The sequence below is a fragment of the Streptomyces sp. NPDC051136 genome (assembly GCF_044455745.1).
Classification (GTDB): Bacteria; Actinomycetota; Actinomycetes; order Streptomycetales; family Streptomycetaceae; genus Streptomyces.
Map to the genome: position 1 here is coordinate 1 of NZ_JBITFE010000014.1, position 190,602 is coordinate 190,602.

176 protein-coding genes, 1 tRNA gene and 4 pseudogenes are annotated in these 190,602 nt (G+C 73.2%); 98 read left to right on the forward strand and 83 right to left on the reverse strand.

Features of this window, described 5'->3' with window-relative positions; all coding sequences use genetic code 11:
* The 4 genes from ACIBCJ_RS32385 to ACIBCJ_RS32400 all read left to right on the forward strand — a co-directional run.
* The coding region (locus ACIBCJ_RS32385; protein WP_365981396.1) for a glycerophosphodiester phosphodiesterase family protein at positions 1–98 on the forward strand (98 nt) is incomplete at its 5' end.
* Positions 99–242: 144 nt separating this feature from the next.
* Positions 243–587, forward strand: a complete 345-nt coding sequence (locus tag ACIBCJ_RS32390) for a hypothetical protein (protein WP_362104826.1) — start codon at positions 243–245, stop codon at positions 585–587.
* A gap of 184 nt (positions 588–771) precedes the next feature.
* Positions 772–2,931 carry a SpoIIE family protein phosphatase gene (locus ACIBCJ_RS32395; protein ID WP_365981318.1) on the forward strand — a complete coding sequence of 720 codons (2,160 nt, stop codon included), beginning with the start codon at positions 772–774 and terminating at the stop codon, positions 2,929–2,931.
* Positions 2,928–3,599, forward strand: coding sequence for a CBS domain-containing protein (locus ACIBCJ_RS32400; RefSeq protein ID WP_362104832.1), 672 nt, complete (start codon positions 2,928–2,930; stop codon positions 3,597–3,599). The genes ACIBCJ_RS32395 and ACIBCJ_RS32400 overlap by 4 nt, the downstream gene beginning before the upstream one ends.
* 229 nt (positions 3,600–3,828) lie before the next feature.
* Here the strand turns inward: ACIBCJ_RS32400 and ACIBCJ_RS32405 are convergent, their stop codons facing one another.
* The 5 genes from ACIBCJ_RS32405 to ACIBCJ_RS32425 form a co-directional block, all read right to left on the reverse strand.
* Positions 3,829–6,048, reverse strand: a complete 2,220-nt coding sequence (locus ACIBCJ_RS32405; protein WP_365981319.1) for an MMPL family transporter — start codon at positions 6,046–6,048, stop codon at positions 3,829–3,831.
* A 335-nt stretch (positions 6,049–6,383) separates the two neighbouring features.
* Positions 6,384–7,484 carry a winged helix DNA-binding domain-containing protein gene (locus ACIBCJ_RS32410; protein ID WP_365981320.1) on the reverse strand — a complete coding sequence of 367 codons (1,101 nt, stop codon included), beginning with the start codon at positions 7,482–7,484 and terminating at the stop codon, positions 6,384–6,386.
* On the reverse strand, positions 7,481–7,633 hold the full coding sequence (locus ACIBCJ_RS32415; protein WP_365981321.1) for a hypothetical protein: 153 nt from the start codon (positions 7,631–7,633) through the stop codon (positions 7,481–7,483). The genes ACIBCJ_RS32410 and ACIBCJ_RS32415 overlap by 4 nt, the downstream gene beginning before the upstream one ends.
* A gap of 379 nt (positions 7,634–8,012) precedes the next feature.
* Positions 8,013–8,087: transfer RNA gene (locus ACIBCJ_RS32420), tRNA-Gly, on the reverse strand.
* A 65-nt stretch (positions 8,088–8,152) separates the two neighbouring features.
* Positions 8,153–9,361, reverse strand: a complete 1,209-nt coding sequence (locus ACIBCJ_RS32425; RefSeq protein WP_365981397.1) for a Cmx/CmrA family chloramphenicol efflux MFS transporter — start codon at positions 9,359–9,361, stop codon at positions 8,153–8,155.
* A 390-nt stretch (positions 9,362–9,751) separates the two neighbouring features.
* On the opposite strand from ACIBCJ_RS32425, the gene ACIBCJ_RS32430 reads away from it, so the two are divergent.
* Positions 9,752–10,333: a sugar O-acetyltransferase gene (locus tag ACIBCJ_RS32430; protein ID WP_365981322.1), complete on the forward strand. Its 582-nt coding sequence runs from the start codon at positions 9,752–9,754 to the stop codon at positions 10,331–10,333.
* Between the two features lie 10 nt (positions 10,334–10,343).
* Entirely contained in the window at positions 10,344–10,925 is a 582-nt protein-coding gene (locus ACIBCJ_RS32435; protein WP_362104847.1) for a TetR family transcriptional regulator, read from the forward strand.
* 49 nt (positions 10,926–10,974) lie between these two features.
* On the opposite strand, the gene ACIBCJ_RS32440 is transcribed toward ACIBCJ_RS32435, so the two are convergent.
* Both ACIBCJ_RS32440 and htpG read right to left on the reverse strand, forming a co-directional pair.
* On the reverse strand, positions 10,975–12,273 hold the full coding sequence (locus tag ACIBCJ_RS32440; RefSeq protein WP_365981323.1) for a YeeE/YedE family protein: 1,299 nt from the start codon (positions 12,271–12,273) through the stop codon (positions 10,975–10,977).
* 351 nt (positions 12,274–12,624) lie between these two features.
* Entirely contained in the window at positions 12,625–14,529 is a 1,905-nt protein-coding gene (htpG, locus tag ACIBCJ_RS32445) for a molecular chaperone HtpG (protein WP_362104853.1), read from the reverse strand.
* A 243-nt stretch (positions 14,530–14,772) separates the two neighbouring features.
* Here htpG and ACIBCJ_RS32450 point away from each other — a divergent pair, with 243 nt between their 5' ends.
* The 7 genes from ACIBCJ_RS32450 to ACIBCJ_RS32480 all read left to right on the forward strand — a co-directional run bounded on the left by ACIBCJ_RS32450 (position 14,773) and on the right by ACIBCJ_RS32480 (position 22,043).
* Positions 14,773–15,648 (forward strand): SGNH/GDSL hydrolase family protein, encoded by an 876-nt coding sequence (locus tag ACIBCJ_RS32450; RefSeq protein ID WP_365981324.1) that lies wholly within the window; start codon positions 14,773–14,775, stop codon positions 15,646–15,648.
* 30 nt (positions 15,649–15,678) lie between these two features.
* Positions 15,679–16,635: a DJ-1/PfpI family protein gene (locus ACIBCJ_RS32455; protein WP_365981325.1), complete on the forward strand. Its 957-nt coding sequence runs from the start codon at positions 15,679–15,681 to the stop codon at positions 16,633–16,635.
* Between the two features lie 123 nt (positions 16,636–16,758).
* Positions 16,759–17,757, forward strand: coding sequence for a type I glyceraldehyde-3-phosphate dehydrogenase (gap, locus tag ACIBCJ_RS32460; RefSeq protein WP_362509101.1), 999 nt, complete (start codon positions 16,759–16,761; stop codon positions 17,755–17,757).
* A 49-nt stretch (positions 17,758–17,806) separates the two neighbouring features.
* A complete protein-coding gene (locus ACIBCJ_RS32465; RefSeq protein ID WP_362104865.1) occupies positions 17,807–18,304 on the forward strand; it encodes a peptidylprolyl isomerase in 498 nt (165 codons plus the stop codon).
* Between the two features lie 150 nt (positions 18,305–18,454).
* Positions 18,455–19,933: a glutamate-cysteine ligase family protein gene (locus ACIBCJ_RS32470; RefSeq protein ID WP_362104868.1), complete on the forward strand. Its 1,479-nt coding sequence runs from the start codon at positions 18,455–18,457 to the stop codon at positions 19,931–19,933.
* A gap of 30 nt (positions 19,934–19,963) precedes the next feature.
* Entirely contained in the window at positions 19,964–20,797 is an 834-nt protein-coding gene (locus ACIBCJ_RS32475) for a class II glutamine amidotransferase (protein WP_365981326.1), read from the forward strand.
* Positions 20,798–21,104: 307 nt separating this feature from the next.
* Positions 21,105–22,043, forward strand: a complete 939-nt coding sequence (locus ACIBCJ_RS32480) for a TauD/TfdA family dioxygenase (RefSeq protein ID WP_365981327.1) — start codon at positions 21,105–21,107, stop codon at positions 22,041–22,043.
* Between the two features lie 191 nt (positions 22,044–22,234).
* On the opposite strand, the gene ACIBCJ_RS32485 is transcribed toward ACIBCJ_RS32480, so the two are convergent.
* The 6 genes and pseudogenes from ACIBCJ_RS32485 to ACIBCJ_RS32510 form a co-directional block, all read right to left on the reverse strand.
* Complete coding sequence (locus ACIBCJ_RS32485; RefSeq protein ID WP_365981328.1) at positions 22,235–22,918, reverse strand: LysE family translocator; 684 nt, start codon at positions 22,916–22,918, stop codon at positions 22,235–22,237.
* 84 nt (positions 22,919–23,002) lie between these two features.
* A pseudogene (locus ACIBCJ_RS32490) lies at positions 23,003–23,540 on the reverse strand (aminotransferase class III-fold pyridoxal phosphate-dependent enzyme); the annotation flags it as partial.
* A complete protein-coding gene (locus ACIBCJ_RS32495; protein WP_365981329.1) occupies positions 23,539–25,359 on the reverse strand; it encodes a sugar-binding domain-containing protein in 1,821 nt (606 codons plus the stop codon). The pseudogene ACIBCJ_RS32490 and the gene ACIBCJ_RS32495, both read right to left, overlap by 2 nt.
* 82 nt (positions 25,360–25,441) lie before the next feature.
* Entirely contained in the window at positions 25,442–26,341 is a 900-nt protein-coding gene (locus ACIBCJ_RS32500; protein WP_362104883.1) for a carbohydrate ABC transporter permease, read from the reverse strand.
* Between the two features lie 2 nt (positions 26,342–26,343).
* Entirely contained in the window at positions 26,344–27,285 is a 942-nt protein-coding gene (locus tag ACIBCJ_RS32505; RefSeq protein WP_365981330.1) for a sugar ABC transporter permease, read from the reverse strand.
* 21 nt (positions 27,286–27,306) lie between these two features.
* On the reverse strand, positions 27,307–28,680 hold the full coding sequence (locus ACIBCJ_RS32510) for an extracellular solute-binding protein (protein WP_365981331.1): 1,374 nt from the start codon (positions 28,678–28,680) through the stop codon (positions 27,307–27,309).
* Positions 28,681–28,846: 166 nt separating this feature from the next.
* Between ACIBCJ_RS32510 and ACIBCJ_RS32515 the strand changes: the two genes are divergently transcribed.
* The 5 genes from ACIBCJ_RS32515 to ACIBCJ_RS32535 all read left to right on the forward strand — a co-directional run bounded on the left by ACIBCJ_RS32515 (position 28,847) and on the right by ACIBCJ_RS32535 (position 33,779).
* Complete coding sequence (locus ACIBCJ_RS32515) at positions 28,847–29,890, forward strand: LacI family DNA-binding transcriptional regulator (protein ID WP_365981332.1); 1,044 nt, start codon at positions 28,847–28,849, stop codon at positions 29,888–29,890.
* Between the two features lie 244 nt (positions 29,891–30,134).
* On the forward strand, positions 30,135–31,622 hold the full coding sequence (locus ACIBCJ_RS32520) for an NCS1 family nucleobase:cation symporter-1 (protein ID WP_362104895.1): 1,488 nt from the start codon (positions 30,135–30,137) through the stop codon (positions 31,620–31,622).
* Between the two features lie 66 nt (positions 31,623–31,688).
* Positions 31,689–32,414 (forward strand): aspartate/glutamate racemase family protein, encoded by a 726-nt coding sequence (locus ACIBCJ_RS32525; protein WP_133890236.1) that lies wholly within the window; start codon positions 31,689–31,691, stop codon positions 32,412–32,414.
* 126 nt (positions 32,415–32,540) lie between these two features.
* The gene (locus tag ACIBCJ_RS32530) at positions 32,541–33,191 is read left to right on the forward strand and encodes a GntR family transcriptional regulator (RefSeq protein ID WP_362104899.1); all 651 of its coding nucleotides are present in this window, start codon (positions 32,541–32,543) and stop codon (positions 33,189–33,191) included.
* 150 nt (positions 33,192–33,341) lie between these two features.
* Complete coding sequence (locus ACIBCJ_RS32535; protein WP_365981333.1) at positions 33,342–33,779, forward strand: hypothetical protein; 438 nt, start codon at positions 33,342–33,344, stop codon at positions 33,777–33,779.
* An 83-nt stretch (positions 33,780–33,862) separates the two neighbouring features.
* On the opposite strand, the gene ACIBCJ_RS32540 is transcribed toward ACIBCJ_RS32535, so the two are convergent.
* Together ACIBCJ_RS32540 and ACIBCJ_RS32545 are read right to left on the reverse strand one after the other, a co-directional pair.
* On the reverse strand, positions 33,863–35,695 hold the full coding sequence (locus tag ACIBCJ_RS32540) for an RICIN domain-containing protein (protein ID WP_365981334.1): 1,833 nt from the start codon (positions 35,693–35,695) through the stop codon (positions 33,863–33,865).
* A 62-nt stretch (positions 35,696–35,757) separates the two neighbouring features.
* Positions 35,758–37,590 (reverse strand): beta-galactosidase family protein, encoded by a 1,833-nt coding sequence (locus ACIBCJ_RS32545; protein ID WP_365981335.1) that lies wholly within the window; start codon positions 37,588–37,590, stop codon positions 35,758–35,760.
* Positions 37,591–37,792: 202 nt separating this feature from the next.
* Here ACIBCJ_RS32545 and ACIBCJ_RS32550 point away from each other — a divergent pair, with 202 nt between their 5' ends.
* Positions 37,793–38,836 (forward strand): LacI family DNA-binding transcriptional regulator, encoded by a 1,044-nt coding sequence (locus ACIBCJ_RS32550; RefSeq protein ID WP_365981336.1) that lies wholly within the window; start codon positions 37,793–37,795, stop codon positions 38,834–38,836.
* On the opposite strand, the gene ACIBCJ_RS32555 is transcribed toward ACIBCJ_RS32550, so the two are convergent.
* From ACIBCJ_RS32555 to ACIBCJ_RS32570, 4 genes and pseudogenes are all read right to left on the reverse strand, one after another.
* A complete protein-coding gene (locus tag ACIBCJ_RS32555) occupies positions 38,826–40,787 on the reverse strand; it encodes a glycogen debranching N-terminal domain-containing protein (RefSeq protein ID WP_365981337.1) in 1,962 nt (653 codons plus the stop codon). The two genes, ACIBCJ_RS32550 and ACIBCJ_RS32555, sit on opposite strands and share 11 nt — an antisense overlap.
* A gap of 311 nt (positions 40,788–41,098) precedes the next feature.
* Positions 41,099–42,445 (reverse strand): annotated as a pseudogene (locus ACIBCJ_RS32560) (MGH1-like glycoside hydrolase domain-containing protein); the annotation flags it as partial.
* Positions 42,442–43,242, reverse strand: a complete 801-nt coding sequence (locus ACIBCJ_RS32565) for a sugar phosphate isomerase/epimerase family protein (protein WP_362104915.1) — start codon at positions 43,240–43,242, stop codon at positions 42,442–42,444. The gene ACIBCJ_RS32565 and the pseudogene ACIBCJ_RS32560, both read right to left, overlap by 4 nt.
* A 22-nt stretch (positions 43,243–43,264) precedes the next feature.
* Positions 43,265–44,311 (reverse strand): zinc-binding alcohol dehydrogenase, encoded by a 1,047-nt coding sequence (locus tag ACIBCJ_RS32570; RefSeq protein ID WP_362509140.1) that lies wholly within the window; start codon positions 44,309–44,311, stop codon positions 43,265–43,267.
* A gap of 187 nt (positions 44,312–44,498) precedes the next feature.
* Between ACIBCJ_RS32570 and ACIBCJ_RS32575 the strand changes: the two genes are divergently transcribed.
* The 7 genes from ACIBCJ_RS32575 to ACIBCJ_RS32605 all read left to right on the forward strand — a co-directional run bounded on the left by ACIBCJ_RS32575 (position 44,499) and on the right by ACIBCJ_RS32605 (position 51,779).
* Positions 44,499–45,902, forward strand: a complete 1,404-nt coding sequence (locus ACIBCJ_RS32575; protein WP_362104922.1) for an extracellular solute-binding protein — start codon at positions 44,499–44,501, stop codon at positions 45,900–45,902.
* Positions 45,903–45,935: 33 nt separating this feature from the next.
* Entirely contained in the window at positions 45,936–46,967 is a 1,032-nt protein-coding gene (locus ACIBCJ_RS32580) for a sugar ABC transporter permease (protein ID WP_362104925.1), read from the forward strand.
* Positions 46,964–47,848 carry a carbohydrate ABC transporter permease gene (locus ACIBCJ_RS32585; protein ID WP_362104928.1) on the forward strand — a complete coding sequence of 295 codons (885 nt, stop codon included), beginning with the start codon at positions 46,964–46,966 and terminating at the stop codon, positions 47,846–47,848. The genes ACIBCJ_RS32580 and ACIBCJ_RS32585 overlap by 4 nt, the downstream gene beginning before the upstream one ends.
* Positions 47,849–47,866: 18 nt before the next feature.
* Positions 47,867–49,069 (forward strand): ROK family protein, encoded by a 1,203-nt coding sequence (locus ACIBCJ_RS32590; protein WP_362105044.1) that lies wholly within the window; start codon positions 47,867–47,869, stop codon positions 49,067–49,069.
* Positions 49,070–49,124: 55 nt separating this feature from the next.
* On the forward strand, positions 49,125–50,018 hold the full coding sequence (locus ACIBCJ_RS32595; RefSeq protein ID WP_365981338.1) for a Gfo/Idh/MocA family oxidoreductase: 894 nt from the start codon (positions 49,125–49,127) through the stop codon (positions 50,016–50,018).
* A 204-nt stretch (positions 50,019–50,222) separates the two neighbouring features.
* Positions 50,223–50,798 (forward strand): TerB family tellurite resistance protein, encoded by a 576-nt coding sequence (locus ACIBCJ_RS32600; RefSeq protein WP_365981339.1) that lies wholly within the window; start codon positions 50,223–50,225, stop codon positions 50,796–50,798.
* Between the two features lie 72 nt (positions 50,799–50,870).
* On the forward strand, positions 50,871–51,779 hold the full coding sequence (locus ACIBCJ_RS32605; RefSeq protein WP_365981340.1) for an aminoglycoside phosphotransferase family protein: 909 nt from the start codon (positions 50,871–50,873) through the stop codon (positions 51,777–51,779).
* Positions 51,780–51,807: 28 nt separating this feature from the next.
* On the opposite strand, the gene ACIBCJ_RS32610 is transcribed toward ACIBCJ_RS32605, so the two are convergent.
* Complete coding sequence (locus ACIBCJ_RS32610; protein ID WP_362509155.1) at positions 51,808–53,286, reverse strand: DUF6351 family protein; 1,479 nt, start codon at positions 53,284–53,286, stop codon at positions 51,808–51,810.
* 266 nt (positions 53,287–53,552) lie between these two features.
* Here ACIBCJ_RS32610 and ACIBCJ_RS32615 point away from each other — a divergent pair, with 266 nt between their 5' ends.
* Complete coding sequence (locus tag ACIBCJ_RS32615; RefSeq protein WP_365981341.1) at positions 53,553–54,770, forward strand: alginate lyase family protein; 1,218 nt, start codon at positions 53,553–53,555, stop codon at positions 54,768–54,770.
* A 21-nt stretch (positions 54,771–54,791) separates the two neighbouring features.
* On the opposite strand, the gene paaE is transcribed toward ACIBCJ_RS32615, so the two are convergent.
* From paaE to paaA, 5 genes are read right to left on the reverse strand one after another with little or no spacing between them, the layout of a single operon-like run.
* Entirely contained in the window at positions 54,792–55,898 is a 1,107-nt protein-coding gene (gene paaE, locus ACIBCJ_RS32620; RefSeq protein WP_362509161.1) for a 1,2-phenylacetyl-CoA epoxidase subunit PaaE, read from the reverse strand.
* Entirely contained in the window at positions 55,898–56,413 is a 516-nt protein-coding gene (gene paaD, locus ACIBCJ_RS32625; RefSeq protein WP_166662087.1) for a 1,2-phenylacetyl-CoA epoxidase subunit PaaD, read from the reverse strand. The genes paaE and paaD overlap by 1 nt, the downstream gene beginning before the upstream one ends.
* A complete protein-coding gene (gene paaC, locus ACIBCJ_RS32630; protein ID WP_362509164.1) occupies positions 56,407–57,234 on the reverse strand; it encodes a 1,2-phenylacetyl-CoA epoxidase subunit PaaC in 828 nt (275 codons plus the stop codon). Before paaC ends, paaD begins: the two co-directional genes overlap by 7 nt.
* A gap of 9 nt (positions 57,235–57,243) precedes the next feature.
* Complete coding sequence (gene paaB / locus ACIBCJ_RS32635; protein WP_362104954.1) at positions 57,244–57,546, reverse strand: 1,2-phenylacetyl-CoA epoxidase subunit PaaB; 303 nt, start codon at positions 57,544–57,546, stop codon at positions 57,244–57,246.
* Entirely contained in the window at positions 57,543–58,526 is a 984-nt protein-coding gene (paaA, locus tag ACIBCJ_RS32640; RefSeq protein ID WP_362509170.1) for a 1,2-phenylacetyl-CoA epoxidase subunit PaaA, read from the reverse strand. The genes paaB and paaA overlap by 4 nt, the downstream gene beginning before the upstream one ends.
* A gap of 176 nt (positions 58,527–58,702) precedes the next feature.
* Between paaA and paaI the strand changes: the two genes are divergently transcribed.
* The 3 genes from paaI (at position 58,703) to ACIBCJ_RS32655 (ending at position 61,986) form a co-directional block, all read left to right on the forward strand.
* Positions 58,703–59,230, forward strand: coding sequence for a hydroxyphenylacetyl-CoA thioesterase PaaI (gene paaI / locus ACIBCJ_RS32645; RefSeq protein ID WP_365981342.1), 528 nt, complete (start codon positions 58,703–58,705; stop codon positions 59,228–59,230).
* Entirely contained in the window at positions 59,227–60,576 is a 1,350-nt protein-coding gene (paaK, locus tag ACIBCJ_RS32650; RefSeq protein ID WP_362509176.1) for a phenylacetate--CoA ligase PaaK, read from the forward strand. The genes paaI and paaK overlap by 4 nt, the downstream gene beginning before the upstream one ends.
* Before the next feature lie 111 nt (positions 60,577–60,687).
* Positions 60,688–61,986, forward strand: coding sequence for an NAD(P)-binding domain-containing protein (locus tag ACIBCJ_RS32655; RefSeq protein ID WP_365981343.1), 1,299 nt, complete (start codon positions 60,688–60,690; stop codon positions 61,984–61,986).
* Positions 61,987–62,094: 108 nt separating this feature from the next.
* On the opposite strand, the gene ACIBCJ_RS32660 is transcribed toward ACIBCJ_RS32655, so the two are convergent.
* From ACIBCJ_RS32660 to ACIBCJ_RS32685, 6 genes are all read right to left on the reverse strand, one after another.
* Positions 62,095–63,249 carry a tryptophan dimethylallyltransferase family protein gene (locus ACIBCJ_RS32660; RefSeq protein ID WP_365981344.1) on the reverse strand — a complete coding sequence of 385 codons (1,155 nt, stop codon included), beginning with the start codon at positions 63,247–63,249 and terminating at the stop codon, positions 62,095–62,097.
* Between the two features lie 207 nt (positions 63,250–63,456).
* Positions 63,457–64,806, reverse strand: a complete 1,350-nt coding sequence (locus ACIBCJ_RS32665) for a cytochrome P450 (RefSeq protein ID WP_362509185.1) — start codon at positions 64,804–64,806, stop codon at positions 63,457–63,459.
* On the reverse strand, positions 64,803–65,414 hold the full coding sequence (locus ACIBCJ_RS32670) for an ATP/GTP-binding protein (RefSeq protein WP_362104978.1): 612 nt from the start codon (positions 65,412–65,414) through the stop codon (positions 64,803–64,805). Before ACIBCJ_RS32670 ends, ACIBCJ_RS32665 begins: the two co-directional genes overlap by 4 nt.
* Positions 65,389–65,766 carry a DUF742 domain-containing protein gene (locus ACIBCJ_RS32675; RefSeq protein ID WP_362104981.1) on the reverse strand — a complete coding sequence of 126 codons (378 nt, stop codon included), beginning with the start codon at positions 65,764–65,766 and terminating at the stop codon, positions 65,389–65,391. Before ACIBCJ_RS32675 ends, ACIBCJ_RS32670 begins: the two co-directional genes overlap by 26 nt.
* A complete protein-coding gene (locus tag ACIBCJ_RS32680) occupies positions 65,763–66,164 on the reverse strand; it encodes a roadblock/LC7 domain-containing protein (RefSeq protein WP_362104984.1) in 402 nt (133 codons plus the stop codon). Before ACIBCJ_RS32680 ends, ACIBCJ_RS32675 begins: the two co-directional genes overlap by 4 nt.
* Positions 66,161–67,354 (reverse strand): ATP-binding protein, encoded by a 1,194-nt coding sequence (locus tag ACIBCJ_RS32685; protein WP_365981345.1) that lies wholly within the window; start codon positions 67,352–67,354, stop codon positions 66,161–66,163. The genes ACIBCJ_RS32680 and ACIBCJ_RS32685 overlap by 4 nt, the downstream gene beginning before the upstream one ends.
* 330 nt (positions 67,355–67,684) lie before the next feature.
* Between ACIBCJ_RS32685 and ACIBCJ_RS32690 the strand changes: the two genes are divergently transcribed.
* The 3 genes from ACIBCJ_RS32690 to ACIBCJ_RS32700 all read left to right on the forward strand — a co-directional run bounded on the left by ACIBCJ_RS32690 (position 67,685) and on the right by ACIBCJ_RS32700 (position 70,352).
* Positions 67,685–68,437: a sulfite exporter TauE/SafE family protein gene (locus ACIBCJ_RS32690; protein ID WP_362104990.1), complete on the forward strand. Its 753-nt coding sequence runs from the start codon at positions 67,685–67,687 to the stop codon at positions 68,435–68,437.
* Positions 68,438–68,597: 160 nt separating this feature from the next.
* A complete protein-coding gene (locus ACIBCJ_RS32695; RefSeq protein WP_362104993.1) occupies positions 68,598–69,326 on the forward strand; it encodes a trypsin-like serine protease in 729 nt (242 codons plus the stop codon).
* Between the two features lie 186 nt (positions 69,327–69,512).
* Positions 69,513–70,352: an ATP-binding cassette domain-containing protein gene (locus tag ACIBCJ_RS32700; RefSeq protein WP_362104996.1), complete on the forward strand. Its 840-nt coding sequence runs from the start codon at positions 69,513–69,515 to the stop codon at positions 70,350–70,352.
* A gap of 195 nt (positions 70,353–70,547) precedes the next feature.
* On the opposite strand, the gene ACIBCJ_RS32705 is transcribed toward ACIBCJ_RS32700, so the two are convergent.
* The 3 genes from ACIBCJ_RS32705 to ACIBCJ_RS32715 all read right to left on the reverse strand — a co-directional run bounded on the left by ACIBCJ_RS32705 (position 70,548) and on the right by ACIBCJ_RS32715 (position 73,508).
* Complete coding sequence (locus ACIBCJ_RS32705; protein ID WP_362509197.1) at positions 70,548–70,910, reverse strand: transglycosylase family protein; 363 nt, start codon at positions 70,908–70,910, stop codon at positions 70,548–70,550.
* A gap of 96 nt (positions 70,911–71,006) precedes the next feature.
* Positions 71,007–72,479, reverse strand: coding sequence for a sialate:H+ symport family MFS transporter (locus ACIBCJ_RS32710; RefSeq protein WP_365981346.1), 1,473 nt, complete (start codon positions 72,477–72,479; stop codon positions 71,007–71,009).
* 99 nt (positions 72,480–72,578) lie between these two features.
* Complete coding sequence (locus ACIBCJ_RS32715) at positions 72,579–73,508, reverse strand: dihydrodipicolinate synthase family protein (RefSeq protein WP_365981347.1); 930 nt, start codon at positions 73,506–73,508, stop codon at positions 72,579–72,581.
* 154 nt (positions 73,509–73,662) lie between these two features.
* Between ACIBCJ_RS32715 and ACIBCJ_RS32720 the strand changes: the two genes are divergently transcribed.
* Positions 73,663–74,352 (forward strand): FadR/GntR family transcriptional regulator, encoded by a 690-nt coding sequence (locus ACIBCJ_RS32720; protein WP_365981348.1) that lies wholly within the window; start codon positions 73,663–73,665, stop codon positions 74,350–74,352.
* A gap of 103 nt (positions 74,353–74,455) precedes the next feature.
* Positions 74,456–74,947, forward strand: a complete 492-nt coding sequence (locus ACIBCJ_RS32725) for a DUF5949 family protein (protein ID WP_362105011.1) — start codon at positions 74,456–74,458, stop codon at positions 74,945–74,947.
* A gap of 34 nt (positions 74,948–74,981) precedes the next feature.
* Here the strand turns inward: ACIBCJ_RS32725 and ACIBCJ_RS32730 are convergent, their stop codons facing one another.
* Both ACIBCJ_RS32730 and ACIBCJ_RS32735 read right to left on the reverse strand, forming a co-directional pair.
* Positions 74,982–75,518, reverse strand: coding sequence for an isochorismatase family cysteine hydrolase (locus tag ACIBCJ_RS32730; RefSeq protein WP_362105014.1), 537 nt, complete (start codon positions 75,516–75,518; stop codon positions 74,982–74,984).
* Between the two features lie 74 nt (positions 75,519–75,592).
* A complete protein-coding gene (locus ACIBCJ_RS32735; protein WP_365981349.1) occupies positions 75,593–76,402 on the reverse strand; it encodes a restriction endonuclease in 810 nt (269 codons plus the stop codon).
* Positions 76,403–76,545: 143 nt separating this feature from the next.
* Here ACIBCJ_RS32735 and ACIBCJ_RS32740 point away from each other — a divergent pair, with 143 nt between their 5' ends.
* Positions 76,546–77,616, forward strand: coding sequence for a right-handed parallel beta-helix repeat-containing protein (locus ACIBCJ_RS32740; protein WP_362105020.1), 1,071 nt, complete (start codon positions 76,546–76,548; stop codon positions 77,614–77,616).
* Between the two features lie 46 nt (positions 77,617–77,662).
* On the forward strand, positions 77,663–78,694 hold the full coding sequence (locus ACIBCJ_RS32745; RefSeq protein WP_362105023.1) for a methyltransferase: 1,032 nt from the start codon (positions 77,663–77,665) through the stop codon (positions 78,692–78,694).
* A 75-nt stretch (positions 78,695–78,769) separates the two neighbouring features.
* Here the strand turns inward: ACIBCJ_RS32745 and ACIBCJ_RS32750 are convergent, their stop codons facing one another.
* The 4 genes from ACIBCJ_RS32750 to ACIBCJ_RS32765 form a co-directional block, all read right to left on the reverse strand.
* Positions 78,770–79,921 carry a SchA/CurD-like domain-containing protein gene (locus ACIBCJ_RS32750; protein ID WP_362105026.1) on the reverse strand — a complete coding sequence of 384 codons (1,152 nt, stop codon included), beginning with the start codon at positions 79,919–79,921 and terminating at the stop codon, positions 78,770–78,772.
* A gap of 166 nt (positions 79,922–80,087) precedes the next feature.
* Complete coding sequence (locus ACIBCJ_RS32755; RefSeq protein WP_362105029.1) at positions 80,088–80,789, reverse strand: class F sortase; 702 nt, start codon at positions 80,787–80,789, stop codon at positions 80,088–80,090.
* A gap of 112 nt (positions 80,790–80,901) precedes the next feature.
* A complete protein-coding gene (locus tag ACIBCJ_RS32760; RefSeq protein ID WP_362105032.1) occupies positions 80,902–81,477 on the reverse strand; it encodes a hypothetical protein in 576 nt (191 codons plus the stop codon).
* Positions 81,478–81,810: 333 nt separating this feature from the next.
* Entirely contained in the window at positions 81,811–83,715 is a 1,905-nt protein-coding gene (locus ACIBCJ_RS32765) for a SpoIIE family protein phosphatase (protein WP_365981350.1), read from the reverse strand.
* 143 nt (positions 83,716–83,858) lie between these two features.
* On the opposite strand from ACIBCJ_RS32765, the gene ACIBCJ_RS32770 reads away from it, so the two are divergent.
* Positions 83,859–84,416 (forward strand): GNAT family N-acetyltransferase, encoded by a 558-nt coding sequence (locus tag ACIBCJ_RS32770; protein WP_365981351.1) that lies wholly within the window; start codon positions 83,859–83,861, stop codon positions 84,414–84,416.
* A 503-nt stretch (positions 84,417–84,919) separates the two neighbouring features.
* Here the strand turns inward: ACIBCJ_RS32770 and ACIBCJ_RS32775 are convergent.
* Together ACIBCJ_RS32775 and ACIBCJ_RS32780 are read right to left on the reverse strand one after the other, a co-directional pair.
* Entirely contained in the window at positions 84,920–85,393 is a 474-nt protein-coding gene (locus ACIBCJ_RS32775; RefSeq protein ID WP_362104027.1) for an ATP-binding protein, read from the reverse strand.
* A gap of 99 nt (positions 85,394–85,492) precedes the next feature.
* Positions 85,493–86,230 carry a class I SAM-dependent methyltransferase gene (locus ACIBCJ_RS32780; protein ID WP_362513386.1) on the reverse strand — a complete coding sequence of 246 codons (738 nt, stop codon included), beginning with the start codon at positions 86,228–86,230 and terminating at the stop codon, positions 85,493–85,495.
* 217 nt (positions 86,231–86,447) lie between these two features.
* Between ACIBCJ_RS32780 and ACIBCJ_RS32785 the strand changes: the two genes are divergently transcribed.
* A complete protein-coding gene (locus ACIBCJ_RS32785) occupies positions 86,448–87,644 on the forward strand; it encodes a cytochrome P450 (RefSeq protein ID WP_365981352.1) in 1,197 nt (398 codons plus the stop codon).
* A 38-nt stretch (positions 87,645–87,682) separates the two neighbouring features.
* Here ACIBCJ_RS32785 and pgm read toward each other — a convergent pair whose 3' ends face one another.
* The 3 genes from pgm to ACIBCJ_RS32800 all read right to left on the reverse strand — a co-directional run bounded on the left by pgm (position 87,683) and on the right by ACIBCJ_RS32800 (position 90,928).
* On the reverse strand, positions 87,683–89,323 hold the full coding sequence (gene pgm, locus ACIBCJ_RS32790) for a phosphoglucomutase (alpha-D-glucose-1,6-bisphosphate-dependent) (protein ID WP_365981353.1): 1,641 nt from the start codon (positions 89,321–89,323) through the stop codon (positions 87,683–87,685).
* Positions 89,324–89,421: 98 nt separating this feature from the next.
* Positions 89,422–89,850 (reverse strand): hypothetical protein, encoded by a 429-nt coding sequence (locus tag ACIBCJ_RS32795; protein WP_362104035.1) that lies wholly within the window; start codon positions 89,848–89,850, stop codon positions 89,422–89,424.
* A 139-nt stretch (positions 89,851–89,989) separates the two neighbouring features.
* Positions 89,990–90,928: a LysR family transcriptional regulator gene (locus ACIBCJ_RS32800; RefSeq protein ID WP_362104037.1), complete on the reverse strand. Its 939-nt coding sequence runs from the start codon at positions 90,926–90,928 to the stop codon at positions 89,990–89,992.
* 94 nt (positions 90,929–91,022) lie between these two features.
* Here ACIBCJ_RS32800 and mdlC point away from each other — a divergent pair, with 94 nt between their 5' ends.
* The 3 genes from mdlC to ACIBCJ_RS32815 all read left to right on the forward strand — a co-directional run bounded on the left by mdlC (position 91,023) and on the right by ACIBCJ_RS32815 (position 95,481).
* Positions 91,023–92,603, forward strand: coding sequence for a benzoylformate decarboxylase (gene mdlC, locus ACIBCJ_RS32805; RefSeq protein ID WP_365981354.1), 1,581 nt, complete (start codon positions 91,023–91,025; stop codon positions 92,601–92,603).
* A gap of 42 nt (positions 92,604–92,645) precedes the next feature.
* Positions 92,646–94,100 carry a benzaldehyde dehydrogenase gene (locus ACIBCJ_RS32810; protein WP_362104041.1) on the forward strand — a complete coding sequence of 485 codons (1,455 nt, stop codon included), beginning with the start codon at positions 92,646–92,648 and terminating at the stop codon, positions 94,098–94,100.
* Positions 94,101–94,200: 100 nt separating this feature from the next.
* Positions 94,201–95,481 (forward strand): aromatic acid/H+ symport family MFS transporter, encoded by a 1,281-nt coding sequence (locus ACIBCJ_RS32815; protein ID WP_362104219.1) that lies wholly within the window; start codon positions 94,201–94,203, stop codon positions 95,479–95,481.
* Between the two features lie 75 nt (positions 95,482–95,556).
* On the opposite strand, the gene ACIBCJ_RS32820 is transcribed toward ACIBCJ_RS32815, so the two are convergent.
* Positions 95,557–96,318 carry a PepSY domain-containing protein gene (locus ACIBCJ_RS32820; RefSeq protein WP_365981355.1) on the reverse strand — a complete coding sequence of 254 codons (762 nt, stop codon included), beginning with the start codon at positions 96,316–96,318 and terminating at the stop codon, positions 95,557–95,559.
* Positions 96,319–96,438: 120 nt separating this feature from the next.
* Positions 96,439–97,425, reverse strand: coding sequence for a LysR family transcriptional regulator (locus ACIBCJ_RS32825; protein ID WP_362104045.1), 987 nt, complete (start codon positions 97,423–97,425; stop codon positions 96,439–96,441).
* Positions 97,426–97,644: 219 nt separating this feature from the next.
* Here ACIBCJ_RS32825 and snpA point away from each other — a divergent pair, with 219 nt between their 5' ends.
* Entirely contained in the window at positions 97,645–98,334 is a 690-nt protein-coding gene (snpA, locus tag ACIBCJ_RS32830; protein WP_133890291.1) for a snapalysin, read from the forward strand.
* 135 nt (positions 98,335–98,469) lie between these two features.
* Positions 98,470–98,730 (forward strand): hypothetical protein, encoded by a 261-nt coding sequence (locus ACIBCJ_RS32835; protein WP_362104048.1) that lies wholly within the window; start codon positions 98,470–98,472, stop codon positions 98,728–98,730.
* A 13-nt stretch (positions 98,731–98,743) separates the two neighbouring features.
* Here ACIBCJ_RS32835 and ACIBCJ_RS32840 read toward each other — a convergent pair whose 3' ends face one another.
* On the reverse strand, positions 98,744–99,430 hold the full coding sequence (locus ACIBCJ_RS32840) for an adenosylcobinamide amidohydrolase (RefSeq protein WP_365981356.1): 687 nt from the start codon (positions 99,428–99,430) through the stop codon (positions 98,744–98,746).
* A 178-nt stretch (positions 99,431–99,608) separates the two neighbouring features.
* Here ACIBCJ_RS32840 and ACIBCJ_RS32845 point away from each other — a divergent pair, with 178 nt between their 5' ends.
* Positions 99,609–99,959: a hypothetical protein gene (locus ACIBCJ_RS32845; RefSeq protein WP_362514788.1), complete on the forward strand. Its 351-nt coding sequence runs from the start codon at positions 99,609–99,611 to the stop codon at positions 99,957–99,959.
* 55 nt (positions 99,960–100,014) lie between these two features.
* On the opposite strand, the gene ACIBCJ_RS32850 is transcribed toward ACIBCJ_RS32845, so the two are convergent.
* Positions 100,015–101,211: a globin domain-containing protein gene (locus ACIBCJ_RS32850; RefSeq protein WP_365981357.1), complete on the reverse strand. Its 1,197-nt coding sequence runs from the start codon at positions 101,209–101,211 to the stop codon at positions 100,015–100,017.
* Positions 101,212–101,291: 80 nt separating this feature from the next.
* Positions 101,292–101,738 carry a nitric oxide-sensing transcriptional repressor NsrR gene (gene nsrR / locus ACIBCJ_RS32855; RefSeq protein ID WP_365981358.1) on the reverse strand — a complete coding sequence of 149 codons (447 nt, stop codon included), beginning with the start codon at positions 101,736–101,738 and terminating at the stop codon, positions 101,292–101,294.
* Positions 101,739–101,888: 150 nt separating this feature from the next.
* On the opposite strand from nsrR, the gene ACIBCJ_RS32860 reads away from it, so the two are divergent.
* Positions 101,889–102,329: a hypothetical protein gene (locus tag ACIBCJ_RS32860; RefSeq protein ID WP_362514113.1), complete on the forward strand. Its 441-nt coding sequence runs from the start codon at positions 101,889–101,891 to the stop codon at positions 102,327–102,329.
* A gap of 17 nt (positions 102,330–102,346) precedes the next feature.
* Here ACIBCJ_RS32860 and ACIBCJ_RS32865 read toward each other — a convergent pair whose 3' ends face one another.
* On the reverse strand, positions 102,347–104,068 hold the full coding sequence (locus ACIBCJ_RS32865) for an MFS transporter (RefSeq protein ID WP_365981359.1): 1,722 nt from the start codon (positions 104,066–104,068) through the stop codon (positions 102,347–102,349).
* The gene (locus ACIBCJ_RS32870) at positions 104,065–104,544 is read right to left on the reverse strand and encodes a MarR family winged helix-turn-helix transcriptional regulator (protein WP_393528177.1); all 480 of its coding nucleotides are present in this window, start codon (positions 104,542–104,544) and stop codon (positions 104,065–104,067) included. Before ACIBCJ_RS32870 ends, ACIBCJ_RS32865 begins: the two co-directional genes overlap by 4 nt.
* A gap of 97 nt (positions 104,545–104,641) precedes the next feature.
* Here ACIBCJ_RS32870 and ACIBCJ_RS32875 point away from each other — a divergent pair, with 97 nt between their 5' ends.
* The 9 genes from ACIBCJ_RS32875 to ACIBCJ_RS32915 all read left to right on the forward strand — a co-directional run bounded on the left by ACIBCJ_RS32875 (position 104,642) and on the right by ACIBCJ_RS32915 (position 112,416).
* Positions 104,642–105,334 carry a GAF and ANTAR domain-containing protein gene (locus ACIBCJ_RS32875; protein ID WP_362104064.1) on the forward strand — a complete coding sequence of 231 codons (693 nt, stop codon included), beginning with the start codon at positions 104,642–104,644 and terminating at the stop codon, positions 105,332–105,334.
* Positions 105,335–105,489: 155 nt separating this feature from the next.
* Positions 105,490–107,145, forward strand: a complete 1,656-nt coding sequence (locus tag ACIBCJ_RS32880) for an ATP-binding protein (protein ID WP_365981360.1) — start codon at positions 105,490–105,492, stop codon at positions 107,143–107,145.
* The gene (locus ACIBCJ_RS32885) at positions 107,142–107,549 is read left to right on the forward strand and encodes a roadblock/LC7 domain-containing protein (protein WP_365981361.1); all 408 of its coding nucleotides are present in this window, start codon (positions 107,142–107,144) and stop codon (positions 107,547–107,549) included. Before ACIBCJ_RS32880 ends, ACIBCJ_RS32885 begins: the two co-directional genes overlap by 4 nt.
* Positions 107,546–107,893, forward strand: a complete 348-nt coding sequence (locus tag ACIBCJ_RS32890; protein WP_362104070.1) for a DUF742 domain-containing protein — start codon at positions 107,546–107,548, stop codon at positions 107,891–107,893. Before ACIBCJ_RS32885 ends, ACIBCJ_RS32890 begins: the two co-directional genes overlap by 4 nt.
* Positions 107,874–108,506 carry an ATP/GTP-binding protein gene (locus ACIBCJ_RS32895; RefSeq protein WP_365981362.1) on the forward strand — a complete coding sequence of 211 codons (633 nt, stop codon included), beginning with the start codon at positions 107,874–107,876 and terminating at the stop codon, positions 108,504–108,506. The genes ACIBCJ_RS32890 and ACIBCJ_RS32895 overlap by 20 nt, the downstream gene beginning before the upstream one ends.
* Positions 108,503–109,744, forward strand: a complete 1,242-nt coding sequence (locus ACIBCJ_RS32900) for a cytochrome P450 (RefSeq protein WP_362104074.1) — start codon at positions 108,503–108,505, stop codon at positions 109,742–109,744. Before ACIBCJ_RS32895 ends, ACIBCJ_RS32900 begins: the two co-directional genes overlap by 4 nt.
* Positions 109,741–110,961 carry a cytochrome P450 gene (locus tag ACIBCJ_RS32905; RefSeq protein ID WP_362514094.1) on the forward strand — a complete coding sequence of 407 codons (1,221 nt, stop codon included), beginning with the start codon at positions 109,741–109,743 and terminating at the stop codon, positions 110,959–110,961. The genes ACIBCJ_RS32900 and ACIBCJ_RS32905 overlap by 4 nt, the downstream gene beginning before the upstream one ends.
* 98 nt (positions 110,962–111,059) lie before the next feature.
* Positions 111,060–111,464, forward strand: coding sequence for a hypothetical protein (locus ACIBCJ_RS32910; protein ID WP_362514091.1), 405 nt, complete (start codon positions 111,060–111,062; stop codon positions 111,462–111,464).
* 148 nt (positions 111,465–111,612) lie between these two features.
* Complete coding sequence (locus ACIBCJ_RS32915) at positions 111,613–112,416, forward strand: ribonuclease BN (RefSeq protein WP_362104081.1); 804 nt, start codon at positions 111,613–111,615, stop codon at positions 112,414–112,416.
* A gap of 79 nt (positions 112,417–112,495) precedes the next feature.
* On the opposite strand, the gene ACIBCJ_RS32920 is transcribed toward ACIBCJ_RS32915, so the two are convergent.
* From ACIBCJ_RS32920 to ACIBCJ_RS32930, 3 genes are all read right to left on the reverse strand, one after another.
* Positions 112,496–113,539: an SDR family oxidoreductase gene (locus ACIBCJ_RS32920; protein ID WP_365981363.1), complete on the reverse strand. Its 1,044-nt coding sequence runs from the start codon at positions 113,537–113,539 to the stop codon at positions 112,496–112,498.
* Complete coding sequence (locus tag ACIBCJ_RS32925; RefSeq protein ID WP_365981364.1) at positions 113,536–115,338, reverse strand: thiamine pyrophosphate-requiring protein; 1,803 nt, start codon at positions 115,336–115,338, stop codon at positions 113,536–113,538. Before ACIBCJ_RS32925 ends, ACIBCJ_RS32920 begins: the two co-directional genes overlap by 4 nt.
* 101 nt (positions 115,339–115,439) lie before the next feature.
* Positions 115,440–116,426 carry a LacI family DNA-binding transcriptional regulator gene (locus tag ACIBCJ_RS32930; RefSeq protein ID WP_362513488.1) on the reverse strand — a complete coding sequence of 329 codons (987 nt, stop codon included), beginning with the start codon at positions 116,424–116,426 and terminating at the stop codon, positions 115,440–115,442.
* 289 nt (positions 116,427–116,715) lie between these two features.
* Here ACIBCJ_RS32930 and ACIBCJ_RS32935 point away from each other — a divergent pair, with 289 nt between their 5' ends.
* The 5 genes from ACIBCJ_RS32935 (at position 116,716) to ACIBCJ_RS32955 (ending at position 123,076) form a co-directional block, all read left to right on the forward strand.
* A complete protein-coding gene (locus ACIBCJ_RS32935; protein ID WP_362513479.1) occupies positions 116,716–117,642 on the forward strand; it encodes a sugar ABC transporter permease in 927 nt (308 codons plus the stop codon).
* 7 nt (positions 117,643–117,649) lie between these two features.
* Complete coding sequence (locus tag ACIBCJ_RS32940; protein ID WP_362104089.1) at positions 117,650–118,603, forward strand: carbohydrate ABC transporter permease; 954 nt, start codon at positions 117,650–117,652, stop codon at positions 118,601–118,603.
* An 83-nt stretch (positions 118,604–118,686) separates the two neighbouring features.
* Positions 118,687–120,042, forward strand: a complete 1,356-nt coding sequence (locus tag ACIBCJ_RS32945) for an extracellular solute-binding protein (RefSeq protein WP_365981366.1) — start codon at positions 118,687–118,689, stop codon at positions 120,040–120,042.
* A 26-nt stretch (positions 120,043–120,068) separates the two neighbouring features.
* Positions 120,069–122,114, forward strand: a complete 2,046-nt coding sequence (locus ACIBCJ_RS32950; protein WP_365981367.1) for a beta-galactosidase — start codon at positions 120,069–120,071, stop codon at positions 122,112–122,114.
* A 170-nt stretch (positions 122,115–122,284) separates the two neighbouring features.
* Positions 122,285–123,076 carry an SAM-dependent methyltransferase gene (locus ACIBCJ_RS32955; RefSeq protein WP_365981368.1) on the forward strand — a complete coding sequence of 264 codons (792 nt, stop codon included), beginning with the start codon at positions 122,285–122,287 and terminating at the stop codon, positions 123,074–123,076.
* A gap of 22 nt (positions 123,077–123,098) precedes the next feature.
* On the opposite strand, the gene ACIBCJ_RS32960 is transcribed toward ACIBCJ_RS32955, so the two are convergent.
* Positions 123,099–123,275 carry a hypothetical protein gene (locus ACIBCJ_RS32960; RefSeq protein WP_362104097.1) on the reverse strand — a complete coding sequence of 59 codons (177 nt, stop codon included), beginning with the start codon at positions 123,273–123,275 and terminating at the stop codon, positions 123,099–123,101.
* 166 nt (positions 123,276–123,441) lie between these two features.
* Between ACIBCJ_RS32960 and ACIBCJ_RS32965 the strand changes: the two genes are divergently transcribed.
* The 7 genes from ACIBCJ_RS32965 (at position 123,442) to ACIBCJ_RS32995 (ending at position 132,597) form a co-directional block, all read left to right on the forward strand.
* Positions 123,442–124,626, forward strand: a complete 1,185-nt coding sequence (locus ACIBCJ_RS32965; protein WP_362513464.1) for a spore photoproduct lyase family protein — start codon at positions 123,442–123,444, stop codon at positions 124,624–124,626.
* A gap of 115 nt (positions 124,627–124,741) precedes the next feature.
* Positions 124,742–125,302: an MSMEG_1061 family FMN-dependent PPOX-type flavoprotein gene (locus ACIBCJ_RS32970; RefSeq protein WP_362104101.1), complete on the forward strand. Its 561-nt coding sequence runs from the start codon at positions 124,742–124,744 to the stop codon at positions 125,300–125,302.
* Between the two features lie 102 nt (positions 125,303–125,404).
* A complete protein-coding gene (gene cdtA, locus ACIBCJ_RS32975; RefSeq protein WP_362104103.1) occupies positions 125,405–126,268 on the forward strand; it encodes a siderophore ABC transporter ATP-binding protein CdtA in 864 nt (287 codons plus the stop codon).
* Positions 126,265–127,248 (forward strand): siderophore ABC transporter substrate-binding protein CdtB, encoded by a 984-nt coding sequence (cdtB, locus tag ACIBCJ_RS32980; RefSeq protein ID WP_362513461.1) that lies wholly within the window; start codon positions 126,265–126,267, stop codon positions 127,246–127,248. Before cdtA ends, cdtB begins: the two co-directional genes overlap by 4 nt.
* A 7-nt stretch (positions 127,249–127,255) precedes the next feature.
* Entirely contained in the window at positions 127,256–129,328 is a 2,073-nt protein-coding gene (gene cdtC / locus ACIBCJ_RS32985) for a siderophore ABC transporter permease CdtC (protein ID WP_362104107.1), read from the forward strand.
* A gap of 273 nt (positions 129,329–129,601) precedes the next feature.
* Positions 129,602–130,927 (forward strand): lipase family protein, encoded by a 1,326-nt coding sequence (locus ACIBCJ_RS32990; RefSeq protein WP_365981369.1) that lies wholly within the window; start codon positions 129,602–129,604, stop codon positions 130,925–130,927.
* Positions 130,928–131,109: 182 nt separating this feature from the next.
* On the forward strand, positions 131,110–132,597 hold the full coding sequence (locus ACIBCJ_RS32995) for an MFS transporter (RefSeq protein WP_365981399.1): 1,488 nt from the start codon (positions 131,110–131,112) through the stop codon (positions 132,595–132,597).
* Here the strand turns inward: ACIBCJ_RS32995 and ACIBCJ_RS33000 are convergent.
* Positions 132,561–133,499 (reverse strand): DMT family transporter, encoded by a 939-nt coding sequence (locus ACIBCJ_RS33000; protein WP_365981370.1) that lies wholly within the window; start codon positions 133,497–133,499, stop codon positions 132,561–132,563. The two genes, ACIBCJ_RS32995 and ACIBCJ_RS33000, sit on opposite strands and share 37 nt — an antisense overlap.
* Positions 133,500–133,714: 215 nt before the next feature.
* Here ACIBCJ_RS33000 and ACIBCJ_RS33005 point away from each other — a divergent pair, with 215 nt between their 5' ends.
* A complete protein-coding gene (locus ACIBCJ_RS33005) occupies positions 133,715–134,464 on the forward strand; it encodes a hypothetical protein (RefSeq protein WP_365981371.1) in 750 nt (249 codons plus the stop codon).
* Between the two features lie 26 nt (positions 134,465–134,490).
* Here the strand turns inward: ACIBCJ_RS33005 and ACIBCJ_RS33010 are convergent, their stop codons facing one another.
* From ACIBCJ_RS33010 to ACIBCJ_RS33025, 4 genes and pseudogenes are all read right to left on the reverse strand, one after another.
* Positions 134,491–134,982: an MSMEG_6728 family protein gene (locus ACIBCJ_RS33010; RefSeq protein ID WP_362513837.1), complete on the reverse strand. Its 492-nt coding sequence runs from the start codon at positions 134,980–134,982 to the stop codon at positions 134,491–134,493.
* 16 nt (positions 134,983–134,998) lie between these two features.
* Positions 134,999–135,220 (reverse strand): hypothetical protein, encoded by a 222-nt coding sequence (locus tag ACIBCJ_RS33015; RefSeq protein ID WP_362104117.1) that lies wholly within the window; start codon positions 135,218–135,220, stop codon positions 134,999–135,001.
* Positions 135,217–136,212: a phytoene/squalene synthase family protein gene (locus ACIBCJ_RS33020; protein WP_365981372.1), complete on the reverse strand. Its 996-nt coding sequence runs from the start codon at positions 136,210–136,212 to the stop codon at positions 135,217–135,219. Before ACIBCJ_RS33020 ends, ACIBCJ_RS33015 begins: the two co-directional genes overlap by 4 nt.
* Positions 136,209–136,469 (reverse strand): annotated as a pseudogene (locus ACIBCJ_RS33025) (phytoene synthase); the annotation flags it as partial. The pseudogene ACIBCJ_RS33025 and the gene ACIBCJ_RS33020, both read right to left, overlap by 4 nt.
* 351 nt (positions 136,470–136,820) lie before the next feature.
* On the opposite strand from ACIBCJ_RS33025, the gene ACIBCJ_RS33030 reads away from it, so the two are divergent.
* Positions 136,821–138,023, forward strand: a complete 1,203-nt coding sequence (locus ACIBCJ_RS33030) for a lycopene cyclase family protein (protein WP_362513840.1) — start codon at positions 136,821–136,823, stop codon at positions 138,021–138,023.
* Positions 138,024–138,061: 38 nt separating this feature from the next.
* Positions 138,062–138,775: pseudogene (locus tag ACIBCJ_RS33035) on the forward strand (methyltransferase domain-containing protein); the annotation flags it as partial.
* Between the two features lie 336 nt (positions 138,776–139,111).
* Here the strand turns inward: ACIBCJ_RS33035 and ACIBCJ_RS33040 are convergent.
* From ACIBCJ_RS33040 to ACIBCJ_RS33050, 3 genes are all read right to left on the reverse strand, one after another.
* Positions 139,112–139,990 carry an SDR family oxidoreductase gene (locus ACIBCJ_RS33040; protein ID WP_365981373.1) on the reverse strand — a complete coding sequence of 293 codons (879 nt, stop codon included), beginning with the start codon at positions 139,988–139,990 and terminating at the stop codon, positions 139,112–139,114.
* 105 nt (positions 139,991–140,095) lie between these two features.
* Positions 140,096–141,715, reverse strand: coding sequence for an NAD(P)/FAD-dependent oxidoreductase (locus ACIBCJ_RS33045; RefSeq protein ID WP_365981375.1), 1,620 nt, complete (start codon positions 141,713–141,715; stop codon positions 140,096–140,098).
* Positions 141,708–142,226, reverse strand: coding sequence for an SRPBCC family protein (locus ACIBCJ_RS33050; RefSeq protein WP_365981376.1), 519 nt, complete (start codon positions 142,224–142,226; stop codon positions 141,708–141,710). The genes ACIBCJ_RS33045 and ACIBCJ_RS33050 overlap by 8 nt, the downstream gene beginning before the upstream one ends.
* A 386-nt stretch (positions 142,227–142,612) precedes the next feature.
* Here ACIBCJ_RS33050 and ACIBCJ_RS33055 point away from each other — a divergent pair, with 386 nt between their 5' ends.
* Positions 142,613–143,782, forward strand: a complete 1,170-nt coding sequence (locus ACIBCJ_RS33055) for a S1 family peptidase (RefSeq protein ID WP_365981377.1) — start codon at positions 142,613–142,615, stop codon at positions 143,780–143,782.
* A gap of 121 nt (positions 143,783–143,903) precedes the next feature.
* Here ACIBCJ_RS33055 and ACIBCJ_RS33060 read toward each other — a convergent pair whose 3' ends face one another.
* The 4 genes from ACIBCJ_RS33060 to ACIBCJ_RS33075 all read right to left on the reverse strand — a co-directional run bounded on the left by ACIBCJ_RS33060 (position 143,904) and on the right by ACIBCJ_RS33075 (position 149,130).
* Complete coding sequence (locus ACIBCJ_RS33060; protein WP_362104131.1) at positions 143,904–144,347, reverse strand: hypothetical protein; 444 nt, start codon at positions 144,345–144,347, stop codon at positions 143,904–143,906.
* A 152-nt stretch (positions 144,348–144,499) separates the two neighbouring features.
* On the reverse strand, positions 144,500–145,822 hold the full coding sequence (locus tag ACIBCJ_RS33065) for a cation:proton antiporter (protein ID WP_362513845.1): 1,323 nt from the start codon (positions 145,820–145,822) through the stop codon (positions 144,500–144,502).
* A 1,026-nt stretch (positions 145,823–146,848) separates the two neighbouring features.
* Complete coding sequence (locus ACIBCJ_RS33070; RefSeq protein ID WP_365981378.1) at positions 146,849–147,892, reverse strand: polyprenyl synthetase family protein; 1,044 nt, start codon at positions 147,890–147,892, stop codon at positions 146,849–146,851.
* 836 nt (positions 147,893–148,728) lie between these two features.
* Positions 148,729–149,130 carry an SRPBCC family protein gene (locus ACIBCJ_RS33075; RefSeq protein ID WP_365981379.1) on the reverse strand — a complete coding sequence of 134 codons (402 nt, stop codon included), beginning with the start codon at positions 149,128–149,130 and terminating at the stop codon, positions 148,729–148,731.
* 35 nt (positions 149,131–149,165) lie between these two features.
* Between ACIBCJ_RS33075 and ACIBCJ_RS33080 the strand changes: the two genes are divergently transcribed.
* Complete coding sequence (locus ACIBCJ_RS33080) at positions 149,166–150,506, forward strand: PP2C family protein-serine/threonine phosphatase (protein ID WP_365981380.1); 1,341 nt, start codon at positions 149,166–149,168, stop codon at positions 150,504–150,506.
* Positions 150,507–150,601: 95 nt separating this feature from the next.
* Here the strand turns inward: ACIBCJ_RS33080 and ACIBCJ_RS33085 are convergent, their stop codons facing one another.
* Positions 150,602–150,913: a hypothetical protein gene (locus ACIBCJ_RS33085; RefSeq protein ID WP_362510885.1), complete on the reverse strand. Its 312-nt coding sequence runs from the start codon at positions 150,911–150,913 to the stop codon at positions 150,602–150,604.
* 140 nt (positions 150,914–151,053) lie between these two features.
* Here ACIBCJ_RS33085 and ACIBCJ_RS33090 point away from each other — a divergent pair, with 140 nt between their 5' ends.
* The 3 genes from ACIBCJ_RS33090 to ACIBCJ_RS33100 are packed head-to-tail and all read left to right on the forward strand — an operon-like array spanning position 151,054 to position 152,845.
* Positions 151,054–151,764, forward strand: coding sequence for a nucleotidyltransferase family protein (locus tag ACIBCJ_RS33090; protein WP_362104144.1), 711 nt, complete (start codon positions 151,054–151,056; stop codon positions 151,762–151,764).
* A complete protein-coding gene (locus ACIBCJ_RS33095; protein WP_393528147.1) occupies positions 151,761–152,120 on the forward strand; it encodes a BON domain-containing protein in 360 nt (119 codons plus the stop codon). Before ACIBCJ_RS33090 ends, ACIBCJ_RS33095 begins: the two co-directional genes overlap by 4 nt.
* Positions 152,120–152,845, forward strand: a complete 726-nt coding sequence (locus ACIBCJ_RS33100; protein WP_365981381.1) for a metallophosphoesterase — start codon at positions 152,120–152,122, stop codon at positions 152,843–152,845. Before ACIBCJ_RS33095 ends, ACIBCJ_RS33100 begins: the two co-directional genes overlap by 1 nt.
* Here ACIBCJ_RS33100 and ACIBCJ_RS33105 read toward each other — a convergent pair.
* Positions 152,827–153,495, reverse strand: a complete 669-nt coding sequence (locus ACIBCJ_RS33105; protein ID WP_362104148.1) for an N-acetyltransferase — start codon at positions 153,493–153,495, stop codon at positions 152,827–152,829. The genes ACIBCJ_RS33100 and ACIBCJ_RS33105 overlap by 19 nt on opposite strands.
* A gap of 109 nt (positions 153,496–153,604) precedes the next feature.
* Between ACIBCJ_RS33105 and ACIBCJ_RS33110 the strand changes: the two genes are divergently transcribed.
* From ACIBCJ_RS33110 to ACIBCJ_RS33125, 4 genes are all read left to right on the forward strand, one after another.
* On the forward strand, positions 153,605–156,097 hold the full coding sequence (locus tag ACIBCJ_RS33110) for a molybdopterin-dependent oxidoreductase (RefSeq protein WP_365981382.1): 2,493 nt from the start codon (positions 153,605–153,607) through the stop codon (positions 156,095–156,097).
* A complete protein-coding gene (locus ACIBCJ_RS33115; RefSeq protein ID WP_365981383.1) occupies positions 156,094–156,585 on the forward strand; it encodes a hypothetical protein in 492 nt (163 codons plus the stop codon). Before ACIBCJ_RS33110 ends, ACIBCJ_RS33115 begins: the two co-directional genes overlap by 4 nt.
* A 153-nt stretch (positions 156,586–156,738) precedes the next feature.
* Positions 156,739–157,272, forward strand: coding sequence for a DoxX family protein (locus tag ACIBCJ_RS33120; protein ID WP_362104154.1), 534 nt, complete (start codon positions 156,739–156,741; stop codon positions 157,270–157,272).
* Positions 157,273–157,369: 97 nt separating this feature from the next.
* Entirely contained in the window at positions 157,370–157,933 is a 564-nt protein-coding gene (locus tag ACIBCJ_RS33125; RefSeq protein WP_362104156.1) for a hemerythrin domain-containing protein, read from the forward strand.
* A gap of 87 nt (positions 157,934–158,020) precedes the next feature.
* On the opposite strand, the gene ACIBCJ_RS33130 is transcribed toward ACIBCJ_RS33125, so the two are convergent.
* The gene (locus ACIBCJ_RS33130) at positions 158,021–159,055 is read right to left on the reverse strand and encodes an NAD-dependent epimerase/dehydratase family protein (protein ID WP_365981384.1); all 1,035 of its coding nucleotides are present in this window, start codon (positions 159,053–159,055) and stop codon (positions 158,021–158,023) included.
* Between the two features lie 531 nt (positions 159,056–159,586).
* Between ACIBCJ_RS33130 and ACIBCJ_RS33135 the strand changes: the two genes are divergently transcribed.
* Entirely contained in the window at positions 159,587–160,807 is a 1,221-nt protein-coding gene (locus tag ACIBCJ_RS33135) for an MFS transporter (RefSeq protein ID WP_399284115.1), read from the forward strand.
* A gap of 256 nt (positions 160,808–161,063) precedes the next feature.
* Here the strand turns inward: ACIBCJ_RS33135 and ACIBCJ_RS33140 are convergent, their stop codons facing one another.
* Complete coding sequence (locus ACIBCJ_RS33140; protein ID WP_362104162.1) at positions 161,064–161,591, reverse strand: hypothetical protein; 528 nt, start codon at positions 161,589–161,591, stop codon at positions 161,064–161,066.
* Between the two features lie 77 nt (positions 161,592–161,668).
* Here ACIBCJ_RS33140 and ACIBCJ_RS33145 point away from each other — a divergent pair, with 77 nt between their 5' ends.
* A complete protein-coding gene (locus ACIBCJ_RS33145; protein WP_362510902.1) occupies positions 161,669–163,147 on the forward strand; it encodes an SLC13 family permease in 1,479 nt (492 codons plus the stop codon).
* A gap of 56 nt (positions 163,148–163,203) precedes the next feature.
* On the opposite strand, the gene ACIBCJ_RS33150 is transcribed toward ACIBCJ_RS33145, so the two are convergent.
* Positions 163,204–163,527 (reverse strand): hypothetical protein, encoded by a 324-nt coding sequence (locus tag ACIBCJ_RS33150; RefSeq protein ID WP_133890345.1) that lies wholly within the window; start codon positions 163,525–163,527, stop codon positions 163,204–163,206.
* 187 nt (positions 163,528–163,714) lie between these two features.
* Between ACIBCJ_RS33150 and ACIBCJ_RS33155 the strand changes: the two genes are divergently transcribed.
* The 4 genes from ACIBCJ_RS33155 to ACIBCJ_RS33170 all read left to right on the forward strand — a co-directional run bounded on the left by ACIBCJ_RS33155 (position 163,715) and on the right by ACIBCJ_RS33170 (position 167,215).
* Positions 163,715–164,584, forward strand: coding sequence for a fructosamine kinase family protein (locus ACIBCJ_RS33155; protein WP_365981385.1), 870 nt, complete (start codon positions 163,715–163,717; stop codon positions 164,582–164,584).
* A 78-nt stretch (positions 164,585–164,662) separates the two neighbouring features.
* Complete coding sequence (locus ACIBCJ_RS33160) at positions 164,663–165,328, forward strand: TetR family transcriptional regulator (protein ID WP_362104169.1); 666 nt, start codon at positions 164,663–164,665, stop codon at positions 165,326–165,328.
* 10 nt (positions 165,329–165,338) lie between these two features.
* Positions 165,339–166,133 (forward strand): SDR family NAD(P)-dependent oxidoreductase, encoded by a 795-nt coding sequence (locus tag ACIBCJ_RS33165; protein WP_362104171.1) that lies wholly within the window; start codon positions 165,339–165,341, stop codon positions 166,131–166,133.
* Between the two features lie 41 nt (positions 166,134–166,174).
* A complete protein-coding gene (locus ACIBCJ_RS33170) occupies positions 166,175–167,215 on the forward strand; it encodes an NAD(P)-dependent alcohol dehydrogenase (RefSeq protein ID WP_362104173.1) in 1,041 nt (346 codons plus the stop codon).
* 117 nt (positions 167,216–167,332) lie between these two features.
* Here the strand turns inward: ACIBCJ_RS33170 and ACIBCJ_RS33175 are convergent, their stop codons facing one another.
* Entirely contained in the window at positions 167,333–168,868 is a 1,536-nt protein-coding gene (locus tag ACIBCJ_RS33175) for a helix-turn-helix domain-containing protein (RefSeq protein WP_365981386.1), read from the reverse strand.
* Between the two features lie 171 nt (positions 168,869–169,039).
* Between ACIBCJ_RS33175 and ACIBCJ_RS33180 the strand changes: the two genes are divergently transcribed.
* From ACIBCJ_RS33180 to ACIBCJ_RS33190, 3 genes are all read left to right on the forward strand, one after another.
* A complete protein-coding gene (locus ACIBCJ_RS33180) occupies positions 169,040–169,660 on the forward strand; it encodes an L-threonylcarbamoyladenylate synthase (protein ID WP_166662096.1) in 621 nt (206 codons plus the stop codon).
* A gap of 49 nt (positions 169,661–169,709) precedes the next feature.
* Positions 169,710–170,465, forward strand: a complete 756-nt coding sequence (locus ACIBCJ_RS33185) for a dienelactone hydrolase family protein (protein WP_365981387.1) — start codon at positions 169,710–169,712, stop codon at positions 170,463–170,465.
* A 90-nt stretch (positions 170,466–170,555) separates the two neighbouring features.
* Positions 170,556–172,058, forward strand: coding sequence for a metallophosphoesterase (locus ACIBCJ_RS33190; RefSeq protein ID WP_365981388.1), 1,503 nt, complete (start codon positions 170,556–170,558; stop codon positions 172,056–172,058).
* A 24-nt stretch (positions 172,059–172,082) separates the two neighbouring features.
* Here ACIBCJ_RS33190 and ACIBCJ_RS33195 read toward each other — a convergent pair whose 3' ends face one another.
* A complete protein-coding gene (locus tag ACIBCJ_RS33195; protein ID WP_365981389.1) occupies positions 172,083–173,117 on the reverse strand; it encodes a TauD/TfdA family dioxygenase in 1,035 nt (344 codons plus the stop codon).
* Positions 173,118–173,230: 113 nt separating this feature from the next.
* Here ACIBCJ_RS33195 and ACIBCJ_RS33200 point away from each other — a divergent pair, with 113 nt between their 5' ends.
* Complete coding sequence (locus ACIBCJ_RS33200) at positions 173,231–174,061, forward strand: aldo/keto reductase (protein WP_362510928.1); 831 nt, start codon at positions 173,231–173,233, stop codon at positions 174,059–174,061.
* Between the two features lie 56 nt (positions 174,062–174,117).
* Positions 174,118–174,741, forward strand: a complete 624-nt coding sequence (locus tag ACIBCJ_RS33205) for a DNA polymerase ligase N-terminal domain-containing protein (RefSeq protein ID WP_365981390.1) — start codon at positions 174,118–174,120, stop codon at positions 174,739–174,741.
* Between the two features lie 38 nt (positions 174,742–174,779).
* Here ACIBCJ_RS33205 and ACIBCJ_RS33210 read toward each other — a convergent pair whose 3' ends face one another.
* The 4 genes from ACIBCJ_RS33210 to ACIBCJ_RS33225 form a co-directional block, all read right to left on the reverse strand.
* Positions 174,780–177,134 (reverse strand): SpoIIE family protein phosphatase, encoded by a 2,355-nt coding sequence (locus ACIBCJ_RS33210; protein ID WP_365981391.1) that lies wholly within the window; start codon positions 177,132–177,134, stop codon positions 174,780–174,782.
* A gap of 61 nt (positions 177,135–177,195) precedes the next feature.
* Positions 177,196–177,663: a peroxiredoxin gene (locus tag ACIBCJ_RS33215; RefSeq protein ID WP_365981392.1), complete on the reverse strand. Its 468-nt coding sequence runs from the start codon at positions 177,661–177,663 to the stop codon at positions 177,196–177,198.
* Entirely contained in the window at positions 177,660–178,040 is a 381-nt protein-coding gene (locus ACIBCJ_RS33220) for a DoxX family protein (RefSeq protein ID WP_362510937.1), read from the reverse strand. Before ACIBCJ_RS33220 ends, ACIBCJ_RS33215 begins: the two co-directional genes overlap by 4 nt.
* A 213-nt stretch (positions 178,041–178,253) precedes the next feature.
* The gene (locus ACIBCJ_RS33225; protein WP_362510940.1) at positions 178,254–178,910 is read right to left on the reverse strand and encodes a TetR family transcriptional regulator; all 657 of its coding nucleotides are present in this window, start codon (positions 178,908–178,910) and stop codon (positions 178,254–178,256) included.
* Positions 178,911–179,186: 276 nt separating this feature from the next.
* Between ACIBCJ_RS33225 and ACIBCJ_RS33230 the strand changes: the two genes are divergently transcribed.
* The 4 genes from ACIBCJ_RS33230 (at position 179,187) to hemC (ending at position 183,640) form a co-directional block, all read left to right on the forward strand.
* Complete coding sequence (locus tag ACIBCJ_RS33230) at positions 179,187–180,641, forward strand: MFS transporter (RefSeq protein ID WP_365981393.1); 1,455 nt, start codon at positions 179,187–179,189, stop codon at positions 180,639–180,641.
* 97 nt (positions 180,642–180,738) lie between these two features.
* Positions 180,739–181,719, forward strand: coding sequence for an ATP-dependent DNA ligase (locus ACIBCJ_RS33235; RefSeq protein ID WP_365981394.1), 981 nt, complete (start codon positions 180,739–180,741; stop codon positions 181,717–181,719).
* Between the two features lie 141 nt (positions 181,720–181,860).
* The gene (locus ACIBCJ_RS33240) at positions 181,861–182,637 is read left to right on the forward strand and encodes an NPP1 family protein (protein WP_362104201.1); all 777 of its coding nucleotides are present in this window, start codon (positions 181,861–181,863) and stop codon (positions 182,635–182,637) included.
* 67 nt (positions 182,638–182,704) lie between these two features.
* Complete coding sequence (gene hemC / locus ACIBCJ_RS33245; RefSeq protein ID WP_362510952.1) at positions 182,705–183,640, forward strand: hydroxymethylbilane synthase; 936 nt, start codon at positions 182,705–182,707, stop codon at positions 183,638–183,640.
* A gap of 37 nt (positions 183,641–183,677) precedes the next feature.
* Here the strand turns inward: hemC and ACIBCJ_RS33250 are convergent, their stop codons facing one another.
* The gene (locus ACIBCJ_RS33250; protein WP_362104205.1) at positions 183,678–184,202 is read right to left on the reverse strand and encodes a hypothetical protein; all 525 of its coding nucleotides are present in this window, start codon (positions 184,200–184,202) and stop codon (positions 183,678–183,680) included.
* Positions 184,203–184,505: 303 nt separating this feature from the next.
* Here ACIBCJ_RS33250 and ACIBCJ_RS33255 point away from each other — a divergent pair, with 303 nt between their 5' ends.
* Entirely contained in the window at positions 184,506–185,297 is a 792-nt protein-coding gene (locus tag ACIBCJ_RS33255; RefSeq protein ID WP_362104227.1) for a SigB/SigF/SigG family RNA polymerase sigma factor, read from the forward strand.
* Here ACIBCJ_RS33255 and ACIBCJ_RS33260 read toward each other — a convergent pair.
* A complete protein-coding gene (locus tag ACIBCJ_RS33260; RefSeq protein WP_365981395.1) occupies positions 185,245–185,616 on the reverse strand; it encodes an ANTAR domain-containing protein in 372 nt (123 codons plus the stop codon). The two genes, ACIBCJ_RS33255 and ACIBCJ_RS33260, sit on opposite strands and share 53 nt — an antisense overlap.
* Positions 185,617–185,798: 182 nt before the next feature.
* Between ACIBCJ_RS33260 and ACIBCJ_RS33265 the strand changes: the two genes are divergently transcribed.
* Entirely contained in the window at positions 185,799–186,602 is an 804-nt protein-coding gene (locus tag ACIBCJ_RS33265) for a VOC family protein (RefSeq protein WP_362104207.1), read from the forward strand.
* 10 nt (positions 186,603–186,612) lie between these two features.
* Here the strand turns inward: ACIBCJ_RS33265 and glgX are convergent, their stop codons facing one another.
* Positions 186,613–188,760, reverse strand: coding sequence for a glycogen debranching protein GlgX (gene glgX / locus ACIBCJ_RS33270; protein ID WP_362510958.1), 2,148 nt, complete (start codon positions 188,758–188,760; stop codon positions 186,613–186,615).
* Positions 188,757–189,272, reverse strand: coding sequence for a pep a2 (locus ACIBCJ_RS33275; RefSeq protein WP_362104211.1), 516 nt, complete (start codon positions 189,270–189,272; stop codon positions 188,757–188,759). The genes glgX and ACIBCJ_RS33275 overlap by 4 nt, the downstream gene beginning before the upstream one ends.
* 335 nt (positions 189,273–189,607) lie before the next feature.
* Here ACIBCJ_RS33275 and ACIBCJ_RS33280 point away from each other — a divergent pair, with 335 nt between their 5' ends.
* Entirely contained in the window at positions 189,608–189,880 is a 273-nt protein-coding gene (locus tag ACIBCJ_RS33280; RefSeq protein ID WP_362104215.1) for a DUF5133 domain-containing protein, read from the forward strand.
* 60 nt (positions 189,881–189,940) lie between these two features.
* On the forward strand, positions 189,941–190,602 hold a 662-nt coding region (locus ACIBCJ_RS33285; protein ID WP_362510961.1), incomplete at its 3' end, for a maltotransferase domain-containing protein.

The following is a 190,602-nucleotide window of genomic DNA, read 5'->3' on the forward strand; positions in this document are numbered from 1 at the left end:
TCTGGACCGTCGACGAACCCGGCGCCATCCGCACCATGACCGCCCTCGGCGTCGACGGCATCATCACCGACTACCCCCAAACCCTCACCCAGCGGTGACGGGGAACGGACGAACCGGCGCTTGCGCGCGCCGCCCGATCGGACGTTGACGGTCGGTTCGGCGCAGGGTCGTGCCGCTCCGGGTACCCGGTGGTCCCGGTGACCCGGGAAAGCGGCCCCGACCCAGGAGAGCGGCACACCACGATGTATGACCAGACGCGCGCACAGCAGCCCCCGGACCAGGACCAGCGCCGCATCGAGCGCCGTCCCGCGGCAGCGGAGTCTCTTCTGCCGTCTGCGGACCGGGACGCCGTCATGGACCGCCTGCGCAAGGCCCTCAACACCTTCGCCGACGCTCCGCACGACGCTCTGGAGGAGGCCGAGGCCGCCTTCGACGACGCCGCGGGCCACCTGGCGAAGGCCCTCGCGGAACGGCGCCGCTCCCTGCACGAGAGCTGGCAGGACCAGGACCCCGAGACGCACGCCGAGGAACTGCGGCTCGCGCTGCGGCAGTACCGGGAGATCACGCAACGGCTGATGCGCACCTGACAGGCGCGTCCAGGGGCCGGGGCGGGGGCGGGACGGCCTGCGGGGCCGACTCCGGCAGACGTGGCGCTTCCCCCGTACGCTCGCGTGCCGTGACAGCCGTACGGGCGTAGTGTCCAGGTATGGGTGATGTTCGGTGTGGCCGGCGTCGGGCAGCCCTGTCGGCGCCGAAGCGGGCGGACGGCTGATGGACTCCGCGCTGGCCGCGGTGGTGCGGGCGAGCGGTGCGTACGGCGGACTCCTGTACGTACTGCCACCCGGCGATGACGCGATGTGGCAGGTCCTGGTCACCGGGGTGCCGCAGGAGATGGCCGCGCCCTGGCGGCGGGTGGGGCTCCGGGACCCGATGCCCGTCGCGGACGCGGTCCGTGAACGCCGCCTGACGTGGGCCGGTGGCCGGGAGGAGATGGCGCGCGAGTATCCGCGGGTGGCGCTCGTCCTGCCGTACGACTTCGGCCTGGCGGCCGCGCCGCTCGTCTCGGGCACCGCCGTCCGGGGCGGTCTGGTGCTGATGTGGCCGGGGAATCATCCGGCGCGGCTGAGCGACGCCGAAGAGGACGTCATCCTGGCGGGCTGCCGGCGGCTCGGTGACTGCCTGCAGCGGGCCCTGGACCGCGGCGACCCGCTGCTGCCCCCCGACCGGCCCAGGACGCTGCCGCCGCCGGCCCCGCGCGCGCCCTCGCGTACCGAGGCGGCCGGGCTGTCCGCCTTCGTGGACCGTCTGCCCGGCGGCTCCTGTGCGCTGGACCTGGACGGGCACCTCACCTTCGTCACCCCCGGGGCGGCCGAGCTGCTCGGCGTCGACCGGGCTGTGCTGTTGGGCGCGCTGCCGTGGGAGGCGCTGCCCTGGATGGACGTGCCGCACGTCGAGGACCGCTACCGGGCCGCGCTGGTCAGCCGCAGACCGCAGGCGTTCACGGTGCTGCGCCCGCCCGCGACGTGGCTGACCTTCGAGCTGTACCCGGACGCCACCGGGCTGAGCGTCCGCATCACCCCCGGCAGTCCGGACGGGCAGGCACCCCCTTCCCGGGCCGTACAGTCCTCGGGGCCCAGCCGCGCCACCGTGCTCTACCACCTGATGCACCTGGCCTCCACCCTGACCGAGGCGGTCGGCGTGCAGGACGTGGTGGAGCAGACCGCCGACCAGCTGATGCCGGCCCTGGGGGCCCAGGGCATGGTGGTGATGGTCGCGGAGGACGGACACCTCAAGATCGTCGGACAGCGCGGTTACCGCCCCACGCTCCTGCAACCCTTCGACCAGGCCCCCCTGACCTCGGCCGACCCCGGCGCCGACGTCATGACCACCGGCGTCCCCGGGTTCTGGTCGACGTTCGACGAACTCCACGAGGCCTATCCCGCCGTGGCCCACGAGGACGGGATGGCCGCGTGGGCCGTGCTGCCGCTGATCGCCTCCGGCCGGCCCATCGGCTCGCTCCTGCTCGCCTATCGGCGGCCCCACGTCTTCCCGCCCGCCGAGCGGGCCGCCCTCACCTCGCTGGCCGGCCTGGTCGGGCAGGCCCTGGACCGCGCCCGGCTCTACGACGCCAAGCACGACCTGGCGCACCGTCTGCAGTCCGCCCTGCTCCCCCACACCCTCCCCCACGTGTCCGGCCTCGGCGTGGCCGCCCGCTATCTGCCGGCGGCCCGCGGCCTGGGCATCGGCGGCGACTTCTACGACGTCATCCGCCTCGACGAGCACACGGCGGCTGTCACGATCGGCGACGTGCAGGGCCACAACGTGGACGCCGCGGCGCTCATGGGGCAGGTCCGCACCGCCGTGCACGCCCACGCCACCGTGGGCGCGCCCCCCGGTGACGTGCTGACCCGCACCAACCGCCTGCTCACCGACCTGGACCCCGGTCTGTTCACCAGCTGCGCCTACGTCCACCTCGACCTCGCCACGCACCACGCCTGCGTGGCACTCGCCGGCCACCCCCCTCCCCTGCTGCGTCACGCCGACGGGCGTGTCGAACCCCTCCGCGTGCCGCCCGGCCTGCTGCTGGGCATCGAGCCGGACACCGTGTACCCCGCGCTGGAGTTCCCCCTGCCGCCCGGCTGCGTGCTCGCGCTCTACACCGACGGGCTCGTCGAGGCGCCCGGAGTCGACCTCGACGACGCGATCGCGGCTCTGGGCGGGCTGCTGGAAAGCGGTGATCCCGGCGATCTCGACGCCATGGCCGACACCCTCATCCGGCACGCGCCCACCCCGGGCGACGACATCGCCCTGGTCCTCGTCAGTCCCCGGGCGTCGGCGGGGCACTCCGGGGGCGGGCCGATCGTTTTCCCGGGCAAGAAGGACGGACGCCGGTCGAAGCGGACCGGCAGCGGAGGAGAAGACCCTTCATGAGACACCAGAGGGTGCGCGATCTGATGAGCGGCGCCGTGGTCCGCGTGCAGCGGGGCACACCGTTCAAGGAGATCGCCCACCTGCTGCTGGAGTACGACATCACGGCGGTGCCGGTCGTGGACGCGGACAACCGCCCCGTGGGGGTGGTGTCGGAGGCCGACCTGTTGCAGAAGATGTGGGGTCAGGAGCCCGACGGTTCCCCGGAGCACGCCGAGCGGTCCCGGGTCCCGGCCGGGAAGGCGGACGCCACCGACGCGGCCGGGCTCATGACCTCGCCGGCGCGCTGCGCCCGGGAGGACTGGAGCGTCGTGGACGCCGCCCGGGTGATGGCGCGGCACCGCATCAAGCGGCTGCTGGTCGTCGACGAGGACGGGCGGCTTGCCGGGGTCGTCAGCCGCAGCGACCTGCTGCGGGTCTTCCTGCGCACGGACCGCGCGATCCGCACCGAGATCATCGAGGAGGCCCTGGTCAAGGCGCTCGGTCTGGCTCCCTCGTCGGTGCAGGTGGACGTGGCGCACGGCCATGTGGTGCTCAGCGGCCGGCTTCCGGAGCATGTGTCCGCCCCGCTCCTCGAGGAGCACTGCCGGAGTGTGGACGGCGTCGTCGCCGTGGAGTTCCGGCCGGCCGGCGAGGCAGGCGCCGAGGACCCCGCGGCCGTCGGCTCCTGACCCGTGGCCGTCGGCTCCGCACCCGTGGGGATCGGCTCCCGGCCCCTCGCCGGGTGGTGGGGTCATGGGCGGCATCTTCCGTGTCGCGCCGCCGCTCACGGCGAGCGACGACGAGATCGTCCGGGGCGTCGCCGTTCCCGGCCAGGGAATGGGGGACGCCGCCGGGGACCTGTGACGGCGGCCCCGGCGACCTGGGCTTCCAGGTCACCGGGGCCGCCCGGGGCGGGTGTCAGACTCCGGCCGTCTCCGGCTCCCGGGTGGGCTCCGGGGGCGTGGCGGTGTCGCCGAGTTCCCGGTGGAGCTTCTCGCCCTCGACGTCGACGTTCGGCAGGAGGCGGTCCAGCCACCTGGGCAGCCACCACGCCTTGGTGCCGAGCAGGGCGAGCACCGCGGGCACGATGGCCATACGGACCACGAAGGCGTCGAAGAGGACAGCGATCGCGAGGCCGAAGCCCATCATCTTGATCATGGCGTCGTTCTCCAGGATGAAGCCGGAGAAGACGCTGATCATGATGATCGCGGCGGCCGCGACGACCCGGCCGCCGTGGGTGAAGCCCGTGGTGACGGAGTCGGCGGCGGACTCGCCGTGGACGTAGGCCTCCCGCATGCGGGTGACGAGGAAGACCTCGTAGTCCATGGCCAGGCCGAAGACCACGCCGATCATGAAGATGGGCATCATCGACATGATCGGGCCCGGCTGGTCCACTCCGAACACGTCCGCGAGCCAGCCCCACTGGAAGACCGCGACCACCGCGCCGAGCGCCGCGGCCACCGACAGCAGGAAGCCGAGGGCCGCCTTCAGCGGGACGAGGACGGAGCGGAAGACCAACATCAGGAGCAGGAAGGCGAGACCGACGACCAGGGCCAGGTAGGGGACGAGCGCGTCGTCCAGGGTCTGCGAGAAGTCGATCGTCATCGCGGTCGCACCGGTGACCAGCATGGTCGCGCCCGTGTCGGTCCTGATGTCGCCGGACAGCGAACGGATGTCGTGCACCAGCGACTCGGTGGCCGTGTCGCTCGGGCCGGTCTTCGGCACCACGGTGAGGACGGCGGTGTCGCCCTCCTCGTTGAAGTCGGCCGGAGTGACGGCCGCCGCCTCGCCCAGTGCGGTGATCTTCTTGCCGACGGTTTCGGCGGCGGCCTCGGGGTCGTCCGCGCCGCGCGCGTCGACGGTGACCATCAGCGGGCCGTTGAATCCGGCCCCGAAGGACTCGGACAACATGTCGTAGGCCTTGCGCTGGGTGGTGTCGGGGGCCGAACTGCCCTCGTCGGGCAGACCCAGTTCCATGCCGGCGGCCGGCACCGCGATCACCCCGAGGCCGAGGACCGCGGTCAGCAGGACGGTGACCGGGCGGCGCAGGACGAAGCGGGCCCAGCGGGTGCCGAGCCGCGGCTTCGCGGAGGATGCCCGGGTCCGGGCGGGAGCCTTCCGGTCCCGGCGGCTGAGCGCCTTCCTGCCGGCGAAACCGAGCAGCGCCGGGGTGAGGGTGAGGGCGATCAGTACGGCGATGCCGACCGTGCCCGCCGCGGCCAGACCCATCTTGGTGAGGATCGGGATGTTGACGATCGTGAGCCCGGCCAGGGCCACCACGACGGTCAGCCCGGCGAAGACGACCGCGGAGCCCGCGGTGCCGACCGCGCGCCCGGCCGCTTCCTCCGGGGCGCGCCCCTCGGCTATCTCGGCCCGGTAGCGCGAGACGATGAACAGGGCGTAGTCGATGGCGACCGCGAGGCCGATCATCATGGCGAGCGTGGAGGTGGTGGCGGACAGCTCCAGCGTGCTGCCGAGCGCCCCGATGGCGGAGATGCCGATGCCCACCCCGATGATCGCCGAGAGCAGCGGCATGCCGGCCGCGACCAGTGAGCCGAAGGTCAGCAGGAGCACGACCGCGGCGACTCCGATGCCGATCAGCTCGGCGGTGCCGCCCATCTCCTGCTCGGCCACGACCGCGTCGCCGCCGGTCTCGACGGTGTAACCGCCCTCGCGTGCGTGGTCGGTGGCGGCGGTGAGCGAGTCGCGTGCCTCGTCGGTCAGTTCCATCGCGTTGACCTTGTAGGTCACGGACGCGTACGCGGTGGTGCCGTCCTTGCTGACGGCATTGCCCTTGAACGGGTCGGCCACCGAGGCGACCTGCGGGCCTGCCTTCAGGTCGGCGACCAGGCCCTCGACCTGGTCCTTGCCGGCCGGGTCGGAGATCTTGCCACCCTCGGGCGCGCGGATCACGACGCGAGCGGTGGCACCCTCCGCGCTGGCGGCCGGGAACTGCTCGTCGAGCAGGTCGAATGCCTTCTGGGACTCGGTGCCCGGCATGGAGAAGGAGTCTTCGGGCGGGGCGGGCGCGGCGGACGACGCGACGCCGGCGCCCACGAGTATGGCCACCCAGAGCAGGGCGACCAGGCCGCGGCGCCGGAACGCCCTCCGGCCGAGACGATAGAGAAACGTAGCCACCTTGGACCAATCCGTCGGGTTGCGGGCAGGACGAAGACCCGGCACATGGGGGGAAGGCGGAGGCGCTGACCGGGGTACACATCCATGCTCGCCCGGGGTTCCCGGCGTTTGATCCGACCCTGGGTCTGGACCGGCGTACTGCGCCGGGTGTAGTGGGGACTCGGGCCCCTCTCCCTCTGGTGTAGCTCCCGAAGATGGATGTACGCCGCATTTCGTTGCCGCGGGCAGCGGTCACCGGGGCGCGGGAGGCTGACCTCCTCTTCGGGGCCGGCCACCGCATCGGTGCCACGGGAAGCAGGCGGAACGGGCCCGGCGCCCGGCCGGGCCGTTCGTGCTCAGGAAGGCGCCGCCGCGACCCGGACCCGGCCGCCCTCGCCGTCGGAGAGGAAGGCCGCCAGGGCCGCCCCCTCCTCCGCGACCTCGGCGCGCTCCGCCCGGGTGAGCCGGCGCAGCGGGGTCACGGTCACCGTGCCGTCCGCCACCGTCCAGGTCGCGCCGACCCGGCCGTCGACGAGGACGAGGCGGGCGCCGGTGACCGACAGTCCGCGGTGCGCGTCGTCGATGACGCGGCCGCGGTCCTGGTAGCCGAGGACCGCGTTGTCGAACGCCGGCAGGAACCGCGGCGGCGCGGGAGTGCCGGGGTCGGGGCGGGGCGCGTCGGGCAGGTCCAGCAGTTCCCGGCCGCGCTCGTCGCGGAAGGAGACCAGTTCCCCGCGCACCGCCGCGACCGCGGCGGGCAGCCCCGCCAGACCGCACCAGGCGCGCAGGTCCGCCGAGGCGGCCGGCCCGAACGCGGCGAGGTAGCGCCGCACCAGCGCCGCGCCGACCGGATCGGTGCCCGGCGGGGCCGGCGGGTCGACCTCGCGGCCCAGCCAGGCCGCGACCGGGGCGTTGCGCACCCCGGCTCGGGTGCGCCACAGACCGCGCGGCGGCAGCTGCACCATGGGGATGAGCGCGGCGACCAGCATCTCCCCCAAGGCCCGCGGTGCCGCGTCCGGCCAGCGCCCGGCGACCGCCCGGGCCAGCTCGCCCATCGAGCGGGGTTCGCCGTCGGCCAGGACCGCCCGGCCGGCCGCGGCGAGTTCGTCGAGGTCGACCCCTGCCAGCTCGCGGCGGTAGGTGCCGAGGACGCGTCCGCGCAGCATGGCGTCATGGCGCGACCGCCAGGCCAGCATGTCGTCGGCGGTGACCAGGTGGACGGTGCGGCGCATCAGGTGGGTGCGCACCACCCGCCGACCGGTCAGCAGGTCCGAGAGCGTTCCGGGCGCGAAGTCGCGCAGCCGCGACCACAGGCCGACGAACGGCTCCTGCGGCTCCTGCGCCTGCAGGCCGCCGAGGTGTGCCACGACGTCCAGGACCGGGCGGTCGGCGCGGGCGAGCAGCATCTGTCGGGCGAGTGCCGCCCGGTTCAGCGCCCGCGCGTCGAGCACGCTCACGCGGTGTACTCGCTCACGACGTCGAGTACCGAGGTGACGCCGAAGCGGTCCCGCGGCATGCCGAGGAGAGGCGCCCACCGGGGGGAGAAGGTGAGGGCCTCACGGGCGTCACCACGGAAGTTCGGTTGGGTCACGGCTTTGCCGGTCACGGCGGGCTCCTTGCCTCGTGGAAGCTGCGGGAAGCGAGGGGGCGGTCCGCGGGAGCGGGCCGTCCGTGGGGCCGGTCGGCCCCGCTGCGCCCACTCTGCTCCGGATAGAGGTCAGGTTCTGGCCGCCATGGGTACGAGTCCCGGGGTTCCGAAGGGTCCGCCGACCGGTCCTGCGGGAGATGATCCGTACTCCACCTGCCCGCCGCCGCCGTGTCCCCGCGCACCGGGAACGGGACCGTCGACGAACTCGGCCCGGAAATCTGCCGGTTCACTCTCGGGGCCCTGGTCGTGGTCGTCGCCGGCCGCTGCTTTCTGCCGCTGCGGCAAGGCCGCCGCCGGGCCCGCGGCCCGGAGGGCGGAGCCGCGTTCGGGGAAGGGGGGCGGGGCGACCGGATTCGAACCGACGTCCTCCGAGATGGCATCGCGGCGCACTACCTCTGTGCTACGACCCCGCCCCTTGCCGATGATCGTAAACGAAGCCGGCCCGGACGCCCAGCAGTTGTCCGCGCCCGGCCGGCATCACACCCGCTGGGACAGGTCCACGCTCGCGGACTCGGTGGCCATCGCCCCCGTCACGACGCGCGACCGGCTGTGCAGCCGCAGCGATGCGGCGACGAAGGCGATCGCGACCAGGGTCATCGCGGCGCCCGCCCAGGCGGTTGCGGCGTACCCGAAGTCCGCGTCGATCACGGTGCCGCCGAGCCACGGGCCGCCGGTGTTGCCCAGGTTGAACGCGGCGGTCGTGGTGGCACCGGCGAGGGTGGGCGCGGCGCCGGCGACGTTGAACATGCGGGCGTTGAGCGCGGGCGCCGTGTAGAACGCGGAGACGCCGAGCAGCAGCGACAGGACGATCACGGCGGCCGGGCTGGAGGCGAACAGCGCGAGGGCGGCCAGCAGGACCGTCGAGGCGGTGATGCCGGAGAGCAGGACGCCGAACAAGTGCGCGTCGGCGACCCGGCCGCCGATCGTCGTCCCGATCAGCGCGCCGACGCCGAACAGCGCGAGGACGGTCGGGACCCAGCCGTCCGCCAGTCCGGCCACGTCGGTGAGCAGCGGCGCGAGATAGGAGAAGGCGCAGAACACGCCTCCGGCGGCGAGCGCGGTCACGACGATGGACAGCCAGACCTGACGGTCCCGGTAGATGGCCAGCTCGCCCCGCAGCCGGGGCCGCCGCTCGGGCAGCGGAATGCGGGGGATCAGAGTCACCACGCCGACGAGCGCGACGGCGGACGCGCCGCCCACGGCCCAGAACGCGGACCGCCAGCCCAGGTGTTCGCCGAGGAACGCGCCCGCGGGGACGCCCAGCACGTTGGCGATGGACAGTCCGCCGATCATCACGGCCATCGCGCGGGCCCGGGCGGTCACCGGCACCATGGCGATGGCCACGGCCGCGCCCACGGCCCAGAAACCGGCGCAGGCGAGCGCGCTGACGACCCGGGAGACGAACAGCACCTCGTAGCTCGTCGCGAGTGCGCCCGCGACCTGGCCGAGACCGAACACCGTGATCAGCGCGACCAGGGTGGTCTTGCGCGGCAGGCGCAGGGTCGCGACGGCGAGCAGCGGCGCGCCGACCACCATGCCGATCGCGAAGGCCGATATCAGCAGCCCGGCTCGCGGGATCGACACGTCCATGTCGTCGGCGATGGGCGGCAGCAGCCCGGAGAGCATGAACTCGCTGGTACCGAGCGCGAAGACGGACAGGCCGAGGATGTAGACGGCCAGCGGCATGCGGCCGGCCGTGGACCGTGGGGAAGAGTCGGGCATGACAGGTGTCAACGGAGCCCCGCTTCCGGCCATTCCCACGGTCCGCCCCGTCTCACGATGCGGCTGCCGCGCCGACCGCTGCAGGCGCACGACGAAGCCCTTTCGATTCGGTGCGTCGACGAACGGGCCACGGGTGCGGGACCGGGCGAGGGCATCGACATCGGCATCGGCATCGGCATCGGCACGACAGCTGCTTCAGGGGGCGGTGAGGAGTCGCTTCCACCGAAACCCCGTGACGGCGGCTGCGCAAGCGATCCCTCCTGCGCCCGGCGCCTGCGAGCAGCCGGGCGGGAGGAACGGGCGGCACGGGACGAGAGTGTACGTTCGTACGCTCGACGGGGTACGATCGGACGCATGCCGACGGACCACTTCGCGGGCGACTCCCGCACGAACCTCGAACGCATGCTGGCGGGCGACCTGTACGTCGCCGACGACCCGGAGATCGCCCGCAGGCAGCAGCGGGCCGTGCGGCTGGCCGCCCGCTACCAGGCGGCGTACGCGGAGGACGCGGAGACCGCGCGACCGCTTCTGGACGAGCTGCTCGGCTCCCTGGGCGCCGAGGCGCACGTACGGCCGCCGCTGTACGTCGACTACGGCAGCAACATCACCGTCGGGGCTCGCACCTTCGTCAACTACAACCTGACGGCACTGGACGTCGCGGCCATCACCATCGGCGAGGACTGCCAGATCGGGCCGAACGTCCAGTTGCTCACCCCCACGCACCCCCTGGAGCCCGGTCCTCGCCGGGACAAGCTGGAGGCGGCCCGCCCCATCGTCATCGGCGACAACGTCTGGCTCGGCGGGGGCTCGATCGTCCTGCCCGGCGTGACCATCGGGGACAACGCGGTGATCGGAGCCGGTGCGGTCGTCACGAAGGACGTGCCGGCGAACGTCGTGGCCGTCGGCAACCCCGCCCGGCCGGTGCGGAACCTGTGAGTCCGCTCCCATGGCAACCGGACACACGGATCCGCAGCGGCGGGAGCGCATCCTCGCGGCCACCCTCGACCTGATCGCCGAGGAGGGCATCGCACGCGTCTCCCACCGCAGGATCGCGCAGCGCGCAGGGGTGCCGCTCGGCTCGATGACGTACCACTTCAGCGGTATGGAGCAGGTGCTGCGGGAGGCCTTCGGCCGCTTCACCGACCACATCGTCGCGATCTTCGACGCGCACCTCGGCGCCGCCGCCGACCGCGACCAGGCCCGGGAGGCGGTGGCCGACCTCGTGCACGAGCTGTCCGAGGACAGCCGGCGCGACCTGGTGCTGACCCAGGAGCTCTACACGCTCGCCGCGCGGCAGCCCGCCTACCGGGAGCTGACCCACGAGTGGATGCGCCGCAGCCGCGTCCACCTGGAGAAGCACTTCGACCCGGACACGGCCCGCCAGCTCGACGCCCTCATCGAGGGTCTGACCCTGCACCGGGCCCTGGCCCGTGAGCCGCACGACCGTGCGCTCACCGTGGAGGCCATCGCCCGGGTCACCCGCACGGAGCGGGGCGCCGCCGAGGAGCGCGGGGCACGAACCCCCTAGCGGCCCGTGCGGCACAGGCCTGACCCCTGTGCCGCACGGGCGTCCCCCGTCAGCAGACGCCGTCGCCCGGCTTGGGGTTGCCCAGGCCGAACAGCGGCCGCAGTTTGAGGCCCACCCAGGTGCCGGCCAGCGCGAACGCACCCCACAGCCAGCCGCTGAGGCTGCCGGAGGCGATGCCCGCCAGGTAGGCGCCGATGTTGCAGCCCCCGGCCAGTCGGGCGCCGACGCCCATCAGGATGCCGCCGAGCACCGCCGCCAGCGCGGTGCGCCAGGGGATGCCGCGGTGCAGCGCCCAAGTACCGCCGAGCGAGGCGGCGACGGCTGCGCCGATCATGATGCCGATGTCGGTGAGGCTGGTCTTGTCGGCGAGGACGGAGCCGGACAGCATCTCGGCGTTGCCGGGCCGCTGCCACCAGGACCAGTTCTCCGGATGACCGCCGAGCGCGCCCACCAGCTCCGAGCCCCACAGGCTGAAGGCGCTGGTGACGCCCCAGGCGCCGCCGGAGACCAGGAGCACGCCCGCACCGAGCACGGCCAGCGCCAGGGCGCCCGCGGCCAGGGGCCAGGAACCGCGGACGGCCCGGACCGCCGCCCGGCGCGCCGAGGGGACGGCCCCGAGCGGGGGCGGGTTGCGGCGGGCCTGAACACGCCGACTGACCAGTACCACCAGGAGCAGCGCGGCGACGGTGACGCCCCAGGAGCCGAACCAGCCGATGTGGTCCGCCAGCACGACGGGCTCCCAGGCCGGGAGGTCCTTCCACAGGTCGAACTGCCAGGCGGCCAGCGTGGCGCCGGCGACGAAGCCGCCCAGCGTCAGCACGATCGACGTCTGTCCCGAGCCGACGGCGAAGAGGGTGCCCGAGGCGCAGGCGCCGCCGAGCTGCATGCCGACGGCGAAGAGCGCCGAGCCGGCGAACAGGCCGACGCCGATCGGTCCGGCGGACGGCGCGGGCTGTGAGCCGAACAACCCGGTCCCCGTGCCGATGACCAGCGCGAACAGGGTGGCGGTGGTGCCGAGGAGCAGGGCGTGTGCCCGCAGTCCCGTTCCGTTGCCGACGGCGACCAGCTGCCGCCAGGCTGAGGTGAAGCCGAAGCGGGAGTGGAAGAGGGCGACGCCCAGGCCGAGGCCGAGCAGGAGCAGCACGCCGGGCTCGGCGCCGTGCGCGGACCACACGTACGCGGTGAGGGCGGCGGCGAGCAGCCCGGACACGACGAGCGGGGTGCGCCGCACCGGAGGCAGGGGCGGTGCCTTCGGACGTGCCGAGGAGGTCGGCGAGGGAGCGAACAGCGGGGCGGGCGCGCGCGGCGGCGCGGCCGGGGACGACCCGGCGGGGGGTGCGGTGGTCACGGAAGGATCTCCGGGGTGGTGTGCACGGGGACGGCGGACACTGGCGGACCGGCGGCGCGGGGAGCGCGGCCGGCCCGGGGCTCAGTGGCGACAGAGGCCGTCGTCGACGCACCACGCCGAGTTCGCGAAGAGCGCGAGGCACAGCAGCGGAGCCGATGCATACATGCGTGCGAATATACGGAGTGATGCGCTCCGGATGCCATTCCGTCTCGCCATGCGGATGGCGCGAGGCCCGGAGCCCCGGTCCTCCCGTGTACGGGGCCCGGGCCGCGAGGCCGTGTCCTCTCGTGCACGGACGAGGCCCCGGGCGCAGCCGCCGCGGGGCCTCGTGCCGTGACCGGCCGTATCCGCCTACAGGGTGCGCTCCAGGCGGTCCGCCATCAGCTGCACGAACCGGGCGGGCTCCTTCGGCCGGCCTCCCTCGGCGAGCACCGCGAGGGCGTGCAGCAGTTCGGCGGTCTCGGTGAGCTCGGCGCGGTCCCGCTGGTCGGTCCAGGCCCGGTTCAGGGTCTTCACCAGCTGGTGCTCCGGGTTGAGCTCGAGGATCCGCTTGGCGCTGGGCACCTCCTGGCCCATCGCGCGGTACATGTTCTCCAGGGCGGGCGTCAGCTCACCCGCGTCGGAGACGACGCAGGCCGGCGAGACGGTGAGGCGGGAGGAGAGGCGGACCTCCTTGACGTCCTCGCCCAGGTGCTCGGTCATCCAGCCGAGCAGCCCGGCGTACTCCTCGCCCTGCTTCTCCTTCTCGGCGTCGCTCTTGTCGCCCTCGGTGCCGGCGAGGTCGATCTCGCCCTTGGCCACCGAGCGCAGCGTCTTGCCCTCGTACTCCCCCACCGCGTCGACCCAGACCTCGTCGACGGCGTCGGTGAGCAGGAGGACCTCGACGCCCTTGGCCCGGAACGCCTCCATGTGCGGGGAGTTCTCGATGGCCTGCCGGGACTCGCCCGTCATGTAGTAGATGTCGTTCTGCCCCTCCTTCATCCGCTCCACGTAGCCCTTGAGCGCGGTGGGCTCCTCGGCGTCGTGCGTGGAGGCGAACGAGCAGGCGGCGAGGAGGGCGTCCCGGTTCTCGGAGTCGGTCACCAGGCCTTCCTTGAGCACCGCGCCGAACTCGCGCCAGAACGTGGCGTAGCGCTCCGGCGCCGACGTCCTGAGGTCCTTGACCGTCGAGAGGACCTTCTTGGTCAGGCGGCGCTGGATCATGCGGATGTGGCGGTCCTGCTGGAGGATCTCGCGCGAGACGTTGAGCGAGAGGTCCTGCGCGTCGACGACGCCCTTGACGAAGCGGAGGTAGGGCGGCAGCAGTTCCTCGCAGTCGTCCATGATGAAGACGCGCTTCACGTAGAGCTGGACGCCGCGCCGGTAGCCCTGGGTGAACAGGTCGTGCGGGGCGTGCGAGGGCACGAAGAGCAGGGCCTGGTACTCGAAGGTGCCCTCCGCCTGGAGGCGGATCGTCTCCAGCGGGTCGCGCCAGTCGTGGGCGATGTGCTTGTACAGCTCGTGGTACTCGTCGTCGGACACCTCGTCACGCGGGCGTGCCCACAGGGCCTTCATCGAGTTGAGCGTCTCGGCCTCGCGGGCCTCGGCGGCGTCGTCCCCGCCCCGCTCCGGCAGCAGGCGGACCGGCCAGGTGATGAAGTCCGAGTACCGCTTGACGATCTCCCTGATCTTCCACTCGGAGGTGTAGTCGTGGAGCTGGTTCTCGGAGTCGGCCGGCTTGAGGTGCAGGGTGACCGCGGTGCCCTGCGGTGCCTCCGGGATCCGCTCCAGGGTGTAGGTGCCCTCGCCGCGCGAGGTCCAGCGGGTGCCCTCGGTCTCACCGGCGTGCCGGGTGACCAGGGTGACCTCGTCCGCGACCATGAAGCCCGAGTAGAACCCGACGCCGAACTGGCCGATGAGCCCGTCGGCCCCGGCCGCGTCCTTGGTCTCGCGCAGCTCTTCGAGGAACTTGGCGGTGCCCGAGTTGGCGATCGTGCCGATCAGCCGGGTGACCTCGTCGTACGACATGCCGATGCCGTTGTCCCGCACGGTCAGCGTGCGGGCCTCCTTGTCGGCCTCCAACTCGATGTGCAGATCGCTCACGTCGGCGCCGGGCACGTCGTCGCGCAGGGCGGCGAGGCGCAGCTTGTCCAGCGCGTCGGAGGCGTTGGAGACGAGCTCGCGCAGGAAGACATCCTTGTTCGAGTAGACGGAGTGAATCATCAGCTGGAGCAGCTGACGTGCCTCTACCTGGAACTCAAACGTTTCGGTCGACATGGCTGGTGAGTACCTCACAGGTCCGTCGTGCGGCTGGCGGAAGTCACTTTAGAACAGCCCCGGCCCGCCCAGGGCTGCCGTCGGCCGGCCGTCCTGCGCGTCGACGGCCTCTTCCGGCCACTCCGTCGGGCCGCGGGAAGTTCCGTCAACATCGTTGACTTCGAGTCAACAGCCCTGCACATTACTTAAAAGTAGAACCGCCCGGTAACTCCAGCTGCCGCCCTCCTCGAGAAGAGAGAGCACATGCCGAAGCACGCCCTTCGCCGTGTCATGACCGCGACAGCCGCCGCCGTCGGCACGCTCGCCCTCGGCCTCACGGACGCCACCGCCCACGCCACGCCCGCCGCGCTCGACTACGTGGCCCTGGGCGACAGTTACAGCGCCGGCTCGGGCGTTCTGCCCGTCGACCCCACCAACCTGCTCTGTCTGCGCTCGACGGCCAACTACCCCCACGTCGTCGCGGCCGCCACCGGCGCCCGCCTCAAGGACGTCACCTGCGGAGCCGCCCGGACCGCCGACTTCACCCAGGCCCAGTACCCGGGCGTCGCCCCGCAGGTGGACGCGCTCGGCGACGGCACCGACCTGGTCACGCTCACCATCGGCGGCAACGACAACGGCACGTTCATCAACGCCATCACCGCCTGCGGCACGGCCGGTGTCCTCAGCGGCGGAAAGGGCAGTCCCTGCAAGGACAAGCACGGCACGTCCTTCGACGACGAGATCGAGAACAACACCTACCCCGCCCTCAAGGCCGCGCTGCTCGACGTCCGCGCCAAGGCCCCGAACGCACGCGTGGCGGCCCTCGGCTACCCGTGGATCACCCCGGCCGCCGCCGATCCGTCCTGCTTCGTGAAGCTGCCACTCGCCTCCGGCGACGTCCCCTACCTGCGGGCCATCCAGGCGCACCTCAACGACGCGGTCCGGCGCGCCGCCGAGGAGACCGGCACCACCTACGTGGACTTCTCCCAGGTGTCCGAGGGACACGACGCCTGCGAGGCCCCGGGCACCCGCTGGATCGAACCGCTCCTGTTCGGCCGCAGCCTCGTTCCCGTGCACCCCAACGCCCTCGGCGAGCGGCGCATGGCCGAACACACGATGGACGTCCTCGGCCTGAACTGACCCCGCGCTCCCCCGCCGTACCCTTCTCCCGTGCCGTCCTCCCGCCTGCGCCGCGTCGCCGTCCTCGTGCTCGAAGGCGCGAAACCCCTCGACGTCGGCATCCCGGCGCAGGTGTTCACGACACGCGCGAGCATGCCGTACGAGGTGCGGGTGTGCGGCGCCGCACCCGGCCTGGTGACCGGCGGGGACGGCCTGTCGTACCACGTCGCCCACGGCCTGGAGGCCCTGGCCTGGGCCGACGTGGTCTTCCTCCCCGGCTACCGGTCCCCCGACGTCGACGATCCGCCGCCCGCGGTCATCGACGCGCTCACGGCGGCCCACGACCGGGGCGCCCGGCTCGCCGCGATCTCCACCGGGGCGTTCGCGCTCGCCGCCACGGGTCTGCTCGACGGCAGACGGGCCACCACGCACTGGCACTACACGCGGGCGCTCGCGGCCAAGCACCCGCACGTACGGGTGGACGAGAACGTGCTGTTCGTGGACGAGGGCAGCGTCCTGACGTCCGCGGGCGCCGCCTCCGGCATCGACCTGTGCCTGCACATCCTGCGCGGTGATCTCGGGGTCGCCGCGTCGAACCACGCGGCCCGCCGCCTGGTGGCGGCCCCCTACCGCAGCGGCGGACAGGCCCAGTACGTGCCGCGCAGCGTGCCCGAGCCGCTGGGCGAGCGCTTCGCCGCCACCCGCGAGTGGGCACTGCGCAGGCTCGGTGAGCCGCTCACCCTTCAGGCCCTGGCCCGGCACGCCGCCGTGTCGGCACGTACCCTCTCGCGGCGCTTCGTCGAGGACACCGGGTACACCCCGATGCAGTGGATCATGCGCGCCCGTATCGACATGGCCCGTGAGCTGCTCGAACGCTCCGAGCGCGGCGTCGAGCAGATCGCCGCCGACGTCGGTCTCGGCACCGGCGCGAACCTGCGGCTGCACTTCCAGCGCATCCTCGGCACCACCCCCAGCGAGTACCGCCGCACCTTCGCCCAAGGCGAGTGACCGCACCTGCCGGCCTGGCGTGATCCTTGCGAACCGTGGCACTCACGCCGCTGCCGCCCGCGTCCGGCGCGCGGGAGTCTGGGTGGTGAAGGACCTGGTGGAGAACGAAGGGACACCCCACTCATGACTCGCATCGGCATCAACGGTTTCGGCCGCATCGGGCGCAACGTGCTGCGTGCGCTGCTGGAGCGCGACACGAAGCTCGAAGTCGTCGCCGTCAACGACCTCACGGAGCCCGCCACCCTGGGCCGCCTGCTCGCCTTCGACTCCACGGCGGGCCGGCTCGGCCGCCCGGTGACCGTCGACGGCGACACGCTGGTCGTCGACGGCCACCGCATCAAGGTGCTCGCCGAGCGCGAGCCGGCCCGGCTGCCCTGGGCCGAGCTGGGCGTCGACATCGTGCTGGAGGCGACCGGCCGCTTCACCTCCGCCGACGCCGCCCGCGCCCACCTCACCGCGGGCGCCCGCAAGGTCCTGGTCAGCGCCCCGTCCAGCGGCGCCGACGTGACGCTCGCGTACGGCGTGAACACGGACGCCTACGACCCGGCGGCGCACACGATCGTCTCCAACGCCTCCTGCACCACCAACGCCCTCGCGCCGCTCGCCGCGGTCCTCGACGAGCTGGCCGGCATCGAGCACGGCTTCATGACGACGGTGCACGCCTACACGCAGGAGCAGAACCTCCAGGACGGGCCGCACCGTGACGCGCGCCGCGCCCGCGCCGCCGGGGTGAACATCGTGCCGACCACGACGGGCGCCGCCAAGGCGATCGGCCTGGTGCTGCCGGGCCTCGACGGCAAGCTGTCGGGCGACTCGATCCGCGTGCCGGTCCCGGTGGGCTCGATCGTCGAGCTGAACACCACGGTCGCCCGCGACGTGACGCGCGAGGACGTCCTGGCCGCCTACCGCGCCGCCGCCGAAGGACCGCTCGCCGGGGTGCTGGAGTACTCGGAGGACCCGCTGGTCTCCTCCGACATCACGGGCAACCCGGCCTCCTCGATCTTCGACTCGGCGCTGACCCGGGTGGACGGCCGGCACGTCAAGGTGGTGGCCTGGTACGACAACGAGTGGGGTTTCTCGAACCGCGTGATCGACACCCTCGGGCTGCTCGCCACACGCTGAACGGGCAGCCGGTTCGGCATCACCGGGGGTCACAGGTCACAATGGTGCGATGAGCAATTCCAAGGTTTACTTCGACATCGACATCGACGGCCAGGATGCGGGCCGCATCGTCTTCGAGCTCTTCGAGGACGTCACCCCCAAGACCGCCAAGAACTTCATCGAGCTGGCCACCGGCGAGCACGGCTTCGGCTACGCGGGTTCCCCGTTCCACCGCGTGATCCCGCAGTTCATGCTCCAGGGCGGTGACTTCACCGCGGGCAACGGCACCGGCGGCAAGAGCATCTACGGCGAGAAGTTCGCGGACGAGAACTTCCAGCTGAAGCACGGCGAGCCGTACCTGCTCTCGATGGCCAACGCGGGTCCGAACACCAACGGCTCGCAGTTCTTCATCACCACCGTGCCCACCCCCTGGCTGGACGGCAAGCACGTCGTCTTCGGCAAGGTCGTCGAGGGCACGGACGTGGTCGACACGATCGAGGGCTACGGCTCCTCCCCGGCGGGCAAGACCTCCAAGAAGATCTCGGTGCGCGCGTCCGGCAAGCTGTAAGACCTGATCAGCCCTTTGCGGGCTGAACCCGCGGGGGTCCGTCGCACACGGTGCGGCGGGCCCCCGTTCCCGTTCCGTCTGGTGGGGTCCGCCCAGTGGTGCGACGCTGGGGTGGAGGAGCGTCCGAGGAAGGCAACCCCGGGAGGACCGATGGGACGGGACGTCCCGGCGCTGGTCTTCACCCGCGAGGACCGCCGCCGGTACCGGATCAAGATGCAGGAGTGCCTCGACGCCTTCGCGCAGATGCTGCGCGAGTCACGGTTCGAGACCGAGCGGCCCCAGGTCGGGCTGGAGATCGAGCTGAACCTGGTCGACGACCGGGGTGAACCGGCGATGCGCAACAGCGACGCGCTCGAAGCGATCGCGGACCCCGCCTGGTCCACCGAGCTGGGCCGCTTCAACCTGGAGATCAACATCCCGCCCCGGCAGCTGACGGCGGGCGGTCCCGACGCCTGGGAGACCGAGATCCGCGCCGCCCTGAACCACGCCGAGGACCGGGCCTCCTCGGTCGGCGCCCATCTGATCATGGTCGGCACCCTGCCCACGCTGCGTCAGTCCGACGTGGGCGAGGCGGCCCTGTCGGAGAACCCGCGCTACCGGCTGCTCAACGACCAGGTGTTCGCGGCCCGGGGCGAGGACCTGCACATCGAGGTGGACGGCGTCGACCGCCTGCGGACCTACGCGGACACCATCACGCCCGAAGCGGCCTGCACCAGCACGCAGTTCCACCTCCAGGTCGCCCCGGAGGATTTCCCCGCCTACTGGAACGCCGCCCAGGCCATCGCCGGAGTCCAGGTCGCTCTCGCGGCCAACTCGCCCTTCCTGCTCGGCAAGGAGCTGTGGCACGAGAGCCGCATCCCGCTGTTCGAGCAGGCCACCGACACCCGGCCGCAGGAGATCAAGGCGCAGGGGGTCAGGCCCCGGGTGTGGTTCGGGGAGCGGTGGATCAACAGCGTCTTCGACCTGTTCGAGGAGAACCTCCGCTACTTCCCGGCGCTGCTGCCCCTGTGCGACGAGCAGGACCCCGCCGAGACCCTCGACCGCGGCGACATCCCCGAACTGGGCGAGCTCACCCTCCACAACGGCACCATCTACCGCTGGAACCGGCCCGTCTACGCCGTGGCTCACGACAAGCCGCACGTCCGGGTGGAGAACCGGGTCCTGCCCGCGGGCCCGACGGTCGCCGACACGCTCGCCAACGGCGCCTTCTACTACGGGCTCACCCGGGCCCTGGTGGAGGAGGAGCGGCCGGTGTGGTCGCGGATGTCGTTCTCGGTCGCCGAGGACAATCTGCACACCGCCGCCCGGCACGGCATCGAGGCGCACCTGTATTGGCCCGGAGCGGGCGAGGTGACCGTACCCGAGCTGGTCCTGCGCCGGTTGCTGCCGCTGGCGCACCGGGGTCTGGAGCTGTCGGGCATGGACTCCGCCTGGCGGGAGCCGCTGCTCGGCATCATCGAGCAACGCTGCGTCACCGGGCGCAACGGGGCGGTCTGGCAGAAGGAGATGTTCCACCACCTCGACGCCACCGCCCGTCCCGGCCGCCACGAGGCGCTGCGCCGGATGACCCGGCAGTACATGGACTACATGCATCTCAACGCCCCGGTGCACACCTGGCCGGTCGACTGACGTTCCAGGGATCAGGGAGGCGACACAGCGATGTGCCGATGGCTCGCCTACTCGGGGACGCCCGTCCTCCTGGAGACCCTGCTCTACCAGCCGGAGCACTCTCTCATCGACCAGAGCCTGCACGCCCGCATGGGAGTGGAGACGACGAACGGGGACGGGTTCGGCGTCGGCTGGTTCGGGCCGGAGATGACGACGCCCGCGATCGTCCGGGAGATCGGTCCTGCCTGGAGCAACCGCAATCTGCGGGAGATCGCGAGCCATGTGCGCTCTCCCCTGTTCTTCGCGCACATCCGCGCCTCGACGGGCAGCGCGGTGCAGCAGACCAACTGCCATCCGTTCCGCCACGGCCGCTGGATGTGGATGCACAACGGCGCGATCGCCGACTTCCACCGGCTGCGCCGGGACCTCGCCCTGGCCGTCGATCCGCTGCTGTACCTCGACATCGAGGGGTCGACGGACTCCGAAATGATGTTCTACCTGGCGCTCACCCTCGGCCTGGAGGAGGACCCGCCCGCCGCGGTGGCCCGGATGGCGGGCCTGGTGGAGGAGATCGGGCACGAGCACGGCGTGGAGTTCCCGCTGCAGATGACGGTCGCGGTGACCGACGGCCGGCGGCTGTGGGCCTTCCGCTACTCCAGCCAGGGCCAGTCGCGGTCGCTCTACTACAGCAGCCGGGTGGAGAGTCTGCGCGCGCTGCACCCCGGGCTGCCCTTCCTCAAGGAGGCGTCCGACAACAGCCGCCTGATCGTGTCGGAGCCGCTGGGCGACCTGCCCGGCGTGTGGAACAAGGTGCCCGAGAGCAGTTACGGGGTCGTCCAGCCGGAGGGCGACGACCTGCGGTCCTTCGTTCCGCTCCACCCGTGACCCCGTTGACACGGGCGGGAGAGGATCACACAATCGGTGGCATGACCACATACCGGTTCGGCACCATCGCGGAGTGTCCCCGCGTGCCCGAGCGCACCGGTTGTGAGCGTTCCGGCCTCTGACGGCCGCCTTCGCACCGACCCTCCGGCGCCTGCCGCGCCGTGGCCCGTCGGCTTCTTCTCCGGCCCACGTCCCGGAGCACCCGTAGCACCTCGTTCAGCACCTCTTTCCCCGGCCCCCGGGCGGTGACGATCCGCGCCGCCCCGGCCGGATCCCACGCGTACCGTCGTTCAAGGGGAGGACTCCCATGACCGTTACCGCCGTCGGCCCGACCACCGTCCTGCGCGAAGCACGCGTTCCGGACGGCGGGCTCCACGAGGGCCGGCGCGTCCTGCGCCGGCTGCCCGAGGGGTGGGAGGACCGGCCGTACGCCCGCTTCGAGGTCGTTCCGCAGGCGCGCACCATCGGTGCCGAGGTGCGCGGTGTCGACCTCGCCCGTCCGCTGTCGCCCGCGCTGCGCGAGGAGTTGAACCGCGCGCTGCTGGAGTGGAAGGTGCTGTTCTTCCGCGGTGCGCATCTGACCTCCGACCAGCAGCGGGAGTTCGCCGGTCAGTGGGGCGCGCTGGAGACCAATCCGCTGCTCGCCGCCGGTTCCCGCGACGACGTCGTCCGGTTCGACAAGGGTGCCGGGGCCGCGCCGACGTACGAGAACGTCTGGCACACCGACGTGACCTTCCGCGAGCGGCCCGCGCTCGGCGCGGTGCTCCAGCTGCGCGAGGTGCCGCCGTTCGGCGGGGACACGATGTGGGCGGACATGGCGGCGGCGTACGACAACCTGCCGCGGGAGGTGAAGGACCGCGTCGACGGGGCCCGCGCGGTCCACGACTTCATCCCGGGCTTCGCGCGTTTCTACGGTCCCGAGCGGCTGCTTCCGTACCAGGACCTGTTCCCGCCGGTGGAACACCCCGTGGTGCGCACCCACCCGGAGACCGGGCGGCGCATGCTGTTCGTCAACACGTCCTTCACCACGCACGTCACCGGCATGGACCGGGACGAGAGCGACCGGCTGCTGCGGTTCCTGTTCCAGCAGGCGCACGTGCCCGAGTACCAGGTGCGCTGGCGCTGGCAGCCGGGGGACGTCGCCTTCTGGGACAACCGGGCCACGCAGCACTACGCGGTGGGCGACTACGGGACCGAACGGCGGGTCGCCGAACGGGTCGCCATCGAGGGTGACCGCCCGTTCTGACCCAGGGCGCGCGCGGGCCGCAGGCGCCGCTCCGCCTGCGGCCCACACACCAGTGCACCCCACACGGATTTGTGACCCGGTGCTTTTCTGTGCGCGGTACGGGTCGGTGCAGGCCCGCTGTCGGACCGAGGATCCGGCGCTGCTGCGCGGGCTCCGCCTCCGTCGTGTTGCGGCCAGGTCGATGTTCGGGCTCAGGCCACGGCGGCGACCGAGATGCCGATGACGATGAAGAGCCAGCCGGTGGTCAGTTCCCAGCGGTGGCGGATCTTGGGCCGCGCGAGCAGGGAGCGCAGCCGCGCGGCGACGACGACCAGGGCGAACCAGTAGACGATGCCGAGGACGATGTCCAGGATGCCGAGGAAGAAGATCTGCCGGGTCATGGATCCACCGCCGTTGACGAACTGCGGCAGGATGCTGAGGAAGAACAGTGCGGCCTTGGGGTTGAGGACGTTGGTGAGGAGACCCTGGGTGAAGCCGGACCGCCAGCGGGAAGAGGTCCGTCCGGTCTCCTCGGTCGGTGTCCCGGCCGGATCGTGCGACCAGTGGTCGGATTGGTCGGCCTCCCCGCCGTCCGCCTTCCGTTCCCGCGCGGCCCGGCGGGCGGCGAGCACCGCACGGACCCCGAGGTAGAGCAGGTAGGCGGCGCCCGCCAGTTTGATCGCGTCGTACACCATGGGCGATCGGGTGGCGACCACCGACAGTCCGACGGCTGCCGCCAGCATGTGCACGCACAGCCCCGCCTGCGCTCCCAGCGCCGCCGCCCGCCCCTTGGACGGATGTTCGGCGGCGGATCGCACCACCACGAGGAAGTCCGGGCCGGGCACCACGTACGCCACCAGCACCACGCCGAGGAAACCGGCCAGGTCGACCGACATCAGTTCTCCGCTCGTCCGTCCCTGCGCCGCTGCGGCCGGGACCCGTTGGTTGGCGGTCCGGGCGCAGAGAGCGCCCGGGCCCGGTCAGGCCGCCAGGGGATGAGCCTGGTGCACCGACGCCACGGCCTCGTCGAGTATGCCGAGACCCCGGTCAAGTTCCTCCTCCGCCACGGTCAGCGGGGGAAGGATCCTGGCCACCTCGTCATCGGCGCCGGCCGTCTCCACCAGCAGGCCACGCCGGTAAGCCGCCTCGCACACGGTCCGTGCCGCGCCCGGACGGTCGAAGGGCAGCCCCCACACCAGGCCACGACCGCGCGGGGCGGGCAGCCCGTGCCGCCGAGCGGTCTCGGTGAGCGCGCGGCGAACCCGCTCGCCCAGCACGGCCGTCCTGGCTTCCAGGGTCGCGTCCGTCCAGTAGAGCTCGAGGGCGCGAGTTGCGGTCACGAAGGCAGGGTTGTACCCGCGGAACGTCCCGTTGTGCTCGCCCGGCTTCCAGATGTCGTACTCGGGGCGCAACAGTGTGAGGGCCATGGGCGTCCCGTACCCCCCCTATCGACTTCGACAGGCACACGATGTCGGGAACGATCGCGGCCTCCTCGAACGAGAAGAACGGTCCTCCCCTAGTCCCCGGGCTGCTCGATGGCCGCGGGGCGCAGCTGGGCGGCGCGGACGCGGGCCACGTCGAGTTTCTCGCCGCGGTCGAAGCGGTAGATGCCGTTCTGTTCCTGGAAGACGTCGGTCAGCTGGGTGTAGCAGTAGCCGAACATGTTCCGGTCCTCCAGCAGGACTTGGGTGAGCCCGCTGAAGCGCTCGTGGAACTCGTCCTCGTCACGGACGCGTTCCCCGTAGCCCCAGGAGACGGTGCGGTCCTCGCCCGACTGGGCGGCGGCCGCCTCGGGGTCCCACCAGATGCCGCCGAACTCGCTGACGAAGTACGGCTGGCCCCGGTAGGGCAGCGAGTAGGGGGTGCCGTTCTCGTGGGTGTTGACGAAGGGCGCGTCCTTGGCGAGGCCGGACATCAACTGCCGGAAGGCGGCGGGGTCCTGCTCGTAGTGGTGGGAGTCGTAGATGTCGGTCTCGGCGACCCGGTGGGCGTAGCCGGAGGCGTCGACGACCGGGCGGGTGGTGTCCATGGCCTTGGTGGCCAGGAACATCGCACGGGTGACGTCGTCGAGCCGGGTGAGGCGGTCGTGCAGCTTCTGGTAGGTCTCGTTGAGCGGGCACCAGCCGATGATCGAGGGGTGCGAGTAGTCCCGTTCGAGTGCCTCCAGCCACTGCGCGACATAGGAGGCGTCGGGCCTCTGGTTGTCGCCCGAGGAGCCGCCCGTCTCGCAGCCCCAGTCGCCGAACTCGCCCCAGACCAGGTAGCCGAGGCGGTCGGCGTGGTGCAGGAAGCGCTCCTCGAAGACCTTCTGGTGCAGCCGGGCCCCGTTGAACCCGGCGGCCATGGCCAGCTCGATGTCCTTGACCAGGGCCTCGTCGGTGGGGGCGGTCATCAGGCCGTCCGGGTACCAGCCCTGGTCGAGGACGAGGCGCTGGAAGACGGGACGGCCGTTGAGCAGGACGGCCTTGCCCCGGATTCCCACGGCGCGCAGCCCGGCGTAGCTCTCGGCGCTGTCGACGACCTGCCCGGCGGCGTCGAGAAGATCGAGGCGCAGGTCGTACAGGTGGGGATCGTCCGGTCCCCACTCGCGCCGCCGGTCGTCCGGCACCGGCAGGTGCAGGCGCGGGGCGAGGTCCAGGTCGGCGCGTGCCTCGGCGCGGCTGACCTCGCCCTCGGCGTCGCCGAGCACGGCGCGTACCCGGTACCCGGGGCGGTTGCCGGACAGGGGCAGTTCGAGGTGGAAGGCGGAGCCGGCCAGGTCGGGGGTGATGCGGGGGCGGCGCAGATGCGTCTCGGGGACGGGTTCCAGCCAGACGGTCTGCCAGATGCCGGTGACCCGGGTGTAGTTGCAGTCGTGGTTGGCGTACTTGACGGCCTGCTTGCCGCGCGCCTGCGGGCCGGACTTGGGGTCGCGGGCCCGCACGGTGATCACGACCTCCTCCCCCGCCCCGGCGATGTCGCCGAGGTCCGCGGTGAAGGGGGTGAATCCGCCGCGGTGCCGGGCCACCTCCTTGCCGTCGGCCCACACGGTGGTGTCGTGGTCCACGGCGCCGAAGTGCAGCAGTACCCGGCGGCCGGCCCAGGCGGCCGGGAGGGTGAGGGCCCGCCGGTACCAGACGGCCTCCAGGAAGTCGGTGTCGCCGATGCCGGACAGCTCGGACTCGGGCGGGAAGGGGACGAGGATCTCCTCCCGCAGCTCGCGGTCGAGCAGACCGCGTTCGAGGCCGCTGTCCCCCCGGTCGGTCTCGAACTGCCAGGCGCCGTTCAGGTTGAGCCAGTCGCGGCGCACGAACTGCGGTCGCGGGTACTCCGGGCGCGGTACGGAGTGAATGGGCACACATGCTCCAGTCGTTCGGTGGGCCGGGCGCGCGGGCGCCGGGCCCGCGGGTACAGCTGTGCGGGCGTTGTGGTGCGGGGGTTCAGGAGCCGCCGAGGCCGGTGGTGGCGACGGAGTCGACGATGCGGCGCTGGAAGAGGAGGAAGACCACGATCAGCGGCAGCGCGGCCAGCAGGGCGGAGGCCATGGACTGCGCGTACTGGATGCCGTAGGCGTCCTTCACGGTGGCCAGGCCCACCGGGAGGGTCATGAGGTCGGGGTCGTTGGTGACGATGAAGGGCCACATGAAGTTGTTCCAGGCGCCGATGAAGACGAAGATCGCCACCGCGGCCACGATGGGGCGTGAGAGCGGCAGGACGACCGACCGGAAGACCCGGAACTCGGAGGCGCCGTCGATGCGGGCCGCCTCCTCCAGCTCCTTGGGGATGCCGTCGAAGAACCGCTTGAGGATGAACACCATCATCGGTGCGACGACCTGCGGCAGGATCACGGCCGCGTAGGTGTCGACCAGGTGGAACAGGGTCATCTGGTCGAACAGCGGCACGACGAGCAGCTGCGGCGGGACCATGATGGCGGCCACGGTGACGCCGAGGAGCCCTCGGCGGCCGCGGAACGTGCCGCGCGAGAAGCCGTACGCGGCGAGGGTGGAGACCGCGACGGTGATCAGGGTGACCAGGGCGGATATCAGGAAGCTGTTGAAGGCCCAGACGGTGACGTTGCCGCGTTCCAGTATCTGCTGGTAGGCGTCCAGGGTGAAGGCGCCCTTGAACGGGGAGAGCCCGGTGGTGTTGACGTCCTCCTCGCTCTGCACGGAGGTGACGACCGCCCACACGAACGGCAGCAGCCAGACGACGGCGAGGACGACCAGCGCGGTCGTGGCCAGGACGCGGGGCAGCCGTCCGTGGCCCAGGAGCAGGGGCGAACCGGCCGCCGCGCGGGGTGCACGCCGCCGGGGGCGGAGGGTGGTGGCGGTTGCTGACACGGTCAGACCTCCCGGCGGAAGAGGCGGAGCTGCACGAGCGAGACGACGACGATCAGGGCGAAGAAGAGGTACGAGACGGCGGAGGCGTAGCCGAGGCGGTAGCCGGTGAAGCCGACGTCGTAGACGTATTCGAGGACGGGCCGGGTGGAGCCGTTCGGGCCGCCCTTGGTGAGGATGTAGATCTGGTCGAAGACCTTGAGGGAGGCGAGGACCTGGAGCATGGCCACCAGCCCCGTGGTCCTGCGCAGTTGGGGCAGGGTGATGGACCACAGGCGGCGCCAGGCGCCGGCCCCGTCGAGTGCCGCGGCCTCGTCGAAGGTCGTGGGCAGGGACTGGAGCGCGGCGAGGTAGAGCAGGAAGTTGAAGCCGACCGTCCACCAGACGGTGAGGGCGGCGACGGCCCACATGGCGACGGACTCGTCGGACAGCCATCCGACCGGTTCCATGCCGAGGGTGTCCAGGAGCTGGTTGGCCATGCCCAGCTCCGGCTGGTAGAGCCAGGTCCAGATCAAGGTGACGACGGTGACGGGAAGCAGGTAGGGGGCGAAGAACGACAGGCGCCACACCCACTGTCCGGCGAGTCCGCTGTGCACCAGCAGGGCCATCGCGAGCGCGACCAGGACCAGCGGGACGCTGGAGACGACGGTGAAGAAGACGGTGTTGCCGAGGCTGCTCCACACGTCGGGGTCGCCGAACGCCTCGGTGTAGTTGTCGAAGCCGACGAAGTCCGTGTCGCGCAGGGCGAGCGAGCTGTCGGTGAAGCTCATCCAGAGCCCCTGCACGATCGGCCACACCATGAAGAGGCCGAACACGAGCAGGAACGGCAGGACGAACACGAGCCCGTTGCCGGAGCGCAGGCGGGCGGGGGCGGGGCGGCGGCCGGCCGGGGGGACGGCGGGCGAGCCGGTCCGTTCCTCGGCGCCGAGGGGTGCGGTGGTGGTCACGTCGGTCACTCCTTTCGCTGGTCAGGCCACCGGGTTGGGCTGCCGCAGCAGCGTGTCCGCCTCGCGGACCATCTGCCGCACCGCCTTCTCGGGGGTGGTGTTGCCGAGCAGCGCCGACTGGAGCGGCTGGCACATGCGGTTCTGGAAGTTCGAACCGGCTCCGGCGAACCAGTTGGGCGGGTCGAGCACCGCCACCTTCGCGGCGTCCGCGTAGGAGGACTGCGGGTCGAGCGCCGCGTACTCCGGTTCGGCGAGGACGGGCTGGTACGCGGGGATGTGTCCGGCGCTCGCCCAGGTGAGGCTTTGTTTGAGGATCTGCGCGACGTACCGGTGGGCCTCGCGGCGCCGGGCCGGGTCGGGGCTGTCCTGGTGCGGGAGGACGAAGCTGTGGCTGTCGGTGTAGACGGCCGGCTTGTCGAAGACCTGCGGGAACGGCGCGGCGCCCAGGTCGATGCCGGACTTCTTCAGTGTCGGCAGCTCCCACTCGCCGAGCATCGTCATGCCGCCGCGGCCGTCGGTGAAGGCGGCGATCGCGCCGTTGTAGTCCAGGTTGTTCGGGTTGGTCCTGCCGTCGAAGAGCCGCGTCATGAGGGTCACGACCCGTACGGCGGCGTCGACGTCGATCTTCGGGGGGCCGCCGTCCGGCAGGTCGAAGGCTGCGCCGGTCTGGGCGTAGAGACCGGCGAACAGGCGCCAGTTCTGTGCCGTGTCGGTGACGTGGCCGAACAGGATGCCCGCCTCCCCCGTCGCCTCGGCGAGTGCCCTGCCCGCCTCCAGCAGGGCCTCGGGCGATCCCATCGGGGCCAGTTCGCCCGAGGGGTCGAGCAGTCCGGCCTTCTCGGCGGCCTTCTTGTCGTAGAACACGATGAAGGGGTGGACGTCCAGCGGGATCGCGTAGACGGTGCCCTCGTGCTGGGTGCGCGACCAGACGGCGGGGGTGAAGTCCTTTTGCGTGACGCCGAACTCGGCGAGCAGGTCCAGGTCGAAGGCGTCCACCAGACCGCCGGGCGCGTAGCCCGCCAGCCGGGACAGGTGCATGGCGGCCACGTCGGAGGCCCGGCCGCCGGCCGCGGACATGGCGAGCTTGGTGTAGTACGAGGGCCCCCAGTCCAGGATCGTCCGGTCCACGTCGAAGCCCTTGGCGCCCCCGGCCCCCCTCGACACGGCCTCGATCATGTCGTCCATCAGCATGCCGTCGCCGCCCTGGAACAGGTCCCAGACGCTCAGCGAGGACGCCCCCGAGGCCGAGGCGGGTGAGGCGCAGCCGGACAGCGGGCCCGCGGCGAGCAGGGCTCCCGCGCCGGCCACGGCGTGGCGCAGCAACCGGCGGCGACTGGGGCGGCGGACCGGAGCGGACACGGCCGGCACCCCCTGGGCAGGCAGACGGGAACTCATCGCGGACCTTTCGACGGCCGGAGCTCATGCGGTGGCTAGTTTTTACATCGATGTACATTGGCTGTAAAGAGCCGAGGGGAAGGAGACCTGCACCGAGACCTGCACCGGGACCCGCCCCGCGCCGGGACATAGACTCGGGCGGCGCGCAAGAGGCAGGGAGGTCTCGGTGGCACGGCCCAGGATCAAGGACGTCGCACGTCATGCGGGCGTCTCGGAGAAGACGGTCTCCAATGTCATCAACGACTACGCCCACGTCTCCGACCGGACCCGGCGGGTGGTGCGCGAGGCCATCGAACACCTCGGCTACCGCGTCAACCTGGCCGGCCGTCACCTGCGCAAGGGCCGTACCGGCATCATCGCGCTCGTCGTCCCGGAACTGGACATACCGTACTTCGCGGAGTTGGCCCGGCATGTGATCCGGGAGGCCGAGGAGCGGTCCCTGACGGTCCTGATCCACCAGTCCGGGGCGGACCGCGCCCACGAGCTGGCGGCGCTGGCCGGGTTCGGGTCCACCTTCGTGGACGGCATCATCCTCAGCCCGCTCGCCCTGACCGCCGACGACCTGCGGGACCGCACGGGATTCCCGCCCACGGTGCTGCTCGGCGAGCTGTTGGAGGAGGGCGCCGACCATGTGGCCATCGACAACGAACGCGCCGCCCGCGAGGCCACCCGGCATCTGATCGGCCTCGGGCGCCGCAGCATCCTGGCCGTCGGTGGGCTCGACGACTCGGGGCTGGGGACGGCGCAGGCCCGCACCCGGGGCTATCGGGCCGCCCTGGCGGAGGCGGGCATCGCCTACGATCCGGCCATGCTGCTGCCGGTCGGCTCCTTCCGGATGCCGGACGGTGCGCGGGCCGTGTCACGCGCACTGCGAGAGGGCCCGCGGCCCGACGCGCTGCTCTGCCTCAACGACCAGTTGGCGCTGGGGGCGTTGCGGGCCCTGCACGAGCACGGCGTCCCGGTGCCCGAGGAAGTCGCCGTCATCGGCTTCGACGACGTGGAGGGCGGACGCTTCAGCGTCCCCACGCTCAGCACGGTGGCTCCGGACAAGGCGGCGGTGGCCAAGGTCGCGGTACGGCTGCTCCAGCACCGCATCGAGGAGGCGGCGGCACCGGACGGCGCCGGGTCACAGGCCCAGGCGCCCCAGGACCTCGTCGTGGAGCACCGGCTCGTCCTGCGGGAGAGCACGGAGGGGCGCGAGCAGGGCTGACGAGCCGCCGGCCGGCCGGAGAGCGACACGCGGGGCCGGCCGCACGGCATCTTCACATCGCCGGAACGGCAGGCGGCCGCGGCGGACACCGCCCCCAGGGCTGCCGGGCGACTCAAAAATGGTATTCCATTTGCCGCAGACCTCTTGACGGTGCGGTTTGGCGAAAACTACGTTCAGTTCACCGGAAAGCCGCTTCCGCTTTGTGAAAGCCTCCAATCCCCGCACCTGATCCCAGGAGTCCCGTATGACTGCCCTGGAAGACCGCCGCTCGTCCGCGGAGACCAGCGACACGGCCACCAGCTCCGGCCTCTACACGTACGACCTCGCCCCGACGAAGCGGGAAGGGCGCCGCTGGGGCGCCTACAACGTCTTCACGCTCTGGGCCAACGACGTGCACAGCCTGGGCAACTACGCCTTCGCCATCGGGCTGTTCGCTCTCGGACTGAACGTGTGGGGCATCCTCGCGGCCTTCGCGCTCGCCTCGGTCCTGCTCTTCCTCCTGCTCACGCTGTCCGGATTCATGGGCCACAAGACGGGCGTCCCGTTCCCCGTCATGAGCCGCATCGCGTTCGGCATCAGGGGGGCGAAGATTCCGGCCGCCGTACGCGGCGCCGTGGCCATCGCCTGGTTTGGTATCCAGACCTATCTGGCGTCCGCCGTGCTGAGTGCCCTTCTGGTGGCCATGTTCCCTTCCCTGGCCTCCCTGGACACCGACTCCCTGCTCGGCCAGTCGACGCTCGGCTGGATCACCTTCCTGGCGCTGTGGGCCCTCCAGGTGCTCATCGTCAGTTACGGGATGCAGATGATCCGCCGGTACATGGCCTTCGCCGCGCCCACCACGCTGCTGACCATGTGCGCGCTCGCGGTGTGGATGTTCGTGCGGGCCGACGGCTCGGTCTCCGTGTCCGTCGGCGATCCCCTCACCGGCGGCGCCATGTGGCTCCAGGTGCTCCAGGCCGCCGCCCTGTGGGTGGTGATCTACGGAACGTTCGTCCTCAACTTCTGCGACTTCACCCGGTCCGCGCGCAGCCGCGGCTCGATCGTCCGCGGCAACGTGATCGGCATCCCGGTGAACATGCTCTTCTTCGCCGTCATCGTGGCGGTCCTCAGCGGCGCCCAGTTCACCCTCGACGGGCACGTGATCACCAGTCCGACGGACATCGTCAGGACCATCCCCAACATGTTCCTGCTGGCCGTCGCCTCGCTGTGCCTGATCGCCCTCACGGTGGCGGTGAACCTGCTGGCCAACTTCGTCGCGCCGATCTACGCCCTGGTCAACCTCTTCCCGCACCGGCTCGACTTCCGCCGCGCGGGTCTGGTGAGCGCGGCCCTGGGCCTGGTGATCACGCCCTGGAACCTCTACAACAGCCCGGTCGTCGTGAACTACTTCCTCGGCGGGCTCGGCGCGCTGCTCGGTCCGCTCTTCGGTGTGATCATGGCGGACTACTGGCTGCTGCGGAAGGCCCGCGTGAACGTGCCGGCCCTCTACACCGAGGACGCGGGCGCCGAGTACCACTACCGCCGCGGCTACAACCCGCGGGCCGTCGCCGCCTTCGTCCCGAGCGCCGCGATCGCCGTCGTCGTCGCCCTGGTCCCCTTCTTCCACGCGGCGGCCGGCTTCTCCTGGTTCGTCGGCGCGATCCTCGCCGCCGCGCTGTACGCGATCGTCGCCGACCGTGCGACGCCGATCCGCGACGTGGACGGCGAGGCCATCGCCGTCGCCGCGGAATAGCCCGCAGTCCCCCGTTCCCGCGCCGTCGCGGGACACTCCGTACCAAGAGAAGGCCCAGGCCCCTCCATGCGCATCCTCGTGGTCAACGTCAACACCACGCAGTCCATCACCGACGCGATCGGCAAGCAGGCGGCGGGCGCGGCCTCGCCGGGCACCGAGATCGTGCCGCTGACACCGGCCTTCGGCGCGGAGTCCGTCGAGGGCAACTACGAGAGCTACCTCGCCGCCGTCGCCGTGATGGAGGCGGTGCGCGCCCACCCGGAGCCGTTCGACGCGGTGATCCAGGCCGGCTACGGCGAACACGGGCGGGAGGGTCTCCAGGAGCTGCTCGACGTGCCCGTCGTCGACATCACCGAGGCCGCGGCGAGCACCGCGCAGTACCTGGGCCGCCGTTACTCCGTCGTCACCACCCTCGACCGTACGGTCCCGCTCATCGAGGAGCGGCTGGAGGTGGCCGGACTGAGCGCCAGGTGCGCGTCCGTGCGGGCCAGCGGCCTCGCCGTACTGGAACTGGAGCAGGACGAACAGGCCGCCGTGGACGCCATCACCGAGCAGGCCGCCCGCGCGGTCGAGGACGACCGGGCCGAGGTGATCTGCCTGGGCTGCGGAGGCATGGCCGGTCTCGCCGAACGCGTGGTGGAGCGGACCGGTGTCCCCGTGGTCGACGGCGTCTCGGCCGCCGTGACGGTGGCCGAGTCCCTGGTCCGGCTGGGTCTGTCCACGTCCAAGGTGCGCACCTACGCGCGCCCGCGTCCCAAGCGCATCGTCAACTGGCCGCCGCAGGCGGGCTGACGCGTTCCCGCCGCCGTCCCGCCCGGACCGTCCCCGGGCGCCGGGGTATTCTGACGGGCCGCCCGACCGCCGCCCCGCACGGTGCGGTCGGCGGACCGGGAACGGGAAGACAGACGAAGGACGGCGATGGCTGCGTCAGAGGGCTTCACGCCCGAGTCCGAGCGGGTCACGCGGCGGTTGCGCGACGAGATCATCGACGGTGTGCGTGCCCCCGGCAGCCGCCTGGTCGAACGGGACCTGGCCGAGTCCCTCGGGGTGAGCCGGCTCCCCGTCCGCGAGGCCCTCAAGGCCCTGGTGTCGGAAGGGCTGGTGACCCCGCGGCCACGGAGCTGGGCGGTGGTGCGGGAGTTCACCACGAGCGACATCGCCGACCTGGACGAGGTCCGCTCGGGCCTGGAGACCCTGGGTTTCCGGCTCGCCGCCCAACGGCACACGCGGGAGGGGCTGGAGCGGCTGCGCGCCACGGTGGACGCCGAACTCGACGCGGCCCGTGCCGACGACGCGGTACGGGCCCGCCGGGCGGCCGCCGACTTCCACGAGACCGTCGTCTCCCTGGCCGCCAACGAGCTGCTGAACGAGCTGGAGCGGGTCCTGCGCAGCCGGCTGCGCTGGCTCCTGGGCCAGCACGACGACCTGATGGCCGTCGCCCTGGAACACGACGCCCTCTACCGGGCCATCGCGGCCCGCGACGTGGACCGCGTCCAGGAGCTGGTCCTGCACCACCTGTCGACCAGCCGCAGCGCGGCCCTGGGCCACCTGGCGCAGGACGGGCACTAGGGGGTGTCCTCCCGGTGGCCGCGCGGCGCTGCTCCCGGGTGATCGCGGAGGATTTTCCGCCGGACGTGACGCGAAATCGACGTAGGTCGGCGAACCCGGGGCATACGGAGGACCCGAGGCCCTCACCCCGCCGACCCACGGGAGTTCCCTGTGACGCCGAGCCTGCGCACCGCCCGTGCGTGCCGTGCCGCCGCCGTGCTCCTTCTGGCCGCCGCCGTGTACGCGGGCGCACACCACCCGTGGCTGGCCCTGCCCGGCCTGTACGCCGCCGCCGTGTTCGCCTGGTGCGCCGCCCGTGAGAGCGCCATCCACCGGCGGCGGGCCGCCTCGGCGCAGCGGGCCGAGCTGCTGGCCCGCCCGCTCCTGGGGGGACCGCTCGGGGCCGTTCCCGAGCCGTGCTGCGCGTTCTGGCGGTGCTCCTACGGCGCCGACCACGGCCCGGAGTGCACCCGTTCCGCCGACCGGCTCCCCCTCCACGACGACTGCTGCGAGCGGTGGTGGACCTCTCTGGGCGCACGGCACGACGCGGACTGCCGTCGCCGCGCCGGGGCCCAGGGCCAGGGCCGCGCCCACCCGGCCCCGCAGTAGGCGTGGGCGGGCGCGGACCCGGGCCGCCCCGACCCGTCGGCCGGGTCGGTGCCTGCCCGGTGGCCGGGGCCGGCCCGCTCGTGTCAGTCCACCGTCCCGGACGGGGTGAGGGTCAGGGTCTGCTCGTCGGGGCCGCGTGAACCGCCGACCCGGTTGCCGGTGGTGTCGGTCCAGGAGCGGGTCGGCGTGGTCTCGACGCGCCGACGGGGGTCGCCGGAGATGCCGATCACCAGGCCGCTGTAGCGGTTGACCAGGCGGTACGTGCCGGTGGCGGTGCCGTCGGCGGACGCACCCGGGATGACGAACCACTGCTGCCCGACGGAGGGGCCGTCGCCGCCGGATGCGGTGACGGTGGGCCGGGTGCCCCAGGCACGGCCGGCCGTGGCCGAGGAGTCGACGCCGAGCAGCCGGCCGGTCGCGGCGTTGGCGATGCGGTAGGAGCCGTCGCCGTTCCCGGTGAAGACCCAGTCGGCCGGTGCCGCGCCGTTCGGCCTGCGTACCGAGGTGGTGGCGGAGCCGTGGCGCGAGGCCTGGGCGAGCGACCGGCCGTCCGCTCCGGTGATGCGGTAGGTCCTGTCCTCGTCGACCGGGGCGGCGGGCTCGGCCGTGTCGATCGTGAGGTCGACGTACTCGCTCGAAGCGCCGCCCGAGCACCCGAACGAGCAGTAGGAGTGGAACCGCTTCCCGACGATGCCCGAGCCGGTCTTGTTGATGCCGTCCAGGAACCACCGGTACCAGGAGGCGTTGGTGTGCTCGCCCGTGTCGCCGATCGGGAACCACTTCTGCGTGGCGAGGTCGTCGGTGGCGTAGAAGCGCTGCGGGGCGTCGCCGCTCTGGTCGACCGCCTGGGGCTCGCCCACGTACAGCCCGAGGTGGGCGTTGTAGGTGATGTCCATGACGAACAGGGGCGAGGTGGCGGGCATCCTCCCGGCGGCGACCTGTTCGCTCACCGTGCCCGGGGTGGCCGGGTCGTACTCGTCCTGTACGGGGGTGTAGCCGGTGCCGCCGGCGGGACCGACCGGCACCATGTTGCTCTCGCGTCCGCCGACACCGGGTTCGGACCAGGCTCCGTCGTACCACTTCCGCCAGGAGCCGGGGGCCATCTTCGCGGACATCGGGGAGCGGGCCACGTGGGCGTGGAACGCCTTCCAGCTGCCGCCCTTCTCCACGATCCGCGAGCCGTAGTAGACGTAGAAGTAGCCGGAGGCGGTGTCCGCGAACAGGCGCGGGTCGCCGTCGCCGTAGTGGAAGGTCTGCTCGGGGAACGTGGCGGTGTCACCGCGTTCGGTGCTGTACGGCGACGTGATGACGTGGTCCCTGATCGTCCAGGTGCGGCCCCGGTCGTGCGAGACCGCGTAGTCGATCCCGTCGTAGTGCAGGCCGTCGCTGAAGGGCTGCGGGGTGAACTCGTTGTGCACCAGGCCGTACCAGTCGCCGGTGTCGGGGTCGACCCACACACCGGCCAGGTCGCAGTAGTTCTTCTGCGCGTAGCCCGACCCGGCGGGCGGGAAGGTGGACTCCTTGCCGGTCGGACTGTTGTTGCACCGCCACGTGGTGTCGTCGTTGCGGTCCCTGGGCTCGTCCGGGTCGGCCGCGTCGCTGACGGCGGACCGTTCGGCGGTGTCGAAGTCGGTGCCGGTGTAGAAGCTCCACGCGCGGCTGTCGTCGGCGCCGTACAGCGCGTGGGCCTGCTGGTAGTAGAAGGTGCCGTCCTTGTCGATGTACGGGGCGGCCGGTGTGTCGTCCGGGCGGCTCCAGGGCCCCTTCGCGCCGACGGTGACGGTGTAGGCGGCGCCGGGTTCGGGGTCCGACGCCGACGCGGGCGGCGCGCCGAGGGACCCGCCGCCCGCGAGGGCGAGTGCCGTGGCGACGGCCACGAGGGCGAGTCTGCTTCCGGGAGCGGTCAACCGTGGCACAGGTACTCCTCAACTCGTGCTGCTGCCGGTGGGGTGGTACGCGGTGGGGCCGTGCGGACCGGTCAGTCGAAGGTCTCGACGTACTCCTCGGTGGGGCCGAGGTCGGGCCGGTCCACGAGTGCGAGGTGCTCGCCGAACCGTTCGAGCTCCAGGACGGTGAGCGTGTTGGTACCGGGGCGCAGGAAGGGGCCGGGCAGGTACAGCGTGGTCTGGGGGCCCACCTCCCAGTAGCGCCCGAGCAGGGCGTCGTTGGCCCAGACGAAGCCCTTGGCGAAGCCCGGCAGGGCGAGGAAGGTGTCGGCGGGTTCGGTGAGGTCCAGGGACGCGGTGGCGAAGCCGGCGGCGCCGCCCTCGGGGGCGGCCGAGACGGCGCGGGCGAGGTCGCGGGGCGACCACTCGTCCAGCGGGAGCCGGTGCATGGTCCAGCCGTGCACGAGCCGCCGCTCCACCCGCACCCCGCCCAGGATGCCTTTGCCCTGGCCCAGCAGCGGCCCGTAGTTGATCCTCCCCTGGTTCTCCACCAGCAGTTCCAGCCTGGTCCGCGTCCCCTTCCCGGTCAGGGAGAACGAGGAGGTCTCGCGGTCCAGCACGGCGACGGGCAGCCCGTCGGCGAACACCTGGGCCCGGTCGTGCAGGCCGGTCACGGTCACCAAGTGCTCGCCGCGGGGCAGCAGCGGCCGGGCCGAGTAGAGCACCAGGCCGGCCGACTGGCCGAGTTCCTCGAAGCTGAGCGGCGCGGGGGCGTGCACCGGCTCGGCCGCGGCGCGCAGCGCCGGTACGAGTTCCCCCCGCCGGATCACGGGCAGGGTCCGGGGCGGCAGCAGGGGCGGATCGGCGGGCAGCGGCCGTCGTGTCGCGCTCCCGTTCCCGAGCGCCGCGGCGAACTTCTCCCGCAGCGCGTGGAACTTCGGGGTGAGCGCGCCGTGTTCGGCCACCGGGGCGTCGGAGTCGTAGCTGGTGACGGTCGGCAGGTAGCTGCCGCCCTCGTGGTTGGCCCCGGCCCACAGGCCGAAGTTGGTGCCGCCGTGCGCCATGTAGAGGCTGACCGAACCACCCGTGCCGAGAATGCCGCCCACGTCCCGGGCGGCGCTGTCGGACGACCGGACGTGGTGCTTCTCGCCCCAGTGGTCGAACCAGCCGTTCCAGAACTCCGCACACAGGAAGGGCTCGTCGGGCCGGCGCGAGCGCAGCAGCGCCGCGGCCTCGTCCGGCCGGGAGCCGAGGGTCGCGGCCGCCAGTTCGCCGGGCAGGGTACCGCCGTCCTGCATCAGCGGGGTGGGTCCGTCCGCGGTGTAGAGGAGTTCGGTGACGCCGCGGTCCACCAGGGCGTCCCGCACCCAGCGCACATAGGCGCGGTCGTCACCGTAACTGCCGTACTCGTTCTCGATCTGCACGGCCACCACCGGGCCGCCGTGCACGGCCTGGAGGGCCGCGATCCGCGGGACGAGCACGTCGAACCAGCGGCCGACCGCCTCCAGGTACGGCCGGTGACTGGTGCGCGGCCGCATGCCGGGGACGCCGGTGAGCCAGGCCGGCAGTCCGCCGTTGTCCCACTCCGCGCAGATGTAGGGTCCGGGCCGCAGCATGACGTCGAGGCCGGTGCGCTGGGCCAGCCCGGCGAAGCGCGCGAGGTCGCGCCAGCCGTCGAAGCGGGCCTCGCCGGGGCGCCGCTCGTGGAAGTTCCACGGGACGTAGGTGTCCACGGTGTTGAGCCCGAGAGCCGCCACCCGTTCGAGGCGGTCGGCCCACTGGCCGGGGTGGACGCGGAAGTAGTGCAGCGAGCCGGACAGGACGCGGTGCGCACGTCCGGTCCGCAACAGCGTCCCACCGGAGTACGTCAGGGTGGCCGCGGCGCGTACGGCGGAGGTCGCGGACGGGGTGCTGGGGAGGGTCACGGGGACTCCGGTGGTCGTGCCCGTACCGGCGCCCGCTTGTTATCGATCTCTCGGCGGAGTCCGGTGCTGCCGGGTTCGACTATGGCAGAGGATGTTATCGATGCCAACACCTCGGTACCGAGAGGCCCACAGAGCCTCGGCGTCACGGGCGATAGCCGATGTCAGCGATATCATCGCGGGGAGGTCGTCGAGGAAGGCGCGTATGGCGAAGCAGGGCGGCGGGCAGCGACCGCCGGGGATGACGGACGTGGCCCGGGCCGCCGGGGTGTCGGCGCAGACGGTGTCGCGGGTGCTCTCCGGGCATCCGAACGTGCGGGAGGAGACCCGGGCCGAGGTCCTGGCCGCGGTGGCCCGGCTCGGCTACCGGCGCAACAACGCGGCGCGCATGCTGTCCTCCGGGCGCAGTCGCACCATCGGCGTGGTGACGCTGCGGACCACCTTCTACTCCCGTGCCGCCCTGATGTCGGGCATCGAAGGCGCCGCGCAGAGCGTCGGGTACGCGGTGAGCACCGCCACCACCGCCTCGCTCGACACCTTCGCCATCGAGTCCGCCCTGTCCCGGCTCACCGACCAGGGGGTCGAGGGGATCATCCTGTCGGTGCCGCTGATCAACGGCAGCACCGGGCTGGAGGAGCTCACCCGCGCCACGCCGACCCTGACCATCGACGGCTCCCGTACCGACGCCACCGAGGTCGTGGCGGTGGACCAGTCGCTGACGGCCACCTTGGCCACCCGGCACCTGCTGGACCTGGGGCACGAGACCGTCTGGCACCTGGCGGGCCCGGCCGAGTGGCTGGAGGCCGCCAGCAGGCGCGACGGCTGGCGTACGACGCTGGAGGCGGCGGGACGGACGGTGCCACCGCCCCTGGAGGGCGACTGGTCGCCCGCGTCCGGGTACCGTGCCGGACTCGTCCTGGGCCGGATCCCGGACGTGACCGCGGTGTTCGTGGCGAGCGACGAGATGGCCTTCGGCGTGGTGCGGGCGCTGCGGGAACTGGGGCGGCGGGTGCCCGAGGACGTCTCCGTGGTCGGTGTCGACGACATCGAACTGGCCGAGTACTGCGCACCGCCGCTGACCACGGTCGCCCAGCCGTTCGCACGGATGGGCGAACTCGCCGTCTCCCACCTGCTGCGCTACATCGCGGCCCCGGAGACCGTGCCGGAGCCGGCGTCGGTGGAGCCCCGCCTCGTCGTCCGCGCGAGCACCGCCGCCGCGGCGGCGGGCCCGCGGGCGGTCAGGGACTGAGCGGCCGGGGGCCCAGAGCGGTCCTCAGGGCCAGCGGGGTGGCGGCGGCCCAGGCCTGCGGCGAACAGGAGTGCGGATAGGGCACCGGGGCGGCGGTGGCCGAACGGTCGTAGCCGGCGAGGACCTCGGGGAGCCGGTGGCCGTGGTGGGCCGCCGCCGCGACGAGCCCCTCGGCGACGGTGCGCACCTCTCGGGCGAGGCCGTACCGGGCCAGGCCCAGGACGATGACCGCGTTGTCGTGCGGCCAGGCGCTGCCCCGGTGGTACGACAGCGGGTGGTAGGGCCGCTGGCCCGCGGCGAGGGTCCGGATCGCCCAGCCGGAGAAGAAGTCCGGCTCCAGCAGACGCCGGCCCACCCGGCGGGCGCGCTCGTCATCCAGGATGCCCGACCACAGCAGGTGCCCGGCGTCCGACGCCAGCGCGTCCGCCTGGCGGCCGGCGCCGTCCAGGGCGAGGGCGGGGAAGTCCGCCCGCGGCATCCAGAAGTCGGCCGCGAAGCGGTCCCGCAGCCGGGCGGCGCTCTCCCGCAGCCGTCGCGCGTACCCCGCGTCCCGCCAGACGCCGTCGGCGAGTTCGGCCGTGCGCAGCAGAGCGTCGTAGGCGTAGCCCTGCGCCTCGCAGACCGCGACGGGCCCCTCGGCCTGGGTTCCGTCGCGGAAGCAGACGGCGCCCGCGGAGTCCTTCCAGTTCTGGTTGACCAGCCCGCCCGGGTCCGGCTGGTAGACGAGGTAACCGTGCTCGTCCAGGCCGCCGTCGGTGAACATCCAGTCGACGGCGCGACGGGCGTGCTGCTCAAGCCGTTCGGCGACGGACCGGTCGCCGGTGGCCTCGTGATGGGCGTGCAGCAGGACGAGGAAGAGCGGCGTGGCGTCGACGGCACCGTAGTAGCGGCCGTAGGGGACCTGTCGGAAATGGGCGAGTTCGCCGTGCCGGGTCTCGTGGACGATACGTCCCGGCTGCTCGCCGCTGAAGGGGTCGTGGCGCCGGCCCTGGGTCGCGGCGAGCGCGCTGAGCACGGCGGCGGCCGTCGCGGGCCGGTAGGGCAGCAGGAAGAAGGAGGTCAGGAGGGAGTCGCGGCCGAACAGGGTGAGGAACCACGGGATGCCGGCGGCCGGGACCCGTACGTCCTCACCGTCGACACCGGGCACCGGGACGGTCAGCAGGTCGATGTCGGCGAGTCCGCGTTCGCAGGTGCGGGTCAGGTCGTCCGTCACGGCCCCGGCCCGTGGCGCACCCCCTGCGGCGGTGCGGCCGGCCCACGCGGAGGCGGGCACGGTGGAGGACGCGGCGGCGGGCCCGGGCCGGCCGTGCGGGTGGGCCCGGACGGTCAGGTGCAGGTCGGCGCGGCCGTGCGCGTCGAGCGGGAGGTGCCAGGTCAACGTCCGCGCGGTGGCACCGGGTTCCTCCGCAGCGGGCGCCGAACTGTCCGGGGCCGGGTGGCAGACGATCTCCGTCCGGGCGTGCCAGTCGGCCCGCCGGTAGTCGAGGACCAGTCCGTCGGTGGTGTCCCGGGTCGTGTACCGCGCGCCGGGCTTGGCGTAGTGGCGGTCGTCGGCGCGCAGTTCGAAGAGGTCGGCGAAGTCGGCGTCGACGGTGAGGTCGAGCCGGGCGGTCACGGCGTCCGGGCGGTTGCTGACCACGCCCAGGTGCTCGGTGAGGGTGCCCGCAGCGACGCTCTGGCGGCGGAAGACCGTGTAGGCGGGCGGCTGGTCGCGGGTGCCCTCGGGGGTGAGCACGCAGGCGGCCGTGTCGTCGTACTCCTGGGTGGCGGGCACCAGAGCGGTGGGGGCGGTGCCGTCGACGGTCAGCCGCCAGCGGCTGAGGTGCCGGGCGTCCTGACGGAACAGCCCGTCGGGCGCCGAGCCGCGGACGCCGCTGATCCCGCCGTCGGCGGCGAGCCGGACGAAGGTGGCGTCGCGCACCAGTTGGACGCGTGAATCGGCCGCGGTCATGGCAGGGGCTCCGTCGTGTCGTGGTGCGTGGGTCGTCGGCCCGGCGGGGCGTGGCCCGTCCGGCGGTCCGTCCGGCCGTGGTCCCTCCGGTCGCCGTCCGCGCGGTCGCGGTCCGCGCGGTGATGGCCGCTCGGGTCGTGTGCCGACCGGTCGTCACCGGTCAGGTCGTCGCCGGTCAGGCCGTGTGCCGACCGGTCGTCGCCGGGCGCGTCGGGTACCGACCGGTGGTGACCGGACAGATCGCGCGCCACCCGGTCGTCACCGGCCAGGTCGCGTGTCGCCCCGTCGTCACCGGTCAGGTCGTCACCGTCGGGGTCGGCGGTCAGCAGGTCGAGCGTCAGGGCGGCGGTCCAGGAGAAGTGCCGGGTGCCGCAGGCCGCGCCGGTGGAGGGGTCGACGTACTCGGCGAACCCGGAGCGTCCGGCCTCGGCGAGGAAGCCGCTGCGCAGCCGTGCGGCGTCCGGCCCGAGGCCGTGGGTGCGCAGTCCCCGCTCGATCAGCCAGGCGGTGTTGAACCAGGCGGGCCCGCGCCAGTACCGGGTGGGGTGGAAGGCGTGGCCGGTCAGGTCGTAGCTCGGGACCAGGGCCGTGGCGGGGGCGCTGAAGCGCGGGCCGGTGAGCGTGGCGTGCAGGCGCCGGACGACGTCCCGCGGCAGGCCGGGGACGACGAGCGGGATCAGCCCGCTGACGCTCCCTTCGTCGACCAGGGTGCCGGTGTGCAGGTCGCGCACCCGGAACAGGCCGGCCTCCGGGTCCCACAGCCGGCGCACCAGCGCCCGGGTCAGCCCGGCGGCCCGCTCCGTGTGCCGGCGCGCGGGCAGGCCCAGTTCGCGGGACATCGCCGCAAGGGCCAGTTCGCTCACGATCAGCAGCGCGTTGAAGGCGGGGTCCTCCACGGCGAAGCGGTGCCGCCCGAGACGGTCGTCGTATCCGGCGTCCCGGTACTCGGTGGCCAGCCGCACGTAGCGGCCGTAGTCGAGGTCGGTGGGCCGGTCGGCGGGGTGGCCGTGGTCGAGGTCGGCGCGCCGGAACGTGCCGGACGGGCTGGGCTCGACCCGCCGCAGGGCCCGGTCCCAGCAAGGACTGTTGTCCATGCCGGGTTCCCACGGGTGGACGACGGCCGCGAGGCCGCCGCCGCCGAGGTCGCGGCGGTCCAGCAGGTAGTCGTGCCAGGCGGCGAGCCTCGGCCGGACGCGGGCCAGGAAGCCGCGGCGCCGTGACTCGGCCGGGTCGGCCAGGTGGACGAGCCAGGCGGCCAGGGCGTGCACGGGTGGCTGGACGATGCCGGAGGTCTCGGTGGACGGGGGTGCGCCCGCGGCCCGGCCCGCCGTGGAGGACTGCCAGAAGTCGGGGCTCGGGAAGTAGGCGCCGTGCGGCAGGTCGGGGTTGAAGACGATGTGGGGCACGCGTCCGTCGGCCCACTGCGCGGCCAGCAGCGACTCCAGTTCCCGCTGGGCGCGGCGCACCGAGAGGTGGCGCAGTCCGATGGCGACGAAGGCGGAGTCCCAGCTCCACTGGTGCGGGTAGAGGGTGCGCGAGGGGACGGTGGAGGCGCCGGTCCAGTTGTCGAGCAGGACCCGCGCCGCACCGCGCCGCAGGGTCAGGTCCGCGGGCGCGGTGGGCGCGGGCCGGTCCAGAAGGTCCAGGGGGGTGCTCACGCGCCCGACCTCTTGAGGAAGGCGGGCACGGAACGCACGGCCTGGACGGGGTCACCGGTCAGCCGGCATTCGAGGGCGAGGTGGCCGTCGTAGCCGACGGTGTGCAGGGCGCCGAGCCAGGCGGGCCAGTCGAGGTGTCCGGCACCGGGCTGGAAGCGGTTGGAGTCGGAGACCTGGGCGTGGCCGATGACGTCGGCGTGGGCGACGATCGCGGCCGCCGGGTCGGTCTCCTCGATGTTCATGTGGTAGCTGTCGATGCCGATGCGCACGGAGTCCAGGCCGACGGCGCGGATCAGGTCGGCGGCCTGGTCTAGCCGGTTGACCATGTGGTCCTCGTAACGGTTGAGCGGCTCCAGGAAGAGCGTGACGCCCTCGCTACGGGCGTGCTCGCCGAGTTCGGCGAGTCCGGCGAGGAGCACATCACGGTCCTCCTCCTCGGTGCGCGGCGGCTCGAAGGGCGGCAGGCGGCGGGAGAACATGCCGTACGAGGCGGGGGTCTGGGCGCCCACGCCGCCGATCTCGGCGATGACGGTGAGCTGGGACTTCATCTGGGCGACGGCGTCGCGGCGCAGGTCCTCGTCGAAGGCGCCGAGGAAGTGCAGCATGTCGACGCAGACGGTCGGCATGACGACACCGTCCCGGCGGGCCTGCCGCAGTTCCTCGCGGCGGGAGGCGAAGTGGAAGTCGCCCTTGCCGCGCAGTTCGATGGCGTCGTAGCCGGCCTGGAGGGCGAAGTCCCACTTGGCCTGCAGGGTGTCCCCGGGCAGCAGTTGTTCCTGGACAGCGGTCTTGAGCATGGGGTGCCTCAGCTTCTCCGTCTCAGAATTCCAGGACGACCTGCAGCGCCTCGGCGGGCCGCTCGTCCAGCAGTACGTAGGCGTCGGCCGCGTCGGCGACGGGGACGACGTGGCTCACCAGGGAGTCGACGTCCACCTGGCCCTCGGCGACCAGGCGCAGGAAGGTCCGCTGGAGGCGTTCGACGCTCCAGCGGTTGGACAGCTGGGGCGGGACGCCGCCGATCTGGGAGCAGATCAGCTGGACCCGGTTGTGGTGGAACTCGTCGCCCAGACGCAGGCCGATGCCGTCGCCCTGGTAGAAGCCGGAGGCCACCACCCGGCCGCCGGCCGCGACCGAGCGCAGCGCCTCGTGCAGCGCCGGGTAGGCGCCGCTGATCTCGATGGCGAGGTCGGCGCCGAGGCCGCCGGTGGCCTCGCGGACGCGTTCCGCGACGGCGTCGGTACGGGCGTTGAGGGTGTGCCGGGCGCCGTAGCGCTTCGCGGTCTCCAGGCGGCCGTCGAGGGCGTCCACGGCGGTGACGCGGGCGCCGCTGAGCCGGGCGAGGCGGGTGGTGAGCAGGCCGATGACACCCTGGCCGAACACGGCGACGTCCTCGCCGAGGTGGATGTCGCCGGCCAGGACGGCGTTGTACGCGATGGCACCGACCCGGGCGAACGCGCCGGCGAGCGGTTCGAGGCCGGCCGGCAGGGTGTGGCCGATCATGCGCTCCGCGGGGACGATGCCCTCGCTGCGGTGGCCCCAGATGCCCCACACCAGGTCGCCGGGGACCGGCAGGCCCGGGGTGCCGGTCAGTTCCGGGGAGACCTCGACGACCTCGCCGACCTCGGAGTAGCCCCAGCCGGCCACCGGGTACTCGATGCCGGGCGCTCCGTCCCGGAACAGGCGCGCGTCGGGGTCCCAGGTCCGGGTCAGGTAGGGATTGGTGCCGCGGTAGGCGGTCAGCTCGGTGCCGGCGGAGATGCCCGAGTAACGGGTGCGCACCCGCAGATGGCCGGGCGGCAGTTCGGTCCTGCTGTGCTCGGCGACCTCCACCTGGCGAGGGCCGGTGAACTGGACGACGCGCTCCACGGACGACACGGACGACGCGGACGGCGTGGATGGAGCGGGCGGCACGGGCGGCACGGATGACACGGGGGCTCCGGAAGGGTTGCTGATGCGGTTGCGTCGACAATATCCGCAACTTAAGTCTTGTCAACACGCAAAAGTGATGCTGTGATGCGTGACGAGCAGACGTAAGCCGGAACGAGGACACTCAATGCGCATCAGGACCCTGCGGTCGAGGACGACCGCGGTCGGCGTCACGGCAGCCTTGGGAATCGGGTTGCTCTCGGGCTGCGCGAGCAGCACGGGACCCGGCACACCCGACCGTGAGATCACGGTCTGGTCGCAGGAGAACCTGCCCGACCGCACCGCCGCGACCCAGAAGGTCATCGACGGGTTCGAGAAGAAGAGCGGCGTCAAGGTGAAGCTCGTCGGGGTCGACGAGAGCCAGATGCCGCAGCTCATCATGTCGGCGGCCGCGTCGGGCACCCTGCCGGACGTCATCGGCGCCGCCCCCATGGGCCAGGTCTGGCAGATGTACACCAACGGCCTGCTGAACACCGACATCCCGAAGCGGATCGTCGACGGCCTGGGGCGCGACACCTTCAACGCCAACGCGCTGGAGCTGACGTCCGACGGCGGCACCAGCCTCGGAGTGCCCTCCGACGCCTGGCTGCAGCTGCTGGTCTACCGCAAGGACCAGTTCGGGCAGAAGGGTCTGCCCGCCCCGGACACGTACGCGAAGGCGCTGGCCGCGGCCGAGGCGCTCACCACCAAGGGGCACGACGGCATCTCGGCGGCGACCGACCCCAGCGACGTCTTCACCTCCCAGAGCTTCGAGAGCCTCGCCCTGGCCAACGACTGCCAACTGGTCGACGCCCGGCACGAGGTCGCCCTCCGGTCACCGCGGTGCGAGACCGCCTTCCGCACCTACGACCGGCTGGCCCGCACCTACGGCGCCCCCGGCACCCAGACCGTGGACTCCACCCGCGCGACCTACTTCGCGGGCCGCTCCTCCATGGTCATCTGGTCCTCGTTCCTGCTCGACGAACTCGCCGGACTGCGCGGGGACGCCCTGCCCAGCTGCCCGCAGTGCGCGAAGGACCCGCGGTACCTGTCGGACAACAGCGGCATCGTCACCGCCATGAAGGGCCCCGACGCCGAGGAGGCGGCCCAGTTCGGCGAGATCACGTCCTGGGTGACCACCAGGACGGCCGAGACGGCGGCGTCCCGCGAGTTCATCGAGTACATGATGGGCACGGGCTACGAGTCCTGGTTCGGCATGGCCCCCGAGGGCAAGATCCCGGTCCGCAAGGGCACGGCCGCCGACCCCGAGCGCTATCTGGACGCCTGGCGGCACAGCGACATCGGCGTCGACACCCGCAAGCCCCTGGACGAGGTCTTCCCCAGGACCCTGCTCGACCAGCTCGCCGGCGGTGTCAGCAACATGCGCCGCTGGGGCATCACCCAGGGCGAGGGAGCCCTCGTCGGCGCCACCAACGGCGAACTGCCCGTGCCGAAGGCCATCGGCGCCATGACCAGCGGTCAGAGTTCGCCGTCCGAGGCGGCGCGCGACGCCGACGACGAGGTCGCCGCCCTGAAGAAGTCCTTGCAGTAGCCGCCCGCCGTCTGCACGTCACGAAGGTCTCTCATGCCCACAGCCCCCGCCGGCGCGCCGCAGCGCCGGGACACCAGCCACCGGTCGGCGGATCCGTCCACGGACCGGTCCGCCTCCCCGGGCCGCCGCCCGCTGACCGCGAGCCGGCGCGCCAACCGCGCGGGCCTCGCGTTCGTCTCCCCCACCTTCCTCGTGGTCCTCGTCGTGGTGGTGCTGCCCATCGCCTGGACCGTGCTGCTGGCCTTCCAGAAGGCCAGGCTCGTCGACATCCAGGGCATGGGCCTGTTCGGCAACTGGTCCCTGGACAACTTCTCCCAGGTGTTCGACTCGGCCGGCTTCTGGTCCAGCCTCGGCACCACCCTGCTGTACACGGCGGGCGCCACGTTCGGCTCCGTGCTCCTCGGTCTGGTCGCCGCGCTCGCCCTGCGCAAGCCGTTCAGGGGGCGCGGGCTGCTGCGCGCGGCGATGCTGCTGCCGTACGTCGCGCCGGTCGTGGCCGTGGCCTTCGTCTGGGAGGTCGCGCTCAGCCCGCAGTACGGCGTCGTCAACGACTGGGGCCGGCGGCTGTTCGGGTGGGACGACCCGATCGCCTTCCTGTCGACCCGGGAGTACGAGGTCGACCTGCTGGGGATGCACTTCGACGTCCCGCTGGCGCTGCTGACCGTCATCGTCTTCGAGTGCTGGCGCTACTTCCCCTTCGCCTTCCTCTTCATCCTGGCCCGGCTGCAGGCGGTGCCCGACACCCTGGAGGAGGCCGCGCTGGTCGACGGCGCCACGCCCACCCAGCGGTTCCGGCACGTCCTGCTGCCCCAGCTGATGCCGGTGATCGCGCTGCTGTGCGTGCTGCGCTTCATCATGACGTTCAACAAGTTCGACGACGTCTACCTGCTCACCGGCGGCGGCGCCGGCACCGACGTGGCCGCCGTGCGCGTCTACGACTTCCTCACCGCCCGCTACGACGTGGGAGCGGCCGCCGCCCAGGCGCTCGTCCTGGCCGTCTCGCTGATGATCCTGCTGGGCTTCTACTTCAAGTTCTTCGGCAACAAGGTCCAGGAGGAAGCGTGACCGGCAAGACGGCCCTGACCAGGGCACGGTTCGAGGAGAAATTCTTCGGCGTCGCACGCTGGTTCGTCATCGCGTTCCTCGCCGTGATCACCCTGCTGCCCTTCTACTACATGGTGCTGCTGTCGTTGAAGCCCATCGACGCGCTCCTGCTCGACCCCGGCTCCCTGTGGGTGTCGGCCAAGGACTTCACCCTCTCCACCTACCGGGACGTGCTGCGCTCCACCGACGACGGCGGCCAGGGCTTCCTGAAGTTCCTGCTCAACTCCGCGCTGGTCTCGCTCGGCACGGTGGTGCTGACCCTCGTGGCGGCCGTGCCCGGCGCCTACGCGGTGAGCCGGCTGAAATTCTTCGGCCACCGCCAGGTCAGCGCCCTCTTCCTGGCGGTCTACCTGTTCCCGGCGACGCTGCTGGCCGTCCCGCTCTTCGTGATCTTCGCGAAGCTCGGCCTCTCCTCCAGCCTGGTCGGCCTCGCCGTCGTGTACGTCGCGCAGACCGTGCCCGTGTCGATCTACATGCTGAAGAACTACCTCGTCACCATCCCCGCCTCCATCGAGGAGGCGGCGGCGCTCGACGGCTGCTCCCGGCTGCAGACCGTCCGCAAGGTGATCCTGCCGCTGGCCCTGCCCTCGCTGATGGCGACCGGCCTGTACGTCTTCATGATCGCCTGGAACGAGTTCCTCTTCGCGCTGCTGTTCCTGGCCGCCGACCCGGGCAGTTGGACCGTCTCCCTGGGCCTGGCCCAGCTGTCCAACGGCATCGAGGTGCCCAAGACCGTCCTCATGGCCGGTTCCGTGGTACTCACGATCCCCGTGGTACTTCTGTTCTTCGCCGCCGAACGCCTGCTCACCGAGGGGCTGACCAGCGGCGCCGACAAGAGCTGAGCTGCGGGGGACACCATGATGACGTCGAGTCAGGCCAGCGCGGGCGAGCTGCTGCACCTCATCCGCAGCGGCCGCGCCAACACCCGGGCCGACCTCCAGCAGGTGACCGGGCTCTCCCGGTCCACCGTCGGACAGCGCCTCGACCTGCTCAACCGCGCCGGCTGGCTGCGCGCCACCGCGGGCGCCTCCACCGGCGGCCGTCCCTCCCACCGGATCGTGTTCGACCCGGGCCACGCCTCGGTCATCGCCTTCGACCTGGAGACCCGGCACGCCCGCGCCGCCGTGCTCGACCTGGCCGGCAACATCCTGGCCGAGCACACCGGCCCGATGGACGTCGGCGAGGGTCCCGAGCCCGTCCTGGACCGGCTGGCCGACTGGTTCCCCGACCTGATCGCCGCGGCCGGTGTCCCGGCGTCCCACGTGGCGGGCATCGGTCTGTCGGTGCCCGGCCCGGTCGACTGGGAGTCGGGACGGGTGATCGAACCGCCCATCATGCCCGGCTGGGACCGCTACCCCATCCGGGAGCGGCTCCACACGGCGTACGCGGCCCGTCTCGGCCTGGAGCCCGAGGCCGCCGAGGCCGTGCCGGTCCTGGTGGACAACGACGCCAACCTGATGGCGCTGGCCGAGCATCAGGCCAACCACCGTGACTGCGCCTCCTTCGTGCTGCTGAAGGTGTCCACCGGCATCGGCGCCGGCGTCGTCATCGGCGACCGGCTCTACCGCGGCATCGACGGCGGAGCGGGCGACATCGGGCACATCCGCCTGCACGACCGGTCCGACGCGCTGTGCATGTGCGGCTCCCACGGCTGCCTCGCGGCCGTCGCCAGTGGGCGGGCGATCGCCAAGGAGCTGGCCGCCCTCGGTCTGGACACCGCGTCCGGGCAGGACGTCAGGCGGCTCCTCAACGAGGGCCACCCCGACGCGGTCCGGCTGGCACGTGAGGCGGGTCGCCGGGTGGGCGAGGTCCTGGTGACCGTGGTGACCCTGCTCAACCCCGGGGTGCTCATGATCGCCGGAGAGCTGTCCGGCGTGCCCTTCCTCACCGGCGTGCGGGAGCTGGTCTACCAGCGGGCGATGCCCCGCGCGACCGCCAACCTCCAGGTCGTCACCTCGCGCCTGGGCGACCACGCGGGCCTCGTCGGGGCCGCCGCCATGGTCGTGGAGCACCTCTACTCCCCCGCCGGCGCCGACGCCCGGCTGGAACGCCTCGCCTCCTGACCGCCGCCCGTCGCCCCCCGACGGGCCCCGGGAGACCTTCGAAGACAGGAACACCGTGACCGCTGTCCCCGCCCCCTGGACCGACCGGCCCGTCGAGGTCGGGCTCGTGGGAGCCGGCCCCTGGGCCCGCGCCATGCACGCCCGGGTGCTCGCCGCCGGACCCGAGACCCGGCTCGCCGCCGTGTGGGCCCGCCGTACCGAGGCCGCCCGCGAGACCGCCGCCCCCTACGCCACCCATGTCGCCGACTCCTTCGAGGAGTTGCTGGACCGCTGCGAGGCCGTGGCGTTCGCCGTGCCGCCCGCCGTCCAGGCCGAACTGGCGCCGGCGGCGGCGAAACGCGGCAGGGCCCTGCTGCTGGAGAAGCCGCTCGGCCCGGACCTGGCGGCGGCCCGCCGGGTGGCCGACGCGGTGGCCGAGTCCGGTGTGGTCTCCCAGCTCGTCCTGACCAAGCGCTACCACCCGGCCACCCGGGCCTTCCTCGAAGCGGCCCGCTCCTTCGAGGCGGTGGGAGCGCGCTCCTGCTACCTCCACGGCGCCTTCCTGGGCGGCGAGTTCGCCACCGGCTGGCGCCTCGAGCACGGCGCCCTGCTCGACCTCGGCCCCCATCTGCTCGACCTGCTGGACGCCGCCGTCGGCCCCGTCACCGACATCCGCGCCACCGGCGACCCACGCCGCTGGCTGGAACTGACCTGTGCGCACGAGAACGGCGCGGTGAGCCAGGCCTCGCTGTCCGGTTCCGTGGCCGTCCCCCGCGCGCAGACCCGCGTCGAACTCTTCGGCGCGGCCGAGCCCCTGGTCTACGACACGGCCGGGCTCGACCACGAGGAGTGCTGGCCCGTCCTGCGCCACGACTTCGCGACGGCCGTCCGCAGCGGCACACCGACGCCGGTGGACGCCGGACGCGGCCTGTATCTGCAGAGCCTCCTCGACCGGGTCGTGTACGGGTAGACCGCGGGCCCACGGCGGCGGCCCGGCCCGGGTCGGAGGCTCGGCACGCCCTCCACGCCCTCCCCACCAGACGCTTTGCCTTTTCTTTGCCCGTCGGGAACCCTGTGGTCCCCGGGCGCGTTCATCGTGGTGACCGCGGTGGTGCGCGGCCGAGGGAAGACCGAGTCAGACCGATACGCAGCGACAGAAGCCGAGGTGGCACGAGTGGCGATGTGGGACAAGATCAAGGACCAGGCCAAGACCTTCCAGCAGTCCCAGGGCACTCGCGGAGCGAGCGGATCCGGTCAGGGAGCGCACGGACCCGTGAGCGGCGGCAGGCCCGGTTCGTCGTCGGGCGGTTCCAAGGCCCAGCTGATCGGGATGTTCAAGTCCCAGCTCGCCTCGGCCAAGAACGAGCTGAAGAGCGGCGCCTACCGGGACGCCAGCATGGCCATGTGCGCGCTGGTCGCCGCCGCGGACGGCCGGGTGGAGCCCTCCGAGCGGCAGCGCGTGGAGGAGCTGATCGTCTCCAACGAGGTGCTGCAGAACTTTCCGGCGGACCAGCTCCGCCAGCGGTTCAACCAGCACGTGGACTGGCTCCTCGCCAACTTCGACCAGGGCAGGGCCGAGGCCCTCCAGGTGATCGCCAAGGCCGCCAAGAAGCCCGCGGAGGCACGCGCGGTCGTGCAGACCGGCATGGTCGTCGCCGGTGCCGACGGCACTTTCGAGCCGTCCGAGCAGCACGCCATTCGCGAGGCGTGCACCGCGCTCGGCGTCCCGCCCTCGGAGTTCGGCGTCTGAGACCGGCCGTCGGGCAGCGCCGGCCGGGTAAGCGTTTGACGGCCGGCCGTCCCGAACGGTCGGATGGGGACCATGAGTTCAGGCCAGGCCGCTCGTGACACCCAAGACGTCGACGACCGCCTCGTACGGCGGCTCGTCGACGGGCAGTTCCCGCAGTGGTCGGGGCTGCCGGTCGAGCGTTTCCCCTCGGGCGGCACGGTCAACGCGATGTACCGGCTGGGCGAGACCATGGTCGTACGGCTGCCGCTGGTCCGGGGCGGGGTCGCGGACGTGACGACGGAACGGGAGTGGCTGCCCCGGCTGGCACCCCTGCTGCCCACCGCCGTGCCCGAGGTGCTCGGGGCCGGGGTGCCGGCCGAGGGCTACCCGTGGCCCTGGTCGGTCTACCGGTGGCTGCCCGGCGAACTCCCCGAGGCCGGGGCCCTGACCGACCCGGAGTCGCTCGCCGCGGACCTGGCCGCCTTCGTGGCGGCGATGCGCAGCGTCGCCCTGCCGGACCCGCCGAAGGCGTACCGCGGTGGGCCGCTCGCCACGCTCGACGAGCCGACCCGGGCCGCCCTCGCCGTCCTGCGCGACCTGCCCGAGGAGGGCGCCGACTGCGACGCGCTGACCGAGGTGTGGCAGGACGCACTGGGCGCCCCGGCGTGGGACGGACGGGCCCGCTGGCTGCACGCGGACCTGATGCCGGGCAACCTGCTGCTGAGCGGCGGCAGGCTGGCCGGGGTGATCGACTTCGGGTGCATGGGCGTGGGCGATCCGGCCTGCGACCTCTTCCCGGCGTGGAACCTGCTGCCGCCCGGCGCGCGGGAGACCTTCCGCGAGGCGCTCGGTGTGGACGGGGCGACCTGGCGGCGCGGCCGGGGTCGCACCCTCTCCCAAGCACTGATCGCCCTGCCGTACTACCGGGAGACAAACCCCGCGATGGCCGGCAACGCCCGCCATGTGATCCGGGCGGTACTGACGGAGGCGGAGGGCCGCTAGGCGACGGCCCTCCACCGGGCCGTGCCGCCTACGGCGCGATGCCCACGCCCTCGATCCTGCTCCAGGCCCGCTCCTGCGCGGCCGTCATGGCGGGCCAGGCGAGGCCGCCCGGCCGGGGCCGCACCCGCGAGGCGTACGGTCCGGGGCGGAAGCCGGGGTCGTAGAAGCATCCCGCACCGTAGGTCGCGTCGAAGGCGGCGCAGGAGGCGGCGATCGAACGCGGGCTCGGCCGGCGGCCGGTGCGCACCCAGGTGTCCAGCGCGGCGAGGGAGTTGGCGTACTCGGAGTCGCTCAGCGAGCTGTGCTCGTGCTCGGCCGTGAAGGTCTGGACGAGGCTCCCGTCCCGGCCGGCCCCGCGGAGCGTGGCGCGGTAGGCCGCCTCGTGCTCCACGAACGCCGTCGGGTCGTCGATGGCGTGCAGGGTGAGCACGGGCAGGGAGACCTTGCCGGTGAGATCGCTGTCCCAGGACAGGTCACGGCGTGCGGCGGCGTCGGCCGAGAAGCGTTCGACGCCCGCGTTGAGCGCCTCGTCGTCGTGCGAGCCCGTGTAGCGCACCCCCCGGTTGCTCCACGGGTTCCGCCCGCCGAGCCGGTCGGTCACGATGTCCCGGAACGTGAAGGTGGCGAACCGCAGGTGTGACTCCAGGGTGCGCTCGGGGATGCCCGTGACGGCGAGGATGTCGTCGAGGTTGCGCTGCTGCGGCGGGGTCCGGTCGGCCGGGGCGGAGGCGTAGCCCGTGCATTCCTGGAGGCGGGCGCGCAGGCCCGCGGTCGTCATGGTGGAGCCGGGGCGCAGTCCCTGCCACAGCGGGTACTGCGGCTCGGTCGGACGCGGGTGGTTGTGGCAGTAGTACTGGTAGACGACGCGCAGGTCCACGCGGTAGTCGTAGCCTCGCGAACCGCCGCCGAGCACCCCGTTCGTCAGCAGCACCCCGTCGTAGGCGCCCGCACGCCGGCCGTAGGTCTCGGCGGCCTTGGCGGCCACGTTCCCGCCCCAGGACTGGCCGTGCAGGTAGGTGTGTTCCGGCCGGCCGAACCGCTCGGTGAACAGGCGGCGTACGTTCTCGGTGTCCGCGGCCGCCATGCGGGCCCCGTAGCCACCGCGCCGGTAGGAGGAGGCGGCCCAGGCGTACCCCTGGTCGACCATCACCGCCCAGCGCTCCAGGTCCTCGGTGCTGCGCGCCGGGTCGGAGGCGTCGCCCAGGTCGGGGCCGCCGTGGGCGTGGACGACGAGGGAACCGTTCCACCGGTGGGGCACGGCCATCGTGTAGTGGGCCCCGTTGGTGTCCTGGCCCGTGTAACAGGTGGCCTTTCCGGCGAGGGCGGACGGGCAGGCGGCGGGCACCGGGCGTCCCGGCCCGCCCTGTCCGGCGGCCCGCGCCGGGGCGGCCGAGACACCGCCGAGGGTGGCGAGCAGGACGGTGGCGAGCGCGGCGGCCACCACCGCCGGGCGGCCCCTGCGGCGGGTGGGCCGGTGGTCGTGCGCGGGGGCGTGGGGTGCGGTCAAGGTGCGGCTCCTGTCCGTGGTGCTGTGCTGCGGCCGGCGCGAAGTCGCGCTGCGAGCCGGGATGTTAGGAAGCCCGCGGAGCCGGAGCCACCCCTTCGGCCGTTGCGTTCATAGTGTTCGCCCGCGCCGCGGTCCGCCGGCCGGAGGATCGCCCGGTCCGTGCGTGACCTCTTGACGCCCCATTGGTCTCTACCTATCGTCACCGCCCAGTCGAACGTTCAGAACAACACTCAGCGTTCACATAGACGAACGGATGGACCCCCCACATGTCCTCTGCTCCCGCACGCCGTTGCCGCCGCTCCCGCGCCGTCCTCCTCGCCACCCTCACCGCCGCGCTCGTCGGCACCCTGCTGGCCGGGCCCGGTGCGGTCACTCCTCGCGCGGACGCCGCGCCGGCCGCCTTCACGCACCCCGGAGTCACCGTCTCCCGAAGCCAGCTCGACTTCGTCCGGGCCAAGGTCCAGGCCGGGGCCCAGCCCTGGAAGGGCGCCTTCGACCAGATGACGGCCAGCAGGTACGCCGACCTCGGCCGCGTCCCGAAGCCGCGCGCGGTGGTCGAGTGCGGCTCGTACTCCAACCCGAACTACGGCTGCACCGACGAGCGCGAGGACGCGATCGCGGCCTACACCAACGCGCTGGCCTGGTACGTCACCCGCGACGAGCGCTACGCCCGCAAGTCCATCGAGCTGATGGACGCCTGGTCCGCCGTGCTCCGGGACCACACCAACAGCAACGCCCCGCTGCAGACCGGGTGGGCCGGCTCCTCCTGGCCCAAGGCCGCGGAGATCATCAAGTACACGTACGGGGGCACCTGGACGAACTCCGGCCGCTTCGCCGCGATGCTCCGCGACGTCTACCTGCCGGAGATCATCAACGGCTCCAACTCCAACGGCAACTGGGAGCTGACGATGACGGAGGCCGCCGTCGGCATCTCCGTCTTCCTGGAGGACAGGGCCTCCTACGACAAGGCCATGGCCAGGTTCCGCACCCGCACGGCCGCGTACGTGTACCTGGACTCCGACGGAGACCTGCCCAAGACCGTGCCGAGCCAGCACCTCGACACCCGGGACAAGATCGTCAAGTACTGGCAGGGCCAGTCCACCTTCGTCACCGGCCTCACCCAGGAGACCTGCCGGGACTTCACCCACACCGGGTACGGCATCGCGTCGATCTCGCACGTCGCCGAGACCAGCCGGATCCAGGGGCAGGACCTGTACGGCACCGACGTCGGCGAGCGGCTGCGGCACGCGCTGGGCTTCCAGGCGAAGTACCAGCAGGGCGCGGGCGTGCCGAGCTGGCTGTGCGGGGGCGCGCTCCACCTCGGCCTCGGCCCGGTGACCGAGGTCGGTTACAACGCCCTGCACAACCGCCTCGGTTTCGCCATGGACAACACCGAGGCGCTCACCGTGCGCACCCGCCCCTCCGGCACGGACAACCTCTTCGTCGCCTGGGAGACCCTCACCCACGGCGACAATCCCGCCTGAGCGGGCAGGGGTGACCTCCCGTCAGCTGTCGTAGTCCACGGTCAGCCTGTCGGAGACCGGGTACGACTGGCAGGTCAGGACGTAGCCCGCGTCGACCTCGGCTGCTTCGAGGGCGTAGTTGCGGCGCATGTCGACGCTGCCGTCGGTGACCAGGGCCCGGCAGGTTCCGCAGACCCCGCCCTTGCAGGCGAAGGGCAGGTCGGGGCGGGTCTGCTGGGCCCCGTCGAGGACCGACCGCTCCCGGGGGACCGGCGCGGTCGTCGAGCGGCCGTCCAGGACGACGGTGACCTCGCTGACGGGCCCCTGCGGGCCGCTCTCCTCGTGGCGCACCTCCCGCACGGGTTCGTCGTCGGCGTAGAACAGCTCCCGGTGGACGCGCTCGGCCGGGACGCCGAGTCCGGTCAGGACCTGCTGTGCGTCGGCGACCATCCCCTGCGGGCCGCACAGCCACCAGTGGTCGGCGGCCGGCACGTCCACCAGGGAGCCGACCAGCGCCGAGAGCCTTTCGGCGTCCAGGCGGCCGGAGAGCACCTCGGCCTCCCGGGGCTCGCGCGAGAGCACGTGGGCCAGGTGGAACCGGGTCGGGTGGAGGTCCTTCAGGTCGGCCAGCTCGTCGGCGAACATCACCGTGTCGGTGCGGCGGTTGCCGTAGAAGAGGGTGACGCGGGAGCGGTCGTCGGCTGCGAGCACCGACTCGGCGATGGACACCATCGGGGTGATGCCCGATCCGGCGGCGATCAGGACGTGGTGGCCGGGGACGGTCAGGTCGGGGGTGAACAGGCCGGTGGGCGCCATCACCTCCACGGTGTCGCCCGGCCGCACCTCGCCGACCAGCCACGCCGAGAAGAGTCCGCCGGGCACCACCCGGACCCCGATGCGCGGTACCGCGCCGGCCGGTGCGCAGATCGAGTACGAGCGGCGCTCGTCGCGGCCGTCCACCTCGCGCCGCAGGGTGAGCGACTGACCGGGCGCGAAGGCGAACTCCTCGGCCAGCTCGTCCGGGATCTCGAAGCTCACGGCCGCGGCGTCCGCGCACAGCCGCTCGACGGCGGCGACGCGCAGGGAGTGGAAGGCGGGCCGGCGGCGGGTGCGCGCCGGGGCCACCGGGACGGGGGCGGTCGGGGCCATCAGATCTCCTTGACGTACTCGAACGGCTCGCGGCAGACCCGGCAGCGCCACAGCGCCTTGCAGGACGTGGCGGCGAAGCGGGAGGTCTCCTCGGTGTCCGCCGCACCGCAGCGGGGGCAGGGCACCGCGGGCCGGGTGGGCGACAGGACCAGGGAGACCGGGCCGCGGGGCGCGGCCCCTGGTGGGGCGATGCCGTGCTCGGCGAGCTTGCGGCGGCCCGCCTCGGTGATCCAGTCGCTGGTCCAGGGCGGGTCCAGGACGGTGCGGATCTCGACGCGCGGATACCCCGCCTCCCGCAGCCGCGCGGCGACGTCCGCCCGCATCTCGGCCATGGCCGGACAGCCCGAGTAGGTCGGGGTCAGGCTCGCGACCACGGTGCCGTCCCCGCCGACCTCGACGCCGCGCAGGACGCCGAGGTCGGCGAGGGTCAGCATGGGCAGCTCGGGGTCGGGCACCTGCTCGGCGACGCGCCGGGCCCGGTGGGCGTCCAGGAGTGCGGGGCCGCCGGTCACCATGTCGCCTCCGGGTGGGCGCGGGCGACGCTCTGCAACTCGGCCAGGAGCGGCGCCAGGTGGCCGGTGTGCTCACCGGCGCGTCCCGAGCCGGGCAGCGGGCGGTACACCGGCAGGGTCAGCCCGGCCGCCTCCGTGACCTGGCGCAGGTCCTCGGCGACCTCGTCCCGCACGTCGTACGCGGTGTGCAGTTCGCCGAGGTAGGGCGCGACCTCGTCGAGCGCGGCGCGCATCCGGCGGTGCGACTCCCGCGTGCCGTCGCCCAGCCGCACGCACCACTCGGCGGCGTACTGGCGGTGGTACGTCAGCTCCTTGACGCCCTTGGCGGCGACCGCGGAGAGCACCGGGTCCGGGTGGGCCTCCAGCCGCCGGAAGTGGGCCAGACGCCAGCTGGAGAGGACCAGCAGCCGCACGACGGCGAACGCGAAGTCCCCGCACGGCAGCTCGGCCAGGCGGACGTTGCGGAAGTCACCGGCGTCGCGGAAGTAGGCGTAGGCGTCCTCGCCGCGGCCGGTGCCGTCGGCCTGGCCCGCGCGGGAGTACAGCAGACGGGCCTGGCCGAGGAGGTCGAGGCCGATGTTGGCCAGCGCCACCTCCTCCTCCAGCTCCGGCGCCCGGGTCACCCACTCGGCCAGCCGCTGGGCGCTCACCAGGGCGTCGTCGGCGAGCGCGACGCACTGCGCGGCCAGCGCACCGGCGTCGACACCCTCGGGCACGGTGGTGTCGACGCCGTGCAGCGGGTCCTCGAAGCCGGTGCCGTAGGCCCAGCGGGTGTCGTCCTCGTGCCCCTCGGCCAGGGTGAGGTAGACGTGGTCGTCACTCATGCCCTGCTCCTAGATGTGGGGGACGTCGTCGGGGATGTCGTAGAAGGTCGGGTGGCGGTAGACCTTGTCGGCGCTGGGCGCGAAGAAGGGGTCCTTCTCGTCGCGGGTGGAGGCGGCGATGTGCTCGGAGCGCACCACCCAGATGCTCACGCCCTCGTTGCGCCGGGTGTAGAGGTCACGGGCGTGGGTGAGGGCCATGGCGTCGTCGGCGGCGTGCAGCGAGCCGACGTGCACGTGGTTGAGGCCGCGCTTGCCGCGCACGAACACCTCGTACAGCGGCCAGCCCCGCTGGTCGGACTGCTCGGGGGTCATGCCGCCGCTCCCTTCCGCGCGCGGGCGGCCTGCTTGGCGGCGTGGGCGGTGGCCGCCTCGCGCACCCAGGCGCCCTCCTCGTGTGCGGTCCGCCGCCGCTGCGTCCGCTGCTCGTTGCACGGGCCGTCGCCCTTGATGACCCGCATCAGCTCGTCCCAGTCCGGGGTGCCGAAGTCGTGGTGACCCGTCTCCTCGTTCCGGCGCAGCTCCGGGTCGGGCAGGGTGACGCCGAGCTTCTCGGCCTGCGGAACGGTCATGTCGACGAAGCGGCGGCGCAGCTCGTCGTTGCTGTGCCGCTTGATCTTCCAGGCCATGGAGCGCGCCGAGTTGGGCGACGCGTCGTCGGGCGGGCCGAACATCATCAGGGACGGCCACCACCAGCGGTTCACCGCGTCCTGGACCATCTCGCGCTGGGCTTCGGTGCCGCGCATCATCGTCATCAGCAGCTCGTACCCCTGCCGCTGGTGGAAGGACTCCTCCTTGCAGATGCGCACCATCGCGCGCGCGTAGGGCCCGTAGGAGCTGCGGCACAGCGGCACCTGGTTGCAGATCGCGGCGCCGTCCACGAACCAGCCGATCACGCCGACGTCGGCGAAGCTGAGGGTCGGGTAGTTGAAGATCGACGAGTACTTCTGGCGTCCCTCGATCAGCCGCTTGGTGAGGTCGTCACGGTCCGCGCCGAGCGTCTCGGCCGCCGAGTACAGGTAGAGCCCGTGCCCGGCCTCGTCCTGGACCTTGGCGAACAGGATCGCCTTGCGCCGCAGCGACGGGGCCCGGGTGATCCACTCGCCCTCGGGCTGCATGCCGATGATCTCCGAGTGCGCGTGCTGCGCGATCTGCCGGATCAGCGTCTTGCGGTAGCCGTCGGGCATCCAGTCCCGCGGCTCGACCCGCTGGTCGCGCGCGATCGTCGCGTCGAAGTGCTCCTGGAGTCCGTCCGGCGTCTCCGGGGGCGGGGCCTCGGCGTGTGTCGTGGTCATCGTCACCAGCTTCCCAACCGACCATTCGTTCGGTACCAGTGTGACCGGTTTCCGCGCGCCGGGCAAGAGCCGGGAGCCGCCGGTCACACTCTTGACAGCGCCGCGGCACGGCTGGATAACGTGGCCCAGCCGCGAGCTAACCGAATGGTCGGTCGGGAGACAGGGTGGTGGGCAGGGTGACACAGGCCACTGGGCGGACCCCGGCGGAGGTGATGTTCGCCGCGGACCAGGCCTCCCGAGGGCTGGGCATCGAGCTGGTCGAGCACGGCGAGGGGACGGCCGTGCTCCGCATGACCGTGACCCCGACGATGGTGAACGGACACCGGATCGCCCACGGCGGCTTCCTGTTCCTGCTGGCCGACACCGCCTTCGCCTGCGCCTGCAACAGCCACGGTCCGGTGACCGTCGCGGCCGGCGCCGACATCGTCTTCGTCGCCCCCGCGCACGAGGGCGACGTGCTCGTCGCCCGCGCCGAGGAGCGCTCCCGCTACGGACGCAGCGGGATCTACGACGTGAGCGTGCGGCGCGGCGAGGAACTGATCGCGGAGTTCCGCGGCCGCAGCCGCAGCGTGCGGGCCGGCGGCGGTCACGGCGCCGAGGCCGGCGAGGGCGGCCGCGGCACGCGGACGGACGGACCGGGCCGCGGCAGGCGGGACGACACGGCGCGCGAGACGCCGGGCACGACGACGAAGGAGTCGCGATGAGCAGCAGCGAGCCGACGAGCGGGGCGGCCCCGGCACCCCGGCGGGGCGCGCCCCTCCCCCATGGCCTCCGGGACGAGGCCGAGCGCCTGACCCGTGAGCAGCTGCAGGAGCTCCAGCTCGACCGCCTGCGCGCGACCCTGCGGCACGCCTACGACAACGTGGAGCTGTACCGCAAGAAGTTCGACGCCGCCGGGGTCACGCCCGAGGACTGCCGCAGCCTCGCGGACCTGGCCCGGTTCCCCTTCACCACCAAGGCGGACCTGCGGGACACCTATCCCTTCGGGATGTTCGCCGTGCCGATGTCCGACGTGCGGCGCGTGCACGCCTCCAGCGGCACCACCGGCCGCGCCACCGTCGTCGGATACACGGACGACGACCTGTCCATGTGGGCGGACGTCATTGCCCGTTCGATCCGCGCCGCCGGCGGCCGCCCCGGCCACAAGGTGCACATCTCGTACGGCTACGGCCTGTTCACCGGCGGACTCGGCGCGCACTACGGCGCCGAGCGCGCCGGGTGCACGGTGATCCCGGCCTCCGGCGGCATGACCGCACGCCAGGTGCAGATCATCCAGGACTTCCGGCCCGAGATCATCATGGTGACCCCGTCCTACATGCTCACCCTGCTCGACGAGTTCGAGCGGCAGGGCGTCGATCCGCGCAGCACCTCCCTGGAGGTCGGCATCTTCGGAGCCGAGCCGTGGACCGAGGAGATGCGGCGTGAGATCGAGGAGCGCATGGACATCCACGCCGTCGACATCTACGGCCTGTCGGAGGTGATCGGCCCCGGTGTGGCACAGGAGTGCGTCGAGACCAAGGACGGGCTGCACATCTGGGAGGACCACTTCTACCCCGAGGTGGTGGACCCGCTCACGGACGCCGTGCTGCCGGAGGGAGCGGAAGGGGAGGTCGTCTTCACCTCGCTCACCAAGGAGGCGCTCCCGGTCGTCCGTTACCGCACGCGCGACCTGACCCGGCTGCTGCCCGGCACCGCGCGTCCCGCCTTCCGCCGGATGCAGAAGGTCACCGGCCGCTGCGACGACATGATCATCCTGCGCGGGGTGAACGTCTTCCCCACCCAGGTCGAGGAGATCGTGCTGCGGACTCCCGGCGTCGCCCCGCACTTCCAGATCCGGCTCACCGAGCGCGGCCGCATGGACCACATGACCGTACGCGTCGAGGCCCGCCCCGACGCCGGTCCCGAGCAGCGCGCGGCCGCCGCGAGGGCGATCGGACAGGGCGTCAAGGACGGTGTGGGCGTCACCGTCGAGGTGGAGGTCGTCGAGCCGGAGACGCTGGAGCGCTCGCTCGGCAAGATCCGCCGGGTGTGGGACCAGCGGGGCGCGTGAAACGTGATCACCGACACCCCTGTTCCCGGGTCGTACTGGTGTGCCCGCACACGCGGATGGGCAGGAAGTGCGTGATCGGGGGAGGCTGAGGACATCCTGGGGGGACATCCCGTGCGTGTGTGTGTGATCGGTGCAGGTCTGTCGGGGCTGGCGGTGGGCCGTGCCCTGAAGGAGCGCGGCATCTCCTTCGTCTGCCTGGAGAAGGCACCCGACGTCGGCGGGATCTGGCGGCAGCCGGGCGCCGGCGAGCGCGGCCCGGGCTATCAGACCCTGCACCTGAACACCGCCAAGCAGCTGACGGGGTACGCGGACTTCCCGATGCCCTCCTCCTACCCGCTCTATCCCCGGCACAGTCAGGTCGCCGCCTACCTGCGGTCCTTCGCCGAGTGGGCGGGCCTGCTCGACCACGTGGAGCTGCGGACCGAGGTGGTGTCGGTCCGGCAGGACGCGGACGGCACGTGGAGCGTCGTCAGCCGGGACGCGGACGGCGTGGAGAGCGCGCGGCGGTTCGAGCAGGTGGTCGTCGCCTCGGGGCACCACACCGACCCCGCCCTGCCCGATCCTCTGCCGCCCGGCGCCGGCTCGTTCACCGGAACGATTCTGCACTCCCTCGACTACCGCGACGGCGGCGACTTCGCCGGCCGGCGCGCGGTCGTGGTGGGCCTCGGCGCGTCGGCGGTGGACATCGCCGCCGACCTCTCCCGGCACGCGGAGCGCACCTTGCTGTCGGTGCGCCGGGGGTTGCACGTCGTGCCCAAGCAGCTCTTCGGGATGTCGGTCGACGAGATCGCCGAGGCCCCCTGGTGGAACGAGATGTCCTTCGCCGAGCGGCGCCGATGGGTGGAGCAGGCCCTGCTGGTCGCGCGCGGCAGGCTGTCGGACTACGGCCTGCCCGAGCCCGACCACCCGGTCTTCTCGTCCGCGACGACCCTGTCGGACGAGATCCTCAGCCGTATCCGGCACGGGGCGGTGATCCCGAAGCCCGCCATCGCCTCCTTCGACGGGGACCGGGTCGTGTTCACGGACGGCAGCGCCGAGGCGGCCGACGCGGTCGTCTACTGCACCGGCTTCCACATGACCTTCCCGTTCCTGCCCGCCGGCTGCCCGGTCGCGGCCGACGGCTCCGTCGAGCTGTACCGACGGGTGGTCCCGGCCGGGCGGCCCGGGCTGTACTTCGTCGGGCTGGTGCGCCCCGTGGGCGCGATCACCCGGCTGGTGGAGGCGCAGGCGGAGTGGGTGGCCCGCCTGGTCGACGGCGCCGCCGCCCTGCCCCCGGTCCAGGAGATGCGCGAGGAGATCGGTACCTACCTCGCCGGCATCGTCCAGCGCTACGGCCGGACCGAGGGCGCCTCGATCCAGGTCGACGTGGGCCCCTACCTGGCCCAGTTCCGTGAGTCGCTGCCGGTGTGACCGTCCCGCCGGGCGCCGCCCCGGCGTCCGCGGCGGTGCCAGGTCACGTCCGCGCCCAGGGCCCCCGGTGGATCGCACCGGGGGCCCTGTCAGGTGCGGGCGGCCCGTTCAGGACACCGCGAGCGGCTGACGGGTCGTCCGTGCGGCCGGCGGACGGACCGCGTACGCCTCCGAGGAGAGGTACGCCGTCACCCGCGGCGGCTGGTCGCGCTGATGGGCCAGGGCCAGGTAGGCGATCAGGCCCACTCCGTCCTCGGGCCGCCGTGCGGTGAGGGCGGCCACGGCGCGGTCGAGCACGGAGGCGTCCATGCCGTGGTGGCGCAGCACCCTCGACGCCCGTGTCAGCGCCTCCCCGTCGTGCCGGACGTAGTCCCTGACCGGGATGTGCAGGGTGAATCCGCTCGGCCGCGCGGCGCCGGGTTCGGTGAAGGAGTGGCAGGACAGGCCGGGGCGCCCGTCGAGCCCCGTCGCGTCGGGGCCCAGGCCCGCGGCGGTGCGGAAGAACCCCTCGACCGCCGCGGGGCCGGGACCCGGGTCCATGCGGGGCAGCCGCCCGGCCTGTCCGGCCGTGAGGTGGTCGTGGCGGACGTAGACCTTCGCCCGGGGCTCCGCCCAGTCACCGAGGTCCAGGGCGAGGAACGGGTAGCCGCGGCCCGCGGGCAGGCTGTCGAAGGCCCCGCCGTGACCGAGCCGGTGCAGGGCCTCGCGCACCGTCGTGGCGGAACGTTCCTCCCCATGCGCCGCCGGGTTGAGGTAGACCTTGACCTTGGGAACGCCGCCGGGCCTGAGCTCCAGGGCGCACCACAGGGCCAGGGGCCCCTGCGGTGCGGCCGGCAGGAACAGGTCCGCGAGCTCGTCGAGGACGTCGGTGCCGAAGTTCCAGCGCCGTGCCATCGCCCGGATCGTCTCCAGTCCGACCCGGCCGCTGTGAGCCAGGCTGTCTGCGCCGCAGCCCGGTTCCACGAGCACCCGCATCGAGGGTGCCGCGTCCGGCCGGAAGGAGAGGGAGAACTCAACGGGGGTGTGGTCGTCGGAGAGGAAGGTGCGGGTGGGCGGCGGCAGGCTCAGCGGCCGCTCGGCCACCGGCCCCAGGGAGTCGGTCAGGACCTGTGCGTAGGTCTCGGCGTCGGCCCGGGACAGGCCGGCGACCGCGCCGAGTCTTCGCAGCTGACCGCTGGTCAGAGAGCCGAGCGTCCGGGTGCGCCGCGGGGCCGCGCCCGCCGGGGTGCGCCGCGGGTCCCGGCCCGTCGGTGCGGCGGTCACCGGCCCGCCCCCGGTCGCAGCCGGACAAAGCGATACCCGCCTCGGGGGGCGGGTATCGGGGGGTTCGGCGCCGGGAAAGCGGCGTTCGTGGATATGTCGTCCACGACACCTCCTTTGACTCGTGAGCAACGTGAGTACCGCGTTGCTCACTACCCGTGCCGTTCGGTCATCATGCGAAAGGGGCGGGTTGGGCAGGTGTTGCGCAGATCACCGCGTGAGCCAGTTGAGGAACTGGCTCCACATGCCCTTGTGTTCGGCCGGACGCGCCGCGGTCTGCGCCTTCTCCCGCTCGGCCGCCGCGGATGCCTGCCCCGGCTCGGCACGCCGTGCGGCGCGCACCGGCGTGAACCGGGCCGGGAGCGTGGCCAGCGCCCGGTTGAAGGGGCCCGGACGCCACGTCAGGCTGTCCTCGGGCACGGCCAGTTCGACGTCGGGCAGCTCGTTGAGCAGGTGCTCGACGGCCGTGACGGTGATGTGCCGGGCCGGTTCCTTCGACGGGCAGGCATGCGGGCCCGCACTCCAGGCGAGGTGGGCGCGGTTGCTCCCGGCCTGGCGGGACGCCTTCAGTGCCGGACCGGTGTTGGCGGCGGCGAAGCTCACCAGGACCAGGTCGCCCGCCTGGAGCTGCTGTCCGGCCAGTTCGGTGTCGGAGGCCGGGTAGTGCGGGGCGTAGTTGGCCATGGGCGGGTTCTCCCACAGCGTGTCGTCGAGGGCCTCGTCGATCAGGCCGCCCTCGCGGGCGTACCGCTCATGGGTGAGGAGCCGGTGCAGGGTGTTGCCCAGGAGGTTGCGCAGGGGTTCGGCCCCCGCACCCAGGAGCAGGGCGAGTTGGTGGACCATCTCCTCGTCGTCCAGCCCCGCCTCGTGCCGCATCAGCCAGGAGGTGACGTCGTCACCGGGCTTGCGCCGCTTGAGGGCGACGAGCTCCCCCACCGCCTCGAAGAGCACCGCGGTGGCCTTCTCGGCGTTGACGCCGTCGAACATGCCGGAGATGCCGAACAGCACCCGGTCGCCGATGTCCGCGGGGCAGCCGAAGAGTTCGTTGAACACGAACAGCGGCAGCTGCTTGGCGTAGTCCCCGAGCAGGTCGGCGGAACCGCGGGCGCCGAACTGGGAGATGAGGTAGCCGGAGATCTGCTCGGTGCTGCGGCTCAGCCGCCGGGCGTCCACCCGCGCCATGCTGTCGGTGACCGCCTGGCGCAGCCTGAGGTGGTCGGCGCCGTCGGCGAACATGCAGTTGGGCCGGTAGGCCAGCAGCGGCGCGACCGGGCTGTCCGGGCTCACCTTGCCCTCGTTGAAGGCTCGCCAGCGGCGCGCGTCCTTGCGGAAGGTTCCCGAGTTCTGCAGCAGTTGGAGCGCCGCGGCGTAGTCCGTGACCAGCGTCGCCTCCACTCCCGGGGCCAGTTCGACGGGGGCCGCGGCCCCGTAGTGGCGCAGGTACTCGTAGTACGCCTGCGGGTCGGCGGCGAATTCGGGCCCGTGCAGCGGCACCCGGGCGCCGGAGCCGTGGGCCGGGCAGCCGGGCGGCGGCACCGGGGCGGTGTCGGGGGCGTTCATGTCTGCTCCAGCTCCTGGCGGGTGCGGTCCAGCAAGTAGCGGACGAGGGTGGTCAGTGCGGCGGCCGAGGACTTCTCGTCGCGGGCGTCGCAGGTGACGACCGGGGTGTCGTCGAGCAGGTCGAGTGCCTCGCGCAGCGCCCGCTCGTCGCGCAGCGGTGTGCCGTCGAAGTGGTTGACGGCGATGGCGTATTCGAGCCCGTAGTGCTCGATGAGGTCGATCACGGGGAAGGAGTCCGCCAGCCGCTCCGGGTCGACCAGCACCAGGGCGCCCAATGCGCCGCGGGCCATGTCCTCCCACATCTGCACGAAGCGCTGCTGGCCGGGGGTGCCGAAGAGGTAGAGCACGACGCGGTCGCTGATGGTCAGGCGTCCGAAGTCCATGGCGACCGTGGTGGTGGTCTTGCCCCGGACCCCCTTGAGGTCGTCGACCGACTCGGCGGCCTGCGTCATCGTCTCCTCGGTGGTCAGCGGCTCGATCTCGGAGATCGAGCCGATGAGGGTGGTCTTGCCCACCGCGAAGTGGCCGACGACGAGGATCTTGACCGCCGTCTGGGTCGCTCCCTCGCGTACGTAGTGCCGCTCACCCAAACTTGGCGCGGAGCCCATTGAGCACCTCCTCCAGGATCTCTCGGTCCGCGAGGCGGGCCCGGGCCACCGGCGGGCGGGTCATGAGGTGCCCGCCCTCCATGAGGGAGGCCAGCAGAATCCGCACGACGCCCAGCGGGAAGTGGGTGTGGCCGGCGATCTCGGCGACCGAGAGGTAGCCGGCGGAACAGAGGTCGAGCAGGCTCAGCTCCTCGGGGGACAGCCGGGCCGGGCGCTGCGGCTGCCCGGCGGCCGCGGTGACCAGGGTGATCAGGGAGAGGTCGTCCTCGTCGGGCAGACCGCGACCCTTGGTGATGACGTACGGCCGTACTAATTCGGGCGCCTCGGGCTGCCGGCCGTCGTGACCGGTCATGAGCGGGCACCCAGGTTCTCGCGCGGCGGCGTGGTCAGCCGTTTGCCGAGCTGGGCCACGAGCTGCTGCATGCGGAAGGTGATGTCCGCCATGTCCACCTCCGGGGAGGCCGAGACGCCGAGGTAGGCGCCCTCACCGGCGGAGATCAGGAACACCCAGCCGCCGTCGAACTCGACCAGGGTCTGCCGCCACGCATGTCCGGGGTCCTCACAGAAGAAGGCGAGGGTGCGGCTGAGCGACTGCACGCCGCTCATGGCGGCGGCGACCCGGTCGGCGTCGTCCTTGTCGAAGTCCTGCGTCCGGGCCATCAGCAGGCCGTCGGCGGATATCAGGACGGCGTGCAGGGCGCCCGGAATCTCCAGGGCGCTGTCGAGCATCCATGACAGATCGTCGTTCACGAGACCTCATGTCCTTCGCTGCTTGCACCAGGTGTGTCGCTCGTCCGGCCGGCGGTGTCCGGGCTGTCCGCGCCGGTGACCCGCCCGGACTGCGTTCCGCGCTGGAAGGCACCCATGACCTGCGCCTGTTCGGAGTCGGAGCGGCCCGCCGCACGCGGGGCGGACGCGCTGCCGGGCACGATGGCCATGGGCCGCTTGCGGCGGCGCCGGGGCAGACCGTCGCCGGTCTGGGAGGAGGCGAGCGACGCGGCCTCCGGTCCGCCGGCGTCCGGGACCGGCCGGGCCGTCCCGCGGGTGGCCGGGGCGGGCGCGGGGGCCCTCTTCTCCGGCATGGCGGTGAGCAGTTCGTGCGGCAGCAGGACCACCGCCCGTACACCTCCGTAGGGAGAGGAGGAGTCCACCGACACCTCGAAGCCGAATCGTTCGCACAGCAGGCCGATGACGGCGAACCCGAACTGCGGCGGGTTGCCGAGCCCCGCCACCCCCGAGGCACGCTCGGTGGCGAGCAGCTTGTCGGCGCGGGCCCGCTCCTCGTCGCTCATGCCGACGCCCGCGTCGTCGACCACCACGCAGATGCCCTTCGGCACCGTCCGGATGTTGATCTCGACGACGGTGTCCGGACTCGAGTAGCTGGTGGCGTTGTCGAGCAGCTCGGCGAGGGCCAGCGCGACGGGCTCGACGGCCCGGCTGGTGATGCCGAAGTCGACCTGGGAGAGGATGTCCACCCGGCGGAAGTGCCGGATGCGCCCCTGGGCGCTGCGCACCACGTCGTAGACGGACGCGGTGTCGCGGCGCCCGCCGAGCCACCCGTCGCACAGGACGGCGATGGACTGGGCCCGCCGGCCGAACTGCGAGTTGGTGTGGTCGATCTCCAGCAGGTCCTGGAGGAGGGCCGAGTCTCCGTACTTGTTCTGCAGCCGGGAGAGCACCAGCTGCTGTTCGGCGGCGAGGCCCTGAAGGGTCCGCATGGCGGACTTCAGCACCGTCTTCGTCTCGTCCTCGGCCCGCTCCTGGGCGGCCTGTACGGACTTGTCGTAATCGCTCTCCAGCTCGGTGTAATGATCCCTGAGCCCCTGGATCTGCTGTCGCAACGCCCGTGCCGCCTTGCGCTGGCGGTTGAGGAGCACGGCGGCGGCGACGAGGGCGACGAGGGCGACCCAGAGCAAGGGGTTCCCTGTGTATTCCGTCATAAGACTCTCTATCAGGCGACTGACAGCCGGTTTGCCGGATTCCCGTCCGTGCGGGCGGCCCGGTGGACTGCCCGCACCGGGAGTAGCGCCCGGGCTGTCCGTCATGTCGGGGATGCCGTCCTTCACCCATCCGCCCGCTCACAAACGCGGTGATCGTATCACCGCATGATCAGGTGAATTACCGTCAAGAAGTGTCTGTACAAGACCGGTTGAGACCGGCGAACACCCGGATGGGGGCCGTGGGTACAGTCGGCCCGTGACAGATGCACAAGACACCTTCCGGCCGGGTGCGCACCCGGCGCGCGGCGGCACGGGGTGACGCCGGAGGCCATGGCCGCGGTCTTCGCGGCGGGCGTCGGGGCCGGCGCCATCAACAGCGTCGTCGGCTCGGGCACCCTGATCACCTTCCCCGTGCTGCTGGCCACGGGGCTGTCACCGGTCACCGCCACCGTCTCCAACGCGCTCGGCCTGATCCCCGGCTCCATCAGCGGGGCCGTCGGGTACCGCGAGGAGCTGCGGGGCCAGCGCCGGCGCGTGCTGAAGCTGGGCTCCGGGGCGCTGGTGGGCGGCTTCGCGGGCGCCGCCCTGCTGCTGACGCTGCCGGCCGACGCCTTCGAGACGATCGTGCCGGTCCTGGTGGGGCTCGCCCTGCTGCTGGTGGCGTTCCAGCCGCAGATCGGCAGGCTGGTCCAGCGCCGCCGGGCCCGCACCGGCGCCTCGCCCCGCCGGGACGGCGGTCCACTGCTCTTCACCGGCCTGACGCTGGCCAGTGTCTACGGCGGCTACTTCACCGCGGCCCAGGGGATCATCTACCTGTCCCTGATGGGCATGCTGCTGGACGAACCCCTGCAACGTCTCAACGGCGTCAAGAACGTCCTCGCCGCCGTGGTCAACACCGTCGCCGCGCTCTTCTTCGTCTTCGCCGCGGACCTCGAGTGGACCGCCGTCGGCCTCCTCGCGGTCGGTTCGGGCCTCGGCGGATACGCCGGCGCCAAGGTGGGCCGCCACTTCAGTCCTACGGTCCTGCGGACACTGGTGGTGACGGTCGGCACCGTGGCCCTCGTGCAACTGCTGCTCCGCTAGCGCCCCGACGGTGGCGTACCCCCCGGCTGCCCGGTCCTCGGGCATAACACCGTGTTATGCGAAGCCGGGACTGTTCGGCCGGCGGCCGTGCCCGGGATGCTGTGGGCGCCCCCACACATCGGCACGCGCCCGGGCGCGTGTCCGTCGGAATCGAGGAGCCTTGCGAACCACGAGACCCGTCCCCGCGCTGCCGGCCGCCGTCCTGGCCGCACTGCTGTCCGCCCTCACGCTCGCCCCGGCCGCCTCGGCGGCGGAGCCCCGGCCCGGCGACGGCGGGCCGCAGCCGATCATCGGCGGCGGTTACGCGCAGAACGCCCCCTGGGCGGCCCGCCTGTTCTCGAACGGCACCCAGACCTGCACCTCGACCATCATCTCCCCCACCTGGATCCTCACCGCCAAGCACTGCGTCAGCGGCGGCAACCTGTCCTTCCGCGTCGGCAGCCTCGACCAGGGCTCCGGCGGCACGGTGGCGAACGGCGTCCAGACCGTCACCAGCCCTTCGGCCGACCTCGCCCTGGTCCGCCTCGACCGCTCCGTCTCCGCCGGCTACGCGCAGCTCGGGCAGCCGGGCACGGTACGGGTCGGCCAGAGCGTGCAGGTCTACGGCTGGGGTGCGACCTCCCGCTGCGGCTCGGAGATCAACTGCCAGTCCCAGTACCTCAAGGTGGCCAACGTGAGCGTCACGCAGGGCTGTTACGACGCCTACTACGGTCAGGCGATATGTGCCCGCCCCGGTGACGGCATCACGGCGGGCGGCGACTCCGGCGGGCCGATGATGGCCGGCGGTGTCCAGGTGGGCGTCGCGTCCACCAGCGACCGGCAGACCACCACCGCGTACACCAACGTGACCGCCTACCGCTCCTGGATCCGGTCGGTGGCGGGCGTCTGACTCCCCCGGCCCCGCCCCTGCGGCACCGGTCCTGCACCCGCCTCCGTCGTCGCGGAGGCGGGCGCAGGGCCCGTCGGCGCCGGACCCGTCGTCCAGGGAGCGGACGGCGCGGCAGGCGCATGGCGAGTACATCTACTGTTCCCCGTGACCGTTCGAAAGGTGTCCCGCGCGCGAAGGAGTCAGGGCATGACCGGCCAGACAGCCACCCCCCGGGTGGCGGAGCACACGGCGGCCGTGCTCCGGCTCCAGGACGTGAGTGTGCGCCGCTCCACCACGGACCAGCTGATCCTCGACGGCGTCGACTGGACGGTCCGGCCGGGCGAGCACTGGGCGCTGCTCGGGGCCAACGGCGCGGGGAAAACCACACTGCTGCGGCTGCTCGGCGCCCTGATGCACCCCACCACGGGCACGGTCGAGGTCCTCGGCAGCCGGCTCGGCCGGGTGGACGTGCGGGAACTGCGGGCCCGCATCGGACACGTCGGCTCCGCCCAGCGGGTGCCGCAGGACCTCACCGCCCACGCGGTCGTGCTCACCGGCCACAGCGGCACCGTCCAGCCCCTGTGGCGCACGTACGACGACGAGGTCCGCCTGCGGGCCCGCGACCTGCTGACCGAGCTCGGCGTCAAGGAGCTGGCCGACCGGCCGTACGGCGTCTGCTCGGGCGGGCAGCGGGCGCGGATCCTGATCGCCCGGGCGCTGATGGCCGACCCGGCCCTGCTCCTCCTGGACGAGCCGTTCAACGCTCTGGACCTGCCCTCCCGCGAGGACCTCGTGGAAGCGATGCACCAGCTGGCCGGGGGAAGGCCCCAGCTGGCCACCGTGACGGTCACCCATCATCTGGAGGAGCTGTTCCCGGCCGTCAGCCACGCCCTGCTGCTGCGCGAGGGCCGGATCCTGTCGCTGGGCGCGGTGGACGACGTCCTGACCGGCTCCCTGCTGACGGCCTGCTTCGGCCGGGACATCACCGTGGCCCGGCGCGACGGCCGCTGGTCCGCCTACGCGGGACACCGCGTCCTCGGTCCCTGACCCGCGCCGGGCCGGGGCGAGTGCGGCCCCGGGCGTACCGGCCTGTGCACCGTCCGGGACCGCCGCCCGGCTCCCCCGGCCGGGGACTGCCGTCCACGGCCGGGGGAAACGGGACGCACGCGCGGACCGGCGGCACGTGCACACCCAGGCGTCACCCCGGTCGACCTCGCGCGGACGGGGCCCGTCCGGCCGCGGTCAGGCGCAGCCCCATGCGGACATCCCCTGCATGCGGGCCAGCCGCTCGGCCACGGCGATCTGCTCGGCGCGGCTCGCGAGGTCCGCGCGCGGGGCGTACTTGAGGCCGCCCGCGGCGATCCAGCTGGACCGTGCGAACTGCAGGCCGCCGTAGTAGCCGTTGCCGGTGTTCGCCTGCCAGTTGCCGCTGGACTCGCACGCGGCGATGGCGTCCCAGTCGGTGCGCAGGGGCGTTGACGGAGCGGCCATCGCGGTGGCGGCGGTGCCCAGGGCGGTGGCGGCGACCAGGGTCACCGCGGCGATGCGGATCCTGCCACGCGAACTGCGCACGTCGCCCTGACGATCATTTCGTCTACAGATCATAGAAACGACTGTTACACCAGGTGTCCGCTCATCGCCGCGGCGACCAGCGCTCCTTGGGCCAGTCGGAGCACGAACCGCACCCCACCGCGTCCCCTCTCACGGCCTCGACCATGCGCGTCCCGGCCCGTCCGGCACGGCCGCTTGAGCGGCGAGGTAGTCCGGGACTGCGTCCTTGTCCACCAGCCGGTTGAGCCGGCTCGGGACGTCGAAGCCGATCAGCACGATCACCACGAGGGTCAGCGAGAACGTCAGCACCGCCAGCGACTGGCCCAGGGACATGGCCGACGCCAGCCTGGCCCCGAGCACCGGGGCGACGGCACCGCCCAGCGCACCCACGTTGTAGGTGAAGCCCAGGGACGCGGCCCGGGTCTCGGTCGGGAAGTGTCCCGCGATGAACTTGGGCAGCAGCCCGGAGATGCCCTGCATGCAGGCGAGCATCAGGAAGAGCAGGACGCCGAGCTGGAGTTGGCTGTCCCGGATCGCGAAGACGGGGAAGACGAAGGCGACGCCGACCAGCAGGGTGCAGGCGTACGCCCTGCGGGTGCCGAACCGGTCGCCGAGGAAACCGGTGACGATGCAGCCCGCCATCGTGCCGAACCCGGCGTAGTAGAGCGCGTCGCTGACCTGGCCCGGGGTGAAGCCCAGCTCGGTCTTGAGGTAGGTGGGCAGCAGCGCCTGGACCGGCCAGCTGTAGAGGAAGGCGCAGAACACGGTGGCGCAGAGCGCGAGGAACAGCACCCACCGCTTGCGGCCGCCCAGTTGCACCGCGAAGGCGACGAGACAGGCCGCTGCCAGCACGGACAGGACGGGCACCGCGCCCGCGCCGAGCGGGGTGAACACCGCGAACAGCGAGCCCGTGGCGACGACCGCGAGCACCGTGTTGACCGTCGCCCGGCGAGGGCCGGCGAACAGCGGCCGGAAGGGGCTGGGCCGTTCACCGGTCGCCCCCACCCGTGCCTCCCAGTCGTCGGCCTCGGGCAGCGCCCGGCGTACCCACAGCGCGACGACGACGGGGAACAGCCCGATGTAGAACAGCCATCGCCAGCCGTGCCCCGGCACCACGTGTTCGTAGACCTCGGCCGCCAGGACGCCGCCGAGCGAGAAGCCGGAGATGAGGAACCCGGAGGCGCGGTTGCGCAGCCGGGCGGGCCAGCTCTCCAGGACGTAGGTGGCGCTGGCGCTGTACTCACCGGCCATGCCCATGCCGATGAGCAGGCGGGCGGTGAACAGGCTGGTGTAGTCCCAGGCGAAGCCGCAGGCGAAGGTACCGACCGAGTACAGCAGGATGCTGGCCACCATGGCGCTCTTGCGGCCGAAGCGGTCGCCGAGCGCGCCGAGCACGGCGCCGCCGAGCCAGCGGGTGATGAAGGCTCCGGAGACGAGGCTGGCCGACTCGACGGCCGACAGTGCGAAGTCGTCGGCGATCTCGGTCAGTACCAGGGTGATGAGAACGAAGTCGAAGCCGTCGAGGAAGTAGCCGATCCAGGCGGCGAAGAAGGACTTCCACTTCTCCCGGCCGATCTCGCGGTACCAGGGCGGAGAGGTCGGGGTGGTGCGCGCAGATGACATGACGATCCTAGGTGCGGGTGGGAGGACGCGCGTCGGGGGCGGGAGCGGCGCAGGGACTCGGACCGGGCCGGGCCGGCGGTCACCGGCCCGGCCCTCGGGTCACAGGAGTCCGGCCTCGGCGAGCCGGTCACGGACGCGGGCCACGGCCGGGGCGTCGAGCGGCACCTGCGGCGCGGCGGTGGCGGGGCAGTCGATGAGGCCCAGCAGGTGGGCGGCTGCCTTGAAGGCGCCGAGCGCGCTGGAGCTGCCGCCCATCAGGGCGGGGTCGCCCGCGTCGGTGAGGGCGAACAGGGCGGCGAGCCGGTCCTGTTCGGCCCGGGCGGTGGCCCAGTCGCCGGCCCGGGCGGCCTCGTAGAGGCGTACGTAGCCGCGGGCGTCGACGTTGCCGAGGCCGGGCACGACGCCGTCGGCGCCGGCGAGCAGCGCGCCGTCGACGGTGAGTTCGGAGCCGGTCAGCACGGTGAAACCGGGGGTGCGGCGGCGCAGTTCGACCAGCAGTCGGCGCAGGGACCCCTCGTCGCCGCTGGAGTCCTTGAGCCCGGCGAGGGTGCCGTCACCGGCCAGGCCGAGGACGACGTCGCGGGGCAGCTTGGTGTGCACGGCGACCGGGATGTCGTAGGCGAACAGCGGCAGGCCGGCGCTCTCGCGGACGCGGCGGAAGTGGTCGGCGATTTCCACGGGGTGGGTGCGGGTGTAGAAGGGCGCCGTGGCCACGAGCGCGTCGGCGCCCGCCCGGACCGCGTCGGCCGCCCGGTCCAGGACGCGGGCCGTGGTGGTCTCGATGACCCCGGCGAGGACCGGGACGCGGCCGGCGGCGGCGTCCACGGCGGCTTCCAGGGCGGTCAGCCGCTGGGCGTCGGTGAGGTAGGCGGTCTCGCCGCTGGAACCCAGCAGGAACAGGCCGTGCACACCGGCGCCGACGAGGTGCTCGGTGAGCCGGCGTACCGAGGCGGTGTCCACCTCCCCCGCCGGGGTGAGGGGGGTGATGACCGGGGGGACGACGCCGTGCAGCGGCGTGGGCAAGGGCATGCGGCAACTCCAGGTGGCGCGGTGGTGCGTTCCGGGGCGGCGGCGGGCAGCAGCGCGCCGAAGCCCTGGTGACGGGGGACGTAGGATGTCCCATGTCCTGTTAGAGTCACACATGACGACGCAGGGAATGTCAAGGGTCGAGAGGGGACGTCACATGCGCTCGGTCGCCGCCGACGCCGAGGAGAAGATCAAGGAGCTGATCGTCGAGCAGGGCCTCGGCCCCGGCGACCCGCTGCCCACCGAGACGGAGCTGATGGAGCGTTTCGGCGTCAGCCGCAACTCGCTGCGGGAGGCCCTCAAATCCCTCCAGGCCATGCACATCGTCGAGATCCGGCGGGGCTTCGGGACCTACGTGGGGACCATGTCGCTGGAGCCGATGACCGAGGCCATGGCGTTCCGCACGGTGGTCGGGCACCGCCGGGGCCGGGGCAGCCTGCTGGAACTGCTGCAACTGCGCGAGGCACTGGAGGCGGGGCTCATGCACCGGCTGGCCGGCCGGCTTCCCGAAGGGGACCTGGCCGAGCTGGACGCGCTGGTGGAGACGATGCACGGGGAAGTGCGCGAAACGGGCGAGATCGCGGCCGGCACCGACCGCGCCTTCCACCGGGTGCTGCACCGCTCGCTGGACAACGACCTGCTCAGCGAGCTGCTCGACGCCTTCTGGAGCGCCTTCCACCGGGTGCGGACCCAGGCCAGGGGCATCGGCTCGGCGGCCGACGGCGAGGAACTGGCCCGGATGCACGCCAGGATCGTCGACGCCGTGCGCGCGGGTGACGCGGAAGCGGCGGAGACGGCCGTGCATCGGCACTTCGACGACATCCGCGGCCGGTTGTCGCAGCACTGACGGGCGGGCGGGCATGCCTCGTTCGTGTGAAGAAACGCGAGAGCGTCGGCCAGTCGGGTGACGGCCGGGCGGGCGCGGCTGCGCGCGCGCTTACGGTTTCGCGGTGACCTCGATCTCCACTGCCCCCCGCCCCCTGCGCACCGCCGACCTCGGCACGCTCGTCATCATGTCCTGGAGCCGTGAAACGCCCGACGGCGACGTCCCCTTCCTCCTCGCCTGCTCCCTCGGCGACGGAGAAGGCGGCCCCGAGGCGACCCCGGCCGCCGTCGAGGGCCTGCTGAGCCGTTCCGGACTCTCCGTGGGCGGCGACAGCGTCCTCGACGCCACCGTCCTGCCCGCCCTGCCGGTAGGCCTGCTCGTCGTACCCGGGGCGGCCGCCCTGACCATGCCCGGCGTCAACGCCCAGTTCGTCCCCACCCCGCAGTGGCGGGCGGCGGTGGACGCACGGGGGTACGCCTGCCTGATCTTCGCCACCCGTCCCTGGTCCGGGGGCGAGCCCGGCGACGGGGAGGCGGTCGCCGCCTTCGCCAACCACGAGGACACGCTCTCCACGGCGGCGCAGGTCGTGCTGCCCGTGCGCAGCCTGCGGACCTGACGGCCCCACATCCGTTCCGCTCACGGCAGGCGGCTCAGGTCCACAACTCGCCGCTGTCGCACACCCGGGCGCCCATGTTCCGCTCCATCATGCGCAGTGCCGCGTCCGCCAGGTCGGCGTGGATGTGGGCCACCGCGTCGCGCGGCACGATCACCTGCAGATGCCGGATGTGTGCGTCGAGCGCCGAGTAGAGCACGCACTGCTCGGTCACCTGGCCGCACATGACGAGCCGCTCGATGCCCTGCTGGTGGAGCAGGTAGGTCAGCGGGGTCTCGAAGAAGACCGAGTGGCGCGCCTTGACCACGAAGAGAGAGGAGTCGTCGGGCTTCAGCGGCTCGACGAGCCGGGAGTGCGGACCCGCGAGGGCCTTGTCGAGGATCTCGCCGTGGTGCGAGCGCCACTCGCCGAAGTTGTCGTTGACGTAGATCACGGGGACGCCCTGCCGCCTCGCCCGGTCCAGCAGGCCGGTCACGTTCGGCAGGACGGCCTCCACGGCGGGGATCAGGAACTCGGCGTCCTCGTGGTCATAGGTGTTGATCATGTCGATGACGATCAGTGCGGTCTTGCCCATGCCGTTCAGGTTGCCACCGTGCGGCGTCGAAACCCCGCTCCACCCGCCGACCGCGGGTCGACGAGCCGCCCGGCTCACCACGACAGCTCGACCGTGGGCTCCGTCCCGTCCCGCCCCGGGCCGGGCGGTTCCCAGGGCGCCGGTCCGCCGGCCTCGCACCAGTCACGCAGCTGCTCCCCGTCCACGCAGATTATTCCGCACCGTTCGGCGTAGTCGGCGGCCGGTGCGGTGAAGCCGGCGCTGGTGACGAGGATCGCCACGTCGGCCTCGTGCACGGTGTAGCAGGTGCCGCCGAAGCGCTGGAGGTCCTGCGAGCCGACCTTGTTGTCCTCGCTGTAGCGCTTGCACTGGATGACGATCCGCCGGCCGTCGGGAGCCACCGCCAGCACGTCGGCGCCGAGGTCGCCCGCCCCGCCGACGACCTCCACCTCGGCGCAGCCGTCGCGCCGGCACAGGTCCGCTATCGCCTCCTCGAACTCGTCGGGGGTGAGTTCCTCGTGCGCGACGGCCTCCTGAGCGGCGGGGACGACCAGCGTGGTCTCCTCGGCGCGCACGTATTCGTCCCGTTCGGCCGCCCGCCCCTCCTCCAGCTCCTCCAGCGTCGTCGCCGTGGCCGCCGCCAGGGCGTCCGCGGTGCGGAAGGCCGCCGGTCCTGCGGTGTTCCGGCTGTGTGCGCGCCGGCGCAGGAGGACGGCGGTGACCGCGCCGACCGCCAGGACGAACACCCAGGCCGGCCGTTGCCGCGCCACGTCGAACGCCATGCGGACGACCCAGCCCGACAGCACCAGGGCGATGGCGGCGATGCCGAAGGTCACGGTGGTCGCCCGCAGGTCGAAGCGGCGCCCCGCACGTGGGGTGCGGACAGGGTGCTCGGGCACGGTCACGTCGGTCGTTCCTCCCCGGGAGCCGGTATGAAGATCACGTACGCCTTGTGCCCAAGAACTACCGGTTCAGCGCCCGTTCATGACACGCCGTCGGATGGCTCATCCCAGCCGTCCGGGAATATTTCCGGCATACCTTGCGGAATATGAAGAACTGCCATGTCGTGTACCTGGTGTGCACCGCAGCGATGATCGGAACGGGGCTCGCAGCGGCTCCGGCGTCCTCCGTCCCCCTGACCCACGTGGTCCACCCCGGAGAATCCATCCAGAAGGCGGTGGACGCCGCCCACTCGGGCGACACCGTCCTCGTCACCCCCGGCGTCTACCGCGAGAGCGTCACGGTGAGCACTCCGGACCTCACCCTTCGGGGCACGGGCCGCAGCACGGTCGTCCAGCCCGGCACCACGAAGGCGGCCGCCGACACCTGTGCCGGGCGCGGCAACGGCATCTGTGTGCTCGGCACGAAGGACGAGAACGTCAAGGGCGTCACCGTGGCCGATCTGACGGTGACCGGGTTCACCCAGACCGGGGTCTTCTCGATGGCCACCGACGGGCTGACGGTCCGCAACGTGAACGCGGTGAAGAACGGCGTCTGGGGCATCGCCCAGGAGCGGTCGGTGCACGGCATCATCCGCGGCAACACCGCGCGCGACAACGGCGACGCGGGCATCTTCCTCGCCAACGCCGTCAAGGCCGAGGAAGGCGCCGCCGACACCGAGGGCACCCTCGTCGCCCACAACCGGCTCGAGGGCAACCGCATCGGCGTCACCGTTCGCCGCCTGCGCAACCTCGCCGTCGAGGACAACCACATCGCGGGCAACTGCGCGGGCGTCTTCGTCGTCGGCGACGAGAACACGCCCAAGGCCGGCGACATGGTGGTGCGCGACAACCACGTCGTGCGCAACAACAAGTCCTGCCCGAAGACCGAGCGTCTGGAGGCCCTCCAGGGCTCGGGCATCGTCCTGACCGGCGTCGAGAAGGTCCTGGTCGCCGACAACACGGTCGAGGGCAACGCGGGCACGTCGTCGATGTCGGGCGGCATCGTCCTGGCCGCGAGCATGGTGGGCACCGCCAACGCGAAGAACGAGGTCAAGGGCAACCGGCTGAGCGCGAACTCCCCCGCCGACCTCGTCGACGCCGGGACCGGCGACACCGCGAAGAGCAACACCTTCGCCGGCAACACCTGCGGCGCCTCCAAGCCCGCGGGCCTGTGCTGAGCAGGCCGTAACCACCCCTGGACCGACAACGGAAGGACAGCGGCACATGACGACCGCACAGACTGCCCCTCCCCCGCCCATGCGGCTGCGGGAGCTCGTGTTCGGGGCGGCGTGTGCCGCCGCCCTCCGCGCGGCCGCGCGGCTCGGCGTCGCCGACGCGCTCGGCGACACCCCGATGGCCGTGGAGGACCTCGCCGCCGCGGTGAAGACCGAGCCCAAGCCGCTGCGCCGGCTGCTGCGCGCCCTGACCTGCTACGGCGTCTTCACCGAGCAGCGGGGCGGCACGTTCGCGCACACCGACATGTCCCGTCTGCTGCGCGAGGACGACCCGCACAGTCTGCGCAACATCACCCTGTGGTGCACCGAACCGTGGACCTGGGACGCCTGGCCCCTGCTCGACGAGGCGGTGCGCACCGGCTCCAACGTCGTCGAGGGCCTGTACGGCAAGGAGTTCTTCACCTACCTCAACGAGGACGCGCCCCAGTCCGCCGAGGTGTTCAACCGTGCGATGACGACGTCCAGCCGGCAGTCGGCCCAGGACGTCGCCGCGCTTCTCGACCTGTCGGCGAGCACCTCGGTCGCCGACATCGGCGGCGGCCAGGGGCACGTCGTGGCCAGCCTGCTGGAGAAGTACCCGGCCATGCAGGGCACGCTGCTCGACCTGCCGCGGGTGGTGGAGAACGCCGACCCCCGGCTGCGCGAGGGCGGTGCGCTGGCGGACCGCGTGCGCATCGTGCCGGGCGACTGCCGCGAGGCCATCCCCGTGCGGGCCGACGTGTACGTCATCAAGAACATCCTGGAGTGGGACGACGACAGCACGGCACGCGCCCTGCGCAACGTGATGGAGGCGGGCGGGCCGGGGGCCCGGGTCGTGGTCATCGAGAACCTCGTCGACGACACCCCGTCGATGCGGTTCAGCACCGCCATGGACCTGCTGCTGCTCCTCAACGTCGGTGGTGCCAAGCACACCACCGACAGCATGGTCGGCCGGCTGACCGAGGCGGGCCTCGTCATCGACGACATCCGCCCGGTCAACCCCTACCTGCACGCCTTCGACTGCACCGTGCCGAAGAGCTGACCCTCACCCGTACGTGCCTCGGCCGCCGGACCCGCTCACACGCGGTCCGGCGGCCGAGGCGTGGGTGCAGGACGTTCAGGCGTCCGGCGCGCACCGGTCGGTGACCAGCTCCATCCGGGCGCCCTCGAGAGCGCGGACGAGTCCGCCGCCCGTCGGGGAACCGGCGTCCGTGAAGCCGTCCAGGAGGGTCGTCAGCTCCGAGACCGTGCCGGGGTCCTCGATGCCTAGGGTCACCGCCGGGTCACCGTCGTGGAGGTCGCCGCGTACGTCGACCAGCCGTACCACCACGTCGTCGCGCTGGAAGATGGTGCTGCACAGGACGGGGGTGCGCGGGTCGTCCGCCGCCGCCTCGTCGTGCTCGGCGAGCAGCTGGGCGAGCCGCATGCCGCAGCCCGGCCGGGCCGGGTACGACAGCGCGTGCCGCTGCGCGGTGCCGCTCTCCTCCCCCGAGGTCACGTGGTGCACGGCGGGCAGCGCGGCCCGCGTGTAGAACACCCGGGCCGACTCCGGGTCGCCGAGGTCCCGGTCCTGTTCCAGGTACGGGTTGATGGCCTCCTCGACGGCGCGCACCTCGGGCTGCTCGGCCACGTGCCGCAGGGCGGCGAGCAGGTCGCCACGCACCTCGATGGCCCGCACCACGCGGTTGCCGTGCAGGAACAGGGAGGTGCGGCACAGCCGGGTGGAGTCGTCGACGCGCGGCTCGGGCGAGGCGTAGTCGGCGAGGATCTTGCCGACCGCCTCCTCGCTGCCCGGCTTCACCGTGAAGGTGAGCGCGTGCCGGATGACGCCGTCGCCGACCCGCGGAGCGGCCTGCAGTCCGCCCCTGGCGGGTTCGGCGGCGGTCTCCGGGTGTCCGGTCTCGCGGACCACGTGGAAGCGCAGCGACCTGGTGTCGCGCACGCAGCTGTGCAGCGGCTTGACCATCCGCACGTGCTCTTCGCTGCTCACCCAGTTCAGGAACGGCGGCGCGCTCTCCCACTCGCTGGTGATCAGCCACTGGGACGGGTTCTCGATGGACTGGCACAGCTGCTCGCCGATGTGCCCGGGGACGGACTCGACGTGGCTGCGCAGGTTCTCGTACGTCTCGAGGAACTGCTGCTGGGCTCCGTCGTAGACGTCGACCAGCAGGACGACCCGCAGGCGGGAGCCGTCGAACACGGACTGGGACACCTGGTGCGACGGCTGTCGCGTCAGCGGTTCGGAAGCAGGGGTGGGCGTGGTGGTCATCTGGCGCACATCTCCTTCGCGGGGGCGGAACGGAACGTCGGCCGCGGTGATGCGACGCCGGCTTGCCCCGATCCTGTGGCCGGCTCCGACGGCGCGCGACTCGTGTGCGGTGCGCGGGTGACCGGTACCGCGGGCGGCCGGTGGGCGCGGCCCCGGGTGCGGTGCCTCAGGTGAGGTGTGCGAAGACGACCAGGTTGTCGGTGTAGTCCTTGGCCTTGTGGTCGTAGTCGCCGGCGCAGGTGATGAGCCGTACCTCGGGGCGGTCGGCGTCGCCGTACACGCGGTCGCTGGGGAAGTCGTCCTTCTCGAAGGTCTCCAGGCTGTCGACCTCGAAGGTCGCCTTGCGTCCGTCGGCGCGCACGACCTGGAACTCGTCGCCCTCGTCCAGCTGGTCGAGGCGGGCGAAGACGGCGGCGGACGTCTTCGTGTCCACGTGGCCGGCGATGATCGAGGTGCCCTTCTCGCCGGGGGAGGCACCCTTGGCGTACCAGCCGACGAGGTTGGTGTTGCCGGCCGGCGGCGGCTGGAGCTGCCCCTTGGCGCCGATGGCGAGGTCGGTGAAGGGGGCGTCGACGGAGATGTCCGGGATCAGCAGGCGCACGGGCCTCGACCGGGGCAGGGCGGGGTCGGACGCGGCTCCGGTGGCGGCGGCGGTCGCGCGCGGGCCGGCCGGGGCGGACGTCCCGGGCTGTGCGGGCAGCGGGGGCCGGGAGGAGTCGGCGGACGTGTCGTTGCCGCCGACCAGGCTCACCGCCAGGATCAGCAGGGCCACCGCGCACAGCACCATGAGGCCGGAGCGGGACCCCTGACCGGTCGTCGTCTCGTCGTCGGGGGGCACGGGGGTGGGGGCGGAGGGGGGGACTGGCATCTGGGACGACCTCACTGGGGCACGGCGGCAGGGCGGACAGGTGGGCGCGGGCGAGCCGGGCCGCCCCGCGATTCCTGGGTGGCGGCCCGGCTGCTATCGCGCCCGGCACGGCTTACGCCACTCCGTCGGCCGACTTCTTGCGTCGGACGGCGTACAGGCCGGTCGCGGCGACGGCCAGGACGGCCAGCCCGCCCGCGGTCGTGGTCGGCGTGGCCAGCCCGCCGCCACCGGTGTGCATACCGCCGTGCGGCTTCTCGTGCTCGCCACCGCCGCGCGAGCCCTCGCCCTCGTCCTGGCGGTAGGTCTGCGAGCCGCCTTCCTTGGACTCACGGCCGCCGCCGTCCCAGTCGCCCTCGTTCACCGCGGCCAGCGCACCGCCACCGGTGTGCATCCCGCCGCGCGGGTCCTCGTGCTTGCTTCCCTTGTCGTGCTCCTTGCCGGAGGAGGACGACGACGAGGAGGAGTCCTCGTGGTCCCAGTCGCCCTCGCTCACCGCGGCCAGCGCGCCACCGCCGGTGTGCATCCCACCGCGCGGCTCGTCGTGCTTGCTTCCGTTGTCGTGCTCCTTGCTGTAGGAAGAGTCGTCGTGGTCCCAGTCGCCACCGACCGCGGCGAAGGCGCCGGGGGCACCGAGGACGATGACGGCCGAGGCCGCCGCCGTGGTCAGAAGCATGCGAGCAGAACGCATCTGAGATTCCTTCCGTCACGACCGGGCAGCTGGTGCTTCGTCAGCTGAGAGAACCCGGCCCCGACGTGAATCACCGTCAGTCAGCCGTCCGTCTCCCACCACTCAAAGCGCTCAGCCGGGTGAACACCCCGTCCGTCCGAGTGCCGGTCCGCTGCGCACCGCCGCACTGAACGGGACCTATCCGCAACGGAGTTGGGCGGCCCGGGGCGGGGTCGGGGCCGTCCGGCGGTCCGTCACCCGCCCGCCGACCCGTCACCCGCACGCCGGTCCGGTCCGCCGGTCCGCCAGGCCGCCAGGCCGCCAGGCCGCCAGGCCGCCAGGCCGCCAGGCACGCTATGGCTCGGGGTCCACCCGGGTCGGGTCCTTCACCTCGGCCTCCTGGCGGCGGGAGCCGGGGGCGGCACGGTCGGGGGTGGCCTCGCTGTGCCCGGACTGGGGCGGCGGAGGCGGCGCCGTGTCCGTGGGGCCTCCGACACCGGCGCCGGGCAGGCGCAGGGCGAGCAGGGCCACGTCGTCCCCCCGGGGCGCGATGCGCGCGAGCAGCTCGTCGCAGAAGTCGTCGGCGCTCCACCTGTCCAGCCGGCGGGCCAGTACGCCGGCGTGGTGGCGCAGCTGGTCCATGCCCACGTCGATCGGGCGGTCGCGGCTCTCCACCAGACCGTCGGTGTAGAGCAGGAGGATGCTCTCCGGCGGGAGGTCCTCGCGCGCGTCGGGCCAGCTCAGACCCAGGCGGAGGGTGGCGCTCATGCCGATGAGCGGGCCGTGGCCGCCCTCCAGGAAGCGGGTGGCGCCGTCCGAGGTGATCAGCAGGGGAGGCGGGTGACCCGCGTTCACCCAGTGCAGCCGCCAGGGGCCGCCCTCCGCGCCCTCGACGCGGGCGAAGACCAGGGTGGCCATGGGCGCGTCGCTGGTGTTGGTCACGGCTTCGTCCAGACGGCGCATGATCACACTGGGAGGTTCCTGGTGGTCCCAGGCGAGGGCGCGCAGCATGTTGCGGACCTCGGCCATGTGGGCGGCGGCCTGCAGGTCGTGCCCGACGACGTCGCCGATGACCAGGGCCATGACGCCGTCGCCGAGGAGGAAGGCGTCGTACCAGTCGCCGCCGACCTCCATGGCGCTCTCGGCGGGCCAGTAGCGGGCGGCCATCCGGAGGTGGTCGACCTGCGGCAGGGGGGTGAGGAGCTGGCGCTGCATGGTCTCGGCGACGTTCTGCTGCTCGTGGTAGAGCCGGGCGTTGTCCAGCACCAGGCCGACGCGCCGGCCGATGTCGGACAGCAGGGCGACCTCGGCCTCGGTGTGCGCGGGGCGGCCTTCGGCGCGCGCCACGGTCAGGACGCCGTAGGAGCGCTGCCGGGTGCGCAGGGGAACGGCGACGGCCGCGTGGCCGCCGAGCCGTTCGAACAGGACCCGGTGGGTGGCGACGAGCGGGTGTTCCGGGTCCCGGCACACCTCTTCGGCCCGCAGCGGGACGGGCCGGTCGCCCTGGATGAGCAGGGTGAGCGCGGCGCGGGCCTGGTCCGGCAGCGAGGTCATGGGCCCGCGCAGCAGCCGGGCCGGCTCGGGGTGGGTGCTGCTGCGCACGGCCACCCGTTCGACTACGTCCGACTGGCCCTGGTACACGTCGACGGCTGCCCACTCGCCCAGTTCCGGTACCAGCAGCCGTACGAGACGGCGCAGCGTGGTGGAGACGCGCTCGGTGGGGACGAGCACCGTGGAGATCTCGGCGACCAGGTGCAGCTGGGCGGTCAGGGCCTCCAGGGCGCTGGTCCGTGCCTCGGTCTCCTCGGCGGCGCTGCGGTGCAGGCTGAAGTCGTGGAAGACGAGCACCAGCCCTTCCTGCCGCCCGTCGCGGACGAGGGGGGTGGTCGCCCAGATGATGGGGACCGTGGTGCCGTCGGCCCGCTGGAAGTACTCGTCGCTCCCCTCCTCGGCGGGCACTCCGTGCAGAGGGCTGCGCAGCGCGCACCGTTCGCGTGGCACGGGGCTGCCGTCGGCGTGGCGGTGCAGGAGGTCGTGCGCGTCGCGCCCGAGCATCTCCCGTTCCGGCCGGCCCAGCATCTGCTCGGCCCAGGGGTTCGCCGAGGTGATCCGGGCGGTGGGGCCGAGGGTGAGGACGCCTGCGCCCAGGGCGCGCAGGACGGCGCGGGGGAATCCGGGGTCCGCCGGCCGGGGTGCGTCGCCGGCCCCGTCGTGCCCTGTTTCCCCGCCGTCCCGGTGGCCCGCCCGACGTGACGTCACGACCCTCACAGCCTTCCGATGCCGTCCATCCCGCCAGGTTCCCCGGGCGGGCGGGGACGAATCGCTCCGCTCGGCCGAAGGGAGGCGGGCGGGGGCGCGAAAACGGGTCGCCTCGACCGGTCCGTCGCCCCTACCTTCACGGGATGCCCGAACTACGAACCGATCGACTCGTGCTCCGCGACTGGCGGGCGTCCGACCTGGACCCGTGGGCGGCGATGAACGCCGACCCGGTGGTCCGCGCGTACTTCCCCGACGTGCTGACGCGGGCGCAGAGCGAGGCGTCCGTGGCCCGGTTCCAGGCGGACCTCGACCGGCGGGGCTGGGGCTGGTGGGCGGTGGAGATGGCCGCCACCGGAGAGTTCATCGGGTTCGCCGGGCTGGATCCGGTGGAGGACGGCATGCCGTTCACCGGTGTGGAGGCGGGCTGGCGGCTGGCCCGTCCGGCGTGGGGGCGGGGCTGTGCGACCGAGGCCGGGCGGGCGGTGATCGCGTACGCCTTCGAGTCTCTGGAGCTGCCGGAGGTGCTCGCGGTGACCGCGGCCGGAAATCTGCGCTCACGTGCGGTGATGGACCGCCTCGGGATGACCCGCGACCCGTCCGAGGACTTCGACGACCCGGGCATCCCCGAGGGCCCCCTGCGCCGGTCCGTCGTGTACCGGCTGCGAGCCAGGGACCACCGGCCGGGTGACGCCGGGCGGTAGCCGCACCGGTGGCGTCGTGCCGCAGCCGCGCCGCCGATGCCGCCGCGGCGGGCGGGCCCTGCCGGCGGTCGGCGGCGGGGCTCGGACGCCGGGCGGCCGAGAGCGCCGACGCCGCCTCCCCGCGGGTCATCACGGCACGGTGCGGCGGCCGGACGGACCGGACGCACGCCGGGGCGCCGGGCGCGGGAGAGCTGCGGCTCTTCGGAACGGCGGTGGCCGCTCCCGAGGGTCACCGGCACGGTGCGCACCGGGCGGTCGGCGCACCGCCGGTTCCGCGGTTCGCGCCGGGGCCTGCCGCCGGTCGGCCGGCGGTGGTGCGCGACCGGGCGGCCACGGCCGACGTCCCCGTCACGATGCCGCGCGGCTGGACGCACCGGACAGGGTGCCGGGCGCGGCGCCGAGCGCGGGAGGGCGGGAGGGCGGCTGATCGTCGGCCGACGGGGCGGGAACGGCGGCCGACGATGGTCGTCGCCCTCGGGCGCCGGTGGCGGCACCGCGGCCGGTCAGGCCGGGTGGGTCAGGGCGGTCGTGCCGTTCAGGTCGTCGTCCAGCATCACCGCCGCTCGCATGCGCTTGCCGACCGGTTCTCTCTGCACCTCGAAGCTCTGGCAGACCGCCATGACGATCTCCAGCCCGTGCCGGCCGATCCGGGCCGGGTCCGTGGCCTCGGGCACGGGCAGCACCGGCTCGCTGTCCCAGACGGTGACCTCCACCCGGTCCCCGGCCAGCTCGAGATCGATCACCGAGGGACCGGGCGCGTACTTGCAGGCGTTCGTCAGCAGCTCGCTGACCACCAGTTGCACCACTTCCACCACGCGGTCGGACACCCGGGCGCCCCGCACCGACCGCACCCGTGCCAGGAACCGCCGGGCGAGCTCCCGGCCCCGGGCGATGTCACCCGGGATGCCCTCGTACTCCTCCGACACCTTGACCGGCTCGTCGCTCACCCGCTCCCCCGTGTGGGCAGCCTCGTCCATCCGATCCGCCCTCTTCCTGAGCCTTGACCGTTTACGCCAGCCCGTCTACCCCCAATAGCGGCAAACATCACCCGCCCGGCCCGGCCCCCGGGAGCGCCATCAGGAGTCCGTCGGGCGCAGGACCAGACAGAGGAAGCCGAAGGAGTCCCGATAGGTCCCCAGCCACTCGTCGCGGTGGGCGCCGGCCGCCCGGAGCGCCTGCGCGCGGCCGGGATCGGAGGGGTGGTCCAGGGCCCAGCCGGCCAGTGCCCCGGTCCAGGACCACTCGTACGCGTCGAGTTCCCCGCGGGTGCTGATGTGGCCGCCCACGGGCGTCCAGCCGCCGGCGGTGACCTGGCCGAGGGTCGTCGGCAGGTCGGCCAGGTCACCGAGCATCTCGACGGCCTCGGGGGACGGGTCGCGTTCCCAGAACCCGTCACCGACCAGTACGCGTCCCCCGGGCGCCAGGTGCCCGCGGACGGCGGCGAGGGTGGCGGGCAGGCCGCCGAAGGCGTGCGTGGAGCCGACGCACAGGACGAGGTCGAAACGGTGCGGGGCGGCGAAGCGGGCGGCGTCCTGACGGTGCAGGGTGAGCCGGTCCGCGACCCCCAGGCGGACGGCTGCCGCACGGGCGTGGTCGAGGGCGCTGTCGGAGAGGTCGACGCCCTCGGCCGTCAGACGCGGATGCGCGGCCAGGGCGCGCAGGAGCCACTCCCCGCCGCCGCAGCCCAGGTCGAGGACACGGGCGCCGTCGCCGGGGACCGCGCGGTCCAGGAGGCGGCGTACCGAGTCGTCGTCGAGCGGGGCTGCGATCGGGTGGTCGGCATGGGCGATTCGGGAGATCTGTTGACGGTCCACCGGCGGAGCCTCGCACGGCGGCCGGGAAGACCGCACTCCCTTTCCGGGTGGGCCCGGCTCGGCGGTTTCCGGGCAGGTACGGCTCGGCGGGTTCCGGGCAGGTCCGGCTCGGCGGGTTCCGGGCTGGCCGGCGACGGGCGGGGTGGCCGATCCTGGTGACCACGTCGTCGAGCCGGGTGGCCTGCGGGGCCGCGCGGCCGGAGCAGGGGGTGGCCACGTGGGGCAGGACGGGCAGGTCTCTGCGCGGAAGGCCGACCGGGGGCGGGGCAGGCCGGCGTGCCCGGTCGACCGGGCGGCGGACGGGACCTGGCAGGTGCGCGATTTCGCCGTCGCGAGGGCGCTGCTGCGCGGCCCGGGCACGGTGCAGGCCGGTCTGGGCATCGAGACGGTGGAGAAGCTCCCCGCGCGCGTCCGCCGGCCCGTGCTCTACCGGGACGGCCCCGAGCACCGGGAGCACCGCAGACAGACCGCGCGCTTCTTCACGCCGCGCCGGGTGGACGAGCACTACCGCGAGCCGATGGTCCGGATCGCCGAGGAGCAACTGGGCGTCCTGCGGGCGGCGGGCGGGGCCGCGCTCTCCGATCTCGCCTTCGGTCTGGCCATCGGGGTGGTGAGCGAGGTCGTCGGGCTGCGGTACGGCAGGCCCGGCATCCGCCGCAGGCTGGAGCGCTTCTTCCCGGAGGAGTTCGGGGAGCCGGGGCTGACCAGTGTCCGGGGCCTGTACTGGCTGGTGCGGCAGAACACCAACTGGCTCCGCATCCACCTGGCGGACGTGCGTCCCGCCATCCGGGCGCACCGCCGCCGTGAGCACGACGACCTGATCTCGCACCTGCTCGCGGAGGGCTGCTCGGACGTCGAGATCCTCGGTGAGTGCCTGACGTTCGCCGCGGCCGGCATGGTCACCACTCGCGAGTTCGTGTGCCTGGCCGCCTGGCACCTGTTCACGGACGCCGGACTGCTTGCGCGCTACCGGTCGGCGGACGAGACCGGGCGGCTCGCCGTCCTCCAGGAACTGCTGCGGCTGGAGCCCGTCATCGGGCGGTTGCGCAGGCGGACCACGGAGTCGGTACAACTCCTCTGCCCCGAAGGGCCGTTGACAGTGCGCCCCGGTGAATACGTCGAGATCCTCCTGGACGACGCGAACACCGACCCGAGGGCCGTGGGCGACGATCCGCTGCTCGTCCGGCCGGAGCGCGCCGTGGCGGTCGGTGCGGGACTCTCCTTCGGCGACGGGCCGCACCGGTGTCCCGGGGCACACATCGCCCTGCTGGAGACGGACGTGTTCCTCAGCCGCCTGTTCGCACTCGACGGGATCCGGATGAGCGGGGAGCCGCGGGTCGCCTTCCAGGAGGCCATCGACGGCTACGAGATCCGGGACCTGACCGTGTCGCTCCCCCGGGCCGGCCTCGGCTGACCGGCCCGGGGCGACGTGCGGGTCCCGGCGGTACGGCGTCAGCCGCCGAGGGCGCCGAGGACGACGGCCTTGGCCTCCTCCTGCACCTGGCGGAGGTGGTCCGCGCCGCGGAACGACTCGCCGTAGATCTTGTAGACGTCCTCGGTGCCGGAGGGGCGGGCCGCGAACCAGGCGTTCTCGGTGGTCACCTTGATGCCGCCGATGGGCGCTCCGTTGCCGGGTGCCTCGGTGAGCACGGCGGTGACCGGCTCACCGGCCAGGGTGTCGGCGGTGACCTGGGCCGGGGACAGCTTGGCCAGGCGGGCCTTCTCCTCGCGGGTGGCGGGGGCGTCGATGCGGGCGTAGGCCGGTTCGCCGAAGCGGGCGGTGAGCGCGGCGTAGTGCTCGGAGGGGGTTCTGCCGGTGACGGCGGTGATCTCGGAGGCGAGCAGGGCGAGGATGATGCCGTCCTTGTCGGTGGTCCACACGGAGCCGTCCCGGCGCAGGAACGACGCCCCGGCGGACTCCTCGCCGCCGAAACCGAGGGAGCCGTCGACCAGCCCGTCGACGAACCACTTGAAGCCCACGGGCACCTCGACCAGCGGGCGGCCGAGGTCGGCGGCGACCCGGTCGATCATCCCGGAGGAGACCAGCGTCTTGCCGACGCCGGTGCCGGCCGGCCAGTCGGTGCGGTGGGCGTAGAGGTAGGCGATGGCGGTGGCGAGGTAGTGGTTGGGGTTCATCAGGCCGCCGTCGGGGGTGACGATGCCGTGCCGGTCGGCGTCGGCGTCGTTGCCGGTGGCGATGGTGAAGTGGTCGCGCTGCTCGATGAGGGAGGCCATCGCGTGCGGTGACGAGCAGTCCATGCGGATCTTGCCGTCCCAGTCCAGCGTCATGAAACGCCAGGTCGGGTCGGCGAGCGGATTGACCACCGTCAGGTCGAGGCGGTGCTGTTCGGCGATCCGGCCCCAGTACGCGACGGAGGCGCCGCCCAGCGGATCCGCGCCGATGCGCACGCCCGCCGAGCGGATCGCGTCCAGGTCCAGGACGCCGGGCAGGTCGCGGACGTAGGCGTCGAGGAAGTCGTAGCGGCCGGTCCCCGGCGCGGCGAGTGCCCGCGCGTAGGGGATGCGCCGTACGTCCTTCAGGCCCGCCGTGATGATCTCGTTGGCCCGGTCCTGGATCCAGGAGGTGGCGTCCGAGCCCGCGGGCCCGCCGTTCGGCGGGTTGTACTTGAAGCCGCCGTCGGCGGGCGGGTTGTGCGAGGGGGTGACGACCACGCCGTCGGCGAGGCCCGAGGTGCGTCCCCGGTTGTGGGTGAGGATCGCGTGGGAGACCGCCGGGGTGGGCGTGTAACCGTCCGCGGTGTCGACCAGGACGGTCACGTCGTTGGCGGCGAACACCTCCAGCGCGGTGACCCTGGCCGGCTCGGACAGGGCGTGGGTGTCGGCGCCCAGGAAGAGGGGGCCGTCGGTGCCCTGTGCGGCGCGGTACTCGCAGATGGCCTGGCTGGTGGCGGCGATGTGGTCCTCGTTGAACGCCGCCACCAGGGACGAGCCCCGGTGCCCGGAGGTTCCGAAGGCCACGCGCTGCCCCGGCTCCGCCGGGTCCGGGTGCAGCGCGTAGTAGGCCGTCACCAGCCGGGCGACGTCGATCAGGTCCTCGGGGCCGGCCGGCTGTCCGGCTCGGTCGTGCTGCATGCGCCCACTCCTCCGCATCGGTCGGGACTTCCTCGCGGGTCCCATCTTCCCCTGTCGGGCAGCGGCAGTCGCAGTGGCGCGGTGCGTTCCGGCCGGTGTCAGATCCGGCCGCCGGTGAGGCGGGTGAGGGGCCCGTGCGCCTGACGTCCGGCGCGGCGGCCCACCGCGTACGACGCGGCGCTCACGGCGGTGAGGCCGGCACCCACGCCGGCGGCGACGAGCTTGCGGTGGGCGATGACCGTCCACGCCGTCTTCGCCGTGGCCGCGACCTGACCCGAGGCGGTGACGACGGCCTGACGGCCCGCCGCGACGCCCTTGGCCGCCGACTGGACGGCGCCGTTCGCGACGTCGGCGGAGCGCTGGGCGCCGGCCTTGGCTGCCGACGCGGCGTCACCGGCCTTGTCCGCGGCGGTCTGTCCCGCCCGGGAGGCGGGCGCGGTCGCCTTCTGGGCGGCGCCGCGTGCCTTGGACTCGGCGGTCCGCGTACCGGTCGGCTTCTTGTTCGTGTCCTTGTTCGGATCGCTCATGGACACCGCTTTGCCCCTCACCGCGTCGGCAAACACGGTCGCCTCGTCCGGTTGGGGCGACTGCGGGCGCGGGCGTCAACAGGCTTGCGCGGTACGGGGTCTGACGGGCCGCAAGGTGTGCACCGGACGGTGCCGGCGGTCACGTCACCGCCGCGGTCGGCGGCAGTTGTGCGGGACTCACCTGCTCGCCCAGCACCTCGGCCATGAACTGCACGAGCCAGCGCTGCGCCGGGCTGCGCGAGGACTCGTGCCGGGCGTACAGGGCGATCTCGATGGGTTCGGTCTCGAACGGCAGCCGCACCAGCCGCACCCGATGGGAGGCCGTGAAGACCTCGCCGACGTACTCGGGGACGATGGCCACCAGGTCGGTCTGCTCCAGCAGGTAGGGCAGCATCGAGAAGCGGGTGGCGTCCACGGCCACCCGCTCCAGCAGACCGTGTGCGCCCAGCAGGGCCCTGGGCGTGACGTGTCCGCTCGGGCCGAACACGGTCGCGTGGTGCTCCGCCGCCAGGTCCTGCGGCGTGACCGCGTCGCCCCGCACGCGCGGGTGGTCCGCGGCGACCATGAGGACGTAGCGCTCACGGAAGAGCGGGATGCGCACGGTGAGGTGCGAGGTGATCACCGGGGTGGCCACGAACACGTCGAGGTCGCCGCGGCGCAGCTGCCCCTCGGCGTCCTCCACGTCGAAGGGCCGGACGGTGAACGACACCCCCGGCGCCCGCTCGCGCGCCGCGGCCAGGAGCCTGGGCAGCAGGGTCGCCTCGCCCAGGTCCGACAGGGCGATGGTGAAACGGCCCGACATGGTGCCGGCGTCGAAGAGGTCGCCCTGGCGGACCGTCCCGTCGATCTCCGCCAGCGCGCGCTGGAGCGGCAGGTACAGCCGCCGCGCGCCGGCGGTGGGGGTCAGTCCGCGTCCGTTGCGGCGGAACAGCTCGTCGTCGAAGTGCCGCCGCAGCTTGCCCAGGCTGTAGCTGACGGTGGGCTGCGTGACGTGGAGCGTCTCGGCGGTGGCCGTGACGCTGCCGGTCTCGTAGAGCAGCACGAAGACGCGGGCCAGGTTGAGATCGAAGGAGCCCATATCGAGGAATTCTATATCGGGGTGGCGAAACATCTATTGGTGCGCATGTCGCGGGGTGCCTAGCGTGTGCCGCGTCACTTCGAAAGGAGCGTTCGTGCCATCCGTGCGTCGCCTCTCCCACGACTTCCTGGAGCGCCAGGGGCTCACCACCGTCTTCGGCAATCCGGGCTCCAACGAGCTGCCCTTCCTCGCCGGCCTGCCCGACGGCTTCCGTTACGTCCTCGGTCTGCACGAGGGCGCCGTCGTCGGCATGGCCGACGGGTACGCCCAGGCGACCGGCCGGCCGGTGCTGGTCAACCTGCACGCGGCCTCCGGTTCGGGCAACGCGATGGGCGCGCTGACGAACGCCGTTGCCTCCCGCACCCCGCTCGTGGTGGTGGCCGGGCAGCAGGTGCGTCCCGCCATCGGCCCCGAGGCCAACCTGGCCAGCGTCGACGCCCCGGCCCTGATGAAGCCGCTGGTCGGCTGGGCGGCGGAACCGGCGTGCGCCGGGGACGTGCCGCGCGCGCTGGCCCAGGCCGTCTTCGAGGCGCGGCTCCAGCGCCGTCCGACGTACCTGTCCGTGCCGTACGACGACTGGTCGGCGGAGGCCGACGACAACGCCCTGGCCGTGCTCGACCGGCAGGTGCTGCGGGCCTCGGTGCCCGGCGAGGAGCAGCGCCGGTGGCTGGTGGAGCTGGTCGCCTCGGCCAGGCGTCCCGCGCTCGTGCTGGGCGGCGACATCGACTCCGCCGACCGCTTCGACGACGCCGTGCGGCTGGCCGAGCGGCTGGGCGGCCCGGTATGGGCGGCGCCCTCTCAGTTCCGGCTGCCGTTCCCCAACCGCCACCCGCAGTTCCGGGGCGTGCTGCCCGCCGGGATCGCGCCGGTCTGCGAGGCCTTCGAGGGCCACGACCTGGTGCTGGTGCTGGGCGCGCCGGTCTTCCGCTACCACGAGCACCTCCCCGGCCGGTACCTGCCCGAGGGCACCCGCCTGATCCAGGTGACCGAGGACGCCTCCGCCGCCGCGCGGGCGCCGATGGGCGAGGCGCTGGTCGCCGACCCGGGCGCCGTCATCGACGTACTCCTGGAGTCGCTCGGCCCGGCCGGACCTCCCGCGGCCCCCCTGCGGCCCGTGCCCGAGCCGCTCACCGCGGAGGGGCCGGGCCTGCACCCGGAGGAGGTCTTCGCCGCGCTGCGCGACGAGCAGCCCGAGGACACCGCGTACGTCGTCGAGTCGACGTCGACCAACGCCGCCTGGTGGCGCCAGATGGACCTGCGCCGCCAGGGCTCCTACTACTTCCCGGCGGCCGGCGGGCTCGGTTTCGGCCTGCCCGGCGCGGTCGGTGTCGCGATGGCACAGCCCGGCCGCCCGGTGGTCGGCGTGATCGGGGACGGCTCGGCCAACTACGGCATCACCGCCCTGTGGACGGCCGCGCAGCACCGGGTCCCGCTGACCGTCGTCCTGCTGCGCAACGGCACCTACGGGGCGCTGCGCTGGTTCGGCGGCCTGCTCGGTGTGCCGGACGCGCCGGGCCTCGACATCCCCGGCCTCGACTTCACCCGCATCGCGGAGGGGTACGGGGTCCGCGCCCACCACGTCGTCGGAGCCGCCCAGTTGCGCGCCGCGCTCGCCGAGCAGCCGGAGGGCCCCCGGCTGATCCAGGTGGACACGGCGCTCACCACGCCCTCCTGAACGACTCGCATCCGCCCGAAGACCACGACGAGAGGGAAGACGATGACACTCCTGGACAGCGCCGTCTGGGGCGGGAAGTTCTCCAGCGACGGCTGGCGGGACTCCCCCGCCGGGCAGCCGGTGACCGAGCCCGCCACCGGCGAGCGGCTCGGCACGGTGGGTCTGGCCACGGCCGGGGACGTGAACCGTGCCGCCACCCGGGCCGCAGAGGCCCAGCGCGCGTGGGCGGCCACCTCGCCGCAGCGGCGCGCCGCCGTGCTGCGACGCGCGGGCGAGCTGTTCACCGAGCACGCCGCCGAGATCGAGGACTGGCTGGTGCGCGAGGCCGGTTCGGTGCGGTCCAAGGCGGGGTTCGAGGCGGGGCTGGCGATCGGCGAGTGCTTCGAGTGCGCCGGGCTGCCCACCCACCCCCAGGGCGAGGTGCTCACCTCGGAGGACGCCCGCTGGTCGCTCGCCCGGCGCCGTCCCGCCGGTGTCGTCAGCGTGATCGCGCCCTTCAACTTCCCGCTCATCCTCGCCCTGCGTTCCGTGGCTCCCGCGCTGGCGCTCGGCAACGCCGTACTGCTCAAGCCCGACCCGCGCACCGCCGTGAGCGGCGGTGTCGTCATCGCCCGGATCTTCGAGGAGGCCGGGCTCCCGGACGGCGTCCTGCACCTGCTGCCGGGCGACGGCGCGGTCGGCCGGGCGCTCGTCGAGGCGCCCGAGGTCCGGGTCATCTCGTTCACCGGTTCCACGCCGGTCGGGCGGGCGATCGGCGAGCAGGCGGGGCGGCTGCTGAAGCGGGCCCACCTGGAGCTGGGCGGCAACAACGCGCTGGTCGTGCTGCCGGGCGCGGACGTGGCGAAGGCCGCCTCGGCGGGCGCCTTCGGCTCGTACCTGCACCAGGGACAGATCTGCATGACGACCGGCCGGCACATCGTCCACGAGTCGCTCGTGGAGGAGTACACCGCCGCGCTCGCCGCGAAGGCGCAGGCGCTGCCGGTCGGCGACCCGGCCCGGGAGGACGTGGCACTGGGGCCGATCATCGACCGCCGGCAGCTGGAGCGGGTGCACGGCATCGTCACCGAGAGCGTCGCGGCGGGCGCGAAGGTCGCCGCGGGCGGCGAGATCGACGGTGCGGGTTACCGCGCGACCGTCCTGACCGGCCTGACGACGGACATGCCGGCCTGGCGCGAGGAGATCTTCGGCCCCGTGGCGCCCGTCATCTCCTTCGCCACGACGGAGGAGGCCGCGCGGATCGTCAACGACTGCGAGTACGGCCTGTCGGTCGGCATCCTCGGTGACGTCGGCACGGCGATGAAGCTCGCCGACCGGATCGACTCCGGCAAGGTCCACATCAACGAGCAGACCGTCAGCGACGAACCCAACGCGCCCTTCGGCGGGGTCAAGGCGTCCGGCACCGGATCCCGGTTCGGCGGGGCCGCGGCCAACGTCGAGGCGTTCACCGAGACCCAGTGGCTCACGGTCCGCCCGGACATCGCCGACTACCCGTTCTGATTCCTCCGGTCCGTCGTACCGCTCCGCCGCACCGGTCACCTCCGGCCGTCCCGGCCGTCCCGGCTCCGCTCACTCACACCCGTCCCCCGGGGGGAGAGTCATCATGGCTTCCACCACGTCCGGCGCGCCCGCGCAGACCGGCCCCGCCGCCAGCGGCACGTGGACGGTGATCCTGTGCTGGATCACCGTCCTGCTCGAGGGCTACGACCTCGTCGTCCTCGGCGCCATCATCCCCACCCTGCTGAAGACCCACCATCTCGGCATGACCGCGGGCGACGCGACCACCATCGCGACGCTCTCGCTGGTGGGCGTCGCCATCGGCGCGGTCTGCGTCGGCCCGCTGGCCGACCGGCTGGGCCGGCGCCGCCTGCTCATCGGCTCGGTCGTGCTGTTCTCGGTCCTGACCATCGTGGTACCGCTGGCGAACTCCGTCGCGATGTTCGCCGCGCTGCGCCTCCTCGCGGGTCTGGGTCTGGGCGCCTGCATGCCTGTCTCGCTGACGATGATGGCCGAGCACATGCCGGCCAGCCGCCGGGCGCGGGCCAGCACCCTGACGATGACCGGCTACCACACCGGTGCGGTGATCACCTCGCTGCTGGCGCTGCAGGTGACCGACGACTGGGAGATCCTCTTCTACCTGCTCGGCGTCGTCGGCCTGGTGATCGCCGTCGTCCAGTGGTTCAAGCTGCCGGAGTCGGAGGTCTTCGTGCGGGCGAAGCAGGACGGGGCCCAGCGGGTGCCGTTCACCGAGCTGCTGAGGCCGGCGTACCTGCGGGCGGGCCTCGGCATCTGGGTCGCCTCCTTCATGGGGCTGCTGCTGGTCTACGGTCTCAACACCTGGCTGCCGAAGCTGATGAACGACGCCGGCTACCCCGTGCCGACGGCCGTGACCCAGCTGCTGGTGCTCAACATCGGCGGTGTCGTCGGCCTGGTCCTCGGCGGGTTCGTCGCCGACCGGCGGGGCATCAAGGGCACCACGATGGTCTGGTTCGCGGTGTCGGTGGCCATGCTGGCGTGCCTGAGCATCAGGATGGAGAGCGACCTGCTGCTCAACGTCGTGGTCTTCTTCACCGGCGTCTTCGTCTTCTCGGCCATGGTGCTCGTCTACGCCTACGTGACGCACTTCTACCCGGCGTCCGTGCGCGGTACGGCACTGGGCTCGGCGTCCGGGATCGGCCGGATCGGCTCGATCGTCGGGCCGTCGATCACCGGCGCGCTGGTCGCCTCCGGGGTCGGTCACCCGTGGGGCTTCTACTTCTTCGCCGCGGTGGCGGTCCTCGGCTTCCTGGCCGTCCTGACACTGCCTCGCGGCGCCGGGAGGGAGCCGGCCGAGGCCGCGGCGACGGCCGCGCCCGCGGCACCGGCCGCACCGGCCGGGTGACCCCCTGACGGCATGAGCGACGGGAGCAGTGGGCCGCGGCGGCCCGCTGCTCCCGTCGGTGTCCGGGGCTGCGCGTCAGTCGGTGTCGACGTCCTGGCTCAGCACCTTGCCGTTGGCCGCGTCCACGACGATGGAGGCCTTGTTCCAGTTGCCCTTGTCGACCACGTCGACGTTCCAGACGACCTGCTGGTCGTCGTTGTCGCCGAGTTCGACGTGGGTGACGGTGCCCTTGGCCTTGGCGGTGGCCGCCTTGACCGCCTGTGCCGGGGTCTGCTTGGCCTTGTCCAGCCAGTCGGAGACCTGGGTCTTGTCGTCGGCGTCCTGGTCCGGGTCGACCATGGTGCGGAAGACCTTGCCGCTGACCGCGTCGATGTCGATGCGGTGCAGGGTGCCGTCGGTCTGCGCGACCTTGGCCTCCCACTCCGGGGCGCCCTCACTGGGGGCCGGGTTCGGCGTGCTCATGTCCGGCGAGCCGGTCGGCGAGCCCGTCGGCGACGCGGTGGCGTCGGACTTCGTGCGCTTGAGTTCGAGGTCCACGAGCTTGCCCTCGGGAACCTCCTTGACAGCGGTGTCGGCAGCCTTGTCCCAGGTGACCTTCGTCGCCGAGACAAGTTCCTTGCGCTGGCTCTGGTCCTCGTTCATCGAGGGAGAACCGGTGGGGGACGGGGACTTGGTACCGGTGGCGGTCTGGGAGGGGGACTCGGTCTGAGCCGCCTCCGCGACGCTGGAACGGGTGGTATCGGCGTTCGTGCAGGCCGTGAGCAGCAGCACCGAGGTGCCCAGGGCACCCACCACGGCAAGCGAACGCAACGGGGGAAGTCGTCGTGCAGAGCTCATGGTGGTGTCCGTAACCGATCCGTCGCGCAGACACACCGATCCGGTACGACAATCACTCCATCGGCCGGTGTCTGGAGCCTCCGAGCCCGGGACGGATCGACGGGCCGGCGCGCGGAGTCCTCAGCGGGCTCGCACGAACTCCACCCGGCCGGCTCCGGTCGCCGTCGCGGGACAGCGGGGCAGCGTGCGGACCCCTCCCCCTTCCAGCCACTCCCGGTAGGCGGTGGACTGGCGGGCGACCTCCCAGTACGCGTCCTCCAGGGCCGGGAAGACGGCGTCCAGCTCGGACCGGGTGCGGGCGGCCAGCAGCAGGCGTACGCCAAGGGGGTCGCCGTGCAGGCGCCGTACGGCCATGTCGGGGCGGGACAGGGAGCTGGGCTGGCAGACCGTGACGACCTCGCCGGTGGCGACCAGGGAGGCGGCGGTGTGGTAGTCGCCGTGCAGCACCCGGGGGTTGAGGCCGACGGCGCGCAGCATGCGGTGCACGCCGTCCCACTCGCCGTCGACGGTGGGGTCCACCATCCACCGGTCGTCGGCCAGGTCGGAAAGCCGGACGACGGGGCGGACGGCCGCCGGGTGGTCGGCGGGCAGCATGACGAACTGCGGTTCGCGCTCGACCAGGACTCGCAGCCGCAGGCCTTCGGGGATGTGCAGGGCGCTGCCCTCGACCTCGTGCACGAAGGCGACGTCGAGCTGGCCGCCGGCGACCCGGCGCAGCAGCGCGTTGGCCGAAACGTCCATCTGCAGGGTGGGTTCCAGGCCCGGCCGTCTGAGCCGGCGCAGCCAGCCGGCCAGGGCCCGGCTGGCCGTGGAGCCGACCCGCAGCCTGCTGTCGCCGCCGGCCGCGGCGGCGCGGGCCTCGCGGACCAGCACGCTCATGTCGGCCAGCAGCGGGCGGGCCCGGCCGAGCACGGTCCGGCCGAGCGGGGTGGGGTGGCAGCCGGTGCGCTCCCGCACGAACAGGGGGCCGCCCAGGGCCTGTTCGATGCGGACCAGCTGGGTGCTCAACGTGGGCTGAGCGACGCCCAGTTGACGTGCGGCACGGTGCAGGCTGCCGGCGTCGGCGATGGCGCACAGCGCACGTAGGTGCCTCACCTCGAGCTCCATGCAGGGAGCGTAAGGCGGAACAGTTGGTTGCGCCAGGTGAACAAAAGGCGGCGGAACAGGGCGAGTTCTGCACTCTGGTCAAAGCTGCAACGACTGGCCGGTTCGGGGTGGGTGATAGGCCCGCCCTATCACCTGTTGCCATCATCACAGCGGGCTCATGGGCGCCCCACACTCACCGGTGACGACTTCTCCCCACTCCCCCACTTCAAGGAGTCATCGATGCGTATCACCCTCCCCCTGCTGTCCGCCGCGGCCGGCCTCGGCCTGACCGCCGCCGTGCTCGGCGCCGGCCCCGCCACGACGGCAGCGGCGCCCCAGGAGCCGGTCCGGGCCGCCCAGTCCGGCTACCTGCCCTCGGCCGGGTCCGGCGAGGACGCGGCCGCCAACCGCGCGTTCTTCGAGGCGGTCGTCAAGTCGGTCGCCAAGAAGCGCGCCGCGAACCCGTCGGCGTCGGCCGCCGCCGCCGTCACCGTCTACTACAGCGCCGCCAACGCGCCGAGCTTCCGTACGCAGATATCCCGCTCCGCCCAGATCTGGAACAGCTCGGTGTCCAACGTGCGGCTCGCGGAGTCGAGTTCCGGCGCGGACTTCGCGTACTACGAGGGCAACGACTCGCGCGGCTCGTACGCCTCCACCGACGGGCACGGCAGAGGCTACATCCTGCTCGACTACCGGCAGAACCAGCAGTACGACTCGACCCGGGTGACCGCCCACGAGACCGGGCACGTGCTCGGTCTGCCCGACCACTACACCGGGCCGTGCAGCGAGCTGATGTCGGGCGGCGGCCCCGGCACGTCCTGCACCAACCCCTACCCGAACTCCACCGAGCGCAGCCGGGTCAACCAGCTGTGGGCCAACGGCTTCCAGGCGGCGCTCGACAAGGCGCTGGAGAAGTCCGCCCAGCGCTGACGCCGACGGACCACCGTGCGGGCGGCCCGGCCGGGCCGCCCGCACGCGTGTGTGCGTCCCTCCCGCGCCGCTTGCACAAGCTCCCGCCGGGTACCCGCAGTTCACTTGGCAGCGGCTTTTCCGAAGGAGTGGGACGTGGACGAGCGGATGACCTCCGTCGACGGCGGTCTCGGTGATCTGGAGCCGGGCACGAGACAGCGCGCGCAGTTGCGCGTCCGCCTCGCAGACACCGCCTGGACGGCACTGTGCGTGCTGCTCGCGCTGTGGGCGGTGTGGAGTGCCGTCGACCTGGCCCGCGGGGCGACGGCGTGGGCGTACTGCGCCGTCGCCTGGGTGCTGCTCGCCGTGGCGCTGACCCTGAGGGTGGCGGCGGTCCGGCGCAGGACTTCGCTGTAGCCGGTCCCGGACGTCACGGGAGGGCGGGCAGCGACGCGCCCACGGCCCGGTGGACGGCCCGGGCGAGCCGGGCGCCCCACGCGGAGCGAGGGCCCGCGAAGGCGTGCGCCTCGGCGCCGTCGCGCGGGGTCCGGGCGGCGACGCACACCGCGTCCGTGGGGGTGCCGGAGCAGTCGAGACCGGCGTCGACCAAGGCCTGGACCTTGGCCTCGGTCGCCGTCATCACCGCGTTGACCAGGGCGGCGTCGCTCAGCGCCACGGGCAGCGCGGCGACGATGTTGATCGTGCCGGGGGGCGCGGCGCCCGCGCCGCCCTCCTCGGGCACGGCGGCCCAGCCGCGTACCGAGATCCCGGCGGTCACCACGGCCTCCACACCGCCGTCCCCCCCACGGCCGTGGGCGGAGACGTCGGCGGCCGTCATCAGACCCACGCCCGGGCCGCGGGCCCCGGCGGCGCGGGCCAGGCCGGCCAGGTGCCGGTCGGGGTCCGTGCGCCGGTAGCCGTGGGCGACCTGGGCGTTGAGCACCCAGGCGCGCTCGGCGAGCCCGCCGCCCAGCACGGCGCTGCTGGCCATCCGCCAGCCCGGCCCGGGACGCCACAGCAGGGCGTGCAGCCGTCGACCGTCCTCCATCCGGACCAGGTGCTCGAGGTCGAGCAGGCGGGCGGGCCCGGTGCGCGGCGGAGGCAGGAGGGCGGGCACGGCTCGGTGGCTCCCAGCGGCGATCGGCGAGGTCGGTGGCGGACCGGACGATCGTACTCAGCGCCGGTGACCCGTCGGTCGGCGCCCGGCCGGCCGGTCGCGGGGCGCATTGCGGACCCGTGCCCGGGCACCTTCACTGAACACAACTTCGCCACCAGGCGACGGATCGGAGGCCGCGATGCTGTCCCACACCCTGGAGCATGGGGTCCTGGTCATCACGGTGGACCAGGACCCGGGAATCGACGGGCGGGCCACGCTGACCACGCACATCACCAACCTGGTCGACGCCCACCGGCCGGCCCCCGTCGTCATCGTGCTGACCGAGCGGGCCACCGGCCACGCCGCGGTCAGCGCGGTCCTCCGGGCCCATCAGTGGTGCGCGCGACTCGACGTCCTGCTGTCCGTGGTCACCCACAGCGCGCCGGTCCGGCGGCTGCTGGAGGCCAACGCGGACACCTCGGGTCCGCACCTGGTGGTGCACGCCCGCGTCGACACCGCGATCAGCACCGCGTTCACCGCGGCGGCCTAACGCCCGTACCGGAGTTCCGAGCCGGCGGCCGGGCACCGGCCGCCGTTCCGCCGCGCTACTGCCGTGCGAGCCAGAGGTCGGGGCCGAAGACCTCGTAGTGGATGTGCTCGGCGGGCACCCCGCGGCGCAGCAGGTCGCCGCGGAGGGCACGCATGAAGGGCACCGGGCCGCACAGGTAGGCCGTGAGTCCCTCGGGCAGTTCCACGCCGCTCAGGTCGGCGCGGCCGGTGGACGCCTGCGGTGCCCGGTCGCCGGGCTCCTCGTACCAGAGGTGGAGGCGGGCGTCGGGCAGCGCGCGCACCAGGTCGAGCTGCTCCTGCCGGTGGGCGTGGTGCTCGGGGCTGCGGTCGGCGTGCACGACGGTCACCGGACGGGCGGCGCCCGTGGCGCAGAGGTGCTCGAGCATCGCCAGCACGGGGGTGACGCCGATGCCGGCGGAGGCCAGCAGCAGCGGGCCGTCGTGCTCCGCGAGGCCCAGGTCGCCGAACGGCGCGGACACGGTCAGCACGTCGCCTTTGCGGGCGTTGGCGTGCAGCCAGGAGGAGACCTCGCCGTCGGGCCGGCCGTCGCCGCCGACGCGCTTGACGGTGATGCGCCACTCGGACCTGCCGGGCGCGGCGGACAGGCTGTACTGGCGGATCTGCCGGGCTCCGTCGGGCAGATCGACCCGGACGCTGACGTACTGGCCCGGACGGAACGGGGCCGGGAGGCGGCCGCCGGTCGGCCGCAGTGCGAGCGAGACCGCACCGGTGCCCTCCTCGACCCGGTCGGCGATCTCCATGGACCGCCAGACGTCTCCGGCCGCCACGTCCGTCTCCGCGTAGAGCCGGGCCTCCAGGGCGATGAGCGCGTCGGCCATCAGCCAGTAGACCTCGTCCCAGGCCCGGGCGACCTCGGGGGTGACGGCGTCGCCGAGCACGTCGACGACGGCGGCCATGAGGTTCTCGTGGACAACCGCGTACTGGGCGGGGGTGATGCCGAGCGAGGCGTGCTTGTGCGCGATCCGCGAGAGCAGCACGTCGGCCCGTTCGTCCGGGTTTTCCAGCAGCAGGCCGGCGAACCCGGCGACGGCCCCCGCCAGGGCCCGCTGCTGCTCGCCGGTGGCCTGGTTCCCGCGGTTGAACAGGTCCCGCAGCAGCTCGGGGTGGGCGTCGAACAGCTTGCGGTAGAACACGTCGGCGATGTCGCCGATGGCCGCGCCGACGGCGGGGAGAGTGGCTCGGACCACGGGAACGGACTGTTCGGACAGCACAGCGACTCCTTGAGCGATTAATTGGTAAGTGAGATTCGTATTTTGGGTCGCGGATCGGCGGTCTTCCGGAGCACCGGCCGTCACCTCGGGGAGCGGTCCGTCAGGCCGATCAGGACCGGGCCGGTCGGTGAGGCCACCAGATCGGTCACGGTGAGGGGGTCGAGCGCGGCGTAGAACGCCTCCTGGGCGTCGCGCAGGGCACCCCGCAGCCGGCAGGCCCCGCGCAGCGGGCACGGGTTGCCGCCCTCGCAGTCGACCACCTCGGCGTCACCCTCCAGCTCCCGCACCAGCCGGCCCACCGAGGCGCGTCGCCCCAGGTCGGTCAGGGTCAGCCCGCCGCCGCGTCCGCGCCGCGCCTCCACCACGCCCAGGCGCTGCAGACGGGTGATGGCCTTCGCCGCGTGCGTGTACGGCACACCGACGACCTCGGCCACCTCCCTGGTGGTCAGCGGTTCGTCACCGTCTCTCACGACCGCCAGGCGCATGACGGAACGCAGCGCCAGGTCGGTGAACTTCGTCAGCCGCACACCGGGAAGCTATCAAATGCGCATGCTAGATTCGCCTTTACCCGGGGTACGGGCCCTGTGCGGTGCGTCACCGGACCCGCGGCACCCCGGGCGAGCCGCTCGACGGGGGCGGCGCACCGGCACGGCCGGGCTCACGGAACGGCGGCACCGATGGCAGTGGAAGACAGCGGCTCGCGCGACCCGGGAGGAAGCACTCCCCTCCCCCGCGTGCTGTGCGACACGGCACGGCTCGTCGCGCCGGACGGCGACGCGCCCTCCGGCGCCCTGTGGAAGCTGGCGGAACCCGGACGACAGCTCGACGCCAACGTCGTCCACCTCCCGGCCGGCGGCCGGGTGGGCACCCACACCGAGCCGGACCTCGACGTCCTGCTCCTCGTCCTCGACGGTGCGGCCCGTCTGGACTGCGCCGACGGCGAGCATCCCTTGCGCAGGGGAGTCCTCACGTGGCTGCCGCACGGCTCGACGCGGGCCGTGCTCGCCGGGCCCGACGGGGTCACGTACCTGACCGTGCACCGCCGGCGTCCGGGCCTGCGCGTCCAGCCGCCGGAGGCCGCCGACCGGCTGCGACGGTCCCTCGGTGGCGGAGCCTGATCAGCGGCGGGCGGCGCTCACCGTGCCTCGGCCCGCAGTCGGGTGAGGGTACGCGCCGTCAGGGGCCGGGGCTCCTCGTCGGGGTCGACGAGGACGACGGTGCAGGTGGCGGCGTGAGTGAGGGCGCTGGTGAAGCTGCCGTCGGCGAACTGGGCCAGCGGGCCGCGCGAGGAGCGGCCGACCGCGACCGTGCGGGCCCCCACCTCGGTGGCGTGCCGGGCCAGGGCGCGGCCCGCGGCGGCGTGGTCGCCGACGCCCGTGAGGATCTGACCGGTGACGGTGACGCCGAGGCCGCCGAGCCGGTCGAGGTGTGCGGTGACGGCAGCCGTCGCCTCCGCCTCGGTCTCGGTGTCGGCGGCCTGTTCCTCGACGACGGCGGTCTGCCGTACGTGGACGATCTCGAGCGGGCTCGCGGTGTCGCGGGCCAGTCGTGCGGCGGCGTCCACGACGGCGGCCGCCTCGGAGCGGGCGCCGACGGCCACCACCACGGGCGGTACGCCGGTCGCGGCCGGGGCGCCGACCGGGGTCAGGGCCGGGGCCACGGGTTCCTCCTCGCCGGTGTCCGACTCGGCCCGGCGCAGCAGCCGGTGGCCGCCGGCCAGCACGGGGATGGCCAGCAGGAAGGTGGCGGCGCCGAGGTAGAAGGGCACGCTCAGGTCGGTGGCGTCGGCGAGCTTTCCGGCGACGTAGGGGGCCAGGCCGCCGCCGATGAAGCGCAGGAAGCCGTACGCGGAGGAGGCCACGGGGCGCTCCACCGGCGAGACCAGCATGACGGCCTGGGTGGTGAGGGTGTTGTTGATGCCGATGAAGGCGCCGCTGACGATCACCGCGACGATCACCGTCGTGGGGTCGGTGACCCCGGCGGCTATGACGGCCATGACGATCCCGAGGCCGAGCAGGTTGGCGTAGAGGACGGGCGCGGTGCCGTAGCGGGCCTGCAGGCGGGGGGCGAAGAAGACGCTGAAGGCGGCGACCAGCAGGCCCCAGGCGGTGAAGACCAGGCCGAGTTCGTGGGCCTCCAGCTCCATCGGGTACGGCGCGTAGCCGAGCATGGTGAAGAAGCCCCAGTTGTACAGCAGCGCCATGATGCCCATGGTGAGCAGGCCGCGGTGGCGCAGCGCCTTCAGCGGGGCGAGCGGTGAGGTGACCCGCTCGGGCCTCGGCAGGTCGGGGACGAGGGCGACGGTGGCGATCAGGGCCACGGCCATCAGGGCGGCGACGCCGAAGAAGGGGCCGCGCCAGCTGATGCCGCCCAGTTCGCCGCCGAGCAGCGGCCCGACGGCGATGCCGAGGCCCAGCGCCGTCTCGTAGAGGATGATCGCTCCGCTGAAGCCGCCGCTGGCGGAGGCCACGATGACCGCCAGCGAGGTGGCGATGAACAGGGCGTTGCCCAGCCCCCAGCCGGCCCGGAAGCCGACGATGCCGTTGATGGAGCCGGTGGCGCCGGCCAGGGCGGCGAAGACGACGATGACGGCGAGGCCGGTGACCAGGGTGCGCTTGGCGCCGATGCGGCTGGAGACCCAGCCGACGAAGAGCATGGCGACGGCGGTGACGATCAGGTAGCTGCTGAACAGCAGGGAGACCTGGCTGGGGGTGGCGTCGAGGCTCTCGGCCAGCGCCGGCAGGATCGGATCGACCAGGCCGATGCCCATGAACGAGATGACGCAGGCGAAGGCGACGGCCCAGACGGCCTTGGGCTGCCGGAAGGGGCTGGCGGCCTTTCCACGGGGTGCACTCATGCGCGGTCTTCCTCCGAGGTGTCCTGACGGTTGCGGATGACCCGGGCCAGGGCGAGCAGTGCGGTGCTGGTGGCCTGCCGCTCCGGCCCGGTCATGTCCTCCAGGAGCCGGCCCAGGGCCCGGGAACGCTCCGCGCGCCGCCGGGCCAGGACCTCCAGGCCGGTGGACGTCACCGTCACGAGCACGCCGCGGCCGTCGGTCGCGTCGGCGGTGCGCCTGGCCAGCCCCGCACGTTCCAGGCGCGTGACGAGCTGGGTCATGTTCGGCTGGGAGACGCCCTCGGCCCGGGCCAGTTCGGTCAGCCGCTGCGGGCCCTCGCGGCTCAGCCTGGCCAGCGTCGAGGAGGCGGCGGTGCTCAGACCCCCGGCGCTGGCGCTCTGCCGTACGTACCTGAGCATCTGCTCCACGGCGATGATCAGGTCGTCCGGCTCCGGGCCCGGGACCTGCGACGCACTGTCCATAAGCGCATTATGCATTTAGATGTAACGTGAAACAAGACCGATCGTGCCGGCCCTCCTTGTTGGGAGAGCCCTCCCGTGGGGCACTCCTTCAGGGACCGAGGGAGGAACCGGCATGAACGACTGGCGCGGGTTCGCCGAGCAGATGGCCTCACTGGCCCGCGATCTGCTGGCCCAGGAATCGCTGGACGACACCCTGGAGAGGATCACCGCTTCGGCCACGGAACTGGTGGAGGGCTGCGACGCCGCCGGCATCCTCATCCTGCGCGGCGGCCAGGTGCAGTCGCTGGCCCCCACCGAACAGGTCGTCGTCGACAGCGACGACCTGCAGGGGCGCCTCGGGGAGGGTCCCTGCTTCGACGCCGCCCGCTCATCCTCCGGGGAGCGGCAGTTCCGGATCGCCGACTTCAGGGACGAGGCCGAGCGCTGGCCCCGCTACGTCCCCGAGGCGCGCAAGCTGAACCTCGGCAGCATGATGGGCTTCCTGTTGTTCACCGAGGACGAGGACCTCGGCGCACTGGACCTGTACTCGTACAGGCCCGGCGCCTTCTCGGCGGCCGACGAGACGGCCGGCTGGCTGCTGGCCTCCCACGCGGCGGTCGCCTTCTCCAGCGCGCGTACCCACGCCCAGATGCAGGAGGCCATCGGCACCCGGCACACCATCGGGGAGGCCATGGGCATCCTCATGGGCAGGCACCGCCTCACCGAGGACCAGGCATTCGCCGTCCTGCGCCGGTACTCACAGGACAACAACGTCAAACTGCGCGACGTGGCGGCGCGGGTCTGCGAACGGGGCGGGCTTCCCTGAGAGAACAAGCAAGAAGATGAACAAGTTTCCTCCTTTCGGATCACTAACCCTCGTATAGTGATCGCCAGTTGAGTGCCGTGTGACAGTCCGCTGCTCGCATGCGCCCCGTTGGACGACACGAGGGCCGCTCCGGCGGCCTGGCGAGGACCCGATTGATGACCGCGCCCGCCCGCCCCGGCGACCGCCCCCCTCCCCGCGCCCTCGTAGCAGTGGCCCTGCCGTGCGCCGTCGTGTCGGCGCTGGTCGTCGGCGGCGCCGTCGCCGCCGCGCCCCCTTCGGTACGCGTTCCGCTCGGCCTGGGCGCCGGCGCCGCGGCGATCCTGCTCTGCGCGGCGCTGACGGCGGCCGTGCACGCCGTCCGCGCGGAGCGGGCCGCGCGCCGGCTGCTGGCGGCAGCCCGGAGGGAGGCGGACGCCGAACGGACCCGCGCCGCCGCCGAGGCCGATCGTGAACGCGGATCCCTGGTCGCCGAGTTCACGCGCGAGCGGGAACGGCTCACGGACGGCTTCGCACAGGAGCGCGCGCGTCTGGAGTACGAGCGGGACCAGGAGGTGGCCCGGCTCACCGAGGAGACCGCCCGCCTCGACGCACGGCTCAAGCGCGCCACCGCCGAACGTGCCGCCGCCGTGTCCGCGACGGCGAACGCGGCCGGCCGCATGCAGGCCCTGGCCACCGGCATGCTGGCCGACCTGCGGGCCATGGAGGAGCGGCACAGCGACGAGGAGGTCCTCGCCGACCTGCTCCACCTCGACCACCGCACCGCGCAGGCGGGGCGGCTCGCCGACTCCGTCGCCGTCCTCACCGGCGCGCGCTCCGGCCGCCGTTGGGCGCGGCCGATCGGCATGGAGTCCATTCTGCGCGGCGCCATGGGCCGGATCGCCGGCTACCAGCGGGTGCGCGTGCACTCCACGAGCGACACCGCGGTCGCCGGGCACGCCGCCGAGGGCGTCATGCACGCCCTGGCCGAACTCCTGGACAACGCGGCGAACTTCTCCCCTCCGACGGCGGAGGTCCACGTCTACGTCGAGGAGGTGCCGGCCGGGGTCATCGTGTCCGTGGAGGACAGCGGACTGGTGATGGGCGACGTGCAACTGCGCCGGGCCCAGCAGGCGGTGGCCGGTGAGACGGCGGGGCTCGGCGGTCTGACCGGCACCCGGCTGGGCCTGGCCGTCGTGGGACGGCTGTCGGCCAAGTACGGGCTGAAGGTCTCCTTCCGGCCGTCCGCACGCGGCGGCACGGGCGTCCTGATGCTCGTCCCCCAGGACATCCTGAGCGGCCCCGTCGTCACCGACGCGCCGGCGGCGGTGACGGTGGCGGCCCCGGCCGACCGGCAGGACATTCCGGCGTCGCCCGCCGCCGAACCGGCCCCGTTCACGGCCCCCGAACCGTCGCCCGTCCACGACCTCGCGGACCGGGCGGACCGGGCAGACCCGGCGGACCGGAGCCGGGACGACGACGGCGGCCGGGACCGGGCACCGGAAGAGGACCTTGCCGGGGCCGACGACCGGGACCGTCAGGGAACCGGCGACCAGGACCTGACCCCGGCGCCGGACCCGTCCTCGCCCGGGGAGCTGCCCAAACGCCGCCGCGGCCGGACCCTGGCCGCCGCCGAACGCGCCCGCGCCGCCGCCCGCACCGCCGAGCCGCGCCCCGCCCCCTCGGCCGACGACGCGAAGGCACGCGCGGCCCGCTTCAGCAGCTTCCGCCAGGCCGTCAGGAACACCGCCAGCGCCGCCTCCGAACCGGCCGAGACGGCCCCCGACCACCCGTCCCCCTCACCCGCGCACCCGGAAGGCGACACCACTTCATGACCGGCTCGACCACCGCCGACGAGAAGCTCACCTGGCTCATCGAGGGCCTCCTGGAGCGCACTCCGGACGCGCGGCACGCGCTCGTCCTCTCCCGTGACGGACTCAAGCTGTGCCGCACCCCGGAACTCTCCGTCGACCAGGCCGACCAGCTGTCCGCCATCGCCGCCGGCATCCAGTCGCTGTCCCACGGCGCCTCCGTGGAGTTCGGCGACGGCAGCGGCGGCGTGCGCTCGGCGATGACCGAGTTCTACGGCGGCATCCTGTTCATCGTGGAGGCCGGCGCGGGCGCCCACCTCGCCGTCGTCACCTCGGAGGACGCGGACGCCGGACTCGTCGGGCACAACATGAGCGAGCTGATCGAACAGCTCGGCGAACACCTCACCGCGCAGCCGCGCACGTCATGAGCCGCCCCGGCAGGGACGACGCGCCCGACCGCCTGTACACCGTCACGCAGGGACGCAGCAGCTCGGGCTCCGACCACCCCTTCGACCTGGTCACCCTTGTGGTCGCCGAGTCCGGACCGACCCCCGGCATGCAGTCGGAGCACACGGCGATCCTGAGGCTGGCCGAGGCCCCCACGGCGGTGGTGGAGATCGCCGCCGAACTCCGGCTCCCGGTGAGCATCACCAAGATCCTGCTCTCCGACCTGCACGCCGCCGGCCGGGTGAGCGCACGTCACCCGCACACCGCAGCCGTCCCCGACCCCGACATCCTGGAGCAGGTGCTCGTTGGACTCCGCAATCTCTGACGCCCGTACCCCGGCGAGCGCCCCGGAGCGCATCCCGCTGGGCGCGTCCGCAGACAACGGCCTGAAGATCGTGGTCGTGGGCGGGTTCGGGGTCGGCAAGACGACCATGGTCCGCTCGGTCAGCGAGATACGTCCCCTCAACACCGAGGAGACGATGACGCAGGCCGGTGCGGCGGTCGACGACATCAGCGAGGTGAGCGACAAGTCCGCGACGACCGTCGCCTTCGACTTCGGCCGCATCAGCCTCGACGCGCGCAACGTGCTGTACCTGTTCGGCGCACCCGGCCAGGAACGGTTCTGGTTCCTGTGGGACCGGCTGTTCTCCGGCACCCTCGGGGCGGTCGTGCTCGTCGACACCCGGCGCATCGACGACTCCTGGTACGCCATCGACCGCCTGGAGCACCACGGCACGCCGTTCATCGTCGCCTGCAACGACTTCGGCGGCCCGGAGCATGCGCCCGAGGCGGTCCGCGAGGCCCTGGACCTGGACCCGCGGGTGCCGCTGGTGTCCTGCGACGCCAGGTCCCGCGAATCCAGCAAGCAGGTGCTGATCGCGCTGGTCGAACATCTGCGGACCCGTTACGCCGCCCCACCCCGACAGGAGTTCGTGTGAGCACCGACGCCCGCGACGTCCAGGACGCCGTACCGCTCGGCGGACCCCGCTTCCAGACCGAACCGGCCCTGCTGTACCGGCAGATGAGGCGCGAGCACGGCGCCGTCACACCGGTGGTGCTGGACGGCGACGTACCGGCCTGGCTGGTGCTCGGCTACCGCGAGCTGCACCAGGTGACCGGCGACCCGGTGCTGTTCAGCCGGGACTCGGACCTGTGGAACCAGTGGGAGAACATCCCCGACGACTGGCCGCTGCTGCCGATGATCGGCCGCAAGCAGCCGTCGATCCTGTACACGGTCGGGGAGCGGCACCGCGAGCGCGCCACGATGATCAGCGACGCGCTGGAGGCCGTCGACCCGCACCTGCTGCGCGCCCACGCCGAGCGGTTCGCCGACGAACTCGTCGACCGGCTCTGCGCGAAGGGCGAGGCCGACCTCGTCGGCGACTACGCCATGCTGCTGCCGGTGCGGGTGCTGGCCCGCCTGTACGGCTTCTCCGACGAGCAGGGCCCGGCGCTGGTCACCGCGCTCAACGACATGATCGACGGCAGGGAGCGGGCCCTGGCGGGCCAGACGCACCTCGGCACGTCGATGGCGACGCTGCTGGCCGAACGGAAGGCGGCGCCCGCCGACGACGTCGCCTCCCGGATGCTGGCCGACGACAGCGGCTTCACCGAGGAGGAGATCGCCCAGGACCTGATGGTCATGATGGCGGCGGGCCACCAGCCGACGGCGGACTGGATCGGCAACTCTCTGCGGCTGATGCTGACCGACGACCGCTTCGCCGCCTCCCTCTTCGGCGGCCGCAACAGTGTCGCCGAGGCCATGAACGAGGTGCTGTGGGAGGACACGCCCACGCAGAACGTGGCCGGCCGCTGGGCCGCGCGGGACACGCAGCTCGGCGGGCGCCGCATCCGCGCCGGCGACCTGGTGCTGCTCGGGCTCCAGGGCGCCAACTCCGACCCGCAGGTGCGCACCGACGGCTCCGCGCTCACCGGCGGCAACAACGCGCACTTCTCCTTCGGGCACGGTGAGCACCGCTGCCCGTTCCCCGCGCAGGAGGTCGCCGAGGTCATCGCGCGCACCGGCATCGAGGTCGTGCTCGACCGGCTGCCGGACATCGACCTGGCGGTGCCCGCCGGGTCCCTCACCCGTCGCCCCTCGCCCTGGCTGCGGGGGCTGACCGAGTTGCCCGTGCGGTTCACCCCGACCACTGCCCTGGGAGGCACGTCAGCATGACGACCGGTACCGAAGAAGCCCGGATCCCGCTGGACCCGTTCGTCACCGACCTGGACGGCGAGGGCGCGCGGCTGCGTGCGGCCGGGCCGCTGGCCGCCGTGGAGCTGCCGGGCGGCGTGCCGGTCTGGGCGGTCACGCACCACGCGGAGGCCAAGGCGCTCCTGACGGACCCGCGGCTGGTCAAGGACATCGAGGTGTGGGGCGCCTGGCGGCGCGGCGAGATCCCCGCCGACTGGCCGCTGATCGGACTGGCCAACCCGGGCCGCTCGATGCTCACCGTGGACGGGGCCGAGCACCGCCGGCTGCGCACCCTGGTGGCGCAGGCGCTCACGGCGCGCCGGGTGGAGCACATGCGGGGGCGGATCACCGAGCTGACCGACCGGCTCCTCGACGAGCTGCCCGCGGACGGCGTCGTCGACCTCAAGGCGGCCTTCGCCTACCCGCTGCCGATGTACGTCATCGCCGACCTGATGGGCATCGAGGAGGCGCGGCTGCCCCGCCTGAAGGTGCTGTTCGAGAAGTTCTTCTCGACGCAGACGCCGCCCGAGGAGGTCGTGGCGACCCTCACCGAGCTGGCCCAGGTCATGGGTGAGACGGTCGCCGCGAAGCGTGCCGTGCCCGGCGACGACCTGACGAGCGCGCTGATCCAGGCGTCCGAGAACGGCGACCACCTCACCGACGCGGAGATCGTCTCCACCCTCCAGCTGATGGTGGCCGCCGGACACGAGACGACGATCTCGCTGATCGTCAACGCCGTGGTCAACCTGTCCGCGCACCCCGAGCAGCGGGACCTGGTGCTCTCCGGGAAGGCCGAGTGGTCCGCCGTGATCGAGGAGACGCTGCGCTTCTCGACGCCGACCTCGCACGTCCTGATCCGGTTCGCCACCGAGGACGTGCCGGTGGGCGAGAAGGTGATACCCGCCGGGGACGCGCTGATCGTGTCGTACGGCGCGCTGGGCCGCGACGAGGCGGCGCACGGTCCGACGGCGGGCTCCTTCGACGTCACGCGCACCTCCGGGAACCGGCACATCTCCTTCGGCCACGGCCCGCACGTGTGCCCGGGCGCCGCCCTGTCGCGGATGGAGGCCGGTGTGGCCCTCCCGGCGCTCTACGCCCGTTTCCCGCACCTGGACCTGGCGGTGCCGGTCGCCGAGCTGCGCAACAAGCCGGTGGTCACGCAGAACGACCTGTTCGAGCTGCCGGTCAGGCTGGCCTGACGGCGACCGGCTTCGGCCGGGCCTCCCACCCGCGGGGCGTTTGCTTCCCTCCCCGCGGGTAACTCCGGCATTCCGGACGCCGACCCCCGGGAGTCGCCATGTGGAAGCGCAAGGGCAGAAAGGGCCGTCGGACCGCCGAGCCGGTCCCCGTGGAACTGTGCGACCTGTGCGCCAGGGTCTTCCCCGAGAACGAGTCCGTGACCGGCTACGTGCCGGACTCCTCCGCGGCGCACGCCGTCAACGAGCACGTCGACGGGCTCCGGCTCATCACCACGTGCTCGGACGAACACTTCGACGTGATCAAGGGAGAGTACGCGCAGCGGCCCTTCGTGGACGAGGAGCTGTGGGCGGCGAAGCTGACCCGCGTCCTGACCGCGGGGCCGCAGGCCCTCTCCATGGACCAGCTCGGCTGCCGGACGGGCCTCCAGGAGTCCCAGATACGCGCCGGCATCGCCTGGCACAACGAGCGCATGCGGGAGGCCCAGCAGCGCTCCGATCCCTGAGGCCGGGGCCACCGGCCGTTCCCCCGTCCGGCGAGTCCCCGTGGGGGCCGCCGGGCGGGCCGTCCGGGTGCACCGACGTTTGCCGGGGTGCCGGCCGGGTCACTCAGTTCCCCGTCGCGAGCCATCGAAGGACGCCCGAGGAGCACCCGTGAACCGGTTGTGGCGGCCGTTCCACCGTGCGTGGGACTGGCTGGCCGCGTCCGCCCTCGTCCGGCGCGGCCGGGACCTGGAGCTGATGCACCGGGCCATGGGCTTCGCCACGCTCGCCCTGGTCACCCTGGCCCCGCTGCTGATCGTGGTGGCCGCGGCCGATCCGCTGGGCCGCGGCGGCTTCGCCTCGTGGCTGGCCGACGGGATGGGTCTGTCCGGGCGGTCGGCGCGCGTGCTGACCGACATCATCAGCCCACCGACCAAGGTCGTCGGCACGACGAGCGTGTGGGGTGGAATCCTGCTCGGCGTGTTCGGCGTGTCCTTCGCGGCGAGCGTGCAGAACGGGTACGAGCGCATCTGGGAGCTGCCCTCCGGGCCGTGGCACCGCATCTGGCGCCAGATGACCTGGGTGATCCTGCTGACCGCCTATCTCTACCAGGAGGTGCAGACGCGGACCGCGCTGCACGGTTCGGCGCGGATCGCGCTGTCGACCGCGAGCGGCATCCTGTTCTTCTGGTGGGGTCAGCACTTCCTGCTCGGCGGCCAGGTCCGCTGGCGCGACCTGCTGCCGGGAGCGCTCGCCACGGTGGTGGGCCTGGTCGGGCTGCGCGGTTTCTCGTACCTCTTCTTCACGCCGCTCATCCTCGACAACGCGTTCAGCTACGGCGCGGTCGGCATCGTGCTGGTGGTGGAGTCCTGGCTGATCGGGGTCGGGTTCGTCGTCTTCGGCGGCGCGATGGTCGGGCACTGGTTCTGCGAGCACCACTGGTGGGCGCGGAACATCGACCGCAGGCCGGACTGACTGACCCCATGAAGGCAGGCCCTCCGCGCGCACGGCCGGCCGTCCCGGGGCGGCACGGCCGGCCGTGCGGCCGGGGTCGTCAGCCGGCGCGCCGGCGCAGGCCGCCCGCGAGCGCTGCGGCGGCCACCCCGGTCACCGCGGCGGCCAGGGCCAGTGGCCTGCGGCGGCGGGAGAGCCAGAACTGGAGGCTGCGCGAGTGGGCTTCTTCGTCGAAGATCCCGTGCGCGCCGTAGTCGTCCGGGGCGGTGTCGTCCGGCGGCTTCCAGAGGTTGACCGGCCGTGCCGGGTCGACGGGCCGGTCGGTCTGCTGCCCGTCGTAGCCGGTGCGGGCCAGGTAGCGGTCCAGGAGGCCCGGGGCGAGCTTCTGGCCCAGCAGGGTGGCGACGGTGGAGCCGCCGACCCAGTACACGCGCCGCTCCGGGTGGTCGGCCGCGTACAGCACGGCCTCGGCGGCGACCTCGGGCTGGTAGACGGGGGCGACCGGGCGCGGATGGCGCGGCAGCCGGGTCAGGACCCAGCTGAACTGGGGCGTGTTGAGCCCGGGCATCTGGACCATGGTCACCCGCACCCCGCTGCGGTCGTGCAGCAGCTCGCAGCGCAGCGACTCGGTGAATCCCTGGATGGCGTGCTTGGCGCCGCAGTAGACGGCCTGGAGCGGGACGCTGCGTTCGGCGAGGGCGGAGCCCACCTGGACGATGGTGCCGCGGTCGCGCGGCGTCATGCGCCGCAGGGCGGCCTGGGTCCCGTGCACGAACCCGAAGTAGGTCACCTCGGTGGCCCGCCTCAGCTCCTCGGGCCGGATCTCCTGCACGGGCGCGAAGACGGTCGAGAAGGCGGCGTTCACCCATACGTCGATGGGGCCCAGCTCGGCCTCGATCCGGTCGGCGGCCGCGTCCACGGCCTGCGCGTCGGCGACGTCCACGACCAGGGGCAGGGCCCGCCCGCCGGCCCGGCGGATCTCCTCGGCGGCCTGTTCCAGCGCGTGCTCGCCGCGCGCCAGCAGGGCCACCGCGGCCCCGCGGGCGCCGAAGGCCCGCGCCGCGGCCCGGCCCACGCCGCCGGTCGCGCCGGTGACGACGACGACCTCGGTGCCCTTCGTCCCGCGGTGGCGCGCGCCGCTCACTTCCTGCCCCGGCCGGGAAGGTGCTCGGCGTACTCGGTGAGCTTCTGGCGTACGCCCTTGGTGGCGATGCCGGTGGCCTCCGGGTCGTGCAGCGCGGCCTTGACGGCCTTCTTGCCCTGGTCCTTCATGATGTGCGGCGGGATCGGCGCGATCTCCGCGTCCACCTTGAACTCCAGGACCACGGGCCGGCCCGCGCCGAGCGCCTCGTCCCAGGCGGCGCCGACCTTCTTGGGGTCGTCGCAGACGATGCCCTTGAGGCCGAGCAGTTCGGCGTAGGCGGCGTAGGGCACGTCGGGGATGACCTGGGACCCGGGGTACTTGGGATCGCCGGACATGGCCCGCTGCTCCCAGGTCACCTGGTTCAGGTCCTGGTTGTTGAAGATGCAGAAGACGAACGGGGCCGAGCCGGACAGGCGGTCCAGGTACCGCTTGATGGTGATCATCTCGTTCATGCCGTTCATCTGGAACGCGCCGTCCCCGACGAAGGCGATCACCGGCCGGTCCGGGTAGGCGAACCGCGCCGCGATGGCGTACGGCGTCCCCGGGCCCATCGTGGCGAGGGTGCCGGAGAGCGAGGCCCGCATGCCGTCGCGGAGCTTGAGGTGGCGGGCCCACCAGTTGGTGCCCGAGCCGGAGTCGGCGGTCAGGATGACGTCGTCCGGCAGCCGCGGCGACAGTTCGGCGGCGACGGCCTGGGGGTTGATGGTCTTGCCGAAGTGCTCGCCCGCCCAGCGGTCGCACAGGTCGTGCCACTCCCGGACGTCCTTCTCGATCTTCTCCCGCCAGCCGCGGTCCTCCTTGCGCTGGAGCATCGGGACGAGGGCACGCAGGGTCTCCCTGGCGTCGCCGACGACGTGCGCGTCCATCGGGTAGCGGATGCCGATCATGCGGCCGTCGATGTCGATCTCGACGCCGCGCGCCTGGCCTTCCTCCGGCAGCCACTCCGAGTAGGGGAAGCTGCTGCCGACCATGAGCAGGGTGTCGCACCCCTTGATCATGTTGTCGCTGGCCTTGCTGCCCAGCAGACCGATGGGCCCGGTGACGTACGGCAGGTCGTCGGGGAGGACCTCGCGGCCGAGCAGCGCCTTGGCGACGCCCGCGCCGAGCAGTTCGGCGACCTCGATCACCTCTGCCTCCGCGTCGGCGGCGCCCTGGCCGACCAGCATGGCGACCTTCTTGCCCGCGTTGAGCACGTCGGCGGCCTTGCGCAGCTCGTCGAGGTCGGGCAGCACGCGCGACCGGCTCCAGCCCACGCTGGAGAAGACGGAGCCGTGCTCCCTGGGCGGGGACGGCTGGGCCTCCTCCTCCTGGATGTCGTTGGGGATGATGATGGTGGCGACGCCCCGGCTGGTCAGCGCGGTCTTGAAGGCCCGGTCGACGACGTGCCGGGCCTGCCCCGGGTGCACGATCATCTGGCAGTACTCGGACACGTCCGCGAAGAGCTGGTCGAGGGCGATCTCCTGCTGGTAATGGGTGCCGAGCGACAGCCGCTTCTGCTGTCCGACCACCGCCACCACGGGCTGGTGGTCGAGCTTCGCGTCGTACAGCCCGTTGAGCAGGTGCACCGCGCCGGGGCCGGACGTGGCGATGCAACAGCCCACCTCGCCGGTGAACTTGGCGTGGCCGCAGGCCATGAACGCGGCCATCTCCTCGTGCCGGGCCTGGATGAACTCCGGTTTGCCCTCCGCCCGGTCGAACGCGCCGAGCAGACCGTTGATGCCGTCACCCGGGTAGCCGTAGACCCGCTGTACGCCCCACTCGGACAGGCGCTGGAGCACGTAGTCGGCAACTTGGGTCATGAGGCTCTCCCAGGCGTGGGGGGACGACGGTCGGCTTGTGGGGTTACCCTCCGGGCCGCCCCCAAACCGGCCGTACGCCCCCTTCGGCCGCTCTCGTGCGGCTACGCCGGGGGCGGCGCGGTGCTCGCCCGGGTCACCAGCCGGGTCGGCACCAGGGTCGTGCCCCGGTGCGGGCCGGCCTCGCGCATCGTGCGCAGGACGGCCCGGACGCACAGCCGGCCGACCTCGGCGAAGTCCTGGTGGACGGTGGTCAGCGGGGGCAGGAAGGAGCCGGCCTCGGCGATGTCGTCGAAGCCGATGACGCTGACGTCCTCCGGCACCCGCCGTCCGTGTTCGTGCAGGGCGCGCAGCAGGCCGAGGGCCATCTGGTCGTTGGCCGCGAAGACTGCGGTGCACTCCGCGCGGGCCGCGAGTTCCAGGCCGGCCCGGTAGCCGGACCGGGCCGACCAGTCGCCCCGGACGAGCGGCGGCGGGGTGCGGCCGGCCGCGGTGAGGGTGTCGTGCCAGGCGTCGGCGCGACGCTGGGCGGCGAAGGAGCCCTCGGGGCCGGCCAGGTGCCACACCGTGTCGTGCCCGAGGTCCAGCAGGTGGCGCACGGCGGTACGGGAGCCGCCGGCCTGGTCGGTGTCGACGACCGTGTAGTGGTCGCCCGCGTCGGAGTCGACCACGACGACCTGGACGTGCGGCGGCAGGGTCAGGGAGCCCGCGTCGAGCAGGTGGACCTCCATGATGACGATGACCGCGTCGACGGCCAGCTCCTCCAGCCGGGAGAAGGCGCCGCGCACCTCGTCCTGGGTGGGGACGGCGACGGGCAGCAGCGTCACCGCGTACCCCTCGCTCGCGGCGGAGGTGGCGATGGCCTCCAGGGTGCGCACGTTGCCCGTGGTGGCCAGCGAGAAGGTGATGACGCCGATGGTGCGGAACTCGCCGCGCTTGAGGGCCCGGGCCGCGCTGTTGGGCCGGTAGCCCAGCTCCTTCATGGCCGCCAGCACCTGCCGCCTGGTCTCCTCCGTCACGCCCGCGTAGCCGTTGGAGACCCGGGAGACGGTCTGCGAGGAGACCCCCGCCAGCCGGGCCACGTCCGCCATCGACGCCGTGGGCGTCCGGCCGCCGCGCCGGCGCCGCGGGCCCGCGTCCCGCGCGTCCGCGGCTCCCTCAGCCGTCTCCACTGCCCTCCGCCACCTCTCCGCACCTGTCGGGCCCCGGCTCCCGAAGGACCCTTGACCGTCGTCCTCGGGGCAGTGTAGACATGCCGCCACCGAATGTTTACGTAAACATAACAGCACTCACCCGGCTTTCCGGGCTCGCGGTGCGTGATGTTTACGTAAACATGACGAGGCGCCAAGACGCTTCGGGACGTGACGACCGAGGAACGACATGACGACGCTGCAACCGCCGGCCGCCGCCGAGCCGCGGCCGGTCCCGCCCCCGGTGCGGCGGGACCGCCGTTCCTGGACCGGGTGGGGCTTCCTCGCCCCCTTCGTGGCCGTCTTCGCCCTGGTCTTCCTCGCGCCGATCGCCTACTCGCTCTACCTCAGCCTCTTCCGCGACCGGCTCATCGGCGGAACCACCTTCGTCGGCCTCGACAACTACGGCGAGGCGCTGAGCGACGACCGGTTCTGGGCCTCCCTCGGCCGGGTCTCGCTCTTCCTCGCCGTGCAGGTGCCGATCATGCTCGGCATCGCGCTCCTGGTGGCCCTGGCCCTGGACAGCGGACGCCTGTACGGCCGGGACTTCTTCCGCATCTCCGTCTTCCTGCCGTACGCGGTGCCGGCCGTGGTGGCCACCCTGATGTGGGGCTTCATGTACGGCACCCGCTTCGGCCTGGTCGGCGACATCGACGACGCGCTGGGCGTCTCGCTGCCCGACCCGCTCTCCCCCGATCTGGTGCTGGCCTCCATCGGCAACATCGTGACCTGGGAGTTCACCGGCTACAACATGCTGATCTTCTACGCGGCGCTGCGCGTCGTCCCGCACTCGTTGTACGAGGCTGCCCAGATCGACGGAGCAGGACAGATCCGGGTGATCACCGCGATCAAGCTCCCGGCCATCCGCGGGGCCCTGGTGATCGCCACGATCTTCTCGATCATCGGCAGCTTCCAGCTCTTCAACGAGCCCAGCATCCTGCAGCCCTTGGCGCGCAACGCCATCACCACGGACTACACGCCGAACTCCTACACGTACGCGCTGTCCTTCAACGGCCGGCAGCAGAACTACTCCGCGACCGTCGCCGTCGTCATGGGCCTGATCACCATGGTCATCGCCTACCTCGTGCAGCTGCGCGGCATGCGCAAGGGAGCGTGAAGCAGCGATGACCAGCCCGGCCGCCACCACCGCCCCGGACCCCTCCGCCCCCGCGCCGTCCCGCGCCTCGGGCTCCGCGCCCCGGCTGCGCGCGCCCCGGCGCCGGCACTCCGCCGACCGGCCCCGGCGCAGCGTGCTGCTGACCCTGCTCACCTCGCTGGTGCTGCTGTACAGCCTGGTGCCGCTGGTCTGGCTGGTCTTCAGCGCCACCAAGACGCAGGAGGGGCTGTCCCGTTCGTTCGGCCTCTGGTTCGACGGCGACTTCGCGCTGTGGGACAACATCGGCGAGACGTTCACCTACGACGACGGCGTCTTCACCCGCTGGCTGCTCAACACCCTGCTGTACGTGGGGCTCGGCGCGGGCGGCGCGACCTTCCTGGCGGTACTCGGCGGCTACGCGCTCGCCAAGTTCCGCTTCCCCGGCCGGCGTGCCGTCTTCGCCGTCGTCATCGGCGCGGTGGCGGTGCCGGGGACGGCGCTGGCGGTGCCGACCTTCCTGATGTTCAGCGAGATGGGGCTCACCGACACGCCCTGGGCGGTGATCGTCCCGTCCCTGATCTCGCCGTTCGGTCTCTATCTGATGTGGGTGTTCGCCACCGAGGCGATTCCGGCCGAGCTGATGGAGGCCGCCCGTATCGACGGGGCGGGCGAGGTGCGCACCTTCTTCCGGGTGGCCCTGCCGCTGCTGGCGCCCGGCATCGTCACCGTCCTGCTGTTCACCGTGGTCGCGACCTGGAACAACTACTTCCTGCCGCTGGTCATGCTCAAGGACCCCGACTGGTATCCGCTCACGCTGGGGCTCAACAGCTGGAACCAGCAGGCCGCGACCGCGGGCGGCGAGCCCGTGTTCCACCTCGTCGTCACCGGTTCGCTGATCACCATCCTGCCGCTGATCGCCGCGTTCCTGCTGCTCCAGAAGTACTGGCAGTCGGGGCTCGCCGCCGGAAGCGTCAAGGAGTGACCCCGCCCGCTCCGCCCACCACCTACGTCCTCGTCAGCCCGCAACGGTGCCGGTTCCGGCCACGAAGAAGTGGAAGCACGCCCATGCTCACACACCTGTCCACGCACGCGCGCCGCCTCCTGCGCGGTACGGCCCTCGTCTGCGCCCTCGCCCTGGGGGCGAGCGCCTGCGGCGACTCCGACGACGCGGGATCGAGCGGGAAGGCGGTCTCCGAGGCGGACGTCCGGGCGGCCCTGGAGGAAGGCGGCACGATCACGGTCTGGGCGTGGGAGCCCACGCTGAAGCAGGTCGCCGCCGGCTTCGAGAGGGCGCACCCGGGCGTCAAGGTGAACCTCGTCAACGCCGGTACCAACAAGGACCAGTACACGGCCCTGCAGAACGCCGTCTCGGCGAAGAAGGGCGTCCCGGACGTCGCCCAGGTCGAGTACTACGCGATGGGCCAGTTCGCCCTGACCGAGCAGCTCACCGACCTCAAGTCCTTCGGCGCCGACAAGCTCTCGGGCACGTTCTCCCCCGGTCCGTGGAACGGCGTGAAGGCCGGGTCGGACGGCATCTACGGGCTGCCGATGGACTCCGGTCCGATGGCGCTCTTCTACAACAAGAAGGTCTTCGACACGTACGGCATCGAGGTGCCCACCACCTGGGCCGAGTACCTGGACGCCGCCCGCGACCTGCACAAGGCCGACCCGAAGGCGTACATCACCGCCGACAACGGCGACGCCGGATTCGCCACCAGCATGCTGTGGCAGGCCGGTTCGCGGCCCTACACGGTCGACGGCACCAAGGTGGGGATCGACTTCTCAGACCGGGGCGCCAGGACGTTCACCGGCACCTGGCAGCAGCTCATCGACGAGAAGCTGCTCGCCTTCGCCCCCGCCTGGACCGACGAGTGGTACAAGGGCCTCGCCGACGGCAGCATAGCGACGCTGGCGACCGGCGCCTGGATGCCCGCCAACCTGGAGTCCGGCGCGAAGGCGGCCTCCGGTGACTGGCGCGTCGCCCCGATGCCGCAGTGGACCGCGGGCGGCAAGGTCAGCGCGGAGAACGGCGGCAGCGCGCTCGCGCTCCCGGAGCTGGGCGGGAACGAGGCGCTGGCGTACGCCTTCGTCGAGTACGCGAACACCGGGGACGGCGTGCGGACCCGGCTGGAGAACGGCGCCTTCCCGGCGACCACGGCGGATCTGCGGTCCGCCGAGTTCCAGGACACCGCCTTCCCGTACTTCGGCGGCCAGAAGGCCAACAAGATCTTCGCCGAGTCCGCCGCCGAGGTCCGCGACGACTGGTCGTACCTGCCCTACCAGGTCTACGCGAACTCGGTCTTCAACGACACCGTCGGCAAGGCCTACGTCTCCGGCACCACCCTGGCCGAGGGCCTCGAGTCCTGGCAGCAGGCCTCGGTCGAGTACGGCGAGGAGCAGGGCTTCACCGTCGAGAAGTAGCGCACGCCCCCACCGGAAGGACCGCCATGATCTCCACCCTCCACTCCCGCGCGCACCGCGGGACGGACGGTGCGCCCGCCCCCCGTCTCGCCTACGGAGCCGACTACAACCCCGAGCAGTGGCCCCGGGAGGTGTGGCAGGAGGACGTACGGCTGATGCGCGAGGCCGGCGTGACCATCGTGTCGCTCGGCATCTTCTCCTGGGCCCGCATCCAGCCGGGCCCGGACACCTGGGACTTCGCCTGGCTCGACGAGGTGATGGACCTGCTGCACGAGTACGGCGTCGGCGTCGACCTGGCGACCGCGACCGCCTCCCCGCCGCCCTGGCTGACCACCGCGCACCCCGAGATCCTCCCGGTCACCGAGCGGGGCGAGACGCTGTGGCCGGGAGCACGCCAGCACTGGCGCCCGACCTCACCGGTCTTCCGCGAGCACGCCCTGCGCCTGGTGCGCGAGCTCGCCACCCGCTACGCCGGGCACCCGGCGCTGGTCGCCTGGCACGTCAACAACGAGCTGGGCTGCCACAACGTCTACGACTACTCCGACGACGCGGCCCGTGCGTTCCGGGACTGGCTTCGCGCCCGGTACGGCACCACGGACGCGCTCAACCACGCCTGGGGCACGGCGTTCTGGTCGCAGCGCTACGGCGACTGGGCGGAGGTGCTGCCGCCGCGGCTTGCGGCCTCGCACCCGAACCCGACCCAGCAGCTGGACTTCAAGAGGTTCTCCTCGGACGCGCTCAAGGACCACCTGCGCGCGGAGCGGGACCTCCTGCGGGAGGTGACCCCCGACGTCCCCGTCACCACCAACTTCATGGTGATGCCGGGCACCAAGGGCATGAACTACGCGGACTGGGCCGCCGAGGTGGACTTCGTCGCCAACGACCACTACGTCGTGCCGCACCCGCAGGCCCGCGACGAGCTGTCGTTCTCGGCGAACCTCACCAGCGGCATCGCGGGCGGCCGTCCGTGGTTTCTGATGGAGCACTCCACGAGTGCCGTGAACTGGCAGCCCGTCAATCAGGCCAAGCGGCCGGGCGACATGGCCCGCGACTCGCTGACGCACGTGGCGCACGGCGCGGACGCGGTCTGCTTCTTCCAGTGGCGCCAGTCGGCGGCCGGCGCCGAGAAGTACCACTCGGCGATGGTCCCGCACGCCGGGGCGGACAGCGACCTGTTCCGTTCGGTCGTCGCGCTCGGCGACACGTTGAAGACCCTTGCGCCGGTCGCCGGCAGCGAGCGGGAGCCGGCCGGGGTCGCCATCCTCTTCGACTGGGAGTCCCGGTGGGCGAGCGAGCTGGACTCGCACCCGACCTCGCTGCTCGACTACCACCAGGAGGCGCTCGACTGGTACTCCGCGCTGCTCGCCCTGGGCGTCCGCGCCGACGTGGTCACCACCGGCGCCGACCTGAGCCGTCACCGGGTGCTGATCGCGCCGGTGCTGCACCTGGTCACGGCGGAGCTGGCCAAGGACCTGACGCGCTACGCCGAGCAGGGCGGGCACCTGGTCACCACGTACTTCTCCGGTGTCGTCGACGAGAACGACCACGTGTGGCTCGGCGGCTACCCGGGCGCCCTGCGGGACCTGCTGGGCATCCGCGTCGAGGAGTTCGGCCCGCTGCCCGCAGGGCGGAGCGTGGAGCTGGACGACGGCAGCACCGGCGGTCTGTGGACCGACCGCATCACCGTCACCGCGCCCGAGGCGGAGGTCCTCGCCCGCTACCGCACGGGTGCGCAGGCGGGCCGCCCGGCGATCACCCGGCGCGGCGCGGGCCGCGGCTCGGCCGCCTACGTCTCCACCCGGCTCGGCGCCGAGGGCCTCGCCGCGCTGCTGCCGAGGCTCCTGGCGCCCGCCGGCGTGGCGAGCGAACTGCCCGCCGAGGTGCGGGGCAGGGTCGAGGCCACCGTGCGCCGCGGCCCGGGCGGACGGTTCCTGTTCCTGGTCAACCGGACGGACGACACGATGACCGTTCCCGGCCCCGCCGGGGAGGTCCTGGTGGGCGCCGCCGACGACGAGGGAGCGGTCGTCCTGCCGGGCCGGGGAGTCGCCGTCCTGCGTACACCCACCGACTGAGCCGGCGTCCGCGCAGCCCCGGAGCGGCGGTGACCGCTCCGGGGTGGCTCCCGGCGAACGGAGAGCCGTCACCAACTTCCGCCGTCCGTACGGCACATGGCCGCGTGGCACGGCAGTACGATGATCGGGAACCGCGGCGCAGCGTCACCTCCCGGACCACGGAGCCTGCCATGACGACGGACCCTTCCCCGCCTCCGCCCATCGACACGAGCCGGGCCCATCCCGCGCGTGTCTACGACTGGCTGCTGGGCGGCAAGGACAACTACCCGGCCGACGAGGCGGTGGGCGGGACGCTCCCGCCCCAGGCGCGGGACGCGGCGCGGCAGAACCGCGCCTTCATGAACCGCGCGGTGGCGCACCTCGCCGCGCGGGGCGTCGACCAGTTCCTGGACATCGGCGCGGGCATCCCCACCGAGCCCAACCTGCACCGGATAGTCCAGCGGACGGTGCCGCGGGCCAGGGTGGTCTACGCCGACAACGACCCGATCGTGCTGCGGCACGCTCAGGCGCTGCTGGCCGGCAGCCCCGAGGGGACCACGGACTACATCCAGGCCGATGTCCGCGAGCCGGCTCAGATCGTGCGGCACGCCCGCGGGGTCCTCGACTTCGACCGGCCGATCGCCCTGTCGCTGATCGCCCTGATGCACTTCGTCCCGGACGACGAGGACGCCCACGGCATCGTGCGCGCACTGGTGGAAACCCTCCCCCCGGGCAGCCACCTGGTCCTGTCGCACGCCTCGATCGACCTCTTCCCCGAGCTGGCGGAGCAGGTGATCGCCCAGTACGCCAAGGGCGGCATCCGGCTCGGCTTCCGCACCCGGGCGGAGGTCGCCCGGTTCTTCGACGGCCTGGAGATGGTGCCGCCCGGCCTGGTGACGGCCACCGAGTGGTCCGGCGAGGGCGAGGAGCCGCCCACGCCGGAGGAGAGTGGCATCTACGCGGGCGTCGCGCGCGTCCCCTGACGGGGACGGGAGGGGGCAGGACTCAGCGGCGGCGCCCGCGGGCCGCCCAGCCGCTGCCGATCCCGGCGACGTGCAGGGCGAGCAGGGTGAGGCCGATGAGCATGATGTTGGTGGAGGTGAAGACGTCGTTGGTCGACACCTCCGCCGCGTTGATCAGCCAGGCGAGGAGGAACAGAACAGCCGCGACGATGGCCAGCACGGTGCACACCCCTTCGGATCGTCGGCACCGGGCGGTGCCGTGTCCCGCGTATGCCCCCGAAGGGCCGCGTGACACGACGGACGGTGCGGTGCGCTTCGTACAGTGGAGGGACCGGACCGTGGCGGAGCCGCCCGGTCACCCCCAGCGCCGTCCTCCCGGAGCCCTCATGCACGACCCGTCCTCCCCGTCCGACGACGGCTCCGGCACCCTGTTCGGCCTCGACGCCCTGGCGGCACCCGGCCCGCCGCCCGCCACGCCCGCCGCCGGGCCGATGTTCCGGGACTCCGCCGCCGCCCGCCGGCTGCTGCCGGTGCGGGAGATCCACGCCGAGCCGGCCGCGGCCGCCTCCCCGCGCGGCCGGCAGGTCCTCGCCCGGTTCCCCGGCGCCCGCGTGATCGAGGTGGACTCCCACTGGGGCATCCCCGGGCTGCACGGCAACGAGGGCAACGTCGAGCGCTGGGTGCGGGTCAAGGGCGAGACGCTCGTGCTGGGCGAGCGCAAGACGCCGGCCACCCGTCCCAACGGCCGCTCCGCGGACTGGATCGCGCCGGGCGGCTCCAACGGCTGCGCGATGGCCTGTGCCTACTGCTACGTGCCGCGGCGCAAGGGCTACGCCAATCCCGTCACCGTCTTCACCAACATCGACCGGATCATCGCCCACCTCGGCCGGCACATCGCCCGGCAGGGGCCCAAGCCCGAACCGAACCAGTGCGACGCCGAAGCCTGGGTCTACGACATCGGGGAGAACGGCGACTGCTCGGTGGACGCGCTGATCTGCGACAACACCGCGGACCTGGTGCACGCCTTCCGGCTGTGGCCGACGGCCAAGGCCTCCTTCGCGACGAAGTTCGTCAACCCCGACCTGCTGGGCCTGGACCCGCGCGGCCGCACCCGTATCCGCTTCTCGCTGATGCCGCCGGACGACTCCCGGCTGCTGGACGTGCGCACCTCCCCGGTCGCCGAGCGGATCGCCGCCGCCGGCGACTTCCTGGACGCCGGCTACGAGGTGCACTTCAACCTCTCCCCCGTGGTCGTGCGGCCGGGCTGGGAGGAGGACTGGGCGGAGCTGCTGCGGCACCTCGACGACGTCCTGCCGGACCGGGTCAAGCGGCAGGCGGCCGCCGAAGTGATCATGCTGACGCACAACCGGGATCTGCACGAGGTGAACCTCGGCTGGCACCCGCGCGCCGAGGAGGTGCTGTGGCGACCGGAGATCCAGCAGGCCAAGCGCTCGGAGAACGGCGCGGTGAACGTGCGCTACCGCAACGGCGTGAAGGCGGACGCGGTCGCGCGGCTCCGTGCGCTGGTGGCCGCCCACGCACCCTGGCTGCGGATCCGGTACGCGTTCTGAGGACGACCCCCTCACCTTAGGTAAGGCGAACCTAAGATCAGATAATGTTTTGTGTGCAACAACCGCCGGAAGTGCTCCTTCCGGCCGTTCCGCGCACACCTCAGGGAGCCCGGCCTTGCCGCACACGATCAACACGACCGGAGACCGGCCGGACACCGCAGAGGACGGCTGGGTCGAGCTCGGCTCCCGCGCGCAGCTGCGCGAGCTGCTGGGCGAACCCTGGCCCGTCGTCATCGACAAGGTGCACGACCGGCTCACGGACGACGACCGGGACATCCTGTCCCGCTCGCCCTTCTGCCTCCTGGCGACCTCCGACGCCGGCGGAAACTGCGACGTCTCGCCCCGCGGCGACACCCCCGGTTTCACCCACGTCCTCGACGCCGGCACCCTCGCCCTGCCGGACCGTGCGGGCAACCGGCGCGGGGACAGCTTCCACAACATCCTGGACAATCCGCACGCCGGGCTGCTGTACCTGGTCCCCGGTGGCAAGGAGGTGCTCCGGGTCAACGGCCGCGCCCGCATCCTCACCGACGCGCCCTTCTTCGACGCCATGGCGCGGGACGGAAGGCGCCCGGACCTCGCCCTGCTCCTGGAGATCGACGAGATCTACCTCCACTGCCCGATGTCCCTGAACCGGGCGGGGCTGTGGAAACCGCAGACGTGGCAGGCGAGTTGAGACCATCCGCGCCGCCGATGAGCCGAGATCGGGCGGGTGCCGGGGGGACCGTGTGAGCCCCGTCTCTACCAGCACTTTTTAGGTTAGGCTAACCTTCGCTACGTGAGATCAGCTGAAGACGCAGCCGGTACCCCGCGCCTGCGCGGTCATGAGCTGTCGGCGACGGGCGTGACCGTCGCGTACGACGGCGTGGATGTCGTGCACGACGCGGGAGTCAGGCTCAGGCCCGGCGAAGTGACCGTCCTGGTGGGCCCCAACGGCAGCGGGAAGTCGACACTGCTGCGGACCGTCGCCCGACTGCAGCGGGCCCGCAGCGCCACGCTCAGCCTGGACGGCTCCACCGACGGGCTGGCACTGACGTCCCGTGAGTTCTCGCGGTACGTCGCCCTGCTGACGCAGGGACGGCCGACGCCGGGCGGGCTGACCGTGCGGGACGTCGTCGAGTTCGGCCGCTATCCGTACCGGGGCCGCTGGGGGCGCCCCGATCCGGACGGCCCGGCCGCCGTCGACCGGGCCCTCGCCCTCACCGGCGTCGCCGGCCTCGCCGACCGCGGCGCCGACCATCTCTCCGGCGGGCAGTTGCAGCGGGTGTGGCTCGCGAGCTGCCTCGCCCAGGAGACCGGCGTACTGCTCCTGGACGAACCCACGACCTACCTCGACCTGCGTTATCAGGTCGAACTGCTCGACCTGATCCGCGATCTGGCGGACGACCACGGCATCGCCGTCGGGGTCGTCCTGCACGACCTCGACCAGGCCGCCGCCGTCGCCGACCGGATCACGCTCCTCGAAGCGGGCCGGATCGTCGCCGACGGCCCGCCGGAGGACGTACTGACGCCGGAGCGGCTCACCGCCGTGTACGGCATCCGGATCGACGTCGACACCGACCCCCTCACCGGCCGGCTGCGCACCCGCGCGATCGGCCGCCACCACATACGAACCCCCGAAAGGCTCGGCACCACCTCATGAGACGCCTCCTGCTCACCGCGGCCGCCACCACTGCCGCGGCGCTCACCCTCGCCGCCTGCGGCACCACCGAACCCGCCGCCGACAAGACCGAGAAGAAGGCCTCCGAGGCGATCACGCTCAAGGACGGCAAGGGCACCGAGGTGAAGCTCGACGGGCCGGCCACCAAGGTCGTCGCCACCGAGTGGAACGTCGTCGAGAGCCTCGTCTCGCTCGGGGTCGACCCGGTGGGCGTGGCGGACGTCAAGGGGTACCGGACCTGGGACAGCGCCGTTCCGCTCAAGAACGAGCCGAAGGACATCGGCACCCGCGGTGAGCCGAGCATGGACACCGTCGCCTCCCTCGCCCCCGATCTCATCGTCGCCACCACGGACCTCACCCCGGCCGCCGTGAAGCAGCTGCGCGAGGTCGCGCCGGTGATCGAGGTGACCTCCGCCGACGGCACCGGTCAGATCGACCAGATGCTGGAGAACGTCGACCTCATCGCCGAGGCGACCGGCACCACAGACAAGGCGAAGTCGCTGCGCGAGGGCTTCGAGACCAAGGTCGCCGAGGGCAAGAAGGCCCTGGCCGACGCCGGGATGGCGGGCAAAAACTACGCCTTCGCCGACGGTTACGTCGCCTCCAACCAGGTCTCGATCCGCCCCTACACGGCGACTTCGCTGATCGGCGAGGTCAACGAGGCGGTCGGTCTGAAGAACGCCTGGACGGTGAAGGGCGACGAGGCCTACGGTCTCGGCACCACCGACGTCGAGGGCCTGACCGCGCTGCCCAAGGACACGCAGTTCGCCTACATCGGCAACGACGACGACCCGAGCGCCACCCCCTTCACCGGTGAGCTGGCCAAGAACTCGGTGTGGAAGTCCCTGCCGTTCGTGAAGGCCGGGGACGTGCACCGCCTCGACGACGGCATCTGGATGTTCGGTGGCCCCGGGTCGATGGAGGCGTACATCGACGCCGTCGTCGGCGCCCTGACGAAGTAGCGGGGTCATGGCCGTCACCGCAACCGAACCCACCGCGGCCCGTCCGTCGACGGTCCCCGCCTCCCGGTCGGGCGCGGCCGCGGTGACGGCCGGGATCGTCCTGCTGGTCGCCGTGCTCGCCGTCGTGGACATCACCCAGGGCACCGCCGCCGTCGGACCGTCCGAGGTCCTCAAGGCCCTGACCGGGCAGGCCGATCCGGACGACGCGTCCGTCGTCGTCGCCTCGCGGCTCCCGCGGATGACCGCGGGGCTCCTGGTCGGGGCCGTCCTGGGCGCGGCCGGTGCCGTGCTCCAGGCGGTCAGCCGCAACGTGCTCGCCTCCCCCGACACCCTCGCGGTGAACGCGGGTTCCTACCTGGCGCTGGGGCTGGCCGGCGCCACCGGGGTGTCGCTGCCCCTGCTCGCCTCCTCCGGGGTCGCCTTCGTGGGCGGCCTCGCGGCGGCGGCCGTGGTGCTCGGGCTGTCCGGGCTCGGCACGGGCACCGTCCGGCTGGTACTGGCGGGCACCGCGCTGATGCTGGGCCTCAACTCCATGACCGAGGGGCTGCTGCTGCTCTTCCCGGAGCAGACGAAGGGCCTCTATGCGTGGAACCAGGGCAGCATCGCCCAGAACGGCTTCGACGGCGTCCTTCAGATGCTGCCGATCGCCCTGATCGGGCTGGCCGGGCTGATGCTGACGGCCCGCCGGGTGGACGCGCTGGCCCTGGGCGACGACGCGGCGCGCGGTCTGGGCGTCCCGGTGCGGGGCACCCGGGTCACGGTGGTCGTGCTCGCGGCGCTGCTGTCCGCCGCCGCGGTGACGCTCGCCGGGCCCATCGGCTTCGTCGGCCTGTGCGCACCCGCCCTGGTGCGCCCGCTCGGCCGCCGGTTCCGCGGCTTCTCCCGTTCCCGTACGGCGATGCCCGCGGCGGCGCTCACCGGCGCGGCGCTGGTGCTCGGTTCGGACGTGCTGCTGCGGTCCCTGGTCTCGGCCGAACGCTCGGTGGCCGTGCCCACGGGCGTCGTCACGAGTCTGGTCGGCGCCGTGTTCCTGGTCGCCATGGCGCTGCGGGTGCGGGACACCTCGGGGGCCGGGGCGCCGGACCGGCTGCGGATCCCGGGCCGGGCGGTGTTCCTGACCACGGTCGCCGTCCTGGTCGTGGTCCTGGTGGGGCTCGTGATCACCGCCGTCCTGGTGGGTGACAGCAAGCTGCTGCTCGGGGACGTCGTCAACTGGGCCCAGGGACGGGCGGGCCGGGCCGTCACCTTCGTGCTCGACACGCGGGTGCCCCGGGTCCTCGCGGCGCTGGGGGCGGGCGCGGCGCTCGCCCTGGCCGGCACCCTCGTGCAGGCCGTGACCCGCAACCCGCTCGCCGAACCCAACGTCCTCGGCGTGAGCGGCGGTGGCGCGCTCGGCGCGGTCATCCTGGTGACCACCGTGCCGACCGCCGGGACGTGGGGTGTGGCGGGAGCCGCGTTCGCGGGGTCCGCGGTCACCGCCGTCCTCGTCTTCGGGCTCGCCGCCCGGGGCGGTTTCCGGCAGAACCGGCTGGTGCTCGTCGGGATCGGCGTGGCCTCCGGGACGGCGGCGCTGATCAGCCTGCTGATCGTGCTCACCGACCCGTTCAACGCGACCAAGGCGCTGACCTGGCTGTCGGGTTCGACCTACGGGCGGACCATGCCGGACGTCGTGCCCGTCGCGCTGGCACTGCTCGTCGGCATCGGCGTGGCCTTCGCCCGGCGCACCGAGCTGGACCTGGTCTCGCTGGACGAGGACACACCGCGCCTGCTCGGCCTGCGGCTGGCTCCGGGGCGCCTCGGCTTCCTGGTGCTGAGCGTGGTGCTCAGCTCCACCGCGGTGGCCTGCGCCGGCACCATCGGTTTCGTCGGGCTGGTGGCCCCGCACGCGGCACGCGCCCTCGTGGGCCGCCGGCACGTGCGGGTCGTACCGGTCGCGCTCCTGCTCGGTGCCACGCTGGTGTGCGCCGCCGATCTCCTCGGCCGCACCGTCATCGCCCCGGCCCAGCTCGGCGCGGGCCTCATGACGGCGGTCATCGGCACGCCGTACTTCCTGTACCTGCTGGTACGGAGCCGTCGCTAGCGGCTGAGGCTCGCACCGTGGATTCCGTCGGCCGCCGCGGCCGGGGAGGCCGGCTCCTTCACGATCCGGTCCCCGGGCGCGGCGGCCGGGTGCGTCTGCCCGCGCCCTTGTTAGACGCGGCGTCAAGTTACTGAACCGTAATGAGACAGATGCTACCCCTGGTAACCCCTGCCCGGTTACGGTCCGGTAGCCCCACAGGAGCAGCGCGGCCACGGCCCTGGCCCCCACACGGCCGCGGACGACCGGATCCGGCCCTTCCCCAGGAGGTTCGCCATGCCCCCACGTCCCCGCATGCTCGCCGCGGCGATCGCCGCCGCGCTCGCCCTCGGCGCCCAGGCCGTCCCGGCTTCCGCGGCCGGAGACCCGGCGGCCACGACCTCCCGCGGCGTCGAGATACCCGCCTTCTACACCCCGCCCTCCGAACTCCCCGGCGCCGACGGCACGCTGGTCCGCAGCGAGCCGCTGCCCCTCGCGCTGAGCCTGCCCGGTATCGACGGGCCCCTTCCGGGGCGGGCGACCCGGCTGATGTACAAGTCCACCGACGCGAACGGCGAGGCGGTCGCCGTGACCGGCGCCTACATCGAACCGGCCGCCAGGTGGCACGGCGAAGGACCGCGCCCCCTGGTCGCCGTGGCGCCCGGCACCATGGGACAGGGCGACCAGTGCGCCGCCTCGATGGCCCTGGAGCACCCGTTGCGGCTCAACGGGCAGACCGTCTCCGTCGGTTACGAGGACCTGTCGGTCTACCGGCTGCTGCTGCGCGGCGTCGCCGTCGTCGTCACCGACTACGTCGGCCTCGGCACCACCGACCGGCTGCACACCTACGTCAACCGCGTCGACGGGGCCCACGCGGTGCTGGACGCCGTACGCGCCGCGCGTTCCCTCGACTCGGCGTCCGTCACCCCCGAGTCCCGCGTGGGCCTGTTCGGGTACAGCCAGGGCGGCGGCGCCACGGCCGCCGCGGCCGAGCTCCAGCCCGCCTACGCGCCCGACGTCCACCTGGCCGGCACCTACGCCGGCGCACCGCCCGCCGATCTGACGGAGGTGACGAAGGCGATCGACGGCAGCGACCTGGCGGGGGCGCTGGGCTGGTCGCTCAACGGCTTCCTGCAGACCGAGCCCGCGCTGCGGCCCATCGCCGACCGGTACGTCAACGAGGCGGGCGAGGCGGCGCTGAAGGACCTGTCGACCATGTGCGTGGGCGACGCCCTCTTCGGGTACGGCGGCGACAGCAGCACGGACTGGACGAAGACCGGGCAGTCCCTCAGCGACGTCATCCGGGCCGAGCCCGCGCTCCAGGACTTCCTGGCCGAGCAGCGCATCGGCGCCCTGAAGCCCGCGGGGCCGGTCCGCGTCGCCACGGGCACCGCCGACGACCTGGTCCCGCACGGCCAGGCCCGCCGGCTGGCCGTCGACTGGTGCGACAAGGGCGCGAAGGTCACGTACGTCCCCGTACTGCTGCCGGGGGTGGGCAGCGGCCTGCTGAACCACTTCGCCCCGCTGCTCACCGATCAGGGCAACGCCATCTCCTGGCTCACCGACCGGCTCGCCGGCAAACCGGCCGGCTCCAACTGCTGGAGCATGCCGGCCCAGCCCTGAGCCCTGCCGCGACACCGCTGCCCGGGGCATCCACGCCGCCCCCGGGCAGCGGCTCCGGCATGCGCCCGCCCCGCGTTGCGGCACAGAATTCGCTCAGGCGAACTGTGACGGAGCGACAGGAAGGCAGCGGCGTGGTCGACGCGAAGCCCGACGGCGGGTCCGGCCCCCGGAACGGGGCCGGGATGCCGAGCACGGTCGCGCACCTGCCGCGGCAGGTGCGCGAGGAACTGGCCCGCCGGCTGCGCCGCACCAAGCGGGCCTTTCGCGAGGAGGACGTCCAGGTCGTCGAGGGGCCGCTGCTCAAGCGCGCGGTCGGGGCCTCGGCGCTCGGCAACTGCATGGAGTGGTTCGACTTCGGCGTCTACAGCTATCTGGCCGCCACCATCGGGAAGGTCTTCTTCCCCGGCGCCTCCCCCGCCGCCCAGGTCATCTCCTCGTTCGCCACCTTCGCCGCGGCCTTCGTCGTCCGTCCGCTCGGCGGTCTGGTCTTCGGCCCGCTCGGGGACCGCCTCGGCCGGCAGAAGGTCCTCGCCACCACCATGATCATGATGGCGCTCGGCACCTTCTCCATCGGCCTGATCCCCAGCTACGCCACCATCGGCATCGCCGCCCCGGTCCTGCTGCTGCTCGCCCGGATGGTCCAGGGCTTCTCCACCGGCGGCGAGTACGGCGGCGCCACCACCTTCGTCGCCGAGTACTCACCCGACCGGCGGCGCGGCTTCCTCTCCAGCTGGCTCGACTTCGGCACCTTCGTCGGCTACGCCCTGGGCTCGGCGCTGGTCACCGTCCTGAACCTGTCGCTGACCGACGACCAGATGCTCGCCTGGGGCTGGCGGCTGCCGTTCCTGATCGCCGGCCCCCTCGGCGTCATCGGCCTGTACATGCGGCTCAAGCTGGAGGAGTCCCCCGCCTTCCAGCAGCAGCTCGACGAGCACGAGAAGGGGCTGGCCCAGGAGTCGGCGGGCAGCGAGTTCAGAACCATCGTGCGCGACCACTGGCGTCCGCTGCTCGTCTGCATGGGCCTGGTGCTGCTCTACAACGTCACCAACTACATGGTCACCGGCTATCTGCCGACGTACCAGACGGAGACGCTGGGCCGCTCCAGCGGTTTCGCGGACGTGCTGGTGCTGATCGGCATGGTGTGGATCGTGCTGCTGATCACCTTCCTCGGCCGGCTCAGCGACCACGTCGGCCGCCGCCCCCTGTACGCCGTCGGCGCCGCGGCGATGATCGTCCTCGCCGTCCCGGCGTTCCTGCTGCTGAGGTCGGACGGCGTGTGGGCACCGGTCCTCGGGGTGCTGCTGCTGTCCACCCTGCTGGCCTGCTTCGCCGCGCCCAGCGCCGCCACCCTCCCGGCGCTGTTCCCGACCGCCGTGCGCTACGCCGCCATGGCCATCGGCTTCAACTTCGCCGTCGCGGCCTTCGGCGGCACCACGCCGCTGGTCACCGAGGCGCTGGTGAGCCTCACCGGCGACGACCTGATGCCCGCCTACTACCTGATGGTCGCCGGTGCCGTCGGCCTGGCGACCGTGAGGTTCCTGCCCGAGAGCGCCCAGGTACCGCTGAACGGCTCGCAGCCCATGGTCGGCTCCCGGCAGGAGCAGCGTGAGCTCATCACGATCTCGAAGGACCTCTACAGCTTCTCCAAAGACCGCTCGACGACCACCTGAGGCCCCGTCGCGGACCGTCGTCCGCGCGCGAACGGGAGCGAGGCGCCCGACCCGAGGGCGACCCCGGCGAAGACCAGGGCGCTGCCCGCGGCCTGGGCGAGCCCGTAGGACCCCGTGCCGACGAGCGGTGCGGTGCCGGCGGCGGCGACCGGGATCAGCCCGGAGAAGAGGGTGGCGCGCTCGGCCCCGATCCGCTGCATGCCCATGTACCAGCACACGAAGCCGACGACGGTGACCACCACCGCCTGCCACAGCAGCGCGCCCGCCTCCACCGCGTCCGGCCGGCGCAGCCACCCGGCCCCGTCGGCCAGGACACCCGCCAGGGCGGACTCGGCCGCCGCGACGCCGCAGACCACGGCGGACAGCAGCCGCGGGCCCAGCGGCCGCAGCACGGGCACCGCGAGGACGGCGAACCCCACCTCGCCGGCGAGCGCACACACGGAGAAGGCGATGCCCGCGCCATCGGTGCGCCCCCAGCCCTGGACCGTGAACGCCCCCACGGCCACGAACAGCGCCCCGTACAGGACGAGGCGTTGCGGGCGCCGCCCCTCCAGCAACGGGACGAGGACGGCGACCACCACGGGCGCGCAGCCCACGAAGACGCCCGGCACCGCGGGCTCCGCGGTGCGTTCCGCGGCGAGGACGGCGAGGTTGAATCCGACCATGCCCACGGCCGCGAGCAGCGCCAGGCGGACCCAGTGGCCGGGGCCGAGCGCCCGCAGCCGGGCGGTCGCGCCGGGGCCCGCCAGCGGGACGAGCAGCAGGAAGGCAAGGCCGTAGCGCAGGAACTGGCCGCCCGCGTAGGGGTAGTCACCCAGCAGGCTGTTGGCGGTGAAGGAGCCCCCGACGAGGACACAGGCGAGCGCGGCCGGCAGGGCTCCGCGCGAGGTGGTTCGGTTCATGACCACGACGCTAGGGACCGGGGCGGCTCGTCACGGGGTCCACTTCTGGTGCGCCGTCGGGGACCAATCGCGCCGGACGCCATGCACCCGCCCGTCACGAATCCTCCATCACGTGCATGATCCCTCCATCGCGGGTAGTCGGAGAGTCCCGATGCCAACACATCGGTACAGCAAGTGATTTGACGGTAATGAACCGACATGGGGAGGGATTTCCGGTGCGCACCAGCAAAGTGGCCATCGCAGTGGCGAGCGCGAGCGTCTGTGTTTCCTTACTGGCCGGCTGCGGCGGCGGTTCGGAGGACGAGGGCAAGCCGTTCGAGGGGCAGAGCGCCGACGACATCGCCGCCAAGGCCGTCGAGGCCACCCGGCAGGCGAAGTCCGTGCACGTGAAGGGCGACACCCGCACGGAGGACGGCAGCACCGTCACCGTCGACGTCTCGGTCGACCAGGAGAAGAACTGCCAGGGCACCATCGGCGCCGGCGAGACCCGGGCGGACGTGCGGCACACCGACGCGACCCTCTACCTGCGGGGCGACGAGCAGTACTGGCAGACGGCCCTGAAGCAGCAGCCCGACGCGGCGCAGAAGATGGCGCCCAAGCTCACGGACAAGTGGGTGAAGATGCCGGCGAACGACGCCACGACCGCCGGGGTCTGCGACAAGCAGGGCTTCATCGCCGCCATGGACGAGGACGAGTCGGAGCGCAAGGGCATGAAGCGCGGCTCCACGACGGACGTGAACGGCGAGGAGGCCCTGGCGCTGACCAAGGACGCCGCGGGAGGCGAGAAGCTCACGCTCTACGTCGCAACGGAGGGCGAGCCGTACATTCTCAAGACCACGACCGAGGGCGGCGAGAGCCCCGGCAGCGTCACGTTCAGCGAGTACGGCGAGACGGTGGCCCCCGAGCAGCCGCCGGCCGACGAGACGGTCGACATGAAGGAACTGGCGGGCGAGCAGCAGACCTGACCGCACCGCCCCTCCCCCTGCCCGCCCTAGGGGGTGCCGCCCCCCGGCTCCCCGCGCTCCCGGTCCGAGTCCGGCCACACGTAGGGCAGGTCGTCGGGGACTCCGGGGAACAGCTCGGCGTACACCTCGGGTTGCTTGCGGACCAGGGCCGAGCGGTGGCTGCGGTGGAAGGCCTCGTCGCCGAGCCAGGGCGGCAGTTCCCCGGCGGCGGCCAGCTCCGACTGGTCCCGCACCGGTTCCCCCGGACGGATCTCGGCGAGCCCGGCGACGAGTGAGGCCGCACAGCTGTCCTGGTGTCCCTCCTCGCGCCAGACCCGGCAGACGTCCAGGCCGTAGCGGACCAGGGCCTCCTCGTAGCCCGTCCACATCCGCACCGCGGGGTGCCGGCGCCAGCCGTAGCCGGGCACGGTGAGTCCGCGCAGCACCTGAAGTGCCTCCACGCGCTGTTTGCCGAGGCGGCGTCGGTCCAGCACCAGGGCCGAGTCCCGGAAGCCGGGGTGGGGGAGGAAGGTCTGCATCGGGGTGACACTCCGTTCAGCCGGGGAACCGGCCGCGGGCCCGCAGGTGCCCGCGGCGTTCGGCGTGGGCGAGGTCGTCGCGCCGCAGGTGGCAGGCGGCGGCCCGCATCGGTTCGGGGGCGGCCGCGAGGGCGGGCCGTGCCGCGCGCCACGTCGGCCGCTGCCGCTCGGCAGGGAGCCGCGCGGCGCCGCAGCCGCAAGTGAAGGCGCCCCGGCGGGGGCGGGGGTCCGGGCTCATCGGGGCTCCCTCACGTCGAGGGCGTCGACGCGGAGGGGCACCGGCGTCGGTGCGCGCCGGGCGCCGAGCCGGGCGGTGAGCACGCGGAACAGCCCGTCGGCCGCGACGGCCGCGCGGCGCCGCCGGGGCACCACCGCGCGATGGTGCAGGACCGCGTACCCGCCGTCCGCGACGGTGTCGAGGATGTTCCGGTAGAGCAGGAAGGCGGCGCGGATGCAGGGCCGTGCGACGGGGTCGAGCATGGCGAGTCCGGGCTCCGCCTCGCGGTAGACGCCCCGGGTGAGGTCCTCGGCGGTCCGCAGCGCGGCGGTGATGCGCGCGTCGCGGCGGCCGGTGCGCCTGCTCCACAGCAGCAGGTCCCGGTGGACGCCGTGCGCGGCGAGCAGGTCGGCGGGGAGGTAGATCCGGCCGCGGTCCAGGTCCTCGCCGACGTCCCGCAGGAAGTTGGTCAGCTGGAAGGCGACCCCCAGGGCGGCGGCGTGCGGGGCGGCCACGGCGCGGGCGGTCACGGTGCCGAGCACCGGGAGCATCTGGAGGCCGATGACGGCGGCCGAGCCGTGCATGTAGGTGCGCAGGTCGGCGTAGGTGGCGTAGTCGGTGACCGTGAGGTCGGCGCGCATGGAGGCCATGAAGTCGGTGAAGTGCCCCGGTTCGATGGCGTACCGGGCGGCCGTGTCGGCCAGGGCGACGACCACGGGCTCGTCGGCGGGCCGGCCGCCGGTGAGCGCCCGCCGCAGGAGCCGGTCGAGGCGGGCGAGTGCGGCGGCGCGCTCGGCGGGCGTGGCGGCGGACCCCGTGTCGTCGACGATGTCGTCGGCCCACCGCGCGAACCCGTACAGGGCGTGCACGGCCGGCCTGCGGCCGGCGGGCAGGAGGCGGGTGGCCAGGAAGTAGGTGCGCCCGTGGCGGGCGTTGAGGAGCCGGCACCGGGCGTAGGCGGCCCGCAGCTCCGGATCGGTGATGCCGGCGGCGTCCAGTTCGCGCCCGGTCATCGCCGCCCGCCCTTCGCCGCCCCGGTGCGGGCCGGTGCGCCGGTGACGCGGGCGGCGGCCGGTGCCCCGGAGACCGGGACGGTCGGCACGCCGACGCCCGGGGTGGTTCCGCAGCCCGCGAGGACCGCGTCGCCGGTGCCGCGCACCGGGCTGCGCGGACGGAAGGGGCCGGTCCGCGCGAAGGGGTGGGCGACCGGGAACGGGGTACCGGCGGCATGCCCCTGCGCGGTCCGGTCGGCGGGTGTCACCAGGCACTCCCGGGCCCCGGCCACCACGACGTGGTCGGTGCGCCCGGTCGGCGTCCGCGTCATCGCGCGCCCCGGACCGCGGGCGGTCCGTCCGGCCGGTGGTTGCCGTTCTCGGCCGTGCTGGGGCGCATCGCGGATCCTCTCGTGTGGTCGGGCGTCATGCCTTCCCCCCTTCGCCTCCGGCGCGACGCCACCGGGGCCGGATCCGTCCGGCAGTCACCCGCCCGGTGGTATCGCTCGCCGGGCGGGTACCCGTACCACGGTGTTCAGCGTGCCGTTCACGCCCACGGACGGCACCGGACGGAATACTCCGCCGGACCGGAGCGAACCGGCGGGGCGGACGGACGGCTAGGAGGCGGCGTGCTCGACGCGGACATCGTGGTCGTCGGTGCCGGGGCGGCGGGTCTCTCCCTGGCCCACCGGCTCCCCGCACCGGCGCCGCACGCGGCGGCACCCTCCGTGGTCCTGGTCGACCCGCCGCCGGGACCGCTGCGGCCCCCGCGCCGCACCTGGTGCTTCTGGGAGGCCGGGCCCGGGCGCTTCGACCGGGCGACGACCGCGACGTGGGAGTGGCTGCGGGTGCACGGCCGGGACGGTGCGGTCGTCCGTCGGCACATCGCGCCCGCCCGCTACAAGATGATCCGCTCCGACGACTTCGAGGCGCTGGTGGAGCGGGACCTGAAGGGCCGTCCGGGGCTGCGGCGCGTCGAGGCCACCGTCGACGGAGTGACCGGCCTGCCGGACGGCACCGTGCGGGTGGCGGCCACGGACGCGACGGGCTCCCGGACGGATCTGAGAGCCCGCTGGGTCTTCGACTCGCGCCCGCCCGACCGGTTGCCGGCCGCCCGCACCCGTCTGCTCCAGCACTTCCGCGGCTGGTTCGTCCGTACCGAGCGGCCGGTCTTCGACCCGGAGGTGGTCGACCTGATGGACTTCCGCACCGCGCAGCCGCGGCGGGGCCTGTCGTTCGGCTACGTGCTGCCGACGGGGCGGCACACCGCGCTGGTCGAGTACACCGAGTTCGGCCCGGCGCCCCTGTCGACCGAGGCGTACGACCGCGCCCTGGACGACTACACGCGCCGCGTGCTGCGCACCGGTGCGCTGGAGGTGCTGTCCACCGAACAGGGCGTCATCCCGATGACCGACGCCGTCTTCGAGCGGCGGGCCGCGGGCAGCGACCGCGTCTTCCGGATCGGCGTGGCGGGCGGGGCCACCCGGGCGTCCACCGGCTACACCTTCGCGGCCGTGCAACGGCAGTCCGAGGCCGTCGCGCGTGCGGTGCGCGCCGGCCGCCGCCCGGTGCCGCCGCCCCCGCATCCGGCCCGCGCCCGGCTGATGGACGCGGTGCTGCTGCGCGCCCTGGACACCGGCCGGGTCGACGGGCCCGACCTCTTCTTCCAACTGTTCGACCGCGTGCCCGCCGCACGGCTGCTGCGCTTCCTCGACGGCCGCTCGGGGCTGTCCGAGGACCTCGCGCTCGGCCTGCGCGTCCCCGTCCTGCCGATGCTGCGTACGGCGGCCGAACTGCCGTGGCTGCGGCGCCGGCACCTGCCCGTCCGCTGAACCGCCGTCCGCCGAGAACCGACCGTCCGGGAGCCTCGATGCCCTTGCTGCGCGATGCCGCGCTGACCGACGCCTTCGACCGCGGGGCGGGCCACTACGACCGCCTCGTCGCGCTGAACCCCGGATATCACTCCCAGTTGCGCCGCTCCGCCGGCCGGCTGGGCCTCGCGGACGGCGGCGCCGGAAGCCGGGTGCTCGACCTCGGCTGCGGCACGGGAGCCTCGACGGCCGCCCTGGCCGCGGCTTTCCCCGCCGCCGAGATCGTCGGAGTGGACGCCTCGGCCGGCATGCTGGAGCGGGCTCGCGCCAAGCACTGGCCGGCACGGGTGCGCTTCGTGCACGCGCCGGCCGAGGAGCTGGAGCGGACCGAGGCCCACGGCCCCTTCGACGCGGTCCTCGCCGCCTACCTCTTCCGCAACCTGACCGACCCCGACACCGTCCTGCGCACGGTGCACGGGCTGCTCGCCCCCGCCGGCCGGCTGGCGGTGCACGAGTACGCACTCGGCGGCCGCCGCGCCGACCGGCTGATGTGGGACGCGGTGTGCCGGGGGGTCATCCTGCCGCTGGGGACGGCGACGGGCGACCGGGACCTGTACCGGCACCTGTGGCGCAGTGTCGCGGCGTTCGACACGGCTCCGGCGTTCGCGGCGCGGCTGGGGCGGGCCGGGTTCGCGGGGGTCCGTGTCCTGCCGCTGCCGGGCTGGCAGACGGGCCTCACCCACACCTTCGTCTGCCGGCGCGCCGACGCGGAAGCGGACGGGGCGGCGCCGAGGACGACGACGGAGACGGTGACGGAGACGGGATCAGGACCGGGGAGGCGGGTGGAAACGGAAAGGGCATCAGGACCGGGGACGCGGGTGGAAACGGAAACGGCATCAGGACCGGGGACGCGGGCGGAAACGGAAACGGCATCAGGACCGGGGACACGGGCCGGAACGGAGCCCGCGGTGGTGGACCGGGGGTCCGGGGGGTCCGGCGGTGCTTCGGCCCCCGGCGTCGGGTAGGCGGCACGCGTACCCGGCCGCGTCGGCTGCGAAGCGACCCGGCACTTCCCGGCGTGCCCGGTCGCCCCGCGAGGTTTCCGGCGGCTACTCCCCCTGGCCCGCCGCACGATCGGCCAGCCCGCCCGCGCCGAGCGGGCCGGTGTGGCCCAGGGGCTCCCTGGCCTCGAGCCGGGGCAGCTCGTGACGGGACAGCCGTGCGACCACGGGCGGCAGCGCCGTGCGGCCCACCTGGACCAGGCGCAGCCACCCCGGCACGTACACGGCGGTACGGCGGCGCTCCACGGCGCGGACCAGACGGGCGGCGACGTCGTCCGCGGGGAAGGTGCGGCGGGCCGGGGGTGGCATGTGGCCGCGCAGTTCCCGCAGGACCGGGTACCGGTCGGCGTCGCGGATCATGTCGGTGTCGATCCAGTTGAGGTAGGCGATGCCCACGGCGACGCCATGGTGGGCCACTTCGGCGCGCAGCGAGTGGGTGAAGCCCTCCACACCCGCCTTGGAGGCGCAGTAGGCGCTCATCATGGGGGCGGCGCCGAGCGAGGCCAGCGACGCGATCTGCAGGTGGTAGCCCGCGGTGTCGATGAGGTCCGGCAGGAAGGCCCGCGCGGTGTGGGCGCTGCCGGTCAGGTTCACGTCGACGACCCGGCTCCACTCGGCGGGGTCCGAGGTGGCGAACGGTCCGCCGTGGGCGATGCCCGCGTTGGCCACGACGACCGAGGGCTTGCCCAGGCGACGGCGCGTCTCGGCGGCCGCTTCGGCCAGCGCGGCGGGGTCGGTGACGTCGGTCTCGACGGCGAGCGCGGGGACCGGCAGGTCCGCCGCGAGGGCGTCCAGGTGCGGCTTCTCGAGGCCGAGCAGCGCGATCCGGGCGCCGCGGCGGGCGCAGGCGCGGGCCAGGGCGGCACCGAGTCCGCGCGCGGCGCCGGTCACCACGACGACACGATTCTGGAGGGGGCTGTCCGTCACCGCTCGGCCCTTTCCTCGAAGTTGCCCAGGACTACCGGGGGTTGCTCGGGATTGCTCGGGGGTCTGTCAGGGTTGCCCGGAGGTCCGCCGCACGGGCACCGGCGTTCACCTGCGGTCGCCGGCCCGGTCCCGCCGGGTCAGGACCCGCTGCACCCGGGCGAGCCCCGCGAACCGGTGCTGACGCAGGGCGGCTCGCGCGGCGTTGGCGCCTGGCGCGCCGTGCACGCCGCCTCCCGGGTGGGCGCCCGCGGAGGCGAGGAAGAGACCGCTCACCGGTGTCTCCGGCCGTCCGGTGCCGGGCACGGGCCGGAAGAAGAGTTGCTGGTGCATGGCGGTGGTGCCGCCGTTGATGGCCCCGCCCTCCAGGTTGGCGTCCATGGCCTGGAGCGTCGGCGGGGCGAGCACCCGGCGGGCCCGGATCAGCGTGCGGAAGCCGGGCGCGAACCGTTCCACCTGGCGTTCCACCCGGTCGGCCATCAGTTCCTGTTCCCTGGTGTCCCAGCTGCCGGTGATGCCCTCGTCGCCGGCGTCGGCGCGGATGTCGTGGGGCACGTGGGTGTAGGCCCACGCGGACTCGGTGCCGCTCGGTGAGCGCGTCGGGTCCGTGGTGGTCATCTGGCCGAACAGCGAGAAGGGGCGGTCGGGGACCTGCCGCATCGCGATCTGGGCGGCGAACCGGGTCAGTTCGTCCAGGCCGTCGGCGAGGTGCACGGTGCCGGCCCGTGCCGCTTCCTCGCACCGCCAGGGCACCGGCCCGTCCAGCGCCCAGTCGACCTTGAACGTGGCGAAGTCCCACTGGAAGCGCCGCAGGTCGGTGCGGACCTGGTCCGGCAGGTCGTCCGGGGCGACGAGCCGGCCGTAGAGGGCGGGCACGGAGACGTCCGCGAGGACGGCGCGTCGGGCGGCGACCGTCTCGCCGTCGGCGGTGCGCACACCGACCGCGCGCCGGTCGCGGACCAGGACCTGTTCGACTCGCCGTCCGCAGTGCAGGGTGCCGCCCCGGGCGCGCAACCGGTGGACCAGGGCTTCGGTGAGGGCTCCGGCGCCGCCGACGGGCACGGGGAAGCCGTAGGTCTGTCCGAGCATCGACATCAGCCAGCCGAAGCCGCCGCTGCCGGCCGCCTCGGGGGCGAGGTCGGCGTGCAGGGCGTTGCCCGCCAGGATCAGTTTGCCGCCCTCGCCGCGGAACTCCTCCTCGCCCATGCGGCGCACCGGCAGGACCAGGGTGCGGGCGAGCCTGAGACCTCCCGCGCCGCGCAGCCGCAGGGCGAGTCGCGCTCCGGCCCGCACCGGTGGGAACGGGGTGAACAGGGCGTCCACGATGTCGGCCCGGTAGCGGTCCCACACCTCGTGCAGTCCCTCCCAGGCGGCGCCGTCCCCGGGCGCGAAGGTGTCGAGGGAGGCGGCGGTGGCGGCGACGTCGCGGTCGAGGACGGCACAGGTGCCGTCGGTCAGCGGGTGGGCCAGCACGTGGGGCGCGTGGGCCCAGCGCAGCCCGTGGTCCTGCAACCGCAGTCCGCGCAGGATCGGGGAGGCGGCGGCGAGCGGGTAGAAGGAGCTGAACAGGTCGTTGACGAACCCGGGGGCGACCTCGTCGTCGTGGCGCACCGCGCCGCCCGGCTCGGGCTGCTCCTCGAGGACCGTCACGCTCCAGCCGGCGTCGGCCAGGAGGTTGGCCGCGACCAGGCCGTTGGGTCCGGCTCCGACCACGACGGCGTCAGGCACGGCCGGCTCCCGGCCGGTGGGTCACGGAGCCCGGCGCGCCGGACGGGTCGGGACGGCTCCGGTCGCCGGGCTGCGACCGGGCCTCGGACTCGCAGAGCTTCGCGAGCCTGGCGAGCATGGCGCGGTGCCGGATCTGGATCAGCGCCTCGACCCCGACGTTGTGCACCAGGCCGCCGGGCCCGCGCAGCGGGTGCTCGTCCACGATCACCAGGCACTGCTCGCCCCAGGGACGCAGTTCGATGGAGATGCGGGCCGTGCCGAGCGCGCCCGCCTTCGCCTCCAGCTCCAGTTCGGAGCCCTCCACGCAGTGCCTGACCACCGTCTCGTTGTTCAGCCGCAGAGGACCGAGCCGCACCTCGTACGCGATCGTCGCGCCGACCTGTGGCCACGTCCCGCTCTTGGGAGTGACCTCCGAGGGCCCCACCACCCATTCCACGTACAGGTCTCCGTCCGCGAGGACGTCCCAGACGGCCTCGGGGGTCGCCTGGATCAGCCTGTGCCGAACCGCCACGTGTGCCTCCCACGTCCAGTGGCCGTCATGGGGCCGTCATTGCGAGAACGCAGCCTGAGTGCCCCGTCCGAGGCGGGTCAACCAACGGAAGCGGGGCCGCCGGCGAACAGGGTGGGGCCGCTGGGGAACAGTGGGGTCGGCGGGAGCGGGGCAGGTCGCCGGGAGCGGGGCGGGAGCGGCGCGGAGCCGCCGGCAAGCGAGGCGGACTCCCCGGGGGCGCGAGCGGAGCCGGAGAAGGGGCGCCCCGGAAAGGCCCTGCATTGGCATGGACCTGATGACAACCGCTGGTTAAGCTCGGAGCGACCCGATGAGAGCGCTCTCAACCCGCGGTTGCGCCATGCCATCTGTTCCACCCCCACCTTGCTGGAACGACGAAGGGCAACTCCGTGAGACGCAGCAGACTCAGGCACCTCGGCCTGGCCGGACTCCTCGTGCTCGGCAGCCTCAGCGCGGTCGGCACGCTGCCGGCCTCGGCGGCCGACGCCCCCACCGCCTCCCCCTCCGGCGAGCAGCCGGCCTCCACCGGCCTCCTGGACGCCATGCGGCACGACTTCGGTCTCACCCGGGCCGAGGCCGAGGACCGGCTGGCGGCCGAACGCGAGGCCACCGACCTGGAACCCGCGGCACGCCGGGCCGCAGGAGAGGACTTCGGCGGCTCCTGGTTCGACGCCGGCACCGGAAGACTGACCGTGGCCGTCACCTCGGACGCCGCGTCCTCGACGGTGCGCGCGGTCCGCGCCACCGGCGCCGAGGTGCGCACCGTCCGGCACAGCGCGCGGCGACTGGACGCCGCCAAGGCACGTGTCGACCGCCTCGACGCCCCCTCCGGCGTCGCCAGTTGGCACGTCGACCAGCGCGCCAACGCCGTGGTCGTCGACGTGGTCGCGGGCCGGCGCGCTGACAACGATGTCCGCGGCTTCCTGGAGGAGGCCCGCCGGGCCGGGCCGGTCACGGTGAGCACGGTGCCGTCCGCTCCGCGGACCTTCGCCGCGGGCACCGTCGGCGGCGACCCCTACTACACCGGCAACGTCCGCTGCTCCATCGGCTTCTCGGTGCACGGCGGATTCGTCACCGCCGGTCACTGCGGCCGGGCGGGCGCCGGGGTGAGCGGCTGGGACGGCTCGTACATCGGGACGTTCCAGGGCTCCTCGTTCCCCGACAACGACTACGCGTGGGTCAGCGTGGGCAGCGGCTGGTGGACGGTGCCGGTCGTACTCGGCTGGGGCACGGTCTCCGACCAGCTCGTACGCGGCTCGAACGTGGCCCCCGTGGGCGCCTCGATCTGCCGCTCCGGGTCCACCACGCACTGGCACTGCGGCACCGTGCTCGCGCACAACGAGACGGTCAACTACAGCGACGGCGCGGTGGTGCACCAGCTGACCAAGACCAGTGTGTGCGCGGAGGGCGGCGACTCCGGCGGTTCCTTCATCAGCGGTGACCAGGCGCAGGGCGTCACCTCGGGCGGCTGGGGCAACTGCTCCGGCGGCGGGGAGACCTGGTTCCAGCCGGTCAACGAGATCCTCAACCGCTACGGCCTGACCCTGCACACGGCCTGACGGACCGTGCCGGGGAGGGCGGGCCGGTCTCCCGTCCGGCCTTCCCCGGCCACCGGCGCCCGTCACCGCCGCCAGGCCACCGGCGCTCCGGTCCCCCCGACGGCCACGCGCCCGGGCGGGCTCAGAAGATGCCGGGGCCGGTCCCCGGCTCCGGCGCGTCGGGGCCCGTCGCCGTGGTCAGCCGTCGATAGGCGGCCCGCGCGTGCACGAGGCGGGCCAGTGCCGTACCGACGAGGGCCGCGGCGAGCAGGCAGGCCAGCCACAACGCGTCCCGGCGGCCGGTCCACGTGAGCGTGCCGGCCGGCGGTACGGCGAAGCCGTTGAGGGACAGCCAGCACAGGACGGCCGTCCCCGGCGCGGCCGTGAACCGGGCGCACAGTCCGAGCAGGGCCGCCAGCAGGGAGAGCGCGACCAGGGCGAATCCCGGACGCCCCGAGCCCACGGTGCCGTTGAGGAGCGCGACCAGGAGCAGGGCGCCGCCGAACGCTCCCGCCCACACCAGGGGAGCCGCGACCGGCCTGGGAACGGGTCTGGCACCGCTGCCCAGGGGCACCCACTCGATCATGCTGACGGCTCCTTCCGGTCCCGGGCGCTCCGGCCACGACGCCGGACAACAGCCCTGTGGGCAGATTGTCCCACCGGGTCACGCGGTGCCGTGGTGCCCGGGGGCGAGGACCGGCCACCCGCGGCGTCGTCACCCGCGCCCTCCGCTCCCGGCTAGCCCTCCTGCTCCGCGCCCTCCGCAGCGGAGGACGACGCCCCGGACGAAGAGGAGGCCCGGGCGGGTACCGGCACCGGCCGGCTCCCCGACTGCGGCTCCGCGCCGGTCCCGCCGCCCGCCGCCGCGTCCCGTTCCGTCCCGCCCGGCAGCAGTCGGCCCACGGCCCGGAGCGCACCGGCGAGCAGGTGGGCGCGTCCGGCGACGACGGGTCCGAGGACGGCGAGGACGAGCACGTATCCGGCGATGAAGGGGGCGAGCCGCGCGTCGAGTCCGGCGCCGGCGGCCATGGCGGCCAGGATCAGCGCGAACTCCCCGCGCGCGACCAGGGTGGTGGCGATCTCGGCGGCCGGTTGGCTGCCGTAGCGGTACACCCGGGCCACGCACAGCCCGGCGACGACGTTCATGACGACGGTCAGTGCCGCCGCGGCGGCGACCGGACCGGCGACGGAGGCGAGGTCGCCGGGGTCGATGGCGAGTCCGAAGGCGAAGAAGAAGATGGCCGCGAAGGCGTCGCGCAGCGGATGCACCAGTTCGCGGATCCGCGGCCCCGAGGGGGTGCCGGCGAGGATCAGACCGACCATGAAGGCGCCGATCGCGTCGGCGACGCCGAGGACTTCGGAGACCCCGGCGACGAGCACCGCGGCCCCGAGGAAGCTGATGACGAGCAGTTCGTTGTCCCGCGTGTCGATCAGCCGGCCCACGAGGCGAGTGCCGTAGCGGGCCGCGGCGGCCAGCACCAGCAGGAAGCCGAAGGCCTTGCCGGCCTGCAGGAGCGTGTCGGCCGTGCCGTGCGCACCCGCGACGACCGGTTGCAGGGCGGCCAGGTAGAGCGCGAGGAAGATGTCCTCCACGACGATGACGCCGAGGATGAGCCGGGTCTCCGGGCGGCCGATGCGGCCCAGGTCGATGAGGATCTTGGTGACGATGGCGGACGAGGAGATACCGAGCACGCCCGCCAGCACCAGCGCCTCGCGCACGCCCCACCCGAGGACGAACCCGAAGCCGAGCCCGGCACCGACGTTCAGGAGCAGGTAGATGCCCCCGGCGCTGAGCAGGCGTTTGCCGCCGCTCCTGAGGTCGTCCAGGTGGAACTCGAGACCCAGGTAGAAGAGCAGCAGCACCAGTCCGAGCGCGGAGAGCATCTCGAAGTCGTGCGCGTCCTCGACCAGGACGAAGCCCGGTGTGTGGGGGCCGAGCAGGATGCCGGCGAGCATGAACAAGGGGATCGTCGGCAGTCCGATCCTGCCGCCGAGGCGGGCGAGGAACGCGGCGGCCACGAAGGCGCCGCCCATGGCGAGCAGCGTGTCAGCGTGTCCCACGGGTCACCGCCTTCGAGCGCGCGGAGGGACGGGAGGGCTTCAGTTGACGGGGATGGATGCGCATGCTCCTTCGTCGGTCGTGCGTCGTCTGTCGCGAGTCGTTTCGGTCGTGCGTCGTCTGCCGTGAGTCGCCTCGGTCATGAGTCGTCGGTGCTGCGTCGTCTGCCGTGGTCGTCGGCCGTTCTTCTCCGGTCGGGCATGGCGCGGTCAGTCGGGCATGGCGCGGTCGGTCGGGCATGGCGCGGTCGGTCGGGCATGGCGCGGTTGGTCGGGCATGGCCAGGTCGGTCGTGCGTCGTCAGGTCGAACCGTCGTGGACCGCCCGTGACGCCGTGGCATGACGCCCCTCCGGGAGGAGCGGGACACCGGCGTACGGACACGAGCCCGGACGTCGAGCGCTCCTGCCCGGACCGTCTCCACGGCGGCACGCCGCCCGGTGGTCGGCCGCCGGCACCGCGGGTGCGCACGGCACGCCCGGATCTCCGGCCGCGCGGCAACGCCCGCCAACGGGCGGAACAGGCTTGCCCGGAACGTCCCCCGGCCCCCGAAGAGCCCCCGGGGCTGGGCGTCGCTCCACGGTCACACGCCGGGCCCCCGCACGGCCATCGGGGACGACACCCAAATGGCCGGGCGGCCGACACCCATCGGCCGCCCGCGCGGGGCGGCCGGCCGAGCGAGAAGGAGGCGCCGCGACCGACTCGGGGATACCGGCCGCGGCGCCTCCTGCCGCCGCCCCGGGCGCGGGAGGACGACGCGCGCGGAGCTTGTCCGGCGAATTCCCCGGTCCCCCGCCATGACACTGCGCCAACGGAGTGGTCATCAGGCCCTCGCCGGTCCAGCCGGGCCAGGCTCGCCGATCTCCGTGGGGCGGGGGTCCCGCGAGTCGGCCCAGATACGGGCTGGTTCGCCCTTCAGGCTGGGCACCGGTCGCGGGCCGGCCCCGCGAGTGGGTCCGCCGCCACCGCGGCGGTTCTTCCGTGACGACGGGTCGGGCCGGTTCAGCGGAGCCGCGGCCGGGAGGGCCCGTTCAGGATTGACGGCGGGTCATCGCCCTGGCGATGTCGTGAAGCCGGCGGTAGGCGTCGGCGGTCGGCCGGGCCTGGGTCAGGGACCGCAACGCGGCCGCCAGGTGGCGGCGTGCTTCGTCCTCGGCCGCCTGCCGGCCGCCCGCCTGCTCCACGAGGCGGCGGGCCAGGTCCACGTCGGTCGCCCCCGGCCGGTGCGGTGTGCGGTACAGCTCGCGCAGCCGCTCGGCGGCCGGGCCCCGGGCGGCCAGGGCCGCCACCACCGGCAGGGACTTCTTGCGCGCGGCGAGGTCGGCGCCGACCGGCTTGCCGCTGCGCGCGCTGCGGCCCCAGATGCCGAGGATGTCGTCCGTGCACTGGAAGGCCACGCCGAGGCTCCGGCCGAACTCCCGGAGTCCGCCCACCCGGACGGCGTCCGCACCGGCCAGCACGCCGCCCAGTGCGCAGGCGCAGCCGATCAGGGAGCCGGTCTTGCCCGCGGCCATGGCCAGGTAGTCCGCGACCGACACCTCGTGCGCCTTCTCGAAGGCGACGTCGCGGCTCTGTCCCTCCACCAGTTCCAGGAGAGTGCCCACGAGTTCCCGCACGGCCGTCTCGGACCGGCCCGCCGGCACCTGGGACAGCACGCGCAAAGCCGCCGCCAGCAGCGCGTCCCCGGTCAGGACGGCGGCGGGGGTCCCGAACAGCGACCATGCGGCGGGCCGGTGGCGGCGCAGCACGTCGCCGTCGATGACGTCGTCGTGCAGGAGGGTGAAGTCGTGCACCAACTCCACCGCGACGGCGGCGGGTACCGCGTCCGAGGGGTCCGCCCCGACGGCCGCAGCCGACAGCAGCGCGAGAGCCGGGCGTACGGCCTTGCCGCCGCCGGACGCGGCCGCGCGGGGCGCCCCGTCGGCCTCGCACCAGCCCCGGTGATACCGGGCGACGAGGCTTTCCTCGGCCGGCAGCGACTCGACCGCGGACCGCAGGGCGGGCGCCAGCATGTCGTCCACCCAGTCCAGCCGCGGGAAGGCACCTGCCGGGGCCGGGTCGCCGGTCTGCGGCATGTGCTACTCCTCACGAGGGCGGGGCAGGAGGACCGGAGCGGGTTCGCCGACGGTGTGCGCGGAGCGCCGTGGCGGCCGTCGCACCAGTCAATCGGCTGCGGCATCGCCGGGAACGGCTGCGGCACCCCGCCCGGCGAAAGATCACCGGAGCGGCCCAGGTCCGTGACCCCGGTCCCGGCCGGCGCTCCCGCCTCCCCGGACACGCCGTCCGCCCCGCCGCGCGGGGCGACGGGGCGGACGGCTGCGGACGGTCGGTCAGCACGGTGTGGTTGCCATCAACTTCTCGAAGGAAGCCATGCAGTCCGGGCAGTGACGCGCCCGTTCACCGTCGGATGCCTCCATACGTTCGCGGAGCTGCTGTCCGCACAGTGTGGCCGCGGCCTGTTTGGCCAACACGTGCCACACCAACGCTCCGCCCGCCTTCTCCGGGCCCACGCACATTTCGTACATGATCGGCCTCCCAGCCTGGACGCCGCTGACACCCTCCAGGAGACACCGGTTGGACCGTCACCAGTACTGAGCGGGGTCCATTCGGGTGACGGCCGCCTCGTCCGACCGGGGCGGCCGCCCACCCGGACGGCTGCAAACGATCAGCCAACCGGCTCTGCACGGGTGCGCGTGACGTGTCGTCAGGTCGCGCGTACGCCGGTGACGACGAAGCCGCGGCGCGGGCGGGCCGGGAACGGGGCGGGCCGGGATGCGGGCGGGCCGGGACGGGGCGGGCCGGGATGCGGGCGGGCCGGGACGCGGCCGGCGCAGCACGGTCCCGTCGCGGAAGAACCGCCCGCCTCTCCCCCCTCACGCTCGGACAGCGGGTCGGTAACGGTGACTCCCCCTCAGCGCGTGTGCGTGCGCACCTGCTCCTCCAGCCGCCGCAGGCTGCCGTCGAGTGCTTCGGCGACCGCCTGCCCTCCGGGGTCGTGGCTGTCGTCGAGGAACGAAAGGTGCACCGTGACCTCGCTGGTCCCGCCGTCGAGTCCGGCGACCTGCAGCCAGCCGGCGTAACTGCCCTGCTCGCGCGTGCCCCATTCGATCCGCATCTGCTCGGGCCGGGCGCTCAGCAGGGCCGAGGTGTCCTGGTCGGTACGGTCCTCGTGCACGGTGACGGCGGGCGGCTCCTCCGGTTCCACGTGCAGGTCGCGGGGCAGCCAGGTGTCCAGTCGCCCCACGTCCGCGGCGTGGTCGAAGACCCGCTCGGGCGGGGCGTGCATGGTGCGGGAACGCTCGTACTCGGTCATGCGGCACCACTCCTCGGCGCTCGGGGGCGTACAGGGTGACGCGTGCCCCTTCCCGTAGGACCGAAGCACCGCGCGGGCGGCCGCCTCGACGGGCGGAGCGGGGGGCGCGATGCCAGACTGCTGGGCATCGTCCCCGCCGCGGCGGGCTCCCGACGAGAGGAGACGAGGTGTCCACGTCGGACCCGGACGACGCGGCGCTGCGGCGGTTCCTCGCCGATCCGGCCCACCTCACCCAGGACCTGCGCACCGCCACGGTACGTTCCGCCAAGGCGCTGGGGCTTCGGCAGGCCGTCGTCTACCTCGTCGACATCCAGCAGCGTTACCTCGTCCCCCAGACGGCCGTGGCACCGGCGCTCCCGGTCGACGGATCCCTGGCGGGTTGGGCGTACCGCACGCAGTCGCTCCGGGTGGAGGAGTCCAGGACGGGCGGCGGTATCACCGCATGGTTCCCGCTGCTCGACGGAGCCGAGCGGCTCGGCGTACTGGCCGTCGACGAGACGGCCCTCACCGCGTCCTCGCTGACCCGCGGCCGTGCGCTGGCTTCGCTGCTGGCCATGATGATCACCTCCAAGCGGGCCTACGAGGACTCCTTCGTCCGGCGCACCCGCACCGAGCGCATGCAGCTGCCGGCCGAGATGCTCCGCGCCCTGCTGCCCCCGCGCACCATCGGCGACGGCACCGTGGTGTCGACGGCCGTGCTGGAACCCGCCTACGAGATCGGCGGCGACGCCTTCGACCACGCGCTCACCGACACGACACTGCACGTGGCGGTTCTGGACGCCATGGGCCACGACCTGGCGTCCGGACTCACCAGCACCGTGGCGCTGGCGGCCTGCCGCAACGCCCGGCGCACCGGCCTGCCGCTGCCCGAACTCGTGCGGAGCGTGGACGAGGCGCTGTCGAACTGGCTGCCGGACAAGTTCTGCACGGCGGTCGTCGCGCAGCTCGACCTGGTCACGGGGCTGCTGCACTGGGTCAACTGCGGTCATCCGGCGCCCATCCTGATCCGGGACGAGCGGTTGATCATCGATGCGATGGAGCGCGACACCGACCCGCCCATGGGCATGCCGTCCCTGCTCACCGCACAGGAGCGGCGGACGCACGAGATCGCCCTGGAGCCCGGGGACCGGGTGCTTATGTACACCGACGGGGTCGTGGAGGCCCGCACCCGGGAGACCAAGCTGCTGGGGCTCGAACGTTTCGCCGACTACGTCATCCGGGCGACGGCGGGCGGAGAACCGGCCCCGGAGTCGTTGCGCCGGCTGATCCACTCGATCCTGGCCACCCAGGAGGACCGGCTGCGGGACGACGCGACGCTGCTCATGTTCGAGTGGCAGCCGCCCTCCGACGCCGGGACACGCCCGCACCCCGGCTGACGACCGGAGGGCCGGCCGTGACGGGAGCCCGGCGGGGCGGCGCCGGGCTCCCGCCCGACGGGGCTCGCCCGCGTACCGGTCACCTCCCGCGGCTCTCACACGGCGTGCCCCTGTGCGCGCAGCCATGCGTGCACGGTGTCCTTGTCGGCCGGTGTGATCCGGACCGGGCCCTCCACGTACGGTCCCTCGTCCTCGGTGAAGCCGGTGTCCGTGACCCTGGCGGTGACCCAGGTGGCGAGGTCCTGGGCGGCCCGTTCGGACAGCGCGCCGCGCTCCCAGCCCTCGCGGGCCTCGCCCGCGGCTGCGGGCTCGTGCCGTTCGGTCTCCTCGAGAAATGCCGCCACCAGCCGTTCAACGGTCCGGCGGTCGGCGGAATCGGTCTGCTGTGGCATCCGCTTGTCGCTCATGCGGGCCGGGTGCCCGTCCCCGCGCGCCCCACCCCGCCACGGGTCACGGTGTCGGCGGTACGGCGCCGGGTACCCGGAGGGGCAAGGGGAGGGCCGGTCCGTTCCGGTCCGCCGATGGCGACATCCGGAAGGGGACAACGATGACGCAGCCCGCCGACGACCACGCTCCCGGCAGGCGCACCGGCGTCTCCGAGCTGCGCCCGGCCGCCGGGGAGGCCGGGTCCGTCCCCCGGCACGCGGCGCCGCACGAGGATCTCCCGCTCGACCGCAACCAGGCGATCCTCCAGGCGGCCAAGCAGGTCGGCTCGATCCTCAAGAAGGCGGAGCACCCGTTCGCGCTGGCGGGGAGCGTCGCCGTGTACGCACACGGCGGCACGCAGAACCTCCAGCACGACGTCGACTTCTGCATCAGGCCCGAGGACGCGGACGCCGTCGCCGCGACCTTGCGCGAAGCGGGGCTGGTGGTCTATACGCCGCCCGAGGACTGGCTGCTCAAGGCGGACTGCCTCGGTCAGCAAGTGGACCTCATCTTCGAGATGGCGCACGATCCCGTCACGACGGAGCTGTTGGCCCGGGCCCAGGACCTGTCGGTCGACTCGGTGCTCATGCCGGTCCTGTCGCCGACCGATCTGCTGCGCGGTCTGCTGGCGGCCTTCTCGGAGCACCACTGCGACTTCGGGGCGGTGCTGCCGATCGCCCGCACCCTGCGCGAGAAGATCGACTGGGAGACGCTGCGCCGGGAGTGCGGCGAGGAGCCGATGCCCGCCGCGTTCTTCTTCATCCTCGAACGGCTGGAGATCGTCCCGCCGTCCGGTTCACCGGTCACCGCCCCGAAGGAGGAGCAGCCATGAGCGACCCCGTCGGACACCAGGGCCCCGCGGCGAGCGGCCCCGCCTCCGCGGCCGGGGACCGCGACGACGCCGGGCACGCCGAGCACGCCGGAAGCACCGAGAGCACCGGGAGCTCCCAGAACGCCGCATACCGTGTGGCCCACCTTCAGGAGCGGCTCGCCGCCGAGGAACTCGGGGAGCTGGGCGTGCGCGCCGAGCTGAGGGCCGGGTCGGTCGCGCTCACGGGCACCGTGCCGTCCGCGCAGTGCCGCGATGCCGTGCTGCGTCTCGCCCGTGAGGAGCTGGCGGGGCTGACCGTGCACACCGACCTCGTGGTGGCGGAGACCACCCGCCCCGACCATGCCGAGGAGCTGTGATGATCCGCGTCGCCGCCGTCGGAGACATCCACATGGGCCCCGACAGCGAAGGCCTGCTGCGGCCCGCGTTCGACACCCTGCCCGACTGTGCCGACCTGCTGCTGCTGGCGGGGGATCTCACCCGTCACGGCACGCCCGAGGAGGCACGGGTGGTGGCCCGGGAGGTACGCGACCTGCCGGTCCCGGTGGTGGCGGTGCTCGGCAACCACGACCACCACGACGAGCAGCCCGAGAAAGTCACCGACATCCTGCGGGACGCCGGCGTGACCGTGCTGGAGGGCGAGGGAACCGTCGTGGAGTGCGCCGGCGGCCGGCTGGGGATCGCGGGGACCAAGGGGTTCGGCGGCGGCTTCGTCGGGCGCAGCGCGGGCGAGTTCGGTGAGCCGGTGATGAAGGAGTTCGTCCGCACCACCCGCCGCTCGGCGGACAGTCTGCACGCCGCGCTCAAGGAACTGGGCGAGAAGGACTGCGCGGCCCGGGTGGCGCTGACCCACTTCTCCCCCGTCGCCGACACGCTGGCCGGGGAGCCACCGGAGATCCATCCGTTCCTCGGCAGCTATCTGCTGGCGGAGGCAATCGACACGGCCGGCGCCGACCTGGCCGTCCACGGCCACGCGCACCTGGGCTCGGAGCACGGGATGACGGCCGGCGGGGTCCGGGTGCGCAACGTCGCGCAGCCGGTCATCCGCCGGGCCTTCAACGTCTATCAGCTGGGCGCGGACTGACGGTCCGTCCGCAGGTCCGGTGCCGTCTCCTGCGTCGTACGGCCCAGGCAGGTGACGTCGGCGGGGTCGAGTCCGGCCGCCGCGACCTCGTGGAAGCCCAGCCGGTCGTAGAAGGCCCTGGCCGGGGTGTTGGCCGTCGCCATGACCAGGTGGACGGCCGGTACCCCGCGCTCCCGCAGAGCGCGCCAGAACTCCCGCATCAGGGCCCGGCCGTGGCCCTGCCCCTGCCACTCGGGCAGCAGGTCGATGTGCAGGTGGGCCGGGTACGCGGCCAGTTCGGGGACGACCATGCGCTCGGGGTCGTGCAGCAGTCCCGCCATGATCTCGTCCGGGGTGCCGGGCGGTCCCTGGGGCGCCGGGTGGCGGTCCGCGACCCGGGGCAGCCACTTCGCCCGGAACTCCTCGGCGAAGCGCGCGGTGTCCGCCGTGCCGAGGACGTAGCCGACGGCACGGCCCTCCCCGTCGTCCAGCACGAAGGCCAGGCCGGGGTCCAGGTGGACGTAGGGCGCGGCGAAGATGGCCGGGAGGATCGCGGGGTCGGCGTACACGGGCCTGCTGTCGCGGCCGTTGTGCGCGGTCCGGATGCAGATGTCGTCGAGGGCCGGGGCGTCGGACGGGCGGTAGGGGCGTACGGAGGCAGTCGCGGTCACCCCGCCATCCTGCCCGCTTGGGAGCGCTCCCACAACCGGTCGGCCTGCATCGCGCTGGACCGGGTACCCGGCGGCCGGCAGTGCGGCGGAGGTTGGCGGGAGGCCGGCGATGGAGGATGCGACGGACCGGATCGCGCGCCCGTGGGGCCCCCGGGTGCCCTACGGGCGGCACGAGACCTGGCCGGCCCGGGTGGACACGTTCCTCGCGGACGGGGTGGAGCCCGGTGCGGTGCAGCGGTGGGTGCAGTCCGCGTCGATCCTGCACTCCGACGGCGACGCGATGGACATCGCGGTGGCCGACGGCCGCATGGTGGGCGTCCGGGGCCGGGACGTGGACCGGGTCAACCGCGGCAGGCTCGGCCCGAAGGACCTGTTCGGCTGGCAGGCGAACGCCTCCCGTGACCGGCTGACCCGGCCGCTGGTCCGGCGCGAGGGCCGGCTGGTGGAGACCGACTGGGACACCGCGATGAACCTGGTGACCGCCCGCTCGCGCGCCCTGCTGGACGAGCGGGGGCCCGGCTCGATCGGCTTCTACACCTCCGGTCAGCTGTTCCTGGAGGAGTACTACACGCTGGCGGTCCTGGCCCGGGCCGGCATCGGCACCAACCACCTGGACGGCAACACGCGGCTGTGCACGGCGACGGCGGCGGAGGCGCTGAAGGAGACCTTCGGCTGCGACGGACAGCCCGGCAGCTACGACGACTTCGACCACGCCGACGTGATCGCGCTGTTCGGTCACAACCTCGCCGAGACCCAGCCCGTGCAGTGGATGCGGATCCTCGACCGCTTCGAGGGGGCCGACCCGCCGCGCCTGCTGTGCGTCGACCCGCGCCCCACCCGCGTCGCCGCACACGCCGCCGTCCACCTCGCGCCGCGCGGCGGCACCAATGTCGCCCTGCTCAACGCGCTGCTGCACGAGACGATCCGGCACGACCGGGTCGACCACGGCTTCGTCGCCGCGCACACCGTCGGGTTCGACGAACTGGCCGCCCGGGTCGCCGACTGCACGCCGAAGTGGGCGGCGGACATCTGCGACGTCCCCGCCGCCCGGATCGAGGAGGCCGCCGAACTCGTCGGCACCACCGAGGCGTTGGTCTCCACCGTCCTCCAGGGCGTCTACCAGTCCCACCAGGCCACCGCCGCCGCCGTCCAGGTCAACAACCTGCACCTGATCCGCGGCATGCTGGGCCGGCCCGGCGCCGGCCTCCTCCAGATGAACGGCCAGCCCACCGCCCAGAACACCCGTGAGTGCGGCGCCGACGGCGACCTGCCGGGCTTCCGCAACTGGCAGAACGACTCCCACGTCGCCGACCTCGCCGAGGTGTGGAACGTCGAGCCGGAGACCATTCCGCACTTCGCGCCGCCGACCCACGCGATGCAGATCTTCCGTTACGCCGAGCAGGGCTCGCTGCGGATGCTGTGGATCAGCGGCACCAACCCGGCCGTCTCGATGCCCGAACTGGGCCGCATCCGCTCGGTCCTGGCGCAGGAGCGGCTCTTCACGGTCGTACAGGACCTGTACCTGACGGAGACCGCGCAGCTGGCCGACGTGGTGCTGCCCGCCGCCACCTGGGGCGAGAAGACCGGCACGCTCACCAACGCGGACCGCACGGTGCACCTGTCCGACAAGGCCGTCGAACCGCCCGGCGAGGCCAGGCCCGACCTGGACATCTTCCTGGACTACGCCCGGCGCATGGACTTCCGGGACAAGGACGGCGGCCCGCTGATCACCTGGGACGGTCCCGAGTCGGCGTTCGAGGCGTGGAAGCGGTGCAGCGCGGGCCGCCCCTGCGACTACACGGGCCTGTCCTACGCCGGGCTGCGCGGCACCGGCGGCATCCAGTGGCCCTGCGACGAGCGGGCCCCCGAGGGCACCACCCGGCTCTACACCGACGGCATCAGCTGGGCCCACCCGGACCTGTGCGAGAGCTACGGCAAGGACCTGGAGACCGGGGCGTCGCAGGAGGTCGTGGAGTACCGCTCACTGAACCCGGACGGCAGGGCGATGCTGAAGGCCGCGGCCTACCTGCCGCCGCACGAGGAGCCCGACGAGGAGTACCCGTTCCAGCTCACGACGGGCCGGACGCTCTACCACTTCCACACCCGTACGAAGACCGGCCGGGCGCCGCAGCTCAACGACGCCGCTCCGGACGTGTGGGTGGAGATCTCCACCGGCGACGCGGAGCGGCTCGGTCTCGGCGAGGGCGACCTGGTGGAGGTCGCCGGCAGGCGCGGCGCGCTGCGCGGGCGGCTGCGGGTGACCGGCATCCGGACCGGGCTGCTGTTCGTGCCCTTCCACTACGGCTACTGGGACACCGACGGCGGCTCGGGTCCCGGTGCGGACACGCCGGGGCGGGCCGCCAACGAGACGACCATCACCGACTGGGACCCGGCCTCCAAACAGCCGCTGTTCAAGACGGCGACGGCCGCGCTCACCCTCGTCGAGCGCTCGGACGGCCGGCCCTCCCCCGCCCCCACGACGACCGCGTCGGCACCGGCCGCCGCCGGCGCGGCCCCGCCCACCGCGGGCGGAGCCGCGGCCCGCACGGTACGGCAGGAGCCCGCCCCGTTTCCGCACGGCGACGAGGGAGGCACCCGGTGAACGGCATCACCCTGACCCTGCGCACGCTGCACCGCGGCGAACGGCACCTGGCGCACGACCTGGTGACCGTCGCCGAGCGGCACCGCGCCGAGCACGAGGTCCACCACGTCGCCACCGACCTGGCCCGCTGGTCCCGCGAGCACGTGCGGCGGCTCGCCGAGACCGGCGCGGAGCACGGCGTGGAGCTGGGGGAGGCTCGGGACCCGGCCGCCGCCGGTGTCCTGGCGACGCTGCGCGAGAGGGCCTCCGAGGCGGTCGCGCACCGGCCGGAGCCCGGACTGCTCCTCCTTCGGGACCTGCGGGAGCTGCACCTCGCGGCGGCGGAGAACTCCTTGCACTGGGAGATGCTCGCCCAGGCGGCCCAGGCCTACAGGGACGGCCGGCTGCTGGCGCTCGTCTCCTCCTGTCACCCGCGGACGCTGCGCCAGATGCGCTGGACCAACACCATGATCAAGAACTTGTCGCCGCAGATCCTCACCAGTCTGTGACCTGCGTTCTCCCCGCCCGGCGGGGTGCCGGACCGTACCGGTGCGCCCCGCGCGCCGAATGGCGGCGCCCGGCCGGGGCACCAGATGATCCCAGAGGGGCACCACCCCGCTGGTGATCCCGTCGCACCCCCTCGGAGAGAGCGAGAGAGCGTCATGAGTCTTCTGCGTCTGGCCGGCCGGCCGATGCTCGCCTCGATGTTCGTCGCGGGCGGCCTGCAGTCGCTGCGCAGGCCGCAGGACGTGGCACCGGCGGCCGAGCCGGTCGTGCGGCCGGTGACCGACCGCGTGTCGGTGCTGCCGGACAGCACCGAGCAACTCGTACGGCTCAACGGCGCCGTGCACGTGGTGGGCGGCCTCATGCTCGGCCTCGGCCGGTGTCCGCGGGTGGCCGCGCTGGCCCTCGCGGCGACGCTGGTCCCCACCACGCTGGCGGCGCACCGGTTCTGGGAGGCGGAGGACGCGTCCGACCGCGCCCAGCAGCGCATCCACTTCCTGAAGAACCTGTCCATGATGGGCGGCCTGCTGATCGCGGCCGACGACACGGGCGGCGCGCCCTCGTGGCTGTGGCGCGGACGGCACGCCGCCCGGGGTCTGCGGCGCGACGCCCACCTGGTGCAGCGCACGGTCCGCGCCACAGCCGGACCGGCGTCCCGGGCGGGCGGTGTGCGGGCCAAGCTCGGGAGCTGAAAGGCGCGTTAGCCCGCGGCGTCCCCGGGGACCCGGTGGTCCGTACGCCCGTGGCGGGTCGGTCCCGCAACCGCCACGACTTCGCTGGAGGTGGAACATGGGACACGGAGGAAACGTCATCGACGAGCTGACGACCGATCACCGCGAGGTCGAGGAGCTCTTCGGCAAGATCGAGGCACTGCCGCCCGGTCACAAGGACCGCAAGCTGTACGCCGATCAGGCCACGATCGAGCTGATCCGGCACTCGGTGGCGGAGGAGGCGTATCTGTACCCGGCCGTCCGCGAGCACGTGGCGAACGGGGACGCCCTCGCCGACAAGGAGCTGGAGGACCACGCCGGCGCCGAGCAGATCATGAAGGACCTGGAGGGATGCGCGGCGGACGACGCCGAGTTCGACCGGTTGATCGGCAAGCTGATGAGCGAGATCCGTGAGCACGTCGCCGACGAGGAGGGCAACCTGTTCCCGAGGCTCCGCGAGGCGTGTCCCGCGGACGCCCTGGACCAGTTGGGCGACAAGGTCCGGCAGGCGAAGAAGACGGCGCCCACCCGGCCGCACCCCGCCGCCCCGGACAAGCCGCCGATGAACAAGCTGCTCGCCCCCGGCGCGGGCATGGTCGACCGGGTGCGGGACGCGATGTCGGGCCGGGGCAAGTCCGGCTGAGCGGCCACCGCCGCCACGCGTGAGGGGGCCCTTCGCCACGGCGAAGGGCCCCCTCACGCGTCTGTGCCGGGCGGCCACGCTCTCACGTCACGCCCACCACTCCCCCGTCCCCTTCCGCGCGGCCCCGTCGGTCGCCTCGGGGACCGGGTCGGGCCGTCCGCGCAGGGCGGCGACGGTGCGTTCCAGCCCGTCCTGCCAGCTCACCCCGGGCAGCCAGCCGAAGATCTCACGGGCGAAGCCGGTGACCGGCCGGGGCTCGGCGTGCCCGTGCCCGGGATCCTCGACGAAGGCCAGCGGCGAGTCGGAGCCGGTCAGCTCGATCACCAGCCGGGCGATCTCCGCGTCCGTGGGCTCCTCGTCGCCGCCGATGTCCACCGGCCGCACCGAGCGGCCGGCCGCGACCAGCAGGACGCCGTCGACCATGTCGTCGACGTAGCACAGGGGGCGGGTCCGGCTGCCGTCGCCGACGACGGTGACCGGCCGCCCGGCCAGGGCCTGCACGATGGCGGCGGCCGGGGTGTTCGCGCCGTCCGTCCGCATGCCGGGTCCGTATCCGGAGAACAGCCGGACGATCCCGGCGTTCGATCCGTGGGCCTCCGCGTGCGCGGCGACCAGCGCCTCGGCGAACCGGGTGGCCTCGGCGCGGGCGCGGTGGGGACGTAGCGGGTCGGCGTCGTCCGGGAAGCCGGCATGGGCGTCGGAGCACACCGGCGCGGAGGAGGCGAGCAGGAACCGGGCGCCGTCCCGGTCGGCGACGTTCAGCGCGGTACGGGTGCCCAGGCCGCCCGCTTCGAGCACCTCCACGGGCCGCTCCGGCCGGGCGGCCGGGGACGCCGGGCCCGCGAGGTGCAGGACCAGGTCGTAGGGGCCGGTGAGGGCGTCGGCGCAGCCGGGATCCGAGACGTCTCCCTCCAGGAACCGGAAGCCGGGACGCCCCGCCAGGTGGGCCACCTTCTCCGCACGGCCGGTGGAGAGGTTGTCCAGGCAGTCGACGCCCGCGCCCGCGTCGAGCAGCCGGGTGCACAGGTGGGAGCCGAGGAATCCGGCGCCGCCGGTCACCAGGACACGGCCCCAGGGCGCCCGGGACTCCCCCGGTGGGCTGAACGCCGCCGTCGGCATCATGAGGACGACCTTTCTCCCTCGGCGGGGCGCGACCGGAGTACCGGCGCGCGCCTCGGCGGTGCGCCCGGCGCGCTCACGGAGAGCCGAAGAGCCTGCCCCGGGTGCCCCGCCGGGGCGACCGCATGCGCCGGTGTCCGCCGACGGCGTCACGCACCGTGATTACGGTCACGGCCGACGGACGGGCGGCAGGTACCCGGCGCCGTGATCACGTACTGTGTTCAAATCCACTCGGCCCGTCAAGTGGGGCTCGCCCGGCGGCCCTTGACCCGGCCGGGCGGCGGGCGGGGCGCGGACCGGTGACGACTCGCCGACGCCTTCTGTCACGATGGTCGGCGCCGTTTCCGGCCCAGTGGAACGGTCGCGCAGCGCAGCCGGCCTACTCGTTCCCGTCCGTTTTCCTTCCGGGTCCCCGACCCGCCTTCGAGTGGCGCCCCTGTGTCTTCTTCCTCCGCCCCTGCCCCGCCGTCCTCCCCCGCCGCGCCGTCCGGGTCCGCGTCCCGCTCGCCGTGGCGTTCCCTGCGGTACCGCAGCATGCGCTGGTGGTCGGTCGCGAACTTCGTGTCGAACGCCGGTACGTGGATGCAGCTGACCGTGCAGAACCTGCTGGTCCTGCAGATCACCGGGTCCGCCGCGGCGACCGGTCTGTCCATGTCCGTGCAGGCCGCGCCCGCGCTGTTGATCAGCGTGTTCGGCGGTGCGGCCGTCGACCGCTGGCCGCGCAGACTGACCGCCGCGGTCAGCCAGGCGCTGCTCGGCGCGGTCGCGTTCGTGACCGCGGTCATGGTGGCGCTGGACCGCCTCGACCTGACCACGCTCATGGTGCTGGCCGCCGTCACCGGTGTCGTCGCCACCGTCGACGGCCCGGCGTGTTCCCTGCTCGGCAACGACCTCGTCCCGCGCGAGGACGTGCCCTCGGCGATCGGGGTGGGGGCGCTGGTGCACCAGGCCGGCCGGCTCACGGGCGCCGCGCTGGCCGGTGTGACGGTCGGTTTCCTCGGCACGGCCGCCGCGTACGCGGCCAACGGGCTGTCGTTCCTGTTCGTGGCCGCGGTCATCCCCTTCCTGCGCCCGGCGCGCGGTTCCGCCGGGCAGACCGGGACGGTCAAGGAGGACGGTCCGCCGGACACCATGAGCGTGCGCGAGGGGCTGGCGTTCTTCGTGCGCCGCCCCCGGCTGCTGGCGCTGGCCGGTGTCACCGGGGTGAGCGCGGTCTTCGGGCGCAACTACCAGCTGACCCTGGCCGTGCTGGTCACCGGGCCGCTCGCGGGCGGCGCGGGGTCGTTCGGCACGGTGTCCACGGTGCTGGCGGCCGGCGGCATCGTCGGCGCCGTCCTGGGCGCCCGGCTGCGCCGCCCCTCCGTGCGGGTGGTGGGGGCGCTGGCGGCGGCGGGCGGGCTGCTCCAGGTGGTGGCGGGCATGTCGCCGTCGCTGGCCGTCCTGCTGGTGATGGTGCTGCCGATGGCCGTCGTGGAGTCCGTCTCCGACACCGCGGGCACGGCCGTGCTCCAGACCGACCCGCCCGCCCACCTGCGGGGCCGGGTCCTCGGGGTGTGGGGCAGCATCGGCACCGTCTGGGGCCTGGGCGGGCCGCCCGCGCTGGGCCTCCTGATGGAGCTGGCCGGCGCCCGCGGCGCCCTGATCGCGGGCGGGCTGATCATCGCCGGCACGATCGGTGCGGGCCACCTGCTGCGCGAGCGCGGGACGAGGGTGCCGCGGGTGTCCCCGGTGGCGCACCTGGAGACGGCTGCCTGAGGCCCACGCCGGGCGGCGCCGGGCATCGCCCCGGCCTTCCGGGCCCAGCGCCCGACGCCGGGCATCGCCCCCGGCCTCCTGGGCCTGCCGCCCGACGCCTGCCGTCGGCCGCCCGCACACACCCGCACGGAGCCGCCGGCGATTGCCGCCGGCTGCCTGCGCACAGCGACAGCCGACAGCCGTCTGCCGCCCCATGCCTACCGGACGCCGACTGCCGCCCCATGCCTGCCGGACGCCGACTGCCGCCCGTCGCCCGTCAGGCGACGAGGGCCTGGCCCGGGTCCAGGCGGGCCAGGAGCTGGGCGTGGTGCAGGGCGGCGACGGGGGCGACGAGGTCCGGATGGCGCAGCAGGGCCGCCGCCCGGCGGTCGGACTCGTCGGGTGCCAGCAGGCGCCGGAACTCCACCGGCGTTCCGGCCGGGGGACCGCCGTCGGCCAGGGCGGCGACGGCGGGACCGGCGAGCGCGGGCTCGGTCAGCAGGCAGGCGGCCCAGCTGGCGACGACCTCGTCCACCCAGGTCCGCCAGGCGTCCGCGTCGGGGTCGGCGAAGGCCGCGCCGTCGGCGCCGGTGATCCAGTCGAGCCGTGCGGCCCCGCCGGGGCCCGCGACGCCGAGCAGCGCCACGTCCATCGGGGTGGGATAGCGCAGCCGGGCCGCGACCGTGACGGCCTGCCGGGCCTGCACCTCGCACAGGGCGTCCGCCAGCGCGCCCCCGGACGCCGGGTAGGCGCGGGTGAGCCACTGTGCGGTCGCCGCGATGACGGGGGAGAGATCTGTGTGCACTGGCGGGCCGTCCGAACTGCTCGTCGTGGGGAACACGGGTCCGTGCAGACGGTAGCCCGCGGCGCACCGCGCGGAACATGGCCCGGCTCTCGCCCACGGCGTGGCCTCGGCCACATCCCGCCCTGCGCACGTCGTCCCGTCCGGAGTGCGACCCTGTACCCCGTTCGCCGATCACCGGGCCCCGCCCGGCTCTCCGGTGTGGAGGAGAAGTCCTGAGTACCACCGTCCTCTCCGAGGCCGTCCCCGTCGCCCTGCTGCTGGGTGTCCTGGCCTTCGCCGTACTGCGTCCCCGGGGGCTGCCGGAGGCCGTCGCCGCCGTGCCCGCCGCCGCGCTGGTCGTCGCCCTCGGCGCGGTCACCCCGCGCGAGGCGTGGGAGCAGACCCGTACGCTGCTGCCGGTCGTCGTCTTCCTCGCGCTGGTCCTGATGCTGGCCTACCTGTGCGCGAAGGAGGGCCTGTTCGAGGCGGTCGGCGCGGCCGTGGCCCGTCGGTGCGGCGGGAGTCCGCGGCGGCTGCTGACCGGGGTGTTCGCCGTGGCCTGCGCGGTGACGGCCGTGCTCAGTCTGGACGCCACCGCCGTCCTGCTCACGCCCGTGGTCCTCGCCACCGCGTCCCGGGCCGGCGCCCGGGCCCGCCCGCACGTGTACGCGACGGCGCACCTGGCGAACTCCGCCTCGCTGCTCCTGCCGGTCTCCAACCTGACCAACCTGCTGGCGTTCACGGCGAGCGGGCTGTCCTTCACCCGGTTCGCCGCGTTGATGGCGCTGCCCTGGCTGGCCGCGATCGCCGTCGAGTACGCCGTGTTCCGCCGGTTCTTCCGCGCGGACCTGGCCGATCCCGCGCCCCTCGCCCCTGTGCCCGTCGCTCCGGCGCGGGTCGGCCCGGCGGCACCGAAGGCGCCGGGCGGTGTCCCCGGGTCCGGGCCGACCGTGCCGGCCACGCCGCCCCCGCCGGCCGTGCCGCGGTTCACCGTCGTCGTCGTCGCCCTCACCCTGGCCGGGTTCGCGGTGGCCTCGCCGGCCGGGGTGGAGCCCGCCTGGGCGGCGCTCGGCGGTGTGCTGGTGCTCGGGGTGCGGGCGCTGGCCCGGCGCCATGTCACGCCCCGGGAGATGGTGGGCGCCGCCGCTCCGCTGTTCTGCCTGTTCGTACTCGCCCTCGGCGTCGTGGTGCAGGCGGTGGTGGCGGGCGGCCCGGCCACGCGGCTGGGGCGGCTGCTGCCGGACGGGGAGTCGCTGCCGGCGCTGCTCGCGGTGGCGGCGGTCGCCGCGCTGCTGGCCAACCTGGTCAACAACCTGCCGGCGGTACTGGCCCTGCTCCCGCTGGCCGCGCCCGCCGGCCCGGCCCAGGTCCTCGCCGTGCTGATCGGGGTGAACCTCGGACCCAACCTGACCTACGTCGGTTCGCTGGCGACCCTGCTCTGGCGGCGCATCCTGCACCGGCACGGCATCGAGGTGGAGCTGGGCCGCTTCACCCTGCTGGGGCTGCTCACCGTGCCGACCACGCTCGCCGCGTCGACCGTCGCCCTGTGGGGGGCGGTTCACCTCGTCGGCACCTGACGGTTCACCTCATCGGCACCCGGCGCTCCGGTCCCCGGACCGTGCCGGGGGCGCCTTCACCAGGCCACGCTGGGAGCGGCCGGCCGGCGGACGGCCTCGGCCGCGTCCCGCAGGTGCAGGGCGACGGTGATCAGGGCGCGCAGCGCGGAGGGCCGCAGGCTCTGGGCGCTCTCGGCGGCCAGTACCAGCAGACAGCCCGCGGCCTGCTCGACGACCGGGACGGAGAAGGCGAAGTCGTCGCCGTCGGCGCCGCGGAAGGCGCGCCACGGCGTGGCGGCACCGTCGATGGCCTTGTGCACCGCTTGCTCCAGGTGCTGTGCGGCCTGCCGGCACACGGGGGCGGGCAGGGTGATGGTGCGATGGAACGCTGAACTGGTCATAGTCCCATTGCTCCCCCGCCCCCGGGCTCTCCGATCGGCGCACCCGGCGCTTTTCACCGGGTCGGCGGCAGCCGGGCACGGCAGCGCACCCACCGGCGCGGCGGGGACCCGACCCTGCCGTGACGGGACCCGACCCGGCCGCGGTGGGCTCCCGGCCCGGCCGCGGCAGCGTCCTAGGCTCGTGGACATGACTCCCACCAGCTCGCCCTCCTCCGTCGCGGCCCGGTTCACCGGCCGGGCGGTGACCGGTGAGCGTCCGCTCTCCGGGGCGCTCACCGAAGTCGCGCTCGACGACGGCCGCACGGTCGTCGTCAAGTTCCAGGAAGCCCCGGGTGCGGCCCGGGCCGAGGCCGCGGGGCTGCGCTGGCTCGCGGACGCCGGGACGGTCCGGATCCCGGCGGTGCACGGCGTGGACGAGCGCGCACTGGTCACCGACCGGGTGGCGCAGGGGCCGGCGAGCGCCGGGGCGGCGGTGCGGTTCGGCCGGGATCTGGCCGGGCTGCATGCCGCCGGGGCACCGGCGTTCGGCGCCGCGCCGCCCGGCGGACCCGAGGAGGCGTACATCGGGCTCGCCCCGATGCGCAACGCCCCGGGGGACGACTGGCCCAGCTGGTACGCCGCGCACCGCGTGCTGCCGTATCTGCGCCGCGCGGTCGACGAGGGCACCGTCCGGACGGCCGAGGCCGCCGACGTCGAGCGGGTCTGCGAGCGGCTGCCGGAGCTGGCGGGGCCCGCGCGGCCGCCGGCCCGGCTGCACGGGGACCTGTGGAACGGCAACGTGCTGTGGGGCGCCGACGGTGAGGTCCACCTGATCGACCCGGCGGCGCACGGCGGGCACCCGGAGAGCGACCTGGCGATGCTGCGCCTCTTCGGCTGTCCGCACCTGGGCCGGATCCTGGCGGGCTACCAGGAGGTGGCACCGCTCGCGGACGGCTGGCCGGACCGCGTCGGTGTGCACCAGCTCTTCCCGCTGCTGGTGCACGCCGTGCTGTTCGGGCGCGGCTACGCCGAGCAGGCCGCCGCGGCGGCCCGCTCGGCCCTGCGGCAGGCGGGGTGAGCAGCGGGAGTCCGGGCGACTGATGTCCCATCGGGTCATGTGTCCCAGTGGGACATTTTCGGGTGTACGCTCGGAGGCATGACGGCGACGAAGCCCTCCCCCACCGAGGACCGGCGGCAGCGCAAGGCGCGGCAGACCCGCGACGCGCTGGCCACCGCCGCCTGCGACCTGATCCTGGAGCGCGGGCCGGCGGCGACCACCGTGGAGGAGATCGCCGAGCGGGCGGACGTCACGCGCCGCACGTTCAGCCGGCACTTCGCCGGCAAGGAGGACGCGGCGCTCGACTTCGTCCGCCGGGACGGCGACCGGATCAACGCGCTGCTGCGGGCCCGCCCCGCCGGGGAGCCGCCGCTGCTCGCCTACCGCAGGGCCGTGCGGGACTGGCTGGCCGACCGGGAGGACCCGGCCTGGCACGTGCGTCCCCGGATGCGCCGCCTGCTGGCCCTGGCCGGCACCGAGCCCGAGCTGTTCGCCGCCTACCAGCGCATCCGGGTCGACGCCCAGGAGGAGTCGATCCGCATCGTCGCCGCCCGGCTGGGGATCGACGAGACGGCCCGGGACGTGCGCCCGGCCGCCGTCGTCGACGCCGCCGCCGGGGTTCTGATCGCCGCCCTGCGCCTGTGGGCGCGCGGCGGAGAGGGGGACTCGGGAGCCGCAGACCTCGCCGCCCTGGTGGAGCAGGCCTACGACGCCCTGATCACGGAGGCCGCGGCCGCGACCCCCGCCGGCACCATCGAAGAGTGAGAACAGCACCATGAGCACCACCGACACCACCCCCGCCACCGGCACCACGCCCGCCGCCGAGTTCGCCGGGCGCACCGCCCTCGTCACCGGTGCCGCCTCCGGCATCGGCCTCGCCACCGCCCGCCGGCTCGGCTCCGGCGGCGCGAACGTCGTCGTCGCCGACTTCAACGCCGAGGGCGCCGAAAAGGCCGTCGCCGACCTCACGGCACAGGGCGTGCGCGCCGCCGCCGTCGAGCTGGACGTGACCCGCCCGGAGTCGGTCGAGGCCGCGGTCCGGTTCACCGTCGACACCTACGGCGGACTGGACCTCGCGGTGAACAACGCCGGCATCGGCGGCCCCAGCGCCCCGACCGGCGAGTACGACGTGGACGCCTACCAGCGGGTGGTGCGCACCAACCTCGACGGCGTCTTCTACTCGATGCGCTTCGAGCTGCCCGCCATGCTGGCCGCGGGCCGCGGCGGCTCGATCGTGAACGTCGCCTCCATCCTCGGCTCGGTCGGCTTCGCGGGCTCGCCCGCCTACGTCGCCGCCAAGCACGGCGTGGTCGGGCTGACCAAGGCGGCCGCCGCCGAGTACGCCGCCCAGGGCGTCCGGATCAACGCCGTCGGTCCCGGCTTCATCGACACCCCGCTGCTGAAGACCATGGACGAGGCCGCCTACAACGGCCTGGTCGCCCTGCACCCGGCCGGCCGCCTCGGGCGCTCCGAGGAGGTCGCCGAGCTGATCGCCTTCCTGCTGTCGGACCGCGCGTCCTTCGTCGCCGGCAGCTACCACCTGGTCGACGGCGCCTACACGGCCGTCTGACACCGGTCACCCGCCAGGGGGGAGAACGAAGGAGTCCGAACATGAAGGCACTGCAGTACCGCACCATCGGCGCCCCGCCCGAGGTCGTCACGGTCCCCGACCCGGAGCCCGGCCCCGGCCAGGTGCTGCTGAAGGTGACCGCGGCCGGCGTCTGCCACTCCGACATCGCGGTGATGAGCTGGCCCGCCGAGGGCTTCCCGTACGAGCTGCCGCTCACCCTCGGTCACGAGGGCGTCGGCACTGTGGCCGCGCTCGGCGCCGGGGTGAGCGGACTGGCCGAGGGCGACGCGGTCGCCGTGTACGGGCCCTGGGGCTGCGGCACCTGCGCCAAGTGCGCGGAGGGCAAGGAGAACTACTGCCTGCGCGCCGACGAGCTGGGCATCCGGCCGCCGGGACTCGGCCGTCCGGGTTCCATGGCCGAGTACCTGCTGATCGACGACCCGCGCCACCTGGTCCCGCTGGACGGGCTCGACCCGGTCGCGGCGGTGCCGCTCACGGACGCCGGGCTGACCCCGTACCACGCGATCAAGCGGTCGCTGCCCAAGCTGGTCCCCGGTTCGACCGCGGTGGTCATCGGCACCGGCGGTCTCGGCCACGTCGCCATCCAGCTGCTGCGCGCCCTGACGTCCGCCCGGGTCGTCGCGCTGGACGTCAGCGAGGAGAAGCTGCGTCTGGCCCGTGCGGTGGGCGCGCACGAGGCGGTGCTGTCGGACGCGGGGGCGGCGGACGCCGTGCGTGAGATCACCGGCGGTCTCGGCGCCGAGGCCGTGTTCGACTTCGTCGGCGTGGCGCCCACCGTGCGGACCGCCGGAGCCGTCGCCGCCGTCGAGGGCGACGTCACGCTGGTCGGCATCGGGGGCGGCTCGCTGCCCGTCGGGTTCGGCATGCTGCCGTTCGAGGTGTCGGTCAACGCGCCGTACTGGGGCAGCCGCAGCGAGCTGATCGAGGTGCTGAACCTGGCCCGCTCCGGCGCCGTGTCGGTGCACACCGAGACGTACTCGCTGGACGACGCCCCGCTCGCCTACGAGCGGCTGCACGAGGGCAAGGTCAACGGCCGTGCGGTGATCCTCCCCCACGGCTGAGCGGCACCGGGGGCGCGACCGGTCCCCCGTTCCGGTCGTGCCCCCGTTCCGCCGAACCTACGTGGACGGCTCCGCCGTTGTGAACAGTGCCGGTGCCCGCTGCCGGGCCGTCCGGACTCACTCGTGCACAGGTGAGTCCGGATGGCCCGGTTTCGTCCCGTACAGGGGCGGCGGGTCGAGGTCACCGGCCGCCAGGTGGGCGAGGACGACCTCGTACAGGTCGCTCCCGGCGGCCAGCAGCTGCCGTTCGAGGACCGGCTCGGCGCTGCGGACGTGCTCGCGGACGGTCTGCGCGTGCATGCCGAGCCGGTGTGCGGCGCGTTCGGCGTTGCCGCCGGCGGCGATCCAGGTGCGCAGGGTGCGGCGCAGGTCCCGGCCGTCCGGGTCGAGGCGGCCGAGCAGGCCGGCGGCCCAGGTACGCAGCGCGGGCCCGGACAGCAGGTCGGTGAGCCGGGCCGCCCCGGTCCGTGCGCCGGTGCCGGCGCCGGGCGGGATCTCGGCGAGCCCGACGTGGGCGTTCAGGGCGAGGTGGACGGCGGCCCGGGCGGTCAGGTCGTCGAAGTCCGTGCGCAGCAGCGACTCGACCCGGTCCATACGGGCGCGGACCGTGTTGCGGCTGACGCCGAGGATCTTCGCCGCGTTGACGGCGGTGAACTCCAGGCCGAGCCGGGTGGTGGCGAGCAGTTCGGCGCGGGTGTGGTGCGCCAGGGTGTCGAGCGGGCTCAGCACGCCGGCCGTCCAGTCGTGCAGCTCCGCCGGGACCATCAGCCGCTCGGGGCGGGTCCGCTCGGCGTACAGGGCCGCCTGCTGAGGGCGGAACCGGGCCACCGCGAGGGCGCTGACGGCCTGGCCGTAGGCCGCCGCGGTGCGGGCGAGCCCCTGACGCGTGCTGCCGCCGAGGAACACGCCGGGGCGGCGGCCGACCAGTGAGCGCAGTTCCCGCCCGGCCGTGTCGCGCGGCGCGAGGACGATCACGTGTCCGTCCACCGCCGGGCACCGCACGACCAGCGCCTCCTTCCCCGTCGCCGCCAGGCACTCCTCGGCGAGACGGTCCCGCTCGGCGGGGCCGCTCTCCACGACGTAGACGCAGGCCGTGTCGGTGTCGAGGAGACCGGGCCAGAGACCGGCGGCCACCCGGCGGGCGGAGACGGTGTCCTCGACCATCAGCAACTGCAGGATGGCCAGGCGCAGGTCGGACGTGGCCCGCCGCAGCCGGTGCCCGGCCGCGGCCGACTCGTGGCCGGCCAGCAACAGCTCCACCACCTGGGCGGCGTGCGTGACGATGTCGGAGACACGCCGGTCGAAGGGCGCCCCGCGGGCCACCACGAGGACGGCGGCCTGTGCCGGGCGGGACCGCTCGACACGGACGAGCCGCAGGTGGCGCCCCCGGTCCTCCAGGGCGGCGGAGGCGATCCGGCCGGAGGTGACGTCGGCGACCAGGCCCTCGTCCAGCGGGACGCGGGTGCCGGCCAGCAGCCGGCCGCCGCCGTCCTGCAACGAGACGCTCGCGTGGGCGGTGGCGGCGAGCCAGGCCACGACCCGGTCCGGGTCGCGTCCGCCCGGTCGCAGGTGCCCGAGCAGCTCCCGCGCCCATTCCGCGTGCTCGCCGGCCCCGGAGATCCGCTGCCGTCCCGTGTCCTGTCGGCCCGCCACGTCGGCCTTCTCCTCGCCTCGCCTCGTATCCGGCCCAGGCCGGGGACGTTACCTCATGGCCTCGCGCCCGGCTCCGCGCCGGCCGTGGGGGCGGGAGCACCGGGCCTGTCGGACGGGGCGGGCGCGCGGGGCCTGTCAGACGGGGCGGGCGCGCGGGCATAAGCTCGGTGAATGGCGAAGTACTTCGACGTGCACCCCGACAACCCCCAGCCGCGCAGCATCGCCCAGGTCGCCGACAGCGTCCGCTCCGGCGCGCTGATCGCATATCCGACGGACTCCTGCTACGCACTGGGCTGCCGGCTGGGCAGCCGCGACGGGATCGACCGCATCCGGTCGATCCGCCGCCTGGACAACCGGCACCACTTCACCCTCGTCTGCCAGGACTTCGCGCAGCTCGGCCAGTTCGTGCAGATCGACAACGACGTGTTCCGGGCGATCAAGGCGTCGACGCCCGGCAGCTACACCTTCATCCTGCCGGCGACGAGGGAGGTGCCGCGCATGCTTCAGCATCCGAAGAAGAAGACCGTGGGCGTGCGCATCCCCGACCACGTCGTCACCCAGGCCCTGCTGACCGAACTCGGTGAACCGCTGCTGTCCAGCACGCTGTTGCTGCCCGACGAGGAGGAGCCGATGACGCAGGGCTGGGAGATCAAGGACCGGCTCGACCACGTGCTGGACGCGGTCGTCGACTCCGGGGACTGCGGCACCGAGCCGACCACGGTCGTCGACTTCTCCGACGGCGAGGCGGAGATCGTGCGGCGGGGCGCGGGCGACACGACGCGGTTCGAGTAGCGGGCCGCCACCCAGATCCGAGAGACCGAGAGAAGGGCACGACCCCGCGATGAGCGCAGTACAGGGGACCGACGTCGACATCCCCACCGACGACGGTACCGCCGACGCCTATCTGACCCACCCCGCCGACGGGGGGCCGCACCCCGCGGTCCTGCTGTACATGGACGCCTTCGGGCTGCGGCCCCGGCTGCGGGCGATGGCCGACCGGCTGGCCGGCGCCGGGTACACCGTCCTGGTGCCCAACGTCTTCTACCGCAGCGGGCGGGCACCCGTCGTGGAACTGCCCGGGTTCATCGACCCGCAGGCACGTCCGGACATCTTCCAGCGGCTCGGTCCGATCATGAAGTCGCTCACCCCCGACCGGGCGGTGCGGGACGCGGACGCGTACCTGGAGTGGCTGGCCCGGGCTCCGGAGGCGGCCCGAGGCCCGGTCGCGCTCATCGGCTACTGCATGGGCGCCGGGCTCGCCCTGCGCACCGCCGGCACCCGTCCGGACCGGGTCGCCGCGGTGGCCGGGTTCCACGGCGGGAACCTGGCGACGGAGGGCCCGCACAGTCCGCACCTGGTGGCCGAGAACCTCACCGCCGAGGCGTACTTCGCCCACGCGGACCACGACCCGGGCATGCCGCCCGAGCAGCAGGAGCGGCTGGAGGCGGCGCTTGCCGCGGCGGGCGTGCCCCACCGCTGCGAGGTCTACACGGGGGCGCGCCACGGCTACACCCAGGCCGACACCGCCGCGTACGACGAGAGGGCGACGGAACGCCACTGGGAGGCCGTGTTCGACCTCCTGAAGCGGACGTTCTGACCCGGACGACGCGAAACGGCCCGGCGGGGGCGGGACTTGGCGAGCGATCCCTCGTCCGGCCCCCCGGGTGGACGTTGTTACCGTGCCCGGGTGTCCAACTCCTCACGTGATTCCGCCGAAGGCGCCGGCTGGGGCTCCGCCGAGCCCGGCGCCTACCGGGCGCTGATGCCGCAGCGCACCGAGAAGCTGTCCTGGCTGAACCCCGGAACCCTGTGGGCCGCCCGCAACGGCGTGCTGGCCTCCTGGTTCGGGGACCCCACGGGCCGCACCCGCTCCCGCTGGGTGGCGCAGCGGGCGGCGGCCGGGGCACCGGCCGACAAGGTGATCAGGCGGGACGACCCCGACCGGTTCTCCTTCCTGGTCATCGGCGACACGGGCGAGGGCGACGAGCCCCAGTACGCCGTCGTGCCCGGGCTGTTGAAGGCGGGCGGGGACACCCGGTTCGCGGTCCTGGCGAGCGACGTGATCTACCCGGTGGGCAGCGCCGACGACTACGGCCCCAAGTTCTTCCGCCCCTACGGCGATTACCCGGCCCCCGTGTACGCGGTACCGGGCAACCACGACTGGTACGAGGACCTCGCCGGGTTCATGCGTGTCTTCTGCGGCGACGCCCCGCCCCTGCCGCCGGAGCCGGCGCCGCGCCCGTTCACCGGGGCCCGGCTGCGGTCCCTGCTGTGGCACCGGCCGCGCCCGGACGACGGACGGCACCTCGACGAGGCGCGCGAGCTGCGCCCGGCGCCCGCCCAGCAGTCCGTCCAGCCCGGACCGTACTGGGCCGTCGACGCCGGTCCGGTGCGGATCGTCGGCATCGACACCGGGCTGCTCGGCACGGTCGACGCCGAGCAGGGCGCCTGGCTGCGCGAGGTGTCGGCGGGCGACCGTCCGAAGATCCTGATCACCGGATCGCCCCTGTACGTGGACGGCGAGCACCACCCGTGCCCTGTCGAGGGCGGCGGCACGGTCGACGACGTCGTGCGCGATCCCGCGCACCACTACGTCGCGGCGATCGGCGGCGACATCCACAACTACCAGCGCTACCCGGTCGACGTGGACGGCCGGACCGTCCAGTACGTCGTGGCGGGCGGCGGCGGCGCGTTCATGCACGCCACCCACACCATCCCGCGCGTCTCGGTGGCCGGTGTCACCGAGGACGACTTCCGCTCCTATCCGCTGCGCGGCGACTCCCTCGCCTTCTACAGCGCCCTGTACGGCCGGCGCCTGCGGATGCGCCGCTTCTTCACCCTGACGGAGGCCGAGGCGACGGCCGTGATCGCCGAGCGCCTCGGCATCCGCACCGGCCGCCCGCCGGGTGACGGCGCACGGGTCACCCGGCGCACCCGGATCGTCGCCGGACTGCTCGGTACCGCGCGGCGGCCCGATCGCCGCAAGCGGTTCCGGCTGCCCGTGCGCAAGATCTACACGCAGCTGTTCTCGCCGGGTTCGGCGACGTACAGTCCGCCCTTCTTCAAGTGCTTCCTGCGCCTGGACGTGACGCCGCAGGCGGTGCGGCTGCGCTGTTACGCGGCCACCGGCAACCGGGCGCAGGAGGTGGACCCGCCGGTCGAGGACGAGGTGACGATCCCGCTCGGGTGACGCGGCGCCGGCTGCCGTCCGCGCTCACCATCGGCCGGCCTCGCTGCCCAGCAGCGGCTCGGAGGGGGTGCCGTCGACTCCGACCGGTACGTCGCCGGTGAGCATCACGCGGTGCATGGTGCGCGGGTGGTCGAGGTGGGCGTGGTCGCCCGGGGCGAGGTGGATGGTGGCGCGGTTGTCCCAGAAGGCGACGCTGCCCGGCTCCCAGCGGAAGCGGACGGTGTACTCGGGGCGGGTGGCCTGCTCGGTCAGGAGTCCGAGGATCGCCGCGCTCTCCGGGCGGGAGAGCCCGGTGATCTGTTCGACGTAGTAGCCGTTGACGAACAGCACCCGCTCCCCCGTCTCCGGGTGGACGCGGACGAGCGGATGCACGGTCGCGGTCTGGTGGTCGAGGAGGTGCCGGACGTAGGCGTCGTCGCCGGGCCGGGGCTGGTAGCCGACGCCCAGGCGGTGTTCGGCGCGCAGGGTGTCGGCGAAGGCGCGCAGCGGGGCGGACAGTCCGGCGTAGGCGGCGGCGAGGTTCGCCCAGGTGGTGTCACCGCCGTAGGGCGGGACGGTCTCGGCGCGCAGGATCGTGAAGGCCGGCGGATCGACGCGGGCGCCGTGGTCGCAGTGCCAGCCGCGCAGCAGCGTGTGGCGCCGGCGCCGCAGCCACTCCTCGTGCTCCATTCCGAACCGCCCGCCCAGCTCCAGCCGGTCGGCGGTGGTCTCGATCTCCGGGTGGCCGGCCGGGGAGGCCTTGCCGCGCCGGGGCAGCACGACCGGATCGCCGAAGAGGCGGGCGAACGCGACGTGTCCGGCGTGGTCGAGGCGCTGGTCGCGGAAGAACACCACCTTCCAGCGCAGTACGGCCGCCCGCACCGCCGCGACCTGTGCGGCGCCGAGTCCGGCCGCGAGGTCGACGCCGTGGATCTCGGCGCCGATGTGCCCGGCGGCGGGGAGAACCTCGATTCCCGCCGCCCGGGCCGCCGCGCGCTCCGCCGCCGCGTCCGTCGCCGTGCCCTTCGCGCTGTCCTGCGTCGGGCCCTTCGCCGTGTCCTTCGCGCTCTGCGTCGTCATGCGGAGATCGTGGCAGACCCTCCGCCACGCCGTCCGGTTGATCACGGGTCCCCGGGTGGGCGACGCTGGACCGGGCGGCACACCGCCGCGCACAGTCGAGGAAAGGTCCCACGGTGATCAGCATCCCGGCGTACACGCTCAACGACGGCACCACGCTCCCCGCCCTGGGCCTGGGCACCTGGCCGATGACCGACGACGAGGCCGAGCGGGGGGTGAGCGAGGCCCTGCGGGCGGGGTACCGCCTGATCGACACGGCGGCGAACTACCGCAACGAGACCGGCGTCGGCCGCGGGATCGCCGCCGCTGGGCTCCCCCGCGAGGAGGTCGTCGTGACGACCAAGCTGCCCGGCCGGCACCACGGCTACGAGGAGACGCTCGCCTCCTTCGAGGAGTCCCGCGCCCGGCTCGGACTCGAGTACGTCGACCTGTACCTGATCCACTGGCCGCTGCCGCGCGTGGACAGGTACGTCGACTCCTGGAAGGCCATGGTCAAGCTGCGCGAGGAGGGCCTCGTGCGATCGGTGGGCGTCTCCAACTTCACGGCGGAGCACATCGAGCGGCTGGAGAAGGAGACGGGCGTCCTGCCGTCGGTCAACCAGATCGAGCTGCACCCCCTGTTCCCGCAGGACGAACTGCGCGCCTACCACGAGCGCAAGGGCATCCGCACCGAGAGCTGGAGCCCGCTGGGGCGGGGCAGTGACCTGCTGGACGATCCCGCCGTCGCCGCGGTCGCCGCGGCACACGGTGTGACGCCCGCCCAGGCGGTCCTGCGCTGGCACACCCAGCTGGGCGCGGTACCGATCCCGAAGTCCGCCGACCCGGCGCGGCAGCGGGCGAACCTGGACGTGTTCGGCTTCGAACTGGACGCCGGGCAGATGCGTGCGGTGGCGGACCGCGCCCACCGCCGGATCGGCGGCGACCCGGACGTGCACGAGGAGTTCTGAGCGGGGTACCCGGCCCGAACCGGCACTGATCGGGATCTCCCGGGAAGGAGCGGCAGGTGGGCGGCGAGGACGGCGTACTGCGGGAGTACCACGGCAAACGGGACTTCGGCCGGACCGGTGAGCCCGCCGGCGACGGGGCGCCCGGCGAAGGCGGGGCACCCCGGTTCGTCGTGCAGATCCACGACGCGAGCACCCTGCACTTCGACTTCCGCCTCCAGGTGGCCGACGTGCTCAGGTCCTGGTCGGTGCCGAAGGGGCCGTCGGCGGATCCGAGCGACAAGCGGCTCGCGGTGCCGACGGAGGACCACCCGCTGGAGTACGAGGAGTTCGAGGGGGTGATCCCGGCGGGTGAGTACGGGGGCGGCACGGTCATCGTGTGGGACCACGGCACCTACGAGCCGCTGAGCCACGACCGCCGGGGCCGTCCGGTCGACTTCGCCGAGTCGCTCGCGCGCGGACACGCCCGGTTCCGGCTGCACGGTGCGAAGCTGCGCGGCGAGTACGCGCTGACCCGGTTCCGGGGCGGCTCGGACGCCGGTTCCGGTGAGGACGCGGCGTGGCTGCTGGTGAAGACGGCCGGCGGCGCAGGGGGGCGCGGCACCCCGGACCCGCGGCGGGCGCGGTCCGCGCGCACCGGCCGCACGCTGGCCCGGGTGGCCGCGCAGGAGGGCGGGCAGTAGACGGTCCGCGCCGGGCCGCACGGATTCGCGCGGGCGGTTCACTGTGCGGGCAGGGGCTGCTCGGCCCAGATCGTCTTGCCGGTGTCCGTCTGGCGGCTGCCCCAGCGCTGGGTGAGCTGGGCGACCAGGAGCAGCCCCCGCCCGCCCTCGTCGTAGGCGTGGGCGCGGCGCAGGTGGGGCGAGGTGGAGCTGGCGTCGGACACTTCGCAGATGAGGGCGGTGTGGCGGATGAGGCGCAACTGGATGGGCGGCTCGCCGTACCGGATGGCGTTGGTGACCAGCTCGCTGACGACGAGTTCGGTCACGAAGGCCGCGTCGTCCAGCCCCCACTCGGTGAGCTGCTCGCCGACGGACCGCCTGGCGGCCGCCACGCCGACGGGGTCCGGGTGGACGTCCCAGGTGCGCACCCGGTCCTCGCCCAGCGCCCGGGTGCGGGCCAGCAGCAGCGCCACGTCGTCGCCCGGCTCCTCCGGCAGCACGGCCTTGAGCACCCCGTCGCACAGCGCGTCGAGCGAGCTGGCGGGCGCGGTCAGCGCCCGGCACAGTTCCGCGGTGGAGTGGTCGACGTCGCGGTCGCGGTCCTCGACCAGTCCGTCGGTGTAGAGGGCGACGACGGAGCCCTCCGGCAGTTCCAGCTCCGTCGCCTCGAAGGGCAGACCGCCCACCCCGAGCGGTGGCCCGGCGGCCATGGTGACGCTTCGGGTGGTGCCGTCGGGCAGAAGGAGGACGGGCGCGGGGTGGCCGGCCGCCGCCAGGGCCAGACGCCGGGAGACGGGGTCGTACACGGCGTAGAGGCAGGTGGCGCCCAGCTCCGCGATCTCCGCGTCGCCGCTGTCGCCGCCGACGGCCGCGAGGTGGGTGACGAGGTCGTCGAGGTGGGTCAGGAGCTCGTCGGGGGGCAGGTCGACGTCGGCGAGGGTGCGTACGGCCGTGCACAGCCGGCCCATGGTCGCCGTGGACGGGATGCCGTGGCCCACGACGTCGCCGACGACGAGGGCGACGCGGGTGCCGGAGAGCGGGATCACGTCGAACCAGTCGCCGCCGATGCCCGCCGCGGACGCGGAGGGGAGGTAGCGGTGGGCCACCTCGACCGCGGCCTGTCCGGGCAGGTCCTTGGGAAGCAGGCTGCGCTGGATCGCCAGAGCGGTGGAGCGTTCGCGCGCGAAGCGACGGGCGTTGTCGATGGACACGGCGGCCCGGGCGACCAGTTCCTCGGCCAGGACGGCGTCCTCCGTGGCGTACGGCTCCCGCGGCGCGGTCCGGACGGCCAGGGCGACGCCCAGGGTGGTGCCGCGGGCCCGCAGGGGCACGGCCAGGACCGAGCTGACGGCTTCGCGGAAGGGGCGGTTGTGCGGGGCCGCGGTGTCGCGGGTGCGCATCCACCGGTCGAACTCCGGGTCGCCGGGACCGCTCAGGACGGCGCGGCCCTCCTGCATGGCCCGGGCGGGCGGGCTGTCGGACGGGTGGACCTCGGGGCCGCCGAGGCGCACGGCGGGGATGGGGAAGCCCTCGGTGGCGGAGCCGTGGGCCGCCCGGCGCAGGGCGGCGTGCTCGGGTGGCGTGGCGTGGGGTTCGTCGGTGCCGAGGACCCAGTCGAGCAGGTCGACCGCGGCGAAGCCGGCGAACCGCGGCACGAGGAGCCCGACCAGTTCCTCGGCGGTGCGGACGACGTCGAGGGTGGTGCCGACCTCGGCTGCCGCGTTCAGCAGGTCCAGCCGCTCGCGCGCCCGGTGCTGTTCGGTGCTTTCCATCGCGGCCATGGCGATGGCGGTGAGCGCGCCGGAGGTGTCGTGGACCGGCCAGATCTCCACGGTCCAGGCGTGCGGGCGGGTGCCGGTGGGCGCGGGCGAGTAGCTTTCGTACTGAACGGGCCGCCCCCGGTCGGCGACGACCCGCAGATGGTGCAGGAAGGTCTGTGCGTCGCCCTCGAAGTCCGCCAGCGTGTCGGGCAGGCCGCGGCCGATCAGTTCCGCCGCGGATCTGCCCAGCATCCGGCACGAGGCCTCGTTGACATGTACGAAGCGCAGGTCGGGGTCGAGGACGGACATCGACAAGGGGGCCTGCCGTACGGCGTCGTCGACGAGGGCGGCCGTCGGCCCGCCGGGCGCCTCGGCGGTCACCGCGCAACCCCGCGGTGCGCCGTCGGCGCCCAGCAGCGGACGGACCCGCAGCCGCAGGCTCACCGCGCGGCCGTCCCGGTGGCGGACCAGGACGGTGCCGGAGGGGCCGGTGCCGGACAGGAGGCCGGTGGGCGCGTCCCGCGCGAGCAGGTCGCGCGCGGGGCGCCCCACGACCTCCTCGGCCGGGTATCCGGTGAGCCGCCGCGCGCCGTCGCTCCACCCCGTCACCAGTCCGCGGGCGTCGACGATCATCGCGGCGGAGGAATCCTCCATGCCGTCCAGGATCATCCCAGGGCGATGCGGTATCAACCGGGACGTGGCGCGGGTGGCCCCGTCACCCCCGGTGGGCGCGGAGCGCGGCCAGGGCGCGGTCGGCGTGCGTGCTCATCCTCAGTTCGCTGCGGACGACCTCCAGCAGGGTGCGCCCCTGGCCGATGACGAAGGTCACGCGCTTGGTGGGGGCCAGGCTGAAGCCGCGCTTCACCCCGAACCGCTCCCGGACCCTGCCGTCGGCGTCGGACAGCAGCGGCATGCCCAGGCTGTGGCGCCCGGCGAACTCCTGCTGGCGTTCCACGGGGTCGCCGCTGACGCCGACGGGCCGGGCGCCGACCGCGGCGAACTCGGCGGCCAGGTCGCGGAAGTGACAGGCCTCCGCCGTGCATCCGGTGGTGAGGGCCGCCGGGTAGAAGAACAGGACGACGGGGCCGTCGGCGAGCAGGTCGGACAGGCGGCGCGGGGTGCCGGTCTCGTCCGGCAGCGTGAAGTCCTCGACGGTGTCGCCGACGGCGGGGAGCGCGCTCACGACCGGCCCCCGGTGCCCTGGGCGACGGCGCGGGCCCACAGCACGAGCGGCACCTGCACCGGCAGCCGTCCGAGGGCGGCGGCCTTCTGCGGGGTGGGGCGGTGCCGCCAGTCCCAGGCCATCTTGACGTTGGCGGGGAACACTCCGACGAAGAAGGTGGCGGCACTCAGCGCGGCGGCCTTGCGGGTACGCGGCAGGGCGAGCCCGGCGGCCAGCGCGAGTTCGGCGGCGCCACTGGCGTACGTCCACGCCCGGGGCGTGCCCGGCAGGGAGCGCGGGACGGTGGCGTCGAACGGGCGGGGCCGGGCGAAATGGGCGACGCCCGCGGTGGCCAGCAGGCCGGCGAGCAGCAGGGGTGAGCGTTCGGACCGTGGCACGGTTCCTCCTCGGGGGGCCTGCCGCGGGATATTACTCGACGGTAAGGAACGGTGGGCGCCCGGCCCGCCCCGGGCGTTGCGGATGCCGGCGCGGAACCGAGCGCGCGACGGGAGACCTCGATGGACGCCGTCGGCGGACCGGCGGCAGCGGTGGACGGCGGTCGTGGCGGACAGGTCGTCGGCGAGCACGCGCAAGGCCTCACCCGGCGCCCGTCACTTCCCGCCCCGGGAGGTGACGGGCGCCAGCCACATGCCGACGATCGCGTCGACGAGGCCGTCGGCCGCGTCCTGCCAGCTGGCGCGCGGGGTGGGACGCCTCTCGGCCAGGGCCCGCTCCCGCTCCTCCGCCGTGTGCACGATGAGGTGGCGGGCCATGTCGCCCCGCTCCGCGCGGACCTCGTCCGGGAGCGCGGGCATGCACCGGTTGCGGCCCTCGATGATGGCCCGCAGGGAGACCGAGGCCCGGGACTGCTCCGTCATGATCTGCCGCAGCGCCGGGTCGGTCATGACCTGGGCGCAGAACCGCGCGTACCAGGTGGGACTGCCCAGCGCCGCCAGGTGGTCGAACTGGGGACGGACCAGGCAGTCCACCCAGTCGCGCAGGTCCGACGAGTCGCCCAGGACGGCGAGCTGCCGGGCGCGCAGCTCCTCGACCCGGTCCGAGTGGCGCTGCGCGATGGCGCGGACGAGATCCGCCTTCGTACCGAAGTGGTAGCCGACCGCCGCGTTGTTGCCCTGCCCGGCGGCCTCGCTCACCTGGCGGTTGGAGACCGCGTACACCCCGTGCTCGGCGAACAGCCGCTCGGCGGTGACCAGGATCAGCTGCCGGGTCGCGCCGGCCTGTTCGCTCCGGACCGCCCTGCCCGCCATGATCACCACCGCGCCGGGACTTTTCCTCACCGCCCGCGCCGACCAGTCCCTCGAGTCGCCGCAGGTCCGCCGTCGTACGGCGCGTTCTCACGAGAGCCTACGGGGCGGCGGCGCCGGGACGCCGCCCGGCCCGGGCGCGCTGACGCCCGCCACACCCCGTACGATACTTCAAGCGACTGACTTAAAGTTGCTTCGGCCCTCCGACCCTCCGGTCCGTCGACCCACTCCTCGCTCGTCATCGCTGTCATGGCTCGTCCTCGTCCGAAAGGCTCCTCCATGTCCGCTTCTCCCGCCGCTCCGCGGCCGAACGCCGTGGTGGCGGTACTGGCCCTGGCCGGGATCGTCGTCGCGCTGATGCAGACCCTGGTCATCCCGATCATCCCGGAGCTGCCCGAGCTCCTGGACGCGTCGGCCTCGGACGCGGCCTGGGCGGTGACCGCCACGCTGCTCGCCTCCGCCGTGGCCACGCCGGTCGTCGGAAGGCTCGGCGACATGTTCGGCAAGCGGCGGATGCTGCTGCTCAGCCTGGTGCTGCTGATCAGCGGCTCGGCGGTCTGCGGGCTGAGCGACGCGCTGGTCCCGATGGTCGTCGGCCGCGCCCTGCAGGGCCTGTCCGCCGCCGTGATCCCGCTCGGCATCAGCATCATGCGCGACGAGCTGCCCGCCGAGCGGCTGGCCGGCGCCACCGCCGTGATGAGCGCCTCCCTCGGGGTCGGCGGCGCGCTCGGGCTGCCCGCCGCCGCGCTGATAGCGGACAAGCTCGACTGGCACATGCTGTTCTGGCTCTCCGGCGCGCTCGGCGCGGTCTCCCTGGTGCTGGTCCTCGCGCTGGTGCCCGAATCAGCGGTGCGCACCGGCGGCCGCTTCGACCTGCCCGGCGGCATCGGCATGGCCGCCGGACTCGCGAGCCTGCTCCTCGCCATCTCCAAGGGCGGCGACTGGGGCTGGTCCTCGGGCACCGTGCTCGGACTGTTCGCCGCGGCCGTGGTGATCCTGCTGGTGTGGGGCTGGTGGGAGCTGCACACCCCGGCACCGCTGGTCGACCTGCGCACCACCGCCCGGCGTCAGGTGCTGTTCACCAACCTGGCGTCCATCGCCATCGGCTTCTCCATGTTCGCGATGTCCCTGGTGCTTCCGCAGCTGCTGCAGTTGCCCGAGGCCACCGGTTACGGACTCGGCCGCTCCCTGCTGACCACGGGGCTGGTGATGGCGCCGTCCGGTCTGGTGATGATGGCGTTCGCCCCGGTCTCCGCGAAGGTCTCCAAGGCCAGGGGCCCGAAGGTGACACTGATGATCGGCGCCCTGATCGTCGCGGCCGGCTACGGCCTGAACATCGTGCTGATGTCCGAGGTCTGGCACCTGGTACTGGTCTCCTGCGTCATCAGCGCGGGCATCGGCTTCGCCTACGGCGCCATGCCGTCGCTGATCATGGGCGCGGTGCCGCCGAGCGAGACGGCCGCCGCCAACAGCCTCAACACCCTGATGCGGTCCCTGGGCACCTCGGTCGCCAGCGCCATCGCCGGCGTGATCCTGGCCCAGATGACGGTCGACCTCGGCGGCTTCGCCCTGCCGTCGGAGAACGCGTTCAAGGTGGTCATGGCCATCGGCGCCGGCGCGGCCCTGCTGGCCTTCGCCATCGCGTCCTTCGTCCCCCGGCACCGCCCCGCTGTCCCGGTGACGGGACCGGCCGCGACCGACGGTGTCGCGACGAAGACCGCCTCCGCGCACTGACCGCGACGGCGCCGGCCCCGCCCCGGGACCGGCGCCGTTCAGGCGAACCTGACGGGCAACGCGCGTGACGGCCTCCGGGCCCGTCGAGAACTGACCCGTGGAGCTGCCGCTGATCCCTCCGATGCTCGCCACCCCCGGCGCCCTGCCGGCCGCCGGGCAGGACGCCCGCTGGGCCTACGAGACCAAGCAGGACGGCCAGCGCGTCGTGGTCTACCTGCCCGGCGACGGAAGCGTCCTGCTGCGCGCCCGCTCCGGAGCGGACATCACCGCCGCCTACCCCGAGCTGTCGCCGCTCGCCACCGCGCTCGGCGGCACCCCCGCCGTCCTGGACGGCGAGGTGCTGGCCCTGGACGAACAGGGGCGTGCCGACTTCCAGTTGCTCCAGTCCCGGATGGGCCTCGCGCACGACCCGGGCCGGGCGGCGCACCGGGCGGCGAAGGTCCCCGTGCACCTGGTGCTGTTCGACGCGCTCCACCTGGCGGACCGCTCCCTGCTGCGCCTGCCCTACACCGGCCGCCGCGAGCGGCTGACGGACCTCGGCCTGAACGGATCCTCGTGGTCGACCCCGGCCGCGCTGGTCGGCCACGGCGAACAGGCCCTGCGGGCCACCCGCGAGCACGGCCTGGAGGGGCTGGTGTGCAAGCGGCTGGACTCGGTCTACGAGCCCGGCGTCCGCTCCCGGGCCTGGGTCAAGATCCGCAACATGCGCAGCGAGGACGTCGTGGTCGGCGGCTGGCTTCCCGGCAGGGGGCGGCTCGGCGGACTGCCCGGTGCCGTCCTGGTCGGTCAGCGCGCCGCGGGCCGGCTGCGTTACGTGGGTGGGGTCGGCACCGGCTGGAGCGAGGGCGAGCGCACGGAGCTGGCCGCGCTGCTGGCGGCCGCCGCGACGGACGTCTGCCCCTTCGACCCGGTGCCGTCGGTGCCCGGCGCGCGCTGGGTCGTCCCCCGGCTGGTCGGCGAGGTCCGCTACAGCACCCGCACCCGGGAGGGCATGCTGCGCCAGCCGTCCTGGCTCAGGCTCCGCCCCGACCTGGCGCCCGAGGAGTCGGCCGCCGACCTTCCGGACGACCTGGCGTGAACCCGTGACGGCCCATCAGGTGTCGGGCTGCCCTTCACCGCGGTGACGCCGGTGCGCCCTTGGCACCGGAGGGAAAAGACGGCAACCTGAACTCCTCTTCCCCCCACAGCCGTTGGGCTGCCCCTGTCCGAGGAGGACGCGATGCCGTCGCGTACCGCCGCACAGCCCCGCAGGAGATGGCTCACCGTACCGCTCGGTGCCCTCGCCCTCGTCGTCGCCTTCCCCGCCACCGCCTTCGCCGCTCCGCCGCCGGGGCTGCCCGGCAACGCCGACAGCCTGGAGCGGACGTACCAGCCCGCCTACGACTACGACACCGACGGCTGCTATCCCACACCGGCCATCGGCGCCGACGGAGCCGTCAACGGCGGGCTGAACCCGACCGGCGCGCTGAACGGCAACTGCCGCGACGCCTCCGACCTGGACAACACCAACGGCTACGCGCGCGCCAAGTGCGACCACGGCTGGTGCGCGTACATGTACGGCCTCTATTTCGAGAAGGACCAGGCGCTGCCCGGCACGAGCCTCGGCGGCCACCGGCACGACTGGGAGCACGTGGTGGTGTGGGTGCGGGACGGCGCCGTGCAGTACGTGTCGACGTCCAACCACGGCTCGTTCAGCGTGTACGAGCGGTCGGCCCTCCGCTTCGACGGCACCCACCCGAAGATCGTCTACCACAAGGACGGCATCAGCACCCACTGCTTCCGCCCGGCGACCTCGGGCGACGAGCCGCCGGAGAACCACCGGGGCACCTGGCAGTACCCGGCTCTGGTGGGCTGGAACGGCTATCCGGCGGGCCTGCGCGAGAAGTTGAGCTCCTACGACTTCGGCAGCGCCCACTTCGGCCTCAAGGACGGCAGCTTCGCCTCCCACCTGGCCGCCGCCAAACCCGCCGGGGTCCCCTTCGACCCGAACGCCTGAGGCGGCGGGTGGGCCGGCCGGGCGAACCGTGCCCCACGAGCACCCCCGCGCGCACTATCGTGTCCGCATGTCCGCCCCCGAACTGATCCGCATCGTCTCCCGCGACTCCCCCATGGCGCTGGCCCAGGTCGAGCGCGTCCGCGCCGAGTTGGCGGCCCTGCACCCCGGCGTGCGCACCGAGGTCGTACCGGTGAAGACCACCGGCGACAAGTGGCTCGGCGACCTCTCCCAGGTGGACGGCAAGGGCGCGTTCACCAAGGAGGTCGACGCCGCGCTGCTGTCCGGCGAGGCCGACCTCGCGGTGCACTGCGTCAAGGACGTGCCCGCCGACCGGCCGCTGCCCGCCGGCACGGTGTTCGCCGCCTTCCTGAAGCGGGACGACGTGCGGGACGCGCTCGTCCACCCGGGCGGGCTCACCCTGGACGAGCTGCCCGACGGGACGCGCGTCGGCACGTCGTCGGTGCGCCGGGTCGCCCAGCTGGCCGCCACCCACCCGCACCTTCGGTGCGTGCCCTTCCGCGGCAACGCCAACCGGCGGCTGGCGAAGCTCGCCGCGGGCGAGGCGGACGCGCTGCTGCTGGCCGTCTCCGGCCTGGAACGCATCGGCCGCGCCGACGTGATCAGCGAGGTCCTCTCCCCCGAGACGATGATGCCGCCGATCGGCGCGGGCATCCTCGCTCTGCAGTGCCGGGAGGGCGACAGCGCGCTGATCGACGCGGTGAGCGGCCTCGGCCACCCCGCGACGCACCGGGAGGCGACGGCGGAGCGGATGTTCCTGCACGTGCTGCAGGGGCACTGCAACAGCCCGATCGCCGGGCACGCCCACGTGGACCGCAGCGGTGAACTCTCGCTGCGGGCTTGCGTGTTCACCCCGGACGGCAAGGTCCGCCTGAACGCCCACGAGTGGGCGGGCCGGCTCGACCCGGCCACCCTCGGCACCTCGGTCGCGGTGGCCCTGCTGCGGCAGGGCGCCCGGGAGATCATCGACGGCATCGCGCACTGACCGGACCGGCGGGCCCGGCACACGGCCGCCGGGCAGGTCAGGCGGGGCCCTCCTCCGACTGGCCCCGCAGGAAGGCGCTCACCTGGTGCGCGAGGCCCTCCTCCCGCACCGTGCCGCACGGGGCCGCGCCGAAGCCGTCGGGCAGCCCGAGGGCGCCGCTCCACAGCCGGCGGTCGGCCCACTCCTCGTCCACCCGCAGCTGCACCTGGACGTCGACCTGGCCGAGGCTCGCCTCCGGGCCGGCCGCGTAGAGCACCGCGGTGGCCCGGCGCAGCGGATAGACGTCGAAGCCCTCGATGAACTGGGAATTGCGCCAGTCGAGGAAGGCGCTCTCCCCGTCGGCGCCGATCCGCACGTCGATCTGGCCGTCCTCGAGGTGGATGCCGAGGTGCCGCCCGCCCCGGTTCTCGACGGTCACGCGGAGCCGGAAGTACGTCAGTGACTCGGCGGCGTCGTCACGTCCGCGCGGCGGCTCGGCCTGCTCGAGACCGTGGACGCGGACCCGAAGGCCGGTGTGCTCGTCGTACTCCTGCCAGTCCCCGACCACGTTCGGCTCGTACACGGTGCCCCTCTCGACCTCTCGACGCTGCTTCCTATCTGTGCGCCGATCGCACTGTCAAATGAGCGGAATGCGCTGTGGCCAGGGGCTTCGCCCCTTTTGATCGGTGATCAAGCGCTGCCCAGGGACGATCCGCCGGCGCCGGGCCTGCACGGTCACCCGGAGCGTGCCGCACATCACGTCCCGCTACGGGGCTACGCACCGGTCACCGGTACGCAGCCGTTCGAGTGGCCGTCCGGGGCATTCGCGCTCAGTATCCATATATACGAGGACTTGCCAGCACCCCTGCTGAGGGAGGTGCGCGTGATGCGTGTCGCCGGCAGAACCAAGCCCCACCCGCACGACGACGCCCCCGACACGGCCGCGGCGTTCGACCGGCTCGCCCGGCTGCCCGAAGGGCCGGAACGCAAGGCGCTGCGGGACGACCTGATCCGGGTGTGGCTGCCCATGGCGGAGCGGATCGCGGTCCGCTTCCGGGGCCGCGGCGAGAACCTGGAGGACCTCTACCAGGTGGCGGCCCTCGGCCTGGTCAAGGCCGTCGACCACTACGACCCGGGGCGCGGCCACGCCTTCGAGGCGTACGCCGTGCCGACCGTGACCGGCGAGATCAAACGGCACTTCCGCGACCACATGTGGACCCTGCACGTGCCACGCCGGATCCAGGACCTGCGCAACCGGGTCCGCAGAGCGGCGAAGGAACTGGCCCAGACCACGCCGGGGCGAGGCCCGACCGTCGAGGAGATCGCCGAGCACGCACAGCTGACCACGGCCGAGGTGCGGACCGGCATGGAGGCCCTGGAGTGCTTCTCCGCCCTGTCGCTGGAGGCGGAGATGCCCGGCACCGACGGGTACGCCCTCGGTGACGCGCTGGGCGGCCCCGATCCCGCCTTCGACGCGGTCGTGGACCGGGTGGCCGTGCGGCCCTGTCTGGAGGCACTGCCCGAGCGCGAGCGCACCATCCTGTACCTGCGCTTCTTCGGCGGGATGACGCAGAGCCGCATCGCCCAGCAGCTCGGCATCTCCCAGATGCACGTCTCCAGGCTGCTCACCGGCTGCTTCGACCGGATACGCGAGGAGATCCTGACGGAGGCCCGCTGAGCCCGGGCCGCCGCAGGCGCGCGTCCAGGGCGGCCCGGATTCCGGGCGGCATCACTCCGGTGCGCCCCCAGATGAGTATCGTTTCCGCCACATTGCGGAGTTTGATGTTCGTATGCTGGGAAACCTCCTTCAGAACGATCCACCCCTCGTCCGGCGTCACCCCGCCGAGGGCGATGACCACGCCGATCGCCTGGTCGACGACGGCGTGCGAGACCACCGCCTCCTTGAGCTGCCGGACCTCCTCCTGCAACCGGAAGACCTGGTCCGTGCCGGCATCCGAATCCGGGGCGGGGCCCGGTGCCGCGTCGGTGGGGGGCATGGTCACCTCCGGGTCTCCGTCCTCACCGGGCGCGCCGTCGCGCGCCACTGCGCCGTCCGGGGCCCTCGCGCCACCGTTTCGGCGCCCCGTGCGGGGTACTCGCCAGGCGCCCGCCGCACTCCCGGCCGGACACTGGTGTGGAGCCGGTGACTGCCGGTGGACGAGACCAGGACGCGACTGCCATGAACCACGACATCACCTCCACCACCCACCCGGAGGACCTGCTGTCCACGCACAACGTGTACGGGGCCCCTTGCTGGGTGAGTCTCACCAGCCGTGACCTGGAGGCCACCGAGGAGTTCTACTCCGCCGTGCTGGGCTGGCGGTGGCGGCCCGCCCGGCTGGGCGAGCCGTTCCGCATCGCCCTGGCCGACGGGGTCCCGGTGGCCGGGATCGCCGCCGTCGCCGCCATGTGGCAGATGGCGGTGGCCTGGACGCCGTACTTCGCCGTGCGCAGCGCGGACGAGGCCGCGTCGCGGGCTCAGGAGCGCGGCGGCACCGCCGCGGTCGGGCCGATCTCCCTGCCGCCCGGACGGGCGGCGCTGCTCGCCGACCGCGACGGCGCGACGTTCGGGATCTGGGAGGGCGAGCTCTTCTCGGACTGGGACGCGTGGCGCACCAAGCGTCCCGCCTTCATCCGGCTGCACACCCGTGACGCCTTCGACGCGGCCATCTTCTACGGCGAGATCTTCGACTGGGCGTCCGGTCAGGGCTGCTGCGAGGTCCGGTACGAGGGGGACGAGGTGGTCCTGCGCCAGGAGGGCCAGGTCGTGGCCCGCATCGAGTCGGGGGCCCTGGGAGCGGCCCCGGACCCCTCCCTGCGGCCGCACTGGCAGGTGCACTTCGCGGTCGAGGACGTCGCGTCCTGCGCCCGCACCGCGGAGCGGCACGGTGGCAGCGTGCTCTCCGAGGGCGCGGACGAGGCGGTGCTGCGGGACGCCGACGGCGCGCAGTTCACGGTGACCGCGCGCCGCCTCGGCACCTGACCTCACGGGCTCACCGGCCGCTGCGGGACGGCCGGGAGAGCAGCACCAGGCTGCGCTGTCCGACGGTGAGCCGGGTGCCCGCCTTGTACTCCGCCTCGTCGGGGACGCCCTCCGGGTCGGCGGTGTCGATCAGGGTGGTCCAGCGCTCCCCGTAGGCGGCGGCGGGCAGCCGGAAGTCGGCCGGCTCCCAGTGGCTGTTGAACAGCAGCAGGAAGGAGTCGTCGACCACCGGACGGCCCTGCGCGTCGGGTTCGGCGATGGCGTCGCCGTTGAGGAAGACACCCACGGTGTGCGCGTCCGAGCGCTGCCAGTCGTCGTCGGTCATCTCCCGCGCGTCGGGCCGCAGCCACATCAGGTCGGGCAGCGGCTGGTCCGCGTGGGTGACGGTCTCGCCGCGGAAGAAGCGACGCCGGCGCAGCACGGGGTGGTCGGCGCGCAGCGCAATGAGGCGGCGGGCGAAGTCCAGCAGTGCGCGCTGCTCGCCGCCGAGCCGCCAGTCGATCCAGGAGATCTCGTTGTCCTGGCAGTAGGCGTTGTTGTTGCCGCGCTGGGTACGGCCCAGTTCGTCGCCGTGGCAGATCATCGGGATGCCCTGGGAGAGCAGGAGCGTGGCCAGGAAGTTGCGCTGCTGCCGGCCGCGCAGCTCCCGGACGGCCGGGTCCTTCGTGTCGCCCTCGGCTCCGCAGTTCCAGGACCGGTTGTGGCTCTCGCCGTCCCGGTTGTCCTCACCGTTGGCCTCGTTGTGCTTGTCGTTGTACGAGACGAGGTCGCGCAGCGTGAAACCGTCGTGCGCGGTGACGAAGTTGACGCTCGCCCGGGGGCGGCGCCGGCTGTGCTGGTACAGGTCGGACGAGCCGGTCAGCCGGGAGGCGAACTCGCCGAGCGTGTGTTCCTCGGCGCGCCAGAAGTCCCGTACGGCGTCCCGGTACTTGCCGTTCCACTCCGACCACAGCTGGGGGAAGTTGCCGACCTGGTAGCCGCCCTCGCCCACGTCCCAGGGCTCGGCGATCAGCTTCACGCGGCTGATCACCGGATCCTGCTGGATGAGGTCGAAGAACGCCGACAGCCGGTCCACCTCGTGGAACTGCCGGGCCAGGGTGGCCGCGAGGTCGAAGCGGAAGCCGTCGACGTGCATCTCGGTGACCCAGTACCGCAGCGAGTCCATGATGAGCTGGAGCACGTACGGATGGCGCATCAGCAGGCTGTTGCCGGTGCCGGTGGTGTCGTAGTAGTGCTGCCAGTCGCCGTCCACCAGGCGGTAGTACGAGGCGTTGTCGATGCCGCGGAAGGAGAGCGTGGGGCCCCTCTCGTTGCCCTCGGCGGTGTGGTTGTAGACCACGTCGAGGATCACTTCGAGGCCGGCCTCGTGCAGGGTCTTGACCATCGACTTGAACTCGCTCACCTGCTGGCCGCGGGTGCCCAGGGCGGCGTAGCCGTTGTGGGGCGCGAAGAAGCCGATGGTGTTGTAGCCCCAGTAGTTGGACAGCCCCCGGTCCAGGAGCACGCCGTCGTGGACGAACTGGTGCACCGGCATGAGTTCCACGGCGGTCACGCCGAGGGACGTCAGGTGCTCCACCACCGCCGGGTGCGCGAGGCCCGCGTAGGTGCCGCGCAGTTCGTCCGGCACGTCCGGGTGGGTGCGGCTGAGTCCGCGGACGTGTGCCTCGTAGATGACGCTCTCGGAGTACGGGCGCCTGGGCGGGCGGTCGTCGCCCCAGTCGAAGAAGGGGTCGGTGACCACGCCGAGCATGGTGTGCCCGGCACTGTCGCCCGGGTCGGGCTTGCCCCTGGCCCGCTCGAAGAGGGAGGCGTGGTTGTCCACCAGCCCGTCCACGGCCCGGGTGTACGGGTCGAGGAGCAGCTTCGCCGGGTTGCAGCGGTGGCCGACGGCCGGGGCCCACGGACCGTGGACCCGGTAGCCGTAGCGCTGTCCCGGGCCGACGCCGGGCAGGTAGCAGTGCCAGACGAAGCCGTCCACGTCGGGCAGCGGGATGGCGCTGTGATTACCGTCGTCGTCGACCAGCACGAGGTCGACCCGTTCGGCGACCTCGCTGAACAGGGCGAAGTTGGTGCCCTGTCCGTCGTACGACGCTCCCAGCGGATAGGGGTGCCCGCTCCACACGGGCGACCCCTTCCAGTTCGGCCTGGCGCGGGTCACCGGGCGTCCTCCAGAACGCCGTTGCCCGTACGTGCCCAACCGGCCACCTGGGCCACTGGCATGATCTCGCGCGGCACGTCCAACCCCTCCTGGGTGATCGGCTCGGGCTCCCTCGCCACCAGCGGCACTCGTTCGCCGGCCCGGGCGCGGCGTGAGAACCAGATGACCTTCGCCCCGGTGTCGGTGGCGCAGCAGCCCCAGCCGTCACTGTTGGCGGCGAGGTGCTGCAGACAGGTGCGCAGGTCCTGGTCGGGACGGAGCGCGTGGTCGTTGCCCGCCACGGCCGTGATGAGGTGCTGGCGGTTCCACCACATCTCGATCGACGTGTTCTTGTCGCTCGCGTGCTCGTCGATCGCCAGCAGCAGCATCTCGGCGCCCGAGCAGACGGGTTCGACGAGGTTCTCCAGGTTCCAGAACCGGAGGTGAGCGGCCAGGATGCGCCTGACCTGTCCGACCCGTTCCGGGCTCACTTCCACGTCGAGGTGGTAGTAGCAGGGCACTGCGGTCTTCATCGTCGTGGCTCCTCACCGCGAAGGCTCTCGCTCCTCCCGTCCCTTGGGGGACGGGCTCCCCGATCACGAAGCGTGAGCACCGATCGCTTCTGAGTCACTCCAGAGTGGGAGCAGTAGTCCATTCGTGCAACACGAGCGACTCGGGGCCGGAATCCGGGGGCGGGGAGCCGGATGAAAGAAGTTGAAGATCCAACAAGACGGCGCGTCACCATCCGTGCACCATGTGTGAGAACTCGATCGTGCGCGACGCGATCGTCCTGAACCCGCTCGTTCGGCACCCGCACGTCCACCACGCCCTCGTCCGTACCACCGGACCGTCCGGAAGGTGACCGGCCATGCTGCTCCCCGCGAAGAGCGAAGTCGCCCGGCAGCTGCGGCATTACCGCGCCTGGGAACGTTCGATGCTGGCGTCCCCCACGGACGTCACGGTCCGGACCACCTTCGAGGACTCCGGCTACACGCTCTGCGTGCTGATGGGGAAGCGGTGCGCCCGCGAGGCCGCGGACGCCGCCGAAAGGTATCTGCGGACCCATCTGGTCGCCCACGCGCAGGAGCGGACGGAGCGGCTCGCGCCGTCGGGCCAGAAGGCCCCCTCGGGTGCGGCCTGACCCGATCGGCCCAACCAACAGGCCGGGCCCGCGCCCGGCCCCGAGCACGGCGGAGGTGAGATGCGGATGAGTGCGACCGTGGGGATCGGACGGATCCCGGTCCGGGACGTCCACCCGGTGGTGGAGAACGGCAGGCGCCCGGCGAAGGCGGTGGCGGGAGAGACGTTCGAGGTCACCGCCACCGTGTTCCGGGAGGGACACGACGCGGTGGCCGCCAACGTCGTGCTGAAGGACCCCGAGGGCCGGCCGGGTCCCTGGACGCCGATGCGGGAACTGGCCCCGGGCAGCGACCGCTGGGGCGCCGAGGTCACCCCGGGCGCACCGGGCGAGTGGACCTACCGGGTGGAGGCGTGGAGCGACCCCGTCGCCACCTGGCGCCACCTGGCGCGCATCAAGGTTCCGGCCGGCATCGACACCGGCCTGGTGCTCGAGGAGGGGGCCGAGCTGTACCGGCGGGCCGCCGCGGGGGTGCCGGGGGACGCCGGGCGGGCCGTCGTGCTGGCCGCCGCGACGGCGCTGCTCGACGACACGCTGCCGGTGGCCACCCGGCTGGCGGCGGCGCTGACGCCTGAGGTGGACGCGGTGCTGGCCCGGCATCCGCTGCGGGACCTGGTCACCTCCTCCGAACCGCTGCCGCTGCTGGTGGAGCGCGAACGCGCCCTGTACGGCGCCTGGTACGAGTTCTTCCCCCGCTCCGAGGGCACCCCCGAGCAGCCCCACGG

Coding starts and splice junctions, on each gene's coding strand:
- ACIBCJ_RS32390 (WP_362104826.1), top strand. CDS start 243: ATGTATGACCAGACGCGCGCACAGCAGCCCCCGGACCAGGACCAGCGC.
- ACIBCJ_RS32395 (WP_365981318.1), top strand. CDS start 772: ATGGACTCCGCGCTGGCCGCGGTGGTGCGGGCGAGCGGTGCGTACGGC.
- ACIBCJ_RS32400 (WP_362104832.1), top strand. CDS start 2,928: ATGAGACACCAGAGGGTGCGCGATCTGATGAGCGGCGCCGTGGTCCGC.
- ACIBCJ_RS32425 (WP_365981397.1), bottom strand. CDS start 9,361: ATGCCGCTGGCCGTCTACATCCTCGGCCTGTCCGTCTTCGCGCTCGGT.
- ACIBCJ_RS32430 (WP_365981322.1), top strand. CDS start 9,752: ATGCCGACGGACCACTTCGCGGGCGACTCCCGCACGAACCTCGAACGC.
- ACIBCJ_RS32435 (WP_362104847.1), top strand. CDS start 10,344: ATGGCAACCGGACACACGGATCCGCAGCGGCGGGAGCGCATCCTCGCG.
- htpG (WP_362104853.1), bottom strand. CDS start 14,529: ATGTCGACCGAAACGTTTGAGTTCCAGGTAGAGGCACGTCAGCTGCTC.
- ACIBCJ_RS32450 (WP_365981324.1), top strand. CDS start 14,773: ATGCCGAAGCACGCCCTTCGCCGTGTCATGACCGCGACAGCCGCCGCC.
- gap (WP_362509101.1), top strand. CDS start 16,759: ATGACTCGCATCGGCATCAACGGTTTCGGCCGCATCGGGCGCAACGTG.
- ACIBCJ_RS32465 (WP_362104865.1), top strand. CDS start 17,807: ATGAGCAATTCCAAGGTTTACTTCGACATCGACATCGACGGCCAGGAT.
- ACIBCJ_RS32470 (WP_362104868.1), top strand. CDS start 18,455: ATGGGACGGGACGTCCCGGCGCTGGTCTTCACCCGCGAGGACCGCCGC.
- ACIBCJ_RS32475 (WP_365981326.1), top strand. CDS start 19,964: ATGTGCCGATGGCTCGCCTACTCGGGGACGCCCGTCCTCCTGGAGACC.
- ACIBCJ_RS32480 (WP_365981327.1), top strand. CDS start 21,105: ATGACCGTTACCGCCGTCGGCCCGACCACCGTCCTGCGCGAAGCACGC.
- ACIBCJ_RS32485 (WP_365981328.1), bottom strand. CDS start 22,918: ATGTCGGTCGACCTGGCCGGTTTCCTCGGCGTGGTGCTGGTGGCGTAC.
- ACIBCJ_RS32510 (WP_365981331.1), bottom strand. CDS start 28,680: ATGAGTTCCCGTCTGCCTGCCCAGGGGGTGCCGGCCGTGTCCGCTCCG.
- ACIBCJ_RS32520 (WP_362104895.1), top strand. CDS start 30,135: ATGACTGCCCTGGAAGACCGCCGCTCGTCCGCGGAGACCAGCGACACG.
- ACIBCJ_RS32525 (WP_133890236.1), top strand. CDS start 31,689: ATGCGCATCCTCGTGGTCAACGTCAACACCACGCAGTCCATCACCGAC.
- ACIBCJ_RS32530 (WP_362104899.1), top strand. CDS start 32,541: ATGGCTGCGTCAGAGGGCTTCACGCCCGAGTCCGAGCGGGTCACGCGG.
- ACIBCJ_RS32550 (WP_365981336.1), top strand. CDS start 37,793: ATGGCGAAGCAGGGCGGCGGGCAGCGACCGCCGGGGATGACGGACGTG.
- ACIBCJ_RS32555 (WP_365981337.1), bottom strand. CDS start 40,787: ATGACCGCGGCCGATTCACGCGTCCAACTGGTGCGCGACGCCACCTTC.
- ACIBCJ_RS32565 (WP_362104915.1), bottom strand. CDS start 43,242: ATGCTCAAGACCGCTGTCCAGGAACAACTGCTGCCCGGGGACACCCTG.
- ACIBCJ_RS32575 (WP_362104922.1), top strand. CDS start 44,499: ATGCGCATCAGGACCCTGCGGTCGAGGACGACCGCGGTCGGCGTCACG.
- ACIBCJ_RS32580 (WP_362104925.1), top strand. CDS start 45,936: ATGCCCACAGCCCCCGCCGGCGCGCCGCAGCGCCGGGACACCAGCCAC.
- ACIBCJ_RS32590 (WP_362105044.1), top strand. CDS start 47,867: ATGACGTCGAGTCAGGCCAGCGCGGGCGAGCTGCTGCACCTCATCCGC.
- ACIBCJ_RS32605 (WP_365981340.1), top strand. CDS start 50,871: ATGAGTTCAGGCCAGGCCGCTCGTGACACCCAAGACGTCGACGACCGC.
- ACIBCJ_RS32615 (WP_365981341.1), top strand. CDS start 53,553: ATGTCCTCTGCTCCCGCACGCCGTTGCCGCCGCTCCCGCGCCGTCCTC.
- paaE (WP_362509161.1), bottom strand. CDS start 55,898: ATGGCCCCGACCGCCCCCGTCCCGGTGGCCCCGGCGCGCACCCGCCGC.
- paaD (WP_166662087.1), bottom strand. CDS start 56,413: ATGGTGACCGGCGGCCCCGCACTCCTGGACGCCCACCGGGCCCGGCGC.
- paaC (WP_362509164.1), bottom strand. CDS start 57,234: ATGAGTGACGACCACGTCTACCTCACCCTGGCCGAGGGGCACGAGGAC.
- paaB (WP_362104954.1), bottom strand. CDS start 57,546: ATGACCCCCGAGCAGTCCGACCAGCGGGGCTGGCCGCTGTACGAGGTG.
- paaA (WP_362509170.1), bottom strand. CDS start 58,526: ATGACCACGACACACGCCGAGGCCCCGCCCCCGGAGACGCCGGACGGA.
- paaK (WP_362509176.1), top strand. CDS start 59,227: ATGAGCAGCAGCGAGCCGACGAGCGGGGCGGCCCCGGCACCCCGGCGG.
- ACIBCJ_RS32665 (WP_362509185.1), bottom strand. CDS start 64,806: ATGAACGCCCCCGACACCGCCCCGGTGCCGCCGCCCGGCTGCCCGGCC.
- ACIBCJ_RS32670 (WP_362104978.1), bottom strand. CDS start 65,414: ATGGGCTCCGCGCCAAGTTTGGGTGAGCGGCACTACGTACGCGAGGGA.
- ACIBCJ_RS32675 (WP_362104981.1), bottom strand. CDS start 65,766: ATGACCGGTCACGACGGCCGGCAGCCCGAGGCGCCCGAATTAGTACGG.
- ACIBCJ_RS32685 (WP_365981345.1), bottom strand. CDS start 67,354: ATGACGGAATACACAGGGAACCCCTTGCTCTGGGTCGCCCTCGTCGCC.
- ACIBCJ_RS32690 (WP_362104990.1), top strand. CDS start 67,685: ATGGCCGCGGTCTTCGCGGCGGGCGTCGGGGCCGGCGCCATCAACAGC.
- ACIBCJ_RS32700 (WP_362104996.1), top strand. CDS start 69,513: ATGACCGGCCAGACAGCCACCCCCCGGGTGGCGGAGCACACGGCGGCC.
- ACIBCJ_RS32705 (WP_362509197.1), bottom strand. CDS start 70,910: ATGATCTGTAGACGAAATGATCGTCAGGGCGACGTGCGCAGTTCGCGT.
- ACIBCJ_RS32710 (WP_365981346.1), bottom strand. CDS start 72,479: ATGTCATCTGCGCGCACCACCCCGACCTCTCCGCCCTGGTACCGCGAG.
- ACIBCJ_RS32715 (WP_365981347.1), bottom strand. CDS start 73,508: ATGCCCTTGCCCACGCCGCTGCACGGCGTCGTCCCCCCGGTCATCACC.
- ACIBCJ_RS32720 (WP_365981348.1), top strand. CDS start 73,663: ATGCGCTCGGTCGCCGCCGACGCCGAGGAGAAGATCAAGGAGCTGATC.
- ACIBCJ_RS32730 (WP_362105014.1), bottom strand. CDS start 75,518: ATGGGCAAGACCGCACTGATCGTCATCGACATGATCAACACCTATGAC.
- ACIBCJ_RS32740 (WP_362105020.1), top strand. CDS start 76,546: ATGAAGAACTGCCATGTCGTGTACCTGGTGTGCACCGCAGCGATGATC.
- ACIBCJ_RS32745 (WP_362105023.1), top strand. CDS start 77,663: ATGACGACCGCACAGACTGCCCCTCCCCCGCCCATGCGGCTGCGGGAG.
- ACIBCJ_RS32750 (WP_362105026.1), bottom strand. CDS start 79,921: ATGACCACCACGCCCACCCCTGCTTCCGAACCGCTGACGCGACAGCCG.
- ACIBCJ_RS32755 (WP_362105029.1), bottom strand. CDS start 80,789: ATGCCAGTCCCCCCCTCCGCCCCCACCCCCGTGCCCCCCGACGACGAG.
- ACIBCJ_RS32760 (WP_362105032.1), bottom strand. CDS start 81,477: ATGCGTTCTGCTCGCATGCTTCTGACCACGGCGGCGGCCTCGGCCGTC.
- ACIBCJ_RS32770 (WP_365981351.1), top strand. CDS start 83,859: ATGCCCGAACTACGAACCGATCGACTCGTGCTCCGCGACTGGCGGGCG.
- ACIBCJ_RS32775 (WP_362104027.1), bottom strand. CDS start 85,393: ATGGACGAGGCTGCCCACACGGGGGAGCGGGTGAGCGACGAGCCGGTC.
- pgm (WP_365981353.1), bottom strand. CDS start 89,323: ATGCAGCACGACCGAGCCGGACAGCCGGCCGGCCCCGAGGACCTGATC.
- ACIBCJ_RS32795 (WP_362104035.1), bottom strand. CDS start 89,850: ATGAGCGATCCGAACAAGGACACGAACAAGAAGCCGACCGGTACGCGG.
- ACIBCJ_RS32800 (WP_362104037.1), bottom strand. CDS start 90,928: ATGGGCTCCTTCGATCTCAACCTGGCCCGCGTCTTCGTGCTGCTCTAC.
- ACIBCJ_RS32810 (WP_362104041.1), top strand. CDS start 92,646: ATGACACTCCTGGACAGCGCCGTCTGGGGCGGGAAGTTCTCCAGCGAC.
- ACIBCJ_RS32820 (WP_365981355.1), bottom strand. CDS start 96,318: ATGAGCTCTGCACGACGACTTCCCCCGTTGCGTTCGCTTGCCGTGGTG.
- ACIBCJ_RS32825 (WP_362104045.1), bottom strand. CDS start 97,425: ATGGAGCTCGAGGTGAGGCACCTACGTGCGCTGTGCGCCATCGCCGAC.
- snpA (WP_133890291.1), top strand. CDS start 97,645: ATGCGTATCACCCTCCCCCTGCTGTCCGCCGCGGCCGGCCTCGGCCTG.
- ACIBCJ_RS32845 (WP_362514788.1), top strand. CDS start 99,609: ATGCTGTCCCACACCCTGGAGCATGGGGTCCTGGTCATCACGGTGGAC.
- ACIBCJ_RS32860 (WP_362514113.1), top strand. CDS start 101,889: ATGGCAGTGGAAGACAGCGGCTCGCGCGACCCGGGAGGAAGCACTCCC.
- ACIBCJ_RS32865 (WP_365981359.1), bottom strand. CDS start 104,068: ATGAGTGCACCCCGTGGAAAGGCCGCCAGCCCCTTCCGGCAGCCCAAG.
- ACIBCJ_RS32870 (WP_393528177.1), bottom strand. CDS start 104,544: ATGCATAATGCGCTTATGGACAGTGCGTCGCAGGTCCCGGGCCCGGAG.
- ACIBCJ_RS32875 (WP_362104064.1), top strand. CDS start 104,642: ATGAACGACTGGCGCGGGTTCGCCGAGCAGATGGCCTCACTGGCCCGC.
- ACIBCJ_RS32880 (WP_365981360.1), top strand. CDS start 105,490: ATGACCGCGCCCGCCCGCCCCGGCGACCGCCCCCCTCCCCGCGCCCTC.
- ACIBCJ_RS32885 (WP_365981361.1), top strand. CDS start 107,142: ATGACCGGCTCGACCACCGCCGACGAGAAGCTCACCTGGCTCATCGAG.
- ACIBCJ_RS32890 (WP_362104070.1), top strand. CDS start 107,546: ATGAGCCGCCCCGGCAGGGACGACGCGCCCGACCGCCTGTACACCGTC.
- ACIBCJ_RS32905 (WP_362514094.1), top strand. CDS start 109,741: ATGACGACCGGTACCGAAGAAGCCCGGATCCCGCTGGACCCGTTCGTC.
- ACIBCJ_RS32910 (WP_362514091.1), top strand. CDS start 111,060: ATGTGGAAGCGCAAGGGCAGAAAGGGCCGTCGGACCGCCGAGCCGGTC.
- ACIBCJ_RS32925 (WP_365981364.1), bottom strand. CDS start 115,338: ATGACCCAAGTTGCCGACTACGTGCTCCAGCGCCTGTCCGAGTGGGGC.
- ACIBCJ_RS32930 (WP_362513488.1), bottom strand. CDS start 116,426: ATGGCGGACGTGGCCCGGCTGGCGGGGGTCTCCTCGCAGACCGTCTCC.
- ACIBCJ_RS32935 (WP_362513479.1), top strand. CDS start 116,716: ATGACGACGCTGCAACCGCCGGCCGCCGCCGAGCCGCGGCCGGTCCCG.
- ACIBCJ_RS32940 (WP_362104089.1), top strand. CDS start 117,650: ATGACCAGCCCGGCCGCCACCACCGCCCCGGACCCCTCCGCCCCCGCG.
- ACIBCJ_RS32945 (WP_365981366.1), top strand. CDS start 118,687: ATGCTCACACACCTGTCCACGCACGCGCGCCGCCTCCTGCGCGGTACG.
- ACIBCJ_RS32950 (WP_365981367.1), top strand. CDS start 120,069: ATGATCTCCACCCTCCACTCCCGCGCGCACCGCGGGACGGACGGTGCG.
- ACIBCJ_RS32955 (WP_365981368.1), top strand. CDS start 122,285: ATGACGACGGACCCTTCCCCGCCTCCGCCCATCGACACGAGCCGGGCC.
- ACIBCJ_RS32965 (WP_362513464.1), top strand. CDS start 123,442: ATGCACGACCCGTCCTCCCCGTCCGACGACGGCTCCGGCACCCTGTTC.
- cdtB (WP_362513461.1), top strand. CDS start 126,265: ATGAGACGCCTCCTGCTCACCGCGGCCGCCACCACTGCCGCGGCGCTC.
- cdtC (WP_362104107.1), top strand. CDS start 127,256: ATGGCCGTCACCGCAACCGAACCCACCGCGGCCCGTCCGTCGACGGTC.
- ACIBCJ_RS32990 (WP_365981369.1), top strand. CDS start 129,602: ATGCCCCCACGTCCCCGCATGCTCGCCGCGGCGATCGCCGCCGCGCTC.
- ACIBCJ_RS32995 (WP_365981399.1), top strand. CDS start 131,110: ATGCCGAGCACGGTCGCGCACCTGCCGCGGCAGGTGCGCGAGGAACTG.
- ACIBCJ_RS33000 (WP_365981370.1), bottom strand. CDS start 133,499: ATGAACCGAACCACCTCGCGCGGAGCCCTGCCGGCCGCGCTCGCCTGT.
- ACIBCJ_RS33010 (WP_362513837.1), bottom strand. CDS start 134,982: ATGCAGACCTTCCTCCCCCACCCCGGCTTCCGGGACTCGGCCCTGGTG.
- ACIBCJ_RS33015 (WP_362104117.1), bottom strand. CDS start 135,220: ATGAGCCCGGACCCCCGCCCCCGCCGGGGCGCCTTCACTTGCGGCTGC.
- ACIBCJ_RS33020 (WP_365981372.1), bottom strand. CDS start 136,212: ATGACCGGGCGCGAACTGGACGCCGCCGGCATCACCGATCCGGAGCTG.
- ACIBCJ_RS33060 (WP_362104131.1), bottom strand. CDS start 144,347: ATGATCGAGTGGGTGCCCCTGGGCAGCGGTGCCAGACCCGTTCCCAGG.
- ACIBCJ_RS33070 (WP_365981378.1), bottom strand. CDS start 147,892: ATGCCGCAGACCGGCGACCCGGCCCCGGCAGGTGCCTTCCCGCGGCTG.
- ACIBCJ_RS33075 (WP_365981379.1), bottom strand. CDS start 149,130: ATGACCGAGTACGAGCGTTCCCGCACCATGCACGCCCCGCCCGAGCGG.
- ACIBCJ_RS33085 (WP_362510885.1), bottom strand. CDS start 150,913: ATGAGCGACAAGCGGATGCCACAGCAGACCGATTCCGCCGACCGCCGG.
- ACIBCJ_RS33090 (WP_362104144.1), top strand. CDS start 151,054: ATGACGCAGCCCGCCGACGACCACGCTCCCGGCAGGCGCACCGGCGTC.
- ACIBCJ_RS33095 (WP_393528147.1), top strand. CDS start 151,761: ATGAGCGACCCCGTCGGACACCAGGGCCCCGCGGCGAGCGGCCCCGCC.
- ACIBCJ_RS33100 (WP_365981381.1), top strand. CDS start 152,120: ATGATCCGCGTCGCCGCCGTCGGAGACATCCACATGGGCCCCGACAGC.
- ACIBCJ_RS33110 (WP_365981382.1), top strand. CDS start 153,605: ATGGAGGATGCGACGGACCGGATCGCGCGCCCGTGGGGCCCCCGGGTG.
- ACIBCJ_RS33120 (WP_362104154.1), top strand. CDS start 156,739: ATGAGTCTTCTGCGTCTGGCCGGCCGGCCGATGCTCGCCTCGATGTTC.
- ACIBCJ_RS33125 (WP_362104156.1), top strand. CDS start 157,370: ATGGGACACGGAGGAAACGTCATCGACGAGCTGACGACCGATCACCGC.
- ACIBCJ_RS33130 (WP_365981384.1), bottom strand. CDS start 159,055: ATGATGCCGACGGCGGCGTTCAGCCCACCGGGGGAGTCCCGGGCGCCC.
- ACIBCJ_RS33135 (WP_399284115.1), top strand. CDS start 159,587: ATGCGCTGGTGGTCGGTCGCGAACTTCGTGTCGAACGCCGGTACGTGG.
- ACIBCJ_RS33145 (WP_362510902.1), top strand. CDS start 161,669: ATGGCCCGGCTCTCGCCCACGGCGTGGCCTCGGCCACATCCCGCCCTG.
- ACIBCJ_RS33150 (WP_133890345.1), bottom strand. CDS start 163,527: ATGACCAGTTCAGCGTTCCATCGCACCATCACCCTGCCCGCCCCCGTG.
- ACIBCJ_RS33155 (WP_365981385.1), top strand. CDS start 163,715: ATGACTCCCACCAGCTCGCCCTCCTCCGTCGCGGCCCGGTTCACCGGC.
- ACIBCJ_RS33160 (WP_362104169.1), top strand. CDS start 164,663: ATGACGGCGACGAAGCCCTCCCCCACCGAGGACCGGCGGCAGCGCAAG.
- ACIBCJ_RS33165 (WP_362104171.1), top strand. CDS start 165,339: ATGAGCACCACCGACACCACCCCCGCCACCGGCACCACGCCCGCCGCC.
- ACIBCJ_RS33170 (WP_362104173.1), top strand. CDS start 166,175: ATGAAGGCACTGCAGTACCGCACCATCGGCGCCCCGCCCGAGGTCGTC.
- ACIBCJ_RS33180 (WP_166662096.1), top strand. CDS start 169,040: ATGGCGAAGTACTTCGACGTGCACCCCGACAACCCCCAGCCGCGCAGC.
- ACIBCJ_RS33185 (WP_365981387.1), top strand. CDS start 169,710: ATGAGCGCAGTACAGGGGACCGACGTCGACATCCCCACCGACGACGGT.
- ACIBCJ_RS33195 (WP_365981389.1), bottom strand. CDS start 173,117: ATGACGACGCAGAGCGCGAAGGACACGGCGAAGGGCCCGACGCAGGAC.
- ACIBCJ_RS33210 (WP_365981391.1), bottom strand. CDS start 177,134: ATGGAGGATTCCTCCGCCGCGATGATCGTCGACGCCCGCGGACTGGTG.
- ACIBCJ_RS33225 (WP_362510940.1), bottom strand. CDS start 178,910: ATGGCGGGCAGGGCGGTCCGGAGCGAACAGGCCGGCGCGACCCGGCAG.
- ACIBCJ_RS33230 (WP_365981393.1), top strand. CDS start 179,187: ATGTCCGCTTCTCCCGCCGCTCCGCGGCCGAACGCCGTGGTGGCGGTA.
- ACIBCJ_RS33240 (WP_362104201.1), top strand. CDS start 181,861: ATGCCGTCGCGTACCGCCGCACAGCCCCGCAGGAGATGGCTCACCGTA.
- hemC (WP_362510952.1), top strand. CDS start 182,705: ATGTCCGCCCCCGAACTGATCCGCATCGTCTCCCGCGACTCCCCCATG.
- ACIBCJ_RS33255 (WP_362104227.1), top strand. CDS start 184,506: ATGCGTGTCGCCGGCAGAACCAAGCCCCACCCGCACGACGACGCCCCC.
- ACIBCJ_RS33260 (WP_365981395.1), bottom strand. CDS start 185,616: ATGCCCCCCACCGACGCGGCACCGGGCCCCGCCCCGGATTCGGATGCC.
- ACIBCJ_RS33265 (WP_362104207.1), top strand. CDS start 185,799: ATGAACCACGACATCACCTCCACCACCCACCCGGAGGACCTGCTGTCC.
- ACIBCJ_RS33275 (WP_362104211.1), bottom strand. CDS start 189,272: ATGAAGACCGCAGTGCCCTGCTACTACCACCTCGACGTGGAAGTGAGC.
- ACIBCJ_RS33280 (WP_362104215.1), top strand. CDS start 189,608: ATGCTGCTCCCCGCGAAGAGCGAAGTCGCCCGGCAGCTGCGGCATTAC.